Below are 222,318 nucleotides of genomic sequence, written 5' to 3' on the forward strand. Positions count from 1 at the left end.
CCGACACCGACCAAGCGCCGGTGTTCTGCATGGATCTAGGCGACGTCGTCGGCGCCATCGCGTTGCCCAGCCTGCGCAAAACCTTCTCGATCGACGCCGAAGGGCGCGACGGACATTTGCTGTCCATCGTGCCCAAGGCGCTGCGCGCGATCCGCGTGATCCGGCCCGGCGATGCGATCCCGACCGAGATCATCGACGGCACGGCGTCCTGGAAGCCCGACGCGGCGCAGCGCGCGGCGGCCGAAATGCGGCTGGCCCGGGCTTTGGTGGCCGCGGCGTTGGGCGACGCGCAAGGCGTGGATCCGGTGGCCGAACTCGAATCCGGCCGCGTGACGCAAACCCTGCTGTCCCTTTGCGAGATGCGGCCCGAGCAGAAAGGCGAATTGATGGCGCGCATCGAACGCCTGACCGATGGGCTGGCGCTGGTCGAAGTCTTGCGCGCGCGCAGCGCCGCCGTGGTCATGATCCGCGAACGCTTGAATGCGGCCGCCCATGCCCGCGCGCGCGATCGCGCCGGCATTCAGGATATGCGCCGCGTGGTCGATCTGATGGGCGAGCCGATCGGCCAGTTCCGCGCGGCGATCGAAGCGATCGATGCGACGCTGGCCAACGCGACCGGCGCCTTGCGCAGTGTCGATGTCGCGTTGCGCCACATCGGCGAACGGCGCAACAAGCTGCATTTCGCGCTGGTTCCCTGGCAGGAAATCGTCGATACGTGGCGCAATACGGGCGACGAGCCGCGCGAATTCGACGCGGCGTTCCGCCGCCTCTACGCCTTTATCGCCCGCCGCCATATCGAAAAATCGGCGTGGTAGGACTCATGGACAAAGACGTTTCCGAACGCTTGCTCGATACCCGCGAAGTGGCGCCGCTCACGCCCGATGTGGCGCTCGAACATGTGCGCCTGCATGCACTGGCCGCGAGCAATCTGCTCGACAAGCCCGACGAGCCCGCCCTCGACCGGCTGACCGCCTGGGCGAAAACCTATTTCGACGTGCCGGCGGCCGCGATCTCGTTGATCTCGGCGAACCGGCAAAACCTCAAATCCGTCGCCGGCCCGGCGAACCGCGAAACCACCCGCGCCGAATCCTTCTGCCAATACGTCGTGCGCGACCGCAAACCCGTGGTGATCGAGGACGCCAGCATCCATCCGCTGGTGGCCGAACATCCGGCCGTGCTCGGCGCGCCGTTCGTGCGCGCCTATGCGGGGGCGCCGTTGTCCACGGCGGACGGTTTCGTGCTCGGCGCGTTTTGCGTGTTCGACGTCAAACCCCGAACCTTCACGGCGGAACAATTGGGCGTGTTGTCGGCGCTGGCGCGCGTGGCGTCGGGCCATGTCGATCTGCACGAATCGCTGGCGCGCGCCGCCTGGACGGGGCCGAAGCTGGATTAAGCCGCGTCGCGCAGCACGCGGTCGGCGGGCAGCACGAAGCGCACGCGCGTGCCCTTGCCGGTTTCGCTTTCGATTTCCAGCCGCCCGCCATGCAGTTCGACCAGACGCTTGGTGATGGCAAGGCCCAGCCCCGTGCCGCCGAAGCTCCGTCCCACGCCGTGGGCTTGGCGGAACGGCTCGATCACATGCGGCAACTCGTCTTGCGCGATGCCGATACCGGTATCGGCGACGTCGATTTCCACGCCCGTCTCGGCCATACGCCAGGCGACGTCCACGCGCCCGCCTTTGGGCGTGAACTTGATCGCGTTCGATAGGAGATTGAGCAGCACTTGGCGCAACGCGCGCCCGTCGGCGCGCAGGCGCAGCTTGTCGCCCGCCGCCTGCACGCGCACGCCCGCGTGATGCGCTTGGCCGCGCGCGATGGCGATCGCGGCGTCGATCGTCGGGCCCAGCTCGATTGGCTCCTCCTCCAGCGCGTAGCGCCCCGCTTCGATCTTCGACATGTCGAGCACGTCGCCGATCAGCTCGACCAAATGCCGTCCCGATGCCGCGATGTCGCTGGCGTATTCGATATAGCGCCGGCTGCCGACCTTGCCGAAAATCTCCTTCTCGATCATTTCGGCGAAGCCGATGATGGCGTTGAGCGGCGTGCGCAATTCGTGGCTCATATTCGCCAGGAACTGCGACTTGGCGCGGTTGGCCGCTTCGGCCGCGTCGCGCGCGTTGCGCAAGGCGGCTTCGGTTTCCACCAATTGCGATACGTCCGTGCGGATGCCGACGATGCCCACGCCCGGCACGTGGCGCTCGGCGACCGAAATCGTGCGTCCATCGGCGATGCGCAACAGGCGCGTGCCGGTGCCGCCGTCGCGATGGCGGCGCACGCGCTCGGCGACCCAGGCTTCGGCCGTGAAGCCGGGCTCCGGCGGCTCGCCGCGCGCGAGCGACATGCGCACGAGTTCCTCGAAGGTCCGGCCCTGGATGCGCACCGGATCGGTCTCGCCCGCGAACATCTCGACATAAGGCCGGTTGGCGACGATCAGTCGGTCGTTTTCGTCGTAGATCGCGAAGCCCTCGGGAATCGATTCGATCGCCGCGCGCATGCGCGCTTCGGCGGCACGCGTCGCCGCTTCCATTTCGCGGATCGCGGTCACGTCGGTCGCGACCGACACGAATTGCGTGACTTTGCCGTCGCCGCCGAAAATCGGAATCTTGTTGGTCAAGAAATGCCGCATCCGCCCCGACGCGTCGGGGAAATTCTCGGCATGGTCGCGGATCGCGCGGCCTGTTTCGACCAATTCGCGTTCCAGCTTTTCGACCTCGCCCGCCAAAGGCTGGGCGACGAAGTCCGACAAGCGCTTGCCGATCGTGGCGCGCGGATGCACGCCGAACACCGCCGCCTGATAGGCGTTCATCAACGTGTAGCGGCCGTCGCGATCCTTGGCGTTGATGATCGCGGGCACGGTGTCGACGACCGTGCGCAATTGGCGGCGCGATTGGGCGAGGCGTTCGATGCCCGCCCGCCGCTCGGCATCCAGCCGCGCGTGGCGGCCCAGCTGGAACCAGACGAGGAAGGCCAGCGCCAGCGTGATCGCCGCGCCCGCGCCGACCGCGATCAGCTGGGTGCGCAAGGCGGCGCGCATCGGCGCCATGTAATATTCCTCGGCGTAGGCGACCGAAACGACGAACGGCAGATCCGCGACGCGACGCCAGGATTGCAGCCGGGCGACGCCGTCCAGCGGCGACACCACGCGATGCGTTTGTTCGCGCAAGCCCGTCATCAGGCCGCGATGCAAAGGCTGGCCGGCGAAAACGCGGCCGATCATCGCCGGGTTGTGCGGCTCGCGGATCAGCAGCATGCCGTCGCCGCTCCACAATGCGATGGCGCCCCCGACGCCGACATCCAGCGTGGCGTAGTAGGCGCGGAAATATTCGGCGTCGAGGGCGGCCGCGATCACGCCGGCGAAATTGCCTTGCGCATCCTCCAGCCGGCGCGACATGACCAGCACCGGCGCGCCGGTGTCGGGATCGGCCATCGGCGGCGAAAGATAAAGCCCCAATCCGGAACGATCGCGATGCGCCGCGAAATAGGACGCGTTGGAAACGTCGCGCGGCGCCACATCGACGGCGGTGGAATCGAGCCGCACTTGGCCGTCCGCGTCGATCCAGAAAATCGAATGGATGCCGGGCACGAAATTATGACGGTCGGCGATCATCGCCTGAAGATCGACGCCCGCGAAGGCGCCGCGCCCTTCCAGCGCTTCGGTCATCGCGGACAGGGCCGTATCGGCCGCACCGAAGCTGCGCGCGGCATGGGCTTCCAGCGTGCGGGCCAAGGCGGCGGCTTGGCGGGCGGTGGTTTCGACCGTGCGCTCGTTGGCCGATCGCGCGGCCGTCACATAGACGAAGCCGATCGCCACCCCCAGCAAAAGCACCAGCGCCAGCAGGACCCAACGCAGCCGGATGACATCCAACGCGCGGGGCGATACGCGGGATTCAGTCCCTATATCGGTCTTGGCGGCTGATTCGACCACGTAAGGGACCCCCCGGGACCGGACCCGATGGAGGGGCGGCCGACCCCGAAACTTGCCCCGGCGAGGGTTAACAGGCTGTTGACGCGCCCGCGCAAACCCCCGCATGCGGCATGGCTTTCGACTTATTAAAGGTTTCGTGCTACTTCAGCGCCGTCCCGGGAGGGCCGCAACGGCCGCCCAATACCGAGGAGTAAGGCTCGATGTCCGCATTCGGCACCGATACGCTCAAAACCCGCCGCACGCTTTCGGTCGATGGCAAGACCTACACCTATTACAGCCTTGAAGCGGCCGCGGCCGCGGGGATCACCGGCATCGAGCGCTTGCCGAACTCGCTGAAGGTTCTGCTCGAAAACCTGCTGCGCTGGGAAGACGGCCGCACCGTTTCGGTCGACGACGTCAAGGCGATGTCCGCTTGGGCGAAGGACAAGAAGTCGACGCGCGAAATCGCGTATCGCCCCGCGCGCGTGCTGATGCAGGACTTCACCGGCGTTCCCGCCGTCGTCGATCTCGCCGCCATGCGCGACGCGATGGTGTCGATGGGCGGCGACGCGCGCAAGATCAACCCGCTGTCGCCGGTCGATCTGGTCATCGATCACTCGGTGATGATCGACCATTTCGGCGGTCCGGACTCGTTCAAGAAGAACGTCGATATCGAATACGAGCGCAACGGCGAGCGTTACGCCTTCCTGCGCTGGGGCCAGTCGGCGTTCTCGAATTTCCGCGTCGTCCCGCCCGGCACGGGCATCTGCCACCAGGTCAATCTCGAATACCTGGCGCAGACCGTGTGGACGCAGGATAGCGACGGCACGACCTACGCCTATCCCGACACGCTGGTCGGCACCGACAGCCACACCACGATGGTGAACGGCATGGCGGTGCTGGGCTGGGGCGTGGGCGGCATCGAGGCGGAAGCCGCGATGCTGGGTCAGCCCGTGTCGATGCTGATCCCCGAAGTCGTCGGCTTCAAGCTCACCGGCAAGCTGAAGGAAGGCATGACGGCGACCGACCTCGTGTTGACCGTCACGCAGATGCTGCGCAAGAAGGGCGTGGTCAACAAGTTCGTCGAATTCTACGGCCCCGGCCTCGACGCGTTGTCGCTCGCCGACCGCGCGACGATCGCCAACATGGCGCCCGAATACGGCGCCACCTGCGGCTTCTTCCCGATCGACGCGGAAACGATCTCGTTCCTCAACTTCACGGGCCGCGATCCGTCGCGCGTGAAGCTGGTCGAAGCCTACGCGAAGGCGCAGGGCATGTGGCGCGACGCCAATTCGCCCGACCCCGTGTTCACCGACACGCTGGAACTCGATATGGGCACGGTCGAACCGTCGCTCGCCGGTCCGAAGCGTCCGCAGGACAAGGTGGCGCTGTCGTCCGCCAAGCAAGGCTTCGAGAAGGTTCTGCCCGAATTGCTCGGTCCCAAGAACGCCAAGGACGGCGTTCCGGTCGCGGCGTCGGGCGGCTACACGCTGAAGAACGGCGACGTCGTCATCGCCGCGATCACCTCGTGCACGAACACGTCGAACCCGGCGGTGCTGATCGCCGCGGGCCTCGTGGCGCGCAACGCGGTGGCCAAGGGCCTGAAGGCCAAGCCCTGGGTGAAGACGTCCTTCGCGCCCGGCTCGCAGGTTGTGACCGACTACATGGTCGCCGCCGGCTTGATGCAGCATCTCGACGCGCTGGGCTTCAACCTGACCGGTTATGGCTGCACGACCTGCATCGGCAATTCGGGTCCGCTGCCGGACCCGGTCGCCGAAGCGATCGACAAGGGCGACCTCACGGTCACCTCGGTGCTGTCGGGCAACCGTAACTTCGAAGGCCGCGTCCATCCGCAGGTGAAGGCGAACTATCTCGCCTCGCCGCCGCTGGTGGTCGCCTATGCCTTGGCCGGTTCGATGTTGAAGGACATCACGACCGAGCCGCTGGGCATGGGCAAGGACGGCCCGGTCTATCTCAAGGACATTTGGCCGTCGAACCAGGAAATCACGGACACGATCCGCAAGAACCTGACCGCCGAGATGTTCCGCAATCGCTACGCCAACGTCTTCAAGGGCGACGCGATGTGGCAGAAGATGGGCGGCGGCACGGGCATGACGTATAAGTGGGACGAAGGTTCCACCTATGTGAAGCTCGCGCCGTATTTCGAAAACCTGCCGCGCGAAGCGGGCGGTTTCTCGAACATCGTGGGCGCGCGTCCGCTGGCGTTGCTGGGCGATTCGATCACGACCGACCACATCAGCCCGGCCGGCAACATCAAGAAGGACGGCCCGGCGGGTGAATACCTGACCGAGCGTCAGGTTCGTCCGGTGGACTTCAACTCCTTCGGCGCGCGCCGCGGCAATCATGAAATCATGATGCGCGGCACCTTCGCGAATATCCGTCTGAAGAACGAGGCGGCCCCCGGCACGACCGGCGGCATGGCCAAGCTTCAGCCGGAAGGCGAGACGATGTCGATCTACGACGCGGCGATGAAGTACAAGGCGCGCGGCACGCCGCTTTGCATCTTCGCGGGCAAGGAATACGGCACCGGCTCGTCGCGCGACTGGGCGGCGAAGGGCACGATTCTGCTGGGCGTGAAGGCGGTCGTCGCCGAAAGCTTCGAGCGTATCCACCGCTCGAACCTCGTCGGCATGGGCGTGCTGCCGTTGCAGTTCCCCGACGGCGTCACGCGCCAGACGTTGAAGCTCGACGGCACGGAAGTGTGCGACTTCACCGGCATCGGCGACGGCATCAAGCCGCGCCAGACGGTGAAGCTGACCATCAAGCGCGCCTCGGGTGCGGTCGATACGGTGGATCTGCTCTGCCGCATCGATACGCTCGACGAGGTCGAGTACTACCGTCACGGCGGCATTCTGCCCTACGTGCTGCGCGGGCTGCTCAAGGCCGCGTAAGCCGGAAGGCCGAATACGGCGAATGGAAACCCCGGCGCGCAAGCGCCGGGGTTTTTGTTTTAGAGCGGCAGCGAATCGTCGTCGCGCGGCGGCGGCGTATCGCGCCGCGCGGTCGGCGGGTTCAAGCGTCGGATCACGATATTGCCCTGCGCGTCGATCTCCGGTGCCGCGTATTGCGGCAGGTTGTCGACGAACAGTTTCAACGCCTGCAGCAGCTTGGCGATCCCGTCACGGGCGATCGCCTCGGGGCTATCGGCTTGCGGCGGGACGGGGGCGGGCGAGGACGACTGCGCGAAGGCCGGGACGGCGCAAAGCACGCCCAGGGCCAGCGCCAAGGGGATGGATTTGGCTTTCATGCCCCGAGAACGGCGCAGGCGGACGATTAATCCCGGCCGTCACGTAACCGCTTGGCGGCGGCGGAATTTTTCGTCGTCGAAGGCCCGGCTCTCGATCGTATCGACCAGATACGCCGCCGCGTCCCACGCATCGACGTAACGCAGGTAAAGCGGCGCGAAGCCGAAGCGCAATATATCGGGCGCGCGGAAATCGCCGGTCACGCCCTGCGCGATCAAGGCCTGCACGATCGCGTAGGCATGTTCGTGGCGGAACGAGATTTGGCTGCCGCGCGCTTCCGGATCGGCGGGCGAAACGCCTTCGAGGCCGAGCTCGCTTGCGCGCGATTGCACCAGCGTGCGGAAAATCTCGGTCAGCGCTTGCGACTTCGCGCGCAGTTCCGCCATCGGAAAACGCAGCAGCGTATCCACACCGACTTCCAACGCGGCCAGCGACAGAATCGGCGGCGTGCCGGTGGTCGCCCCCGCGATGCCGGCGGCGGGGCGATAGGCCGGCTCGAACGCGAAGGGGGCGGCGTGCCCCAGCCAGCCTTGCAGCGGCTGGCGGAAAGTCTCGTGATGGCGCTTGGCGACATACAGGAACGCGGGCGCGCCCGGCCCGCCGTTCAAATATTTGTAGCCGCAGCCGACCGCGTAATCGGCTTTGGCGCCGGCAAGATCGACGGGCAGGGCGCCCGCCGAATGCGCGAGATCCCATATCGCAAGCGCGCCCGCCGCTTGCGCCTTGGCGGTGATCGACGCCATGTCGTGCATCGCCCCCGTTCGATAATCGACATGGGTCAACATCACGACGGCGACATCGTCGCCGATATTCTCGACGCGATCGACCAGTTCCAAGCGATGGCCTTGGCCCAGCAGCGCGGCGAGCCCTTCGGCCATATAAAGATCGGTCGGGAAATTGCCGCGTTCCGACAGGATCGTCTTGCGGCCGGGGTTTTGCGCCAGTGCGTCGGCTAAAACTTTGAACAACGCGATCGAGGTGGAGTCGCCAACGCTCACGGTATTCGCTTCGGCGCCGATGAGCTTGGCGATCTTGTCGCCCACGCGGCGCGCCAGATCGATCCAGCCATGCTTGTTCCACGACGCGATCAGGTCGCCGCCCCATTCGTCGCGCACGACCTGTTGCAAGCGCGCGGGCGTGGCGCGCGGCAAGGCCCCCAGCGAATTGCCGTCGAGATAGATCGCCCCCGGCGGCAGGCTGAACAGATTGCGCGCGAGCGCCAGCGGATCCGCCGCATCCATCGCTTTCGCGTCGGCACGGGCTGGCAGCGACGCGGCGAAGGGCGAGGGCCGCGCGCGCGCCGCCATCAGATGAAGCCGTCGGCCAAAGCTTGCGATAGGCGCTTGGCGAAGGCGGCGGGATCTTCCAGCTTGTCGCCTTCGACGATCCGCGCTTGGTCGTAAAGCAGCCTCGCCGCTTCGCCCAAGCGCGCTTGCACCGCCGTATCGCCCTCGGCCTTGGTCAGGGCCGCGACCAGCGACTTGATCGTCGGATGCGCGGGATTGATCTCCAGGATGCGCTTGGCGGAAAAGCCGAGCTGCTTATGCTGGCGCAGCATCCGTTCCAGATGGATGTCGATATCGCTGTCGTCGGCGACGAGGCAGACGGCACTCTCGGCCAAACGTTGCGACGCGCGCACGTCTTTCACCTGTTCGCCCAGCGCCAAGCGGAACAACGCGATCAACGCGGCCGCGTCGCTCGGCGTTTCTTCCGTCTTGGCCTCGTCCTTCTTGTCGGCCTCGGGCGCGATCTTGTCGAGATCCGCACCGCCGCGCGTGACCGATTTGAACTTCTTGCCTTCGAATTCGTCGGTCTGCGCGATCCAGAACTCGTCGACCGGATCGGACAGCAGCAGCACTTCCACGCCGCGCTTCACGAAGCCTTCCAGATGTGGCGATTTGGCGACTAGCTTGGGGTCGTCGCCGGCGATGTAGTGGATCGCTTCCTGGCCCGGCTTCATGCGCGACACGTAATCGGCCAGCGACACCCAGCCGTCTTGGTGCAAGGTCGAGCGGAAGCGCGCCAAGCCCAGCACGCGCGTGCCGTTGTCCTTATCCTCGAAAATGCCTTCCTTCAGCGCTTCGCCGAAGCTCTCCCAGAACTTGGCGTAATCGGCCGCGTCCTTGGCTTTCTTTTCAAGCTCGGACAGCACGCGCGTCGTCACACCCTGGCGGATGAGGGTCAGCACCGGGTTGTTCTGCAACATCTCGCGGCTGACGTTCAGCGGCAGATCTTCCGAATCCACCACGCCGCGCAGGAAGCGCAAGTAACGCGGCAGCAGGCCTTCGGGCGCTTCGTTGACGAACACGCGGCGCACGTAAAGCTTCACGCCGTGCTTGCGGTCGGGATGGAACAGATCGGACGTGCGCGTTTCGGGCACGTAAAGCAGCGCCGAATATTCGATTTTGCCTTCCGCACGCCAATGCATCGTCACCCAGGGTTCGTCGAAGGCGTGCGCGATGTGGCGATAGAATTCCTTGTGCTGCTCGAGCGTCACGTCGCTCTTCGCGCGCGTCCACGGCGCCGAAGCGCGGTTCAGCGTGCGCTCGCCCAGCTTGATCGGAATCGCGATATGGTCGGAGTAGCGCTTGACGATATCCTCGAGCGTATCGGCGTCGAGGAATTCCTTCGCGTCGTCTTTGAGATGCAGCACGATTTCCGTGCCCCGCGCGTCGCGCGCGGCGGGCACGACCGTATAGCCGCTCTTGCCGTCGGATTCCCAATGCCAGGCTTCGGCGGCCCCCGCCTTGCGGGTGGTGACGCCGACTTTGTCGGCGACCATGAAGGCCGAATAGAAGCCGACGCCGAACTGGCCGATCGCGCCGACGTCTTTGCGCTTGGATTCGTCCAGCGCCTTCATGAAGGCGGCCGTGCCCGAACGCGCGATCGTGCCCAGATGCGAAATCAGATCGTCGCGATCCATCCCGATCCCGTTATCGGCGATGGTCAGCGTGCCGGCATCCTTGTCAGCCTTCAATTCGATGGCGAAATCCGTCCCGCCCTCGGCGAGTTTCTCGTCTTGCGTCGCCAGGAAACGCAGCTTGTCGCAGGCGTCGGAGGCGTTGGAAATCAGCTCGCGCAGGAAAACCTTGCGCTCGGAATAGAGCGAATGCGCGACGATCTCCAGCAGGCGGCTGACTTCGGCTTGGAATTCGTGGGTTTCGGCGGTCTGGCTCATGGTTCGTCCCCGGATTTGCGGCCGTATATAGGCGCCAATTCGGGGCCCCTCAAGACCGCTTGAACCGGGGGCCTCGCCCGCCCAAACTCACCCTATGGCGAGTCCCAAGATCACCGCGGTTCTCGGGCCCACCAATACCGGCAAGACACACCTTGCCGTAACAAGAATGCTTGGCCATTCGTCGGGCATGATCGGCTTTCCGCTGCGCCTGCTGGCGCGCGAGAATTACGAGCGCATCGTCGCCGCCAAGGGCAAGAACGCGGTCGCCTTGGTGACGGGCGAGGAACGGATCGTCCCGCCTTACGCGCGCTGGTTCGTCTGCACCGTCGAGGCGATGCCGATGGACCGCGACGTGTCGTTCCTGGCGGTCGACGAAATCCAGATGATGGCCGACCGCGAGCGCGGCCATGTGTTCACCGACCGGCTGCTGCACGCGCGCGGGCGCGATGAGACGATGTTCATGGGGGCGTCGTCCGCCAAGCGCCTGATCCGGTCGCTGGTGCCGGAAGCCGAATTCATCGAACGGCCGCGCTTTTCGACGTTGACCTATACGGGGCCGCGCAAGATCACGCGCCTGCCGCGTCGTTCGGCCGTGGTCGCGTTCTCGGCGGCCGAAGTCTATTCGATCGCCGAACTCGTGCGCCGCCAGCGCGGCGGCTGCGCGCTGGTCTTCGGCGGCCTAAGTCCCCGCACGCGCAACGCGCAGGTGGCGCTCTATCAATCGGGCGACGTCGATTACCTCGTCGCGACCGATGCGATCGGCATGGGCCTCAACATGGATATCGACCATGTGGCCTTCGCGCAGCTGGCGAAATTCGACGGGCGGCATATGCGCCGCCTGACGGATCCGGAGCTGGGCCAGATCGCGGGGCGTGCGGGCCGGCATATGAACGATGGCACGTTCGGCACGACGGCGGATATGGGTGCGCTCGATCCTGACACGATCCGTGCGATCGAGGATCACACCTATCCGCGACTGGAACACGCCTATTGGCGCAATGCCAATCTCGATTTCCGCAGCCTGGACGGGCTGCTGGCGACACTCGATGCGCGCAGTTCGCGCGCCGAACTCATCCGGGTGCGCGAATCCGACGACACCAAGGCGCTGCAAGCCTTGGCACGCGACCCGGAGGTTATCGCGAAAGCGCAAGGCCGCGTGGCACTGCTGTGGGACGTCGCGCGTATTCCCGATTTCCGCAAGGCGATGTCGGATGCGCATACGCGGCTGCAAGCGCGCATCTTCGGGCATCTGGCGGAGAAGCCCGGCCGTTTGCCGCCCGATTGGGTCGCCAAGCGCATCGCCGATCTGGACGACGCCCAAGGCGATATCGAGAAGCTGCTGGAGCGCATCGCGGGCATCCGCATTTGGACCTATGTGTCACATCGCGAAGATTGGCTGGCCGATGCCGCGACGTTCCAGGATCGCGCGCGCGAAGTCGAAGACCGGCTGTCCGATGCGCTGCACGAGCGTTTGACGCAGCGCTTCGTCGACCGGCGCAACGCCGTGCTGGTGCGCAAGCTGGAAGACGGCGACGAGCTTCTCGCCAGCGTGTCGGCGGCGGGCGAGGTGGCGGTCGAAGGCGTGCATGCGGGGCAGTTGCGCGGCTTCGAGTTCATCCCCGATCCCAGCCTTGCGGGCGGGGCGGAAAAGGTGCGCGCCGCCGCCAATCGCGCCTTGCGCCGCGACGCCGCCGCGCGCGTGGCGATGTTCGCCGACGACGCCGATGCGCAATTCGCGCTCGATCAACAGGCGCGCATCCTCTGGCGCGGGCAGTTGGTCGCGCGTCTTGCCCCCGGCCCGACGGCGCTGGAGCCGGAGATCGTGTTGGCGCGCGCCGATCTGTTGGAGCCCGCGCAACGACAGCTCGTCCAGCGCCGCTTGGCGAAATTCCTCGCCGATCATTTGCGCGCTCATGCCGCCCCCTTGTTCCGCTTGCGTGATGCGGCGTTGACCGGGGCGGCGCGCGGCCTTGCGTTCCAACTGGTCGCGGCTCTGGGTGCGGTCGCGGGCGAAACGGCGTTGGACAAGGCGGCGCTGGGTTCGCTGGTGCGCGAAGGCGTGAAATTCGCGAGCTTCGGCGCCTATGTGCCCGCGTTGAAGGATCAGGCGGGCACCAAGTTGCGCGCCTTGCTGTGGTCGGTCTGGCGCGGCCAGCCCGTGCCGCTCACGCAAGGCGGGCGGGCGAGCCTTCCGCGCGCGGCGGCGTCGGACGAAGCGATGGCCGCGTGTCTCTATTTCCCCGCCGGACCGCTTTGCGTGCGCGCCGACCGCTTGGACAAAATGTCGCAAGTGCTGGCCGCCCTTTCCAAACGCGGGGCCTTCGCGCTCGACCCGGCCTTGGCGAAGCTGGTCGATTGCGATGCCGTCGCCCTGCCGGCGGTGGTCGCCGCACTCGGCTATCGCGCGGTGCGCGACGGCGACGCGGTCAAGTTCGTCGCCAAGCGGCCGCGTAAAGCGCGGCCCGAAAAGACGATCGACACGGATTCGCCTTTCGCCGCTTTGGGGAAATTGGTCGATCCATGAAGTGGGGCCCGTGACCGCGACGACGCCCCGGATTCGCCTGGATATCTGGCTGTGGCACGCGCGATTTTTCCGCACGCGCGCGCTCGCGCAGGAAGCCTGCGAGAAGGGCCGCGTGCGCGGCCACGGCCATCGCCTGGACAAAGGCCATCCGCTGAAGGTGGGCGACGTATTGACCTTCAGCCAGGGATCGAAGCTGCGTACCGTGCGGGTCGAGGCGCTGGGCGAACGGCGCGGCGGGGCGGAAGAGGCGGCGCTGCTCTACACCGATCTATTCCCTTCAAATTGACCCGAGTTCGAGTGGGGTTGCCCGCCGCCGGGGTGCGTGCTAACCCGACGCCTCGTCCGGTTCGAAGAGAGCGATTGCGATGACCTATGTCGTCACCGATACCTGCATCAAGTGCAAGTACACCGACTGCGTTGAAGTGTGCCCCGTCGATTGCTTCTATGAAGGCGAGAACATGCTCGTCATCAAGCCCGACGAGTGCATCGATTGCGGCGTCTGCGAGCCGGAATGCCCGCCCGAAGCGATCGTGCCGGATACCGATCCGCGCGCGTCCAAATGGCTGGCGCTGAACACCGAATATGCCGAGAAATGGCCGAACATCACCCGCAAGAAGGACGCCTTGCCGGGGGCCGACGATGTCCGGTCCGAAGAAGGCAAATTCGAAAAGTATTTTAGCGAAAAGCCCGGCGGTTAAACGGTAAAATTTTACCACACACACCGAGAGTCAAGCGAAGAATCCGTCTTCGCATAGCCGTCCCTTGCGAAAAACGCGGGTGTCGGGCGTGATTTTTCACCATTTTTGTGATAGCTTCTTTCCCATCGGGCTGCGGCATTTTTGCAGCACCCCTGGCCCCGGAAGGGGCGTTTCGGGCTTTAAGCCCGTCACATATCGCGGCGTCGCCTGAAATTCAGGCGACAGAGCCTCAACAGCTTGGAATGCCTTGGAAATAGGCATTCCCGGGTGTCGGGTTTTCTGTCCCCAGCGAGCCGGGGGCAGCGCGTCGGGGGGTCAATGAATGGGTGCTTGGAAGGAGTTTCGGCTCACATGACGGTTGCGAAAAAAGTGGTACGCGAGACGGACGATCTGGGCTTCGCGGTTGGCGATCACGTGGTCTACCCGACGCATGGCGTGGGCAAGATCACCGGCCTGGAAACGCAGGAAATCGCGGGCCACAAGCTACGCCTGTTCGTGATCCAGTTCGACAAGGACCGGATGACGCTGCGCGTGCCGACGATGAAGGCCAAGACGTCGGGCCTGCGCCGCCTGTGCACCAAGAAGGAAATGACCAACGCGCTCGCCACGTTGAAGGCGCGCGCGCGCGTGCGCCGCACGATGTGGAGCCGCCGCGCCCAGGAATACGAAGCCAAGATCAATTCGGGCGATCCCAAGGCGATCGCGGAGGTCGTGCGCGACCTGTTCCGCAACGCCGGCCAGCCCGACCAGTCGTTCTCGGAACGCCAGATGTACCAGGCGGCCCTCGATCGTCTGGTGCGCGAATTCGCCGCCGTCGAGAAGATCTCGGAAGAGACGGCCGTGCAGCGCTTGGAAGCGATGCTCAAAGCCGCCTAAGGCTTAAGCCGCGCGTCGAATACGAAACCCCGCCGGGCGACCGGCGGGGTTTTCTTATGCCGATTGACTCTCTTATGACGTGTGTTATTCATAAATAAATATCGAAAATCTTATGCGCGAGGGGGCGGGCATGGGCGTTCGGCGTTCGATGTCGAAATTCGCGGCGTTATGTGCGGTCCTCGCGGCGCTCGCCGCCTGCACGCAAGTCGACAAAGCGGCCGCGATCAAACTCGCCGATGCGGGCAAGATCGCCGCGACGAACGGGGCCGCCGAAGCCGCCGCCGCGCGCATCGACTTCGTCGCCGGGGGCGAGCGAAACGCGGCGGCCGAACTGCTTGCGAAAGCGGACACTGCCGGCATCAAGACGCAGAAAGCATTCGATCCGCCGAATCAGACCGCCAATCGAAAGCGTCTTGAAATCGCGGTCATTCTCAAGCGGCGCGAAGACTCGTTATCGGCACTCGCGGCGACTTACGGTGAAATGGCGGCGCTCGCTGCGGGTGACCCCGGCGCCGATATACGCAAGGCCGTCGGCGATCTTGTCGGAAAGACGAATGGCCTGGTGGCCGCCGTCAACGCGGCCACTGGCGGCGCCGTACCGTTGATCGCGAACACCGTCGGCGCCGCGTTCGCCGAGGCGGCGACGCTTTATGCCGAAGAACGCCAGCGGCGCGAGATTCTCGCGGCGAATCGGATTGTCGAAGAAGCGCTGACGACACTAAAGAAAGCGATCGAAAAGGAACGGCCGTATGTGACCGCGAATCGGAGCGCAAATGAATCCGATCGCGATGAACTCACCGATAACGCCGTGACTTTGGGCCTCGTCGATCAGACTGCGGCCCTCATCCGCGTGGCGGAACTGGCAGGGTTCGTGCCGGTGAAGGATTTGAATGGCCTGCTCGCGGGTGCTTCGATCCAAGGGACACCCGATCAACAACGCCGTCAGCGGATCGCTTGGGCATTGGCGGGATTCGAGAAATTCCGCGCGGCGGCGAAGGCCGACGCGATCGCGGATGCCAACGCCACGCTCGAAAAAGCGATCGAGAAACTCGCCGCTGCCCATGAAAGCCTTGGGAAGCGCCACGCATTCACCGTCGATGATGCGCTCGCCATGGCTCTGCGAATGAAAGAAGCGGTCGATCGTATTCGCGCTATCGAAAACGGAAAATAACCACGCGACTCCGGAGGCCGGATGATGCCGACTCAAAGCAACGAAAACATTGCCGCCGTCACGGCGAACTGGATCTCTGTCAAAAAGAATTACAAGACCGATCTTGCGGCCGCGGAAGACGACGACCAGCGCTCGGCAATCACGGAAAACCGGCGCGCGGCGGAATTGGCCTATCTCGACGCGGTTAGGAAAGGCTTGTCGGGGTCCGGTATGGCCGAGGCGCTCGCCGCGCTGAAAGCCGCCAACGCCGCCGTCAAAGACTCGCGCGAGAATGGCGAGTCGATCGGCAGACTGCTCGTCAAAGCCAAGGATGCGACCGAGAAGGCGACCAAGCTCGTCGCCAAGGCCGGCGGCGGGTAAGCGATCCGCCCGATTCGCCGACCCCCGAATTGCGCTATCTTCGGGCGATGGCGACTCGGGGGACATCCTCGCCGGCGACGCCGGCCAAAAGCGAACGCTTCGCGACGCTGAAGCGCGTGGGCCGCGTCTGGGCGATCGGCGCGGTGCGCGGCAATGCCGCCGCACTGGCCGAGCTTTATGACGAGATCGCGCAGCGCGTCGAACCCGGCGACCGGATCGTCCATCTCGGCAATCTATTGGGGCCCGGTCCCGACGCCGCCGGCGTGCTCGACGCGCTGGTCGCTTTCCGGCGCGACTTCATCGCCATGCCCGGTTTCTTCGCCGCCGATTTCGTCATGCTGCGTGGCGCCCAGGAAGAGATGTGGCAGAAAACGCTGCAGCTCCATTTCGCCGTCAACCCGCGCGATATCCTGACCTGGATGCTGGCGCGCGGGCTGGAGGCGACGCTCACGTCCTACGGCGTCGACCCGCGCGAGGGGCTGCAGGCCTGCGGGGCGGGGGCGACCTCGATCGCGCGCTGGACCGCCAAATTGCGCGCGGCGATGGAAGCGCGCGGCGGCCATCGCGACGTGATGCTGGCCTTGCGCCGCGCCGCGCATGACGATCTGGGCCGTTTGCTGTTCGTGTCGGCGGGGTTGGATCTGGGCCGGCCGCTGGCCGCCCAGGGCGACGCGTTGTGGTGGGGCAGCGGCGACTTCGCCAAAATCGACGCGCCGTTCGAGGGGTTTCAGCGCATCGTACGCGGCCACGCCCCCGAAAAGACCCGGACCCCGGACGGCCCCTATACGCTAACCCTTTGTGGCGAAACGCCGGGCGCCATCGTCGCGGCCTGCGTGACGAACCGGGGCGAAATCGTCGAAATGCTGCAAACCGGGCAGTGATCCATCCTGGGGAACCCGGCGTATTTCTTCACGGAGATACGCATCATGGCCCGTTTGGACGACACCGCCACGCAAGCCGCGAATATCCGCTTCATCCGCAAGGCGATGAAGACCAAATTGCTCGCGCGCGAACGCGAGCTCGATCTCGCCAAACGTTGGCGCGAATCGGGCGATCAAGCCGCCCTCGACGAATTGATCGGCGCCTATAGCCGCATGGTCGTGTCGGCGGCACTCAAATTCCGCCATTACGGCCTGCCGGTCGGCGATCTGATCCAGGAAGGCCATATCGGCCTGATGCAAGCGGCGGCGCGGTTCGAGCCGTCGCGCGACGTGCGCTTCGCGACCTATGCGCAATGGTGGATCCGCGCCGCGATCCAGGATTTCGTTTTGCGCAATTGGTCGATCGTGCGCACCGGCACGACGGCCGCGCATAAATCGCTGTTCTTCAATCTGCGCCGCGTGCGCGCGCGTTTGGGCGATCGCAACGGCGAGGCGATGACCGATGTGACGCGCGCCAAGGTCGCCCAGGAGTTGGGCGTGACGATCGGCGACGTGATCGAAATGGAAGGCCGCATGTCGGGTGGCGACCGTTCGCTTGATGCGCCCGTCGCGGGCGACGAGGGGTCGACGCGCAGCTGGGGCGAATCGCTCGCCGATGAACGCGCCGACCCCGAAGCCGACGCGATGTCGTGGCACGACCGCGACGCGCGCGTGCGCTTGCTGCACGAGGCGATGGGCGATCTGTCCCCGCGCGAACGCGCGGTGATCGCCGCGCGGCGCCTCGCTGACGAAGACGAAAGCGTGACGCTCGAAACGCTGGGCACGCGCCTGGGCGTGTCGAAGGAACGCGTGCGTCAGATCGAGGCGCGCGCCTTGGGCAAGCTCAAAGCCGCGCTTGAAAAGCGCGTCGCCAACCCGGCCGATCTTTACGCCGCGTAATCGCCCTTCGGGGCCAGCACTTCGCGCTTGCCGACATGGTTGGCCGAGCTGACCACGCCTTCGGCTTCCATCTTCTCGACGATGCGCGCCGCGCGGTTGTAGCCGATCTGCAAATGGCGCTGGATGAAGCTCGTCGAGCATTTGCGCTCGCGCGCGACCAGCGCCACGGCTTGATCGTAAAGATCGTCGCCCGAACCGCCGCCGCCACCGCCGCCCATCGCGTCGCCGCCGCCGTCCAGCGCCGCAAGCGCTTCCTCGTCCTCAGTGACTTCGTCGACGTAAGCCGGGGCGCCCTGCGCTTTCAAATGCTGGACGACATGCTCGACCTCGCGGTCGGACACGAACGGGCCGTGGACGCGGGTGATGCGCCCGCCGCCGGCCATATACAGCATGTCGCCTTGGCCCAGCAGCTGTTCAGCACCTTGTTCGCCCAAGATCGTGCGGCTGTCGATCTTGCTGGTGACCTGGAACGAAATACGCGTCGGGAAGTTCGCCTTGATGGTGCCGGTGATGACGTCGACCGACGGGCGTTGCGTCGCCATCAACAAATGGATGCCGGCCGCACGCGCCATCTGCGCGAGGCGCTGCACCGCCCATTCGACGTCCTTGCCCGCGACCAGCATCAAATCGGCCATTTCGTCGACCACGACGACGATGAAGGGCAGCGGCGTCATGTCGAGGGGTTGATCCTCGAACACCGGCTTGCCCGCCTCGTCGAAGCCGGTCTGCACTTTGCGCGTCAACGCTTCGCCGTTTTTGCGCGCATCTGCCAGGCGCTGGTTGTAGCCCGCGATATTGCGCACGCCGAGTTTCGACATCGCGCGATAGCGGCTTTCCATTTCCTTGACCGCCCATTTGAGGGCCACGACGGCCTTCTTGGGGTCGGTGACGACCGGCGACAGAAGATGGGGAATGCCGTCATAGACGGACAATTCGATCATCTTCGGATCGACCATGATGAAGCGGCATTCGCCCGGTGTGAGCTTGTAGAGCAGTGACAGGATCATCGTGTTGATCGCGACCGACTTGCCCGAGCCGGTCGTACCGGCGATCAGCAAGTGGGGCATGCGGGCGAGATCGACGATGATCGGCTGGCCGCCGATATCGCGGCCGAGTACCAGATTGAGGATGCCGTTCTGCTTGTCCTCCAACGTTTGTTCGAGGAGATCGCGCAGATAGACGGTCTCGCGTTCGGCGTTGGGCAGTTCGATGCCGATGACGTTGCGCCCCGGCACGACCGCGACGCGCACGGCGAGTGCGGACATCGATCGCGCGATATCGTCCGACAGACCCACCACGCGCGCGGCCTTGGTGCCGGGGGCGGGTTCGAGTTCGTAGAGCGTCACGACCGGGCCGGGACGGACCTTCACGATCTGGCCCTTCACGCCGTAATCGTCGAGCACGCTTTCCAGCAAGCGCGCGTTCTGGGCCAAGGCGCCTTCGTCGACGCTGGCGATCTTCGCGACCTTGGGCTTGGCCAGCAGGTCGATCGACGGCGGCAGATACTCGCCCTGCACGGCCAGATCGAGGGCCGCTTGCTTGGGCTTCTTCTTGGGCTCGGCCTTCGGCTTTTCGACCGGGGCGCTGCGCTCGACCAACTGCGCCGGCGGGAGGCGCGGCTTCTCGATCTCGGGTTCTTCCTCGATCTCCGGTTCGGGATCGGCCGACCCGTCGAAGGAAGGCTCGGCGCGGCTGCGCTTCATCTCGCGCTTTTCGCGCGCGCGCGCCTTGGCGGGATCGCCCAGGCGGATCTTCGCGACCAGCGCCGAGAAGAACGCGACGATCGTTGCCGTGCCTTGCCCGATCGCGCGGGCGGCCACGCCGCTGGCCCACGCCGCCGTGCGATATTCGCCCCAGGTGATGGCAAGGCCGAAGACGAAGCCCAAGGTCGCGAGCAACGCGGCCCCCCAGGCGAGAACGTCCGCGCCGTGGCCCAGATCCGCACCCAGCGCCAAGAACTGCGCCAGGAACAAGCGGCCCACAACGCCGCCCAAACCGCCGTCGAGCGGGCGCGGCCAGCCGGCGGGGGCGGCCCAGGTGGACAGCGCCATCGCGGCGAGCAGCACGGTCACGGGCAGCAGCGTCACGCGCAAACCCCACAAGGGCAGGCTGCGCGACCGGATCAAGCGCCAGCCCCAGCCGAGCAACGCGAGCGGAATCAACGCGGCGGCGAGGCCCAACGTCTGGAACAGGATGTCGGCGATCGACGCACCCGCATGGCCCAGGATGTTCGACGGCGCCTTGTCGGTCGCGTGGCTGAAGCTCGGGTCTTCGGGCGAATAGGTGGCGAGTGCCGCGACGATCAGCGCCGCGATCACGATCGCGGCCGTGCCCGCGATCTCCGCGATGCGCCGGCGCAGGAAAGCGCCCGCCCCTTCGGGAAGAAGTCCGCCGGAAATGCGCGTTGCGATGGCCATCTATCGCTCCAATGTCATCCAAGAACCTGCGCCATACGGGAGAGTGCCGCATCGCAGGTTTCGTAATCGTGAACGAGGGCGACGCGGATATAGGCGCGCCCCGTATTCGTGCCGTCTTTTTCCGGCTTGGTCAGATATTCGCCGGGCAGAACCTTGATCGCGGCGTCGCGCCATAGCTTGCGCGCGGCTTCTTCGCCGTTGCCGACTTCGATCCACAAGAACATGCCGCCCTTGGGCGCGTAGAAGCCGGGCAGCTTGCCCAGATGGCGCTGCGCCGATTCCATGCGCTGGGCATAGGCCGCTCGCGTCGCGATGGCGTGATCTTCCTCGGCCCACAACGCGGCCGACGCGGCCTGAATCGGGAAGGGCTGGGCGGCGCAGGAGAAGCTGCGCAGCCGGTTGAGCAGCTTGATCGTCGTGGGCGAGCCCACGCCGAAGCCCGATCGCATCCCGGCGGCGGAGCTGCGCTTGGACAACGTGTGGAAACACACGAGATTGTCGAGCGGATGGCCGTCTTTGCCCGGCCCCAGCGCCAACGCGGCCTGAAGCCCGCCTTGGGGGGCGGCCGGCGTGTAGTAGAGCTCGGCGTAGCACTCGTCCATCACGAGCAGGAAGTCGTATTTGCGCGCGAGGCCCAGCGCCTTCTTGATGTAGTCGATCGACGCGATGGCGCCTTGCGGATTGCCGGGGCTGCACAGATAGAACAGCGCCGTGCGCTTCAGCGTGTCTTCCGGGATCGCGTCGAGATCGGGCAGGAAGCCGGTCGCCTCGGTGGTGGTGAGGTAGACGGGCTCCGCCCCCGCCATCACCGCCGCGGCGTTGTAAACTTGGTAGAACGGATTGGGCATCAACGCGACGGGCTTTTGGCCGTTCTTGGCGCCGTTCACGGCCAGCTGGGCGACGATGAACAGGCCTTCGCGGGTACCCGCCACGGGGGCGATCTGCGTTTCGATATCGATCAGGTCGCGCGGCAGCGCGTAACGCCGGTCGAGCCAGGTTTTGATCGCCGTGCGCAATTCGAACGTGCCGATCACCGGCGGGTAGCCGTTCCACTTGTCGGCATGGTCGGCGATGATTTTGATCGCGAAGTCGGGCGGCTGGCCTTGCGGATCGCCGATCGACATGGCGACGGGTGCGATATTGGCCTTGGGCGTGATGTCGGCGATCAGCGCGTTAAGCCGCGCGAAGGGGTAGTCCTGCAACTGGTCGAGACGTTCGTTCAGCATTGCCGTTTTTATCCACAGGCCCCAGATTTAGCGCGCCGGACCCCGCCCGGATCGGCGTTCCCGATCAGGTACAAAGGTGAAACAAGCATAACAAGGCGACTCTTAAAGTACAAGTTTAAGAGCCCACCCTATACCGAGTCTTGGGGTTGGCCCCGGACTCGAAATCTAAATACCCGATTCGCCCCGAGTCGTTCGCATCGGCCCGAACCGGACGCGAACAAAACGGGAGAATAGCCTTTTATTCCTATGCATTAAGCGGCGTTAACCATGTTTCGGCCCGGCACAATATACGGTCCGATGGGAGGTCACCGTTTATCGGTGGGATTTCGCCGCAATTCCGTGGGATAAGCCCGATCCCGTGAGTATCCCGATCCTTGCCGACCAGAGCACGCGCGGTCTGCTGACCCGCCTCATCGCCAACCATGTGCGCCCGCATTGGGGCCGGGTGGCGCTGTCGATCCTGTGCATGGCTTTGGCCGCCGCCGCGACCGCCGCGAATGCTTGGCTGATGGAGCCGGTGCTCGACAAGGTGTTCGTCGCCCGCGACACGGCCATGCTCTACCTCATCCCGCTGGCGGTGATCCTGGCGGCGCTGATCAAGGGTGTCGCGACCTATTTCCAGGGCGTGCTGCTCAACTATGTCGGGCAGCGCATCATCTCCGATTTGCAGATCAAACTATTCGCGCAAGCCGTGCGCGCCGATCTCGCCTTCTTCAACGACAATCCCGCCGCGCGATTGGGCATCCGCCTGACGCACGACGTGGCGCTGATGCGCGCGGCGATCACCCAATCGCTGGTCGGTCTGTCGAAGGATTCGCTGACCGTCGTGTTCCTGGTCGCGTTGATGTTCTGGCAGGATTGGCGCATGGCGCTGATCGCCTTCGTGGTGTTCCCAATGGCGTTCCTGCCCGTACGCCGCATGGGCAAGCGCATGCGCAAAATCTCCAACAACACCCAGGTCGAAGTCGGCGCGCTGATGACGACGATCGACGAGGCCTTCCAGGGGATCCGCCATGTGAAGGCGTATCTCATGGAACACCAGGAGACGGCGAAGCTGCGCGCGATCGTCGAGCGCATCTTCGAATTGCTGCATAAAAACGCGCGCACGCGCTCCGCCGCCAATCCGATCATCGAAACGCTCGGCTCGATCGCCGTCGCCGCCGTGATCTTCTACGGCGGCTGGCAGGTGATCCAAGGCCAGACCACGCCGGGCACGTTCTTCTCGTTCATCACGGCGCTGTTGATGGCCTATCAGCCGATCAAGAGCGTGGCCAACCTCAACAACACGCTGCAGGAAGGCCTCGCCGCCGCCGCGCGCGTCTTCGCGCTCGAGGATATGTCGCCCAAGATCGTCGATCGCAAAGGGGCGGCCACGCTCGGCAAGGTCGCGGGCGAAATCCGTTTCGAAGGCGTCACCTTCTCCTATCGCGAGGATCGCAAGGCGCTCGATGGTCTCACCTTGCGCATTCCGGCGGGCAAGACGGTGGCGCTGGTCGGCCCGTCAGGCGGCGGCAAAACGACGATCCTCAATCTTCTGCCGCGTTTCTACGACGTCGATCACGGCCGCGTGACGCTCGACGGTTACGATATCCGAGACCTGACGCTGGATTCGTTGCGCGCCAACATGGCGCTGGTGACGCAGGAAACCAGCCTGTTCCACGATACGATCCGCGCCAATATTGGCTACGGCAAGCCGGGCGCCACCGACGCGGAAATCCGCGAGGCCGCGCGCATCGCCGGCGCGCTCGACTTCGTCGAAGCCTTGCCCGACGGTTTCATGACCGTGGTGGGCGAACGCGGCTCGAAGCTTTCCGGGGGCCAGCGCCAGCGCGTGGCGATCGCGCGCGCGTTCCTGAAGAACGCGCCGATCCTGCTGCTGGACGAAGCGACGTCGGCGCTCGACAACGAATCGGAGCGCTTGATCCAGCAATCGCTCGCCACGCTGATGAAGGGGCGCACGACGATCGTCGTGGCCCATCGCCTGTCGACCATCGTGGACGCCGACATCATCTGCGCGATCGAAGACGGCCGTCTGATCGAATTCGGCAGCCATGCCGAATTGCTGAATCGCGGCGGGCTCTACGCCAAGCTCCACGCGCTGCAAAGCTCGGCGAAGGACAAGGACGCTAGCGCCGCGCCGGCGTAACCGGTTCGTAGACGCGCAACACGGTGCGGAAAAGATCCGGCCCGCCGAATTTGCGCGATAGATACCGCAGCAATGGTGCGGCCTCGTACAGCGTCGCTTGCGTGCGGCCCAGCTTGCCGGTCTTCGCGAAATTCTGACGCTTGGCGGCGTCGAAGCCTTCGTCGTAGCGATGCTCGTCCTTGTCGTCGAGCAGGCGCACGCTGCGCACGAAGCTTCTGCCGTTCTCGCGCGTCCGGTAATGGCGCAGGATTATCGCGCGGCTGCGGGGCACAGCGTAGTAATCGGCGAGCGATCCGATCGTCAGCGTCGCGGTATCGACACCGAAATCCAGCACCTTGCCTTGCAGCGCGCAAAGCCGGTCGAGCGGCGAGTCCGGCCCCAGCGGATCGTCCCACGGCATCGGCTCCAGCAGCTTCACGGCCTGTTTGCCGGTGGCGGCGAAACGCGCGGCCGGGTGCGCCGCGATCTTCATGTCCGCATCGGCAATCACCGCGCGCGCGAATTCGCCCAAGCGGCCGCGCGGCGGGCCCTTCAACGGATCGAAGCCGTCGCCGCCGGCCATCTGGCGGCCCACGGCGATGCGTTGATCGGCCTCGGCGACATTGCCCGAAGTTTCGCAAGGCACATGGAACAGCAGCGTGCCGTTGGCGCCGACCGCGCGGCGCAACGCCGCGAGCACGCCTTTGGGGCCGTTCTCGACCGGAACCAAATCGCGCATCGCGACATGGGGAATAAGCACATCGCCCGGCCGCACGCCCAAGGCGCGCAGCTGTTCGGCAAGGGTCTCGATCCTCAGCGCGGGTTCTGCGCCCATCGCGCCAGTTTCTTCAGGAAGGCCTCGCACTGGGCGAGCTGGTCGCGCGTCGTGTATTCGTCGGTCTTGTGCGCGACGGCGATATCGCCGGGGCCGCAAATGACGGTGGAGATACCGGCTTCCTGGAATTGCCCCGCCTCGGTGCCGAAGGCGACGGCGGAAACGGTGTTCGCCCCGGTCATCTCGCAGGCGAGTTTCTGGGCCAGCCCGTCATGCTCCGGCTTGCAGGCGGGAATCCAGGCGTATTTCGAAACTTCGAAATGCGCCTCGCGCGATTCCTTCTTCATCGCCGCATCGATCTCGGCGGCTTTGGCGACGGCGCGCGCGTAAATCGCCTCGGCGTCGACGCCGGGCAGCGGACGCAACTCCCAATTCAGATGGCAATCGCGCGGCACGATATTGACCACGGTACCGCCGTCGATACGGCCGATGCCGACGGTCGTGTAGGGCGGATCGAAATCGATTCCCGGGATCGCGTGTTTCTGGCCGTCTTCGATCAATTCGCGCTGAAGTTCGTCGAGGAAAGCAAGAAAGCGCCCCATATGGACGATCGCGTTGCTGCCCAGATGCGGGGCGCTGGAATGCGCTTCCAGCCCGCGCGCATGGGCGATGTTGGAGCATATGCCCTTATGCGCGACGATCACGCGCATCATCGTGGGTTCGCCCACGAAACACACCGACGCGCGCGGCAATTCGCGCCCGAACAGCGCGATCGCATGGGGGGCGCCGAAGCAGCCGACTTCCTCGTCATACGAGAAGCAGAAATGGATCGGGCGTTCGAGCTTCAGCTTGGCGAATTCGGGGGCGAGGCCCAGCGCCACGGCGATGAAGCCCTTCATGTCCGACGCGCCGCGGCCGTAGAGCTTCCCGTCCTTCTCGGTCAGCTTGAAAGGATCGGTCGACCAGGGCTGGCCATCCACGGGCACCACGTCGGTATGGCCGGACAGGATCAAGCCGCCCTCGACCATCGGGCCGATCGTCGCGACCAGATTGGCTTTGGTGCCGTCTTCGTTGGGCACGACGCGCGCGGGAATGCCGAGTCCGGCGAGATAGCCGCGCACATCTTCGATCAGCCCGAGATTCGAATCCCGGCTGACCGTACGATGCGCGACAAGACGCTCCAGGAACGCGACCGAATTCTGCGCGGTGGTCATCGTGCGGTCAGCCGTTCGCGCCGTTGTCGCGCGGCGCCCCGACGATCGCCAGGAATTCGCGGCGCGTGGATTCGTTGTCGCGGAAGGCGCCGAGCATGCGGCTCGTCACCATCGACACGCCGGTCTTGTGCACGCCGCGCGTGCTCATGCACTGGTGCTGCGCCTGGACGACGACGGCCACACCTTTGGGCTGGAGCACTTCTTCGATCGTGTTGGCGATCTGGGCGGTCATCTTTTCCTGGATCTGCATCCGCTTGGCGTAGACGTCGATGACGCGCGCGAGCTTGGAGATGCCGACCACGCGCTTGGCGGGCAGATAGGCGACATGCACCGTGCCCAGGATCGGGGCGAGGTGATGTTCGCACACGCTTTCGAAGCGCACGTCGCGCAGCACGACCATCTCGTCGTAGCCTTCGGTCTCCTCGAAGGTGCGCTTCAGCAGCTCGACCGGATCTTCGTTGTAGCCGGCGAACCATTCCTCGTAGGCGCGCACGACGCGTTCGGGTGTGCCCAGCAGGCCTTCGCGCATCGGATCATCGCCCGCCCATTCGATCAACGTGCGGACGGCTTCCTGGGCGGCTTCGCGCGTCGGGCGCGCGCGCTTGGTAACGACGGATTTAAGGGCGGATTTCAAGGGCGGGGGTCCCTTCAGTTCAGTTTCGCGGTGAAATGCGGCGAGTCGAGCGAGAAGGCCGGCACTTCGATATCGAAGCGATCGCCGTCCGGCGTTTCCATCAGATACGTGCCGGCCATGATGCCCGACGGCGTGCCCAACGGCGTGCCCGACGTGTACTCGAAGCTTTGGCCCGGCTGCAAAATCGGCTGCTCGCCGACCACGCCAGCCCCCTTCACTTCCTGCAAGCGGCCCAGCGCATCGGTGATCTTCCAATGGCGCGCGCGCAATTGCACGGTCGCGGCCCCGAGATTCTCGATGCGGACGTGATAGGCCCAGACGTAATGGTTCTCGGACGGCGAAGATTGGTCGTCGAGAAACACCGGCTTGACGGTGACTTTGATGTCGCGGGTCGTGGCGCTGTACATGACCGGCGCACTATAGGCCGCGAAGGGGGGCCGGTGCCAGCCCCCCTCAAGCTTTGTGTTACCGCGCCTTACGGGCCGCCGCCAAAGCGCGTTCGATGTCTTCCAGCAAATCGGCCGGATCTTCGATCCCCACCGACAGGCGCAGGCTGCCGGGGCCGATGCCCAGGCGTGCCTTCTCCTCCGCCGGCAGACGTTGATGCGTCGTCGTCGCGGGGTGGGAGATCAGGCTTTTGACGTCGCCCAAATTGTTGGAAATGTCGATCGTCTGCAGCGCGTCCTGGAAAGCAAAGGCCGCTTTCTTGCCGCCCTTCACGTCGAACGCGACCAGCGTCGAGCCCGACTTCATCTGCTTGCGCGCGAGCGCGTATTGCGGATGCGATTTGAGGCCGGGGTAGTAGACGCGCTCGATCTCGCGCGCTTTCTCCAGCCGCTTGGCGACGATCAACGCGTTGCGCGTTTGCGCTTCCACGCGCAACGGCAGCGTCTCGATGCCCTTCAGCAGCACCCAGGCGTTGAAGGCCGAGAGCGTCGGGCCCGTGTGGCGCAGGAATGGCACCAGCGTCTCGTCGATCCATTTCTGGCGGCCGAGCACCGCCCCGCCCAGCACGCGGCCCTGGCCGTCGATATGCTTGGTGGCGGAATAGATCACCACGTCCGCCCCCAGCGCCAACGGCTTCTGATACATCGGCGTGGCGAACACGTTGTCGACGACGACGCAAGCACCGGCCTTATGCGCGAGCTTCGATACGGTTTTGATATCGACCAGATCGAGCATCGGGTTCGACGGCGTTTCCAGGAACACGGCCTTCGCGGGTTTGGACAGCGCCGTTTTCCATTGGTCGAGATCCGCGCCGTCGACCAGCACCGACTCGATGCCCCAGCGCGGCAGCAGCTCGGTCACGATGTAATGGCACGAGCCGAACAGCGCACGCGCCGAAACGATGCGATCGCCCGCCTTCAATTGGCAAGCGAGGGCGGCGAACACCGCCGCCATGCCCGATGCCGTGACCTTGCAGGCTTCGGCGCCTTCCAACGCGGCCAAGCGCTTTTCCAGCATCTGATTAGTCGGGTTGCCGAAGCGCGAATAGACGAAGCGCTGATCCTTCGGCGGCGTCTTCGACGAGAAGGCCGCTTCGGCGTCGAAGGCGCTGTCGTAGACGAAGCCCGAATTGAGATAGAGCGCCTCGCTCGTCTCGAACCATTCGGAACGGTGCGTGCCTTCGCGCACCACGCGCGTAGCGGCGCGCCAGGATTTGCGGATCGTATCGGACTTGTTGGCCGGCATCGGAAGAAACCCCCAAAACGACAAAACCCCGACCGTGGGATCGGGGCTTTCGGGCGGAACCGCGAGGGGTTCCGGGACTTCCGGCACCGACCTTTTAGCGGGAGGATTAACGTGACCCCGCAAGCCGGCCGGCCCAAATCGTCACGTGAGGGCGAAACTATTCCCGCCCCCGATTTCTGTCAAGCCGGACCGGCTTGCGAAAAACCCGAGCGCCGCCTATCTTCCCGGACGGTTCGCGGGTGTAGCTCAATGGTAGAGCAGAAGCTTCCCAAGCTTACGACGAGGGTTCGATTCCCTTCACCCGCTCCACTTTCCCCGTAAAAGCCGCCGCCAGCAGCCGTCGCGTGTAATCCGCGCGCGGGTTGGCGAGCAGCGTTTCGGTCGCCCCTTCCTCGACGATTTTGCCGTCCTTCATCACGGCGATCCGGTCGGCCATCGCGCGCACGGTGGCAAGGTCGTGGCTGACGAACAGATAAGCCAGGCCATGCCGCGCCTGTAGGTCGCGCAGCAACTCGACGATCGCCTTTTGGATCGTGCGGTCGAGCGCCGAGGTCGGTTCGTCCAGGATCACGAGCTTGGGCCGCAGCACGATGGCGCGCGCGATGGCGATGCGTTGGCGCTGGCCGCCGGAAAATTCGTGCGGAAAGCGGCGGCGCATTTCCGGGTCGAGGCGCACTTCTTCGAGGGCTGCGGCCGCGCGCGAATCGCGTTGCGCGGCGGTGAGCGCGGGTTCGTGGACGCGCAAGCCCTCGCTCACGATCTCGCCCACGCTCATGCGCGGCGACAGCGAGCCGTAGGGGTCTTGAAAGACCATCTGTAAGGTTTTGCGGATCGGGCGCATCTCGGGCTTGGTCAGCGCCAGCAAGGCGCGATCCTCGAAGCGCACCAATCCGGTCGCGGGGGCGAGGCGCACGATACTGCGCGCCAGCGTCGATTTGCCCGAACCGGATTCACCGACGAGGCCGAGCGTCTCGCCCGCGCGCAAGGCGATCGATACGCCGTCGACCGCCTTCACCGTCAGCGTTCTGCGGCCGAACATCCCGCGTAGGATTTCGTATTCGACGCGGATATCGTCGGCGGTCAGCACGATCGGCGCATCCGCCGCGATCGGCGCTTTCCGGCCCGCGGGCTCGGCGTCGAGCAATGCCTTCGTATAGTCGTGCTTGGGCGCCGCGAAAATTTCGGCGACGTTGCCGTGTTCGACGATCTCGCCGTTGCGCATCACGATCACGCGCTTGGCGAATCGGCGCACGAGACCCAGATCGTGGGTGATGAACGCGATCGCCATGCCAAGCTCGCGTTGCAGGGCGCCGAGCAGTTCCAGAATTTCGGCCTGGATCGTCACGTCCAGCGCCGTGGTCGGTTCGTCGGCGACCAGCAGATCGGGCCCGTGCGCTAGCGCCATCGCGATCATCACGCGCTGGCGCTGCCCGCCCGACATTTCATGCGGATAGGAATCGAGCCTTGCGGCCGCATCGGGGATGCTCACGCGGTCGAGCAACGCGGCCGCGTCCTCGCGCGCCGCGACGCGGCTGATCGGCTTGTGCCGGCGCAGCACTTTCACGAGCTGCGCGCCGATCGTGTAGAGCGGATCGAGCGAGGTCATCGGCTCCTGGAAGATCATCGCGACCTTGCGGCCGCGAAACTCGTCAAGCTGCTTCTGCGTGGCGCCGATCAGTTCGACGTCGTTGAGTTTGGCTGAGCCCGTCCCCGTTCCGTTGGCGGCGAGCAAACCCAACGCGGCCAGCATCGTCTGGCTTTTGCCCGAGCCGGATTCGCCGACGATGGCCAGCGTCTCGCCCTTGTCGATCGCGAAGGAGACGCGCTTGACCGCGTGCAACTCGCCCGCCCCCGTGCGGAAGCGGATATCGAGATCGCGAATGGCGAGGACCGGCGCCATGTCAGCGATCGCGTGGGTCGAGCGCGTCGCGCAACCCGTCGCCCAGGAAGTTGAGGCAGAACAGCGTCGTCGTCAGGAAGATCGCCGGGAACACCAGCAGATGCGTGTTGCCCTGGATGTTGCGCGCCCCGTCGGCGATCAACACGCCCCAGCTCGTCATCGGCTCCTGCACGCCCAGGCCCAGGAACGACAGGAAGCTTTCCAGCAGAATGACCTTCGGCACCAGCAGGGTCGTGTAGACGACGACGGGGCCAAGGGTGTTCGGGACAATATGCCGCGTGAGAATGCCCGTGGCGCTCACGCCGAGCGTTTCGGCGGCCGCGACGAACTCGCGGCGCTTCAAGCTCAGCGTCTGGCCGCGCACGATGCGCGCCATGTCGAGCCATTCGACCGCCCCGACCGCGATGAACATCAGCACGAAATTGCGGCCGAAAAACACGACCAGCATGATCACGAAGAAGATGAAGGGCAGGGAATAGAGCACGTCGACCGCGCGCATCATCAGCGCGTCGATGCGCCCGCCCGCGAAACCGGCGACGGCGCCGTAAACGACGCCGATGGAAATGGCGACGAAGGTCGCGAGCAAGCCGATGGCGAGACTGACGCGCCCGGCGATCAATGTGCGCGCCAGAAGATCGCGCCCGTTGCCGTCGGTACCGAAGAAGAAGTAATTCCGTTCCAACTTCACGTCGACGATCAGGCGCTTGCCGTCGTCTTCGCGCGCCGTTACGCGCGCCGCTTCGAACAGATCGGAGCGTTCGAAAAACGCGAGCGAACGTTCGTCGATGGCGCGGGGCGCTTCTAGTACGATCTTCAGCGTCTCGCCGTCGCGCGCGATATCCGTGGCGCGGGCGCGCAAGCGCGACGCGATGCGCTCGATTGCGGGCGCGATCAGATCTTCCGTGGGCTGGGCTTGCAGCGACGGCCGCACGCGCACGTAATCGGGATAGACGCGGTCATAGGCGTTGCCGCTCAGCATCGGGCCGAAGACGCAGGCGAGCGCCAGCAGAATCAGCATGGCAAGGCTCGCCGTCGCCGCCCGGTTGCGCCGCAGTCGCCGCGCCGCGTCGGCCCACAGCGCGTTTCCGGCGGCGCTCATTCGTAGCGCACGCGCGGATCGAGCAGCGCGTAAAGGATATCGACGATCAGATTGAAGACCAGCACGAACACCGCGACGACGACGACGGTACCCATCACCAGCGTGTAGTCGCGGTTCAAAGCGCCTTCGACGAAATAGCGCCCGATGCCGGGCAGGCCGAAAATCGTTTCGACCACGACCGATCCGGTCAGCAGCGCCGCCGCTGTGGGACCGAGATAGGACACGACCGGCAGCAGGGCGGCGCGCAACCCATGCTCGGCGACGTGGCGGGACCCGAGCCCCAGCGAGCGCAGCGTGCGGATATGGTCGGCGCGCAAGGTTTCGATCATCGCGGCGCGGGTCATGCGCGCGACCACGGCGATCTGCGGCAAGGCCAGCACGATCACCGGCAGGATCACATTTCGCAGCGCCCCGTTATTCCAACCGCCGACCGGCAGCCAGGCGAGCGTCAGTCCGAATATGATCTGCAGCACGGGGGCGACGACGAAATTGGGGATCGTCACGCCGGCGGTCGCGAAGCCGACGACCGCGTGATCGGCACCAGTGTTCTGGCGCATCGCGGCGAAGGCGCCGAGGCCGGCCCCAAGGACCAGCGCCAGAAGAATGGCGCCGCCGCCCAGCGCCATCGAGACGGGCAGCCCTTGCATCAGAATCTGCGCGACCGAGAAGTCGCGCATGAAGAAGGACGGGCCCAGATCGCCGCGCGCGAGATTGCCGAGATAACGCAGATATTGCTCGTGCAGCGGCAGGTCGAGACCGTAGGCGCGCTGCAAATTCTCCATGATCTTCGCCTCCAGCGGCCGTTCCAGATCGAACGGGCCGCCGGGGGCGAGGCGCATCAAGAAGAACGAGAGCGTGACGACGACGAACAAAGTCGGGATCGCGCTCAAGAAGCGTCGAAGAACGAAGCCGAGCATGCGGTCGTTTCCGGCCGCTTTGTCCGATCAGTTCTTGATCGAGACGTAACGCGACGCGTTGGCGCCGCGCAGATTGGGGATATAGCCCTCGACCTTGTTCGAAAGCAGGTTGCGGTTCGAATAGAACAGCAGGCCGACATAGGGATTCTCGCGCACGACGATCGCTTCGGCGCGGGCCAGGATCTGCGCGCGTTTGCCGAGATCGATTTCCTCGCTTGCCTGTTTCATCAAGCCGTCGAATTCCGGATTCGACCAGCGCGCGTAGTTGAAGCCCTTGTTGTCGCTTTGCAGCAGGAACAGGAAGTTCTGCGGATCGGAGTAATCGCCGATCCAGCCCGCGCGTGCCACGTCGAAATCGCCGCCGTCGCGCAGATGCGCGAAATGGGTGCGCGTATCGGTGTTGACGAAGGTGGTTTCGACGCCGATCTGCTTCCACATATCGGCGATCGCGACGGCCGAGGCGCGGTTGTTGTCGGTCGTGTTGTAACGGATTTGCACGCTCAGCTTCTTGGCCCCGGGCCCGAAACCCGCGGCGGCGAGCAGTTTCTTGGCCTCGTCCTCGCGGTCGATCGGCGACATCGCCTTGTAGTCGACCTCGACCGGAGTGGGCACGTAATTGCCGATGCCGGGCGGAATCCAGCCGAAAGCCGGCACCATCGTTTCCTGCCAAACCTGTTCGGCCAGGAACTCGCGATCGATCACCATCGACAGCGCGCGGCGCACGCGCACGTCGTCGAACGGCGCCTTCGCGGTGTTGAAGGCGAAATACCATGTGCCGAGATAGGGCGTGATCTTGACCTGATCGCCCAGACGCTGGCGCAGGAACTTGATCTGGTCGGCGGGAATGTCGGTCGTGACGTGCAACTCGCCCGCCAGGAAGCGGCGCGCACCCGCCGCCAGATCGGGATGCGGGATGAAGTTGACGATATCGACCTTCACCGCGCCCGCGTCATGGAAGGTCGGGTTCTTGGCGAGGCGGATATGCGAATTGGGCACGTTCTCGACCAGACGGAACGCGCCGTTGGATACGAGATTGCCGGGCTTCACGAAATCGGCACCGAAACGCTCGACCGTCGGGCGATGCACCGGGGCGCCGGTCTGATGCGTCAGCAATTCCAGGAAATACGGCGTGGGCCGCTCCAGATCGATGCGCAACGTGCGCGTATCGACCGCCTTCACGCCCATATCGTCGGCGGTTTTGCCCTGGCCCTTGTTGAAGGCTTCGGCGTTCAGGATGGGGTAAAGGATGTTCGCGTATTTGGCGCCGGTCGCGGGGGTCATGATCCGCTTCAGCGAATATTCGAAATCGCCCGCGACGACCGGATCGCCGTTCGACCAGCGCGCATTGGCGCGCAAGGCGAAAGTGTAGCTTTTGCCGTCGGGCGAGACCGTCCAGCTTTCGGCGACACCCGGCGCCACGCGGCCGCGCGCATCGTGGATGACCAGATTTTCGAACAGGTCGCGGATCAGATGCGCTTCGGCGACCGTCGAGGTTTTATGCGGATCGAGGGTCTCGGGATCGGCGTCGTAACCGCGATTGAAGGTCACCTGCGCCGACGCGGCGGAAGCCGCGAAGATCAGCGCAAAACCGCATGCGCGCAACGCCGTTCGAATGCCCATGGATCGCCCCTGTCCGTTGTTTATGACGGTCAGTTTGCCATTTCCCGGCGTTACGGAAAAGCGTCAGCGGATGCCCGCGCGCATAAAACTCTGGATGAACTGGCGCTGGAACAGCAGGAAGGCGATCAGCAGGGGCCCGCAGCTCATCAGTGTCGCCGCCGTGATGACCGACCAGTCGACACCCTGTTCGATCGCCGTGAACACCCGCAAGCCCACGGTCAGCGGGCGCGTCTCGACCGAGTTGGTGACGATCAGCGGCCACAGGAAATTGTTCCAGTGATAGCTGACCGAGACGAGCCCGAAGGCGATATAGGTCGGCCGCGCCAGCGGCACGTAAACGCGCCACAGCGTGACCAGCACGCCGGCCCCTTCCACGCGCGCCGCGTCGTCCAATTCCTTGGGCAGGCTTTTGAAGGTCTGGCGCAGCAGGAAAATCCCGAACGCCGAGGCGAAATAGGGCAGGCCGATGCCCAAAATCGTATCGACGAGGCCCAGCTGCGCCATGATCAGGTAATTCTCGACCAGCAGCACGTCGGGCATGATCATCAGCTGCACGAGGACGAGCGCGAAGGCGATGTCGCGCCCGATGAACTCGAACCGCGCGAAGGCATAGGCGGCGAGGGTGACGAGCACGAGCTGCCCCGCCAGCACCATCGTCACCAGCGCGAAGGTGTTGAGGAAGTAGCGCGCGAACGGGGCGGCGTTCCACGCCTTGACGAAATTCTCGACCGACAGCGGCGCCCACAATACGAACTTGGTCGCGTATTCCGGCGGGTGGAACGCGGTCCACACGCAATAGAGCAGCGGGGCGATCCAGAAGATCGCCAGCGCCCAGGCGCCGAAAGTTTCGAGCGCGCGGCCGAGCCCGCGCGGCGCCAGCGCGTCGCTCATCGGTAATGGATCCGCTTTTCGAGCACGACGAACTGGATCAGCGCGACGGTGCCGAGGATCGCGAGCAGCACGACCGTCAATGTCGCGGCATAGGCGACGTCCCAATAGCGGAAGGCGACGTCGTAGATCATCACCAGCAGCAGCATGCTCGCGTTGTTGGGGCCGCCGGCGGTCAAGGCCACGACGTGGTCGACCATGCGGAACGCGCCGATGATGGCGTTGATCAGCACGAACAACGTGGTCGGCATCAGCAACGGGAAGGTCACGCGGCGGAAAAAGGTCCAGCGCCCGCAGCCTTCGATCGCCGCCGCTTCGGCAAGGTTGGGCGGCATCGATTGCAACGCGGCCAGATAGAAGATCATGAAGAATCCGGCTTCCTTCCAGATCGTCATCACGATCAGGCAGCCGAGAACGGTGCCGGGTTCGCCCAGCCAATTCGTCGCGCGCAGGCCGAACAACCCGCGGATCTGATCGAACAGCCCGTAATCGGGTGTGTAGAAGAACAGCCAGATATTCGCGACCGCGATCATCGGCAGCACGGTCGGCGTGAAATAGGCGAGGCGCAGCCAGGTGCGCCCGGCGAGTTTCTCGTTGACCCACAGCGCCATCAGCATGGCCAGCGCGACGGAAACGGGAATCGTGCCGACCGCGTACCAGAAATTATTGATCAACGCCTGCCAGAAGACAGGGTCGTCGATCATGCCCTGGTAATTGTCGACGCCGACATAAACCGACGGGCGGTTGCGACGTGCTGTCGAATGGAACGAGTGATAGAGCGTGGCGATCGCCGGCCAATGCGTGAACGCGGCCAGCAGCACGAAGGCGGGACCCAGAAGCAGCCAGCCGTAGATCGTCGCTCTTGCTTTGCTCATGCGCGGGAAAACCGGGGCGGCGGCATCGATCCGCCGCCCCGTCGCTCCTTATCGCTGGAAGGGGCGCAGCAAGCGCTGGGCTTCGCGTTGCGCCTCGGCCATCGCGACCTGGGCGGGTTTGGTCCCCGTCAGGCCGGCTTGCAGACCGTCGTTCAACGCTTTGGTCACGCGCTGATTGTCGTGCGTCGACAATTCCGCCCAGGCGAGCGGCAATTGATCGCGCGCGACCGCCGCCGCCGGGAAGCCGGCGACATAGTCCTTCATGCGCTGGGTTTCGAACGCCGCCGGCGTCACGGCGACATAGCCCGTGTCGATGCCCCATTGCGCGGCGCGGTCGGGCTGCGTGACGAATTTCGCGAAGGCCGTTGCCGCCGCGCGTTCGGCCGCACTCGCCTTTTTGAAGACATAGAAATTGCCGCCGCCGGTGGGCGAACCGCCGCGCCGGCCGAACGGCATCATGCCCACGCCGAAATCGAATTTCGCGTTCGTGCGCACGTTGGTCAGGTTGCCCGTCGTCGTCCACATGATGGCGACCTTGCGCTCGAAGAAGTCGCGCGGCGTGGTGCCCCATTCGACGATGCCGGTCGGATGCACCTTGTGCTTCATCGACAGGTCCATCCAGTATTGCAGCGCCTCGACGACCTTGGGATCGTCGAAGAAGGTGCGCGTGCCTTCCGGGTTCATCAGGCGCACGTCGTTCTGCGTGGTCAGCGCCTGGAACAGCCAATACGGGAAGCCGGAGCTGGGGATCTGCATGCCCCATTGCGAGGTATTGCCCGACGCATCGCGCTTGGTCAGCTTCGTCGCGATCTCGATCTGGTCGGCCCAGGTCTTCGGCGGCACGTCCGGGTTCAGGCCCGCTTCCTTGAACAATTCCTTGTTCCAGTACTGCACGATGGTGGAGCGCTGGAAGGGAATGCCCCAGGTCTTGCCCTCGGCCTGGCTGTTTTCCATGAACGCGGGATAGAAGCTCTTGATCCACGCCTGATCCGAATCGTCGAACGGCACGATCACGTCTTCGTCGATCAGCGTGAACATGTCGGTCGACAGCAGGATCGCGAAATGCGGGAAGTCGTTCGACTTCAGCGCCGTCAGCGTCTTGGCGATCGTGTCCTGGTACGAGCCCGTATAGATCGGTTGCACCTTGATCGACGGATTCTCGCGCTCGAAATCGGCGCACATCGTGTCGATCAGCTTGGTGATCGGGCCGCCGACGGCGACGGGATAGTAGAAGTTGAGGCGCGTCTGGCCTTGCGCCAATGCCGGGGCCGCCAGCTTGGCCGTACCCGCCAATGCCAATCCGCCGGCGACGAAGCCGCGACGGCCGAATTTCGAAACGGTCATTTGACTCTCCCTTGTCTATGCCGGCGGGTCGGCGACCCGCCGCCCCGTCCGATTATCGAAGATATGTTGCGCTTCTTGTGTCCAGGCGAGGCCGATGGCCGCACCCGCTTCGATTCTGGCTTTGCCGGGAACGCGCGCGACCAAGCGGCCCGCGCCCTTGCGCGCGGCGACCAGCGTGTCGGCCCCCAGATATTCGATCGATTCGACCCGCGCTCGCACGGCACCCGGCGTTTCGGCCGGCACAACGATGATATCTTCGGGCCGCACGCCCAAGGCGCCCGCCCCGCCTTGCGCGTCGGCGATGCGCCCGTCGTCGTCGAGATCGACGACGTTCATCGGCGGCGTGCCGATGAAGCGCGCGGCGAAGATCGTCGCGGGATTGGCGTAAAGTTCGTCGGGGGCCGCGTCCTGTTCGATTTTGCCGTCGCGCAGCAGAACGACCTGATCGGCCATGGTCATCGCTTCGACCTGATCGTGGGTGACGTAGATCATGGTCATCGACAGGCGGCGTTGAAGTTCGCGGATTTCGAGCCGCATTTCGTGGCGCAATTGCGCGTCGAGATTCGATAGCGGCTCGTCCATCAAACACACCGGCGCCTGCGCGACGATCGCGCGGCCCAGCGCCACGCGCTGCTGCTGGCCGCCGGAAAGCTGGCTCGGTTTGCGGTCGAGAAGTTTGGCAAGACCCAGCAATTCGGCCGCGCGCTCCAGCCGGCGCTTGCGCTCGGCCGCGTCCACGTGGCGCACTTCAAGACCGAAGCAGATGTTCTGCGCGACGCTGAGATGCGGGAACAGCGCGTAGCTTTGGAACACCATCGCGATGCCGCGCTTGGCGGGCGGCAAACCGGTCACGTCCTTGCCGGCGATGCGGATGCTGCCGCCGGTCGGCGTTTCCAGCCCCGCGATCAGACGCAGCAAGGTGGATTTGCCGCAACCCGACGGGCCCAGCAGAACCGCGAAACTGCCCGCTTCGACTTTGAACGACACGCCGTCCAGGGCTTTGGTCGTACCCCAATGACGCGCAAGATTCTCGACGACGACGTCCGACATGAACTCTCCCCGCGTCGGACGTTAGCGAACCCCGATTGCGGTTTGGAGTCATATTTGTGACAGCCGGGCCCCGCTCCAAACGAAACGGGCCGGTCTTGCGACCGGCCCGTTCGTAACGTCCGTCCCTTGCGGGAAGGGTGTTACTGCACGCTTTCGCCGTGCAGCGACAGGTCGAGACCGTCGCGCTCGGCTTCTTCCGAGACGCGCAGGCCCACGATCGCGTCGACGATCTTGAGCAGGATCAGCGAAGCCACGCCCGAGTAGATCATCGTGGCGACAGTCGCGTAGACCTGGATCATCAACTGGCCGGGGTTGCCTTCCAGCAGGCCGGTCAGGCCTTCCGGCAGGGCTTCCGTCGCCGACAAGGCACCGGCGGCGAGAACGCCCGTCAGCAGCGCGCCGACGATGCCGCCCACGCCGTGCACACCGAACACGTCCAGCGAGTCGTCGTAGCCGAGCGACTTCTTGAGCGAGGTCGAGGCCCAGAAGCAGATCACGCCCGCGACCACGCCGATGACCAGCGAACCGCCGGGCGTCACGAAGCCCGCGGCCGGGGTGATCGCGACGAGGCCGGCGACGGCGCCCGAGATCACGCCCAGGACCGACGGCTTGCCGCGCGTCGCCCATTCGGCGAACATCCACGCCAATGCGGCGGCACCCGTGGCGACTTGCGTGGCCAGCATGGCCATGCCCGCACGGCCACCGGCGGCGGCGGCGGAACCCGCGTTGAAGCCGAACCAGCCCACCCACAGCAGCGAAGCGCCGATCACGGCCAGCACCAGGTTGAACGGCGAGAAGTTCTCCGTGCCGTAGCCCTTGCGCTTGCCGATGACGATCGCGGCCACCAGGCCCGCGATGCCGGCGTTGATGTGCACGACCGTGCCGCCCGCGAAGTCGAGCGCGCCCAGCGCGAACAGCCAGCCATTCGGATGCCAGACCCAGTGCGCGACCGGCGCGTAGACCAGGATCGACCACAGGCCGATGAACCACAGCAGCGCCGAGAACTTGAAGCGGTCGGCGAAGGCGCCGCAGATCAGGGCCGGCGTGATGATCGCGAAGGTCATCTGGAACATGACGAACACGACTTCCGGGATCGTGAAGGCGACCGCACCGTCGCCCGAACCCAGCGTGAAAGGCTTGTCCCAGGTCATGCCCGACAGGAAGACGCGCGAGAAATCGCCGATGAAGGCGCCGCCTTCACCGAAGGCGAGCGAGTAGCCGACGACCATCCACAACACCGAAATCAGCGCCGTGATCGCGAAAGACTGCATCAGCGTGGCGAGCACGTTCTTCTTGCGCACCATGCCGGCGTAGAACAGCGCGACGCCGGGAATGGTCATCATCAGAACGATGGCGGTGGAGGTGAGCATCCACGCCGTGTCGCCCGTATCGATCTTCGCGTCGTCCGCGAAGGCCGGTCCGGCGAAGCCCATGAACGCCGCCGCCGCAAGGGCGCCGAGCGTCGCAAGGCGGTTGGTGTTGGTCATTGTCGTCTCCTGGCTTGCCCGGACTCGACCGGGACGTTTGAAGCTTTCTTGCGGCACCCGTTGGCCGGGCGGCGACTCATAGAGTCAAGAATCGTGCCAGGGAGAAAGCGGCCTTGTGCGACGCACAAATCGCGGATTTTTTCGATAATTCAAAGGCCTGAGTCTATGCCGCGAAAATAGGCCGGACTCGATCCCAAATCCCTAAAATGACGACGGCCCGCGATGCGGGCCGTCGAAATGCCTATTTTTTAGACGAAGTGCGGAAGATTAGAGCGCTTCGGCGTTCGTCTCGCCGGTGCGGATACGCACGGCGTGGCTGACATCGAGCACGAAAATCTTGCCGTCGCCGATCTTGCCGGTGTTGGCCGATTTCTGGATCGATTCGACGACCCGCTCAACCAGCGAATCCGTCACGGCGATCTCGACCTTCACCTTCGGCAGGAAGCTGACCGAATACTCGGCGCCGCGATAGATTTCGGTCTGGCCCTTTTGACGGCCGAACCCTTTGACCTCGGTGACCGTCAGGCCCTGTACGCCCAGCGCGGTCAACGCCTCGCGCACTTCGTCCAGCTTGAATGGCTTGATGATCGCGACGACCATTTTCATCGGAGTATCCCTTTCCCTCGGTGCTTGCCCCGGATTTGCTGTCCCGGGGGCATTGCTTTCCCCGGCATGCTGGGCGGAATGGTTCAAAAATCATGCCGCATTGCGAATTGCCGTGGCAAATGAAATCGCCCCGCGACGTGGCGCCGCGCCCGGAATCGCTGATACGGGCCCGCCGGTTCTGCTAGAAAACACGCCATGTCGAACGTGATCGAAACCGATGTCGCGATCGTCGGCGGGGGCTTGGTCGGCCTGACGCTGGCTTTGGCCTTGGCGCGCGGCGGGATCGCCAGTGTCGTCGTCGATCCCGAAGCGCCGGCGATGCGCGCGGCCGACGCGTTCGACGGCCGCGCCTCGGCGATCGCGCTTGGCTCCATGCGCGTGCTGCAAGGCATCGGCTTGTGGCCTTCGATCGCGCAAGACGCGTCGCCCATCCGCGACATTCGCGTGTCCGACGGCGATTCCTCGCTGTTCCTGCATTACGACCATCGCGAAATCGGCGACGAGCCCTTCGGCTATATCGTCGAAAACCGCTTCACGCGCCGCGCGCTTTACGCGGCGTTGGCGATGGAGCCGCGCGTCAAGCTGATGGCGCCGGAAAAAGCGCTCGACGTCGTTTCGCACGCGACGCATGCGGATGTGGCGCTCGCCTCGGGACAAATTTTGCGCGCGCGCTTGGTCGTCGCCTGCGACGGCCGCCCGTCGCCGTTGCGCAAGGCCGCGGGCATCGGCGCCGTGCGCTGGGATTACGCGCAATCGGGCATTGTCTGTTCGATCCGTCACGAAAAGCCGCATGACGGAATCGCGCATGAGCGTTTCCTGCCGGCGGGACCTTTTGCGGTGCTGCCGCTCAACGACGCGGCCGACGGCACGCATCGTTCGTCGATCGTGTGGACGGAAAAATCCGAGCTCGCGAAACTATTCGCGGCTCTGCCCGAAGACGAATTCTGCGACGAGATCCACGAGCGTTTCGGCTGGGGTCTCGGCAAAATCGAACTCGCCGGGCCGCGCTGGGTCTATCCGCTCGTCTTCGTGCAGGCGAAGAAATTCTTCGAAGGCCGCGTGGCGCTGGCGGGCGATGCGGCGCACGGGATTCACCCGATCGCGGGCCAAGGTTTCAATCTGGGCTTACGCGACGTGGCCGCCTTGGCCGAAGTGCTGGTCGAAGGCCAACGCTTGGGGCTCGATCCCGGTTCGGCCGAACGCTTGGACGCCTATGCGCGCTGGCGCGGCCTCGATACGGTCAGCATGTCCGCCGTTACCGACGGCTTGCTGCGCCTATTCTCCAACGATATCGCGCCGATCAAACTCGCGCGCGATCTGGGCCTTGCCGCCGTCCAAGCCGTGCCGCCGTTGAAGCGGCTGTTCATGCGCCACGCGATGGGCACGGTCGGCAGTCTGCCGCGGCTGATGCGCGGCGAACCGCTTTAGCGATCAACGCGGCGGCAATCTTTTCTGATCGAGGTCGATTTCGGGCGCGTCGCTTTTGGGCGGCGTCACGTCTTTCATTTCGCGCGGGCCCCAATCGCCGCGCTCCCCGAATTGGACCGTCTGCACGCGGATCGTCGTGGCGTTGCGCGCCGCTTGGCGCAGCATGAAGCCGGCGAACACGATCAACGCGGCACCCGCGAACCACACCCACGCCAAAAGAAATGTGCCGAACGCTTCCAAAAAACCGAGCACGGATCGGGCGATGGCATCGCCGCCCAAAACGCCGGCGAACCAGCGCAGCAAATCGCCGCCCAGCGCGATAACCCCCCAGAAACCAAGGCAAAGCAGGGTCCACAGCGCGAAGGCGGTGACGGCGAAGCTGGAAACGAAACGCGTGAGCATGGCGGCAATATAGGTGCGCCGAAGCCGTCATGAAAGCGGGTGCGTTAGCGTCCCTTTAACCCGGCGGATGGAATCCTCCGTGCGACAACTTCAGGAGACTTCGTACATGTCGATCGGGAAGAAACTCGGCTCGCTCGCCGCGCGGCTGATTCTGGCGTTCGTCGCCGTCGCGCTGCTGTCGTCGGCCACGCTGTTCGCGATTTCGTTCTACGATCGCAAACAGGCGGACGAAACATCCGAATTGCGCGCCATCGACCAGGCGCAGATCGACGTGATGGAGGAGCTGGAATCGCAAGTCGCGGTCGTCCGCGGGGTCGTTTCGGCGCTCGCTGCCAATCCGATTCTCCGCGATGCGCTGTTGCGCAAGGACCGCGACGCGGCCGCGGCCCTCTCGAGCGAAGCCTTCGCCCTGACGCGCGAAGGCGCGGGCATTTCGACCATCACGTTGATGACGGCCCCGGGTATCGCTTTCTATCGCGCGCACGCCCCCCAGAACTTCGGCGACGACGTGACAAGCCGCCGCCGCACGGTCACGGAGGCCGTCCGTGACGGCCGCTTATCCTCCGGTCTCGAGGCCGGCCGCGACAATATGAGCGTCTTCGCCACCGCACCGGTCAAGGACGGCGACAAAACGATGGCCCTCATCGATTCGGGCATTTCGCTGGCCCAGCCTTTTGCCGAGCGGATCAAGCGCAAGCTGGGCGTCGATGTCGCCTTCCACATCGCCGAGGGCGATAAGTTCGCCCCGCTGGCGGCGACGCGCGCGGGCGGCTCGGTCCTGACGCCCGAGGAGTTGAAGCGCGCCATCGGCGGGCAGAACGTCCTTCGCGAGATCACCGCCGGCGATCGCACGCTGCTGGTCCGCGCCGAGAAGCTCGTCAACAAGGCGGGCACGAATTTCGGCGTGACCGAAATCGTCAGCGACATCACGGATCGCCGTGCCGCCGCCGCCGCCGCGCGCCTGCAGCAGATTCTGGGCGCGCTGGCGGTCATGGCGGTGGCGATCGTGCTGGGCGTATTCATCGCGCGGCGCATTTCCAAGCCGATCCTGTCGCTGACCGTGGCGCTCGACACGATCAAAGACGGCAAAACCGATCTCGACGTGCCCGGCACCGCCCGCGGCGACGAAATCGGCCGCATGGCAAAATCGGTCGACGTGCTGCGCCAAGCGCTGGTCGAGGTCGAGCGCTTGCGCGCCGAAGCCGAAGCACATGAACGGCAAGCCGAACGCAAACGCCGCGAAGAAGCTTTGGCGTTGGCCGATTCCTTCGAACGTTCCGTCGGCAGCGTGGTCAGCGCCTTGTCGCAAGCTGCGTCCGTGCTCGACGATTCCTCGAAGGGCATGAGCGACACCGCCGCCGCCACGGCGCGCGAGGCGGAAGCGCTCAGCGGCTCGACCGAACAAGCGGCGACCGGCGTGCAGACCGTGGCGGCCTCGGCCGAGGAACTCTCCGCCTCGGTACGCGAGATCGCGGGCCGCGCGTCGAGCTCGGCCGCCAAAAGCGGCGAAGCCGTCGAACAGGCGCGCACCGCGACCAAGACGGTCGAAAGCCTGGTCGAAGTCGCCGCGCGCATCGGCGACGTCACCAAGCTCATCAACGATATCGCGTCGCAAACCAATCTTTTGGCGCTCAACGCCACGATCGAAGCCGCGCGCGCGGGCGAGGCGGGCAAGGGCTTCGCGGTCGTCGCGTCGGAGGTCAAAAACCTCGCCGGGCAAACCGCCAAGGCGACCGAGGAAATCGCGCGCCAAATCGCCGAGATCCAGGGCGCGTCGGACGGCGCCGTCGTCGCAATCCGCGGCATCGCGGGCACGATCGACGAAATCTCGTCCATCGCGGCGGCGATCGCCGCGGCCGTCGAAGAACAAGGGGCCGCGACCGGCGAAATTGCGCAGACCGTGCAGCGCGTGGCGAGCGACACGGCCGAAGTCTCGCGCGGCGTGACGGGCTTCAGCCAGTCGGCGGCGCATACCGGCGACGTCGCGTCGGGCGTGCGCAAAAGTGCCGGCGACGTCGCCGCACAGACCGAACGTCTGCGCGACGACGTGAAACGCTTCCTCGACGGCGTGCGCGCCGCCTAAGCCCCAACGAAAAACCCCGCCGGTCGCCCGGCGGGGTTTAACGTTCTAGCGGAATGAAGCGGGCGCTTACGCCTTGTTCATCCGGTTGTTCACCAGATCATCGACCACGGACGGATCGGCGAGCGTGGACGTATCGCCCAACGCCGAATGCTCGTTCGCGGCGATCTTGCGCAGGATGCGGCGCATGATTTTGCCCGAACGCGTCTTCGGCAAGCCGGGCGCCCATTGGATCAGATCGGGCGAGGCGATCGGGCCGATCTGCTTGCGCACCCAGGCGACCAGTTCCTTGCGCAGTTCTTCGGTCGGGTGTTCGCCGGCCTTGAGCGTGACATAGGCGTAGATGCCCTGGCCCTTGATGTCGTGCGGATAGCCGACGACCGCGGATTCCGCGACCTTCGGATGGGCGACGAGGGCGGATTCGACTTCCGCCGTGCCCATGCGATGGCCCGAGACGTTGATCACGTCGTCGACGCGGCCGGTGATCCAGTAATAGCCGTCGGCGTCGCGCCGGCAGCCGTCGCCGGTGAAGTAATAGCCCTTGAAGGTCGAGAAATACGTCTCGACGAAGCGCTTGTGATCGCCGAACACGGTACGCATCTGGCCGGGCCAGGAATCGGCGATGCACAGATTGCCGTCCGTGGCGCCTTCCAGCAGCTTGCCGTCGTTGTCGACCAGGATCGGCTTCACGCCGAAGAACGGCTTGGTGGCCGAGCCGGGCTTGGTCGCGATGGCGCCGGGCAGCGGCGTGATCAAAATGCCGCCGGTTTCGGTCTGCCACCACGTATCGACGATCGGGCAGCGCGAATCGCCGACGATGCGGTGATACCAAAGCCAGGCTTCGGGGTTGATCGGTTCGCCGACCGAGCCCAGCAAACGCAGGCTCGCGCGGCTCGTCTTCTTCACCATCGCTTCGCCTTCGCGCATCAGCGCGCGGATCGCGGTGGGCGCGGTGTAGAAGATATTGACCTTGTGCTTGTCGACGACCTGCCAGAAGCGCGATGCGTCGGGATAGTTCGGCACGCCTTCGAACATCAGCGTCGTCGCGCCGTTGGCGAGCGGGCCATAGACGATATAGCTGTGGCCCGTGACCCAGCCCACATCGGCCGTGCACCAATAGATGTCGCCGTCGTGATAGTCGAAGACGTATTGATGCGTCATCGACGCGAAGACGAGATAGCCGCCCGAGGTGTGCAGCACGCCCTTGGGCTTGCCGGTCGAGCCCGAGGTGTAGAGGATGAACAGCGGATCCTCGGCCGACATTTCGGCGGCCGGGCAATCGGCGGAAACGCTGGCGGCTTCGTCGTGCCACCAGATGTCGCGGCCCGCTTCCCAAGCGACATTGCCGCCGGTGCGCTTCACGACCAGCATCTTCTTGACCGACGGGCAGGATTTCAGCGCCGCGTCGGCATTGGCCTTCAGCGGCACTTTGCGCCCGCCGCGCAAGCCTTCGTCGGCGGTGATGACGAAGTTCGAATCGCAATCCTGAATGCGGCCGACCAGCGAGTCGGGCGAGAAGCCGCCGAACACGATCGAATGCACCGCGCCGATGCGGGCACAGGCGAGCATCGCGTAGGCTGCCTCGGGTATCATCGGCAGATAGATCGTGACGCGGTCGCCCTTCTTGACGCCGTGCTTCTTCAGCACATTCGCCATGCGCGACGATTGCTCGTGCAGTTCCTTATAGGTGATGTGCTTCGACTCGTTCGGGTCGTCGCCTTCCCAGATGATCGCGGTCTGGTTCGCGCGCTTGGCGAGGTGCCGGTCGGTGCAGTTCGCCGCGACGTTCAGCGTGCCGTCGTAGAACCACTTAATATGGACGTCGCCGGTGTAGGAAACGTCCTTCACCTTGTTGAAGGGCTTGATCCAATCGACGCGCTTGCCGTGCTCGGCCCAGAAGCCTTCGGGATCGGCGACCGACTTGTCGTACATCGCCTGATATTTGGCGGCATCGACCCACGCCTTTTTGGCGAAATCGGCGGAGACGGGGAATAATTCGTCGGACATCGGCGGCTCTCCCTGGGCGCGAATTCTGGCGGGGCCGGTTAATCGCAACCCCGTCGCCCGATGGTTTTATCCGGTCATGGCGGGGTTCGACAAGCCGAACCGGTTGCGCTTTACCGCGTTCCGCGGCGTGACAAGGGGACGCAGCCTTATTCTTCCCCGTCGTTCCAGACGATCGCCGGGCATTCCAGATCGCCGGTCACGATCCGGATATCGAGTTTGGTCAGCGACCGGCCCCGGCACGGGCCCGCGACGCATGCACCATTCTCGATCGCGAACAACGCGCCATGCAGCCCGCACTGGATATAGTCGCCCGACGGCGCCAGGAAATTATTGGCCCCGCCCGCCAGCGCCACGCCCGCATGCGGGCAGATATTCGTGTAGCCGTAAACGTGGCCGTTCTTGCGCACGACGAAAATTTCGCGCGGATCCTTGCCGTCCTGCTCGATCAGGAACCCCGCACTGCCGGGATCCGAAATCTCGTCGAGGCGGCAAAGAACGGTCACGCTTTGACGCCCAGCTTCTTGGCGATGAATTTCCATTCCGCCGGCGTCACCGGCTGGACCGACAGGCGCGACTGTTTCAGCAGCGCCATTTGGGCGAGTTCGGGTGTCGCTTTGATATCGGCGAGGGTCAGCGGCGTTTTGGCCGCTTCCACGGGCTTCACCGTGACCTGCACCCACGGACCTTCGTCGGCGGTCGGGTCGGGATGCGCCGTCTTGGCGATTTCCATCACGCCGACGATCTCCTTGCCGATATTGGAGTGATAGAAGAAGGCGCGGTCGCCGACCTGCATCGCCATCAGGTTCAGCTTGGCGGTGTGATTGCGCACGCCGTCCCAATTGCCCGTGCCGTCCTTGACCAGCTTCGACCAGGGATAGACGTCGGGCTCCGATTTCATCAGCCAGTATTTCATGCGCGCTCTTCCTTCAAGGGGCGGGCCAGCAGGCTTCGCATCGCCGCGTCGGGGTCCGCCCCGCGATGCACGATATCGTAAACGGCGGCGCAAATCGGCATCTCGACGCCGCGCAATTTCGCAAGCTCGTTGACCGAGATGGCGCCGTCGATGCCTTCGACCGCCGCGTGGACAAGGCCGAGCTTGGGATCGCTCAAGGCTTGATCCTTGGTGAAGCCGCGCCCCAGCGCGATGCCGAAACGCATATTGCGCGATTGGTCGTTGTTGCAGGTCAGCGAAAGATCGCCGAGGCCGGAAAGCCCCATCAGCGTTTCAGGTTGGCCGCCGATGGCGACACCCAGGCGCACCATTTCGGCAAGGCCGCGCGTCATCAACGCCGCGCGCGCGTTGTCGCCAAGGCCCTTGCCCGCGACGATGCCGCAGGCGACCGCCAGCACGTTCTTGACCGCCCCGCCCACTTGCGTGCCCGGCACGTCGGTCGAGGAATAGACGCGGAAAGCCGGCGTGGCGCAAATCGACGCGAGCTTCGCGGCGAGCACGCCGTCGCTCGCCGCGATCGTCACGGCGGTCGGCTTGCCCAGTGCGACTTCGCGCGCGAAGCTGGGCCCCGACAGCACGGCGATGGCGCGACCCGGCGCCAATTCGGCGGCGATATCGCTCATCAACTTGCCGGTCCCGGTCTCCACGCCCTTGGTCGCCAGGATCAACGGGGCACCGGGCGGCAAATGCGGCGCGGCCTTCGTCAGCGTGGCGCGCAGATGCTGGGCGGGTGTCACCCACACCAGCAGATCGGCGCTTTTCACCGCATCGCCAAGATCGGTCGTCGCGCGAATATTTTTCTCCAGCGCGACGTCTTTCAGAAAGATCGGATTCGCGTGCGTCGTGTTGATCGCATCGACCGTCGCGGCTTCATGCGCCCATAGCGTGGCGTCGAGCCCCGCGCGCGACAGCGTCTGCGCGATGGCCGTGCCCCAAGCGCCAGCGCCGATGATGGATGCTTTCTTCATGTGGCTTTCGGATCCAAAGGCCAGCGCGGCCGGCAGGGAAAATCGAGCGGGTCGTTGGCGCCGAGCGCAAAACGCTCCAGCCCCGCCCAGGCGATCATCGCCGCGTTGTCGGTGCAAAGCGACACGGGCGGCGCGATGAGGTCGAGCCCCGCCTTGTTGGCGACGCGCGCGAGGCGTTCTTTCAGCGCGGTATTGGCGGCCACTCCGCCCGCGACGACGAGATGCTTGCCGTGCGGGTATTTGTTCAAGAACGCGTCGATTGCGTTACCCGTGCGATCGGCCAGCGTGTCGGCGACCGCCATCTGGAACGCGGCGGCAAGATCGGCGGCGTTCGCGTCGGGGGTTTTGTCGAGCACGTTGCGCACGGCGGTCTTCAAACCGGCGAAGGAAAAGTCGCAGCCTTTGCGGCCCTTCAACGGGCGCGGCAGATCGAAGGCTTTGGCATCGCCCTCGCGCGCCAGCTTCTCGATCGCCGGGCCGCCGGGATAGGGCAGGCCCAGCAGCTTCGCGACCTTGTCGAAGGCTTCACCCACCGCGTCGTCCAGCGTGGTGCCCAGGCGCGTGTACTGGCCCACACCTTCGACGATCAGCAACTGGCAATGCCCGCCGGAAACGAGCAGCAGCAAATAGGGGAAGGGCACGTCGGCGATCAAACGCGGCGACAGCGCATGGCCCTCGAGATGGTTCACAGCCACGAAGGGCAAGCCGCGCGCCATCGCGGCGGCTTTGGCGAAGGTGGCGCCGACGATCACGCCGCCGATCAGGCCGGGGCCGGTGGTCGCGGCGATGGCGTCGATATCGGTCCATTCGGCCTTCGCCTCGGCCAGCGCATCGCGCACCAGGTCTTCGAGGACGGCCAAATGCGCGCGCGCGGCCACTTCCGGCACGATCCCGCCATAGGGCGCGTGGGCGCGGATCTGGCTCGCCAATTTCTGCGCGCGCAGCTTCTTGTTCGAATCGACCAAGGCGGCGGCCGTTTCGTCGCAGCTTGTCTCGATACCCAGGACCAAAGTCATGGCGCTTGTGTAGCCGACCGGTCCCTTGCGATAAAGAATGAAAGCAAGGCTGGGAACGTATGACGGAAACTTTGCGAATCGGCACGCGCGGCTCGCCGTTGGCCCTGTGGCAAGCGCACGAGACCAAGCGCCTTCTGACGGCGGCGTTTCCCGGCGTGGCGGTCGAAATCCGCATCTATAAAACGACCGGCGACCGTATTCAGGACCGCAATCTTTCGGAAGCGGGCGGCAAGGGCCTGTTCACGAAGGAAATCGAGGAAGGGCTGCTCGCGCGCGAAATCGATCTTGCCGTCCATTCGATGAAGGACGTACCGACCTATTTGCCCGACGGGCTCGGCATCGTCGCGATTTTGAAGCGCGAAGATCCGCGCGACGCGCTGATCGCGCGCGAAAGCGCCAAGACGCTCGCGACCTTGCCGCAAGGTTGCGTCGTCGGCACGTCGTCGTTGCGCCGTGCCGCGCAATTGCGTGCCAAGCGGCCGGATATCCGCATCGTCGAGTTCCGCGGCAATGTCGACACGCGGCTCGAAAAGCTCAACAACGGTGTCGCGGACGCGACGTTCCTGGCGTTGGCGGGTTTGAAGCGTTTGGGCAAGGCCAGCGTCGTTTCCGCGATCCTGGAACCGTCGGAAATGCTGCCCGCCGTCGCGCAAGGGGCGGTCGGCATCGAATGCCGTTTGGACGATACGCGCACGCGCGAATGCCTCGCCGCGATCGACCATGCCGACACGCGTGTCGCCGTGCGCGCGGAACGCGGGCTGCTGGAACGCCTGGACGGGTCGTGCCGCACGCCGATCGGCGCGCTGGCGATCCTCGACGGCAAAGGCGGTTTGCGGCTCGACGGGCTGGTCGTGCGCCCCGACGGCACGGGTTTGCTGACCACGTTCCGCGAAGGAAAAATCGCCGACGCCGAAAAGCTGGGCCAAGATGCGGGCGAGGAATTGAAGCGCCGCGCCGGGCCGGGATATTTCGCGCCATGACCGAAAAGCGCCGCCTTACCATCCTGGTCACGCGCCCGCGCAGCGAAAGCGAAGTCTTCGCGCTGACGCTGGCCATGCGCGGCCACGATGCGGTTCAAGCACCGCTGCTCGATATCGTGCCGGACGAAACGGCGAGCGTCGATCTCGACGGCGTGCAGGCGCTGCTCTTCACCTCGATCAACGGCGTGCGCAGCTTCGCGCGCGTCTCGACCGCGCGGCACGTGCCCGCCTATTGCGTGGGCGATGCGACCGCGCAGGCGGCGCGCGATATGGGATTCCGCGACGTGCATTCGGCGGGCGGCGATGTGGTGGCACTCGCCAATCTCGTGCGGATGGATTTGGCGCCCAGCGAGGGCGCTTTGCTGCATGTCAGCGGGTCGGCCGTCGCGGGCGATCTCGCCGGCGATTTAGGGGTCGACCGTTACGACGTGCGGCGCGTGCAGCTCTATCGTCAGGACACCGCGCGCGATCTGCCCGACGCGGCGGCCCAGGCGCTGAAAGCCGGTACGCTCGACGCCATCGCGTTTTTCAGTCCGCGCACCGCCGCGACCTTCGTGCAACTCGTCCGCAAGGCGGATTTGCTCGATACGTTGAAGACCGTCTCGGCTTTGGGGTTGTCGCAAGCGGCCCTCGACGCCGCCCGGGTCGAAGGGGCACACTGGAAATCCGAACGCGCGGCTGCGCAACCGACCGAGGCGGCGCTGCTGGAAGCGATCGACGCGTTGGCGGCGGAAGCGCCGCCGCAAGAAGCGCCCAAGCCCGAAGCTTTCAAGATCGAGACGGACATGCCCGAGCCCAAGCCCGCGACCAAACGCCCCGCCCTCGGCGCCATCGCCGTGGCGCTGGTCGTGGGCGTGGCCGGCGCGTTCGCCTTCACCTATTGGCAGACGCATATGATGCCGTCGGAATCCGCGACGGCGCTGCGCGCGATCGATCTGCGCTTGGCGGCAATCGACCGGCGTTTGACCGCGCTCGAAAACAAACCGGCGCCCGAGCCCGTCGTGACGGCGGCACCCGCACCCGCACCGGTGGCGGCGCCGGTCGATCTTTCGCCGCTCGAACAACGCCTTGCGACGCTCGAACAGCGCCCCGCCGCCGATCCCGCTTTGGCGGAAACCATCGCGCGATTGACTCAGGAGAATCGCGAACTCGCGCAAACGCTGGCGACGATCCGTTCGGAAGCGCAGACGATCCGCGAAGGCGGCGAACGCGATCGCGCCGATGTGAAGCGCGCGGAATTCCTGCTCGCGGTCGGGCAGTTGCGCGACGCCGCACTCGCCGGGCGCGGCTTCGCGCCGGAATTGACGGTCGTGCGCGGTTTGGCACCGGACAATGCCGCATCTTTGCTGCAGCAATTGGATGCGCGCAGCGGGGGCGTGGAGACGCGCGCCGCCTTGGCGCGCCGCTTCCCCGCGATCGCCAATGCCGTGGTCGCCGCCGCGCGCGTCGAGGCCGCGTCGGATACGCCGGTTTTGGCCGAAGCGTTGGAACGCGTGCAGAAATTCCTGTCCATTCGCCGCGTGGGCGAGGTCGATGGCGACAGCGCCACGGCGCGCGTGGCGCGCGCCGAAGCCCGTTTGGCGGTCGAAGATTTGCCGGGCGCGTTGGCTTCCCTCGATCCGCCGGGCCCGGCTTGGCTGGCCCCGGCGGCGGAATGGATGGAAGCCGCGCGCGCGCGCCTCGCGGTCGAAGCGGCACTGCAACGCCTCGCGTCGGGCGGGTAAGGTCCGGATGCGCCGCGTCCTAATTATTCTGGTTCTCGCCCTTGGCGCGATGCTTGCCGCCGTGTGGCTGGGGGCGACACCCGGCCGCGCCACGCTGGAATTCGCGGGCTGGCGTTTCGATTCCTCGTTCGGCGCGCTCGCCATTCTCGCGGCGATTGCCGGTTTCGCGCTGATCGTCGTCGATCGCCTCTGGCGCTGGATCGCGGGCACGCCGACCCGCATCAAATTGTGGCGCCAAGCCCGTCGTGAGCGTCATGGCTACGCGGCGTTGACGCGCGGTCTGGTCGCGGTCGCGGCGGGCGATCCGCGTTCGGCCTTGCGCGAAGCGGCTTTGGCCGATCGCTTGCTGGGGGCACCACCCGCATCGCTATTGCTGTCCGCGCAAGCCGCGCAATTGGCGGGCGATGAAACGGCCGCGCGCAAACATCTGGAAGCGATGCGCGCCGCTCCGGAAACCGAATTCGCGGCGTTGCGCGGTCTCGTCGCCATTGCGATGAGAGAGGGCCGCGACGACGAAGCGCTGGGTTTGGCCCGCCGCGCGCGCGAATTACGCCCCGATGCGACCTGGGTTTCGGGCGCGTTGATCGACCTCGAAACCAAAGCCGCGCGCTGGGACGATGCGGCTTTGACGATCGACGCCGCGCGCCGCCAGCAAATGCTGCCCGCACCGGACGCCGACAAAAAGCGCGCCGCCGCACTGCACGAAGCCGCGCGCGGGCACGAAGCCAAGGGTGATCGCCGCGAAGCGATCCGTGCCGCCGAACGCGCGTTCAAGCTCGCCCCCGACCGGCCGGAAATCGCGGCGACGCTGGCGACGCTTTACGCCAAGGATGCGCGCGCGCGCGCCGCATCGTCGCTGGTCGAAAAGGAATGGATTCGGGCCCCCCATCCCGAATTGCTCGACGCATATCGCAAGGCGCGCGCCGTCCCCGACGCGCTGCAATGGATCAAGCAGGTGGAGCGTCTGGCGAAGCTCAACCCCACGCATGCCTATTCGCATGCGGCGTTGGCCGAAGCGTCGCTCGCCGCCGAATTGTGGGGCGAGGCCAAGCGCCACGCCCAAGCCGCGATCGACGCCGAAGGCGGCGAGCCGCGTGCCAGCCTGTGCCGCTTGATGGCGCGCATCGAAGAGGAATCCGGCGGCGACATGGCGCAAGCGAAATCCTGGCTCGCGCGCGCTTCCGATGCGCCCGGCGATCCGGCGTGGACGTGCGATTCCTGCGGCCACCCGCATGCCGAGTGGCACGCGATCTGCCGGCGCTGCGGCGCCTTCGACAAGCTGGCCTGGAGCGCACCGGCGCGCTTGGCGCCCGCTTTCGTCGCGATCGATACGACGAAAGATCAACGATAAAAGCGACTTATCTTCGTATTGCGGTGCGGTCGTGCTCCGTTGACCCCCGCGCGTCGGGGGTCTAGTGTCGCGCACCCTCTCGCAATATCCGGGGAAATCGCTGGAATGAAAGTGCTGGTCGCGGTCAAGCGGGTCGTCGATTACAACGTCAAGATCCGCGTGAAGGCCGACAAGACGGGCGTCGAGCTCGCCAACGTCAAAATGTCGATGAACCCGTTCGATGAGATCGGGGTCGAAGAAGCGGTCCGCCTCAAGGAAAAAGGCGTGGCGACGGAGATCGTCGCCGTGTCGATGGGGCCCACGCAAGCCCAGGAAACGCTGCGCACGGCGCTGGCGATGGGGGCCGATCGCGGCGTGCTGGTGCAGTCCGACGCGGAATTGCAGCCGCTGGCCGTCGCCAAGCTGATGAAGGCCGTGGTCGACAAGGAAGCGCCCAAGCTCGTCATCCTCGGCAAGCAGGCGATCGACGACGACAGCAACCAGACCGGCCAGATGCTGGCGGCGTTGCTGGGCTGGCCGCAGGCGACCTTCGCGTCGAAGCTGACCATCGACGGCGACAACATGACCGTGACGCGCGAAGTGGATGGCGGTCTCGAGACCATTGCCGTCAAGCTGCCCGCGATCGTCACGACCGATTTGCGCTTGAACGAGCCGCGCTACGCTTCGCTGCCGAACATCATGAAGGCGAAGAAGAAGCCGATCGATACGCTGACGCCCGATGCGCTGGGCGTGGACGTCGCGCCGCGCTTGGAAACGCTGTCGGTGGAAGAGCCGCCGAAGCGAACGGCAGGCATCAAGGTGCCGGACGTCGCGACCCTCGTCGCGAAGCTGCAGTCGGAAGCGAAGGTGATCTGATATGTCGATTCTCGTTCTCGCCGATCACGACGCTGCGGGCCTGAAGCCCGCCACGCTGCATGCCGTCTCGGCCGCCGCCAAGCTGGGCGGCCCGGTCGACATCCTCGTCGCCGGCGCGGGCACGGCGGCGATCGCCGCTGCCGCCGCGAAGATCGCCGGTGTCGCCAAGGTGCTGCACGCGGACGATGCGTCGCTCGCCAATTTCCTCGCGGAAAACCTCGCCCCGCTGATCGTCAAGCTCGCCGCCGGGCGCACCCATGTGGTCTCGGCCGCGACCGCGCAGGGCAAAAACACGCTGCCGCGCGTCGCCGCGTTGCTGGACGTGGCGCAGATTTCCGACATCGTCGGCGTGGTCGATGCGAACACCTTCGTACGCCCGATCTATGCGGGCAACGCGCTGGCGACCGTGCGTTCGAAAGACGCGGTGAAGGTCATCACCGTGCGCACTACGGCGTTCCCGCCGGCCGCCGCCGAAGGCGGTTCGGCCGCGATCGAGGCCGTGTCGGGTGCGGGCGATTCGGGCTTGTCGAAATTCGTCGGCCAGGAGCTGACGAAATCCGAACGCCCGGAACTCACCGCCGCGCGCATCGTCGTGTCGGGCGGGCGCGGTCTCGCCTCGGGCGACAACTTCAAAACCTATATCGAGCCTTTGGCCGACAAGCTCGGCGCGGCCGTCGGCGCTTCGCGCGCGGCCGTCGATGCGGGCTACGCGCCCAACGACTACCAAGTCGGCCAGACCGGCAAGGTCGTGGCGCCGGATCTTTATGTCGCCGTCGGTATCTCGGGCGCCATCCAGCATCTGGCGGGCATGTCCGCGTCCAAGACGATCGTCGCGATCAACAAGGACGAGGAAGCGCCGATCTTCCAGGTCGCCGATTACGGCTTGGTCGGCGATCTGTTCAAGCTCGCCCCCGAACTCACCGCCGCTTTGCCGGCGAAGAAGTAACCCCAGGAAGGATCGATCATGGGCATCCAGATCATCGGCGTCGTCGGTGCGGGCCAGATGGGCAACGGTATTGCGCATGTCGCGGCGCAAGCCGGCTTCGACATCCGCATGCTCGACGCCAACCCGGACTCGCTGAGCAAGGCCATCGCCACGATCACGGCCAATATGGACCGGCAGATCAAGAAGGGCGCGCTGACCGAGGAAGCCAAGGCGACGGCGATCGGCCGGATCAAGACCGGCACCGATTACGCGATTTTCGGCGATGCCGATCTCGTCATCGAAGCCGCGACCGAGAACGAGGCGATCAAGCGCGAGATCTTCAAGAAGCTCTGCCCCGCGCTGAGCAAGGACGCGCTGGTCGCGTCGAACACCTCGTCGATTTCGATCACGCGCCTGGGCGCTTCGACCGACCGGCCCGAGAAATTCATCGGGATGCATTTCATGAACCCGGTGCCGGTGATGCAGCTGGTGGAGATCATCCGCGGCATCGCCACGTCGAACGAAACCTACGAAGCGATCCGCGACCTCACCGCCAAGCTCGGCAAGACGTCGGCGACGGCCGAGGATTTCCCGGCCTTCATCGTCAACCGCATTCTGCTGCCGATGATCAACGAAGCCGTCTACACGCTGTATGAAGGTGTCGGCTCCGTCGAATCGATCGACACGGCGATGAAGCTGGGCACCAACCATCCGATGGGCCCGCTGGAACTGGCGGATTTCATCGGTCTCGACACCTGCCTTGCCGTCATGCACGTGCTCTACGACGGGCTGTCGGATTCGAAATACCGCCCGTGCCCGCTGCTGGTGAAATACGTCGAAGCCGGCTGGCTCGGCCGCAAGACCAAGCGCGGCTTCTACGATTATTCGGGTCCCAAGCCGGTCCCGACGCGCTGAATTTCGCCGCTTCGCGCGACGACGAAACCCGGGCCATCGCGCCCGGGTTTTTCGTTTGCGGGGGCGCGGGCCGAAGCGTCATAGTGCGCCCGTCATGATCGATTCCGCCGATATCGAATTCGCCCATCGTCTCGCCGAAACGGCCGCGAAGGTCTCGCTCTCGTATTTCCGCACCGCCGTCCAGGTGGACGACAAGGACGACGCCTCGCCCGTCACCATCGCCGACCGTACGGCGGAAAAAGTGATGCGCGAATTGATCGCCAAGGAACGTCCGAATGACGGGATTCTGGGCGAGGAATTCGGGCGCGAGCGGACGGATGCCAAGCGCGTCTGGGTGCTCGATCCCATCGACGGCACCAAGGCCTTCATCAGCGGCAATCCATTGTTCGGCACGTTGATCGGCCTTGCCATCGACGGCAAGCCCGCGCTGGGCGTGATCGATTGCCCGGCTTTGGGCGAACGCTGGATCGGCGCCACGGGCCAAGCCACGCGCTTCACCGACGCCAAGGGCACGCGCGAAGTCAAAACCCGCGCCTGTCCCGATCTCAAACTCGCTTCGCTCTATTCGGCCGTGCCGGTGTCGGGCGACACGAATTTCCCGGCCTTCGATCGGCTGCGCCAGCGCGTGAAGCGGCCGTTGCCGGTTTGCGATTGCTACGCCTATGGTTTGCTGGCGCGCGGCGGCGTGGATCTCGTCGTCGAAGCGGGGCTCGGCATCTACGATTTCACGGCTTTGGTGCCGGTGGTCGAAGGGGCGGGCGGGGTGATCCACGATTGGCAGGGCAAGGCTTTGACGACCGACTCGCCCGGCTATGTGATCGCGGCCGGCGATGCGCGCATGGCGGCGGCGGCCGTGGGCGCGCTCAAAGCCTGAAATACGCGAAAGAAAAGGCTTTTTTTCCGCTTCTCGTGACGCATACTCCCTCGATCTTCGAGGGAGTAGACCCGCGATGCGCCACCTTGCCGCCGCCGCCTTTCTGACGACGACGCTGCTCAGCGCCCCGCTCGCCGCCCAGGAACTGAGTCCGGGTACGGGCCCGCGCCACGCGATCGCCATGCATGGCGACATCAAGTACCCGGCCGATTTCCGGAATTTCCAGCATGTGAATTCCGACGCGCCCAAGGGCGGCGAGGTGAAGTTCCACACGCTGGGCACGTTCGACAGCTTCAACCCCTGGATCATAAGGGGCACGGCGACGGGCCTTGTCGCGTTGACGGTCGAAACGCTGATGGTCGCGTCCGACGACGAGCCGTTCACCGAATACTGCCTGGTCTGCCGCACGGTCGAAACGCCCGCGGACCGGTCCTGGGTCGAGTTCGAATTGCGCGAAGAAGCGAAATTCCACGACGGCTCGCCGATCGAGCCCGAGGACGTGATCTGGTCGTTCCAGACCTTGCGCGACAAAGGCCGGCCGTTCTTCCGCGCCTATTACGGCGATGTGGCGAAGGTCGAGAAAACCGGCCCACGCAAAGTGCGCTTCGTGTTCCGCAACGCGCAGAACCGCGAATTGGCGTTGATCGTCGGGCAGATTCCCGTGCTGTCGCGCAAATGGTGGGAAGGCCGCGAATTCGATCGCCCGCTGACCGAAGCGCCGCTGGGCTCGGGCCCCTATCGCATCGACAATTTCGAGATGGGGCGCCAGGTCACTTTGCGCCGGGTCGAGAATCATTGGGCGCGCGACGTCGCGGTCAATCGCGGCCGCTATAATTTCGGCACGATCCGCTACGACTGGTATCGCGACGCGCAAGTGGCGCTCGAAGCGTTCCTCGCCGGCGGTTACGATCTTCGCCAGGAGAACACCGCGCGCTTCTGGGCCCAGGCCTACGAAACCGACGCGCTGCGCGCCGGTCTGATCCGCAAGCACGAAATCGCCGAAACGCGCGTGTCGGGCATGCAAGGCTTCGTGTTCAACACGCGCCGCGCGCCCTTCAACGACCGGCGCGTGCGCCAAGCGCTCGCCTACGCGTTCGATTTCGAATGGTCGAACAAGAACCTGTTCTTCGACGCCTATACGCGCACGCGCTCCTATTTCGACAATTCGGAACTCGCGGCGAAGGGCCTGCCGCAGGGCGAGGAATTGGCGATCCTGACGCGCTTCAAGGACAAGCTGCCGCCGGAAGTCTTCACGACCGAATACAACCCGCCCAAATCCGACGGCACGCCGGAAAACCGCGGCGGCCTGCGCGAGGCCGCGCGGATTTTGCGCGAAGCGGGTTGGCGCGTGCAGGGCGGCAAGCTCGTCAACGCGCAAGGCCAGCCGATGAGCTTCGAATTCCTGCTGCCGCAAGGCCAGGCGGCGTTCGAACGCATCATCGCGCCCTTCATCCAGAATCTGGAGAAGCTCGGCATTTCCGCGCGCATCCGCCCGGTCGATGTCGCGCAATATCAAAACCGCGTCGACGATTTCGATTTCGACATGATGCTGTCGACCTTCGGCCAGTCGGAATCGCCGGGCAACGAGCAGCGCGATTATTGGAATTCGGCCAAGGCCGACGAAAAAGCGTCGCGCAACATCATCGGCATCAAGGATCCGGTGATCGACGAATTGGTCGAGCTGGTGATTTCGGCCCCCGATCGCGATGCGCTGGTCCAGCGCGTGCGCGCGCTCGATCGCGTTTTGCAGTGGGGCTATTGGATGGTGCCCAACTGGTATTCGAACGTCGATCGCGTCGCCGCGTGGGACAAGTTCGGCTGGCCCGCGACGACCGCGCGCGCCGGGTTCGATTGGACCAGCTGGTGGGTCGATCCGCAGCGCGAAGCGGCGTTGCGCGCCAAGCGCGGGCGATAAACCACCGACATGGCCGCGTATCTGATCCGCCGCTTGCTGCTGATCGTGCCCACGCTGCTGGGTATCATGATCGTCAATTTCGCGATCATTCAAGCGGCCCCCGGCGGACCGATCGACGTGATCATCGCCGAGATGCGCGGCCTGTCGACCGACGCCACGCAGCGCATTTCGGGCACGGGCGGCACGGAAGCGCAGCGCCAAACGCGCTCGAGCGGCTCGACGAGCCAGTATCGCGGCGCGCAAGGCATCGATCCCGCCTTGATCGCGCAGCTCGAACGCGAATTCGGCTTCGACAAGCCGCCGCTCGAGCGCTTCGTCACGATGATGACGAAATTCCTGACCTTCGATTTCGGCCGATCTTTCTTCAAAGACAGACCGGTCATCGATCTGGTCTTGGAGAAAATGCCGGTGTCGATCTCGCTGGGCCTGTGGACCACGTTGATCGTCTATCTCGTGTCGATTCCGCTGGGCATACGCAAAGCGGTGAAGGACGGCTCGCGCTTCGACATCTGGACGTCGGGCGTCGTCATCGTCGGCTATGCGATCCCCAGCTTCCTGTTCGCGGTGCTGCTGATCGTGCTGTTCTCCGGTGGGCGGTTCTTCGACTGGTTTCCGCTGCGCGGCATCCTGTCGGATAATTGGCGCACGCTGTCCTGGCCCGCCCTCGCGCTCGACTATATCTGGCACATGACGCTGCCGGTGCTCGCCATGGTGATCGGCGGCTTCGCCGGCCTGACCATGCTCACCAAGAATTCGTTCCTCGACGAAATCGGCAAGCAATATGTCGTGACCGCGCGCGCCAAGGGCTTGACCGAGCATCGCGTGCTTTACGGCCATGTGTTCCGCAACGCGATGCTGATCGTCATCGCCGGGTTCCCCGGCGCGTTCGTCTCGATCTTTTTCACGGGCTCGCTGCTGATCGAGATCATCTTCAGCCTCGACGGTTTGGGCCTGCTCGGCTTCGAAGCGGCGGTCAATCGCGACTATCCGCTGATGTTCGCGACGCTCTATTTCTTCACCCTGCTCGGATTGCTGATGAAGATCGTGTCGGATATCGCCTACACGCTCGTCGATCCGCGCATCGATTTCGACCGGCGCGGCTAATGGCTTTCCAAGATCGCCTGTCGCCGCTCAATCGCCGCCGCTTCGCCAATTTCAAGGCGAACCGGCGGGGCTGGTGGTCGTTCTGGATCTTCGCGGCGTTGTTCGTCGTAACGCTGTTCGCCGAAGTGATCGCGAACGATAAGCCGATCTTCGTGATGTATGACGGCAAGCCGCATATGCCGATTTTCGTCGCCTATCCCGAAACCGAATTCGGCGGCGATTTCGAAACCGAAGCCGATTATCGTGATCCCGAAGTCGTGCGCCTGATCGCGGAGAAGGGCGGCTTTATGATTTGGCCGCCGGTGCGGTTTTCGTATCAGACGATCAACCGCAATCTGCCGGTCCCCGCGCCGGCACCGCCTTCGGCGGAAAATTGGCTGGGTACCGACGATCAGGGCCGCGACGTGGTCGCGCGCCTGATCTACGGCTTCCGCATTTCGGTGCTGTTCGGTTTGACGCTGACGATCCTGTCGTCGATCGTCGGCGTCGCGGCTGGGGCCGTGCAAGGCTATTACGGCGGCTGGGTCGATCTCCTGTTCCAGCGTTTCATCGAAATCTGGGACGGCCTGCCGCAGCTTTATATGCTGATCATCCTGGCCGCCTTCGTGGAGCCGAATTTCTGGTGGCTGCTGGGCCTGCTGCTGCTGTTCCAATGGATGGGCTTGGTCGGCGTGGTACGCGCGGAATTCCTGCGCGCGCGGAATTTCGATTACGTCCGCGCGGCCAAGGCGCTGGGCGCGTCGGACGCGAGCGTGATGTTCCGCCACGTTCTGCCCAACGCGATGGTGGCCACGCTGACCTTCATGCCCTTCATTCTGTCGGGCTCGGTCGTGGCGCTGACCTCGCTCGATTTCCTCGGCTTCGGCCTGCCGCCCGGCTCGCCGTCGCTGGGCGAATTGCTGGCCCAGGGCAAGGCGAATCTCAATGCCCCTTGGCTCGGCCTCACCGCGTTCTTTACACTAGGCATCATGCTGTCGCTGCTGATCTTCATCGGCGAAGCGGTGCGCGACGCCTTCGACCCGCGAAAGACATTTCGATGAGCATCGGCGAAACCTTGCTGCGCGTCAGCGATCTATCGGTCCAGTTCGAGATGGGCCGGTCGGCGAAATTCACCGCCGTCGATCGCGTGTCGTTCGATCTGCATCGCGGCGAAACGCTCGCACTTGTGGGCGAGTCGGGCTCGGGCAAGTCGGTCACCGCCTTGTCGGTGCTGCAATTGCTGCCCTATCCGCTCGCCTCGCATCCGTCGGGCAAGATCGAATATCGCGGCGAGGAATTGCTGGGGGCGGGCGAAGGGCGCTTGCGCGAAGTGCGCGGCAATCGCATCGCGATGATCTTCCAGGAGCCGATGACCTCGCTCAATCCGCTCCACACGATCGAGAAGCAGATCGGCGAAGCGCTGACGATCCATAAGGGTTTGAGCCGCGAGGCGGCGCGCGCGCGCATCGTCGAGTTGCTGGAACTCGTCGGCTTGGGCGCGCAAGCCAAACAGCGCCTCGACGCCTATCCGCATCAATTGTCGGGCGGGCAGCGCCAGCGCGTGATGATCGCGATGGCGCTCGCCAACGAACCCGACATTCTGATCGCGGACGAGCCGACGACCGCCGTCGACGTGACGATCCAGGCGCAGTTGCTGAAACTCCTCAAGGAGCTTCAGGAAAAACTCGGCATGGCGATCCTGTTCATCACCCATGATCTGGGCGTGGTGCGCCGCTTGGCGCATCGCGTAGCGGTGATGAACAAGGGCCGCATCGTCGAAGCGGGCCCGGTGGCCGAGGTGTTCGGGCAGCCGCAGCACGACTATACGCGCCATCTTTTGGCCGCCGAGCCCAAGGGCAAGGCGGGGCCGCGCGACGCCAAAGCGCGCACGGTCCTGCGCGGCGGCGACATCAAGGTGTGGTTCCCGATCAAAGCGGGCGTGTTCCGCCGCACGATCGGCCATGTGAAGGCGGTCGACGGGATCGACGTGAATTTGAAGGCGGGGCATACGCTGGGCGTGGTTGGCGAGTCCGGCTCGGGCAAGACGACGCTGGGCCTGGCATTGCTGCGGTTGGAACGTGCCGAAGGCGCCATCGAATTCGACGGACGCGATATCGTGGCCTTGCGCGGGGGCGATCTGCGGCCCTTGCGCAAGGAAATGCAGATCGTTTTCCAAGACCCTTACGGGTCGCTATCCCCGCGCATGTCGGTGGCGGAGATCGTCGCCGAAGGCTTGGCGATTCACGAGCCGGGTTTGAGCGACGCCGAGCGCGATGCGCGCGTCGTCGCGGCACTCACCGAAGTCCGCCTCGATCCCACGACGCGCCATCGTTATCCGCACGAGTTCTCGGGCGGGCAGCGTCAGCGCATCGCGATCGCGCGCGCCTTGGTGCTGAAGCCCAAGCTCGTCGTGCTCGACGAGCCGACCTCGGCGCTGGATATGTCGGTGCAGGCACAGATCGTCGATCTGCTGCGTGAACTTCAGGCCAAGCATGGCCTCGCTTACGTGTTCATCAGCCACGATCTGAAGGTCGTGCGCGCCTTGGCGGACGACGTGCTGGTGATGAAGGACGGCAAGGCGGTCGAACACGGGCCCGCCGCGCAGATCTTCGATTCACCCCAAGCGCCCTATACCAAGGCGCTGATGGCGGCCGCGTTCGAACACAAGGTCGTCGAGGGTGCTGGGATGCGCACGTGAAGCTGCTGTTCCTGTCGGAATCCGACCGCGCGGAAATCTGGCGGCCGGTGCTGAAGCGTTTGGCGCCCGAGCTTGAGTTCGTGCGATGGCCCGACGTGCCCGATCCCGAAGCGATCGAATTCGCCGCCGTGTGGAAATATCCGCCGGGCGAATTGAAGCGCTATCCGAATTTGAAGCTCGTCGCGTCGCTGGGGGCCGGTATCGACCATTTGGTCGGCGATCCGGAATTCCCGGCGCATATCCCGTTCGTGCGCTTGACCGATCCCACGCTGACCGCGGGCATGATCGAATACGCGCTGTATGGCGTGCTGCGCCATCACCGGCAAATGCGCGCTTATGCCGCATACCAGCGCGAAGGGCGGTGGAAGCCGCTGCCCGCGCCGGTCACATCGGCCTGCCGCGTGGGCGTGGCGGGGACGGGCGAGATCGGCGGTGCCGTCGCGCAGGCGGTCAAAGGCTTGGGCTTCGACGTCGCCGGCTGGTCGCGCACGGGACGCGGCCCCGAAGGTTTACGCATGTATGCCGGGGAAGCGGGCTGGATCCCGTTCCTGCAGCGCTGCGACATTCTGATCTGCGTTCTGCCGCTGACGGCGGCGACGCGCGGATTGCTGAATGCGCGGGCATTCGCGGCGATGCCCAAAGGAAGTGCGGTCATCAATATCGCGCGTGGCGGTCATGTCGTGGACGCGGATTTGGTCGCAGCGCTCGATTCCGGGCACCTGAATTACGCGCTGCTCGACGTGACCAGCCCGGAGCCGCTGCCGCCCGGCCATGCGTTTTGGACGCATGAAAAGGTCGAAATAACGCCCCATATCGCCAGCCTGACCAACGCCGAAACGGCCGCCCCGCAGATCGTGGACAATATCCGGTCCTATTTGGCGGGTAAGCCGCTCCGGAATCTGGTCGATCGAACCCAGGGCTATTGACTACCCGAATGAGTCCTGCGAGTTAACGCCATCGGCCCGAAGCCCCCCGTTCCGGCCCGGGAAACCTGATTCGCGAAGCGCACGGCAACCAGCCGAACCGAATGTCCGACGCCGCCACCAAGAACGAACCGCCTGCCGAACTTCCGCCACCGAAAAAAGCGGATAAGAGCAAGCAATTCGCCTTCGATCATGCCGTCTTCCAGGTGAAGGGGGCGTATTTCGGATTCGGCAAGGATGGCGACACGGTGTGCCTGCATGTGCCGCTGGGCGACATCATGGCCGCGTTGCCGCTCGACGCGGTGCTGATCCAGTTCAAGATCGACAAGGACAGCGAGGACGCCAAGCTCCTCGAGGTCGTCCAGAAGTCGATGAAGTACGTGCGCCGGATCGAGCCGGGCGATTCGATCCCCGCCGAAATTCTCGACGGCACGGCGTCGTGGCGCGTGGAGCCGCATCACGTCGCGCGCGCCAATGCGCGCATCTCGGTCTCGATCCTTTCGTGGATCAACGGCAAGCCGGTCGAATTCGGCGACGCGCACCAGCTCGAATCCATCGCGAACAACCCGGAGACCAAGAAGAAGGTCCAGGAAGCGTTCGAGCTGCTGGCCGAGAAATTGGGCTTGGGCCGCGCCAACAAGAATCAGGTTGTCGACAAGATCGAACAGCTCGCCAAGGAAAGCGCCTATATCGAAGCGCTGCGCGAGCGTTTCACCGATATTCAAAAGGTCTATACGGGCTTCAACATCCTGCACAACATCTACAAGCGCGAGCGCGGCGTGCAGGAAGAAATCGGCCGTATCCGTATTCTGATGAAGAAGCCGGTCGACGATATCTCCGGCATTCTGCTGCAGGTCGACGCGAACACGGGCGAAGTCTTCAACGTGCTGAAGCGCTTGCCCGAAGTGATCTCCTATATCCGCGAAAAGCGCGACGAGCTGCATCAGCGTTTCATGCTGTGGGACGATATTTTGCCGGCGTGGAAAAGCATGCCGATGGAACGCGACGGGCGCATCGACAAGCTGGTCCGCACGACCTATCGTTTCGTCGCGCGCCATTTCCCGCAGGATTCCGAGTGGAGCCTGATGCGCTGAGTTTGGGCGCGTAGAGGATTCGATGACCGACCCCGAATTGATCGTCGATCGCCGGCGTTTGCGCCGCTCGCGTTCGTTGTGGCGCGCGGCCGCCGTCGTTTTCGGCCTCGGCGTCGTCGGCGTCGCGGTCGGGCGCAGCGATCTGGTGCGCGAGTTCAGCCCCTATGTCGCCGAGTTGCGCGTCGCGGGCATGATCGTGCAGGACCAGGATCTGCTCGACGCGGTCGAGGATGTGATGGCGCGCGACCAGGCCAAGGCGCTGGTGTTGCGGATCGACAGCCCCGGCGGCACGGTCGTGGGCGGCGAAAGCCTCTATCACGCGATCCGCAAAGTCGCGGCCGATAAGCCGGTCGTCGCCGTGATGGGCGAGATGGCGGCGTCGGGCGGCTATATGGTCGCGATCGCCGCCGATCGGATTTACGCGCGCGAAGGCACGATCACCGGCTCGATCGGTGTGATTTTGCAAACGACCGACGTGACGGGGCTCCTCGACAAGCTGGGCGTATCGGCCGAGGCGATCAAATCCGCCCCCTTGAAGGCCGTGCCGTCGCCCTTCGAGAAATTGACCGACGACGGCCGCCGCGCGACCCAAGGTCTGGTCGACGACATGTACGCGATGTTCGTCGGCATGGTCGCCGAACGGCGCGGTTTCGACGCCGAAAAGGCCAAGGAACTGGCCGATGGACGGGTTTTCACCGGCCGGCAGGCCGCCGCCAACGGCTTGATCGACGGGATCGGGGGCCTGGCCGAGGCCCGCGCCTGGCTCGACGAAAAAGGCGTTTCGGCCGATCTGCCGTCCCGGGAAATCCGGGTTTCGCGCGAGGATGAATGGTTCGGCGGGGCCGCCAAGGGGGCGATTCGGGCCATTTTCGGAAAAACCTATCTTCCCGAACGGCTTACGCTTGACGGGCTGGTGGCGGTCTGGCACCCTGAATTACGTATTCGTTAGCGATTTCAACAGGGTGTTGGGGCGATGACCAAATCCGAGCTGATTTTGCGCCTGGCCGAGCTCAACCCGCACCTTTATCAGCGCGATGTCGAGCGTATCGTCTCGACCGTGTTCGATGAAGTCGCCGCCGCTTTGGCCCGCGGCCATCGCGTGGAACTACGCGGTTTCGGCGCGTTCTCGGTCAAGCGTCGCGGCTCGCGCACCGGCCGCAATCCGCGCACCGGCACCTCGGTCGAGGTTTCGGAAAAGCATATCCCGTTCTTCAAGACGGGTAAGGAATTGCGCGAAAAGCTGAACGAACAGCCCAAGCCGGCCGCCTGATCGGGCGGGGCGGCACCCCTTGCGCACGCTCTATTGGATTTTGGCGGGAACGCTCGCGGCGCTCGCGGGGTTATTCGCGCTCAATAATCGCGGCGAGTTGACCGTCGATCTGTGGCCGCTCGGGCCGCAAACGCAAATGCCGGTCTTCGTGGCGCTGGTGGGCGCCCTCTATATCGGTTTCCTGTTCGGGGCGGTTGTCGCGTGGCTGGCGGGCGGGGCGTCCCGCAAGCGTGCGCGCGAAATGGCGCGCAAAGCCGCCACGCTCGACATCGAGCTTCGGGAATTGAAGGCACGGCAAGCCGGTGTGACGAGCGAAACGCCGCAACCGCCGATTCCCCTGCCGCCCGGCTCGCCCTTCTAAACGATCGTTCCATCCGGCAGCGACAGCGCGTGGCGCGCGATCTCGCCGGTACGCGCCAGCCAAATCGCGTCGCGATGCTGGGCGATATGCGCCAGCACGCGGCGCAAATGCAGCAAGCGAAACGGCACGCCCACCAGATAAGGGTGGAGCGACAAATTGAACACCAGCGGGCGCTGGGCCGACAGACGTCGCATTTCGTCGAACATATCGATCACCGCATCGGCCCACACGGCGGGCGGCCATTTCGCCCCCATCAGGCACGGCAGATCGTTGGTGTGGCGCGCATAGGGGATCGACAGCAGTTTTTTGCCGCTGCGCGTGGCGAGGAAATGCGGCTGGTCGTCGGCGGGCCAATCCATCGTGTAGCGATAGCCCGCTTCGGCCAGTAGGTCGGGTGTGACGCGCGTTTCCGAAACCCACGGCCCCATCCAGCCTTGCGGCGGCGCGCCTTCCTCGGCGGCGATGCGTTCGCGGCATGCGGCGAGCAACGCGGCTTCGCCCGCTTCGTCCATCGACGATTGGCGCTCCGCATTCGTGCGGCCATGGCCGACGATCTCCGCCTTGCAGGCGCGCAAGGCTTTCGGAATCGCGGGCGCTTCGTCGTAAGTGGCGGTGTTCATCAACGCGCTGATCGGAAATCCGTCGAGCGCGTCGAGCACGTTCCAGATGCCCACGCGATTGCCATAATCGCGCCAGGCGAAGTTCTGCACGTCCGGCTCGGGCTGCTTGGGGGCCAACTCCGGCCCCATGCCCTCGCCGAACGGAAAGACTTCGACATTGAGTGCCACATAGACCGCCAAACGCTTGCCACCGGGCCACGACCAATCGGGCCGGTCGACCAAGGCGGAGTAGGGATAGCGGCCGTGGCTCGTCAGTTTTTCAAACGCCATTCGGAATCTCGTCGTGATCGCCGTTCAGGAACTGACGATACGCCGCTTCCGCTTGGTCGAGGAACAAGGTTCGCGTGACACCCGCCACGATGCGCGGCGCGATGTATTTCATTCCGCTGTTCGATGCCGAGACGGGGCCGAGGCTCATCACCGACGCGCGGGTGATGTTGAAGATGCGCTTGAGATAGGGGGCGGCCCCAGGCGTTTTCTCCAGCATCTCGCCGTTCGGGCCGAGATATAGGAAGTTCCCGAGGCGCGCATCCGCCATATCGGGCGGCGGGGCGTAGCGATCCTTCCACAACGCCGCGTGTTCGCGGAGCGCGGCGTATTCGGGCCGCTGGGCGATATCGACGTAAAGCCCCGTCGCGACGATCGCGAAATCGTATTCGCGTTTTTGCGCGCCGCTCGTCACCACGATCGTCTTGCCGTCGGGGCTTTCGACCTTGTCCCACGGTGTGGACGGGCACAGCTTGAAACCGGCCTGCGCCATCGCGCGATCATAGGTCGGCTTGGGCGGCGGCTGGCCGATGGCGTAAAGCCTTCGCATATAGGCCCAGCGTTGCGCGTCGGGCAGGGCCGCGAAATGGGATAGGAAGCCCGGATACTCCATCCAGCGGCGCGGATTCTGCCGGGGCAATTGCGCGCGTCGGAAACACAGATCCGCACTCGCCGCCCCCGCTTCGAGTGCGGCGGTGGCGTTGTCGAAAGCGGACGCGCCGGCCCCCAGAATACCGATGCGTTTGCCCTTCAACGTCGCGAAGTCGATCGCATCGTTGGTGTGGGCGTAAAGCGACGCGGGCAATGCGGTGCGGATGAAATCGGGGATCGTGCGCCCGCCCGAACCTTCGGCGCCCATCGCCATCACGACGGTCGAGGCATAGAACACCTTGTCGCCGTCGGGCGTGGCGAAGGTCAGCTTGAACAGCGTGTCGCCCAGTGGCTCGATGCGCGTGCAGTCGTGGCGGTTATGGACGACCGCGCCGGTCACGTGGCGATACCAGCGCAAATATTCCATCCAGGTCGGGCGCGGGATGCGGAACAGCGCGTCCCATGCCGCTGCGCCGTATTTCGCCTCGTACCAGGACCGCACGCCCAGCGATGGAATGCCGAACTCGGGCCCGGTCAGATCCTTGGGCGTGCGCAGCATCGACATGCGCGCGAAGCTCATCCACGGGCCTTCGAAGCCTTCCTCGGCGCGATCGAAGCAGGCGATGCGCGCGACCCCTTCGCGCTTCAAGCCGAAGGCGAGGGCGAGTCCGTATTGCCCCGCGCCGACGATGGCGCAATCCAACGCGACCTTGCCGTCGGGGGCGAGAACGGGCGCGACCCAATCGCGCTTGGGATAGGCGACGATGTCGAGATCGCGCGCGATTCGCGCTTCGAGGGCGGGAAGTCCTTCGATATCGGTCTGGGCGGGCATTCGGTCACTCCGTTGGACCGCACTTGCCAGCAAGCGACATGCCATCCGTGCATGCGGCGCGGAGATTGCTATATTTCGGCCTGAGCGGATTCAATCGCAGCGGAGCAATCGGATGCGGGACGGGACGGGCGGTCCCTTGATCGTCGGGGCGAGCCAGGTCGAGAACATCCTGGAAGTCGCGCCGTTGGTCGAAGCGTTGCGCAACGCGTTCCGGCGCGGCGCGGTCGTACCCGTGCGCCATCACCACGCGATGGAAGTGCCGGGTGCCGCCGATGCGACGCTGCTGCTGATGCCCGCTTGGCAGCCGGGGCGCTATGCCGGCATCAAGATCGTCACCGTGTTCCCGTCGAACGGCGAGCGCGGCTTGCCCTCGGTCATGGGGAGTTATGTGCTGATCTCGGCGCGCGATGGGCGCCCACTCGCGGTCATCGACGGTTCGATGCTGACGCTGAAGCGCACCGCCGCCGCCTCGGCGCTCGCGGCCAAATATCTCTCGCGTCCCGACGCGTCGAAATTGCTGATGGTGGGCACGGGCGCGCTCGCCCCGCATTTGATCCTCGCCCATGCCAGCGTGCGGCCGATCACCGAGCTTGTCGTCTGGGGCCGCGACTTCGCCAAGGCCGAACGCCTGGCCAAGAATTTCGACGGCCGCCGGTTGAAAGCGCGCGCGGTGCGTTCGCTGGAAGACGGCGTTGCTTGGGCCGACACGATCTCCTGCGCCACGCTGGCGAAGGAACCGCTGGTGCGCGGCGCATGGCTGCGGCAAGGCCAGCATCTCGATCTCGTCGGCGGCTTCACGCCGCAAATGCGCGAGGCCGACGACGAAGCCGTGACGCGCGCGCGCGTCTATGTCGATACCTATGCCGGGGCGATGAAAGAGGCGGGCGATATCGTCCAGCCTTTGGCGAACGGCGCGCTCGACGAAAAACAGATCGCCGGCGAATTGGCCGAGTTGGCGCAAGGCCGTGCGGCGGGGCGATCCTTCCATAACCAGATCACGCTGTTCAAATCGGTCGGCACCGCGCTCGAAGATCTCGCGGCGGCCGAACTCGTCTACGAAACGATCCGCAAATAAATCCGCCGTCCGGCGGCCGATCGGGGGCGCCGGGCGCGTGATGCCGGCTGCTCAAACATGCGGCAAGCCGGTTCTTGCGACGGTCCCGCACCCGGCGCCGACACATTCCCTGGTGTTCGTCCGGCCCGGCGACACCGCGATATATGATATCCCCACGGCGTCTTGTGAATCCCGCGACGGCGCCGGCAACCATGTCCAATTTAGCTTCGCTACAAGCCAAGGCGGTTTTTCCCCCCTTTGCGGTTTTCCCGGGCGCTGCTAAATTCAACGATGGCGGAACAGGATCGTCTTCGAAAAGAAAGACACTGATACGTCGCAAACGCGCACGTGATTGCGAAGGGCGCACGGGAACAGCAATCGCAGCGCGCGGACAGGGAAACGAAGACGTCGTGCCGGTCAACGCCCGACGACGCAACACTGAGGACGATGGATATGCCTTCGGGTGACGGGACGATGCGGGCCACGGTGAAGTGGTTCAACACCGCCAAGGGTTTCGGGTTCGTGACGCCCGGCGACGGTTCGCCGGAAGCCTTCCTCCATCTCTCCGCATTGAAGCAGGCCGGTTACGAATCGGTCGGCGAAGGTGCGGCTGTGACGGTGGAGATCGGTCAGAGCCCCAAGGGCCGTCAGGTCCTTCGCGTGCTGGAAGTCGATAATTCGACGTCGCGGGCACCCGCGCCGCGTCCGCGTCAGGGCGGCTTCGGCGATCGTGGCGACCGCGGTGGCTATGGCGGCGGCGGCGGTTACGGCGGTGATCGCGGCGGCTACGGTGGCGGCGGCGGTTACGGCGGCGATCGTGGTGATCGCGGCGGTTACGGCGGTGGCGGCGGTGGCTTTGGCGGCGCGCCCGCTTATCAGCCGCCCGTGAATCTCGAAAACGCCGAAGACATGGACGGCGTGGTGAAGTGGTTCTCCGGCCTCAAGGGCTATGGCTTCGTCCAGCCCAATGGCGGCGGCAAGGACGTGTTCGTCCACATCACCGTGCTGCGCAACGCCGGTCTTCAGAATCTGGCGCCCGGTCAGCCGGTGCGTATGAAGGTCGTGACCGCCCGCAAGGGCCCCGAAGCCGTGACGGTGGAACTCACCGGCCCGGTCGGCCCCGCGCCGGGCGAATAAGTTCCGTACCCGCGGAGAAAGAAGGGGCGCGACGGCGAAGGCCGTCGCGCCCTTTTCGTTTTTGATTAAAGCGCGACCGCTTCGAACGGCCCGACGGCGCGGGTCGAGGTGATCAGCTTCGCGCCGTCCCATAGATGCAGCTGGAAGCCGGGCGCCTCGTCGGTCCACATCGCGGGCGCTTTCTTCCGCCAATCCAGCGCGAATTGATGCGCGGTCGACGGGCACACGCTGGCGATCGTGCCGCCGAACGGGGCGATCATCTGGCGATGCAGATGGCCCGACACGATGCGCACGATCTGCTTGTTCTTCGCGACGATCTTCTCGAACGCCGCCGCACCCGCGAAGGGCCATGCTTCGACATGGCCGATCGCGGTGTCGAAGGGCGGGTGATGCGTGGCGATCAGCGTGGGCCGATCGGGTACCGCCGCCAGGGTGGCTTCCAGCCAGGCGAGACGCTTTTCGCACAACTCGCCGTTCACCTTGCCGGGCACATGCGTGTCCAGGCCAATGATCCGCAAGGGCCCAAGATCGTCGCGCACCCAATGCAGGAACTCGCCTTCGCCCATGATCGTGGTCTTGCCGAAGGCGGCGTGCAGCGTGTCGCGCGCATCGTGATTGCCGGGGATGATCGCCAGCGGCATATCGAGCCGGTCGAGCAACGGTTTGATGCGCGCATACTCCTCGGCCGAGCCGCGATCGACCATGTCGCCGGTCAGCAAGGCGAGATCGGGTTTGGGCTCCAGCGCCAGGATCGCGTCGATCGCGCGCGCCAGCATCGCGTGGCTGTCGAAGCGGCCATAGACGCGCTTGCCGTCCTCCAGCACATGGGTGTCGGTGAATTGGACGATCAGCATGTCACTCCCCCGCCAAAACGCGGATCTCGACCTTGGCGCCCGGCTTGAACCGCGCCGCACACCAATCCCAAGCCTCGCGCATCGCTTCTTCGTAGCGCCACGGCGCGTTGATCGCCAGGATTCCGCAGCCGCGCAAGCCTTTCGCGTCGGGCGTGGCCGGCCACTCGATTTCCGCGAGCGTCACGCGGCGCGTCTCGCCCGTCGCATAGGCCGCGATCAGCGCGTCGGGCCCTTCCCGATCCTTGATCGGATACCAGGCGAGAAACACGCCGGTCGCGAAACGCTTCAAGCCATGGCGCAGGCCGCGCGCGAGTTTGTCGAACTCGTCTGTCGATTCGAACGGCGGATCGATCAGCACCACGCCGCGCCGTTCGCGCGGCGGTAATTTGGATTTGATGGCGGCGTAGCCGTCGTCGGCGACGATTTCGATTCCGCTTTCGCCGGCAAAGGTCCGCTGCAACGTCGCGGCGTCGACTTGATGCAGTTCGCACAGCATCGCGCGATCGCCGTCGCGCAGGAAATGGCGCGCCACGCGCGGACTGCCCGGATACCAGCGCGCCGGCAGATCGGCGAGGACGGCGGCGTAGGGGGCGAGCGATTCGGGTGCGGCCGCCAGATCGTCGCGCAGTTTGGCGATGCCGTCGCGCCATTCGCCGGTGCGCGTCGCCTGATCGGCTTCGAGATCGTATTCGCCCAGCCCCGCATGGGTGTCGAGCACGGCGAAGGGCTTGGGCTTTTCAGTCATGCGCGCGAGCACCCAGGCATAGGTCGCATGCTTGACGACATCGGCGAAATTGCCGGCGTGGAAGGCGTGTCGGTAGTTCATGGTGGCGCGCAATCTAGCGCGCGATCGAGGCCAGCGCCCCAAAAAGTAATCGGGCCGCCGTCCATTCCCGGGAGCGGGGGGAGGACGGCGGCCCGACGCCGCGAGCGGGAAGTAAGGGGCTCGAAACCTTACTTCCAGCCGGCGCGGTCCGTCAGCCGCAGGGCGGCTTCGTTGTTCTGGCCGAACGTGGCCGCGGAAAGCGTATCCTCGCGGAACTCGCCGAATTGCTGGAGGGCGGCCACCAGCTTCGTGCCGCGCACGACCGGATATTCGCTGTTGCCTTCGGCGAAGATCGTCTGCGCGTCGGGCGAGGCGAGATATTCGAGGAAGCGGATCGCGTTCGCCTTGTTCGGCGCGGTCTTGACCACACCCGCACCCGAGATGTTCACGTGCGTGCCGCGATCGCGCTGGTTCGGGAAGATGATGCCGGTCTTGGCCAGCACATCCTTGTCCTTCGCGTCGTTCGAACGGAACAGGTTGGCGTAGTAGTAGGTGTTGACCACCGCGATTTCGCCTTCGCCGGCCGCAACCGCGTAGAACTGGTCGCGATCGCCGCCGCGCGGCGGGCGGGCGAGATTGGCGGCCAGGCCGCGCGCCCATTCCTCGGTCTTCGCCTCGCCGTGGACGGCGATCATCGCGCCGGTTAGCGACTGGTTATAGACGTTGGTCGACGAGCGGATGACGACCTTGCCCTTGAGCTTCGGGTCGGCGAGCGATTCGTAGGTCGGCGCGTCGGCCGGGTTGAACTTCGCCTTGTCGTAGATGAACACGCGCGCGCGCTTCGACAGGCCGAACCAATGGCCTTCCGGCTCGCGGAAATGGGCGGGAATCGCGGCTTCCAAAGCGGCCGACTTCACCGGCTGCAGAACGCCGGCCGCGTGGGCGCGCCACAGGCGGCCCGCATCGACCGTGACGAACACGTCGGCCGGGGAATTGGCGCCTTCGGTGCGGATGCGCTGGAGCAGCGCGTCGGCCTCGCCCTCGATCCGGTTGACCTTGATGCCCGTCGCCTTGGTGAAATTCGTGTAGATCGCTTCGTCGGTGTCGTAGTGACGGCCGGTGTAGAGATTCACCACGCCGCCCGCGGCACCCTGCGCCCAGGCCGGCACCGAAGCGGTGGCGGCCAGGCCGGCGGCGGTGCCAAGCAGGGCGCGGCGCGAAATCTGGGGGGGCATCAGCGTCATTTCCTTCGAGCCTCGTTGATTGCGAATGATTTGCAATTGCGCGGGCAAGATACAATCGCCGTTTTGGAACTGCAAGTGCAAATTACTCGCAAACTTCGAATTCGCTAGTGACCTCTTCGCGTAGGAGATTCGTTTTATCTGACAATGTCTTGCGGCTGATCTCTATCCCTTGCCCTCGACTCGCGGTTGGGCGTAGGGTTCGCAAATCGGCATGGACGACCTGATTCAAAGCAAGATCCACGACCTGCTGCGCGTGGCCCAAACGGGCCAGCGGGCGGCTCGTGCGACCGTGGGCAACGAGCTCGGCGAAATTCTCGCCGACGTGCCGATGGCGCTCGACCGCGCGGAATATGAAATCGCCGCCGATATCGTGCGCCATTTGGTGCGCGACATCGAAGTCGATATCAAGCTGCGCTTGGCCGAACGCCTCGCGGAAACGGCCGACGCGCCCAAGGAATTGGTCGTCGCGTTGGCGAACGACGAAATCACCGTCGCCAAGCCGCTGCTGACGATGAGTGCGGCATTGGCCGACGAAGATTTGATCGAGATCGTGCGCCAGCGCGGGGCCGCCCATCGCCTGGCGATCGCCAGCCGCGACGGCGTGTCCGAAGCGGTCGCGGCGGCGTTGGTCGACAGCGGCGACAGCGACGTGATGAAGGAGCTGCTCGACAACCGCTCCTCGCGCATCGCGGAAGCGACCTACGCCTATCTCGCCGAATTCGCGCGCGAGCGCGACGGGCTGCAACGCCCGCTCGTTTCGCGCGAAGACCTGCCGGGCGACGTGGCGGCGCGCCTCTATGGCTGGGTCGCCGCCGATTTGAAGCGTCAGATTCGCGAACGCCATCCCTTCGACGCCTGGGCCGTGGAATGGGCCGGCGAGATGGAATGGGCGATCGAGGAAGCGAGCGTTCAGGCCGCGTCCGATCACGCCCAATCCTACGATTGGGGCACGGCGACCGACCATCTGGCCGACGCGATTCAAAGCGAGCGCCTCAACGATCCCGCGATCCTGGTCAAGACGCTGCGCCAAGGCCATGTGTCGTTGTTCGAAGCGATCTTCGCGCGCTTCGCCGAATTGCCGATCAAGATCGCGCGCCGCTCGCTCTATCAGCCCGATGGGCGCGCCCTCGCCGTCGCGTGCCGGGCGCTGGGCATGGAACGCGCGCATTTCCTGGCGCTGGCGCAGCTCGTGCGCCGCACCTCGTCCAGCGAAGGCCGCTTGCTGCCGGAAGGCGACAAGCCGCAAGGCGCCTCCGACGGCGCCATCGCGTTGTTCGATCGCATGGGCACGCCCGAAGCGATCGGCATTCTGAAGAAGTGGCGCGAGCAGCCGTCGGCTCCGTCGGGCGTGCGCGGCTTGCCGTGGGCGCGGCGTATCGATCCGTCCGCCATGCCGGGCGCTGGGGTCTGACGCCATGATGGACCCCAAAGGCGAACAGACCGACGAGGAAACCCTCCTCACCGAATTGGAGCGCATCAAGCGCTCCGACGATATCCAGTATCGCTACGGCGCGATCATCGCGATGAACTCGCCCGCGTGGTTCAGCCGCCGGCGCGAGAATTTCCAGCAGATCATCAAGGCGCTGCAGCAGCTCGTCGCGGGCTCGGACGCGGGCGTCTACGCGATGCACAACTACAACATCGTGCTGCTGTTCCGCCGCGACCACCGCTATCACCTCGATTCGATCGAGGACGATCTCAAAGGCATTCTGCGCACCCATGCCTCGGCCGCGGGCCTCGAGGAAGGGCAAGCCGCGCAAGCCTACGAGCTGTTCGCGTTCAAGGACACGTTCGCCGATTTCGAGGCGATCGTTTCGAAGATCTACGAGGATTACAAAGCCTTCCAGGAACGCCGCCAGCGCCTGTTGCAGAAGGCCGGCACGGCGATCGGCTCGTCGCAAGGCCAGCCGCTGACCACGTCGTCGCTGTCGAAGCTGGAAGACCTGCTGCGCAAGGCGGATATCACCGGATTTCTCAAAAGCCAGATCGCTTGCGCGATCGCGCCCGGCGAGCCGATCCGCCCGTTCTTCCGCGAAGTCTTCGTCGGCGTGAACGATCTGCGCCAGCTCGTGGCGCCCAAGAACGATTTGCGCGCGGTCAAGCCGCTGTTCCAGCAGCTGACGCGCACGATGGATCAGCGCGTGCTGCGCGCGATGTTCGACGGTTTCGTCACCCGCCAATCGGGCAACGTGTCGCTGAATTTGAACGTCCAGACGATCATGTCGGCGACGTTCCGCGAATTCGACACGCGCATCGCCAATTTCATCCCGAAAAGCCAGCTGATCATCGAAATTCCGCGCTTGGACGTGTTCTGGGATTTCGCCGAATACCTGACCGCGTGCGAATTCCTGCGCAACGCCGGGTATCGCGTATTGCTCGACGGCGTCACGCTCGACACGCTGCCGATGTTCGCGCGTCCCGAAATGGGCGCCGACTTCATCAAGATCTTCTATCGCACCGAACGTCCGGCCGAATGGCGCGAGGCGGGGCTTGCCGAGAAAATCGCGCAGGCCGAACCGGGGCGCCTGATCATGGCGCGCTGCGAGAACGCCGAGGCGCTGGAATTGGGCCAAGCTTCGGGCATTCGCATCTTTCAGGGCTTCCATATCGACGCGCTGATGCGCGATCCGAACCGCCGCATCGCGTAACGCGCGTCGCAAAACGTAACGCGACTTCCCTGAAATCAACGATCCGTCGCCAGGATTTCGCCACGATCCGCGGCGATACCCATTGCAGCCGATTTGGGAGGCTGTGATGTGGGACCTTCGCTACGACGAGCCGCGTTTGGACGAGATGCTGCGCGATCCGGTCATGCTGGCCGTGATGGATCGCGATCGGGTGACGCGCGAGGACTTGCTGGTCTGCGTCGAGCACGCCCGCCGGCGCCTGTTGGCGCAACGCGCAGCCGCACGGTGCCGCGAACGCGCCCGTCTGCGCGCGATCGACTGAGGCCGCGTCAGGCGGATTCGAGTTCCGAATCCCAGTAGAGGAAATCGCGCCAGCTTTCGTGCAGGAAATTGGGCGGGAAGGCGCGCCCGTTCTCCTGCAATTGCTGCGAGGTCGGCGCTTCGGCCGCATGGCGCGGGAACATGCCCACCTCATGCGGCAGATGGCTGCCTTTGGCGAGATTGCAGCTGGAGCACGCGGTCACGACATTGGCCCAGGTCGTGCGCCCGCCGCGCGAGCGCGGGACGACGTGATCGAAAGTCAGTTCGTGCGCCGGGAACCCGTCGCCGCAATATTGGCAAATGAAGCGGTCGCGCAGGAACACGTTGAACCGCGTGAAGGCGGGGCGGCGCGCCGCCGGCACGTATTCCTTCAGTGAGATGACCGAGGGCAGGCGCATCGCATGGGTGGGCGAGCGCACGACACGGTCGTATTCGTGCACGACATTGACGCGATCCTGAAACACGGCCTTGACCGCGTCCTGCCAGGACCACACCGACAACGGATAATAGGACAGCGGCCGGAAATCGGCGTTCAAGACCAGCGCTGGACAGGCATCGGCCGAAACGTACACGACAAGATCACTCCCTCGAGGATGGTCGAAGGCCGCCTTGCCGATTCGCCGATGGAGCTATCCCGGCGGAGACGCCAAGGCGGAAGCAACGTCGTAGACTCCATTAATTGTTAGGCGAATCGCGGTCCGAACACAATATGTCGGATGGCGCCGAATATTGCGGCGCCGTTAAATCACCCGTCGAGCGCCTTGACCGCCGCGATGGCGGCTTGGGTCAAAGGCTGCGGCAGCGCGTCGCGCGCGAACCAGCCCAGATCGGCGAGTTTGTCGGGCTCGCGGATTTCGGGCGTGCCCGACGCGATCCGCGCGCGCTCCACGACCGAGACCCAGTGGATGCCGCCGGGCAGAATCAGATCGACCGCGCACAGGAAACCTTGCAGATCCAGGCGCACGCCGATTTCTTCTTCGATTTCGCGCAGAATCGCGTCGCGCGTGCCTTCGCCCGGCTCGATCTTGCCGCCGAGCAGGCCGTAGCACCCGGCTTCCGGTTCCGTCAGCCGGCGGGCCAGCAGCATGCGCCCGTCGCCGTCCAGAATCGCCGCCCCGCAGCCGAGGCGCGGGGGCGTCACGCCAGAACGCGGGCGAGGAATTCCAGGCCCTTGGCGATGCCCGCCTCGTCGATCGAATGCGGTAGGCCGGGGCAGGCGAGGGTTTCGACCGGCACATTCAGCGCCGTCAGCGCCTTTTCCGCCGCCGCCATCGACTCGAACGGCACGATCGGGTCCTGGTCGCCATGCACCAGCAGCACCGGCGGGCGCGATTTGATCTCGTCGGCCAGCAAGCCGCCGCCGATCAAGCGCCCCGAGTAACCGGCGACACCCGCGATGGGTGCCGCCCGGCGCGGGGCGACGAACAGCGACATCATCGAGCCTTGGCTGAAGCCCAACAGCGCGATTTTCGCGGGCGGCAATTCGGCCTTGGCGAGTTCGGCATCGATGAACGCATTCAGGATGGGTGCCGCGGTCTGCACGCCCGCCAAAATATTCGCCGGGCTGCGATCGAGCAGCGAGAACCATTGCCAGCCATACGGCGCCATGTCGCATTTGAACGGCGCGTTGGGTGCCACGAACGCCGTATGCGGCAAGGCGCGCGCGAAAATCGGGGCGAGCGAGATCAGATCGTTGCCGTCCGACCCCAGGCCGTGCAGCAACGCGACGATGGAACGGGGCTTGCCCCCGGCGGCCGGGCCCATGCGCGGCCCATCGAGTTGGATATTCGACATGTGCCTTTCCTGGAGCGTGATTGGCAGGGAATGGATCATCTGCGCCGCAGGGATTTTGCGACGCGGGTAGGAGAAGGGTGTGGCGCGTAGTGGTTCTACGCGCAAGCCCTTCGACGACCCCCGCGGCGAAAAAGAACGCGGCCCTCCGGGTTGGATTCCGGCGGGCGCTCGCTTTGTTGCGGCCCTCGCCGATAGGTAGCGCTATCGGCTTCGGACCGCGCCGCGCGGATCGCACACGCCGGAAACCCAACGCAGACGGTCCATTCCCTGCCAATCACGCTCGTGCAGCGGCGCGTGTTAGTGTCGATCCCGCCATGATCGTCACGCGTTTCGCACCCTCGCCGACCGGTTTGTTGCATCTGGGTTCCGCCTATTCGGCGCTGTTCGCCTGGGATCAGGCGCAGCGCGTTAAGGGCCGTTTCCTGCTGCGGATCGAGGATATCGACGATGTCCGCTGCAAGCCGCAATTCGAAACGGCGATGCGCGAAGACCTCGCTTGGCTCGGCCTGCGCTGGGAAGAACCGGTGCGCCGCCAATCCGAGCATCGCGCCGATTACGCCGCCGCGCTGGATCGGCTGAAGGCGAAGGGCGTGATCTATCCGTGTTTTTGTACGCGTGCGGATATCGCGCGCTTCGCTTCGGCCCCGCATGGGATCGAGCCGATCTATCCCGGCACCTGCCGGGGCCTGGCGGCGGACGAGATTGCCCGCCGCCAAGCGCAAGGCCAAGCTTTCGCGCTGCGCCTCGATTCGGCGAAGGCGGCGGCGCTGGCGGGACCGCTCGACTGGCGCGATCTCGATCGCGGCGTGATACGCGCCGATCCCGCCAGCCACGGCGACGTGGTGCTGGCGCGCAAGGATATCGGCACCTCCTATCATTTGGCGGTCACGCTCGACGATCATCTGCAAGGGGTCACGCTGGTCACGCGCGGCGAGGATTTGCTGCCGGCGACGCATATCCATCGCCTGCTGCAAGCCTTGCTCGATTTGAACGTGCCCGATTGGCGTCATCACCGGTTGATCCGCGCCGACGATGGCGAGCGCCTCGCCAAGCGCACGCAAGCGCTGGCGATCCGCAGTTTGCGTGAAAACGGCGAAACACCGGAATCGCTGCGCGCGCGGCTTGACCTTTAGCGCCGCATGCCTTCGACGATGGCGAGATAGTCGGGATGCTCGGGACTGATCAGCCCGTGGCGCACGAAAAAATCGATCAGGACGAGATTGCAGTTGAACTTGAATTCGCGCGTGCGTTCGACCGTTTCGGCGACCCGCGTCCAATGCCACAAAAAGAACTCGTCAATCTCGCCGTCGGTGTTGCGCGGGGTGAAGTCCGGCGGCAATTCCAGATCGAAGCAGAACTGCACGTCGGGCTTCAAACCGTCGGCCGCATCCATGCAATAGGAGATCGCGCCGACGGGCACCACGTTGCGCGCAAGTTCGGGCGGAATGCCGCCTTCCTCGCCGCATTCCTTCACCATGTTGTCGATCAACCTCATGCCGACCGGCTGGCCGCCGGCCACCGTGTTGTCGAGCATGCCGGGATAGGTCGGCTTCAATCGCGCGCGGCGCGCCACCCAAATATGGATGCCGTCCGCTTTGCGCGTGTAGCCGGTCATATGCACGCCGAAGGACCGGATGCCGAAATGCGGGGCGGCCGCGCGCTCGATGACGAAATCATAGGGCCGGCCCCATTCCGGGCAGGCGGGATAGTTTTCGTTGCGCCGCCCCGTCACGATACCGTCGGCTTCCAGCGCACGTACGGCGTTGTCGATCGCGGCCGAACGTTTTTCGACCGTGTCGAAGGCGGGAAGCAGCGTGACGCATTTCCCGTCGGCCGCGAAAATATCCGGCATCCGCGCCAAGCGCGCGGCCAAGGCGTGACGCACCGATCCCACTTGCCGCCCGGCGGCGAAAAAGGGGCGGTAAGCGGCGGGATCGTGTTTGTTGCACTCGGCGATGCGGTCGAGAAAGGACATGGCGGTCCGTCTGTTGCGAAGCGGCGGTGGCGCGCTATATAGCACGCGATGAAACGGTTTTTCGTTCTTCTCGTCGCCTTGCTGGCGCTGCTCGCAGGCCCGCTCTCGGCCGCGGATTTGCGCGGTTTCGCGCGGGAAATGCGGCTCAACGATGTCGACGGATTCGTCGCGACGGTCGAAGCGATCCGCGCGACCGGGCGCCTGCCGGCGGATCGCTATCTCGACAAGGACGACGCGGCCAAGCTCGGCTGGCGGCCGGGCGGCGATCTGTGCCGTGTGGCACCCGGCAAGGCGATCGGCGGCGATCGCTTCTTCAATCGCGAAAAGCGCCTGCCGGAGGCCGCCGGACGGCGCTGGACGGAAGCCGATCTCGATTTCGCCTGCGGGCGGCGCAACGCCAAACGCCTCGTCTTTTCCAGCGATCGACTTATCTATGTGACGATCGATCACTATTCCAGCTTCCGCGAAGTGCCGAAATGAAGCGCGCAATCCTCACCTCGGGCCACGACACGATGGACAAGGTCTATGCGACGCTGTCCGTCGAGCTGGGGTTCCCCGCGTATTTCTCGCCCAATCTCGACGCGTTGTGGGATACGCTGTTGCGCGACGTCGAAGGCCCGTTCGAAATCGCCTGGCGCGACGCGGCCAAAGCCGGGCGCAAGATCGGGCCGTCCTTCAAGTCGCTGCTCGCGCTGTTCGCCGATCTGGCGGAAGCGCGCGGCGATTTCAAATTCCGCCGCCGGTGAAATCATGCAGTTCCTTCTCGCCGTCTTTCCCTATCTGATCGGCGCCGCGTGCCTCGCGGTCGCGGCCACGCTGTTCACCGGCATGGGCGGCATGGCGCAAGGTGGCGAGTTCAACCGGCGCAACGGCAATAAAATGATGCGCTGGCGCGTCGGCTTGCAGGCGCTGGCGCTGCTGCTGATGCTGACCTACGCGTTGCTGCGCAAATACGCGGGCTAGGAAATGGTCAAACTCACGCGCATCTATACGAAGGGCGGCGACAAAGGCGAGACGTCGCTGGGCGACGGCAGTCGCGTATCCAAGGATGCGCTGCGCGTCGCCGCGTTCGGCACGGTGGACGAGGCGAATGCCTGCGTCGGCCTCGCGCGCCTGCATACGAAAGGCGAAGCCGACGCGATGCTCGCGCGCATTCAGAACGATCTGTTCGATCTGGGCGCGGATCTATGCACGCCCGAAACGCCCGATCCGAAATATCCGCCGTTGCGCATCGTGGAAGCGCAAGTCGAACGGCTGGAGCGCGAGATCGACGCGATGAACGAAAGCCTCGCCGCGCTCAATTCCTTCGTGTTGCCCGGCGGTTCGCCCGCATCGGCGGCGTTGCATCTGGCGCGCACGGTCGCGCGCCGGGCGGAGCGCGAGATCGTGGCACTCGCCGCGCGCGAGCAGGTCAACCCCGCCGCGATCCGCTATGCGAACCGCCTGTCGGATCATCTATTCGTGCTGTCGCGCAAATTGAACGACGACGGCGCTGCCGACGTGTTGTGGGTGCCGGGCAAAAACCGCTGAGCGTTATTGCTCGCGCGTGTTTTCGTCGATGACGTTGAGGCCTTCGACCAGCGTCTTTTCGGCCTTGTCGGCGCCGACGACGAGTTCGAGCATACGCACGCTCGAGTAAAGCTCGGCTTCCACGTCCTGGCGGTTTTCGACCGTCAGGCCGCGCGAGCGGATATCGCCGAACAGGCGGCCGGTATGGCCGTCGATCTGGCTTTCGACGCGCTTGATCTCGTCCTTCAATTCCTTGTCGAGGCCGAGCTCGCTCGCGTATTTCGCCGCGAGTTGCAGGGCGAGCAACCGGTCTTCGACCAGCTGCATCTCCCCGATATCGCCTTCGCCCGCGGCCTTGGCGGCCAGGCGGCCGATATCGGCGAGCACGGCGCTGACGTCCTTGCTCGCGTTCTCGATGATGTTCGAGCTGACGACGTCCTTGAGCTTGATCTTGACGCGCTCCAGGCGGCGCGACGCGGCCGCCCCCGACTGGCCCTTCAATTGTTCGCGCCCCTGCGCGATGCCCTTCAGATGGTGCTCGATCTCCTTGGCGAGATCCTCGCGCACCGTGACCTTGCCGTCGTTCGATCCGCTGGCGATCGACCGGCGCACTTCTTCGAAGCGCTGTTCCATATCGGTCACCATCACTTCGGTGGTGATGGAGGCAAGCTCGCCCGTCGAGCCCGCCATGCCCTTTTCGGCGACGCGCACGAAGATCGACAGGATTTCGGTCGGCTGGTCGAGGCGCGCGACGAGCGCATAGACGAGGACGGGCGCGCGCTGGCGCATGCGCGCGTCGACCGCCATCACGGTTTTGCCGATCGCTTCGATATCGTCGTCGGTCAGCGCCACGATGGGCTTGGGCGGCAGCGCTTCGCGCATGCCTTGGACCTCGACCGCGATTTCCATGACGTCGGTGATGTCCTGGAAGTCGAGATACATTTCCGGCCCGCCCAGCTTGGGCGTGATGTCGGCGCGGTAGGAAACGTTCTTTTCCGCGCGCGTGACGATGTCGCGCATTTCCTTGGCGCATTGCGGCCACAGGCGCGCGCCCAGTTCCAGCCACGAGGCGTGGTTCTTGGGCATCGCGCGGATCGCGGTTTCGATCTGCTCGATCTCCGTGCGGCCCAGCTTGTCGACCATCATGTCCCAGGCGGGATCGATGACGGCGCGGCTGATCTTGCCGATGATCTTCGACTGCGTCTTGGGCGCGTTGGTCAGCATGTCCTCGAACGGCATGGCGAACAGGCGCTTGGCGCTCATGCGCCGGTTCGGCCGGACGAGTTGCAGACGCGGACGGAATTGGCCCAGCAGGCCCAACGCCGTCTGATCGGTGTGGTTGCCGGCGCGCTTGCCTTCCAGCGCCCACACGATCTCGATCAGCGTGGACTCCGGAATCTGCGAGAGCCGCTGCGACAGGTCGCCCAACGCTTTGGTTACGTCGGTCATGCGGCTTTCGCCTTATACTTTTCGAGGCGGGTGCGCAGATCGGCGTCGATCGTGCCGGTGACCCAATCCTCCATTGGTTTGACGAGCTTGCGGCGCTGCACGCCGATGTCGCGGATCTTGTCGCGCCGCGCGCCGGTGACTTCCTCCTCGGGAATGATCGGCAGAATGCGCGCGAGTTCCTGCACCACGGCCTGTTGTTCGTGCGGCGCCTTGACGACGGCGTCTTCCCACATCGCGACGAGCAAATCCCAGCCGTCGAGCATCCACGAAATACGCTCGATCGCGTCGCCGATTTCGGTCTGCGACTTCTCCCACGTGGCGACGGTCTTATCGATTTTCTCGAGATAGGCGTCGGCGATCGCGAACGTCTCGGCGGCGAGTGCCGAGGTTTCGCGCGCGACGAGGCTGGCGAGTCCGCCCAGCGGCGCGTATTCGGATTTATCGACTTCCGACCAGCCGCCGATCGAGTTCGCGAATTCCTCGATCCGCTGGCGCATGCGGCGCAGGCGGGGTGCGCGCGTCAGCTTCGGCGTGCCGATGGGACCGAGCAGATCCGACCACGCTTCGACGCGCGCGTAGAGCTCGTTGCCCTCGATATTCACCTTGTGCGCGACGCGCGCCAGAATCAGCTTCGCCTGCTGGCGGCCCGTCTCGCTCTGCACATGGGCGAGCGTGATCTGCAGCTGCCCTTCGGACAATTGCGTGACCGTTTCCGACAGCAGCGAAAACTGGATCAGCAATTTGAAATCTTCCTGCTCCTTCAGCAGGGCCTTCGCTTGCTTGGCGGCGGCGGGGCCGGCCAAGCCGGTCGCGGCGGTGCGCATCGTGGCGCCGCGCACGGCTTCGGGCGTCGAGGCGCCCGCTTCGTCGAGCGCTCGATGCAGAACCCGATCATGGACCGTGAGCGAGAACACTTCCGGCAGAGACTTCCACCCCAGAATGTAGTTGCCCTTCGCGCCGGAAGGGTTGGGCACGACGAGCTCCAGCTCGTCGTAATGACCTCGGACGCGGCTGCCGACGATGATCGGTGTCGTGAACGGCACCGATGCCCCCCGCTCGGCGAAGGTCGGGGGAGCCCAGAACGATTTCGATACGGCTCCGTCCATCGTTCTTGTTCGTCCAACCCGTCCGTTCGACCAATCACGCGAAAGGGGCCCGGTGCGGCAAGGTTGCCGCGCCGAAACCCCGGCAACTTATCCCCAGAACCTAGCAGATCAGGTATTATCAGGCCAGAGATCGCCTATTTGAGTCAAATTGTTAATATCTCGATTCGCAAAATGAGACGACCGAATATGTCCCGTCCGGCAGTTCCCCGTTTCGATCCAGCCCGCGAGCGCCAAGCCGTGCTGTTCGCCAACGAAATCTTCTATCGGGCCTTCACGGATCGGGATTTCGCGGCGATGGACCGGATCTGGGCCAAGGCAACGTCGGTCGCCTGCATTCACCCCGGCTGGCCGATCCTGACGGGCCGCGACGCGGTGATGGAAAGCTGGCGGCGCATTTTGTCCGGCCCCGCACCATCCAGCGTGCCGGTCGAGCCGGACGTCGTTTTCGCGGGCGAAACCGCGCTGGTTGTGTGCCTGGAATCGCTCGATGGCGGCAAAGGCTGGTGTGCGGCGACCAACGCCTTCATACGGGAAGGCGGCGAATGGCGGATGGTGCTGCATCAGGCGGGCCCCGCGCCCAAACCCGCCGAGCCGCCGCCGGCCGATGCCCCGCGCGCGAATTAATCTCACCTTCCGGTGAGGGAAATCCATCTTCCGGACCCAATGCGGGAATTATGCTGGCGCCATGGCCTATCGTCTTCCGCCGCTGAAAACCTTGCGTCTGTTCGAGGCAGCCGCCCGCCACGCGAGTTTCAAGAACGCCGCCGCCGAATTGGCGCTGACGCCCAGCGCCGTCAGCCACGGCATTCAGACGCTGGAGGATTGGCTGGGCGCCAAGCTGTTCGCGCGCGGGCCCGGCGCTTTGTCGCTGACCGAGAGCGGCCGCGACTATCTGCCCAAGATCCGCGACGCGCTGGAAATCATCGCGCGGGCGAGCGACGGCGTGCCGGGGCGGCGCGCCAACGGCAAGCTGACGGTCAGCGTGGCGCCGACTTTCGGCTTGCGCTGGCTCGCCCCCAATCTCGATAAATTCGGCGAAGCGCATCCCGGCATCGAGATCACGCTCGACACCAGCCAGCGCCAGGTCGAATTCCCGCGCGACGGAATCGACGTCGCGATCCGCTTGGGGCGCGGCGACTGGCCGGACCTCACCGCCACGCTGCTGTTCCACGAATGGCTCGTCCCCGTCGCCGCACCCGCGATCGCCGCCGAAATCAGAAGCGTCGCCGATCTCGATCGCCACGCGTCGATCCGCCTCGTCTCGGCGCGCGACGATTGGGAGTCGTGGCGCGAATTGGCGGGTGCGCCGCCCGCCGGGCCCGACACGCCGCCCGCGCGCAAGGTCGATTCGATCATCATGGCGTTCGAAGCCGCCGCTGCCGGTGCGGGTGTGGCGATCGGGCGCTTGCCGTTGATGGGGGCGGAGATCGCGCAAGGCCGCGTCGTGCCCGTGCTGGGGCCGGCGCGGCGCTCGCGCTCCGCCTATTGGCTCGTCTCGACGCGCGAAGCGATGGCGCGGCCGGAAGTCGCCGCGTTCCGCGCGTGGGTGAAGGCGCTGGTCAAGAAGCTGCGCCGCCCGCCGGTGCCGCACGCGTAAGCCACGCGTCCAGCGCCACGCGCAAATCGCGCGTCGGCACCATCTTGGCGAATTGCTCGCTTTCCACCAGCAAGCCTTCGCCGATCGGCAGATTGATCCCGCGCGTCGTCGCCGCGATCACCGACGCCACGGCCAAGGGCGAATGCCGCACGATCTTGTGCGCAAGCTCCAGCGACGCCGCCATCAGATCGGCGTGCCCGACGACGCGATTGACGAGCCCCAATTCCAGCGCGCGATAGGCGTCGAAACTGTCGCCGGTCAGCAGCAATTCGAGCGCACGCTTGCGCCCGGCCAAGCGCGGCAAACGCTGCGTGCCGCCGAAGGTCGGCGGCATGCCAAGCTTGATCTCGGGCTTGGCGAACATCGAGCGCGCCGAAGCGACGGCGAGGTGTGCCGCCTCGGTGATTTCGCACCCGCCGCCATAGGCAAGCCCGTTCACCGCCGCGATCACCGGCTTGGGGAAGGCCTCGATGCGCGCGGTCAGCGTCTGGCCGCGGCGCACGAAATCGCGCACGGCTTGGAACGCGCCCGCGCGCACGCTTTCGGAAAACTGCGGAATGTCGCCGCCGGCCGAGAACGCGCGCTGACCGGCACCCGTAAGAATGACCGCGTGCAAATCGGGATCGATCTCGATCGCGTCGAGCCGGGCGAGCAACGCGTCGGCGGTCGCGTAGTCGATGGCGTTGAGTTTCTTGGGCCGGTTCAGCGTCAGGATCGCGATCTTGCCGTCGCGATGGAACAGCACTTCGTCTTGCATCGATACCTCCGTCGGGATCGCCGATCCTGGCGGCGGCGATGGCGCAAGGGCGAACGAGATTTTTTCGTGTGCGGGTGAATCGATCGCGTTTGGCGCAAGGCGACCTTTCGGCTGCAATCGGCCGCATGAATTATGAATTTCCCGAAGCGCCCCGCCCGCAGAACATGCCATCGATCGCTGCCGCGATCGTGGCACTCGCTCTCTACGTCGCGTTCTATACGCTGGTGGTTTAGCGCCGCCCGAAGGCCGACAGGAACAGCAGCAGCCAGCCGGCCAGGAACGCCATGCCGCCGGCGGGCACGAGCGCGCCGAGATCGAGCCCCAGCAACGCGCGCGCGTAAAGCCCGCCCGAGAACATCAGCACGCCCAGGGCGAAAGCGAGGCCCGCGAAGGACAGGCGGAAGGTCAGGCGCTTTTCGCTCAACGCCGCAATACCGATCAGCGCCAGCGCGTGGATCGCCTGATAGAGCGACGCGGTGCGCAGCCATTCCTTGCCCGCATCGTCGATTCCGGGGTAATGCGCGCCCATCGCCCCCATCGCGACCGCGACGAAGCCGTACAGCGCACCCAAAGCGAGCCAGAACCGCATGATCGGAATCATGCCATTTCCTTGCGACGCCGCAAATCGGATAACGTGCGTCCTTGCGTTCGGGCGAAGGAAATGGCGATGGATCAGGGCTTGGCGGGCAAAACGGCGATCGTGACGGGGGCGTCGCGCGGTATCGGGTTGGCGATTGCCGAGAAACTCGCGGCCGAGGGCGTCAACGTGCTGCTGGTCGCGCGCTCGGGCGATTTGCTTAGCGCCCATGCCGACCGGTTGTCGCGCACGACGCCGTGCGCCGCTTTCGCCGCCGATCTGCGCGACGCGGATGCGGCTTCCCAAGCGGTGGCGGCCGCGCTCGCGCGCTTCGGGCGGCTCGATTTTCTGGTGAACAATGCCGGCGCCACCAAGCGCGGCGATTTCGCGACGCTGACCGATGCCGATTTTCACGACGGCTTCGCGCTCAAGTTCCACGGCACGGTGCGTATGGTTCGCGCTTCGTGGGCGGCGTTGAAGGAAACGCGCGGCGCCATCGTCAACATCATCGGCGCGGGCGGGCGCACGGCGTCGGGCGATTTCACGATCGGCGGTTCGGTCAACGCGGCGCTGTTCAACTTCACCAAGGCGATCGCGCAACCTGCCACGCGCGACGGGATCCGCGTCAACGGCCTCAATCCGGGCTGGATCGAAACCGACCGCTTGAAGGGAAGGCTCGCGCAAGCGGCGAAGGACAAGGGGATCGACGAAGCGACGGCGCGCGCCCAGGCGCTGGCCGAGCTCAAAGTTGCGCGTTTCGGCCAGCCGGCGGAGATCGCCGATTTGGCCGCGGCCCTCCTCGGGCCCCGATTCGCCTATGTGCAGGGGGCACTGATCGATTGCGACGGCGGGCTCACGCGGGCGCTTTAGGGCCCTGAAAACAAGGGGTTTTCGGACCCGGCAGCGCGGGCGGCCCCGGCAGTTGCATCTTGGGCCCGCGTCCTGTAGGTTCCGCGCCGCTTCGAAATGCCCCCGGTGTGCCGCAGTAGCTCAGGGGTAGAGCAGCGCATTCGTAATGCGCGGGTCGGGGGTTCAATTCCCTCCTGCGGCACCATTTCTCGACGATAAAAGAGACGCTTGTCGCGGTGCCGATTTAGCCGCCGTTCTTCGCCGCGTCCTTCATCACGCCGGCCAGCAAGCCATAGGTTGCGGTCCAGGCGGCTTGCGTATCCGGCGTGAACTTGTCGCCCAGGCCCTGCTTCAACGTGAACAGAAGTGCGGCACCGACGATGTCGTAATGCTCGTCTTTCACGCCGTACTTGACGTGGCGCGCGCCCAGCTTCGCCACCGCATCCGCGATTTTATCAACTTGGTGCAGATTGGTGACCGCCGTGCCGATCATCTGCATCAACTTCTTCTTCTGGTCCTTCATCTCCTGCGGGAACATGGCGCGGACCTGCGGCGCGGTCGCGAACAGGCGGTCGTAAAAAATATCGGCCGCCGTATCGGCGATCGGCGCCACCAGCTTGAAACTTTCCTGGACGAGTTTGACTTGCTCCGGCGTCATCGGTCGGCTCCCGTCAATTCGAAGTTGAGGTCAGCAATCGCGCGGCCCACAAATTTTGGCGCACGATTCTGCGAGATCGCCGTGATGGATGCGAATAACGTGCCGCTCAAAGCACGTAATAAAGCCCCGCCAGCACCAGCGCGATGGCGCCGTATTTGATGATGTTATAGGCGGTGCGGTTGCGCTTTTTGACGTTCTGCTTGATGTAGGCGCGCAGCTTGTAGATCGGCTTATACGCCGCCGAGATCCACGAGATCTTGCCTTGCGCATCGGCGCCCGTGAACTTGCTGACCACGCCGAAATCGAGCGCGTCGGCGATCGGCTTGATCGGCCGCCAGAGCTGCGTTTTCTCGACGTCGCAGAACAGGATGATGCGCACCACGTCGGTCTCGTTGATCGCGCTGTGCAGATAGGTCGGGTCGAACAGCAATTCCTCGCCGTCGCGCCACACATGCGGCACGCCGTCGAGCGTCAGCGCGCATTTCTCCGAATTCGGCGTCAGCAGGCCGAGGTGATAGCGCAGCGACGAGGCGACCGGATCGTGATGCCGGCCGAGCCGCGCGCCCGGCGGCAGCACGGTGAACAGCGCCGAACGGACCGAGGGAATCGAATCGACGATCGCGCAGGTCTTGGGACAGGCGGCTTTCGCCGTGGGATCGCATTCCGGGCTGTACCATTTGAGGCGATAGAGCCGCCAGCCGCCCTTCTCGAAGGTGTTGTAGCCGGGCTCGTCCTTCGCCGGGGCGCGGTTGAACACGCCCGCGTCGCGCAGCGCCTGCGCTTCCGCGCGGATGATCGGATAGGCGGCCTTCAATTGATCGAGCCCCGGCACGATGTGGGCGGGGTAGGTCGAGGATTGCTTGCCGCGCGTGAAGAACGTGAACAGGAAGTTCAGCGGCGCGAACAGCATCACATGGTTCGCCAGATACCGGTGGAATTCGAGCCGGTCGGTATAGCGCGAATATGCATAGGCGAAGGTGGCGCCGTAAACGCCCAGCACCGCCGCGAATTCCCACTTCATCGCGCATCCTTTCCTGCGTCGCAACGCTTGCCGATAAAATTACCGAAAGGGATTCGGGCAGGCAAGTTGCCGTGCCTAGCGAATCTCGTCCTTGTTCGAAAAGTCGAGCTGGACCGAGGCGACGTTGGAGCCCCATTCCTCGACCAGCGCTTGCTGGCGTTCGCCCAGGCGCCGGTTTTCGCGCTCTTCTTCGACCTTCGCCATATAGCGCACCAGCATCGGCACGCCGTAATAAAGCGTGACGCCGAGCAGCGCGCCCAGGAACGGCCACATATAGGCGTTCAGGGTCCACAGCGGCGTGAAGCGCATATAGCCCACGACCGACAGCAGCACGAAGGGCAGGGCGCCCGCGAGATTGAGCGAGCCCACCGCGAACACGCCGCGCTGTTCGGGGTCGTCGTCCATCATCAGCATGGCGAGGGTGGGCAAGCTGGCGATCAACAAATAGACCGCCGTCGTCGGCTGCGTCACCAGCAAGGCGAGGAAGATCAGCGCCGCCCCCGACCAAGCGGCGGGCAGAAGTTTCGTAAGCGAGGAGCGCGGAACGATCGCCATGATGCGACGCTAACCCAAATGCAACGCGAGCACGACGAAGAACAGCGCCAGAGCCAGCGAGCCCGCCGCCAGCGCCGCCGATTCGCGGCCGCGATAGATCGCCTGGCGCGCGCGGTCGATCATCACGAGATCGGCCTTGGAAAGTTTTTCGGTCGCGTTGGCGTATTCGGTTTTGGCCGCCCCGAAGCCGCGTTGATCGGCCTCCAGCCCCACCTTGTCGTCGACCAAGCGCACGAGCTCGCGCAGATCGCCCGCGATGATCGCGGCTTCCGCCTTGCTGCGGATCAATTCCTTGGTCGCGATGCGCTGATAGCGCTCGAGCGTGGGCCGCACCAGCCCGGCGCATTCGCGCGCGAGATTGGGCAGTGACCCGACGAGATAGGTTTCCTGCAATTCGGCGAGCAGGCGCAACGCGGCCAGGCGCGTTTCCTCGTCCGCCGCACCGCCGGCAAGGCCGCGCAACGCGTTCTCGTCGGCCGAAACGCGCGCGGCGAGGAAGGCGGGCACATGCCGGTCGAAGCCGCGATTGGCGCCGTCCTGATCCTCCAATGCGCGATCGATCTCGGGCAGCAGATCGCCCGCCGTCTCGACCCAGCCATCGACGCTGAGCGGCGACAAGCACGGCATGCGCGGATCGAGTTCGTAAAGGCAGCGTTCGAGGCCCGCACCCACGACCGGCTCGTTCGCCCAGCGCCCCAAACGTTCGAAAGCGTTGAGGCGGCGGGTCGAGGATTTCTGGTTGGGATTCGCGGTCTTCTGCGCGTCGGCCCATTCGAGATGCAGGCTTGCGCGGATCGCCGCGTCGATCGCGGGCAGCATCTGGCGGTCGGCGGTGAAGGCGCGGCCCAAGGCGGCGGCGATCCCGTCGGGCCGGAACGCATAGCCGGACACGCGCAACGGCCCCGTGGGATCGAGGGCGAGGCACGCGCGCGCCACCAGCGGCCCGTCGCCGTCGCGCGAGGCGGGGCTGCCGGGGCCGGACATCGCTTCGATCTTGCGCGAGGCGGTGTCGTCGGGATAGGCGCGGCGCGCCCAATCGCGCAACAGGCCGGTGCGCAAAATCGCGGCGGCGGGTTGCGGGTTCTTGCCCATCGCGATCGCGATTTCGCGGCCCGTGCGCAGCAGCTTGCCTTCGAACAGGAAGGGCTCGCGCGCTTTGGCCGGCATGGTGAAGCGCGGCAATTGCGGGCGCGAGCCTTCGGCCCATTTGGCGAGGGTGGCCAGCGACCAGCGCTCGTTCGGGTCGTCGCACAACAGCCCGCGCAGCAGATCGTACATCTCGGTCGGCGGATTGTATTTGCCGGCGAGCGCATCCCAGCTGCCGAGTTCCATCCGCTTTTCGAGAATCTGTTCGTCGGTCAGATCGGCCAGCGGCCATTCGCCGCGCAGCAACGCCAGCACCGTGACGCCCAGCGAGAACAGATCGTCGCCCGCACTGCCAAGCCCTTTGCCGTAGGGATCGCAGATCGCCATTTCCAGCGTTTCGCACACGGCGGGCTGCAGCATGCCGGCGGGGCCGACCGTCGCGGGACCCAACGTCAGGCGCGTTTTGCCGTAATCGTACCAAAACACGTTGTCGGGCCGGATCGCGCGATGCGACACGCCGCGCCGGTTATATTCGGTCAGCGCCTGGGCGGCCGGGATCACGAACATGCGCGCGAGCAGGCGCGAATCCAGCGGTTCGATCCGCTTGCCCTTGCGCAGCAGCGGCGGCCCGGCCGGGGTTTCGTAGACCATCGCGAAACGCTGCGCGCCGTCGGGCCAGGTGACGGGCCCCGCTTCCAGCAGCTTCACCACGCCCGCATGCTCGTAGGTGCGGATTTGCGCGCAAGCGCCCACGCGCGGCAATTGCTCGGGGCGCGCGACCAACGCCACGCAGGCCGTATCGGGGCGCGTGGAATCGCTGGCGGCGAAGGCTTCGGCCAGCGGGCTTGCCATATCCAGAACGGTTTGGGTCGGGTGGATCTTGATCCGATCGCCCAGCGTCACGGATTCGCGGCCGCCCAGGGCGGCGCGCAAGCCCGCTTCGACGGCGCCGACCGTCGCTTCCGCCAATTCGCCGTCGTCGGCCATGAACCCCGAACACCCTTCCCGGCCGCGCGAACGCGGCCTTGGGTATGGAGTTTCACGCCTGGGGCGCCGGGGTCAAGGGCCGGATTGAGGGCGGGCGTCAGGCGGTGGGGGTCAAGACGACGCGGGCTCGGCCGGTTCGGCGGGATCCACCATCGGGGTCAATTCCAGCAAAGCCGGGGCCTTGTCGATGATCTCCCGCAGAATTTTCTCCGCGAGATCCAGATCGTGTCCCGTATCGCCCGGCAATTGTCCCACGAAAGGCGGGCGCGACAGCGTGTTTTTCAGGTTGTAGATCGACCGCAGCTCGCGCAGGAAAACGTCCTTCGCGCCCAGCGGCAATTCCTTCTGGTTGGCGACCGCGCCGATCAGCTCGATCGACGCCTTCAACATTCGCGTCATCGCATGGACGCGCGCGGTCAGCAGCCTGCCTTCGAACCCGGCGCGCGCCGCGTCGTCGGTGATTTTCTTGATCCGGTATTCGATCAGGATGCAGAAGCCGTCGAAATCCGACGCGGCGTCCGAGAACACCTTGTAGGCGGCGAAGGACGAATGCGCGACGCCGCTTTTGGCCTGGGCGATCGCCTCGTCGATGGCGAGAGATTTCTCGTCCAAGGCGCCCAGAAAGCGTTCGGCTTCGGCGGCGGGGTTGACAGTACGGGCCATGGCCTCAAAGGTGGCGAAAGGACGATATCCGCTTCTCTTAAACGCAGTCGATTAAACGACGATTAATCCTGATGGCGCAATTCACCCTGACCGAACTCGACGCGGCCGCGACGCTTTTGCATCGCGCGATACCGCCCACGCCCCAATATCATTGGCCGCTGCTCAGCGCGCGTGCGGGCGCCGAGATATGGGTGAAGCACGAAAATCACACGCCTGTCGGCGCCTTCAAGGTGCGCGGCGGGATTTTGCACATGGCCGACCTCGCCGCCGCCAAGCCCGGTTTGCCGGGCGTGATTTCGGCGACGCGCGGCAATCATGGCCAATCGATCGCTTTCGGGGCGGCGCGCGCGGGACTGAAGGCGACGATCGTCGTGCCGCACGGCAATTCCGTCGAAAAGAACGCCGCGATGCGCGCTTTGGGCGCCGAGCTGGTCGAACACGGGCACGATTTCCAGGCGGCGCTGGAACACGCGCGCGAACTGGCTTCGTCGCGCGGGCTGCATTTCGTCGGCTCGTTCCTGCCGGATCTGGTGCGCGGTGTGTCGACCTATGCGCTCGAATTCTTCCGGGCCGCGCCTGCGCTCGACCGCGTTTATGTGCCGATCGGGTTGGGCTCGGGCATTTGCGGCGTGATCGCCGCGCGCGATGCGTTGGGATTGAAGACCGAAGTGATCGGCGTGGTCGCGGAAAACGCACCCGCCTACGCGCTGTCGTTCGAAGCGCATAAGTCCGTCTCGACCAACACGGCCGACACGCTGGCCGACGGCATGGCGTGCCGCGTGCCCGTCGATGGCGCGCTGGAGATCATCTGGAAGGGAGCCGCGCGCATCGTGCGCGTTTCCGAAGCGCAGATCGAAGCGGCGATGCGCGCCTATTTCTCCGACACGCATAACGTCGCCGAAGGCGCGGGGGCGGCGGGGCTTGCGGCGGCCCTGGCCGAGAAGCCAATCAACGCCGGCAAGCGGATCGGGTTGATCCTGTCCGGCGGCAATGTCGACCGCGCGATGTTCGCGCGCATTCTTTCGCAAAAGGACGAAGCATGACCCGGGAGCTGTTCCGCGAGGATTCCTATCTCAAATCCTGCCGCGCGCGCGTGGTCGCGGCCGGGCCCGAGGGCGTCGTGCTCGACCAGACGGTGTTCTATCCGATGGGCGGCGGCCAGCCGGGCGACACGGGAACGCTGATTTTTGACGACGGCCAGCGCCTCGCGGTGACCGACACGCGCAAAGGCGAAGCGGGGATCGTGCATCTTCTCGCCCCCGGTTCGGAAGCCCCGGCGGTGGGCAGCGAACTGACCGCCGAGATCGATTGGGATCGCCGCCACCGCCACATGCGCATGCACACGAGTTTGCATTTGCTCTGCGCCGTCATCCCGGCAGGCGTCACCGGCGGGCAGATCGGGGCGGAGCGTTCGCGTTTGGATTTCGATCCCGGCGAGGTCGTGTTCGACAAGGACAAGATCGAGGCCGAGATCAACCGCCTGATCGGCGAGGATCATCACGTGGCGCCGCGCTGGATCGACGAGGCCGAGCTCGACGCCAAGCCCGATCTGGTGCGCACCATGTCGGTCAAGCCGCCGCGCGGTGCTGGCAAGATCCGCTTGCTCGATATCGCGAATGTGGATTTGCAGCCCTGCGGCGGGACACATGTCGCCCGGACCGGCGAAATCGGCCGCGTGGCGGTCGAAAAGATCGAAAGCAAAGGTAAACGCAATCGCCGGGTCGTTTTGGCCTTACACGATTAGGATTTGGAATAGCTTGCGCGCATTGCCCCGCATGCTTAACTAGGGGCGATGATCCCCGCCGAAACCCTTAAAACCATTCTGGTCGGCCATTCCGCTTTCCTGTTCGGAAAGCAGGGCGGCAAGCGCGCGGATATGCGCGGGCTGGATTTGCTGGGTCTCAAACTGAACGGTGTCAATCTTTCCGCCGCGTTGCTGGGCGACGCGCGCGTTGCGGAATGCGAATTGATCGGCTGCGACCTGTCGGACGCCGACGCGTTCTGCGCCGATTTCGGCACTGCGACGATGGTCGGCTGCGATCTGCGCCGTTTCGACGGGCGCGGGTCGAATTTCGCCAATGCCAAGCTGTCGGCTTGCGATTTGCGCAATGCGGATTTCCGGCCGGGTAAATCGGTCAAGATGTCCAGCGACCCGGAACGCAAATCGACATTCGACGGCGCCACGTTCGACGGCGTCGATATGGGCAAGGCGAAGCTCGATAACGCCAGTTTCGACAACGCGAGTTTCGCGTCGTCCAGCTTCGTCGATGCGGAAATGAACGGGGCGAGCTTCGCGGGCGCGGATTTGACCGGCTGCGATTTGTCGGGCGCGCGCCTCGCCAACGCCAATTTCCGGGGTGCGGCATTATGCGGCACGCGCATGGCCGGCTGCGACCTTCGCGGGGCGACGCTGACGGGTGCGAATGTCGCGGGCGCGTCGTTCGACGGTTCCAATATGGATCAGGCGAAGATGCCGATGCCTGCCGAAGGCACGGTGCCGCCCGATTCGCTGAAGGTGATGGTGCGCAACCACGCCGATTGGATGCGCTCGGGCGGGCGCGTGGGGGCGCGCGCCGCTTTCGCCGGCCTCGGCCTGCAAGGGGCCGATCTGGTCGGCGCCGATTTGTCGGGCGCCGCCTTCGACGGCGCGGATTTGTCGGGCGCCTCGCTGATGGGCGCACGGCTCGTGCTCGCGACCTTCATCAAGGTGCGGCTCGACGGCGCCATTCTCGACAACGCCGATCTCTCGGGGGCGGTGTTGATGGGCGCTTCGCTGCGCGGGGCGAAGCTGCGCAAGGCGATCCTGTTTCCCGCCGACATCATCGGCAAGGACGGCAAGCCGTCGGGCCGCAAGATCGCGACCAACCTCACCGATTGCGATCTGCGCGCGGCCGATTTCTCGGGCGCCGATCTGCGCTTCGCGCGTCTGCTGAACGCCAAAACGACGGCCGCGAAGTTCGCGGGCGCCAAGCTCGATCAGGCCGAATTGCCGCCGGGCACGAAAACGTGATCTTCCGCGCGGGGCTTGCCGCCGCGCTGGTTTTATTTGCCGCCACCTCAAGCGCGCAAACCCCGCCTTCGATCGTCGAATGGGTCGCGATTCGCCACGCCGACAAGGTGGGCGAATACGAATTCTCCGTCGAAATCGACTACCCGCGCTTCCGCGCCCCCGGCATCGACTTCACGGAAGTGAACGAAGCCTATCGGCGCGAGGCGCAAGCCGCCGAGGCCGAAGCGCTCGACGCCTTCGCCGATCAGCGCGACGACGAATATTTCCGCGGCTGGGAAACGTTGCAGCGCGGCGCGGCCGTCCAAGCGGGCACGCAAGCGATCGGCGTTCGTTTGCTCGTTTGGGCCTATACCGGCGGGGCGCACGGCAATGGCGGCACGCTGTGTTCGCTGGTCGATCTGCGCAGCGGGAAATCCGCCAAGCCCGGCGATGTTTTCGCGGGCGACGATTGGCGCGAAAAACTTGTGCCGCGCGTCGATAGCGGTTTGCGGCGCTTGTTCAAAACCAAGCCCGGCTTCAGCGATGCCGTGCCGCGCGAAGAATTGCTCGAAGCGCTCAAGGCCGATACGCGCTTCTGCTGGGGCGAAGCCGCGCTGACGATCGTGTTCGATCCCTACGAAGTCGGCCCCTATGCGCACGGCATGTATGAAGTCGTATTGCCTTACGCGAACCTTGCCGCCCTGCTGCGCAAAGACGGAACGGTGAAGCTCGGGCGTTAGCCGCGTGGCGCCTGCACGCCGATCTCGGCCACGATGCGCGAAGGCGCGCCGCCGAGTTCGAGAATGCGATCGGCCAGGCTTTTGGCTTCGGCGCGATCATGCGTGACCAGCAGCATCGCGATCGGCTTCGCGCGCCACGCGGCCAGTACGAGATCGCGGCTTTGCGCCGCCATGTCCGCATCGAGCGAGACAAAGGGCTCGTCGAGCAACACGAGGTCGGGCGATACGGCGAAGGCGCGGGCGATCGAAGCGCGCCGCGCCATGCCGAGCGACAGCGTGCCCGGATAGGCATCGGCAAAGGGCAGCAAGCCGAGTGTGTTCAGTAGATCGTCGGCGAGCGTGTCGTCCGGCATTTCTTGCGCGAGGCGCAGGTTCTCGCGCACCGTGCGCCAGGGCAGCAAGCGCGGCTCCTGAAACACGGTGCCGATGCGTGGAGCATGGCCGCCGGGCCATTCCAAGTTACCGTCGACGTCGCGCTCCAACCCGCCGGCGATGCGCAGCAGCGTCGTCTTGCCGCAACCGGACGGGCCGACGATCGCGACGATCTCGCGCGCCCCAAGTTCGAGGTCGATCGCCCCCAGCACCTTTCGCGTGCCGAACGCTTTGCCGGCAAGGCGCAGGCGCAAGATCACGTCCGCCATTTCGCGACCCGTCTTTCGAGCGGCTGGAACGCCGCCCATTCGATGATCTGTACCACCAGCACGAAGGCGAGCGCGTAGGCGAGGATCGCGGTGACGTCGAAAAGCTGGAAATGGATTTGGATCTGGAAGCCGACCCCGTTGCTGCGGCCCAGCAGTTCGACGACCAGCACGATCTTCCAGATCAACGCGAGGCCCGAGCGCGCCGCCGCGACGATATAGGGGGCGAGCTGCGGCAGGATTACGTGCTGCAGCACGCGCAAGCGGGGCATGCGGAAGCTGCGCGCCATTTCCATCAACGCGGGATCAAGCGCGCGGCTGCCTTCGCGCAACGTGACTGCCGTGTTCGGCAGCTTGTTGAGCGCCACGGCGCCGATCGCGGCGGCCTCGGTCAAGCCGAACCACACATAGATCAGCACGATCAGCACCAGGGCCGGCATGTTCAGCAGCAGCGTCACCGCGCTGTCGAGGGCGGCATCCAAACGACGCCAGCGCCCCATCGCGATGCCCAAAGCGCTGCCCAGAAAAAGCGTCAGCGTGAAAGCGGCGGCGACGCGCGCCAGCGTGATGCCGAGATGGTACGGCAACGTGCCATCCGCCGACAGGCGAATCATTTCGGCGGCGACGTCGCTGAAGCTCGGCAGCAGGCGGTTATTCGCCAGCATCGCGCCCACCTGCCACAGCGCAACGAAGCCCAGCGTGGAAGCGAGCCTTGTGGGCAGGCTGTTCGTCACGCGCTTTCCCGCCACTCGACAGGCCAAAACGTGCCCGGCGGCACGGATGTCGCCGGGCCGACCAAAGCGGGCCCGCCGATGCGCGCGAGCAGCGCATAGAGCTTCGACGCGGCGTCGCGTTCCTCCGTGCGCCATTGGCGCGGCATGCCGGCGCGATACCAATCGCGCAGTTTGAGAAGCTCGGCCTCGTCGGCCGCATTGGTCAACGGGCGCAAACGCCGCCATTCGTCGTCGGATCGCGCGAGGATGCCCCGCGCTTGGCGCGACGCGGCAAGGAAGCCCGCGAGCGTCTCGCGATTGTGTTCGGCCCACGCGGTCGAGAAGGTGTAGCCGAGATAGGGCACGCCGGTGCCAATACCCAGCTCCGCGACCGCATCCTCCACCGCCATCACGCGGCGCGCACCCGCCGCCTCGGCGCGCGCGGCGAAGGGCCAGAAGGTCAGCACCGCATCGAGGCGGCCGAGTTTCATCTGCTCGGCGAGCAGCGAGGGTGCGGCGAAGCTGCGCTCGGTCGCGGTGTCGAGATCGATCCCGAGGCGATCCTTGGCGTAGGCGCGCAAGATCAGCCAGCTTTTGTCGAGCGGCGAACCCGCGATGCCGAGCCGCTTGCCGACAAGGTCGGCGACTCTGCGCACCGGCGACGCGTCGGGGGCGATCAACGCGCCGACGGCGTTGGAGAAGGGCACGAAGCTCCAATCCGCACCGGTGGCGCGCTGGCGCGCGACCCACATCCAATCGACGACGATCGCGTCGACCTGGCCCGCTTGCAGCGCGATCTGTGCGGCTTGCGGTGCGGCCAATTCCTGCGGCGCGACGGCCGCCAAGCCGTGCGTGCGGATCACGTCGATCTCCCACGACACCGTGCCGAAGCGCAGCACGCCGACCCGGATAGCGGGCGCGGCGCGGACGATATTGGGGCGTAAAGTGGCGGCGAGAAGAAGGGCCGAGAAGCGGCGGCGGGCGAGCATGCGGTCGCTATTCCAGAAAGATAATATCAATGGTACCAACCCGTTCCCGCCAATGCCAGCGGGGCCAAGACTCGGGAGAGGGCGTCGATGAGCTTTTCCAGCATGTTCGCGCGTGTAGTTGCACTTGTCGGCGGCGGTGCGGTGGCGCTGCGGCGGCTGCGCGATGGGGATCCGACTCCGGCCTGGGGCAGTGCGCCCGCAATCCCTGCGGCCAAACCGCAAGGCGCCGTGCCGACCTTGAAGATGCCGACCGCGCAAGGCTGGGCGCCGGGCCAAGTGCCGATGGCCGCCCCGGGTTTGAAGGTGAACGCCTTCGCGCGCAACCTTGATCATCCGCGCTGGATCTACTGCTTGCCGAACGGCGACGTGCTGATCGCGGAGTCCAGCACCGTGCCGGGCCCGGTGAAGACCGTGTTCGGCCTTGCCACGCGCGCCACCATGCAGCGTGCGGGGGCCATCGTGCCCAGCGCCAACCGCATCACGCGCCTGCGCGACGCCGACGGCGACGGTGTCGCCGAAATCCAAGCGCCGTTCATGGAAGGGCTGAACCAGCCTTTCGGCATGGCGCTGCTCGGCGACACGTTCTATGTCGGCAACACCGATGGCGTGATGGCCTTCCCCTATGTGAAGGACGCCACGCGCATCGACGCGCCCGGCAAGCGCATCGCGACCTTCAAGCCCGGCGGGCATTGGACGCGCAGCCTGCTGCCCAGCCAAGACGGCAAGTTGCTTTATGCGGGCGTGGGCTCGCTCACCAATATCGCCGACGAAGGCATGGAAGCCGAGGAAGGCCGCGCCGCGATCCATGTGATCGACCTCGCGACCGGGTCGAGCCGCATTTTCGCCGGCGGTTTGCGCAATGCCGTGGGCATGGCGTGGGAGCCGACGACCGGCAAGCTGTGGACCGTGGTCAACGAGCGCGACGGTTTGGGCGACGAAACGCCGCCCGATTATCTGACCTCGGTGACCGAGGGCGGATTCTATGGCTGGCCCTATAGCTATTGGGACCGCATCGTCGACGACCGCGTGCCGCAAAATCCCGAATTGGTCGCGCGTTCGATCACGCCGGATTTCGCGCTGGGCGGGCATACCGCCTCGCTCGGCCTGTGCTGGATGCCGGCGGGAACGCTGCCGGGTTTCCCCGACGGCATGGTGATCGGCCAGCACGGCTCGTGGAATCGCAGCAAGCTCAGCGGCTACAAGGTCGTGTTCGTGCCGTTCGAAAACGGCAAGCCGTCGGGCCCGTCGCGCGACATTTTGTGGGGCTTCCTGGCGCCGGACGAAAGCGTGTCCTACGGCCGCCCGGTGGGCGTGACGCTCGGCCCCGATAATTCGCTGCTGATGGCCGACGACGTCGGCAACGTCATCTGGCGCGTGACGGCGGCGTAGGGCGACGGGGATGATTGCGGGCTAGTTTTGCTGTCATGTGCCGCCAGAACGTTCGATAGATGGGCTCGACGCGGCAGGGTCAGCTATTCCAGCACTATCCGATTTCGGGATCAGTTTTTTATATTTTTCTTGTACCTAGTTTTCGAAAGTGATTTTGGCTTGACTGACGGATTGGCTGAAAAATCCGTTAAAGCCTTTGCCCCATTGTCAATTTTACGCTTTACCCCTTGCGCAGCGGCGGCGCGGCGCCATGTCTAATAATACGAGGGCTTATAATAAGGAATTTCGCCATGTATCGCGTTCCTAAGCCGGTAGCTTTCGGTTTGGCCACCGGCCTGTTCATCGGCGTCCCGGTCCATCTCTACTCCACGACTCCGAGCTATGCGACGGAGAAGCCAAGCGACCGTGAGTTTCCGTTTGAGGTGTTCACTGGGATCGGCGGTTCTACCGTTTCCAGCGTCTCGCTTCTCGCCCATACAACGGTCGAGGTTTTGAATACGGTCCAGGGTGAGGCTTCCGACGCCACAAACTGGCCGGCTTATGCGTTTCTCGTCGAAAAGCCTGGATTTAAGCCATAGCGACTAGGCATCGATTGTCCAAAGCCCCGCTTGCAAATGACCGGAAGCGGGCACTTATCCACAATTTTCTGAGTGGTGCTGTCAGTCAGCACAGTTACGCTCAACGACTCCGAGCGCGTTGAAAAACATTTGGCGCGTCCCCTACCCTTGAACACATCCAAGGGAGGTCAATGTCATGAGTTCAATCAGCGTCCAGTGCGGTCACGTGACGCGCCAACTTCTGAAAAACGGAGGTAGGCTGACAGGAACTGTCAAAGAGTTCGCTCTTGGCGTTATCGGCGATCCGATTGGTGAAAGCGAGAATGCCAAGTTCTGCAGAGGCATGGCCGACAAGCTAAAGGCAGATCAGCCGCTCAGCGATTATGAGCAGCATTTTCTAGTCGATGTACTGCTTCTGCACGAGCGGTTGGGTGCGAGATAGTCTTGTAGTAGCGGCAGATGCGGACAGGGTGGGATTGAAAATCCGCGCTGAAGGCGCGGATTTTTCCTCGCTGTCGCTCGGACTTCGCTAACCAAGGGTTCGTTCACCGAACCCAGACAGCACTACGCCCGAGCCCCCGGTTTGGGGGCTCGGGCGTAGTGGCGGACAGGGTGTCCGCCAGATTTATAATAATATCATTTAAATATCAGATAATTAGCATTTCGTGATTCTAGCGATCCACAAGTCGATCCACAATTTAGCTTGTGATGCAAGGCGACAGTCGGAGACGGCTTGCAACCCTGCCATTCGCCACCGGCCTAGGGCAAAATTCATCCTAGCCAATCGCGGGAGTCGGGGAAACGCCATGCCGCGTCGTCGTAAGCCGGTCGTCGTCTACGAGGGAAAGCCGCGCAAGGGCGTGCCCTACGAAGATGGCATGGCGGAGTTTGTCGAGAACGAGCCGCCGGGTCCGCACGACTATCAGGTCGGCGTCGAGGAATGGCCGGGGGAGAACAAGGCCGCCCCACCGCGAAAGCGGGATCGCTGATGGCGTCCAAATTCGTGCATCAGACAACAGAGACAATGACCGATTGGGCATCAACGGTGTGTGAGGTTGCCGTGTGGTTTTGGGAATGGCTCGGTTCTGCGCTCAACAGTAATTTCTCGACTTCAGCGATTGGTTCCCTTGCCGGTGCTGCTGGAGGTGCATATGCAATCCAGCGCATCGGCGACAAGGCGAAGGCGCGAGAAGAAATTGAGAAGCAGATTGGTCACTCAAACTCGGCGACATTGTTAGCATCCGATGCCCTCAACGTATTTTTTGCACTCAAAAGTCAACACACCATACCGCTCTTAAAACGATATAGAGCGGTGCTAACCGCGCACGCGGCGTTCATAGAGGGAATTTCGAAAGGGACTATTGCTAAGAATACTGTATTTGAGCCCCAGCTTGATCTTCATCAACTCGAAGAAATCTATGAGGGCATGGTTGACCCATTGGTCAGCGTGATTAGTAAAGATTTAAAAGCTCCGGGACAGTTGGTCCTAATGGCAGGAGCCCTGCGTCGTTGTGTTGAGCAGCTTAGAACCGCAATTCTTAAGCGCAACAAATTGATCGATGAATGGTCAAAGGAAATTGTCCAACCGAACTTTTCGAAAGTTCAACTGTATCTCGGCATCAAAAATGCGGGGGGCCATCAAAGTACCGTTTATCCATCGTATATGACGACGATAGAGAAATCGTTAGATGACTGCATTTGGTTCACAAAGACGCTGAGTGACTTGTTGCAGGCTTATGGTCGTCAAATGCAATCAAAGTACGGAAGGAAGAAGCCTGCGTGGCTGAAACTTGGCCGCGAGCGCCCGAAGGTTACTGGGGTAAACTTGGTTGATGGTCACGAGGCGTTGGTACCATCATCAGTCGGTTTTGAAGATTGGGTGCGATCTATCGAGGGGCTATTCAATGAGAAAAAGTAGAATCACTTTTCTAGCCTAACTTTGTCCCTCAACTAGCCATCGGGCGATTCAATCCGTACACAGCAACATTCGCTTATTGTTGCCGTCCAGGCTGATCCGTTTCCAATCGACGACGCCAGAACTTTTCGGCGCGCTCGTATACGGCTTCTGGCGTCAAGCGATTGAAGATCACCAATACATTTTTGCCGACGCATAGATTGGAGTTTTTATCGAAGTACGCGAGGCGTTCATCGGACAACTGAAACAGGTGGCTTGCGGCGGCCTCCTGATACAGGAAGCCGACGGTTTCATACTCTTGAAGCATCCAATGCGCGGCTTCTTCTTCAGTCATTTTTTTTGGAGAGCGACGTAAGGCTTGAGAGTGTATTCCTCAAAGTACGCGCTATCCTTCGATGCACCTTTAAACCATTCGCAAAAATAACCCCCTGTTGGACCGATCCCAGCAACCGTCATAGCGGGTCCGCCAGATTTAAGCTGAACAATATCTCCAAGCTTGAACACATTAGCCATTGTTTGCCTCCGACTCGGTTGCAACTATCCAACAACCTTTGACGAATTGTGGACTACTTTCAACCTTACCTTCGTCGGTTTCAAAACTATGATCGGTGGCAAGCCCATTTACCCGCCACGTGATCGAAGCGGCACGTCGCGATCTTCTTGCCGCTGCGCCGGTCGAAGCATTCGTAGATCGTTCTCCATGTCGCCCGGCATTCGTTCGGGGCATCCGTCGCCAAAACAGGCGGCGGCGTATCGGCTGCGAGCGTCGGTGTAGCGATTAGCGCAACCAATGCCAAGGCGATGAACCGGATCATGGGCCTGAGTCTAAGGCGGCCTAGGACTCGCTAGGAAGGGCGAGCGAGACGCCTGGGCTTGGCTTGAGGCGGAAGACGGCGACGTTGGGCTTCTCGCGTTAACTTGGGATCGGGAGCGGGTGGTTGGGAAACACCGATACCCGATAGGCGTTGGTGGCGAAAAAGATCGCCATTAATCTTCGATATCTCTGCGGCAACTGCCTTTAAATCGTTAAGAGAGATATCACGAATCTTGACGAGATTTGCGGATCGATAAACCAATAAACCTAAAGGGTCACCCTGACCGGCATACTGTCCGTGAACGATTTCATCCCTCTTGGTTTTAATTATTTTTGCACGAGAAGAAATATCGATAACTTTTTCAAGCGCGGGTCCGGACCCAAATACAAGTTGGGCAAGGCGTCGCCAGTTCCGAGTTCGGTTAGCGAAGGGCCTCATAAAGTTTACTTCGAAACCGGCGGCGGCCGGATGTTTCAAAAGTGCCGAAATATCTTCATCGATGCTGCTTTCGAGATAACCCCATTGTACCGCGACTAGCCCAATAGCTCGTAAGTGCGCATTCGAGGGCGGGAGAATCAAATCAAGGGCATGTGGCTTTTTTTTCATGGCCAATAAAAAGAATAATTTGAGCGAGAGGCGAGGTCGTCGACCAAATGCGCGATGCGTCGACAACTAGGCTAATTAGGCTCTTTACAAGAGATCGAGCCGCATGATTCTGTTCCCAAGACGAAGGGCGGTGAGCCTAAGCCCACCGCCCCCAACCAAGATAAGTAAGCGAGTTTGCAGCCCTCTTACTTATCCTTCTTCGGGTCGGTCTTGATGGTCTCAACAACGTGGGTCTTCCACTTTAGCTGAGCCGTCTTGACCGGCACGAAACGCCCGTCTTCGGCGTTACGGCCAATTTTGATCTTCGCCATTCCAATCACCTCCCTTCTCGGGGTTGACCCCGCGCCTTTCAGGGAACAACTCGAAAAGTACGTGTTGGATAACGAATCGAATTTAGCCGCAACCATAAGCATTGCCGATTCCAGGCTTCGGTTCAAGTCTGGGGCAGGTGGACCATTGAAGGAGTGGCCGCCCGGCGCAGAGTTCGTCGCGGACGCCACAGCTAGCCCGACTGACGCGCTAGTCACCCACCAGGGTGGTGCCCCCATTCCTGTTCGATCATTGACACGGCCGAACCCAGATCGGGGGCCAAGGCGAGATCGGGGATCAGGGTGGGCATCGTCTTGTTCATCGACTCGCGCTGTGTGCGGCAAAGTGCGTTCAACTTTTCAACGATGAGCCCCCAGTTTTTCAGGGTTGTCGGCTTTGTCGAGAACGCGGGATGTGGCGGCGACCCGCGCCAGCCGATGCAGGCGCCCCAGTAATTCGCGCTGCGCGCCGGTCGCAGCACCTTCGATCTCCGCCTCCCAGGCCGCCGCGTCATAGGGCACGGTCGGAAGCACGCCACCATTCCGCTCCGCGATGGCCGCGAGACGCGAATCGAAAATCTCGCAGGCAGACGGCCCGGGCGGGATCAGCGCGGCCTTCCGGGCGGCGGCCTGGGCTTCAAGCCGAGAAATGCGGTTGGCGATCTTGGCGGTCATTGGTGATCTCCAGAGCTTCGAGGCGCTCGATACGGGCTTCCAGCGTGGCGGTTTCCAGCGCGCCGCGCACGACGTTCAAGACGAAGGCGAGCTTCGCCGCATCGGCGGCTCGGATGCGGCCCTGGCGCGCGGCACGGTAGAGGCGGGAAGCCTCTTCCGCGACGTTCCCAAGCGACGCCAGAGGCCCAACGCGGACGGCGCGAGGGCGGGGGGTGGGGGTACCCCCGCTATTGACCTTCGCGGCCCCGCTATTGCTGGATTTCTTCGTCTTAGCCATATGCAGCGTAAGCCCCTTTCGCGGGCCGTTTTGTGGTCGCTAAGCGCGCTTCGCCCGCTCTTTGGCGAGCAGCCAGCGGCGGTACTCGTCCTGGGAGTGTTCCCAGGCCAGCCCAAGCGCCCGCTCTTTGGTGAGGCTGGGATCGGCGTTGCGGAGCTTGCGCGCGACGGCTTCGATCTTCGCCTCGATCTCCGCAATCTCCGCCCTCGCGCGCTTCGCATCGTCCAGGGCCGCGAGCGCTTCACCTTCGCCTTTCGCGACCGGCCGCGAGGCAACGCCATGCGCGGCGCGATAGCGGACATAGAGGCCGGCATCGAGTTCCAGCGCCCGCGCATAGCTTTGCGCGAAGGTCAGGCCGGGGTTTTCCGCCTGCACACGGCGCGCAAGCGCATCGATCTCGGCTTCGATCCCGGCGCGCGTGTTGGCCGCCGCTTCAGGCGTGCTGGGGCCAGAAGAGCGCCCGGCCTCGCGATCTTGCGCGGCCCGGTGCTCGGCATAGAGGCGGTTCACTTCAGGATCGTTACCGGCCCGCGCCCAAGCTTCCGAGATCGTTTCGCCGGGCTTGCGCATGCCCTGCACCTTTTCGCTGATCTCGACGGCGATGCTCGAAGAGGAACGCGGGGTTTCAATGCGGCGAAGCGGGATCGTCGGCGCAGCCTTCGCAATCGGCGTGCGCCAACGCCAGCGGCGTTTGTCGATCTTCGCGTGAAGATCAGGGGCATCGCGTTCAAGCACTTCCAAAAAGCTCATGGCAGTCATTTGATTTTCTCCTGTGGTTTTACGTTCACTCCGCCGCGATGACGGCGGGCGGGACGATGCGCGCGAGCAACTCGGCCTGGGAGGCAGCGAGCGGGCGCGGGTCGCCGTGCGCGAAGCGCTCGAAGCCGAGCAAGCGCGCGAGGGCTTCGTTCTGCGCCGCGAGGGCGCATTTCACGGACCGCTCAGCGCGGAGGTTCTGTGAGGCCAAGCCTGTGACGTGTTCGAAGGTCGAAAGCGCAATGCCCACACGCTCGAAGTCGGCGAAAGCCTTCGCCAGTTCGGAAATGGCCGCATCGATCGTGCGCGCGATCTCGATGCGCTCGGCCGCGAGTTCGGCCGCCCGAGTGCGATCTTGCGCGTCTTGGGTTTGCTGTTCGCGGGCGCGCGTGATCGCCTCACGGCGGTCGTGATCTTCGACGACGGCGGCGAGTTCGCGCGCTTGCTCTTCGGTCTCGCGAATTTTGTTCGCGACCGAAAGATGGCGGCCGTCGAGATCGCGAAGCGACAAGGCCCCCACGTGGTCGCGCGGATGCAACGGCATCAGCGACCGGCGCTCGGCAAGGATTTGTGCCTCGGTCGCACGAAGATCGCCAAGCGACCGCGCGAGGATTTCAAGACGCGCGCGAGCTTGCGCCACTTGGGAGGGAGAGGGGAGTTTTTCGACGGTGGGCATGATCTGTCCTTTCAGGTTTTGAGAGAGAGCGGGGCGCCGCTTGACGCTGGCGAAAGAATCAAGCGGCGGCTTGCGCACGGCGCCGGGAAGCGCCGCCCCCATGCACGCCCGCCGAAAACGGGCGCACGATCATTCGGCGGCAACATTGAGCCCGCCGTTGTCTTGATTTTCGATTGCGCCCCTGCACCAGCGCGCCGGATTTGTGATTCTGTGGGTGCCGCTATGCGGCAAGACGACGCGCTCCAGGGCGCTCAGCACCTTAACCAAATTCCCATACGGCGCGGGCGCGAGAAGCGCTTTGAACTCCGTTCTCTGGATTTCGGTCGGCGAGAACTCGGGAGAAGCAATCGAAAAGCCGTTCAGAAGCGAACTGACTGCATCGTCAATCGTGATGTTCCTAGGGACGATTTCCTTCAACTCGAAAACGCGATTACTATTCGTGGTGCTCTTCTTGACTTTGATGTTTTTACACATCGGCATGCCAGTTTCAGGAAGAGCGACAATCGACGGCCGTTCACGGCCGTGATCAACGACGCCGTCCTTTTTCGGGTCTTCCCGGTGTTTATCCTGGTGTTCTTCTTTGCGACGGACCTGCGTCGCTTCTGCGACGGTCGGCGCGTCGGTCACTGCGTCGCTCGTGTTATCGAGACGCTGCATTTCATGGTAATTCTTGATACGGATGACAGTCTGGCCTGCGTCGGCCGCTGCGACGATCAGCCCGTCAGTTTGAAGACGATCAAGAAACCGCCGTACCCCGGCCTCGCTCCACCCCCAGCGATCTGCCAGGTAGCGGGTCGAATGCGAGAGTTCGCCGCGTTCCAAGATGACAGTCTTATCGATGATATCGACCTTGTGCGGCTTCCAGCACGCCATCGAGACCAAATCGACAAATGCGGCGCGGCGGCACCAGCGCGGCGCGCGGCGATCCTGGAGTGCGGGATGCGCCAGAATCGCCCGGTCCACGATGAATTTGCCGCGTGCCATTGGGGCGCCTTAAGCGGCGGCGTGGGTGTTGGGGATCACCGCGCCGATAGCCAAAAGGGCGTCGAGACTCTCGCGCAACACCACGCGGCGCGCGCCGATTTTCGCCGTGCGCAACGGGGAACCGGGAATGGCGAGGATGCGATAAAGGGTCGCGCGGCTCACGCGCGCATAGGCGGCGGCTTCGCGGATGGTCAGAGCGGCGGGCGGGATTTGGGTGGGGTCGTTCGGCATGGGCGGCTATTCCTTTGCGGTTCGCCGCGTCGCACGGCGTCCGTAGAGGTTGCCCAAAATCACCTATCAATACCGGTCACAATGTGAGGGCCCGAAACGTCACCATTTATAGCGAGGCTTCGATTTCGCGATGCGTGCGCCAGTCGAGTTACTCACATTGCGAATGACGGGACCATGCAGGCCCGGAATGCCATCGGTCAGTGCAGAGACGGCATCGTCAATCGTCTCGGCTTTTTTGTTGCGGCCCGCGACCGCCCGGCGAATCGTCGCATCACGAAATTCGGAATGAGCTTCACGAATATGCTTGGCGTTAATGCCGAATGCGCCAGCGATATCAGCGGGCTTCCCGCGCTTACTTCCAACGGCAACGCCTAGCGCTATCGCCAATGATCCGCGAAGCCATTTCTTCGCTTCGCGAGCGATCTCACCTTTCGTCCCAGACAACAGCGCTTCAATCAGAATGAAGGGATTGCCGGTTGCCCGATAGCGGCGCAGCAATTCCTTTGCGTATGCCTTCTGCGCTTGGCCTCGAATTTTCGACTGCACGATCTTCGCATCACTTGCCATTGCGCGCCCCAATCGAAACGACTTTCCCCCGCTTCGGTTTCTCCATCGCCGGGCTGGTCGCAAACTCCGCCCATTCGGCCATCAGCTTGCGGCGGCGCTCGAAGAAATCGCTGCGCTGATACGCGGCCTCAACCTCGTCACCGTTGGCATGCGCGAGTGCGGCTTCCGCTATCTCACGCGGATAGGCAGTCTGTTCGGCGGTCCAAGTGCGGAAGGTAGAGCGGAAGCCGTGCGGCGTGATGATCCCGCTCAGTTCCATTCGATTGATGAGCGCCAACATGGCGCCATTCGACAGACCTTGCCCCGGCACACCGAAAACATAGTGATCGGCGGAGAGTTCGATCTTCTCCTCTTTGCGCAGCGCGAGTTGCTCTTTCAGGATTGCGATAGCCTCAGCGGATAGGGGCACACGATGCTCGCGCTTCGCCTTCATCCGCGATGCGGGCACGCGCCACTCGCGCTTTTCTAAATCGATCTCGCTCCAAGTCGCGCCGATGATCTCGCCGGTCCGCGCAGCGGTGAGGATCGCGAAGCGGAGCGCGCGCGCGGCTTCGCCGGGCTGCGCCCTTAGCTTCGCCATAAACTCCGGCAAAGCCGCATAGCCAAGCGACGCATGATGCAGCACCACGCGCACCTTGCGCGGGTTCGGCAAAAGCACTTGCAGATGACCGCGCCAGCGTGCCGGGTTTTCGCCCGTTCGCTTTCCCTCAACGCGGGCCGCATCAAGGATGGTTTCAATCCGGCCGCGCACGCGACGCGCCGTTTCGGGCTTGGACACCCAAACTGCGTTGAGTAATTCCAGCACCATCCCGGTATCAACGTCCGCGACAGACACTTTGCCAATGGTGGGGAAGGCGTAGGCTTCGAGGGTCGCCAGCCATTGCGCGGCGTGCTTTTCGTTGGCCCACTCCGCCTTGCGGCGACCGATGAACGTGCGCGCAAAACTCTCGAAGGTCGTCGCACGCGCCTCTTCGGCGGCGCGCTCTGCATCTGCCTTAGCGCGCTCGCCAAGGGGATCGCGCCCCTCTGCGAGAGAGGCCCGCGCCATTGCCGCGAGTTCGCGGGCGCGGGCTAAGGAAACGTCGCCCGCGTTGCCCAGACCCATTTCTCGGGCCTTGCCAGCGATCATGTAGCGCAGCGTCCAAGCCCGGCCGCCGTGGGGGTAAACCCGGAGCCCCAGGCCCCCGCCGTCGCCGTAGAGACCGGGCTCCTTGATGGCAGCAATCCGTTTCGGATTGAGCTTGTGAAGTTGCCGCGCCATGTGTCCGCCCCACTTTTGGTCCACAAACCGATCCACAAATCGGATTGAGCTTGCCCGAGACGCCTTGGAGCGGCAAGGCATCGGAAGCACGTTTTATTGGGGTTTTTGGAGGCACCCCGGACGGGGTGAGACGCTGAGAAACAAGAAGTGGCGGACAGGGTGGGATTCGAACCCACGATACCGTTGCCGGTATTTCAGTTTTCGAGACTGACGCCTTCAGCCACTCGGCCACCTGTCCGCAACGTCTTCGCGGTCTCGAAGGGCCGGGAACCTAACCCCGAACGTCCCGCCGGGCAAGTGTCGTCATTCGCCTTTGGAATCCGGGGCTTCGTCGACGCGGTGGGTCAGGATTCGGGGGTTGATCCCGTTCGCCAACACCCAGGCGAGCGCCACGCACAGGCCGAACACGAAGGTCAGCGCGTGGGTGAGGATGGCGAAGGCGAGGGCGGCTTCCGCCGGCACGCCGAAGATCGACAGCGCGAACACCGCCGCCGCATGGAACACGCCGATCCCGCCGGGGGCGGCGGGCACCAGGAAGGCGAGCGAGATCACCGCGACGGTGAAGATCGCCATGGTCGGGCGCAGATCGGGCAGGATCGCGTCCATGCCGAAATAGAAGGATGCGGCGATCAAGCTCCAAATCGCGGCCGTCCACAAGACGGCGCCCAGCGCCACGCGCGGCCTGGCGAGCACGCTCAACCCGTCGAGCAAATGGCCGAGCGGCGCGATCAGACGCGCTGGCAAGAAACGCGCGGCCAGGCGCAACGCAAAGCCGCGATATCGCAAGCCGATCGCGAACACGACCAGGCTTGCGATCAGCGCGGCCGCGAAAATCGGCACGCCTTGCGAAATCGTTGCCGGCATCTGCGACATGCGCGACATCGCGATCAGCAGCAAACCCAGCGCGCCGAACAGATCGCACAGCCGGTCGAGCACGATCGCCGAGGCGCCGCTGCCCGCCGGCACGTTGGCGCGCTTGTGCAAAAGCCAGATCATCGCGACTTCGCCCGCGCGCATGGGCAACAGCGAATTGACCGAGTTGCCGACCGCATGCGTGCCGAAAGCGTCGTTGACCGTCAGCCGGTTGCCGTGGCCGGTCGCGCGCACGAACATGCGCATGCGCATCGGCCGCACGGCGAGCCACAGGCCCCAGATCGCCAGCATGGCGGCAAGTTCGGGCAGCGAGGCGCCCGCCAATTCCCGCCCGACCGTTTTCCAGTCGACCAGCAGGGCCAGCCCCGCCACAGCGGCCAGGGTGACGGGGATCCAGGCCCAGCGCAGCAGCCGGGCCGCTCCCGAAGGGGCGGTTTGGGTCATCGAAGGCCGGGGTGTAGCAGGGTTTGCAGGTCCTGTCCGCAATCGACTATACTTGGCCGATCAAGCGCTTAACGGGTGTGTGCCGACACCCCCTTGCGCGCTTGACAGGCCCGAGAACCCGCGTATATTCCGCGCCCTCACGCCGCGAGGGCCCTTCAAGGCTCGTCGCGGCCGGTTTTTTGCGCGGTTTCGTCGTCCTTGGCCCTTCGGCCGCCCGGATACGCGGAACCTGGAGAACGGCAAGATGTACGCAGTCATCCGCACCGGCGGCAAGCAATACAAAGTCGCCAAGAACGACGTCGTCGTCGTCGAGAAGCTGGCCGGCGAGGCCGGTAAGACGGTCGAACTGAGCGACGTTCTGATGGTCGTCGACGGCGCCACCGCCAAGGTCGGCGCGCCGACGCTGGCCGGCGCTTCGGTCACCGCGACCGTTCTCGAGCAAGGCAAGGGCGACAAGGTCCTGGTCTTCAAGAAGCGCCGCCGCAAGAACTCGCGCCGCAAGAACGGCCATCGCCAGTTCGAAACGACGCTGCGCATCGTCGACATCAAGGTCGCCTGAGGGAGCACGAGCTATGGCACATAAAAAAGCAGGCGGTTCTTCCCGCAACGGCCGCGATACCGAAGGCCGGCGCCTTGGGTTGAAGCGCGCGGGCGGCCAGACCGTCCTCGCCGGCAACATCCTCGTGCGTCAGCGCGGCACGGTCTACGTCGCCGGCAAGGAAGTCGGCATGGGCCGCGACCACACGCTGTTCGCGCTGAAGCCGGGCAAGGTGAAGTTCCACAAGGCCGGCGGCAAGACGATCGTCTCGATCGACGTGGCTCCGGTGCCGGCCGCCGCCGAATAGGCGCCGCCGACCCTTCGCCACGAACGGATTACGGAAGGGGAGCGGCCGGCAAGGCCGCTCCCCTTCTTGCATTTAGGACCCGCGCAGGATGAAGTTTCTCGATCAGTGCAAAATCTTCGTGAAGTCCGGCGACGGCGGTGCGGGCGCCGTCAGCTTCCGGCGCGAGAAATTCATCGAATATGGCGGGCCCGACGGCGGCGACGGCGGGCGTGGCGGCTCGGTCTTCATCGAAGCGGTCGCCAATCTCAACACGCTGATCGACTATCGCTACCAGCAGCATTTCAAGGCCGAGAAGGGCCATCACGGCGAAGGCCGCCAGCGTTCCGGCCTGTCGGGCCAGGACATCACGCTGAAAGTCCCCGTCGGCACGACGATCCTGGAAGACGATCAGGAAACCGTGGTCGTCGACATGGTCGAAGCGGGTCAGCGCGTGATGCTGTGCAAGGGCGGCGACGGCGGCTTCGGCAACACGCATTACAAAAGCTCGACCAATCAGGCGCCGCGCAAAGCGCTGCCCGGCTGGCCCGGCGAAGAGCGCTGGTTGTGGCTGCGTTTGAAGCTGATCGCGGATGTCGGCCTTGTCGGTTTGCCCAATGCGGGCAAGTCGACATTCCTCGCGGCCACGACCTCGGCCAAGCCGAAGATCGCCGATTATCCCTTCACCACGTTGAAGCCGCAGCTGGGCGTCGTGCGCATCGACGACGAGGAATTGGTCGTCGCCGATCTGCCCGGATTGATCGCCGGTGCGGCCGAAGGCAAGGGCTTGGGCCATCGCTTCCTGGGCCATGTCGAGCGTTGCGGCGCGATCCTGCATTTGATCGACGGCACGCAGGATAAAGTCGCCGCCGCCTATAACCAGATCCGCGACGAGCTCGAAGCCTATGGGGCGGGGATCGAGAACAAGCCCGAGATTCTCGGCCTCAACAAGATCGACGCGATCGAGCCCGAAGACCTCAAAAAGAAACTCGCCGCCTTGAAGCGCGCCGCGAAAAAGCGCGGCGGCGGCCATGCCGTGCTGGCGCTGTCGGGTGCCGCGGGCAAGGGCGTCAAAGAAGTGCTGCGTGCGCTGGTTCCGCCCGTGCTTGAGCGGCGCGTCGAGGACAAGGCCGCGCGCGACGCGATGCGCCGCGACGACGATTACCGATGACCGCCGCCGCCCCCTTCACCGCGACGAAGCGGATGGTCGTGAAGACCGGTTCGGCGTTGATCGTCGACGATGCGGGCGCCATCCGCAAAGCGTGGCTCGACAAGCTCGCCGACGATATCGCCGTGCTGGTGAAGCGCGGCATCGAGATCGCGGTCGTCACGTCGGGGGCGGTCGCCATCGGGCGTTGGAAGCTCGGCTTCGGCCGCCGCGGTTTGAAGATCGAGGAGAAGCAAGCCGCCGCCGCGACCGGGCAAGTGTGGCTCGCCCATGCCTGGGCCGAAGCATTGGGCGCGCGCGGTATCGTCGGCGCGCAAGTTCTGCTCACGCCCGACGATACCGAAGCGCGCCGCCGCCACTTGAACGCGCGCGCGACGGTCGCGAAACTGCTCGACGCCAAGGCCGTGCCGATCATCAACGAGAACGACACGATCGCGACCGAGGAAATCCGTTTCGGCGATAACGATCGCTTGGCCGCGCGTGTCGCGCAAATGGCCTCGGCCGATACGTTGATTCTGCTCTCCGATATCGACGGGCTTTACACCGCCGATCCGCATTCCAATCCCGACGCCCAGCACATCGCGCAAGTGGCGGAGCTGACGCCCGAGATTCTCGCGATGGCGGGCGAAGCGCGGCCCGGCTATTCGTCGGGCGGCATGGTCACCAAGCTTGGCGCGGCACGCATCGCGCTGGGGGCCGGTTGCCGCATGGGGATCGCACTCGGCAAACGCGACAATCCGCTGATGGCGCTCGAACAGGGTGCGCGCGTGACGTGGTTCATGCCGCAAGGCTCGCCCGCCTCGGCGCGCAAGCGCTGGATCGCATCGACCGTGCAACCCGCCGGTTCCGTCGTCGTCGACGACGGTGCGGCGGCGGCGTTGGCGCGCGGCAAGTCGCTGTTGCCCGCCGGTGTCGTCTCTGTCGACGGCGAATTCGATCGCGGCGACGCGATCCGCGTGCTCGACAAGGCAGGCCGCGAATTGGCGCGGGGCCTTAGCGCCTATTCCGCCGCCGACGCGCGCGCGATCCAGGGCCGCAAATCGGCGGAGATCGCCGAGCTGCTCGGTTATCGCGGGCGCGACGAATTGATTCATCGCGACGATCTCGCGATGGCCGGGGGGCCGGGACGATGAAAGCATTGCGCCCCATCCGACCGTGCGCCGGCGATTTGCCGCCGCCCGCCCTTCGCCGTAAAGTTGCCGGATAACGATCATGACGCCCGCCGAACCCGCCGCCACGAATTCGACCGACCTGGACCTCAAGGCGACGATGCTCGCCATGGGCAAGCGCGCGCGCGAAGCCGCCGCCGTGCTCGCCCAAGCGCCGACCAAGGTCAAGAACGCCGCGTTGCGCAACGCGGCCGACAAGCTGCGCGCCGCGACCGACGCGATCCTTGCCGCCAATGCGCGCGACATCGCCTTCGCGATGGAGAACGGCAATTCGGCCGCGATGGTCGATCGCACGCGCCTCGATCCCAAGCGCGTCGAAGCCATCGCCAAGGGCTTGGAAGACGTCGCCGGTTTGTCCGATCCCGTCGGTTCGATCCAGGCGGGCTGGACGCGGCCCAACGGCTTGCTGATCAGCCGCGTCGCCGTGCCGATCGGCGTTATCGGCATCATCTACGAAGCGCGGCCCAACGTGACCGCCGACGCGGGCGGGCTGTGCTTGAAGTCGGGCAACGCGTGCATCTTGCGCGGCGGCCAGGAAAGCTTCGAATCCTCAATGGCGATCGTTGGTGCCATGCGCGCGGCCCTTGCCGCCAACGGCTTGCCGGAAGACGCGATCCAGTTCGTCCCCACGCGCGACCGCGCGGCGGTCGGGCATTTGCTGAAGCTCGACGGTTACGTCGATACGATCGTGCCGCGCGGCGGCAAGTCGCTGATCGAGCGCGTGATGAAGGAAACGCGCATTCCGGTGATCGCGCATCTGGAAGGCCTGTGCCACAGCTATGTGCACGAATCGGCCGATATCGAGATGGCGCGCAAGATCGTGATGAACGCGAAGATGCGCCGCGTGTCGGTGTGCGGCGCCACCGAAACGCTGCTGATCGACCGCACGGCGTTGGCCACGCACGGCCCTGCGATCCTCGACGATCTGATTTCGGCGGGCTGCGAAATTCGCGGCGACGACGACGTGCGCAAGCTCGACACGCGCGTCGTGGCCGCGACCGAGGCCGATTGGACGACCGAATATCTCGACGCGATCCTGGCGGTGAAGACCGTCGCCGGGCTCGACGACGCCATCGCGCATGTGAACAAGTACGGCTCGCACCATACCGACGCGATCATCGCGGGCGACAAGGATGCGGCGGACGCGTTCCTGCGCCGTGTCGATTCCGCGATCGTGCTGCACAACGCGTCGACGCAATTCGCCGACGGCGCCGAATTCGGCTTCGGCGCCGAGATCGGCATTTCCACCGGCCGCCTGCCGCCGCGCGGGCCCGTGGGCGCCGAACAGCTCACGACCTATAAGTACGTGCTGCGCGGGGCGGGTCAGACGCGGCCGTGACCTTGCCTTCGCCCGGTCTGGTGTTGCCGCTTCCGGCGTTGGGCCGACGCCCTCGCAAACGCATCGGTTTGCTCGGCGGGTCGTTCAATCCCGCGCATGACGGGCATATCCATATCGCGCGCGAGGCGTTGAAGCGCCTCGACCTCGACGAAGTCTGGCTGCTCGTCAGCCCGCAGAACCCGCTGAAAAGTGCGCGCGACATGGCGCCGCTCGCCGTGCGTTTGGCGGGGACGAAGGCGCAATGCGCGGCCGATCCGCGTTTGCGTGCCCTCGCGCTCGAGACCGCAATGGGCACGCGCTACACCGCCGATTCGCTTGCCGTGCTGCGCCAGCGTTTCCCAAAAACGCGCTTCGTCTGGCTGATGGGGGCCGACAATCTCGGCCAGATCCATCGCTGGCAGAATTGGCGGTCCATATTTCACGCGATGGTCATTGCCGTCTTCGCGCGCCCCGCGTATGATGTCAAAGCATTGGCCGGAAAGGCGGCGCGGGCGTTATCCACAGCCCGGGTCGCGCCTTCGCGGGCGCGGTCCCTGGCGGCGTTCGATCCGCCTTCCTGGACGTTCTTCCCCGTCCGGCACCACCCGGCCTCCGCCACGCGGCTGCGCGCACTTACCAAACGCGCGAAACCGGGGCGGTAGGCTCGGTCGACGGACGTGAAGCATGATTGTTCCGGGCGTTCCCGGCACGGTCGATGCAGAGAAAACCGTCGTCGTCACCCGAGCCTGTCGAGGAGAGCGAAGATAGCCACTGCGAAGCGCAAGACCGTCGGCGCCACAAAGACGGTTCTCAAAGTCGTCGAAAAAACGTTGGACGACGACAAGGCGGCCGATCCGGTCGTCATCGATCTCGCCGGCCGCACGCCCATCGCCGATTACATGGTCGTCGCCAGCGGACTCTCGGCTCGCCACGTTCAGGCGATGGCCGAACATCTCGTCGAAAAACTCAAAGAAAAAGGCCTGAAAAGCATCCGCGTCGAGGGTGTGGCGCAGGGCGATTGGGTTTTGATCGACGGGGGCGACGTGATCGTCCATCTGTTCCGCCCCGAATTGCGCGATCACTACGGCATCGAAAAAATGTGGGGTGCCGATTGGTCGCGCGCGGAAGCGCGCGCCTGACGGATTGAAAGGCGGCGGCGCAATCCACGCGCCGCCGGAACGACGATGCGCTTGATCATCTGCGTGGCCGGCAAGGCCCGCGGCACGGCGGAAGACGCGCTCGTCGCCGAATATGCGAAACGGCTGAAACCCGCCCCCGCCGGGCTGGGGCCGCTCGACATCCGCGAAATCGAAACCAAGGAACGCGAGGCGTCGCGCCGCAAGGACGACGAGGGTGCGAAGCTGCTCGCGCAGATCCCCGATGGCGCACCCCTGATCGCGCTCGATCCCAAAGGCAAGGCGCTGTCGACCGAGGATTTCGCGGCGTTGCTGGGCCGCATTCGCGACGAAGGCCACGCGAATCTCGCCTTCGTCATCGGCGGCGCGGATGGGCTCGCGGCCCCGTTACTCGCGAAAGCGCGCGCGAAGCTCAGCTTCGGCCCGATGGTGTTCCCGCATCTGCTGGCGCGCGCGATGCTGGCCGAACAGCTTTACCGTTCGGCCTCGCTGCTCGCCGGCCATCCCTATCATCGCGGTTAGTTACGCGACGGCTTTATCCAGCACGCGGCGCAAGGTTTCGATCTGCGGCGTCAAATCCTGCGGATGGTTGCCGACGAAGAAGCCGCGATCATGGGCGAGTTCGGCGTTCGGCGTGCCGTTCCCGGCGATCGAGTAGTCGTAATACTTGATCGTGTCGTGGCGCAGGAAGCAGCCGCCGGTGATGATGCGGAAGCCGATATCGGCCGACTTCAGCGCCGCGAAAATCTTCTCGCGGTCGAGATCCTTTTTGGGATTGAGGATCATCGTGAAGCAGAAGGACGAGCTTTTGCCGTGTTCGCGCTGGATGATGAAATTCTCGTCGCCGGCGAACAGCTTCTGGAACAGCGCCAAATTCTTGCGTCGTGCCGCCGTCATCGCGGGCAGTTTCTTGAGCTGCTCGCTACCCACCGCCGCTTCCATTTCCAGCGGGCGCACGTTGTAGCCGGGGAACAGGAAGCGATAAGCCTCGAAATGATCGCTCGCGCCGCGCTTGTAGAGCGGCGAGTCCGTGGGGATATCGCGCGTCCAGCCATGGGCGCGCATGCATTTCAGCAGATGGTAAAGCTCCAGATCGTCGGTCAGGACGATCCCGCCTTCCATCGTCGAGATATGGTGCGAGAAGAAGAAGCTGAACGTGTTGAGATCGCCGAGCGTGCCGGCCTTCTGGCCCGACGGCAATTCCGCGTCCATGGATTCGCAATTGTCTTCCATGAACCAAAGCCCGTGCTTGTCGCAGAATTTGCGCATCACATCGAGCTGGCACGGATTGCCGAGGATCGACACGGCGAGCAGCGCCTTCGTGTCCTTGGTCAAGGCCGCTTCCAGCTTCGACACGTCCATGTTCAGCGTGTCGAGCTCGACATCGATGAACCGGCATTTCAGGCCGTATTGCTGCAGCGGGTGATAGGTCGTGCTCCACGAAATCGCGGGCACCAAAACTTCGTCGCCGCGCTTCAGCGGCCGCGTCGAGTGATAGGCAAGTGCGGCGATCGAGATCAAATTCGCCGACGAGCCCGAATTCACCATCACGCCATAATTCTTGCCGTGATAGGCGGCGAACTCGGCTTCGAACTTCGCCACGCGCTCGCCCATCGTGAAACGGCCCGACGCGATCACCGCTTGCAGCGCGTCGATCTCTTCCTGGCCCCAGGACGGCGTGGCGAGTTCGTAGAACATCAGAAGGGACCCTTGAACTGAAGCTGATAGGCGAGTTTCGTGGCCGCCGGATCGGGCGCCCAGGCGGGCGCATCGGGCTTGGCCAGCGCATAGGCCGCCGCCGCGATCGTGCCGGGGTTGGGATAGAACGCGTTCTCCAACTCGGGCGAGGGCGGGCAGGGCGTGGGCGCGAAGCCCACGCGCTTGATCTGGATCGGGCCTTCGCCGGCGAGCGCTTCGGCAAGGCGCGCCGCGATCTCGGCCGAAGCACCACAGTTGAGCCAGCCGTTATCGGCGATCAGCACTTTGCGCGTACGCCTAGCGCTTTCGACGATCGTTTCGCTGTCGAGCGGGGCGAGCCAGATCGGATCGATCACTTCGGCAGACACGCCCGCTTCCGCCAGCAATTCGGCGGCGCGTAACGCTTCGACGACCATATTCGACACGCCCACGATCGTCACGTCGCGCCCGAAGCGGCATACGCGGCTGCGCCCCGGCGGCACCACGTAAGCGCCTTCGTTGACGACCGCTTCGGTCGGATAGAGCAGGCGATGCTCCATCATCAACACCGGATTGTCGTCGCGGATCGCGGCGATGGTGCAGCCCTTCGCGTCATGCGCGTTGGACGGGGCCGCGACCTTCATGCCGGGCAAATGCATGAACAACGAATGCAAAGCCTGGCTGTGCTGCGCGCCCTGGCCCCAGGATTTGCCGATGATCGAGCGCACGACCATCGGCACTTTCACCTGGCCGCCATACATGTAGCGCGCCTTGCTGGCGATGTTGACGATCTGGTTCATGCACAGCATCAGGAAATCCATGCGGATATGCACATGGATCGGCCGCATCCCGGCCATCGCCGCGCCGATCGCGACACCTGTCATCGCGTCTTCCGACAAGGGTGTGGTGAACACGCGTTCCTTGCCGAAGCGTTCGAGCAAACCGCGCGTCGAGCCTTGGATCGATTTATGGTCGTCCACGTCCAGGCCGAACAGGAAGACCTTGTCGTCGCGCGCCATTTCCAGCGCCACGGCTTCCGACAGCGCGTCGACATAGCGCAGCACGCGCCGCCCGTCTTCCATACGGCCGGGCCAGGTCAGCGGCGGCGGGGCGAGTTTCTTACGCGAAGACATCGCTATACAGCTCCTTCGCGTCCGGCCAAGGCGAGGTCTCGGCGAAATTCACGGCCGCGGCGAGTTCGGCTTCGATCTCCGCGTCGATCGTCGCTTTGAGTTTCTTGTCGAGTTTTTTGCCGAGAACGACGACCGGGTCCTTCTTCTGCCATTTGGCGAGATCGGCCTTCGAACGGAACCCGGCGTCGTAATCCTCGCCGGGGCCGACATGCTCGCGCCAGCGCCAGGTGAGACACTCGAGGAAGATCGGCCCGCCGCCTTTGCGCATCGCGGGCAACGCCTTGGCGATATGGTCGCGGATCTTCGCGGTGTCGGAATCGGTAAAGCGCGTCGCCGGAATGCCATAGGTGCGCACGCGTTCGCACAGCTTGGTCGTCGCCCAGCGTTTGGCGAGCGGCTCGTGAATCGCGAAGCCGTTATTCTCGCAAACGAAGATCACCGGCAGCTTATGCAGGGCGGCGAAGTTCAACGTTTCGGGGAAGCACCCTTCCTCCGACGCACCATCGCCCAGGAAACACGCGACCACCGCGCCGGTCTTGCGCATCTTCTGCGCCATCGCGAAGCCCGCGGCGACCGGCACGGTCGTGCCGACGACGGCCGAACAGCCCAGCACATTCGCCTTCATGTCGACGAGGTGCATCGAGCCGCCCTTGCCGCGCGCGCAGCCCGTGTCCTTGCCGAACAATTCGGCCATCATGGCGTTGAGGTCGCCGCCTTTGGCCAGATACGTGGCGTGCCCGCGATAGGTGCCGGACACGGCGTCGCGCGGCTCCAGCGGATCGCACACGCCGACGGCGATGCCTTCCTGGCCGATCGACAGATGGACGGGGCTTTTGATCTTGTCGGAGGGGTAGATGCGCGCCACCTCCTCCTCGACCCGGCGGATGCGCCGCACGGCGCGGTAGAGCCGGGCCGGATCGGCCTTTTTGGGCCTGGATGACTTGGTGGCGGGCATGGGTCTCCCGGGGTCCCGAATCGAGACCCGAATCGTACCGGTGCCCTCCGAATATGTGGAGAGATTAATCCTTAAACGCGTCGTCGGGCTCGTAAACCACGATCCGGCTGCCGGGCGCGTTGACGCGGATCTCGACCTCGATCAGATGGCTGAGTTTCTCGCGCACCGCGTGGCGTTTCTCCGGCGGCACGACGAAGGCCATGAACCCGCCGCCGCCAGCGCCCAGCAACTTGCCGCCGACGGCCCCGGCGCTGATCGCGGCATCGTGAATCGCGTCGATCTCCGGCGTCGATACGCCCTCGGCCAATTCGCGTTTGAGGCGCCAGGCTTCCAGCAGCAACGTGCCCAATTCCAGCATCGGGCGGCGGGGGGCGGTGATGATCGCCTGCGCCTCGTCCACCATCTCGCGCATCCGGTGCAGGTTGCGCTCCTTGGCGTCCATATTGGCGATCTGCTTCTTCGCCATGGTCATCGCGAAGCGCGACAAGCCGGTGAAGAACAGCATCAAGCTGCCTTCCAGCTCGTCGCGGCGCTCGCGGCCCAGGATCAAGGGCGTCACGGAAAACGAGCCGTCGCGCTCGAAATCGATGCGGTTGAGGCCCCCGTAAGCCGCCCAAACTTGGTCCTGCGAGCCCACGGGTTCGCGGATCACGTCCTGTTCGATGCGCAGCGCGTCGCGCGCCAGCTCGTCCTTCGACACCATGCGCCCGCGCATCGCGTGCAGCGCGTTCAGCAGACCGACCGTAAAGGACGAGGACGAGCCGAGGCCCGAGCGCGCCGGCAGATCGCCGTCATGGTGGATTTCGAGGCCGCGGCGTTCCTTCATGTCGAGCAGGATTGCGCGCACGGCCGGGTGGTCGATTTCGAGCAGGTCGTTGACCAGTTCGATCTTGCTCCACACGATGCGATAGCGATGCTCGAAAAAGGGCGGCAGGCGCCGGACGGAGATATTGCAGTATTTGTCGATCGCCGTGCCGATCACCGCCCCGCCGTGCTTCAGGTACCATTTCGGGTAATCGGTCCCGCCGCCGAACAGCGACAGGCGATAGGGCGTGCGGCTGATGATCACGGGATGGGCGACTCCGGCGGGAAATTCTTATCCCGACTATCGCCCGAAGCCCCATCACTTGCCAAGTGAACGGACCTGACTTAGACCCAAGCGGACTTCTCGGGAAGGGACGAAAATGGCGCAGAAAACGCGGATTCTCGTGACCGGCGGTGCGGGCTATTTGGGCTCCACCATGGTGCCCGCCATGCTCGATGCGGGCTATGCGGTGACGGTGCTGGATAATTTCATGTTCAAGCAGGCGCCGCTCGCCCATGTCTGCGCGCATCCGGATTTCGACATCGTGCGCGGCGACGCGCGCGACGAAGCCGTGCTGAAGCCGCTGGTCGCCAAGGCCGACGTGGCGATCCCGCTCGCCGCCCTGGTCGGCGCGCCCTTGTGCAACGCCGACAAGATCGGCGCCGAGACGATCAATCTGGGGGCGGTCAAAACGCTGCTGAAGCTGTTGTCCAAAGACCAGCGCGTGCTGATGCCGATCACCAATTCGGGCTATGGCGTGGGCGACAAGGGCAAGGAATGCACGGAAGACAGCCCGCTGCGCCCGATCTCGCTTTACGGCACGACGAAGGTGGATGCGGAAAAGGCGGCGTTGGATCGCGGCAATGCGATCTCGTTCCGCCTTGCGACCGTGTTCGGGATGAGTCCCCGCATGCGCATCGATCTGCTGGTCAATGATTTCGTGCATCGTGCGGTCACCGATCGCGCGGTCGTGCTGTTCGAGCCGCATTTCAAGCGCAACTATGTGCATGTGCGCGACGTCGCGCGCGCTTTCCTGCACGGTTTGGCGCGCTTCGATGCGATGAAGGACCGGCCTTATAATGTCGGCCTGTCGGACGCCAATCTGTCGAAATGGGAGCTCTGCGAGCGCATCCAGAAACACGTGCCCGGCTTCGTGTTTATGGAAGCGCCGATCGGCGAGGACCCGGACAAGCGCGACTACATCGTGTCGAATGCGCGCATCGAAGCGACCGGCTTCAATCCCGCCCATTCGCTCGACGACGGCATCGTCGAGCTGATGAAGGGCTTCAAGATGATCCGCAACACGGTTTACGGCAACGTATGAACGTCACCGAACTTTTGCTGCCCGGCGTCAAGCTGATCGAGCCGCGCGTCTTCAGCGACCATCGTGGCCATTTTCTGGAAACTTGGAACGCGCAGCGATATGCCGAGATCGGCATCGGCCCGTTCGTGCAGGACAATCTGTCGCGTTCGGTGCGCGGCACGGTGCGTGGGCTTCATCTGCAAAACGATCCCAACGCGCAGGGCAAGCTCGTCCATTGCGTCGCCGGGGCGGTGTGGGACGTGGTGGCCGAAGTGCGCAAGGGCCATCCCCATTTCGGCAAATGGCTGGGCGTCGAATTGACCTCGGACAACCGGCGCCAGTTGTGGGTCCCGCGCGGCTATGCCCATGGTTTCGCGGTGCTCAGCGACGTCGCCGATTTCGCCTATAAGGTCGATGCGCCCTATAGCCCCAAGGACGAAGTCACAATCCGCTGGGACGATCCGGCCCTGAAAATCGACTGGAAGATCGATCCCGGGACCGTTTTGCTGGCCTCGCGCGACGCGTCGGCGCCTTTTTTGGCCTAAGACTCGCCTTTTTCGCGGATTTGGGTTGAAATCCGGCGCCCTGGAAGAAATCCGGGGGGAGGGAGTCCGGATGAAACCGATCAAGATCGCGGCCGTTGCGGCGGCCAGCCTGACACTCGCGGGGTGCTACATGCCCTCGCGCCAGGAAGCCTTTACCGGCGGTGGGGCCCTGGCGGGCGCCGTCATCGGCTATAATTTCGTCGTCGGCGCGCCCGGCGTGACCACGGCGGCGATCGCCGGGGCCGCGGTCGGGGCCGGGGCCGGCTACGTGATCGAGCGCTATACCCGCCCCGCACCGCCGTCGTCGACGCCCGCCGGCGGGACGATGCAGTAAGCGCTTGATAGGCAAGGCCCCTTCGCCTAAACCCGGCGTCCATGGGCCGTAAGGGAATCATTCTGGCGGGGGGTGCGGGCACGCGTCTGCACCCGTCGACATTGGCGGTCAGCAAGCAATTGCTGCCCGTCTACGACAAGCCGATGGTCTACTACCCGCTCAGCACGTTGATGCTGGCGGGCTTGCGCGAGATCCTGCTGATCTCCACGCCGCAGGATTTGCCCGCATTCAAGCGCGTGCTGGGCGACGGGTCGGCTTATGGCATCGAGCTCACCTATGCCGAACAGCCCAAGCCCGAAGGCCTCGCCCAGGCGCTGATCATCGCGGAGAAATTCCTCGCCGGTGCGCCGTCGGCGCTGATCCTGGGCGACAACGTCTTCTACGGCGAAGGGCTTTCCAATCGCCTTCAGGCGATCGCCAAGCGCGACGCGACGGGTGCCACGGTCTTCGCCTATCAAGTGCGCGATCCCGAACGCTACGGCGTGGTCGAGATGGACGCGAACGGCAAGGCGCTGTCGATCGTCGAAAAACCCAAGGCGCCGAAAAGCAATCTCGCCGTCACCGGGCTTTATTTCTACGACGGCACGGCGCCCGCGCGCGCCAAAACGCAGAAGCCGTCGCCGCGCGGCGAGTTGGAGATCACCGATCTCAACGCGTCGTACCTCGTCGAGAACACGCTGACGGTCGAAACCTTGAGCCGGGGCACGGCGTGGCTCGATACGGGCACGCAGGATTCGCTGCTCGATGCCGCGAATTTCATCGCCGCCGTCGAACGTCGCCAAGGTTTGAAGATCGGCTGCCCGGAAGAAGTCGCGTGGCGCCAAGGCTGGATCGATGCCGATCGCCTCGCGGCCCTCGCCGAACCTTTGCGCAAATCGGGCTATGGCGATTATCTGCTGCGCTTGATCGGGCGCGCGTGACGATGGGCACGATCCTCGTCACCGGCGGCTGCGGCTTCATCGGCTCGGCATTCATTCGCTTGGCCTTGCGCGACGCCGATACGCGCATCGTCAATGTGGACAAGCTCGGCTACGCCGCGAACCCCGAAGCGCTGGAGGGAGCCGCGCAGAATCCGCGCTACGCCTTCCACAAGGCGGATATCGGCGACCGTGCGGCCATGCAGGGTATCCTCGCCAAGCACAAGCCCGACGCGGTGGTGAATTTCGCGGCCGAGACGCATGTCGATCGCTCGATCGACGGGCCGCTCGCCTTCATCGAGACGAATGTCGGCGCCACGGCGCGCCTGCTGGTCGAGGTGCTGGAATATTGGCGCGGGCGCGGCTCGCCCGCCGATTTCCGCTTCCTGCATGTCTCGACCGATGAAGTCTTCGGCGCGTTGGAACCCGACGACGAACCCTTCCGCGAGACCACGGCTTACGCGCCGAATTCGCCTTATGCGGCCAGCAAGGCGGCGTCCGATCATCTGGTACGCGCGTGGTTCAAGACCTATGGCTTGCCGGCACTGATCACGAACTGCTCCAACAATTACGGGCCGTGGCAATTCCCGGAGAAGCTGATCCCGCTGATGATCGCGAAAGCGAAAGCGGGCGAGAAGCTACCGGTCTATGGCGACGGGCAGCAGATCCGCGATTGGCTGTATGTCGAAGATCATGTGCGCGGCCTCAAAGCCGCACTCGAAAAGGGCAAGCCGGGCGAGGTCTACGCCTTCGGCGGCGGGGCGGAACTCGCCAACCTGACGATCGTCAAAACGATCTGCGCGCATATCGACGCGAAGCTGGGCGTGCCGATGGAAGGCCCGCGCACGCGGCTGATCGAATATGTCGCCGACCGGCCCGGCCATGATCGCCGCTACGCGATCGACGCGGCGAAGGCGATGCGCGAACTCCGCTGGGCGCCGCAGCACGATTTCGAATCGGGCCTCGCCGCGACGATCGATTGGTATCTCGCCGCCGGCGATTGGCTCGGGCGCATCAAGGCGGAGCGCTACGCGCTGTCGCGCCTCGGGACCGGCTGACGATGCGCGTGCTCGTCCTTGGCGGCGACGGGCAAGTCGGCCGCGCGCTAAGCGAACGGGCGGATAAGGCCGAACATCAGGCGATCGCCTTCGGGCGCGATGCGGTCGATGCGACCGACGAGACCGCGATCCGCGCGGCGATCGATACGACCGATGCGCAAGCGCTCGTCAACGCCGCCGCTTATACGGCCGTCGACAAAGCCGAAAGCGACGAAACGGCGGCCCATAAGCTCAATGCCGAAGCGCCCGGCCTGCACGCGCGAATCGCGGCCGAAGCGAGCATTCCCTATCTCCATATCTCGACCGATTACGTTTTCGCGGGCAACGGAACCGCACCCTATAAGGAAAGCGATCCTTGCGCGCCGCAATCGGTCTATGGCCGCACCAAGCGCGCGGGCGAAATCGCGGCATGGCAAGCGGGCGGACGGGTGGCGATCCTGCGCACGTCGTGGGTGTTCGCGCCCTGGGGCAATAATTTCGTGCGCACGATGCTGCGCCTTGCTGCGACCAAGCCGGAGCTGCGCGTCGTCGACGATCAGCGCGGCGGACCGACCTCGGCGCTCGACATCGCCGACGCGATCTATCGCATCCTGCCCAAGCTCGCCGATCCCGCGCAAAAAGACGCGACCGGCGTCTTCCATTTCCAAGGCCGCCCGGCCGTCACCTGGGCCGCTTTCGCCGATGCGATTCTCGACGAAGGCGCCAAGCACGGTCATAAGCGCCCGCCGATCGTGAGGATCACGACGGCCGAATATCCCACGCCGGCCGCGCGGCCCGCGAATTCGGTGTTGGATTGCGCGCGTTATTCGCGCGTGTTCGAAGTGGCCCCGCCGGATTGGCGCGTGGGCCTCGCGGACGCCGTGCCGGCGTTGCTCAAACTTCTTTGAATTCGGGCACGAGCTTTTTCAGCATCGCGCGCACGGCTTCGTGATCGCCGTTGCGGGCGACGATCTCCAACTCCGCCAAGGCGATGCGTAAACGCTCCAGCGCGTCGAGTTCGGGGCGCGCGAGCAGGATGCCCGGTGTGGCGGTGGGCGAGGGTGCTTCGTCGCCGTGGAACAATTCCTCGTCCAGCTTCTCGCCGGGGCGCAAACCGGTGAACACGATCTTCACGTCGCGGTCGGGGCGCTTGCCGGCAAGGCGGATCATGCGCCGGGCAAGATCCTGGATGCGCACCGGTGCGCCCATTTCCAGCACCATGATCGCGCCGACCGACGGGCCGTTCGCGGCGGTGGCCAGCACGCTCGCTTGCAGGACGAGCTCGCAGGCCTCGCGAATGGTCATGAAATAGCGGCGCACGTCGGGATGCGTGACGGTCAGCGGACCGCCGGCGGCAAGCTGTCGCTGGAACAACGGCACGACCGAACCCGACGAGCCCAGCACGTTGCCGAAGCGCACGGTCACGAATTGCGTCGGGCTTTGGGCCGCGTCCAACGCTTGGCAAAGTTTCTCGGCCAAGCGCTTGGTGGCACCCAAAATATTCGACGGGTTGACCGCCTTGTCGGTCGAAATCATCACGACCGCGCGCGTCCCCGAAGCGATCGCCGCGTCGGCGACGTTGCGCGTGCCGATGGCGTTGGTGAGCGCGCCTTCGGACGGATTGTCCTCCAGGATCGGTACGTGTTTGAGCGCCGCCGCGTGGAACACGATCTCCGGCTTCTCGGCGGCGAACACGCTCGCCAGGCGCTGCGGGTCGCGGACATCGGCCATGATGCCCACGCGCTTCACCTCGGGCCAAGTTTCGGCGAGCTCGCGGTCGATCGTGTAGAGCGCGTGTTCGGCGTTTTCGATCAGCGCGAGCTTGGCGGGGCCGCGCTGCGCGATCTGGCGCACGAGTTCCGCGCCGATCGAGCCGCCGGCCCCGGTCACCAGCACGCGCTTGCCGCGAATGAGGCCATCCATCGCCGGGCGGTCGAGCACGCGTTGCGGCCGGCCGAGCAGATCTTCGATCGCGATGGGCGCCGTGGCGGTCGCGTCCGCGTCGCCGGACAGGTCGTTGATGCGCGGCAGGCGAACGGCGGTCATGCCCAGGCTGTCGGCCGTATCGACCAAGGCTTCCAGCGCTTGGCCTTCGATATGCGGGGCGGCGACGACCAAACGCTGCGGCCCGCGCCCCTTCGCCTTCATCGCCTGCACGATTTCCGGCAAGCGGTCGAGCGAGCCCAAAATTTCCACGCCGCCGATGCGCCGCCCGGTGCGCGTGTTGCCGTCATCGACGATGCCCATCACGAAATAGGGCGCGCGGCGGCGGCGGCGATTGGCCTGGATGAACAACTCGGCGCCGTCATTGGCGCCGACGATCAGCACGGGCACTTGATCGTCGCGCGGCGCGCCGGCGACGAGGTTCAAATTCCCTTCGCGCACGGCACGATAGAGCAAGCGCGATCCGGCGATGAAGGCGAAGAGCACCGTCCACACGATGAACAGCGCCGAACGCGGCATGGCCCCCAATCGCTGCCACAGGAACATCGCGGGCAGGAACAGCAGCACGGCCAGCGTGACCGCGCGTGCGGCCAGCAGCAAATCTTCGACGCCCGCGTAACGCCACACGCCGCGCGGCAAGCCGGTCAGGCTGAAGGCGATTCCGGCGGCGAGGGCGAAGACCGCCGCTCCGCCCCAGATGAACTCGCCGGGATAGTCCCACAGATCGTCGCCCAGGCGCAGATACAGCGCCGCGACGAACGCCACGGCCGCCAGGCCGATATCGATCGCCATCGACAAGCGCACGCGGTCGAACCGCGACAGGAAAGTGCCGGGACCCTTGGCCATATCGGGCTCTTGCGTAAACAAGCCCGTCCGATTTGCCAAGGGAATTGCGGCACTTGGCCTTTCCGGGCGGGCGTTTTAGGGTCGGACCCGTGATGCAAAAACGCGCCCTTGGCCGTACCGGCCTGTCCGTCTCCCCCATCGGCTTCGGCGCCTGGGGGATCGGCGGTTTCGTGCCCGGCGCTTCCTACGGCAAAACCGACGATGCGGTGTCCAAGGCCGCGCTACGCCGGGCTTTCGACCGTGGGATCGATTTCGTCGATACCGCCCCCGCCTATGGCGACGGACATTCGGAGGAATTGATCGGCGAAACCCTGGCCGACATGCCGCAAGCCGATCGCGACCGGATCGTGGTTGCGACCAAGGCGGGGCAAACGCGCTTCGCCGATCCGGTCGATTTCTCGCCCGAAGCGATCAAGGCATCGGCCGCTTCATCGTTGAAGCGGTTGCGTCGATCGGCGATCGATCTATTGCAGCTCCATAACGCGACGCCGGAATTGCTGCGCGAACGGCCGGAGATTTTGGGCGCGCTGGAGGATTTGCGCCGTGCTGGCACGATCCGCGCCTGGGGGTTGTCGATGAAGTCGCCGGCGGAAGCAAAAGCCGGGATCGAAGAATTCGCCGCCCCGGTGGTGCAGGCGAATTACAACGTCATCGATCATCGCGCGGCCGATTGCGGCCTGTTCGATGCGGCGGCGAAAGCGGGGGCGAGCGTCATCGCGCGCACGCCGCTGGCCTTCGGGTTCCTCAGCGGCAATCTGTCGGCCGACGCGGTGTTCCCCGACGGCGACCATCGCCGCCAATGGCCCAAGGAACGCTTGGCGCTGTGGGCGAAGGCGGCGCGCGAATTCATCGGCGATATCGCCGCCCGCGAACAGCAAAGCCTCGCCCAGATCGCGTTGCGCTTTTGCTTGTCGCGGCCGGAGGTGGCCACGACCATCCCGGGCATGTTGCGGCCGGAGGAAGCGGACCTCAACGTCGCAGCGGGCGAAGCCGGCGCGCTGCCGGCCGCCGATCTCGACCGGATCGCGCGCGACTACAAGGCCTCCGCGTTCGCCTAACGCACCAGCGGGACGACTTTGTCCTTCACCGTCGCGATCACTTGTTCGATATCGGCATCCGGCATGCCCGGCCACAGCGGCAGCGTGATTTCGCCTTCGCCCCATTCGTAGGACACGGGGAAGGAGGCGGGCGTGAAGCCGTACTTCTCGCGATAGTAGGTCAGCGTCGGGACCGAGCGATAATTCACCGTCACCGGCACGCCCGCTTCGTTCAACGCCGCGATCGCCGCGTCGCGTTGCGCGGGCTTCACATGGATCGGGAACAAATGCTCGGCCGACACGCTGCCCTTGTCGAGCTTGGCGAGGCGGATCGGCAGATTGGCGAAAGCGTCGCGATAGCGATCCGACAACGCCGTGCGCGCGGGCAGGCGTTCGCGGATCGTCGCGATCTGGTTGGGCAGCAACGCCGCGAGCAGATCGGGCAGATTGGCCTTCACGCCCAAGCGCGCCATGTCCCAATGCCGGTACTGGCCCGATTTGAAACGATCGGCGGCGATGGCGCTCATGCCGTGCAGGCGCGTCTGCTGCAACTTGCCGAACAGATCCGCGTCGCTGGTGACCATCGCCCCGCCTTCGCCGCAGGTGACGTTCTTGGTCGCATAGAACGAGAAGATCGCGAGATCCGAATGCTTGCCCGGCGGTTCGCCGTCGCGCGTGCCCTCGAAGCAATGCGCGCAATCTTCGAGGATGCGCACGGATTTGGGCAACGCGGCGCGCAGGCCCTTCATGCCGCACATCTGCCCGTACATATGGACGGGGATGACGAGCTTGGTGTTCTTGGTGACGGCCTTCGCGGTCAACTCGGGCGTCATCAGCAGCGTGTCGGGATCGACATCGACGAAGACGGGCTTGGCGCCGACCAGCTCGACCATATTCGCCGTGGCGATAAAGGTTTGCGCGGGCACGATCACTTCGTCGCCCGGGCCGATATCCATGGCGAGGAGGGCGGCGAGCGCCCCGTTGGTCCAGGAATTGACCAGCAGCGCATGGGTTTGGCCGAAGAATTCGCAAAGCTGCGCCTCGACCTTTTTGCCGACACCGCCCGAGGTCAGGAACGGCGTGTCGAGAACTTCCGCGATCCCCTTGGCGTCGGCCGAGGACAGGCCGTGACGGTAGAACTGCATGGCGCACTCCGGAAATGACCGCTTCTTGTCGGCAGGATGGGCGCGGAAGTCAACAGAGGCTAGAATCCGCCGGGTTCGATTCGGGAGACGCGAAAATGGCCATCGCCGATATGGAAGCCGTCATCCTCGCGGGCGGGATGGGCACGCGGCTGCGCGAGGAAACCGATATCCGCCCCAAGCCGATGATCGAGATCGGCGGGTTGCCGATCCTTGTGCACATCATGCGGATCTATCGCCGCTTCGGGGTGAAGCGCTTCATCGTGTGCCTGGGCTACAAGGGCAACGTGATCCGCGATTACTTCGTGAATTACCGGCTGCACAACGCCGATCTCGAGATCGACCTTTCCACCAGCGCCGTGCGCGTGCTGGGCGACGTGGCGCCGCTCGATTTCACCGTCACGCTGGTCGAGACGGGGGCCGACGCGCTGACCGGCAGCCGGATCGCGCGGGCGCTCAAACATGTGCGCGGCGACACGTTCTTCGCGACCTATGGCGACGGTGTCGCCGATATCGACATCGCGTCGCTGCTCGACACGCATACGCGGTCGGGCAAGCTTGGCACCGTCACGGCCGTGCATCCGCCGTCGCGCTTCGGCGAGATCGATATCGAAGGTCACGAGGTGCGCACCTTCCGAGAGAAGCCGCAAATCGCCGAGGGCTGGATCAATGGCGGCTTCATGGTCTTGCGCAAAGCCGCACTCGCTTCCATATCGCCCGAAGACGGGGCGCGCAGTTTGGAAGTCGATGTCTTGCCCAAACTCGCCGCCGGCAATCAACTCGCCGTGCATCGCCATGGCGGGTTCTGGCAATGTATGGATACGTATCGCGATATGACTCTTCTCAACGAAATGTGGGCATCCGGGAAGGCGCCGTGGGCATGACGATGGAACAAGCGACCGAGAAACTGATTCGCGACTATTACGCCGCCTTCAACGCGCAGGATTGGAACGGCATGCTGGCGCTGCTGACCGACGATGTGGCGCACGATATCAGCCAGGGCGGGCGCGAAATCGGGCGCGACGCGTTCAAGGCGTTCATGGCGCATATGGATACGAGCTATCGCGAGAAGGTGCGCGAATTGGTCGTTATGGTCGCCGCCGGTGGTGCGCGCGCCGCCGCGGAATTCGAGCTCGACGGCGAATATCTCAAGACCGACGGCAATTTCCCGCCGGCCAAGGGCCAGCGTTACACGTTGCGCGTGGGCGCGTTCTTCGACGTGAAGGGCGGCAAAATCGCGCGCGTGTCGAACCACTACAATCTCAAGGACTGGCTGGCGCAGGTCAAATGAGCCTCGCTTTCCAAGTCCTGTCCGGGGCTTCGGTCGAAAGCGTCGTGCCCGATCTCGCGCGGTTGCGCGTGACCGTATTCCGCGACTGGCCCTATCTCTACGAAGGCTCGCTCGACTACGAGCGCAAATACCTCGCGAAATACGTCAAGCTGCCGCGCGCCACGATCGTTATCGCCAAGGACGGCGACGCGATCGTGGGGGCGTCGACTGCCTTGCCGTTGACCGACAGCGAAGCCGAACTGCAAAAGCCGTTCGTCGATGCGGGCTTCGATCCGGCGGATGTCTACTATTACGGTGAGTCCGTGCTGCTCGCCGAATATCGCGGCCAGGGGGCGGGGGTGCGTTTCTTCGTCGAACGCGAGAAGCGCGCGCGCGATCTCGGTTTCAACCTCGCCACGTTCTGCGGTGTGGTGCGCCCCACGGACCATCCCGCCCGTCCCGCCGATTACGTGCCGCTCGACGCGTTCTGGACCAAGCGCGGGTTCAAGCCGCGCCCCGATCTGACCGCCTCGTTCGAATGGCTCGATCTCGGCGACACGGCGCCGACGCATAAGCCAATGGCCTTTTGGACCAAGGATTTGGCCAAGGCCTGACCCCAGCGGCCTTCGCAGTTGCAAAAAATTCTTCGCACGCGCGGTATGTGGTTGTTGACTCGGGACTGCATACAGGATGATGCTGGAGATAATCCCTCCGCATAATAGAACGCAGTTCTGACAGGTAGAATGATCGTTCCGATGTCCTATATCGACGTACCGCCCCCCGCCGCCGCCACCGCTCCCGCCCCGAAACCGAACCGCGACAAAGAAGGCGTTGCCGCCGTCGGCCGGGCGCTGGCCATCGTCGCCGCGTTCGACGAGCGCAGCCCGCGCCTCACGCTGGCCGAACTCGCCAAGCGCACCGGTCTCTACAAGAGCACCATTCTGCGTTTGTCGGTGTCGCTCGACCGCGCCGGATTTCTGACCCGCGATTCCGATGGCGCCTTCCGCATCGGGCCGGCCGCGCTGAAGGCGGGCCATCTTTATCAAGCCGCGTTCAAGCTCGGCGACGTGGCGTTGCCCGTCCTGCGCAAGCTGGCCGAAGAAACCGGCGAGACCGCATCGCTTTATGTGCGCGAGAAGGACGTGCGCGTCTGCTTGCATCGCATCGAATCGACCCACGTCGTGCGTTCGATCGTACGCGAAGGCGACCGCCGCCCGCTGGGCAAGGGCGCCACGGGCAAGGCTTTGCTCGCCGCCGAAGGCCAAGGGCCGGAATACGACAAGCTGCGCGCCGACGGCTACATCACGTCGCTGGGCGAAGTAACGCCGGAAAGTGCCGCGATCGCCGTTCCGGTTTACGGCGCCGAAGGCCGCGTCGTCGCCGCGATCGGCTTGTCGGGGCCCACGCAGCGTTTCGCCGCGTCCGCGATCGACACGATGGCCGCCACATTGAAGCGCGCGGGCGCGGAGCTTTCGCGCCTGCTGGGCGGGGCGGCGCCCAGCTAATCGGCGCCGTCGCGACCCGACCCAAATAAAAAAAGATTGGGGAAATGCCATGACGACGAACATCACCATCAGCGAGGTGGGCCCGCGCGACGGGTTGCAGAACACCAAGATCTTCATGCCGACCGCGGCGAAGAAGCGCTGGATCGCGGCGCTCGCCGCCGCCGGTTTGCGCGAGATCGAAGTGTGTTCCTTCGTCAATCCGAAGCTGATCCCGCAATTCGCGGACGCGGCCGAGATCGCCGAATTCGCGATGACGATTCCGAATATCCAGGTCGTCGCCCTCGTGCCCAATCTGAAGGGTGCCGAGCGCGCCGCCGAAACGGGCGTGCATAAAATCTCGCTGCCGATTTCGGCGAGCGAAGCGCATTCCAAATCCAATGTGCGCAAAACCGTGGACGAGCAAGTCGACGAGCTGAAGCGCATCGTCGCGTTGCGCGACGCTCTGCCCGCCGGGCGCAGGATGGAAGTGAATGGCGGCATTTCGACCGCCTTCGGCTGCACGCTGCAAGGCGAAGTGCCGCAGGCCGACATGCTGCGTTTGGTCGAGCGCATCGCCGCGACGGGCGCGGACACGATCTCGATCGCCGATACGGTCGGCTACGCCAACCCCAAACAAGTGCGCGAGATGTTCGTCGAAGCGCGCAAGATCGCGGGCCCGAAACTCGACGCGGCGCATTTCCACAATACGCGGGGCTTGGGTCTCGCGAACTGCATGGCGGCCTTGGAAGCGGGCGTGACGGCACTCGACTCGTCGATGGCCGGTTTGGGCGGCTGCCCCTATGCGCCGGGCGCTTCGGGCAACGTCATCACCGAAGATCTCGTCTTCATGCTCGAAGCGATGGGCTATTCGACCGGTGTCGATTTCGACAAGCTGATCGAAGCGCGGCGCATTCTGGAAGATGCGTTGCCGGGGGCCGAGTTCCACGGCCATCTCGCTAAAGCGGGTCTGCCCAAAGGGTTCAAGGAAGCGGCATAACGATGTCGAAGAGCCAAGGTCCACAGCCCCTCGCCGGGCTGAAGGTCGTCGAATTCGTGCATATGGTGATGGGGCCGAGCTGCGGCTTGGTGCTCGCCGATCTCGGCGCCGACGTCATCAAGGTTGAACCTGTACCTGCCGGCGACAATACGCGCCGTCTGGGCGCATCGGGGGCGGGGTTCTTCGCCACGTTCAACCGCAACAAGCGTTCGCTGGCGATCGATATGAAATCGCCCGAAGGCTTGGCGATCGTGCGCAAGCTCGTCGCCGATGCCGATGTGGTGACCGAGAATTTCCGCCCGGGTGCGATGGACAAGCTCGGCCTCGGCTATGACGAATTGTCCAAGACGAATCCGAAGCTCGTCTATTGCTCGCTCAAAGGTTTCCTCGACGGGCCCTACGAGCATCGCACAGCGCTGGACGAAGTCGTGCAGATGATGGCGGGGCTTGCCTACATGACCGGGCCCGCCGGGCGGCCGTTGCGCGCGGGGACTTCCGTCAACGACATCATGGGCGGCATGTTCGCGGCGATCGGCATTCTGGCCGCCATTCACGAACGCCAAACGACCAGCAAGGGCCGTTACGTGAAATCCGCGCTGTTCGAGAATTGCGCGTTCCTGATGGCGCAGCATGTCGCGCAATATTGCGTGACCGGTGTCGCCCCGCCGCCGATGGCGGTGCGCCGCGCGGCCTGGGGCGTCTACGACGTGTTCGATACCGCCGATAGCGATCAGCTCTTCTTGGCCGTCGTCTCCGACACGCAATGGGGGCCGTTCTGCGACGAATTCGGTCTCGCGGATTTGAAAGCCGATCCCGCACTCGCCACCAACAACCAGCGTTGTGCCGCGCGCGACACGATGCTGCCGGTCATCCAAGCCGCGGCGAAGAAATGCACGAAGGCCGAATTGCTGGCGAAGGCCGAGAAGCTCGGCATTCCTTACGCGCCGATCGGCAAGCCGGTGGACCTTCTGGACGATCCGCATTTGATCGCCAGCGGCGGCCTCGCCGAAGTGACCAATCCCGACGGCAAAAAGATACGCATTCCCGCTTTGCCGATCAGCTTCGATGGCGAGCGCCTGCCCATACGCCGCGATCTGCCGGGCATCGGCGCCGATGGCGGCGCGGTCCTGCGCGAGATGGGAATTGCCCCGGCCGAGATCGAACGCCTGATCGCGTCCGGCGTTGTGAAGGTCGAAACGTCGAATAATCGTTGACGATTCGTCAACGTTATCCTAGCTTCCCAGGCAACAAATCAGGGACTAGGCTTTTCGTCATTGGAACCGGCATGCTGGCTGCATGAACGGCTCGGCCGTATCCGTAGGGTGCGGGCGAACCGTGCCATGACCGCCGACACCGGAATCACAGGGAGTCGTGAAAAGATGAAGATCACAACCGTTTCGCGCCGCAATTTCCTCGCCGGCACGGCCGCCGCCGTGGCCCTTCCCGTTCTCGGCATGCCGATGATCGCGCGCGCCCAGGCGCGCTGGAAATGGGATCTGCCGGCCGGCTATCCGGCGACGAATTTCCACTCCGCCAATCTCATCCAATTCGCCAAGGACGTGAAGGACGCGACCGGCGGCCAGCTGGAAATCACCGTCCATGCCGGCGCTTCGCTGTTCAAGGTGCCGGAAATCATGCGCGCGGTCCAAACGGGCCAGGCGCAGATGGGCGAATTGCTGATGGTCGTCATGGAGAACGACGACGCGATGTTCGGCGCCGATAACGTGCCGTTCCTCGCCACGTCCTATCAGGCGGCGCGCCGCCTCGCCGATCTGCAACTGCCCTATATCGAAAAGCGCCTGACCGCGCGCGGCGTGCGTCACCTCTTCTCGGTGCCGTGGCCGCCGCAAGGCTTCTACAGCCCCAAGGCGCTGAACGTGCCCGACGATCTCAAGGGCCTGTCGTTCCGTTCCTACGGCGCGTCGGCCGGCCGCTTCGCCGAACTCGCCGGCATGCGCGTCACCACGGTTCAGGCCGCCGAACTCGTCCAGGCGCTCGCCTCGGGCCGCGTGAACTCGATGATCTCGTCGGGCGCCACGGGCTTCGATTCGAAGATCTGGGAACACATCAAGTTCTACTACGACGTCCAGGCTTGGCTGCCGAAGAACATGACGATGGTCAACGCGCGCGCTTGGGGCCAGTTGCCCGCCAGCGTCCAGACCGCCGTCACCCAAGCCGGCAAGGTCGCCGAAGCGCGCGGCTGGGCGGAATCCCAGCGCCTCGATCGCACCTTCCTGGAAGCCTTCGCCAAGAACGGCATGACGGTTTCGGAACCGTCGCCGGCGTTGCGCGACGGCTTCAAACGCTGGGGCGAAGACCTGTCGAAGGGCTGGCTGGAGCGCGCGGGCGCCGATGGCCAAGCGCTGTTCAACGCCTTCCGCACCGCGTCCTAACGCGGATCGCGGAAATCGGGCCGGCGGGGTAACCCGCCGGCCTTTTTCTTTCGACTTGAACGACGACGGATCATGCGCCGCGCTCTCGATCTTCTCTACGAATCTTCCGCCTGGCTTGCCGGATTGTCGATGCTGGCGATCTTGATCGTCACGCTGATCCAAATTCTGGGCGGCGTTTCCGACATTTTCCTGCGCGGCACCGATGCCTATGCAGGCTACGCGATGGCCGCCGCGTCGTTCTTCGCATTGGCGCATACGCTCAAGCGCGGCGAACATATCCGCGTGACGCTGATCCTCCAGCGTCTGCCGCTCGGCGTTCGCCGCGTCATGGAAATCTTGTGCCTGGGGATCGCCGTGCTGATGACCGGCTTCTTCGCCTGGTACGCCTGGGACATGGTCTATTGGTCCTGGGAATTCGAAAGCCGTTCCGACGCGATGGATGCGACGCTGCTGTGGATTCCCCAGCTGGCGATGTCGATCGGCGTGACGATCCTGTGCGTCGCCTTCGTCGACGAATTCGTCCAGGTCCTCGGCGGGCGCGAAATCCGCGAGAGCGATCTTTCCGCCGACCAGCAGCACACGGAATAAGGTAAGCGCGCCATGGAAAATCTTTGGATCGCGGGGCTGTTGATCGTCCTGCTGTTCGTCATCCTCGGTTCGGGCGTGTGGATCGGCGTCGCGTTGCTGGCCGTCGGCTGGGCGGCGATGGAAATGTTCACCAGCCGCCCGGTGGGCGCGGCGATGGTGACGACGATCTGGGGCTCGGCCTCGTCCTGGACGCTGACCGCCCTGCCGATGTTCATCTGGATGGGCGAAATCCTGTTCCGCACGCGGCTGTCGGAAGACATGTTCAAGGGTTTGGCACCGTGGATGCAGCGTCTGCCCGGGCGCCTGATCCACACCAACGTCATCGGCTGCACGATCTTCGCGGCGATCTCCGGCTCCTCCGCCGCGACTTGCGCCACGATCGGCAAAATGTCGATCCCGGAACTGCGCAAGCGCGGCTATCCCGAAGGCATGATCGTGGGCAGTCTCGCAGGGTCGGGCACGCTCGGCCTTCTGATCCCGCCGTCGCTGATCATGATCGTCTACGGCGTGCAGACGAACACTTCGATCGCGCAATTGTTCATCGCGGGCGTGATCCCCGGCCTGACCCTGGCCGGGCTGTTCATGCTGACCGTGATGATCTGGGCGCTGATCGAGGGCAAGAACGTGCCCGGCGCCGATATGTCGCTGTCGTTCCTGCAGAAAATCTACGCCGCACGGCATTTGATCCCGTCGGTGGCGCTGATCGTGATCGTGTTGGGCTCGATCTATGCGGGCTTCGCGACGGCGACCGAGGCGGCGGCCGTGGGCGTGGCCGGCGCGCTGATCGTTTCGACGGTCCAAGGCGACATGAACTGGAAAGTGTTCAAGGAAAGCCTGATGGGCGCGACGCGCCTTTCCTGCATGATCGCGCTGATCCTGTCGGGGGCGGCGTTCCTCACCCTCGCGATGGGGTTCACCGGCCTGCCGCGCCATCTGGCCGAGTGGATCGATTCGCTCAATCTCTCCTCGGGCATGCTGATCGTCGTGTTGACGATTTTCTACGCGGTCCTGGGGTGTTTTCTCGACGGTATCTCGATGGTCGTGCTGACCATGGCCGTGGTCATGCCGACGATCGAACGCGCCGGTTTCGACCTGCTCTGGTTCGGCATTTTCATCGTCATCGTCGTGGAAATGGCCCAGATCACGCCGCCCGTCGGGTTCAATCTGTTCGTGCTTCAGGGCATGACCGGGCACCAGATCACCTATATCGGCAAGGTCGCCTTTCCCTTCTTCCTGATGATGTGCGTGATGGTGGCGCTGCTGGTGTGGTTCCCTGAACTCGTCACATGGCTGCCCCAGCAAATGGTGGGATGACGCGGCGGCGATGCTCCGCTAAATAGAACAAGCGGGAGTTCCCGGAGGGCCGGGCGTACTCCTTGTCGGTTCGGGCGGGGGATGTCTTTAAGTCGGCGCCGGTTTTTGGCGGGAACGGGGGGGGCCGGTTTGGCGGCTCTCGGGGGCGGATTCTGCCCAAATCCCGCTTCCGCCCAGGACGCCAAATTTTTCCGCATCGCCTCGGGCCCCACGGAATCCAGCCTTTTTCAAGCCGGTACGCTGATCGGCCAAGTCGTGTCCTCGCCGCCGGGGGCGCGCGATTGCGCGCGCGGCGGGTCCTGCGGCGTGCCCGGCATGATCGCGGTCAACCAGACCACGGCGGGCTCGCTCGCCAATCTCGAATTGCTGACCACGGGCAAGATCGACTCGGTGCTCTGCCAATCCGATCTCGCCTATGCCGCCTTCACCGGCAAAGGCCCCTGGCGGAACAAGCCCGCCGCCGCCGGTTTGCGCGTCCTCGCCTATCTTTATCCGGAGACGCTGCATCTGATCGTGCGTAGCTCGGCCAAGATCGGCGATCTGCGGGGCTTGCGTGGCAAGCAGGTGTCGCTGGGCGAGCGCGAATCGGGCACGGCCAATAACGCGCGCTCGCTGCTCGCCGCCGCCGGGGTGCCGGAACGCGATCTGCGCGCGCAATATCTCAAGACCGCCGAAGCGATCGAGGCGATGAAGGCGGGCAAGCTCGACGCGTTTTTCGAAACGGCGGTCGTGCCCTCGTCGCTGGTGCGCGAACTCGCCGCCGATCAGGACATCACGCTGCTGCCGCTGGGCGGTCTCGTCGCGCGGTTGCGCCAGGAATTGCCGTTCCTGACCGAAACGACGATCCCCGCCGACGCCTATCCCGACACGCCCGAAACCAAAGCGGTGTCGGTCGGTATTTTGTGGGTGGTCAACGAATCGCTGGCCGACGCGACCGCGCAAGGTCTGGTTCGCGCCTTGTGGCACCCCAATAACCGTCGCGCGATCGATAACAACGAACGTCTGGGCCGGTTGATCCGCCCGGAATCGGCGGCCGACGGCTTCGGCCTGCCGCTGCATCAAGGCGCCTTGGCGTATTACCAGAACGCCGGGCTTACGCGCTGATCCCGAGTTGCGCGTCGAGCCACGCGGTCAAGCGCGCCCCGTAATGTTTCCAGGTGAATTCTTCGGCGCGCGCGCGTGCGGCCACGGCCATCCGCGCGCGTAGATCCGGATCGCGATGCAGGATGCGCAACCGCTCGACGATCGCGTCGACGTCGCGCACGGGGACCAGGAATCCTTCCATGCCGTCGCGCACGACCGAACCCGTATTGGGCGTGCACACGACCGGCAACCCGGACGCCAGCGCCTCGTAGCTCGCGAAGGCCGAGCCTTCATGCAGCGACGGGTACGCGAACACGTCGGCCGTTTGGAACAACGTGTGGACTTCGTGGAACGGCACATGCGGCACATGCCGGAACACGCCCGCATAGGGCGCGAAGGCGGACGGATCGCCGGCGAGCTTGCCCACGCAGACGAGTTCGAGGCCGGGAATATCCGCGCGCTTGGCCGCTTCCAGCAGATATTTGATGCCCTTGCGCTGCGACAACCCGCCGACGAACAGCACGCGGAATTTACTGTCCGCCACGCGCGGGGCGGGGCGGAAGCGGTTGGTATCGACGCCATAGGGCAGCACGAACACGCGCGCAGCCGCCACGCCGCGCGCGGTGAGCGTGTCGCGCACGTAATCGGACGGCACGATCACGCGATCGGCCTCGATCGCTTCGCGGCGGCAAATCTCGATCACGCGTTGGGGCGGCAGTGGCAGCGTTTCGGCGAATTCGGGGGCGGCTTTCGCTTCCTGCGCGAAAACCTCCAGCCCCGCCTCGATATGTCCGATGACTTGATTGAGGATCGCGAGCGATCCCACGCTTTGCGCCGCGCGCTGGGCCTTTAACGCCGAGGAGTCATGGCCGATCACGAAACGCGGGCGTTCCCGGCGCACCCGTTCGGCGAATTGCGCGTCGAACACCTCGTTGCGCCAAGCGATCGCCTCGAGCTGACGCGCCGCCGAAAGCTTCAGGCGCGTCGAGGCGAGATAGACGATCTCCGGCACGGGCAGGAAATCGACGCGGGCCGGATCGACGCCGGGATGCGAGCGGCGTTTGAGTTCGCGTTCGATCTTGGCGCGGATCGGCCCCGGCAGCAGGCCCGACAACTTCGGCAGCAGGCCTTTGCCGGTCCAGAAAATCCCGGTCTCGAAACGCGCGTCGTAGCCTTGCGCCTGCAACGCCGCGACGAGTTGATAGGCGAGGTGGTTGGACCCCGGATGGCCGATCAGGCCCGTGGCGTCGCCGCGTTTCATTTGCGCAGCAATCGGCGCATGGCCGCGAAATCGTCCTGCGTCGGGCGGAACAGCGGCAGCAGCTTCGCCTCGATCGTCGTGCCCAACGTCATCGCCATGACGACCATCGCGACCACGTTGGCGACGACCATCGCCCAAGCGGCACCCTCCAGGCCTAAGCTCGGCAATAACAAAGCCAAGGCGCCGGCGGCACCGATCAGGCCGATCAATTCCGCGCGGCCGATCGACAGCGAGCGGTCGAACGCGTTCAGCGCCTGGATGAACATCAGCTTGGCCGCGAAGAAGGGCAGGCCGATCAGCATGATCTGGCTGATCGTGGCGCTGCGATAGAAGTTCTGGCCGAAAATCAGCGGGACGAGGAATTCGGCGAGGATGGCGAGCGACACGGCACTCGCCGTCGACATGACCATGGCCAGGCGCAAATAAACGCCGAAGATGCGCAGCTTTTCTTCCTTGTCGGGGGCGGCGCTGATCTTCGGAAACGCGATACCCGCGATCGTGTTGACCAGAATCATCGGCCCGTTGGCGACGGTCAGCGCCACGGCGTAAAGCCCCAGATCGTGCGCCGACAGGAAAATCGCGACCGCCGCCTGATCCACGCGCTGGCGCGCGGAATTGACGATCTCGCCCACATGCACGCGCATACCGTAGCCGAGCAGGCCTTTGGCGGCGGCGAAATCGGGCTTCCACGAAACCCAACCTTTACGCCACAGCCAGAAGAGGCCGACGATTCCCGACAGCGCCGTGCCCGCGACGAAGGCGAAAGCGAAGCCGTTCACGCCGATATTGCCGGTCGCCCATAGCAGCAGGATGAAGCCGAGATAGCCCGTGCCGACGAGCAAGCGCACGACGTTCCAGCCTTTGATGTCGAGATGGCCTTGGAACATCGTCGCGACGAACAGCGCGAACAGATAGATCGGGATATAGGCGACGATATAGAGGTCGATCGTCCCTTCCAGCCGCGCGGACTCGCCGACCAGCGCGAAGGGAATGACGAAATAGCCGACGACGATCAGCACCGCCGACAACACGGCGCCCAGGAACATGATCGTCGCGAACAGCGTTTTCGGCGCGGCCGAGCGCGTCGCCGCGCGATAGAGCAGCGCGTCCGAAAGCGCCAGAATGCCGAACTCGATCAGCAGGCCCGGCCACAGCAGGATTTCGGCCAGTTCGCCGCGTCCTTCGGGCCCGAGCAAGCGCGCGGCCAGCAGCCCGGTCAGAATATTGACGACCTGGATGATCGCAGTCGTCACGAAGGACCAGGACATATCCTTCATGGCGCGATCCGCCCCGGCAGCACGTGCGCGAGGGCCGCGCGGATACCGGCGACGTCCTCGCGATAGCTCCAGCGCTCGACGATTTCCAGCGAGCGTTTGCCGTAAGCGGCGAGCCTGTCCGCGTCGCTCAAAACGTCGGTCAACGCGCGCGCGAGATCGTCGACGTCGTCGCTACGGAAGATCGCCCCGTTCTCGCCCGGCCGGCACAAATCCGGCGCGGCGCCGATCATGTCGGAGCAGATCACGGCTTTGCCCGCACACATCACTTCGTTGACGACCAGGCCCCAGGCTTCCTGGCCCGAGGGCAACACGAACGCGTCGCAAAGATCGTAGCAGGCGGGCAATTCGTTCTGGCGCTTGAAGCCCAGGAACTTGACCGATCCTTCGGGAAGTTCGCGTGCGAGAGTTTCCAACTCGGCGCGCTGCGGCCCGTCGCCCGCGAAGGCGAGAACGGGATCGCGCAGGGCCGGATTGGCACGGATCTTCGCGAAGGCGTCGAGCAACAGGCGCGGGCGCTTGCGCTCGATCAGCTTGGCGACGAACAGCACGACCGGCCGGCCTTCTTCGATGCCAAGCTCGCGTTTGAACGCGGCGCGGTTCTTCGCGGCTTCCTGCGCTTGCGCCTTGAAGCGGTCGTTGTCGACCGCATAGGGCACGCTGAATATGTCCTTGGGATCGACGCCGTGCTCGACATAGTAACGCTTGTTGAGTTCGCCGATGGCGAGATAGGCGTCGATGCCCAGTTTGAACGCCTCGAAGAAGGCGCGCTTGGCGAGGCGCTTGAGGCCCGAGCGCTGGGCCGAGATCGGCGTCGCCTCGTCGCGGATCATCACCTTGACGCCGCGCTTCTTGGCCGACGCAATCGCCGCCCAATGGCTGACATGGGCGTAGCCGTGAATCCACAGCGCGTCGAATTGCCCGCGATCGAGTTCGCGCGCGAACCCGCGCGACAGCGGGCGCCACAGCGTGAGCGGCTCCAGCACGCCCGCCGGCGGCTGCTTGTCGAGGCGGGCGAGCGTGGTCGAGCGGTAACCTTCGAGCAGCGGCACGTCCCAATCGATCAACTGTTTGAAATCACCCGCCACGAACGGCCGCGTCGTGAAATCCGTGCCGAAGAAGGCTTCGAATTCGATATCGGGTTGGGCCGCCATCATCCGCAGCAAGGGCGCCTGGTACGGGATCGGATGCGTGACCAGGTAGGCGAGCCGGATTTTCTTGCCCATGGTCAGACGAACGCCCGATGGACTTGATGCGCCCAGCCGCGAAGCCCGCGTTGTGCGGCCTCCGGCGCGCTATCGCCCATCAGCCATTCGCGCACCGGCACGACGAAGCCGGTTTTCGGCCGGTCGAGGATTTCGGGCGGCAAGGGCGGTTGGGGCGTGGCGCCGAGGTCGCGCTTGCCCGGCGCATCCGCACGGTTCAAGGCGGGCGCAATCTTGGCCAAGAAAACGGGATCGACGAAGGGCACGCGAATTTCTATCGACTGCGCCATGCCCGCCCAATCGGAATCGCGTAACAGGCGATCGCGCATATAATTGGCGATCTCGAGCGCCGAGACTTTCAACCGTCCCGCGTGTAGCCGGTCGAGGCCCTTGTCGAGCGACCGGGGCAGATCGAGTGCCTCCAGCCCTTCGCGGGCGAGCTTGGCGCCCAGAATTCCTTCGATTTCCCAGGGCATGAACAAGGCGCGGCGCAAAAGATACGCCCCTGCGTAGCTGGCACCATATTCCAGCAGCCCGGCATATTTGGGCGAGGTGAGTTTGCCGATCCAACCTTGGGTGAGGGCGCGGAAGGCGCCGCCAAACATCGCAAACGGGGCGGTGCGCGCGACCAAGGAGGGTATCTGGCCGAAGCCGGGATAGCCCGCGAACACCTCGTCGCCGCCCAAGCCCGACAGCGCGACTTTCAAGCCCGCCTGCTTGGCGGCGCGGGCGACGAAATAGGTGTTGATGCCGTCCACGCTCGGCTGGTCCATCGCGGCGAACAGATTGTCGCGTTCGGCCGCGAACGCGTCGCGGCCGATCCAGATCGTGCGGTGGTTCGTGCCGCGCGCCTTGGCGAACTGCTCGGCCAACACGGTCTCGTCGTTCTCCGTGCCGCGATAGGCATCGAAGCCGAGCGTCACGGTGTCGAGCCGGCCCGCGATGGTTTCGGCGGCGATACCCGCCAGCACGGTCGAATCGATTCCGGCCGACAGGAACACGCCGACCTTCACGTCGGCGATCATGTGATGCGCGAGCGTATCGACGACGGCGCTGCGAAGATCGCTGGCTTCGCCCGCGCCCCGCAACGCTTCGACCAGATCGAAGTACGGCTTCTGCTTTCCTTGGCCGCGCGCATCGACCCACAGCGACGTACCGGCGGGCAGCGCCACGATGCCGCGATACAGCGTATGCGGATCGGGCACATGGCCCCAGACGAAGAACCCGGCATGGCCCGCCGGGTTCGGCGTCGTGTCGGGCGCGTCGGCCGCGAGCAGCGCCTTCACTTGGCTGGCGAAGCGGATCGTGCGCCCGTCATCGGCCAGGTAGAGCGGCTTGATCCCGAACGGATCACGCACGAAAAACATGCCGCCTTTTTCGGGATCGAAGATCGCGAAGGCGAACATGCCGCGCAACGCGGCGACGGTCTTCTCGGGCCCGCGCCGCGCATAGAGGTGAAGGATCACCTCGGTATCTGACTCGGTCGCAAACTGCGCGCCTTCCGCGATCAACTCGTCGCGCAAGGCGCGGTAATTGTAGATCTCGCCGTTGAAAACGATATGGAGGCCGGTCCCGGCAAGCCGCATCGGCTGGTCGGCGATCGAGCGCAGATCGATGATCGACAAGCGGCGATGGCCGAAGCCCACGCGCCCGTCATCGGAAAACCATTCGCCGGTCCCGTCGGGCCCGCGCACCGCCATCGCGTCGCGGATCGCAACCAATTCGCCCCGTCTTACGCGGGGGGCGTCGGGCGCGTAGGCGAAAATGCCGGCGATGCCGCACATGTCACTTGATCGCGACGGCGTAGAGGTTTTGCGTCAGCACCTTGTGCTCGCGCGAACCGGTTTCGACCGCCAGATAGAAGCGCAACGCGGCGCGGATCGCGCACCAGAGCACACCGCGGATCTTGCTTTTCAGGCCGTGCGCGGCCGGCGGGTCTTCGTAGCTGTCGACCGAACGCCAGCCCGACGCCAGGAACAACTGCGCGAGGCTTTCCGGCGTGAAGGCGATCTCGTGCGTCAGGTCGGAATAGATCATCAGCGTGCCGAAGGGCGAAGCCCCGTTGGGCACGTGGAGGATCAATCGCCCGCCGGGCTTCAACACGCGATGGATCGCGTCGACCGTGTCGAGGATTTCGTCGCGCGTGAGATGTTCGAGCACGTCGAACAGGATCACGGCGTCGAGGCTGTCGTTCTGCGTTTCGCGCAAGGCCGATTGCAGATCGCCTTCGCGAATGCCGTCGATGCCGAGCTTGCGCGCGGCGGCGACCTGGGCGGGCGAACCGTCCACGCCCTGCATATTCGCGTAGCCCGCTTTGCGCGCGAAATGCAGCAAGGCGCCGTGGCCGCAGCCCAGTTCCAAAATCTTCGCCGCGCGATCGGCGGGGAAATGCTCCGCGATCAGGCGGTTCAAATGCGCCGCACGCGGCGCCAAGCCATCGACCGTGTCGGGCGCCAAGGGCGCGTTGGTCGCGGAGGTATAGTGCTGATAGATGCGCTTGCGCAGACGGTCGCTGGTCATGCGGCGGCTTTCCGCTGCGTGAAGCGTTCCAGCAAGCGGCCTTGCTGTTCGACGTAACGCTCGAACGCGAACACCTTCTCGACCGTGCGAATGCCGGCTTGGCCCATGCGCGCGCACAAGGCGGGATCGGCGGCGAGCTTGGCGATGGCGGCGGCGATCGCGTCAATATCCAAGGGCGGCAGCGCGAAGCCGCAGGGATCGTCGGCCAGAATCGCTTCGGGCGAACCGTCTTCGTTGCCGCACAGGAACGCCGTGCCGCAGGACGCGGCTTCGATCAAACCGAGCGGCACGGCCTCGCCCCAGCCGGGGCCGCCGCGCGCGATCAGCGTGGCGAGGTCGGAGGCCGCGTAAAGGATCGGCAGATGTTCCTGGGGGGCGCGGCCGGTGAAGCGCACTTGGTCGCCCAAGCCCTTCTCGGCGGCATAGGCTTCGAGATCGGCGCGATCGGCACCGGAACCGACGATGATATAGATGAGGCGCTTGTCGCCGAGCTTCGCCATCGCATCCATCGTCTGGCGCTGGCCCTTGTTGGGCGGCAGCAGCATCGCGGCAACGGTGGTCATCACGAATTTATTGGCGAGGTCGGTCCAGCCGTAATGCTTGGCGAGTTCGGCGCGCGCGGCCGACTTTTCCATCGGCTTGAAGTAATGCACGTCGACGGGATCGTAGAGCAAGCCGCTGGGCGGCACCTTGTCGCGATATTTGGGCATCCAGTCGATCGTGTAATTGCAATCGGCGATGACGAGATCGCAGGCCTGGAATGCGGCTTCGCGCAAGCGCGGCAGCTTGGTCAGGATGTCGATGTTGTAGACGTTTACGGTGAAGGGCGTGCCCGACAGCTTTTTGACGAGCCAGCCCAGCCCCGCGAGATAGACATGGTTGAGCATCACCAAATCGTAACGCCCGCGCGCGGCGATCGCTTCGCGCACCAAGGTCGCGACCGCTTTCAGGCGATTCTCGAAGGGCAGCTTGCGATGCGCCAAGCCGGGCGCGAGCAATTTGCCGTCCGTCTGTTTGTCGATCGATACGATATCGGCGTCGTGGCCCAGGCGTTTGAGCGCTTCGATCTGATAACGGCTATAGGTCGCGATGCCGCCATAGCCTTCGATGTCGAAGCCGAGAAACAGGATGCGCATGGGGCCCGAATTCAAATGGATCTTCCGGCCCATGTAACGGCCGGTGGGAAAGCGATATTCCCTTTGCGGGACGGGAAGATAGCCCTACTTCGTGGCGACCGCCAGGAAGGTCTGGCTGAAAATCGCGTCACGGCCGGTTTCGCCGGTTTCGGCGGCCAAGGCTAGGCGCAAAACCGCTCGCAGCGCGGCCCAGAGAACGGCCCGGACGGAACTTTTCAGGCCATGGGCGACCGGCTTGTCCTCGTAGCAGCGCACATCGCGGAAATCGCAGACCAGCAGCAGCTGTTCGATGGATTTGCGGGTGAACGAGCCCGTCGCCATGAAATCCCAATAGCGCACGCGGCCGGCGAACAGCGCCTCGCCGTTGGGCAAATGCAGGATCCAGCGCCCGCCCGGCTTCAGCACGCGGCGCACTTCGTCGGCCAGCTTCATCTGCGTGGCCGGATCGAAGTAATGATACAGGTCGAACAGCACGACGACGTCGTAGGTCGCGTCCGGCGTCGCCGCCAATTCGGCCATCAGATCGCCTTCGCGCACGCCTTCGATGCCCAAAGTCTTGGACATCGCGACCTGCTCGGGGCTCGCATCCACGCCGATGAAATTGGCGTAGCCCGCGCGGCGCGCCGCCCACACGACCGCCCCGTGGCCGCAGCCAAGGTCGATCCCGGTGATCGTCCGGTTCGCCGGGAAATGCTCGGCGATCAGCTTGTCGAGGAACGGCCGGCGCCGGTCGAGATTGGCGGCGGCGTCGGAAACGGCGCCATGGGTGGAGACATAGCGCTGCAAAACGCGGCGGCGCCAATCGGTGGCGGGGTTGCTGGAAGATTCGGACATGCTGGTTACTCCAACGCGCTCAACCGTTCAGGCATTCCCGGCGGACGACGATCCAGTCGGGTTCGCGCATCATGGTGGCAAGGCCGCGGCCGGCATCGTCGCTGCCGCCGGCCGGGTTCACGGCGAATTCGAAACGGTCGGGCAGCACCTTTGCCCGGCCCTGGTCGCGCACCGTCCACTCGAACCGGGCGATCCGGCGGCGCCGGTCGGTCGGGTGGGGTTCGATCGTCAAACCGCGATAGAACGGGCCCGGCCCCTCGACCGCGATCGGATCGACCGCCATTTCCGACGCGCCATAGCTGCCGGCCTCGAGCCGGGTCAGGGGCGCGTTTTGCAGGCAGGCAGGATCGGGGTCGGGCAGGCGCCAGCCGGCCAGTTCCAGGGTCAGGAAATCGCGCGCCAGCTCCGTTTCCAGCGCCGGTTGGGCGTGGGACGGGGCGGTGCCGAGCAACAGGACCAGGAACGGTAAAAGGGCGCGCTTCAAGATGCGGGTTCGTAACCCGTCCCAAGTTCCTTCGCAAGCGGGCCCCGGAGCCGTTATTGTGGCGGGATCATGTCGAATCACCATCTCGCGGCCGACTTCAAGGCCGGGATGCGCCGGCTTGGGGCCGGCGTCACCATCGTCACCACTTTCGACGGGCAAACGCGCGCCGGGCTCACGGCCACGGCCGTCTGCTCGCTGTCGGCCGAACCGCCGCAATTGCTGGTCTGCGTCAACCGCCAAGCCTATCCCAACAAGGTCATCGCCCGGGCCAAGCGCTTTTGCGTCAACGTGCTCGCAAGCGGGCAGGCGGCGTTGGCGCTGCGCTTCGCGGGCGCCACGGGCCATAAGGGCGAGGATCGTTTCGCCAAAGGCCGCTGGAACGTGCTGGCGACGGGTGCGCCGGTGTTGGACGGCGCGTTGACCAGTTTCGACTGCGAACTCGCGCGCGCGATCCGCTCGGGCACGCATACGATCTTCATCGGCCGCGTCGTGGCGGTGACGACGCGCCAGGGCGGCAAAGCGTTGCTCTATGCCGATGGCGGTTTCGCGGGCGTCGTACCGGGCCGCGCGAAGAAGCCGGCCGCGAAGAAATCGAAGAAGTGAGGGCCTTCGCCCCGCTGTCGGAGCCGATCATCGCCCGCCTATGGACCGCGATGGCGGTGTTCACGACAGGCGACGAATTGTTCCGCGTGGCGCTGATCTGGCTCGCCGTCGAAACGGTCGGCCGGGACGTCGGCTATCTCGGCGCGCTGCAATCGGGCGCCGTGCTGGTCGGCGCGATGTTCGGCGGTGCTTTGACCGCCTTCCTCGACCAAAAGCGCGCGCTGACGATCTATTGCATCTTCGGTGCGGCGTGCACGGTCGTGCCCTTCCTCGTCTGGCAATTCGGCACGCCCGCCTTTCTGGCGCTGGCCTTCACGGCCGTGGGCGTGGGCTCGCTGCGCGCCCAGATCGAACCGACCTTGCAGGGGAATCTGCCGCTGTTGGTCAAAAATCGCGACGTGTTGTTCGCGACCAACGCGCTGCTGGAAGGCACACGGCGCCTCGCGCGCGTCACCGGCCCGATGATCGCCGCGGCCTTGGCGCTGGTGCTGGCCGTGCACCAGATTTTCGTGATCCATATGCTGACCCTGCTGATCGCGGGCTGGCTGCTGCTGGCGGTGGGGGCGCAATTCCCGGAACGCGAACCGCGTGACGCGGGCGGGTTCACGCTCGGCCTCAAAATCCTGCGCGACGAGCCGGTGTTGAAACGCCTGCTGGCGGTGAAGACCGTCACCGACGGCGCTTGGGTCATCGTGATCGCGCATGCGTTTCCGGTGGTCGTCGAATCCTCGGGTGCCGCTTGGTCGCTGCTCGGCTTCGATATTTCGGGCGTGGCGGCCTACGGGTTCGGGATCGCGGTCTATGGCGTGGCGAATTCCTGTTCGACCGTCGCGGTGGGCGCCTTGCCCGCATCGCTGTCGTTGCGGCGCATGTTGGCGGGTACGACCGTGATGAGTGCGGGCCTCACCATGATGGCGGCGGCCCCGCTGTTCGCCCCGCCCGATCAATTGCTGCAGTATTTCTACGTGGCGATCGGGCTTTGCGCGTTCGGCTCGCCGTTCTTCGACATTCCGCTCACGTTCCATGTGCAGATGTCGGGCGGGCCCGGGGCGCCGCGCGCGGCCGCGTCGTCGGTGCATCGCGTGCGGCTTGTGGTGTCGTTCGGCGGGATCATGCTCGCGGGGCTGATCTCGCCCACGCTGTTCGCCGTGTTCGGGCCCGGTCACACGATCTTGGTCTCCGGCATCGTGGCGCTGGCGGCCTGCGCGATGGGCTTTTGGATGCTCGCCCCTTATCAGCGCTCGATCAAATAGGCGGCGTCGTTGTCGCGCGCCTGCCAGCCCGCGCGCTCCAATTCCGGCACGTCGTCGCTGCGTTCGGGATAGCCCACGCACAGATACGCGACCAGCGACCACGCCAGGGGCACATCCAAAATCCGCGCGACCTCGTCGGGCTCGACGATCGATACCCAGCCCACCCCGATGCCGCGCGCGCGCGCGGCCAGCCACAGCGTATGCACGGCGCAGACGACCGAATGGCGCAAGGTTTCCGGCATCGTCGCGCGGCCTAGGCCGTGGCCTTTGTGTTCGGCCATGTCGCAGAACACGGCGAGTTGTTCGGGGGCGATGTCGAAGCCGGCGAGTTTGAGCTCCGCATAGGCTTTGGCGCGGTCGCCATCGTAACCGGCCAACGCCGCTTTGTTGCAGCGTTCGAACTCCGCCCGCACGGCCGCATGGCGGGCGGGATCGCGCACATGAACGAAGCGCCAGGGCTGGCTGTTGCCGACCGAGGGTGCGAGCTTCGCGCGCGCGACCAATTCCGCGATCGTGCCCGGCGGCACGGGATCGGGGCGGAAACGGCGCACGTCGCGCCGCCAGGTCAACAGCCGGTCGAATTCGGTGGCGAAAACGGTATCGAAATCGGGGTCGACATCGGACATGGGGGCGCCATCCTACAGGCCTTCGCCCCCGTTGTGGCGAAACGCGGAAGGCGTTAATCAAGAAACCCTAAATCCAAACCATAAAATGGGGATCCGAAGCGCCATGAAATTCGCGTCGTTCAAAGCCGGAAAGAGCGAATCCTACGGGGCGGTCGTCGAGGGCGGCATCGTCGATTTGGGCAAGAAGTTCGGCAAAAAATTTCCGACCTTGCGCGCGGCATTGGCGGGCATGGGTCTCGCCAAATTGAAGGCCGCGGCGAAGGGCAAGAAGCCCGACGTCAAGAACGGCAAGTTCACGTGGGCGCCGGTGATTCCCGACGCCACGCGCATCTGGTGCGTGGGCGTGAATTATCGCGAGCATCGCGCGGAGACGGGCCGCCCCGACACGGCGCATCCGACGATCTTCATGCGCTACGCCTACACCCAGATCGGCCATGAACAACCGATGCTGAAGCCCAAGGAAAGCGAGCGGTTGGATTGGGAAGGCGAGCTTGCCGTCATTATCGGCAAAAAGGGCCGGCGCATCGCGCGCGAAGACGCGATGAAATACGTCGCGGGCTATGCTTGCTACAACGACGGCTCGGTGCGCGATTATCAGCGCCACACCTCGCAATTCGGGCCGGGCAAAAACTTCGTCGGCACCGGCGGCTTCGGGCCGTGGATGGTCACGGCGGACGAGCAGAAGGATATCGTGCGCCAGACGCTGACCACGCGCGTCAACGGCGAGGTGAAGCAGCAAGCGACGATCGACATGCTGATCCACGACATCCCGCAGATCATCGCTTACATCTCGATCTTCTGCCCGCTGGAACCGGGCGACGTGATCGTTACCGGCACGCCCGGCGGCGTGGGGGCGGCGCGCACCCCGCCTGAATTCATGAAGGCGGGCGACGTGGTGGAAGTCGAAATCACCGGCGTGGGCCTGCTGCGCCACACGATCAAAGAAGCCTGATCTTTCGGCTTCGGAAGGAAGGCCGCGTCCGCGAGGGCGCGGCCTTTTTCATTCCGGATCAGTGACTTATTCGGCCATCGGCGAGATATTGCAACTCATTCGCATTCGCGTTAATTTGCGGGCCTTCGCGTTTGATTGTCGAGCACCCGCACGATGTTCATCTGCAACTGCCACGGTATCCGTTCGAGCGAAATCCACGCCGCGTGCGCGCAAGGCTGCCGCACGGTGCGCGAGATTTTCGATCGCACCGCCGGCGCGCAACCGTGCTGCGGGAAATGCGTGCGCGAAATTCACGACACGCTCAAAGGCCGGAACTTTGCGGTCGCGGCCGAATGAGTCTCGCGATTGCGTTGCAGTTGCTGGTTGCGCTCGCGATTTCCGCCGCCTTCGTCGCCTTGTTCTTGAGAATTCGTCACGCGCGCTCTAGACCCGTCGTCGGGGGCGCACGGGAGCGGCGTCGTATTTTCAGGAGGCGGCGATGAAAGGCGACAAGGCGGTTCTGGCGGAGCTGAACAAGCTGCTGACCAACGAACTCACCGCGATAAATCAGTATTTCCTGCATGCGCGCATGTGGAAGCATTGGGGCTTCGTGAAACTCGCCAAGCACGAATACGAAGAATCGATCGAGGAGATGAAGCACGCCGACAAGCTGATCGAGCGCATCTTGATGCTCGACGGCCATCCGAATTTGCAGGATCTCGGCAAGCTGAAAACGGGCGAGACCGTACCCGAAGGTTTGAATTGCGATCTGGCGCTGGAACGCAACGCGCGGCCGATGCTTCAGCACGCAATCAAGACTTGCGAGAGCCACGAGGATTTCGTCTCGCGCGAAATCCTGGTCGATATCCTCGACGACACCGAGGAGCATATCGACTATCTCGAAACCCAATTGTCGCTGATCGAGCAGATCGGCTTGCAGAATTATCTGCAAAGCCAGATCGAACCCGGCTCGGGCAGCTGACGCGGAGCACGATGCCCGGCGGGCTTCACGGCGCGCCGGGTTTTTTCGGATCTTAATATGCGAATGACTCGCAGTCGCAGATTGGAGAGGAAGCGATGACGATCAAATCCGACATCAAAGCCGTCTCGGGCGCGCAAGCACGGCCGATCGCGTCGTTGCGCCGGGCGGAGCAGATCGTCGTCTGGACTTTGCGTCACACGGCCGCGATGCCGCGCGCGGGAAATCTGCGCCGCGCCGAACTTTCCAATCTCGATGCGCGGCGTGCGGGCGAACTCGAAACGGCGTTCGCATGCGTGGTCGCGGCGGCGTCGCGCGCGGGGATCGGCATCGCGGCCCCCTTGGCGTTGCGCGCGGTTTCGCCCCTCGAAGAAAAACTGCTCGGCGCGTTGCGCGCCTTCCACGCCAGCGCCGCCGATCTGTTCGACGCGGCGATCGCGGATCTGAACCCGCGCGACGACGGCGAATTCGCGGCCCATGTCGCCACGCTCGCCGCCGTATTGGAATCGAGCGGCGCTTCGCTCGCCTGGAAATTCGCGGCGCATGTCATGCCGGCGGCGGCCGCCGCCGCGCAGTGGCGCCATTGATGAGGGGAGCGGCGATCATGGGCTATGTCGTCTTGGGCGCGATCGTTTCGCTGGGGGCGGGGTCGGTGCTGATCGGCCTCGCCAAGGATCGCCTGCGCAAGAAAGGCGATGCGCGATGAGCGGCCATGAATGCGACGGTCTGCCGCTCTGCGAGCGCGATCCAGGCGAAATTGCGGCGGGCGCGTCGCTCGTGCTGTGGGGCTTCCGCTATCGCGCCGGGTTGATGCGCCAGGACAAGCCGGCCGACGCGCAATATCACGCGGCGTTCATCCGCAACGGTGTCGCCTCCGCCGCCTATACGCTGGAAGCGCTGACTTGGCTGATCGGCACGACCGCGACCCGATCGGTCGATGTGCGCTGCGTCGCCTGCCCCGAAATCTCGCCCGACGAAGCGGCGGTGCTCGATGCATGTGCCCGCGCCGTCGCGGGCAACGGGGATGCGGCGGCGTTGGAAACATTCCTGCCGCCCGCGTCGATGCGTTTCGCGCGCAGCTACGCGATCGGCATCGCGGCTTGTTTGCGCGATGTGGGCCTGGGTTGGAACGTGATCGGCCGCGCGCTGGTGCCCGGGAAACGTCTGGCCCCGGGAAGCGGGCTTTAGTCGATCCCGAAATAGGCGTTCATGCGCGCCAGAAACGCGTCGACCTGGTTGCGCTTGGCGGAGCGGCGCGCGGCGGGCGTCATCGCGCGCAACGCCGCATCGTTCATCTGGCGGCGGTCGAGCACGACCTCGCCCAAGCGGCGCGCGAATTCGGGATCGGATTGCAGCAGCGGGGCGAGCGCTTCGGCCGAAATCTCCAGCGCGATCGTGTCGCACAAGGCGACGACGTTGGCGCTGCGCGACTCGCCGGTCAGCAGCGACATCTCGCCGAAGAAATCGCCCGTGCCCAGCCGCGCCACGGCGCGCTTGGCGCCGTTCGCGTGCAAGCTCACCTCGAACACGCCGCGCGCGACCACGAATAGCGAGCGATCGTCTTCGCCCTGGCGCACGACTTCGTCGCCCGCGTGGAAAACTTCGCGTCGCGCCGCGGCGGCCACGCGCGCGCGCATTTCAGCGGGCACTTCGCGGAACAAATCGACATGTTCGAGCACGCGCTCCGCCAAGCCCGGATCGGTGCGCAAAGGCTGGCCCGGCGAAATCCCGGCGGCGTCCAGCGCGTACCACACCGACGTCGCGACCTCGTCGCGGATCGCGGTGTCGTCGGCGTAGGAATCGACCCAGTAGCGGACCTCGTACAACACCGTCGTATCGCGGATCTCCTTGGTTTCGACGAAGGGCGGCGGGCTGGTCAGCACGCGCGTCGATTTGAGCGCGGCGGCGACCAGCGCTTCCTTGGCGTGGCCGGGCGGGACGCGCGCATCCAGCGGAATCTGCAGCGAGGCGCGATAGAGCGGGGCGGGCTCGTCGAAATTGACGATCTGCGCGGCCGCCAATTTGGAATTGGGCATCACCACCGTGTTGCCGTCGGCGGTGCGCAGGCGCGTCGCGCGCCAATTGATCTCGACGACCTGGCCGGTCAGCGCGTTGTCGATCTGAATCCAATGGCCGACGCGATAGGGCCGTTCGATGTTGATCGCGATGCCGCTGAACAGATCGGCCAGCGTCGACTGCATTGCGAAGCCGATGACGACCGCGATCACGCCCGACGCCGCCAGCATGCCGGTCAGCGGCTGGTCGGACGCCGCCGACACGACGCCGAACAGCGACAGCACCGCGACCAGCGCGCGCACCACGTCCTTCAGCAGCTTGGGCACTTGCACGCCGCGTTTGTCGAGCCCGCGCCAGACGAAACGCTCCATGCCGACCCACGCGAGCAGACTGAGGCTGAGCCACCACGCCACGCCGAAGACGCGCGCCAGATCCTGCACGATGCCTTGCAGGAACGGGCTGGCGATATGTTGGGCGGCCAGTGGCAAGCCCAGCCACAAGGCGGTCGTCGCCAGCAGCGAAAGCGCCAGACCCGCCAGCCGGCGCGCCGACGGATCGGCGGCACGCAATCCCCGAATCGCGATCCACGCCATCGCCACGGCAATCAGCGCCAGATAAACCCAATAGTGAATCGGCAAATTCTCCATGGCGCGGCAGCTAACGGCACGGCTAGAGTTTCCACAAGAGAAACTTGGGGAGGGCGGCGTTATGCGTCTGGCCAATAAAGTCGCGATCGTCACCGGCGGCGGGTCCGGCTTCGGCGAAGGGATCGTCACGCGCTTCGCCGAGGAAGGTTGTGCCGTGATCGTCGCGGATATCGACGAAGGCGCCGCGCGGCGCGTGGCCGAGGCGACGGTCAAAGCGGGCGGCAAGGCGGCGGCCGTGAAGGTCGACGTCGCTTCCGCCGCCGACACCGCGAAGATGGTCGGCGAAGCGGTCGCGAAATTCGGCCGGCTCGACATCATGGTCAACAACGCGGGTGTGACGCATCGCAACGGTCCGCTGACCGGCGTGGACGAAGCCACGTTCGATCGCATCTTCGACGTGAACGTGAAGGCGATCTATCTGGCCACCCAAGCGGTCGTGCCGCTCTTCCGCAAGCAAGGCGGCGGCGGGGTTATCCTCACCACCGCATCGACGGCGGGCTTGCGCCCGCGCCCGGGTCTCGTCTGGTACAATTCGTCGAAGGGCGCGGCGATCACCATGACCAAGGCGCTGGCGATCGAATTGGCGCCCGAAAAGATCCGCGTGAATTGCCTGTGCCCGGTGGCGGGCGAAACGCCGCTGCTCGCGACCTTCATGGGCGAGGACACGCCCGAGAAACGCGCCCAGTTCCGCGCCTCGGTGCCGATCGGGCGCTTGTCCACGCCGCGCGATATCGCGAACGCGGCACTCTATCTGTGCTCGGACGAAGCCGAGTTCATCACCGGCGTGGCGTTCGAAGTCGACGGCGGGCGCTGTATTTAGAAACGAAAAACCCCCGGACGGTTTCCCGTCCGGGGGTTTCTTTGTTCAGACGCCGAGCGCGGCGGTTATTCGTCGTTGCGCTGGCCGGTCAGGTGCAGGATCGCCTGGAAGATGGCGACGAAGTTGATGTAGAGGCCAAGCGCGTTCATCACCGTCAGCTTGCCTTCGATCTCCGTGCCCGCATACTCGGCATAGGTGTCCTTGATGCGCTGCGTGTCCCACGCGGTCAGGCCGCAGAACACCAGCACCGTGATCGCCGAGATCGCGAATTGCAGCGCCGTCGAGCCGACGAAGATGTTCACGACCGACGCGATCAGCAAGCCGAACACGCCCATGATCAGGAAGGTCGAGAACTTCGTCAGGTCGGCCTTGGTCGTGTAGCCGTAAAGGCTCATGCCCGCGAACATCGCGGCCGAGATGAAGAAGGCGCGCGCGACCGAAGCGCCGGTGAACACCAGCAGGAACGCCGCGAACGAAACGCCGATGCACGCGGCATAGGCCCAGAACAGCGCCTGCATCGCCGTCTTCGACATGGATTCGAAGCGGAAGCTCATCACCATGATGAAGGCCAGCGGCGCCAGCATGAACGCCCATTTCAACGGCGTGCCGAAAATGAGCTGGATGGCGGCGGGGGACGAAGCGACCAAAGCGGCGACGATGCCGCTCAGCGCCACGGCCGAGGCCATGTAGTTGTAGACGCGCAGCATATGCGCGCGCAGGCCCTGATCCAGGGTCGCGGCGTCGATATCGCTGCGGGTCAGAATGCGGTTGTTCGTCTCGAACATGGGGGTCTATCGCTCCCGGTTTATTCGCCGCGCGGCCATTCGCGAAACGCCGAAAGGCATCGCGGCACAAGGAAGATATTGGGCGTATTGGCAGGCGATTTCAACCGGGAAAGCCCCTATAGCGGTTGACCCCTATATGGGAAATCAACAGCTTAGATCGGTGAAAACGCCATTCTCGCGGCGGGGAAACTGACCGTCACACGCGTGAAACGGTCTTTTTCGCTTTCTAGAACCAGCCGGCCGCCTTGGGCCTCGGCCAGCGCCTTGGCCAAAGACAAGCCCAACCCCAGGCCGCTTTCCTTGCGCGCGAGGCTTTTTTCGACCTGCTCGAACGGCAGGACGCATTTTTCCAAATCCTCGTCCGCGATGCCGATTCCGTCGTCCTCGATCGCGATCGCCATGCCGCCATCATTGGCGCGCAGCATGCGAATGCGCGCTTTGCCGCCGTCGCGCCCGAACTTGATCGCGTTGGACAGCAGCGCGTCGAAAATTCGGCGCAGCGCCCGGCGCTCGACGCGCAAACCCGGCAGGCCCGGCGCGATTTCCGGCACGATCGCGATGCCGCGCGAAGTGGCTTCGGCCGTGGCCGCTTGGGCGGCCTCGTCGGCGATTTCGATCGGGCAAACCGCATGATCGGGCGGGCTCTGCGATTCGCCCGACAGATCGGCGATCTCCATCAACGTCTCGATCTGCACGAGCAACCGGTTGGCGCTGTCCAGAATCGCTTGCGCGTATTCGCCGCCGCGCGCCGGCGTCAATCCGCCGTTCGCCAGAATCTCGGCGAAGCCGATCACCGCGTTCAACGGCGTGCGCAACTCGTGGCTCATATTGCGCAGGAATTCCGATTTGGCGCGATTGGCCGCTTCCGAGCGCACCAACGCGGAGGCCAGCGCGCGTTCCGACGCTTTCTTGTCGGTCACGTCCAGCGAGATCGTGACGACGCCGCGCGCGGCGCCGTCGGCGCCCCGCCAGGGCAGTTTGGTCGTCAGCCAATCGCGCTTGTTGCCGTCGGCGCCGGCGTAATGCTCGTCGTAATTGGCGAGCGTCAATCCCGTCTCGAGCACCATCGCGTCGATGCTGCCGGTATAGTTGCCGTATTCCGCGCCCAAAAGTTCCGACGCCGATTTTCCGCGCGCCGCATTCGGCGTCGTACCGTAGGTCGATGCCTGGAACGCGTTCATATAAACGTAACGGCTGTCGCGATCCTTGACGTTCACGAAGGCGGGCAGCGCGTCCAAGATCGCGCGCATCGCCGGCGCGTCCAATGTTTCGTCCCGATCGCCGGTGTTCGAGCCCAAGATCGCGGACCCCTTTTCACATCGTTCGGCCTCGAACATTCCATGGCTCCGGCGAGATTGTCACCCGAAATTTATCCATGGATCTTATGTGAATAAGGTTGCGAAGATATGAACGTGCCGATCAGGCGTTGCGCAGCAACGGCGCCGCTTTCTGGCCGAGTGCGCGCCATGTGCCGCCCAGGCCCAGCAGCATCACAACCACGGCCGCCCCCAGCACCGTGCCGAAGATCGTTCCGGGCAGCGGCACGAACTCGACGCGCATATATTCGGTGATCAAACCCCAGGCGGCGAGCGTGCCGACCAGCGCCGCAACGATTGCGGCGGCTGCCCCCAGTAGCGCAAATTCCGCCAGGAAGGCGCGCATCACATCGGCGCGCGTCGCCCCCAACGCCTTCAAGACGACCGCGTCGTAAACGCGCCGGCGATGCGTGGCGACGATCGCGCCCGCCAGCACCAGCACGCCCGCGACCAGCGTGATCGCGGCGGTGACGCGCGCGGCGGCGGCGATCCCTTCCATCGTTTCCTGGGCGGTAGCCAGCGCCCGCTTCACCCGGATCGACGAGACATTGGAGAAACGCTGCGTGACCGCGCGTTCCAGATCGTCCTCCTGAGTCTCCGCGACTTGCGCGGTGGCGATCCAGGTTTGGGGTGCGCCTTCCAGCGTGCCGGGCGCGAAGGTCAGCGTGAAATTGATGCCCAGGCTGGTCCAATCGACGGCGCGCAGATTGGCGATCGTCGCGTCGATCTCCACACCCAGCACGTTCAGCGTCAGCGTGTCACCGACCTTCAAGCCCATGCCTTGCGCGATTTGCGCGTCGAACGACACGAGCGGCGGGCCCGAATAATTCTCCGGCCACCATTCGCCCGCGACGAGGCGCGTGCCCGCCGGCATCTTGCCCGTATAGGTCAAGCCCCGGTCGTTGCCCACCGCCCAGCGCGCATCGGGCGCGATCGTCGCCTGTTCGGCCGGCACGCCGTTGATGCGCGTGATGCGCCCGCGCAAGGACGGCACTTCGCGGATTTCGCCGACACCCGGATGCGCCTTCACCAACGCGGTGAAATCTTCGATCTGGTCGGGCTGGATATCGATGAAAAAGAACGACGGCGCCATCTGCGGCAATTGCTCGGCGATCTGGCGGCTGAAATTGCCCTGCACTTGGGCGATCAACGTCAACACCGTCAGGCCCAAACCCAGCGACAGCACGATGCCCGGTGTGGGGCTGCCGGGGCGATGCATGTTGGCGAGTGCCAAGCGCAATCCCGGATGGCGCACACCGGTCGCGGATTTCGCCAAACGCTGCACGCCATAGGCGGCGATGCGGAACAACACGAACGTGCCGGCGGCGGCCACGCAGAACGCCGCGCCCAAGCGCTTGTCGATCGACGCGACGACGGCAAGCCCCGCCAGCGCCAGGATCGCCGCCGCGACGAAGAACACGTAGTGCGCGCGCGGCCAGCGCCGGACGGGGGCGATCAGATCGCGGAACAAGGCGGCGGGCGGCACTTCGCGCGCGCGTGCCAAGGGCCACAGCGAAAACGCCAGTGCCGTCAGCAGGCCGAACGCCAACGCCAGCAATAGCGGCAGCGGATAAAATCCTTGGCGCGCTTCGATGGTCAGGCGATCCGCGATCAAGGGGGCAATCGCCGCGGGCACGAACGCGCCGATGACAAGCCCCGCCGCGATGCCGATGGCGGCCAGCGTCAGGATCTGCAGCAAATAAACGCGCATGATCAGTGCGCCGGGGGCGCCCAGGCATTTCAGCGTCGCGATCGTCGCCGTGCGCCCGTCGAGATAGGCGCGAACGGCGTTCGCCACACCCACGCCGCCGACCAGCAACGCGGTCAAACCCACCAGCGTCAGGAACATCGCGATACGGTCGACCCAGCGCTGCAAGCCAGGCGCTGCTTCGGTCGTGCCGCGAATGCGCCAGCCCGCATCGGGGAAACGCGCCTTCAGCGCTTCGACCCAGTTGGCGGCGTTCGCGGGATCGTTCAGCACGATGCGATATTCGTAGCGGATCAACGCGCCGGGCTGGACGAGCTGCGTTTGCCCGAGCGACGCGATGGCGACCATCACGCGCGGCCCCAGCGTGAAGATATTGGCCGAGCGATCGGGCTCGCTTTCGACGATGGCGCGCGCTTGATAGGTGCCGTCGCCGACCTGGAAGCGATCGCCCAGCGAAATGCCCAGGCGGTTCATCAAGCTGCGTTCGACCGCCGCCCCCCACACGCCGCCGGCGCTTTGCGCCAAGGCCTTGTCGAGATCGGTCTCGCCCGACAAGCCGACCGTGCCGAGCAGCGGATAATTCGCCGGGTCGATGGCTTTAAGCTCGCTCAGCAGGCGTTCGTTGTCGGTGCGCGTCATCGCGCGCATTTCGGCGACGACCGTCACGCGCCCGCTTTCGCGGATAAACGCCAATTGATCCGCCGTCGCCTCGCGATGCGTGAAGGCGAGTTCGACGTCGCCGCCCAAAATCGTGCGCGCATCTTGGCGCAAGGCTTCGCGCACGCCCTCGGCCAGCGAGCCCACGCCCGCGATGGCGGCGACCCCCAGCATCAGGCACGCCATGAACACGCGGAAACCCTTCACGCCGCCGCGAAGCTCACGGCGGGCAAGGGCGATGGCGAGGCTCCAACGCGCGGGATTGGCTTCTGGGGTCATATGCTCAATCCGCCGCGGCGAGATCGGCGTTCAACGGCGACAAGCGCCCGTCATCCATCCGCACCGCGCGGTCGCAGCGCCGCGCCAGCGTCGCGTCATGGGTGATCAGCAGCAACGATGTGCCGAATCTCTTCTGCAGATCGAACATCAGATCGACGATGCCCACCCCCGTCGTCGCGTCGAGATTGCCGGTGGGTTCGTCCGCCAGCAGCAATTTGGGTTCGGCGACGACCGCGCGCGCCAGCGCCGTGCGCTGCTGTTCGCCGCCGGACATTTGGCCCGGATAATGCGTCAGGCGATGGCCGAGACCCACCGACTCAAGTGCTGCCTTCGCCTTGACCCAGGCTTTGGCGTCACCCGCGAATTCCAGCGGGATCGCGACGTTTTCCAGCGCCGTCATCGTCGGGATCAGATGGAAGGCCTGGAAGACGATGCCGATGGAGCGCCGGCGGAACAGCGCCAAACCGTCCTCGTCCAACGTCGTCAGGTTCTGGCCGGCGACATGCACCTCGCCTTGCGTGGGGCGTTCCAGCCCGGCGACGATCATCATCATCGTCGACTTGCCCGAGCCCGACGGACCGACCACCGCCACAGTTTCGCCCGGTGCGACCGATAAATCGACGCCACGCAGGATATTGACCTCGCCCGCTTGGCTCGCCAGCTTCAGATGGACGCCCGCGAGGCGCAGGATCGGATCGATGGTTTGGGACATGAAGGAAGGGTACCCCGGAATGGCGCGCGAATCTCAGGGATATGGTCGAACGCGCCGGGCTTTCAACGCGTTCCTGGCCGGAATCGCGCTGATGGCGGCCGTTCCGGCGGCGGCGCAAACCCCAAGCCCGGCGCCGCGTTTGCTGGTTTTGGGCGATTCGCTGTCGGCGGGTTACAATATTCAGGCGCGCGAGGCATTTCCCCAGCGCCTGGAAGCGGCTCTGCGCGCACAAGGTGTATCGATCCAGGTGATCAACGCCGGCGTCTCGGGCGACACGTCGGCGGGCGGGTTGACGCGCGTCGATTGGGCGCTCGGGCAACGCCCGCCCGAATTCGCGATCGTGGCGCTGGGGGCGAATGACGGTCTGCGCGGTCTCGATCCCGACGCGATGGAACGCAATCTCGATCGCATCCTCACGCGCATGAAGGAAAAGGGCGTCAAGACGCTGCTCGCGGGCATGCTGGCGCCGCCCAACATGGGCAGCGACTATCGCGACAAATACGCGGCCGTGTTTCCGCGCCTCGCCGCCAAGCACGGCGTGCCGCTCTATCCGTTCTTCTTGGAAGGTGTCGCGGCGAAGTCCGAACTCAATCTTGGCGACGGCATCCATCCCAACCCGCAAGGCGTGGACGTGATGGTCGCCAATATCCTGCCCGCCGTGCGCAAGCTGCTGGCGGGAAGCTAACCGCCGAACAACCAGCCGCCGATGATGCGGCCCGGCAGCAGCGTGAACGCGCCCGCGATCATCACGCCCGCGAACACGCTGATCATCGCGCGTTGATGCGCTTTCACGTTGCCGTGGCGGATCGCGTAGATCGCGCGCGCGAGGCCAATCAGCGTGACGATCGACAGGATATGGATCCAGCTGAAGCCGGCGCCGCCGCGCAATTCCTGAATCCAGAACGACGTGACCGCCGTGATCGCCATCGCCGCGACCCAGATACGCCCGGTCAGCTTATGCACGGCCGTGCCCTTGGGCCGCAGCAAGATGGCGATGCCGAGGATCAGTGCGGTCAACGCGGCCGCGGTATGGAAAGCGATGATCGGCGGCAAAGGAACGCCTCCTTTTTCGTGGCGGTAAGGCCGGTTCCGCGCAAGGATAGGCGACCATGAAGCAGATCGCCCCGTCAATCGCCTTCGCCCAAGCCGTCGGCACGAATGCCGAGGATTGGGGCAAGCTCGCCGTCGAGCTTGGCGAGAAACTGGCGCGCGATCTGCCTGGCGGTACGCTCGGGTTTTTATATGCAACCGGCGCGCTTGCCGGGCAGCTCGAGGAAATCCTCGCCGTCGTCAAACGCATCTCGGGTATCGGCGATTGGACGGGCTCGGTGGGCCTGGGCATCGTCGGCGATACGGAAGTCTTCGGCCAGCCCGCTTTGGCGGCGCTCGCCCTCGACCTGCCGAAGAACGCCTATCGCCTCGTGCCGAATTTGACCCAGCCCGGCGAAACCCCCGCCGATCTCGAAGCCTGGATCGCGGATAAGCGCCCGGCCTTGGGCGTGGTTCATGCCGATCCGCGTTTGCCCAACATCGCCGACACGCTGGCCGATCTCGCGGAAACGAGCGGCGCCTATCTCGTCGGCGGCTTGTCGTCGGGCGACGACGGTTTCGCGCAGATCGCCGGCCGCGTCGTCGACGAAGGCCTGTCGGGCGTGTTGATCGCCGGCGACGTCAATGTGTCGGTCGGGTTGAGCCAGGGGTGCGCCGCACTCGGCCCCGTGCATCGCGTGACCTCGGCCGAGGATAACGTGATCGCCGAGATCGACGGGCGCGACGCGCTCGACTTGTTCCGCGAAGCCGCGGGCGTGCGCCCCGGCGGCGATCTGCGCCAAGCGGCGATGAGCACGCTGCTCGCGTTCCCCACGCCGGGCAGCGACACCAACGATTATCTCGTGCGCCATCTGACCGGCATCGATCCCGATAACGGCTTGATCGCGGTCGGCCATACGGTGGAGCCGGGCGACCGCGTGTTCTTCGTGCGCCGCGACGAAGAAGCGGCCGCGCAGGATTTGGCGCGTATGCTCGCGCGCACGAAGGCGCGTCTGAACAAACCGAAAGCCGGGCTTTATTTCTCGTGCCTGGCGCGCGGGCCCAACATGTTCGGGCCCGATTCGGCCGAGCGCGCGCTGTTGCGCGAAACGCTGGGCGACATCCCGATCGCCGGGATGTTCTGCAACGGCGAGATTTCCAACGCGCGCCTCTACGGTTATACCGGCGTCCTTGCGTTGTTCGGATAACCATCCCCTCTCAGGATAAAAATGAAATACGTCGAACTCGGAACGACCGGCCGGAAGGTCTCGCGCATTTGCTTGGGCACCATGACCTGGGGTCAGCAGAATTCGGAAGCGGACGCCCACGCGCAAATCGATCTGGCGCTGGAGATGGGCGTCGATTTCATCGACGTGGCGGAAATGTATCCCGTGCCGCCGAAGAAGGAGACCTACGGCCGCACCGAGGAATATCTCGGCACGTGGCTCGCCAAAAATAAAGCCAAGCGCGACAAAATCGTGGTCGCCACGAAGGTCGCCAGCCGTTCGATGGGCAACGATCACATCCGCCCCGGCCAGCCGCTCAACGAGGCCTCGATCCGCGCGGCGGTGGAAGCGTCGTTGAAGCGCCTGCAAACCGATTACATCGACCTTTATCAGGCGCATTCGGCCGACCGTCCGGCCAATCGCTTCGGCGTGCTCGACTACGCGCATAAGGAAGGTGCGGATCAGGGGGCGCCCTTGGCCGAGACCGCCGGGGCGATGGAAAAGCTCGTCAAGGAAGGCAAGATCCGCTGGTTCGGCGCGTCGAACGAAACGCCGTGGGGCTTGCTCGACTATTTGCGCGCGGCCGACAAGGGCCTGGGCGCGCGCATCGCGTCGATCCAGAACCCGTATTCGCTGCTCAATCGCAGTTTCGAAATCGGCCTCGCCGAAATCGCGATCAAGGAAAAGGTCGGCCTGCTCGCCTATTCCGTCCTCGGCATGGGCGTGCTGACCGGCAAGTATTTCGACGGCGCCAAGCCCGCGAATGCGCGCCTGACGCTGTTCGAACGCTTCAAGCGTTATTCCACACCGCGCGCCGAACCGGCGGCGAAGCTATACGTGGCCGCCGCGCGCGAAGCCGGGCTCGATCCCGCCCAGATGGCGGTTGCCTTCGTCGCGGCGCAGCCTTTCGTCACGGCGGCGATCGTCGGCGCCACCAGCGTAGAACAGCTCAAAACGAATATCGCGGCGATCGACGTCGCGATCTCGCCCGAGCTGCGCGCCAAGCTCGACGCGATCCACGCCGGCAATCCAAACCCCTGCCCGTGACGTGATAAGGCTCTTCGTCGCTCTCGGCTTTCCCGAGGACATCCGCGCGCGATTGGATGCGATCGCCGCGGGTGTGCCGGGGGCCGATTGGGTGGAGAGCGACAATTATCATCTGACTTTGCGCTTCGTCGGCGAAACGCAGGAAGATAAGGCCGAAGACCTCGCCTACGCGTTGATGGCGATTCGCCACAAGCCGTTCGATATCGAGCTTGCCGGCGTGGGCCATTTCAAAACCGGCGACGAGGTGCGCGCCCTCTGGGCGGGCGTGAAGCATTCGGACGCACTCGACATGCTCCATCGCAAAGTCGACGAAGCCTGCCGCAAGGAAGGCTTCGCCAACGAGCCCCGCAAATTCCTGCCGCATGTCACGCTGGCGCGGCTCGATGGGGCACCACTGGGCAAGGTCCAGGATTTCCTGATCGAGAACGCGCTGTTCAAAGCAGGGCCGATCCGCATCGACAGCTTCGCGCTCTATTCCAGCCTGCGCCGCCCGGGCGGGGCGGTCTATACCGAAGAAGCCGCGTTCTTCCTGCGCGATTAGACGAAGCGATTCAAAATCGCGTCGACTTGCGCGCGATACGATCCGCCGAACAGCTTCAAATGCACCAGCAGGTGCCACAAGCAATAAAGATCGCGCCGCGTTTCGCGGAAATCGGGCGAGAGCTTGCGGCGTTCGTTATAGACCGCGAGGAAGTCGTCGCCGACATCGCCGAACAGCGTCAGGAACGCGATCTCGATTTCCGGATCGGCGAAGTAAAGCGACGGATCGACGAAGGCGGCGATGCACCCGTCGCGGCTGATGATATTGCCGCCCCACAAATCGCCGTGGATCAAGCCCGGCGCTTTGGGTTGGGGCAGCAGATCGGGCAGCCGCGCGACGAGTTTTTCGACGCGCCGCGCGATATCGCTATCGATCTGGCGGGCGACGAACATCAAGCGCTTCTCGCCATAGAAGCGATGCCAATCGCGGTCCCAATCATTGGGCTGCAAGAAACCGGCATGCGGTGTCGCGCGCGGGAAGCCGTAGCGCGGACCGACGATCGTATGAAGCTCGGCCAGTACACGCGCCAAATCGCGCTGCGCGTCTTTGCCCGCCGCACCGGTCGATCCGTCGATATGTGCCATCAGCAGCAGATCGTCGTCGGCCAGCAGCAATTGCGGTACGGGGCAGACCGTCGCGCGCGCGAGATAGGACAGGCAGAAGCCTTCGGGCGCGAGGCCCGTGCCCGTCTTGGCGACCAAACGGCGACCGTCGGCGAGATCGACGGCAAGCAACGACGCGCCATGCGCGCCGCCCATCGGTGCGGTGCGCGCGACCGGCGACCCGGCGGCCGCTTCGATGCGCGCGCTTAGCGCAATTCCCGGATCAATCTGGCGCATTCGCGTTCCACGATATCGAGCACCTCGTCGAAGCCCTTTGCCCCGCCATAGTAAGGGTCGGGCACGTCGCTGCCGTCCTGGCGGAACATGGCAATTTTCGCGCCGTCCGGCGCCAGCGATTCCAGGATTTCGTAATGGCCCGAATCGCAAGCCAGGATCAGGTCGAATTCGGCGAAATCGCGGGGGGCGAGCTTCTTCGCGCGCTGGGGCGAAAGATCGTAGCCGCGCGTCGCGGCATGGCGGATCGTGCGCGGATCGGGCGGTTCGCCGATATGGTAGCCATGGGTGGCGCGGGATTCGATGCGCAAGCTGAGGCCCGCATCCCGGGCCATTTTGCGCATCACGCCCTCGGCGGTGGGCGAGCGGCAGATATTTCCCGTGCACACGAACAGCAGACTGGTAATTTGCGGCGTCATGGCGGGTTCGATCGTCATCCTTACCGGGGCCGGAATTTCGAAGGAGTCGGGCATCGATACGTTCCGCGACGCTGGCGGCCTGTGGTCGCAGGTGCGGATCGAAGATGTCGCGACCCCCTCGGCTTTTGTCCGGAATCCGCAGCTCGTGCAAGCCTTCTACAATATGCGCCGCCACGCGCTGCAACTTCCGGCGATCCAGCCCAACGCGGCGCATCTGGCCTTGGCGCGGCTCGAAGCCGAATGGCAAGGCACGGTGACGCTGGTCACGCAGAATATCGACGACCTTCACCGGCGCGCGGGCTCCAAGAACATCCTCGCGATCCATGGCGAGCTGCTGAAGTCGCGCTGCTTCGCTTGCGGCAACGTGGCGGAAGAGCGCGGCGATTTGGGCGCTGCCAGTACGTGTATTGCCTGCGCCGAAATCGGCACGCTGCGCCCGCATGTCGTGTGGTTCAATGAAATGCCGTTCTTCATGGACGAAGCGATCGCGGCGGTCGAAGCCTGCGATATCTTCGTGTCGATCGGCACGTCGGGTTCGGTCTATCCCGCCGCCGGTTTGGTCGAACACGCGAACGCGGCCGGTGCGCGCACGATCGAGCTTAATCTCGAACCGTCCGACGTCGCCTCCGCCTTCGCCGAAAAACGTTACGGCAAGGCCACGGATCTGGTGCCCGCTTTCGTATCGGAGTTGTTGGAAATTTGAACGCGCTGCTCGAATCCTATCGTGCGCGGATCGCGGCGGGCGAGATCAAGCCCGATCCCGCGCAAGCTTTGGCCGTGGAAAAACTCGGCACGTTGTTGCGCGCCCTCGCGACCTATAAGCCCGATCCGCGCCCCGGCTTCTGGCGCGCGTCGCTCGGTTTCGCGCGCAAGTTCGGCTTGGAGCAAGCGGGCGCGCCGCCGATGGGACTTTATATGTTCGGCGGCGTCGGGCGCGGCAAATCCATGCTGATGGATATGTTCTTCGCGGCCGCCCCGGTCGAAAAGAAACGCCGCGTGCATTTCCACGAATTCATGCTGGAGGTGCACGCGCGCATCCATGCCTGGCGCCAATCGGGCGAGGCGAAGAAGGGCGACGGCGCCCCCATTCCCCCGCTCGCCGCGGCGCTGGCCGACGAAGCCTGGCTGCTGTGCTTCGACGAATTCCAGGTGACCAACATCGCCGACGCGATGATCCTGGGCCGCTTGTTCGGCGCGATGCTGGAGAAGGGCGTGGTCGTCGTCGCGACGTCGAATATCGCGCCCGACGATCTTTATAACGGCGGCTTGCAGCGCGAATTGTTCCTGCCCGCGATCGCGGTGCTGAAATCGAAGCTCGACGTGCTGGAACTCGATGGCGGCCAGGATTATCGGCGTATCCGCATCCGGGGCATGCCGGTCTATCACTGGCCGGTGGGCGATCGCTCGACCGCGCAGTTGGAGAAGGCGTTCGCCACGCTGACCGAGGGCGCCAGCGTTGGCCCGGTGACGCTCGACGTGTCGGGCCGCGATCTCGACATTCCGCGCGCGGGCGGCGGCGTCGCGTTCTGCCAATTCGATCCGCTCTGCACGAAGGCGCTGGGAGCGGCGGATTATCTGGTCCTCGCCAAGAACTTCCACACGCTGGTGCTGGACGGCGTGCCGTTGCTGAAACCCGATAACCGCAACGAAGCGCGCCGCTTCGTGACGCTGATCGACGCGCTTTACGAACATCGCTGCAAGCTGGTCATGGCGGCGGAAGACGCGCCCGACCGTTTGCATCCGTCGGGCGATCACGCGTTCGAGTTCCAACGCACCGCCAGCCGATTGCACGAAATGCAGTCGGAGGATTACCTCGCCGCGCCGCATCTGGGCGGGATGTAACCTCCGGTTCGGCGGGTGCGAAACATCGATATGGCCCGGTTTCTTGCCCTGATCCTGCTGGTGTTGGCGTTAGCGCGGCCCGCCGCCGCCGATACGGTCTTCGCCGAAAACGGCGTGGCTTTGCGCGGGACCGATGTCGTCGCCTATTTCACGGCGGGCGACGCGGTGCCGGGCAAGCCGGAATTCCGCCACGACTGGAACGGGGCGACGTGGCATTTCGCCTCCGCCCAAAACCGCGACGCCTTCGCCGCCGATCCGGCCCGCTACGCGCCGCAATATGGCGGCTTCTGCGCCTGGGCGGTCGCGAACAACTACACGGCACCCATCGATCCCGACGCGTGGCGCATCGTCGACGGCAAGCTCTATCTCAACTACTCGCGCTTCGTTCAGCTGCGCTGGGATATGTCGCGCGCCGCCAATATCGCCAAAGCCGACGCCAATTGGCCGGCCTTATCGCGGCGCTAACGCGCGCAGGAAAAAATCGACGACCGTTTCGGCGCGTTTGCGCGCTTGCGCTTTGGTCGGGGCGGGGTCGAGGCCCAGCACGAAGCGCAAATGCGGTTCGCCGATGAATAGGCTGACCAGGCGTTTGGTCTCGGCCAACGGATCGCAATCGCGGATCTCGCCGCGCGTCATCGCGTGTTTCAGCGCCGCGGCGATGCGCGGAATGGCGGTGCCGACCCCGGCCGCGTAGAAATTCGCCGCGAGTTCCGGGAAGGCGGGCGCTTCGCCCACCACCATCCGATAGATCGCGGCTTTTTCGGCCGTAAAGATCGTCGAGATTGCGATGAACGCCGCCTGCGTCAGCATGTCGCGCAACGGCGGCATTTCGCCGTCTTGCGGCGGGACCAGCGGTGCGATCACCGTGCCCGACACGCGCGACACCGCCGCCTGGAACAGGCGTTCCTTTCCGCCGAAGGTCTCGTAAAGCGTGCGTTTGGCCGTGCGCGCGCGCTTGGCGATACCATCCAGCGTGGTGGCGCCATAGCCGCGCGCGGCGAATTCGGCCAACGCGGCGTCGAGGATCGCGTCGCGACGCGCGCGCTCGCTGCCCTTTTTGGGGCGGCCGGGACGGGGGCGGGGTTGGGCGGGTTTTTTCATGCGACTTGACGTTTTCTAGCACATCGGTATTTTAAACGAAACCGTTTCGTTTCATTTTTACGAAGGACCGTCGCCCCGATGGGCAAAGTCGCTTTGCGCATGTTGTTCGGCGATCCAGGCAAGTATCTGGGCCTGGTGTTCGGCATCGCCTTCGCCACGCTGCTGATGGCGCAGCAGGCGGGGCTGTTCGTCGGCGTGCTCGGGCGCACGGTCAGCCAGATCGTCGACGTGCAGGAAGCCGATCTGTGGGTCATGGACCCGCGCGTCAAATATTCCGACGTGACCGAGCCGTTGACCGACACGCAGCTTTATCGGGTGCGCTCGGTCGAAGGGGTCGCCTGGGCGCTGCCTTTCTATCGCGCGATGTCGACCGCGCGCTCGCCCGACGGAATCCTCGAACAGGTGATGATGCTGGGCGTGGACGACGCCACGCTGACCGGCGCGCCGCGCAAAATCCTGCTGGGCAAGATCGAAGATCTGCATCAGCCCGACGCGATCGCCATCGATCGCGCGGGTTTCGGCCGACTGTGGCCGGGCGTGAAACTCGATCTGGGGCGCGAGGTGGAGATCAACGACCGCCGCGTGAAGGTCGTCGCGATCACCGAAGCGGGGGCGCCGTTCACCACCGCGCCGGTCGTGGTTATGCGCTATTCGCAGGCGTTGAACGTCGCCCAGCCACGGCGCAGCCAGTTGAGTTACGTGATCGCGCGCGCCGCCCCCGGCCATAACGCCGAAGACGTCGCCGCGCGCGTCACCCGCGACACCGGCTTGCAAGGGCTGACGCGCGCCGGCTTCGTCGACAAGACGATGAACTACTTTCTGCGCAACACCGGCATCCCGATCAATTTCGGGATCACGATCGCGCTCGGCTTCATCGTCGGTGCCGCGATCGTCGGCCAGACCTTTTTCCTGTTCGTGGTCGAGAATTTGCGCCAGTTCGGCGCGCTGAAAGCGATCGGCGTGGGCAATCTCGCCATTCTGCGCATGGTGCTGTTGCAGGCGGGTGTGGCGGCGATCACCGGCTATTCGATCGGCATCGGCTTTGCCGCCGCGTTCTTCGAATTCGTGCCGAAGATCAGCATCGAATTGCGCGGGCTGGCGCTGCCCGCCGAAGTCGCGATCGGCGTGGCGGCCGCCGTGCTGCTGATCATCGCGGCGGCGAGCTTCGCGTCCGTGCGCCGCGTGCTGGTCGTCGATCCGGCGATCGTGTTCCGGGGCTGATCGCCATGTCGTTCGCCGTCAAATGCCGCGACGTGGTGAAGTCCTTCGAATCGGAGGCGGGCTTGCAGCGCGTGCTGCACGGCGTCGATCTCGATGTGCCCTGGGGCGAGATGACGATGCTGGTCGGTCCGTCGGGTTGCGGCAAGACCACGCTGCTGTCGATCGTCGCGGGCATATTGTCGTTCGATTCCGGCGACGTCGAAGTCGACGGGCAGGACATCGCGAAAATGTCCGACGCGCTGCGTGTCGCCTTCCGGCGGCGCACGCTCGGCTTCATTTTCCAGCAATACAATCTGCTGCCCGCGTTGACGGCCGCCGAGAACGCCGCGATCCCGCTGGTCGCGGGCGGCATGGAATTGTCGGCGGCGGCGAGGGCGGCGATGCCGCTGCTCGAACAGCTCGGCATGGGCGAGCACGCGGCCAAATTGCCGCGCCAATTGTCGGGCGGGCAGCAGCAGCGCGTGGCGATCGCGCGCGCCCTCGTGCACGAACCCAAGCTCGTCGTCTGCGACGAGCCGACGGCGGCGCTCGACGCGACCGGCGGGCGCACGGTGATGGAAATGCTGCGCGCCGCTTCCGTGCGCGCGGACCGCGCCACGCTGGTCGTCACCCATGATCACCGCATTTTCGATTTCGCCGACCGGATCGTCCGGATGGAAGACGGGCGCATCGCCGGAATCGAAACCAAAGCTTTGGAGACCGTTCCATGAAGCGCCCACGTTTCGTCCGCCACATCCTGCCCGTCGTTGCGGGTGGGTCTTTGATCTTCGCCGTGTGGTCGATCGCCGCCGCGGATCGTTCGCGCCCGCTGGTCGATCCGGTGGTGGCGCCGCCGTCCAATCCTTACGCTTCGGCCATCGCGGGCTCGGGTCTCGTCGAACCGGCCAGCGAGATCGTCGCCGTCGCGACCGAACTCGGCGGCGTGGTCGTGGCCGTACACGCGAAGGAAGGCGAGGACGTGGCCCAGGGCGCGCCATTGTTCGAAATCGATGGCCGCATCCACGCCGCCAATCTGGCGCAAGCCCAGGCGCGCCAATCGGCGGCCGAAGCGGCCTTGGCGCGGCTCGACCGGCAAGTGGCGCAGCAGCGCGCGATCGTCGCGCAAGCCGGCACGTCGGTAACGAGCGCGGCGGCCGAGCGCGAGCGCGCCGAAAGCGACCGCACCCGTCAGCAGGAATTGTCGCGCCAGGATTTCGCCAGCCGTCAGCGTTTGGAATCGGCCGTCGCCGATGCGCGCCGGGCCGATGCCGGATTGCAGGGGGCCCGCGCGGCCGTCGAAGCCGCGCGCCGCCAGATCGACGTGCTGGAAGCCCAGCGCGGCGAATTTGAGGCGTCGCTGCTCGAAGCCAAGGCGCTCGCCCAGCGCGCGGCGGTCGATGTGGCGCGCACGGTCGTCCGCGCCCCGCTCGCCGGGCGGGTGCTCCAGCTCAACATAAGGACGGGTGAGTTCGCCGCCGCTGGCGGTCTCCAGACACCACTTGTCTTGATGGGTAGCGTGATGCCACTGCATGTTCGGGTCGATATCGACGAGGTCGACGCCCAGCGCCTGACCCCGGGCGCGCACGCGACCGCGCGCTTGCGCGGCGATGCCCGCCTGTCCAGCGAGCTTCGCTTCGTCCGGACGGAACCCTATGTCATTCCAAAGAAATCCCTGACCGGCGGCACGGCCGAGCGGGTCGATACCCGCGTGCTGCAAGCGATCTATGCGGTCGCCGACCCGGCTTTTCCGGCGTTTGTCGGCCAGCAGGTCGATGTTTTCGTCGAAGCCGCCCCCCGGCGTTAATCGAGGCTTCATCGACCCCGGTTAAGGTCCGGTTTCGCCGGGGAAATCGGGTTCGGCCGCCAGCGCTTGAAGGTTTGCGGCGGCGGCGGTACAACCCCGGCGCTCGTTTTCGCACCGCAGCGCTCCCGTTCGGGGGGCCGCAGAAGGGGAAATTCCGTATGGCACGCAACAAGATCGCGCTCGTGGGCGCCGGTCAGATCGGCGGCACGTTAGCTCTGCTCGCCGGGCTTCAGGAACTGGGCGACGTCGTCCTGCTCGATATCGCGGAAGGCATCCCGCAGGGCAAGGCGCTGGATATCGCCGAAGCCTCGCCGGTCGCCGGGTTCGACTCGTTCGTGACCGGCTCCAACGATTACTCGGCGATGGCCGGGGCCGACGTGATCATCGTCACAGCCGGCGTGCCGCGTAAGCCCGGCATGACCCGCGACGATTTGATCGGCATCAACGTCAAGGTGATGGCCACCGTCGCCGACGCGATCAAGAAGAACGCGCCCAACGCCTTCGTCATCGTCGTCACCAACCCGCTCGACGTGATGGTGTGGGTGATGCAGGTCCTGTCGGGCCTGCCCGCCAACAAGGTCGTTGGCATGGCCGGCGTGCTGGATTCGGCGCGTTTCCGCTGGTTCCTGGCCGACGAATTCAAGGTTTCGGTCGAAGACGTCACGGCCTTCGTGCTCGGCGGCCACGGCGACACGATGGTGCCGTCGGTGCGCTATTCGACCGTCGCCGGCATTCCGCTGCCCGACCTCGTCAAGATGGGTTGGACGACGCAGGAAAAGCTGGACAAGATCGTCCAGCGCACCCGCGACGGCGGTGCGGAAATCGTCAATCTGTTGAAGACCGGCTCGGCCTTCTACGCGCCGGCGATGTCGGCCATCGAAATGGCGGCGAGCTATCTGCGCGACAAGCGCCGCGTGCTGCCGTGCGCGGCGATGCTCAACGGCGAATACGGCCTCAAGGGCCTCTATGTCGGCGTGCCGTGCATCATCGGCAAGAACGGCGTCGAAAAGGTCGTCGAAATCGCGCTGGATCCGTCCGAAAAGGCGGGTTTCGACAAGTCGGTCAAGGCGGTGCAGGACCTCTGCGGCGTGGCCGAGAAGCTGCTGAAGGCCGAAGGCAAGCTTTAATCCTTCGTTCTACCGGATCCCGGGCGGGCGCGGTTGCCCATACCCCCCGCCCGGGGCTAGGTTTCCGTATTCCAACCCCGTCGCGGGATCGTCCATGAATATTCACGAGTACCAAGCCAAAACGCTGATGGCCAAATTCGGCGTCGCGGTCCCCAAGGGCGGGGTTGCCTACACCCCCGACGAGGCCGAGAAGGTCGCCCGCGAACTCGGCGGCCCGGTTTGGGTTGTGAAGTCGCAAATCCATGCGGGCGGCCGCGGTGCCGGCCGCTTCAAGGACGATCCGAACGGCAAAGGCGGCGTGCGCGTCGTCAAGTCGATCGACGAGGTGAAGAAGAACGCCGCCGCGATGCTCGGCAAGATTCTGATCACCAAGCAGACCGGCCCCAAGGGCAAGGAAGTGAAGCGCATCTATGTCGAGGAAGGCTGCGACATCAAGCGCGAGCTGTATCTCGGCATGCTGGTTGACCGCGCCACGCAGCGCGTGACCGTGATGGCGTCCACCGAAGGCGGCATGGATATCGAAGAAGTCGCCCATAAGACGCCGGAGAAGATCGTCAAGGTCGCGATCGACCCGACGCAAGGCTTGCAGCCCTATCACGCGCGCCAAGTGGCGTTCGCTTTGGGCCTGGAAGGCAAGCAGGTCGGCGCTTGCGTCAAGTTCGTGTCGGCGATGTACGAAGCCTTCGTGAAGCTCGACGCGTCGATCGTCGAAATCAATCCGCTGGTCGTGACCGGTGCGGGCGACGTGCTCGCCCTCGACGCCAAGATGAACTTCGACGACAACGCGCTGTTCCGCCACAAGGACGTGGCCGAATTGCGCGACGAAGACGAAGAAGATCCGATGGAGCGCGAAGCCGGCAAGCACGAGCTGAACTACGTTAAGCTCGACGGCAATATCGGCTGCATGGTGAACGGCGCGGGCTTGGCGATGGCCACGATGGACATCATCAAGCTCTATGGCGGCGAGCCCGCGAACTTCCTCGACGTCGGCGGCGGTGCGACGAAGGAACGCGTGACGCAGGCCTTCAAGCTGATTCTGTCGGACCCGAACGTCGAAGGCATTCTGGTCAACATCTTCGGCGGCATCATGCGCTGCGACGTGATCGCCGAAGGCGTGGTCGCCGCGGCGCGCGAAGTCGCGTTGAACGTGCCGCTGGTCGTTCGCCTCGAAGGCACGAATGTCGAGCTCGGCAAGAAGATCCTCAAAACCTCGGGCCTCAAGATCGTGTCGGGCGACAACCTCGCCGACGCGGCCGAGAAAATCGTCAAGGCCGTGAAGGAGGCCGCGTAACATGGCCGTTCTCGTCGACAAGAATACGAAGGTCATCTGCCAGGGCTTTACCGGCGCGCAGGGCACCTTCCACTCCGAACAGGCCATCGCCTACGGCACCAAGATGGTCGGCGGCGTGACGCCCGGTAAGGGCGGCACCAAGCATCTCGATCTGCCCGTGTTCAACACGGTGGACGAAGCCGTGCGCACGACCGGGGCCGACGCTTCGGTTATCTACGTGCCGCCGCCCTTCGCGGCCGACGCGATCCTGGAAGCGGTCGACGCCAAGCTGCGCTTGGTCGTGTGCATCACCGAAGGCATCCCGGTGCTGGACATGGTGCGCGTGAAGCGCGCGATGTCGGGCACCAAGACGCGCCTGATCGGGCCGAACTGCCCGGGCGTCATCACGCCGGGCGAGTGCAAGATCGGCATCATGCCGGGCCACATCCATAGCCGCGGCAAAATCGGCATCGTCAGCCGTTCGGGCACGCTGACCTACGAAGCGGTCGCGCAGACCACGGCCGCAGGGCTCGGGCAGACGACCTGCATCGGCATCGGCGGCGACCCGGTCAACGGCACGAACTTCGTCGATGCGCTGGAACTCTTCCTCGCCGATCCCGAAACCGCCGGCATCATCATGATCGGCGAAATCGGTGGCTCGGCCGAAGAAGAAGCCGCCGCCTTCTACAAGGCGTCGAAGGTCAAGAAGCCGATCGTCGGCTTCATCGCGGGCGTGACCGCCCCGCCGGGCCGTCGCATGGGCCATGCCGGTGCGATCATCTCCGGCGGCAAGGGCACGGCCGGCGATAAGATCGAAGCGATGAAATCGTCGGGTTACCTCGTCGCCGACAGCCCGGCGGCGCTGGGCTCGACGATGGTCAAGGCGATGCAAGGTTAAGCACGAAGCCGTTTAAGGAGCGCGACATGGCGACCCATCCGGATCTCGAGACGCTGTTCAACGGCAACAACGCCGTTTTCATCGCCGAGATGCTCGACAAATACCGGGCCGATCCCGGCAGCGTCGATCCAAGCTGGCATGGCGTGTTGCGCGAAATGACGACGGAAGGGACGGGGTATTACGTCCCGCGTTGGGGCCGGGAAAAGACGCGCATCATCGGCGTGGCCGACCCGGCCGCCGCCGCCCCAGCGAAGGGCAAGGGCAACGGGGCCGCCGCTGCGGCCGCCGCGCCCGCGCCGGTTGTCCAGGGTTTGAGCCCCGAACAGGCCAAGGCGCAGACGCTCGATTCGGTGCGCGCGATCATGCTGATCCGCGCCTACCGTATGCGCGGTCATCTCGAAGCCAATATCGATCCGCTGGGCCTGACCAAGCAGGAGCCGCATCCCGAACTCGATCCGGCGCATTACGGCTTCACCGAAGCCGATATGGACCGCCCGATCCTGATCGACAACGTGCTGGGTCTGGAGCGCGCGACGTTGCGCCAGATCGTGTCGGTGTTGAAGACGACCTATTGCGGCTCGATCGGCGTGGAGTTCCTCCACATCTCCGATCCCGAGCAGAAAAGCTGGATCCAGCAGCGCATCGAAGGTCCGCGCAACCAGACCGACTTCACCGCGCGCGGCAAGCGCGCGATCCTGGAGCGTCTGACCGCCGCCGAAGGTTTCGAGCGTTACCTCGATCGCAAATTCGTCGGCACGAAGCGTTTCGGCCTCGACGGTGCCGAATCGATGGTGCCCGCGCTCGAACAGATCATCAAGCGCGGCGGCCAATTGGGCGTGCGCGAAATCGTGATCGGCATGCCCCATCGCGGGCGCTTGAACGTTCTCGCGAACGTGATGAGCAAGCCCTATATCGCGATCTTCTCCGAATTTCAGGGTGTGGCCGCGCATCCCGACGACGTGCAAGGGTCGGGCGACGTCAAATACCATCTCGGCACCTCGTCGGACCGCGAGTTCGACGGCAACAAGGTGCATCTGTCGCTCAACGCCAACCCGTCGCATCTGGAAGCGGTCAATCCGGTCGTGCTCGGCAAGGCGCGCGCCAAGCTGATGCAGCTGGGCGACGTCGAGCGCACGGCGGTGCTGCCGCTGCTGCTGCACGGCGACGCGGCGTTCGCGGGCCAAGGCATCGTGCCCGAAACGATGGCCTTCGTGGACATCGTCGGCTACCGGACCGGCGGCACGATCCATTTCATCGTCAACAACCAGATCGGCTTCACCACGGCGCCGAACTATTCGCGCTCGGGCGTCTATTGCTCCGACGTCGCGAAGGGCCTGGGCGTGCCGGTGTTCCACGTCAACGGCGACGATCCCGAAGCGGTCGTGCATGTCGCGCGCATCGCGACGGAATTCCGCCAGCGCTTCCATCGCGACGTCGTCATCGACATGGTCTGCTATCGCCGCCACGGCCATAACGAGACCGACGAGCCGTCGTTCACGCAGCCGCTGATGTATCGGCGCATCGCCGCGCACAAGACGACGCGCACGCTTTACGCCGAGCAGCTGGAAGCCGAAGGCTCGATTCCGGCCGGCGAAGGCCAGAAGATCTACGACGACTTCCAGGCCCATCTCGACAGCCAGCTCGAAGCCTCGAAGACCTACAAGCCCAACAAGGCCGATTGGCTGGAAGGCAAGTGGGCGGGCATCGAAACGGCGAAGAACGACGACCGGCGCGGCAACACCGCCGTGTCGAACGATCTGCTCAAGCAGGTCGGCGACGCGCTGACCCGCGTGCCCGACGGCCACAACATCCACCGCACGGTGCGCCGCAATCTCGACGCCAAGCGCAAGATCCTCGATGCCGGCAAGGGCATCGATTGGGCGACGGGCGAAGCGCTCGCCTTCGGCACGCTGGTCGCCGAAGGCACGCCGGTGCGCTTGTCGGGCCAGGATTGCGGGCGCGGCACGTTCTCGCAGCGCCATTCGGTGCTGGTCGATCAGGAAACCGAAGCGCGCTATCTGCCGCTGCAGCATGTCGCGGAAAAACAGGCGAATTTCGAAGTGCACGATTCGCCGCTGTCTGAATACGGCGTGCTCGGTTTCGAGTACGGCTATTCGATGGCCGAGCCCAACGCGCTGACGATCTGGGAAGCGCAATTCGGCGACTTCGCCAACGGCGCGCAGATCATGTTCGACCAGTTCATCTCGTCGGCCGAACATAAATGGCTGCGCATGTCGGGCCTCGTGATGCTGCTGCCGCACGGCTACGAAGGGCAGGGGCCGGAGCACTCCTCCGCGCGCCTCGAGCGCTTCCTGCAAATGTGCGCGGAAGACAATTGGCAGGTCTGCAACATCACGACCCCGGCCAATTATTTCCACGCGCTGCGCCGTCAGGTCCGCCGCACGATCCGCAAGCCGCTGATCATCATGACGCCGAAATCGCTGTTGCGGCACAAGCTCGCGACGTCGACCTTGGCCGAGATGGGCCCCGGCACGACGTTCCACCGCTTCTTCGGCGAGACCGACAAGATCGTCGCCGACGACAAGGTGCGCCGCGTCGTGATGTGCTCGGGCAAGGTCTATTACGACCTCTACGAGGAGCGCGCGAAGCGCGAGATCAAGGACGTGGCGCTGGTGCGCGTCGAGCAGCTCTATCCCTTCCCGTTGTCGACGATGGAGAAGGAACTGGGCCGCTACAAGAACGCCGAGATCGTCTGGTGCCAGGAAGAGCCGCAGAACATGGGCGCATGGACCTTCGTCCAGCCGCGCTTGGAAGCGATGCTCGCCAACCTGCCGATCAAGGGCAAGCGCCCGACCTATGCCGGCCGTCCGGAATCGGCGGCGACGGCGACGGGTTCGTACAAGCGCCACAACGCCGAGCAAGCCAAGCTGCTCGACGATGCCCTGAAAATCTGACGCCCGGAAACGCTGAAAAGCCAAACGTCAAAGAAGAAAGACACGCATATGCCGATCGACATCAAAGTTCCGCCCATGGGCGAGTCCGTCTCGGAAGCGACCGTCGCGAAGTGGTTCAAGAAGGTCGGCGACGCCGTGAAGGCGGACGAGCCGCTTTGCGAACTCGAAACCGACAAGGTGACGGTCGAAGTGCCGGCCCCCGTCGCCGGTCAGCTCGTGTCGATCACCGCCGATAGCGGTGCCACGGTCGGCGTGGGCGCCAAGCTCGGCGAAATTCTGGAAGGTGCGGCGGGCAAGGCTTCTGCCCCCGCCGCCGCACCGGCCGCGGCCCCGGCACCGGCGAAAGCCGCCGCACCCGCACCCGCTTCGGCGGCCCAACCCGGCCCCGCCGCGCGCAAGGCGCTGTCGGAAGCCGGCGTGGACGCCGCTTCGGTGGCGGGTTCCGGTAAGGATGGCCGCGTGACCAAGGCCGATGTCGCCGCCGCCCCCAAGGCCGCCGCACCGGCCCCGGCCGCTGCCCCCGCCGCCCCGGCCGCACCGCGCGAAATCGGGCCGCGCGAAGAACGCGTGAAGATGACGCGCCTGCGCACCCGCATCGCCGAGCGCCTGAAGCAGGCGCAGAACACCGCCGCGATGCTGACGACGTTCAACGAGATCGACATGTCGGCCGCGATGGCGATGCGCTCGAAATACAACGAGCAATTCGAGAAGCGGCACGGCGTGAAGCTCGGCTTCATGTCGATCTTCGCCAAGGCCTGCGTCGTGGCGCTCAAGGAACTCCCCGCCGTCAACGCCGAGATCGACGCGGGCGACATCGTCTACAAGAACCATTACGACATCGGTGTCGCCGTCGGCACGCCGCAAGGCTTGGTCGTGCCGGTCGTGCGCGATTGCGACGTGCTGTCGTTCGCCGATATCGAAAAGAAGATCGGCGATTTCGGCCGCCGGGCCCGCGACGGCAAGCTCACCATCGACGAGATGACCGGCGGCACGTTCACGATCACGAACGGCGGCATCTATGGCTCGCTGATGTCCACGCCCATTCTGAACCCGCCGCAATCGGGCATTCTGGGCATGCACAAGATCCAGCCGCGCCCGGTCGCCATCGGCGACAAGATCGAGATCCGCCCGATGATGTATGTGGCGCTCAGCTACGACCACCGCATCATCGACGGGCGCGAAGCGGTCACCTTCCTCGTGCGCGTCAAGGAGTGCATCGAGGATCCGGGCCGTCTCATCCTCGACATGTGATCCGGGAAAGGCCCCGTCTCGGGGCCTTTTCTTTCTAGACCCTATCCGAACGGAAACGCCCCATGTCCGACACGCAATTCGATCTTATCGTCATCGGCGCCGGTCCCGGCGGCTATGTCTGCGCGATCCGCGCGGCCCAGCTCGGCATGAAGGTCGCTTGCGTCGAGAAGCGCGAGACGCTGGGCGGCACGTGCTTGAACGTCGGCTGCATCCCGTCGAAGGCGCTGCTGCAAGCGTCGGAGAAGTTCGAAGAGGCTTCGCACGGTCTTGGCGCCTTCGGCGTCAAGGTCGGCAAGGTCGAACTCGATCTCAAGGCGCTGATGGCGCACAAGGACAAGACCGTTAAGTCGAATGTCGACGGTGTGGCTTACCTGTTCAAGAAGAACAAGGTCGAGTGGGTCAAGGGGGCCGCGAAGGTCACCGGTGCGGGCAAGGTCTCGGTCGCGCTCAACGCCGGCGGCACGCAGGATCTGACCGCGAAGAACATCGTCATCGCGACGGGTTCGGACGTGGCGTCGCTGCCCTCGCTGCCGATCGACGAAAAGCGCATCGTGTCGTCGACCGGCGCGCTCGCTTTGCCGGAAGTGCCGAAATCGATGGTGCTGGTCGGCGGCGGCGTGATCGGCCTCGAAATGGGTTCGGTCTGGCAGCGCCTGGGCGCCAAGGTCACGGTGGTCGAGTTCCTCGATCGCATCATGCCGGGCATGGACGGCGAAGTGTCCAAGCAGATGCAGCGCATCCTGCAAAAGCAGGGCATGGCGTTCGAATTGTCGACCAAGGTGACGGCCGCCAAGGTCACCGCCAAGGGTGTGACGCTGACGGTCGAACCCGCCGCCGGCGGCGAAGCGAAGACCATCGAAACCGATATCGTGCTGGTCGCCGTGGGCCGCCGTCCCTTCACCGACGCGCTGGGCCTCAAAGACGCCGGCGTGGCGCTGGACGAGAAGGGCCGTGTCGCCATCGACGGGCATTTCCAAACCAACGTGCCGGGCATCTACGCGATCGGCGACGTGGTCGTCGGGCCGATGCTCGCGCACAAGGCCGAAGACGAAGGCATGGCGGTCGCCGAGATTCTGGCCGGCCAGCATGGCCATGTGAATTACGACGCGATCCCGTCGGTCGTTTACACGTGGCCGGAATGCGCGAGCGTGGGCAAGACCGAGGAGCAGTTGAAGGCCGAAGGTGTCGCCTACAAGGTCGGCAAGTTCCCGTTCACCGCGAACGGGCGTGCCCGCGCGATGAACAGCACCGACGGCTTCGTGAAAATTCTGGCCGACGCGACGACGGATCGTATCCTCGGCGCGCATATGGTTGGCCCGGTGGTCGGCGAAATGATCGCCGAAATCACGCTGGCGATCGAATTCGGCGGCTCGGCGGAAGATGTGGCGCGCACCTGCCATCCGCACCCGACGCTAACCGAAGCGGTGCGCGAAGCCGCCCTCGCGGTCGACGGCCGCCCGATCCACATCTAAAAAAGTTCACCGCCCGCGCGGATGGGCCTTGGCGTGGATGTCGAGCAAATGCTCGGCATCCACCGCCGTATAACGCTGCGTTGTCGACAGCGACGCGTGGCCCAGCAATTCCTGGATCGCGCGCAGATCGGCCCCCGATCCCAGCAGATGCGTGGCGAAGGAATGGCGCAGCGCGTGCGGCGTGGCGGTATCGGGCAGGCCCAATTCGATGCGGAGCTGACGTAGACGCTTTTGGATGAGTTCGGCGCGCAAACGCCCGCCGCGCGCCCCTAGGAAAATGGGTGCCGTCTTGCCGCCGACCGAAGGGCGAAGTTTGAGATAGGCGTCGATCGCGCCGCGCACCTCGTTCAACAGCGGCACGTCGCGCGCTTTGCGGCCCTTGCCGACGATGCGCAACGTCTCGCCCAGCGGCAACGCGTCCATGTTCAGCGACAAGGCCTCGTCGATACGCAGTCCTGCGCCATACAGCAACGCGATCACCGCGCGGTCGCGCGCTTCGACCCAGGGCTTGTCGTCGTCGAGATCGAGCGTGGCGGCCGCGTCCTCCGCCGTCAGCGCCTTGGGCACGGGCTTGGGCAGTTTGGGCCCGCGCAACGCGATCGCGTGCGCGTTCTCGGCCAGTTTCTCGCGCGACAGAAAGCGGAAGAAGCCGCGCAACGCCGACAGCGTGCGCGCGTTGGACGACGCGGCCAAACCGTCGTTGCGCCGGCGCGCGAGAAACGCGCGGAAATCCGCGGGCTCGAGCTTGCCCAGCGCCGCGAGATCGGGCGCTTCGTCCAGATGATCGGCAAGGAAGGCGAGAAAGACGGTCAAGTCGCGCGTATAGCCGTCCAGCGTGTGGCGCGAAGCGCGACGCTCGTCGCGCAAACGGCCCAGATACGCCATGACGGCGTCCGCCACGTCCGATTGCGCGGCGAAACCGGGTGCGTCGTTCAGCGCGGACGCGACAGCCATCCGTGCAGCGCGGATTCGACCGTGCGGCCCAGGAAGGTCAGCAATTCGGTGCCCTGACCTTGATGGAACTTGCCGGTCTGGCGGCTGCCGAAAGCGAGAATGCCGGGCGGCATGTCGCGCTTCAATTGCAGGCGCAGCAGCGCCTGGCTGCGCACGAGCGTGGAAGCGCCGGCATAGATCGCCGTATCGCCGGGCTCGTCCGACAGCAGCAGAATGTCGCGCCGTTCGCCCATCACGCGATCGACCGTGCCGCGCGGCAGGATTTTCAGCGGCGCTTGGGATTCGCCCGCCGGGGGCGCATCGATCGATTCGAAACCGAGGCCGATCGCGTCGACCTCCAAATGCATGGGCAGATCGACGGCGATCGTGTCGATGAGATGGGGGAGCGAGCGCGCCGCCAGCACCGACGTCACAGCCGCGTGGATGCGGCCTTGCGTGGCGAGATTGGCGCGGCTGGTCGCGACCAGCTCGGCTTGTGCCGCCGTCAGTTTGGCGAGATCGGTCTTCATGCGCTCGAGCATGTAGCGCTGCATGTCGACCACGCCGTTGCCCGAACGCTGCTCGGGCGGCGTGAGCACCCAGACCAGATCGGGATGTTCCAGCAGGAAATCGGGATGCCGGCGCAGATACTCGGCGACGGCGGGGCCGGTCAGTGCGGCAAGACCGGCGAGCGGTTGGGCGGGTTCGCTATCGGCCATACGTGATCTCGGCGATGTCGAGGGAAAATTTCATGTCCATCCCGGCGGATTTCGGCCGCCGCGCTTGCGTCGGCGCGACTCGGCGGCCAGATTCTAGCCGATGGAAGAATCGCCCGCCAGCAGCCGCGTACGCGTCGCCTTGCCGATGCGCCTCGGGCCCTACGACTACGCCGTGCCCGACGGAATGACGCTGGCGCCGGGCGATTTCGTGCGCGTGCCGTTGGGGCCGCGCGTGGAGATCGGCGTGGTGTGGGACGAAGCCGCCGATCCCGATTTCGACGCCGCGAAGCTCAAACCCGTGCGCGCGCGCTTGCCCGTCGTGCCGATGCGCGAGCCCTTGCGCCGTTTCGTCGATTGGGTCGCGCGCTACACGATGGCGCCGGTCGGCAACGTGCTGCGCATGGCGATGAGCGTGTCGGCCGCGTTCGAACCGCCGAAAATGCGCCGCGCACTGGCGCTGTCGGACGCAGCCCCCGATCCGCATCTCGACGAGCCGGGCGTGCTGACGCCCGCGCGCCGTCGCGTGCTGCTCGAAGCGATGGCGGGCGCGCGGCCTGCATCCGATCTCGCCGAGGCCGCCGGTGTCGGAACCGGCGTCGTCAAAACGCTGGTCGAGAAGGGATGGCTGGAAGCGATCGAACTGCCGCCCGAAGCGCCGCCCGTGCCCGACGGGACGGGAAAATTGGCGTCGCTCAATCCCGATCAGCGCATCGCCGCGGACCTGCTGCTCGAAAAATTGACGGAAGGTTTTTCGACCACGTTGATCGATGGCGTGACCGGCTCGGGAAAGACGGAAGTCTATTTCGAAGCGGTCGCCGCGGCGGTCGCGTCGGGTAAGCAAGTGCTGGTGATGCTGCCCGAAATCGCGATGAGCGCGCAGTGGTTGGCGCGCTTCGAACAACGCTTCGGCGTGCCGCCCACGCCGTGGCATTCGGAACTGCCGGGGCATCTGCGCGCGAAAATCTGGCGCCAGATCGCGTCGGGCGAAGCGCGCGTGGTGATCGGCGCCCGCTCGGCATTGTTCCTGCCTTATCGCGATCTCGGTCTGATCGTGATCGACGAAGAGCACGAGCAAGCCTTCAAGCAGGAAGACGGCACGATCTATCACGCGCGCGACATGGCCGTGGTGCGCGCGCGCTTCGAGAATATTCCCATCGTGCTGGCGTCGGCCACGCCGTCGCTGGAGACGCTCGCGAATGTCGAACGCGGGCGCTATGCGCGCGTCGAATTGCCCGCCCGTCACGGCGGCGCGCTGCTGCCGGGCGTCACCGCGATCGATCTGCGTAAAGCGCCTCCGCCGCGCGGACGGTTTATCTCGCCGCCGTTAAAGGCGGCCCTCGCCGACACGCTGGAAGCGGGCGAGCAGGCGATGCTGTTCTTGAACCGGCGCGGCTATGCGCCGCTGACGTTGTGCCGCGCCTGCGGCCATCGCCTGCAATGCCCGCGCTGCACGGCGTGGCTGGTCGAGCATCGCCTGCACGGGCGTTTGCAATGCCATCATTGCGGCTACGCGTCGTCCTTGCCGCGCCAATGCCCCGCTTGCACGGCGGAGGATTCCTTCGTCGCCTGCGGCCCGGGCGTGGAGCGCGTGGCGGAAGAAGCGCAAGCCTTGTTCCCCGATGCGCGCATCGGCGTGATGACGTCCGACACCGTCGCGGGGCCGGCGGCGGCGGCGGAATTCGTGCGCCAGATGGCGGAAAAGGAAATCGACATTCTGGTCGGCACGCAGATCGTCGCGAAGGGGCATCACTTTCCGCTGCTGACGCTGGTGGGCATCGTCGATGCCGATATCGGTTTGACCGGCGGCGATCTGCGCGCGGGCGAACGGTCGTGGCAGTTGCTGCACCAGGTCGCGGGGCGCGCGGGGCGCGCCGAACGCCCCGGCCGCGTGCTGATCCAAACCCATATGCCCGAACATCCGGTGATGACGGCGCTGGTCGCGGGCGATCGCGAACGCTTCCTCGCCGCCGAAAGCCACGACCGGCGCAAGCGCAACTGGCCACCGTTCGGGCGTCTCGCGGCGCTGGTGTTGTCGGGCGAAGATGAAGCCTTGGTCGATCGCATCGCCAAGCGTTTGGGCGCGACCGCGCCGCGCGAGGCGGGGATCGAAGTGCTGGGTCCCGCCCCGGCCGCGATGGCGATCTTGCGCGGCCGCCATCGCCGGCGCTTGCTGGTGAAAGCGTCGCGCGATTTCGATCTGCAGGGCGCGCTGCATGATTGGCTGGCGCAAACGAAAATCCCGGCGAATTTGCGCCTCGCCGTGGATATCGATCCGTATAGTTTCCTTTGAACTAAGCGGCGCGCGCGAACCCGGCGCGGAACACGTCCAGCGTGCCGCCCGGCGCTTCGCGATGTTCGATCGTGCCGCCCAGCGACTGCGCGAAGCCTTGCGCGACCGCGTCGCCCAGATGGGATTGCTTGGCGCCCGACGCCGTGCCGTTGGCGGATACGGCGATGGCGAGTTCGACATGCGCCGCATCGAGGCCGCGCACGCCGACCGAGAAGCCCACGCGCCCGCCTTGACCCGCCGCCGACAGCGCGTGCACGAGCAGCGCGTTGGTCATGCGATGCAGACGGCTGGCGTCCGCGATGATGCGCAAGCCGTCGGGCACGTCGAGGCCCAGATCGCACGCGACGTCGAGATCGCGCGCGCGGCCGCGCACGCTTTCGTAGGTGAGCTTCGCCCAATCGCGCGGATCGAGGGCGGCGAGGCTTTGCCCGTCGCTCGACTGCGCCAGCGCCACCCAATCGAGCACGTCGTTCAACGCGCGACCCAATTTGGCGCCGGCCGCGCGCAACGCGCCGATGGCGCGTTGGCGCTGCGTTTCATTGCCGCCGGGGGCCGATAGCGTATCGCTCGCCCAGCGCAGCGCATCGACCGGATCGCGTAGATCCTGGCCGAACCCCGCCAGCAAGCGCGCCATTTCCACGCGCGCGCGGTCGGATGCGTCGGCCAAGCGCATCAACGCGCGCTCGCGCCGATCGATGGCCAAGGCGGCGCCGAAGGCGAGCAACGCCACGAATCCGGCGGCGACGAAATAAAGCCGGGAGCGATCGTCGGATTCGGCGCGCAGCTCCGCTTCGGGCAGCGTCACCGCGACATAGAGGTCGAAGGGGGCGAGGCGTTGCCACGCGATCGCGCTGCGTTGGGGCTGGTCCGCCCGATCGCCCGGCGACAAGCCGGAATCGGCGGCGCGCATGACCGGCATCCATTCGTCGAAATTGGGGTCGAGTGCGATATCCGCGGGCGTGGCACCCGCACGCGCGCGAACCAAACCGTCGCCGCCGACGATCGTGGTGACGGCGCCGGGCAGATTCGCCAGCCGCCCGTCGATGCCGCCGAAACGCGCGATATCGATCGACGCGACGATGGCGCCGCCGAAGCCGCCATCCGGCGCGTCGATGCGCCGCGTGACCTGTACGGTCCAACGGCCCGACACGCGGCCCAGGACCGGCGCGCCGATGAAGAAATCGGTCTCGCCGTCGGCGAGCGCTTTGAAGTGGCGCCGATCGGCGACCGAAACGGGGGCCGATCCCATCGGCAGCGTCGATTGCAGAACGATGCCTTGCGCGTCGGCGACGGAAAGCTGCGCCAATTCGCCGACCGCGATACGCTTCTCGTCGATCAAGCGTTGGAGCGAGAACGCATTGCCGCCGCGCTCGGCGGCGTATTTGACGAGATCGAGCAGCCGCGCCGTCGATGTCACGTAAGCATGCGTCTGCGCGGCCTCGATGCGCGCGAAATGCTTAAGCTCCTCGATCTCGTGCGTGCGCGTCGCGCGCCGGTCGAGCCATGCGCCCGCCAGCGCCAGCCCGAAGACGAGCAGCGTCACGGCGATGGCCATGCCCCACACGCCCGGCAAGGGCAGGCGGCGCAAGGCGGCGGTTTGCGGCAAAGGCGACATCGGCGGGCGGACTGTAAAGGGCAGGGGTTGCGGAACCTTGCCAACCTGCCCGATGGCGCTGAAACCAACCTGAACTTGGGGTCCGAAAAGGCATGATTCCGCATGCCTTATTGCATCGCAGTTGTGCCTGTGGTAGCTACACGCGCGCGCTGGCGGAAGGGGTTTCCTGACCGCCCGTTTTTTTGTTGAGTTTCAATGGGGTTGCGGCCCGTCCGGGCGCCCGCGATCCTGGTCGAAAAGGGAAGCTTCGCTCCGTGGCATCCGATACATCCGTGGCCGCCGTTCTCGCCCAGCGTTACGCGGGCGCGCTCTATGAACTGGCCGACGAGGGCAAGGCGCTGGACGCCGTCCTCGCGGATCTGAAGTCGGTCGAAGCCGCGATGGCCGAATCGGCCGAGCTGCGCCGCGCGATGACCAGCCCCTTGCTGCCGCGAAAGGCGCAGGAAGCCGCCGTTTTGGCGGTCGCCAAGGCGATGGGCGTGGGCGATCTGGTTCGCCGTTTCCTGGGCATGCTGGCCCGCAACCGCCGCCTGGCCGGTTTCACCGCGATCGCCGCGGCCTATCGCGCCATCCTGGCCGACAAGCGCGGCGAAACGACCGCGGAGGTCGTTTCGGCCGTGGCGCTGACCGATTCGCAGAAAGCCGCGCTGGAAGCGGCTTTGGCCGGCCGCGCCGGCCGCAAGATCACGCTCGACCTCAAGGTCGATCCCCGCATCCTGGGCGGGCTGAAGGTGAAGGTGGGTTCCCGCCTCGTCGACGCCTCGCTGCAAGGCCAACTCAAGCGTCTCCACCTGACCCTGGCGGGTCGGGCCTGATATTCCGGAAGAGGGTTCCAAGATGGGTATTCGCGCCGCCGAGATTTCCGCCATTCTCAAGGACCAGATCGCCAAGTTCGACACCGCCGCGGACGTCGCGGAAGTCGGCCAGGTGATCTCGGTCGGCGACGGCATCGCCCGCGTCTACGGGCTGGACAAGGTCCAGGCCGGCGAAATGGTCGAATTCCCCGGCGGCATCAAGGGGATGGCGCTGAACCTCGAAACCGACAATGTCGGTATCGTGATTTTCGGCGACGACCGCGACATTAAGGAAGGCGACACGGTCAAGCGCACCGGCGCCATCGTCGAAACGCCGGTCGGCAAGGGCCTGCTCGGCCGCGTGGTCGACGGTCTCGGCAACCCGATCGACGGCAAGGGCCCGATCCAGGCGACGGCCAAGAGCCGCGTCGAATTGAAGGCCCCCGGCATCATCGCGCGCAAGTCGGTGCACGAGCCGATGCAGACCGGCCTCAAGGCCATCGACGCGCTCGTCCCCGTCGGCCGCGGCCAGCGCGAGCTGATCATCGGCGACCGTCAGACCGGCAAGACCGCCGTCGCGATCGACACCTTCCTGAACCAGAAGGCGATCAACGCGGGCAGCGACGAGTCGAAGAAGCTGTACTGCATCTATGTTTGCATCGGTCAGAAGCGTTCGACCGTCGCGCGCATCGTTAAGACGCTCGAAGATTTCGGCGCGCTGGAATACACGATCGTCGTCGCCGCGACGGCGTCGGATCCGGCCCCCTTGCAGTTCCTCGCCCCCTACACGGGCTGCGCGATGGGCGAATATTTCCGCGACAACGGCATGCACGCCGTCATCGTGTACGACGATCTTTCCAAGCAGGCCGTGTCGTACCGCCAGATGTCGCTGCTGCTGCGCCGTCCGCCGGGCCGCGAAGCCTACCCGGGCGACGTGTTCTATCTGCACTCGCGCCTGCTCGAGCGCGCGGCCAAGATGTCCGACGCCATGAAAGCGGGTTCGTTGACGGCGCTTCCCGTGATCGAAACGCAGGCGGGCGACGTGTCGGCCTATATTCCGACCAACGTGATTTCGATCACCGATGGTCAGATCTTCCTCGAAACCGACCTGTTCTATAAGGGCATCCGCCCGGCCATCAGCGTCGGTCTGTCGGTGAGCCGCGTGGGCTCCGCCGCGCAGATCAAGGCGATGAAGCAGGTCGCGGGCAAGATCAAGCTCGAGCTCGCGCAGTATCGCGAAATGGCGGCCTTCGCGCAGTTCGCGTCGGATCTCGATCCGGCGACGCAGAAGCTGCTGGCGCGCGGCGCGCGTCTGACGGAACTGCTGAAGCAGCCGCAATACTCGCCGCTGCCGGTCGAAGAGCAGGTCGTGTCGATCTTCGCGGGCGTCAACGGCTATCTCGACGGCGTCGAGGTGAAGGATGTCGGCCGCTTCGAAGCCGCGTTCATGTCGGAGATTCGCGCCAAGCATCAGGACATCGTGACCGCCATCCGCAACGATCGCGAGATCAAGCCGGAGACGGACAAGAAGCTGCGCGGCGTGCTCGAAGCCTTCGTCAAGACCTTCGCCTGATCAAGCGCACGAGCTAGGGAAGGGCCGCGAAGGTCATGCCGAGCCTCAAATCACTCCGGATGCGGATCGCGTCGGTCAAGTCGACGCAGAAGATCACGTCCGCCATGAAGATGGTCGCCGCCGCCAAGCTGCGCCGCGCGCAGGAGCAGGCGGAAGCCGCACGCCCCTACGCCGAGCGTATGGGCAAGGTGCTGGCCTCGCTCGCCGGTGCGGCGACGGCCGGCGCCGGGGCGCCCAAACTTCTGAGCGGAACGGGATCGGACAAAGCCCATCTTCTGATCGTCTGCACGTCCGATCGCGGTCTGTGCGGCGCGTTCAACTCGTCGATCGTGCGCCTCGCGCGCGCGGAAATCCGCAAGCTTCAGGGCGAAGGCAAGCAGGTGAAAATCCTGGCCGTCGGCCGCAAGGGCCGCGACGCGCTGCGCCGCGACTACGCCGATCTGATTGTCGGTTCGGTCGATCTGCCGAAGAAGAAGCTCGGCTTCGCTGACGCGCAAGCCGTCGCCACGAAGATCCTGTCGATGTTCGACGCGGGCGATTTCGACGTGGCAGCACTCTACTACGCGCGCTTCAAGTCGGCGATCGCCCAGATCCCGACGCGTCTGCAGATCGTTCCCTTCGCCGCCGAAGCGGGGGCCGCACCCGCCGCCGCGCCGTCGGGTGCCGTTTACGAGTACGAGCCGGAAGAAGGCGAGATTCTCGCCGCCCTGCTGCCGCGCAATCTGTCGGTCCAGGTCTATCGCTCGCTGCTCGAAAACGCCGCGTCCGAGCAAGGTGCGCGCATGTCCGCGATGGACAGCGCCACGCGCAACGCCGGCGACATGATCAAGAAACTCACCCTGAACTACAACCGCTCGCGCCAGGCCTCGATCACCAAGGAATTGATCGAGATCATCTCCGGCGCCGAAGCCGTCTGATTTCCGCACGAGGAGCCCGCATCATGGCGAACAACAAAGTCGGCCGCATCACCCAGATCCTGGGCGCCGTCGTCGACGTCCATTTCGACGGCGAATTGCCGGCGATTTTGAACGCGCTGCACGTCAAGAACCAGGACAAGACCCTGGTCCTCGAAGTGGCGCAGCATCTCGGCGAAAGCGCCGTCCGCGCCATCGCGATGGACACGACCGACGGTCTGGTCCGCGGCGCCGAAGCGGTCGATACGGGTGCCGCCATCTCGATGCCGGTCGGCCCCGAAACGCTGGGCCGCATCATCAACGTGATCGGCGAGCCGATCGACGAGCGCGGCGCCATCGGCGCCAAGCGCACGCTGCCGATCCATCGTTCGGCGCCGGAATTCGTCGAACAGGCGACGGAATCGGAAATTCTGGTCACGGGCATCAAGGTCATCGACCTTCTCGCCCCCTACGCCAAGGGCGGCAAGATCGGCCTGTTCGGCGGTGCGGGTGTGGGCAAGACCGTGACGATCATGGAACTCATCAACAACGTCGCCAAGGCGCATGGCGGCGTGTCGGTGTTCGCGGGCGTGGGTGAGCGTACCCGCGAAGGCAACGACCTTTATCACGAGATGATCGAATCGGGCGTCATCAAGACCGACGGCCCCGGCTCGAAGGTGGCGCTGGTCTACGGTCAGATGAACGAGCCGCCCGGTGCGCGTATGCGCGTCGGCCTGTCGGGCCTGACGGTCGCCGAATATTTCCGCGACGAAGAAGGCCAGGACGTGCTGTTCTTCGTCGACAACATCTTCCGCTTCACCCAGGCCGGTGCCGAAGTGTCGGCGCTGCTGGGCCGCATCCCGTCGGCGGTGGGTTATCAGCCCACGCTGTCGACCGACATGGGCGCCTTGCAGGAACGCATCACCTCGACCAAGAAGGGCTCGATCACCTCGGTGCAGGCCATTTACGTGCCCGCCGACGACTTGACCGACCCCGCGCCCGCGACGTCGTTCTCGCACTTGGACGCGACGACCGTGTTGTCGCGCCAGATCGCGGAGCTCGGCATTTTCCCGGCGGTCGATCCGCTCGACTCGACCTCGCGTATGCTCGACCCGCGGGTCATCGGCGACGATCACTACCAGACCGCCCGCGACGTCCAGAAGGTGCTGCAGACCTACAAGTCGCTGCAGGACATCATCGCCATTCTGGGCATGGACGAGCTGTCGGAAGAAGACAAGCTGGTCGTCGCCCGCGCGCGTAAGATCCAGCGCTTCCTGTCGCAGCCCTTCCACGTCGCCGAAGTCTTCACCGGCACGCCGGGCGTGCTCGTGAAGCTCGAAGACACGATCAAGGGCTTCAAGGAAATCGTGCAGGGCAAGTGCGACGACATGCCCGAAGCCGCCTTCTACATGGTCGGCACGATCGACGAAGCGCGCGCCAAGGCGCGCAAGATGGCCGCGGAAGCCGCCTGAGCATGACCGGCAAAACCAAGTTCGAGCTGGTCTCGCCCGAGCGCCTCGTGCTGTCCGAGAACGTCGACATGGTCGTCGTTCCCGGCAGCGAGGGCGATTTCGGCGTGCTTGCCGGCCACTCGCCGGTCGTCTCGACCTTGCGTTTCGGCACGATCGAAGTTCACGACGACGGCGCGGTCAAGGACCGCATCTTCGTCGCGGGCGGTTTCGCGGAAGTGACGCCGGACGGCGTCACGGTTCTGGCGGAAGACGCGGCGCGCTTGACCGAGATCGACAAGGCCGCCGTATCGTCGGAAATCGAAACGCTGCGCGCCAAGTTGGGTGCGGCGACGACCGACGACGAACGCCAGCCGATCGCGGCGAAGCTCGACATCGCCACCGCGAAGCTGGCCGCCGTCGCCTAAACTTCGGCCTCGCGATGAAAAAGATCCGGACGCCCGCCCGCAAGGCGGGCGTTCGCGTTTCGGCGCCACGGCGGATCGATACGGGCTTTGCGCCCATTCTGGGGCCGAAGCCGCAATTCCTGATTCTCGGCTCGCTGCCGAGCCAAGCCTCGCTCGCCGCCGCGCAGTATTACGCGCATAAGCGCAACGCCTTCTGGCCGATGCTGGGCGCGATCCTGGGCTTCGACGCCGCCTTGCCTTATGCCGCGCGCGTCGAGAAGTTGAAGGACGCGCATATCGCCGTGTGGGATGTCTGCGCGGCCGCCCATCGCCCCGGCTCGCTCGACAGCGACATCGCGCCCGATACGGTCACGCCCAACGATTTCGCCGCGTTGTTCGCCCGCCATCCGACGATCGAAGCCGTGCTGCTCAATGGCGGCACGGCGGCCGATCTGTTCCGCACGCGCGTGGTGCCCGCGCTGGCGGCGTGCCCCCAATGGCATCGCCTGCCGTCGACCAGCCCCGCCCATGCGGGCATGAATTTCGACGACAAACGCGCGCGTTGGGCGGCGGCGTTGGGGCGTTAGGCGACTTCCATCGCGATCTTATTGGCGATGGCGGGGCCGAAATCGGCGAAACGCCTTGCGGGCAAAACGAAGGCGCCGGGCCCGCCGATCACCTCGGCGCGGAAATAGCGGTCGAGCGTGGCGTGGTCGCTCAAAATCGCCAGGGCGTTGATGCCGATTCCCACCGCGACGGCGTCGTCGCGTGCATAGCGCGGAAAGCGGCCTTGGTTGTTCATGCCGTCGCCCGAAACGTCGATCACCCGCCGCTCGGCCAGGAAGGGGATGCGTTCCAGCATCCGCCGCCCGTGATCGATCGCCGCCCCGATCGAGGTCGCGTCGTCGTCGATCAGCCGCTCCAGGCCGGCCAGCGTCGCGGCGAAGCGGGCGAAAGCGGGTTTACCGTCCAGAAGCGTCCAAGGTGTGGCCTCCTTCTGGGCGAACTGGCCACCCCAATGGGTCATGATCACCGCGATGGCCCCGTGCCGGCCGCTCAACGCCGCGCGCTGGACCCGGTCGGTGCGGAACGCATCGGCATAGCCTTGCGCCTGAAGCCGGTATTCGCCGTCGTCGATCGAGCGCGAGCAATCGACCGCCAGAACCAGGGCGACATCGACCCGTCTGGGGGCGGGGTTCTGGGCAAGAACCGGAAACGACAGGGCGGCCGCGCCCAGGGCCAGGCCCCGGACGATGTTCCGGCGCGAGACCCTGGGGGGTGTCGTCGTCACGTGGAACCGCCTTCCGTTCGCCCATGATGGGGGCGGGACGGGCTTTCCTGTCAAGGCGGGCTCCATTTGCCCCGGCGCCTGGAATTTGCGAAGAACACCGGACGTTTAAGCTATCCACAGTCCGGCCAGGGCCAAACCCATTCGCATCGTCCACGTCATCGCTTCGATCGCCGCACGCACCGGCGGCCCCGCCAAGGCCGTGCTGGACATGGCGCGTGCCGTCGCGGCGCGTGGGCATACGGTCGAAATCCAAACGACCGATCGCGCGATGACCGATGCGGAGAAGGCGCTTCACGCGAGCCCCGTCGTCGATCGCGGTGTGACCATCCATGTTCACAAGCAGGGCGTGCCCGCCACGCTCGCCGTCTCATGGCCGTTGGCGCGAGCGTTGGACAAGGCGATCCCGGCCGCCGACGTGGTGCATATCCACTCGCTGTATCTTTTCCATGTCTGGTACGCGGCGCGTGTGGCGCGCAAAGCGGGCAAGCCGTATCTCCTGCGCCCGCACGGCACGCTCGATCCGTTTTTGTGGAAGCGTCATCGCCTGCGCAAATCGGTGATCGAGCTCGCTTTCCAAGATCGCGTCATCGACCACGCCGCCGCGCTGCATTGGACGGCGGCCGAGGAAATGGAACTCGCCGCACCCTATTCGCGCGGGGCCAAGGGCTTCGTCGTGCCCAACGGCATCGATATCGGCGACTACGCCGATTTGCCCGCGCCGGGCGAGTTTTTCGCCAAGCACCCGGAACTCGCCGGCACGAAGCCGGTGCTGTTCCTGTCGCGGCTCAATTTCAAAAAGGGTCTCGACGTTCTGATCCCGGCGTTCCGCAAGGCGCTTGATGCCGATCCCGCGTTACGTCTGGTGATCGCCGGGCCCGATGACGGTTACGAGGCCCAAGCGCGCGCGCTGGTGGCGCAGCACAAACTCGATGACGCGACGACATGGCTCGGTATGCTCACGGGCCGCGACAAGCTCGCCGCTTTCGTCGATTGCGCGCTGTTCGCCTTGCCGTCGTGGTCGGAGAATTTCGGCATCGCGATCGTCGAAGCGATGGCCTGCGGTGCCCCCGTCGTGATTTCCGATCGCGTCAATATCTGGCGCGAGATCGAAGGCGCCGGCGCCGGGCTCGTCTCGCCGCCGGAGATCGACACGCTCGCCGCGCATATTCTATTGCTCGCCAACGATCCCGCACGCGCCAGGCGCATGGGGGCGGCGGGCCGCAAACTCGCGACCGACCGCTACGATTGGGCGAAGATCGGCGCGCAACTCGAAACCCTCTATCGGGAGATCGCGGGCGCATGACCCCCGTCTCGGTCGTCATTCTGACGTTCAACTCCGAAGCCACGATCGGCGCCACGCTTCAATCGCTGGCGGGCCTGACGACCGACGTGCATGTCGTCGACTCGGGCTCGACCGACAACACGCACGACATCGTCGCCGCGTCGGGCGCGCAGCTCGTCCATCACCCGTTCGAGAATTACGGCTCGCAGCGCAATTGGGCGATCGCGAATTTGCCGTTGCGCCATGAATGGCAGTTGCATCTCGACGCCGACGAACGTTTGACGCCCGAATTGAAGGCCGAAATCGCCACGCTGCTGGCGGAACCCGTCGATCCCGCGATTTCGGGTTTCTACGTGCCGCGCCTCGTGCATTTCCATGAGAAGCCGCTGCGCCATGGCGGCATGTACCCGATCTATCACATGCGGCTGTTCCGCACCGGCAAGGGCCGTTGCGAGGATCGCAAATATGACCAGCATTTTTTCGTCGAGGGCGGCACGCGTAATCTTACGCACCCGATGATCGACGATATCCGCCTGTCGCTGACCGAATGGACGGCGCGGCATAATCGCTGGGCGGACGCGGAAGTCGACGAGATCCTCAATCCCGGCGGCGACGGCGTGATTCAAGCCGGCTCCGGCGATCCGGTCGCGGAAAAGCGCCGCGCGCGCGGCTGGTATTATCGCGCGCCCTTGTTCCTGCGCGCCTTCCTGCTGTTCTTCTATCGTTACATCGTGAAGCTCGGCTTCCTCGACGGCAAGGAAGGGCTGATTTTCTACGTGCTGCAAACCCTGTGGTTCCGCTTCCTGATCGACGCGAAGCTCTATGAGCGGCGCAAAGCGATGAGCCGCAAATGAGCGAGCCTTGCCTGTTCTGCGGCGGCGCGACGCGCCCCTATCTCGACGACGTGGTCGATAATCGCTTCGGCGCGCCGGGCGTGTGGCATATCCGGGCGTGCGATGCCTGCGGCGGCCGGCAGACGAGCCCGCGCCCGGACGGCGCGACGCTCAAGCGGCTTTACGAAGCGCATTACAATTACGGCGGCAAAACCGACGGCAACTACGCGTCCGCGCGCGAGAAATTCTTGTTCTCGCCGTTCTACAAATTGTTGCTCGCGATCGACGGCGATATCTCGTTCCATGGGCGCATGGGAACGGGCCGTCTTCTCGATATCGGCTGCAACGAAGGGCGCGGCTTGGCGCTCTACACGCGCAACGGTTTCGCGGCCGAAGGGTTGGAGCTGAATTCCAACGCCGCTACCGTTGCGCGCGCGCGCGGCTTCACGGTGCACGAGAAGCTGGTCGAGGACTTCGCGCCGGCCGAGAAATACGACGTGGCTGTGCTGTCGAACGTGCTCGAGCACACGCTCGACCCGCGCGATGCGCTCAAACACGTGAAGCGCATCTTGAAGCCGGGCGGGCAGGTGTGGATCAGCCTGCCGAATGTCGATTCCGCGCTGGCCGAACGCTACGGCCGCGATTGGGTGAATTGGCACGTGCCCTTCCATATCGTGCACTTCTCCGAAAGCCGGTTGCGCCGCCTGCTGACCGAAACCGGATTTGAGGTCGTGGAGAGCAAAGCGATCACGCCCGCTTTGTGGGTCGCGCAAAGCTGGATCGCGCATCGCTGGCGCAAGAACTTGACCGATGTCGTGCGCTTGCAGCGCAAGGCGCCGCTGGTCGCGGGGGCGATGCTGATCGCGCGCTTCGTGCTGTTCCCGCTGCTGTGGCATTGGAACCGCACCGGGCGCGGCGATTGCCTAATCTTCCGCGCGAAGGCCGTTTGATGCGCGTCTATGTCTACGACTATCCCGGTCACGCCTTTCCCGTGCAGTTGTCGCGGGCTTTGGCGTCGCGCGGGCACGCGGTGCGCCATGTCTGCTTCAAAGCGTTCCAGGCGCCCAAGGGCCCGCTGGAACGGCGCGACGACGATCCGGCGAATTTCGAGCTTGGTTTCACCGAGTTGGACGAACCGTTCGAGAAGCATTCCTTCGTCAAGCGTTGGGCGCAGGAACGCCGCCTCGGTGCGCTGGTGCGCGAAGATATCCGGCGCTGGAAGCCCGATGCGGTGCTCGCGGGCAATGCGCCGCTCGATCCGCAAGCCGGCGCCTTCGCCGGTGCGCGCGATGTGGGGGCGGGCTTCGTCTATTGGCTGCAAGACCTCGTCGGCATCGCGATCCGCAAAATCCTCAGCCGCAAAATCCCGGTCGCGGGCAATGCGGTCGGCCTCTATTACGAGGCGATGGAGGCGCGCTTGCTGCGCCGGTCCGACGCGGTCGTGTCGATCACCGCGGATTTCGAGCCGCTGCTGAAATCCTGGCAGGTGCAGAACGTTCACACGATCGAGAATTGGGCCGCGCGCGAAGACATTAAAATCGCGCCGCGCGACAATGCGTTCGCGCGCGAACAGGGTTTGGTCGGTAAGACCGTGTTTCTCTACTCCGGCACGCTGGGCATGAAGCACGATCCGAGCCTGCTGCGCGATCTGGCCCTGCACTTGCCCGAGGCGATCATGCTGGTGATTTCCGAAGGGCCGGGGGCGGATTGGTTGAAGGCGCAGAACTTTGCCAATCTGCGCGTGCTGCCGTTCCAACCCTTCGCGCGTCTGGGCGAAACGCTGGCGAGTGCGGACGTGCTGGTCGCAGTGCTGGAACCCGATGCCGGCATCTTCTCCGTGCCGTCAAAGGTGCTGACCTATCTTTGCGCCGGACGGCCCATTCTGGCGGCGATTCCGCCCGAGAACCTGTCGGCGCGCATCCTGGTGCGCGAAGGGGCGGGGCTGGTCGCCAACCCGGCCGATCGGGCGGCATTCCTGGACGGTGCCAAGTCCTTGGCCGCGAACCCGGAAACGCGGGCGGCGATGGGCGCCAAAGCGCTGGACTACGCGCGGCGAACCTTCGATATTGCGACGATATCCGCCCGATTCGAGGCGATTTTGAAGGGTGTGGTTCGCGCCAAGCCATGACCGGTTTCGATCCCAAAAGCTTCTATCAATCGGAATTCGTCGAGCATCGCGCCGTCGCGGAAGCGACGCATCGCGCGCTGGAGGAATCCTTCGTCCGCCTGCTCGCGCAATCGGTCGCGACGATCCGCAACGGCGGCAAGATCCTGTTTTGCGGCAACGGGGGCTCGGCGTCGGATGCGCAACATTTGGCGACCGAACTGACCGTCCGCTACGTCAAGAACCGCCCGGCCATCGCCGCGATCGCGCTGACGACCGATACCTCGGCGCTGACCGCGATCGGCAACGATATCGGGTTCGAATATCTGTTTTCGCGCCAGGTCGAAGCGATCGGCAAGCAAGGCGATCTGCTGATCGGCATCTCGACCTCGGGCAATTCGCCCAATGTGATCGAAGCGTTCAAGATCGCGCGCAAGATGGGCATCACCTCGGTGCTGTTCGGCGGCAAGGGCGGCGGCCCGGCGCTGCAACATGCCGATATCGCCTTGATCGTGCCGTCGAACACCACGGGCCGCATTCAGGAAATGCACATCACGCTCGGCCAGATGCTGTGCGGCGGCTTGGAATTGGCGCTGGGCATCGCCGACGGCCCCGCCACGCATCAGTCGCATTCGTCGTGACCGCGAACGCCGATCTCGCCGCCCTGGTGCCCAAGCTGAAGGGTGCCCGCGTCGTTTGCGTGGGCGACGTGATGCTCGACCGTTTCATCTACGGCTCGGCCGATCGCATTTCGCCCGAAGCGCCAATCCCTGTGCTGCGCATCGAACGCGAAGTCGCGATGCTGGGCGGGGCGGGCAATGTCGTGCGCAATATCGCTGGGTTGGGCGGCTTGCCCGAATTCGTGTCGGTCGTCGGCCAGGATCCGGCCGGGCGCGAAATTATGTCGCTGGTCGGCGCGATCGAGGGCGTGGAACCCCATCTGCTGAACGAGCGCGGCCGCGTGACCACGATCAAAACGCGCTTCGTCGCCGGACACCAACAGATGTTGCGTGCCGATCAGGAAACCGCCGCCCCGATCAACGATTCGACGGCCGAGGACGCGGCGCGGCTGGTTTGCCAGGCGCTGAAGGAATGCCCCGTCGTCGCGATTTCCGATTATGCCAAGGGCGTGCTCGTGCCGCGCGCGGTGCAAACGATCATCGCGGCCGCGCGCAAGGCCAAGCGCGTGTCGATCGTCGATCCCAAGGGCCGCGACTATACGCGCTACAAGGGGGCGACGATCCTGACCCCCAACCGGCGCGAACTCGCCGACGCGACGGGCCTGCCCTGCGACGACGACGCCCAGGTCGAACGCGCGGCCAAGAAAATCATCAAGACCGCCGAATGCGATTACGTGCTGGTGACGCGCGGCGCCGAAGGCATGAGCCTGATCCCCGCGCGCGGCAAGGTGCATCATCTGCCGGCCTTGGCGCGCGAGGTCTACGACGTGTCGGGGGCGGGCGACACGGTCGTTGCGACACTCGCGACCGGAATCGCGGCGGGCCTGACACCGCTCGAAGCCGCGCGCCTCGCCTCGGTCGCGGCGTCGGTCGTGGTCGCGAAAGTCGGCACGGCGGTCGCGTATGGCGCCGATCTGGTGCGCGAGTTGCGCCACGACGATCTTGCCAGCGGCGAAAGCAAACTCGCGACGTTGGATCAAGCGCAGGACCAGGCCGAACGCTGGCGCCGCCAGGGCTTGAAGGTCGGCTTCACCAACGGGTGTTTCGATCTGCTGCACCCCGGCCATGTGTCGCTGATCGGCCAGGCGCGCGCCGCCTGCGACAAGCTGATCGTCGGCCTGAACGCGGATTCGTCGGTGAAGCGCTTGAAGGGTCCGACGCGGCCCGTGCAAACCGAAGCCGCGCGCGCCGCCGTGCTCGCGTCGCTCGGCAACGTGGATCTCGTCGCGATCTTCGCCGAAGACACGCCGATGGAGTTGATCAAGGCGATCCGCCCCGACGTGCTGGTGAAGGGGGCCGACTACACCAAGGACAAGGTGGTCGGTGCGACCGAGGTCGAAAGCTGGGGCGGGCGCGTCGTGCTCGCCCGGCTGATCGAAGGCCAGAGTACGACCAACACCCTTAAAAAAATCGCGCGCTAAACGCCCGGGTCGAGAACCCGGCGCAAGCGGTCGGCGGCAAGGCGCGCGAAGCGCAAGGTCAGCGCCTTGCGCCGTGCCGCCGGCATTTTCTCGGTCGCCTGCAACGGCCGGCGCAACGCGGCGTCATAGGCGTCGGCGACGTAAAGCCCCGGTTCGGGCGGCAGCAGATCGAACGGAAAATCCTCGGCGACCGCGAAGGCGAACAGGTCGCACCATTCGAGATATTCCGGCCATTTGCGGTCGGTGCGGAAATCCTGCGCCGAGGATTTGATCTCGATCAGCAGGAAGCGCCCGTCGTCGGACAGCGCCATCAGATCGGCGCGCCGTCCGCTTGCCAGCGGAAATTCCGCGAGGCTGGTCCAGCCTTCGCGGCCCAACGCGCGGGCAAGGCCGCGCGCGATACGCCGGGCGAGGAGTTCGTCGTCGGTGGGCGGAAGTTCGGACGCGCTCACATGAAGCCGGCTTGGCGCATCAGCAGGAAGATGTCGCGCTGGGCCTTCGCCTTCTCGGTCGGATCGGAGATGTCGGCGACGACCTCGCCCTCGAAATTCGGGCGCTTCAGCTTGTCGATGATGATGCCGCGTGCCAGATCCGACGCTTTGCCCGGCGGCAGCGACGTGGGCAGGCAAAGCTTCATCAGCATCATCGTGCGCAAACGCAAGGGTCGCGAGGGATCGTCGATCTTCTCGAGAATGCGCTCGGCCTTGATGTAGTGCAGCAGCAGATCGTCGAGCCGCGTGCAGACCCGGTCGGCGAATTCCAGCGGAATGGGTGCGGCGCGGAACTCGTTCCACACTTGGGTGATCGCGGCCATGCGTTCGTTCGGGGGAACGCGCGCCTTGGCGATATCGGCGATCGATTCGACTTTCACGAACATGTCGTCGATCAAGCCGAAGGATTCGTTCGGGTATTGCTTGCCCGTCGCGGTCTGCGTCAGCGCGATGCAGAACCGCGCCTTGCGCGACGGGTTCAGCATCACCATCGCGATCCAGCCGGCCGCCGCGCGGAAACCGGCGCTGCCGCCGCGATTCATGATCCGCGATTTGCGCTGGACGAGCGCTTCGATCATGTCGGTGCCGCCGACGATCTTGCCGTTGTCGGGCACCAGCCGGTCGAGCAATTGGCGGAAACAGGGCACTTCCTGTTCCGGGTCGCTGCGCATCAGCGGGTTCGTGCCCTGCAATTGCAGGCGCACACGCTCCATCAACACGCGGCCGGTATTGGGCAATTTGCCGTTGACGATCAGGCGGCCGATCTTGACGGCGCGATCCTCCTCGGCGGCGTCGGCTTCGGCGGCGGCGGCCGCTTTGGGGCCATCCACACTGGGGGCTGCCGCACCCGGCGGGGGCGCGTCCCATTTGCCTTCGGCGAGATCGAGCAGGCGCGACAAGGCGGCGAACAGATTGGGCTGATCGCCGAGCAATTCCTGCACGACTTCGGCGGCCCCCAGCACGTCGCAGACGAAATCGTCGAGCAACTGGGCGGCCTCGTCGTCCTGGCTGTCGTCGGCCCACATCAGCGCGCGGTCGAGCTTGCCGATGAAGCTGCGGATGTCGATCAGATCGCGGCTGACGGCGGCGCGGAACAGGAACTCGGCGTTGCCCTTATCCTCGCCCGCTTTGGGCGCGATCTTCTTCATCACCTCGTCGACGCCCAGCAGCTTGATCGAGGGCAGCGGCGAGGAATCGATATCGCGCACGCGATCCGACATTTCCTTGAGGAATTTATAGAGCGTGTCGCGCCGCTGGGTCGCGTTCATGCCGCCCGCTTGGGCCTGCAACGTCGCCAGCATGCCGATGGCGCTGGTCATCAGCGAATCGGAATCCTGCAGGCGCTTGAACTCGCGATAATTGTGCATCACCTCCATCGGGGTGATGTTCTGCTTGTCGAAGTACTGCCGGAACAGGCGGTTCAGCACCATGCGCGAGGCCATGCCGTAGCAATCTTCGACTTCCTCGCACATCGGCGCCGCATCGACCGGTACGATCTGGACCTTCTCCTCGCGCTTTTCCTTGGTCTTGGAAAAGACGACGGATTCGGAGGTGTTGCCCGACGAGCCTTTGCGTTCCCGGACGACTTTGACGCCGAAAACGTCTTTTTTCTCCAGCATCTTCCGCGCGAAAGCCTCGGCCTCCGATTGGGAGCCGATGCTGGTCTCGATCATCCAGCGATTGTCGCGCAGGCAGTGGATTTCGAAGTTTTCGGATTTGAACATCGTTACGCGGTCCCGGTACGCCGAAAGGGATATTACCGGCCCGGCTTCCGGCAGTAAAATGTTGGGGTTGAAAATTCGTCGAACGGGAAAATTTGCCGAGAATGCTCGAAATCACGCGTATCCCGGTCCTGAAGGACAACTATGTCTGGCTGCTGCGCAGCGGCCAAACGGTCGCCGTGGTCGATCCGGCGGTCGAAGGACCGGTTGTGGCCGAACTGGACCGCGCCGGGTGGCGGCTCACCCATATCCTGAACACGCATCACCACAACGATCATGTCGGCGCGAACCTGGCGTTGAAGGCGCGTTATGGCTGCCGGATCGTCGGGCCGCTGGCCGATCGCGACCGGATTCCGGGCATCGATCTGGCGCTGGCGGAGGGCGACACGATCACCTTGGGCGACGCGACCGCGCGGGTCTTCGACGTGCCGGGACATACCAGGGGCCATATCGCCTTCTGGTTCGCGGACGGCAAGGCGCTGTTCTGCGGCGATACGCTGTTCGCGTTGGGCTGCGGCCGGTTGTTCGAAGGCACGCCGGACCAGATGTGGGCCTCGCTGCTGAAATTCCGCGCACTGCCGGACGATACGCGCGTCTATTGCGCACATGAATACACCCAATCCAATGCGCGCTTCGCCGTGACCGCCGATCCCGCCAACGCGGCGCTGGCCGCAAGGGCGGGGGAAATCGACGCCGCCCGCGCCAAGGGTGAGGCGACCGTGCCCTCGCTATTGGGGGTGGAGAAGGCGACGAATCCCTTCCTGCGCGCCGACGATCCGGCCCTGGCCGCGGCCTATGGCCTGCAAGGCCGCGATGCGACGGCGGTTTTCGCGGCGATTCGTTCGGCCAAGGATCGCTTCTAAACCGCAGATGGCGTATTATCCTCGGCTGGTATTCCAGCGTTCCTATTAGGGTTCGTATTTCGGCGTGAGCAGCGAGTATCGCATCGTCTTCTTCGAAGACCGGGAAATCGTCGTCGCGCTGATCGAGCACGCGCGCACCCAAGGCATGAAATTGCCGCCCGGCCGCGTGGTCAAAATGGCCGTGGATCGCGCGTCTTTCGCGGTGAAGCTCGTCTACGCCAAAAAGGGCGAGCCGCCCAAGCATGTCGAGTTCGACGCCTCGGCGCTGTCGCAAGCGATGATCCGCCACTGCAAGGGCACGGGCATTCCGCTGCCGATGCGCGCGCGCAAGGAATTGCGCTTCGTCGACGGGCGCATCGCCTTCGTCGTGCAGCTGGAACGCCCGGCGACCGACGCGCTGATCCCGCTCGAATACGTCAACAAAGCCTCGGCTTAAGCCGCTTCAAATACGATGACGCCGCCCAAGGCGGACGCGGGCACGACGACGCGCCCGCGCGCGGTCTGGCGCCCCGCCGGTGCTTTCGTCAAATCGCGGCAGGCCAGCGTATAGCCGGCGATCCACGGCAAGGCGGGCGGATCGATGCCGAACGCGGCCTTTGCGGCGGTGGCGTCGCGGAACACCAGATCGCCGCGCGCGCTGGCGATGCCGGGGGCACCGTCGATCGCCGTCGCGGGCAACCCGGTATAGCGCGCGAAACGCGCGGCTGCTTCGGTGGGGTCCGCGACGCAAAGATGAACGTGGGTCAGCGCATAAGCCGTGTTGGGATGTGCGATCCAGCGCGCCTGCCATAAATGCTCGGGCGTTTTGTGCTCGACGAATTGCACCCGGCCTTCCGGCATCGCGCCGGCGACGGTCCGCACCACGGAGAACCTTGCGGTACGCGGGCCGGAGGGCGTTTCGATTTCCCGCTGCAAGGCGACGGGATCCAGCGGCGCGAAGCCTTCGCGCGCCAGCCTGGCGTGCTGGGCGTCGGGCTCGACCGTGCCGAAGGCGATCAGATGCACGCCCGTATAACGCGCGATACCGGCGCGCAGCGTCGCGGCGTTTGGCGTATCGCCGATGGGGGCGAGGAATTCGAGATAGCCGCGTTCCAGCATCGCGCAATGATTGCCGGTTCCCGCCGAGATGGGCGGCGCTTCCGGATTCGCGCGGGTGAATTGCTCGGAAAACGGCGTGGGTGCGAAGCCGAGCCGCACGAGTTCGTCGAAGGCCGCCGCGCGATCGGGCACCCAATGCGCGATGTGATCGACCGCAAGCGTGCCCGAAGCGGGGCGTTGAAAACCGCCGAAATCCATATTCAAAACCCGATCAAGCCGCCGCGATGGGCGAGGCGCCGCGTGGCAATATCGTAGCGCATCAGATCTTCGCCGATGACCGCCGGGCCCTTATAGGTTTGGCGCACCGCATCCAATGCGGCATTGCGATCGAAGCGCACCGGCACGAAATGATTGAGCAGCAGGCACGCGACATCGGCTTCCTTCGCCACGCGGCCGACGTCTTCGGGCGGTGTGTGATAGGACCGCACCGCATCGATCGTCGCGGCGGCGCGCACGCCGGGCACCGGCTTCATCTCCGCATGCAGGAAGCATTCGTGGACAAGCACATCCGCCCCCTTGGCGGCGGCGATCAGATCCGGACAATAGGCGGTGTCGCCGCTGAACGCGGCTTTCTGCCCGTCGGCCTCGATCACGAAGCCGAACGCGTGTTTGACGGGTTGATGCGCCACGGGCACGACGCGCACTTGCGCGTCCCCAATGGCGATGACGTCGCCCGCGACCATCTCGGTCGTTTCGATCTTGAAGGCTTCGGTCGAAGCGCGTTTCTCGTGCGCGATGCGTTGCGCGCGCTCCGCCGCCCATAGCGCCATCGTGCCGTCGACGAAATCGCGCGTCCCCGGCGGGCCGAAGACGCGTTGCGGCCTATCGCGGCCTTGATGCCAGCTGGAAATCACCAGCTGATAGAAATCGACCAGATGGTCGCTGTGGAGATGCGTGAGGAACAACGCGTCGATCGCCGCACCCGATGTGCCCGCTTCGACCAGACGCTGCGTGACCCCGGAACCGCAATCGATCAGGATGCGCGCATTCCCGCCGATGGCGAGCGTCGCGGGGCCCCGGCGATCGGGATCGCATTGCGGGCAGCCGGTTCCCAGAAGAACGATTTCCAAGGTTACTTCCCCAATTCGCGCAACGCCGCGATATCGGCGGCGACCGCGTCGAGCCGATTTTCCGCGAAAGCGCATTCCAGCCGATAGGCGATCGCACTCGCTTCGGCCATGCCGAACGTGCCGCCAGCACCCTTCAAACGATGCGACGCGGTTTCGGCGGCCTTGTTGTCGCCGGCTTTCCACGCGGCCTCGATCTCGTCGATGCGCGCGGGGTAACGCTGGCGGAAGCGCGCGATCGCCGCGGCGACGGGATCCTCGGCGTCAGACATCCAGCTTGGCCCAGATCGCGCGCAAACGGTCGGCCAGCGCCAGCGGATCGAAGGGTTTGGCGACCACGTCGGCCGCCCCCAGCGCGTGCCAGCGCACGATCTCCTCGGGCTGGACCTTCGCGGTCATGAACACGATGGGCAATTTCGCGGTCGTGGGGCGTGCGCGCAAACTCGCGAACAGCGTGGGGCCGTCCATCGCGGGCATCATCACGTCGATGACCGCGAGCTGCGGCGCGAAGGCGTCGACCCTGCGCAAGGCTTCGCCGCCCGACGCGCAGGCCATCACCTCGAACCCGCCGACCGTGCCCAGCGCCATCTCCGCGATCTCGCGGATATCCGGGTCATCCTCGACCAGCATCACTTTCCGCAAGGGCGCTTTGCTCATGCCGATCTCTCCGCTTCGGCGGTCGACAACTCGATCGTGAAGGTCGTGCCCGTCCCCATTTCGGTTTCGAACGAAATGCGCCCGCCCAGTTTATCGACGATCGCCTTGGCGATCGACAAGCCCAGCCCCGTGCCGCCGCGCGCACGCGTGTCGCCGCTATCGGCTTGGGCGAAACGCTGGAAGACTTGGCCCCGGAAGGCGGGCGGAATGCCGGGCCCGCGATCGGATACGGCGATGCGCCAATGGTCGCCGCCGCGCCGCGCGGCGAGTTCCACGCGCTCGCCCGCCGGCGAGAACTTCACCGCGTTGGACAGAAGATTGTGCAGCACCTGGATCAGGCGATGCTCGTCGCCCCACACAAGCGCTTCGCCCGGCACGTGGCCGGTGCGCGCCACATGCACGCCGCGCTTCAACGCCATCGGGCCGATTTCGCGCGCCGCGCGGTCGAGCAGCGCGTCGAGCGGGACGGGGACGAGTTTGAGATCGTCGATCGGCGCTTCCAGACGCTGGACCTGGAGAAGATCGTCGACGAGGCGGGCGAGTCGCTCGGCGTTGCGGTTGGCGATATCGACCAATTGGCGCGCCTTGGGCGCCATGTCGCCGGCCGTTCCGGCCCCCACCAGCGCCAGCGCGCCGGAAATGGAGGTGAGCGGCGTGCGCAATTCGTGGCTGACGGTCGAAACGAAATCGGCTTTCGCGCGGTCGGCGGATTTCTCGGCCGTCACGTCCGACAGCACCAGCAGGCGGCCGCCTTCCGGCGTGTTCGCCTCGCGAATCAGAATCGTGCGCCCGTCGGTCAGCGCCAATTCGCGGCGTTGCGTCGCCATGCGGCGCTCTTCGCGGCGGCGTTTTATATGCGCGTCGATCCCGGCCGGATCGTTCAGAATGCCGGCCGCGTGCGCGCGGCGCAGCACCTCGTCGAACCGCGTGCCGGGCACGAAGACGTCGGCGATTTGCGGGAACATCGCGCCGACGCGCGGGTTGGACATCGCCAGCACGCCGTTCTCGTCGTAATAGATCAAGCCGTCGCTCATGGTGTCGAGCGCCAGGCGCCAGCGCTGCGCGTCCGCCGCGCGTTTCTCCGCGTCGCGCGCGTTCATCCGCAACGCGAGAACGAGAAGACAGGCGAGTACCGCCCCCGAAATCGCCAGCCAGATCAGTTTCCGATCGATATGGATTTCGTGCTCGTTTTGACGGCCGATCGCGGCGGCGCGCTCGTCCGCGATCAGCTGCCGCACGGCGTCGACGACCCGACTACCGTTGACGCGGTAATCGGGCTGCGCGATCCGATCCAGCGCTTCTTGGGTACGGCCGAGGCGGTCGAGTTCGCGGAACTCGCGCCAGACTTCGATCCCGCGCACGATCATCTGCGCCAGCGGTTCCACCGGCGGATCGCCGGGGCGGGTCAAGTCGCGCAGGTTCTGCATCGCCACTTGCAGCCGCGCGACGGCGTCGTCGAAGCGGTCCCAAGCGCGCGGCCCCGGATCGCTCAACCCGTCGCGCATGGTCAGCGCCGCGGCCTGGATACGGCCTTGCAGATCCTCGACCGCCGCCAGCCGCACGAACCCGGCCCGTGCGGCCTCCGCCGCCGCGCGCGTTTCGCGATGGATCTCGACCCCGATCCACAAAGCCGCCAGGCCGGGCAGGGCCAGAGCCGCCAGGGTCAGGGCGGCGCTGCGATCGCCGAGCCATTTGCGCGGATTGAACATTCCGGAGGCAAGCCTAGAGCGTTTCCGGTCCGGTTGGAACCGCCGGGCGGGGCGGATCGGACCCAAAGCCCAGTAAACATTGCACGAATCGTGCTATAGAATCGTCCGTCATGCGCATCCTGATTGTCGATGACGACGAAGATGTGGCCGATCTGGCCCGTGCCCAACTCCGCCGGGCGGGTTACGCCGCCGATACGGCGGGCGATGTGGAAGCCGCGCGCGCGGCGCTGGCGGGCGTCGCTTATGACGCGCTCGTGCTCGATCTGGGCCTGCCCGACGGCGACGGTTTGAATTTCCTCGCCGAGCTGCGGCGCGCCAAGCGTCAATTTCCGGTCTTGATCCTGTCGGCGCGCGGCCGCGCCGATCAGCGCGTCGCCGGATTGAAGGCGGGCGCGGACGACTACCTCGCCAAGCCGTTCGACATGGAGGAACTGGTCGCGCGCATTCAAGCGCTGCTTCGCCGGCCCGCCGCCTTGGCGGGCGCCACGCTGGGCCTCGGCAATCTGGCGGTCGATGTCGAAGGCCAGGTTGCCAAGGTCGACGGCAAGGATCTCAAACTCACGCGGCGCGAATTGGGCGTGCTCGGCGCATTGGCGCGCCGCCCCGGCCAGATCGTCAGCCGCGCCCAGCTCGAAGACGCGCTGTACGGCTTCGGCGATGAAATCGCGTCCAACGCGATCGAGGTCTATGTCTCGGCCTTGCGCAAACGCCTGACCGAAGCCGGTGCGGATTGCGGCATCGAAACGCAGCGCGGTCTTGGCTACAAGCTGGCGCTCAAACCTCAGCGATAGAAATAATTGGGCAGGAACAGCACCATTTCCGGCCAATAGGTCACCACCAGCAGCGAAATCACCAGCGGGATCAGGAACGGCGCGCAAGCCTTGGTCGTGCGTTCGAAGCTGATATTCGCCACGCGCGCCAGGATGTAGAGCACCATCCCGACCGGCGGCGTCAGCAGCCCGATCATCAGGTTCAGCACCATGATGATGCCGAAATGCACGGGATCGACGCCGATCTTTTCCATCAGCGGCAGCAGCACCGGCACCAGAATTGTGATCGCGGCGATCGTCTCCATGAAGCAGCCGATCACCAGCAGGAAGATGTTGACCAGCAGCAGCACCGCCCACGGTTCGCTCGTCACCGACAGGACCATCGTCGCGATCTCGTCGGTCACGCGCGTGGTGGTGATGATGTAGCCGAAGATCGACGCGCCCGCGACGATCAGCAGCACGATCGCGGTCGTCTCGATCGTCTCCATCGAGACGCGGATCAAGCCGCGCCAGGTCAGCGTGCGATAGACGACCATACCCAGGAACAGCGCGTAGGCGGTGGCGGCGATCGCCGCTTCGGTCGGCGTGAACACGCCCGTCGTCATGCCGCCGATCAGCAGCACGGGCGTCAGCAGCGGCAGGATCGCGCGCTTGAACGTGTGGCCGAGCACGGCCCACGAGAACACCGCGTCGGCGTTGAAGCCGCGCACATGCGCGTACCACGCGACCATCGCCATCATCGTCGCGGCCATGAACAGGCCCGGCAGCAGGCCGGCGGCGAACAACTGCCCGATCGACGCGTTGGCCATGACGCCGTAGATGACCAGCGGCAGCGACGGCGGGATGATCGGCCCGACGGTGGACGAAGCCCCCGTGATGCCGACGGCGAAATCGACGTCGTAGCCGTGATCGCGCATCGCGCGGATCTCGATATTGCCGAGCCCGCCCGCATCAGCGACCGCCGTGCCCGACATGCCCGCGAAGATGACCGAGCCGACGACGTTGACATGGCCCAAGCCGCCTTTCAGCCAGCCGACCAGCGCCAGTGCGAAATCGTAGATGCGTTCGGTGATTCCCGCCGAATTCATCAGCGAGCCCGCCATGATGAAGAACGGGATCGCCAGCAGCGGGAAGGAATCCACGCCCGCCATCATGCGGTAGATGACGACCAGATGCGGCGTCGTCCCTTCGAGCACGACATAGAGCAGCGACGCGCCGCCCAGCGCGATCGCGACCGGCACGCCCACGCACAGCAGAAAGACGAAGGAAAGGAGCAGGGCGGCGATCATTGGTGGCGGCCTTCGACGCTGACGCGGGTGAGCGGGCTGTCGCCTTCGCGCCAATGGCGCAGGGCGACTTGTATGGAACGCAAGGTCATGATGGCGAGGCCGATCATGCAGGGCGCGTAAACCCAGGCCATGGGGATGTCGATCACCACCATGCGCTGGTTCAGCATGATCTGGGTCACGAACCACGAAAGATAGGTCGCGTAGGCGAAGAACCCGATGCGGATCGCCTCCACCAGCATCGACGCGGCGCGCGCGACGGCGCGCGGCATGTAGACGTAAAGGAACTCGACATGGATGTGGGTGACTTTGCGCACCGCCATGCCGCCGCCGACGAAGGTCACGGTCATCAGCAGATAGCGCGCGATCTCCTCGGTCCAGGCGAGCGAATCGTTCAGCACGTAGCGCGTGAAGAACTGGAGGAACACCACGAACGCCAGCGCCCAAAACAGCGCGAAGGCCGCCCAATCCTCGGGGCCGTAGTCGCGCAGATCGACGGGAATCTCGTCCGAATTGCCGATCGTGGGATCGCCCAGATCGGGCCCGTTATTGGCGTTGCTCACGTGCGGAATGCTCCCGGCGATACGTCTAAAACGAAACGGGGGCCCGCAACGGCTGGGCCCCCGCCCTCGATCGTGTCGAAATTTCAGCTCCCGCGGCGGCCGAGCGCCTGGAGCCGGTCGTAATGGTCCTTCGTCCAGCCCGCACCCGCCGACGCGTCGTTATGCAGCGGCTTGGCGGCTTCGATGAAGGCGGCGGTGTTGGGCGTCACGACCGTTTTGCCCTGCTGCTTGAACCATTCGGGCAGTTGCAGCTCGGCCGTGCGGATCGCCGTGGTCGCGCGGCCGGCGGCTTCCTTCAGCACGGCTTCGAACGTTTTCTTGTCGTCGGCCGACAGGCGGTTCCAGGTCGGCGGGCCGATCACCGTGACGAGCGATTCGAAGATGTGGCTCGTCAGGTTGATATGGGTCTGCACTTCGTAGAATTTCTTCGCCTGGATCGTCGGCAGCGGATTTTCCTGGCCGTCGACCGTCTTGTTCTGCAACGCGAGATACACTTCCGCGAAGGCGATCGGCGTGGCGTTGGCGCCCACGGCTTTGGCGTACATCAGATAGAGCGGCGCCTGGGGCACGCGCAGCTTCATCGCGCGCATGTCGGCGGGCGTATTGATCGCCTTGTTGGCGGTCGTGTGGCGCGCGCCGTAATAGGTGAACGCGACGATCTGATTGCGGGTTTTGTCGTTGTAGCCCTTCGACAATTCCTGGAACAACGGCGATTCCGCGTAGGCTTTCCAATGGTCGAAATCGCGGAACATATAGGGCGCGTTGGAAATCGCGATCGGCGGGAACGACGCGCCGGCGAAGGCGGCACCCGTATAGATGATGTCGATCGTGCCCAGCGGCAGGGCCTGATTGATCTGCTGCTCGTTGCCCAGCGCCGACGCGGCGTGGACGTCGATCGCGTAGCGGTTATTGGTCCGTCGCTGGATTTCCTGCGCGGCCCACACCGCTTCGGTGTGATAGGGCTCGTTCGTTTCGTAGACATGGGCCCATTTCAGGCGCTGCTGCGCGTCCGCGGCGCCCGGCCCGAACATCAACGCCGCCAGCGCCAAAGCGCCCGCCGCGCGAGAAATTTTCGCGACCACCATATGCGTAACCCCCTGTTTTTGCGCGGTCGGGCGTTCCCGATCCGCAATTGTGCGGTTAATGTAACCGGAAAATCGGGAGGAATGAAATGGCGAAAATTGTGCGCGTGGAGATACGTCAGGTCGATCTCATGCCGCCCGTCGTGCGCACCGACGCCATTCAAAGCTTCGTGCGCCAGGAAACGCCGATCGTCCGCATCTGGGACGCCGACGGCGCGGTCGGGACCGGCTACAGCTACACGATCGGGACGGGCGGCTCGTCGGTCGTCGCGTTGCTGCGCGATCATTTGGGGCCGTTCCTGCTGGGCAAGGACGCGGCGTTCGTCGAGCGGTTGTGGAACCGCATGTTGTTCCACACCCATGCGACGACGGTGGGGGCGATCACCGCGCTCGCGATGGCCGCGATCGACACGGCGTTGTGGGATTTGCGCTGCCGCAAGGCCGGCCGGCCTTTGCATGTCGAAGCGGGCGGGGCGAAGGACGCGATCCCCGTCTACACGACCGAAGGCGGCTGGCTGCATCATTCGATCGAGATGCTCGTCGCCGAAGCGGTCAAGGCGAAGAAAGAAGGCTTCAAGGGCGCCAAGGTCAAAGTCGGCAAGCCGACCGGCGGCGAGGATCTGGAGCGCCTCCAAGCGGTGCGCGAGGCGACGGGTCGCGGCTTCGCGCTGATGGTCGACGCCAATCAGCGCTTCACCGCCGCCGAGGCGTTGCGCCGCGCGAAACTTTACGAACGCGTCGATCTGGATTGGTTCGAAGAACCGTTGCCGGCCGACGATATCGACGGGCATGTCCGCCTGCAGGCCGGGACCAGCCTGCCGATCGCGGTGGGGGAGTCGCTTTATTCGCCCGGCCATTTCGCCGAATACTTGAAGCGCAACGCTTGCGGTCTGGTGCAGGTCGACGTGGCGCGCATCGGCGGGATCACGCCGTGGCTCAAAGTCGCGCATATGGCCGAATGCGCGAACGTGAACGTGGCCCCGCATTTCCTGATGGAGCTGCATCTCGCCTTGTGCTGCGCGGTGCCGAATTCCCTATGGCTTGAATACATTCCGCAGCTCGACCAGATCGCCGCCAGCCGGGTCAAAATCGTCGACGGCATGGCCCAGGCGTCGAATTCCCCCGGTCTGGGGATCGAATGGGATTGGGCGTCCGTCGAAGCGCGCACGATTCTGGGGTCTTTGGCTGTACTGGCATAGCGATTGCTGTAAAAGGCGTTCGACGAGGTTCGTGCGAATGCCGTTTCTTGAAATCGCCAATGTCTGCGCCCAATACGGGAAAACGCCGGTCGTCAACGACCTGACGCTGACCGCCGGGAAGGGCGAGTTGCTCTCCATCCTGGGGCCGTCGGGCTGCGGGAAGACCACCACGCTGCGGATGATCGCCGGGTTCGTCACACCCGTTTCCGGCGCTATCCGTGTGGGCGGGCGGGAAATCCAGAACGCGGCGCCCCATCGGCGCAATATCGGCTACGTCTTCCAGAACTACGCGCTGTTCCCGCATCTGACCGTCGCGGACAATGTCGGCTTCGGCCTGCGCATGCGTTTCGTGAACAAGCCCGATCGCGCGTCCCGCGTGAAAGCGGCGCTGGAACTTGTCGGCTTGGCGCATTTGGCCGAACGCTACCCCGCACAGCTTTCCGGCGGCCAGCAGCAGCGCGTGGCGTTGGCGCGCGCGCTGGTGATCGAACCGGACGTGCTGTTGCTCGACGAACCCTTGTCGAATCTCGACGCCGCCTTGCGCGCCGAGATGCGCAACGAAATCCGCAGCCTTCAGCGCCGCTTGTCGATCACCACGGTGTTCGTCACCCACGATCAGGCCGAAGCGCTCGCCATGTCCGATCGCATCGCCGTGATGGATCACGGCCGCTTGGTCGAAGTCGCCGATCCGCAAGCTTTGTGCGACGCGCCCCGGCATCGCTTCACCGCCGAATTCCTGGGGGCGCGCACCGTGATCAAGGGCGCGCGCGCGGGCGGTTTGTTCGCGTTGCCCGATGGCGCGCGCTGCGCGGTCGGGCCCGACACGCCCGAAGACGCCGAATTGATCGTGCTGCGCGCCGCGCGTTTGCGCGTGAGCCGCGCCTTGGGCGCGGGGCGGTTCCTGGCGCGCGGGATCGTGCGCGATGTCGCGTATCTCGGCGATTTCCACGATCTGGAAATCGACGCGGCGGGTGCTTCCATTCGTGTCATCCGCCCCTCGAGCGAGGCGATCCCCGCCCCCGGCGAAGAATGTTTCCTCGCCGGCGACGACGACGCGATCGCCTGGATTTCGTCTTCCCCTAACGAAGGAGTCTCCGCATGATTTCCCGTCGTCGATTGTTGGCCGCCTCGGCCGGCGCCACGCTCGCCTCGCCCGCGATTTTCGGGCTCAACGCCGTCGCGCAGATCCGCCGCGGCGACGAGCTCGTCGTCGGCATTTGGGGCGGCGCGCAGGAACGCATCACCCGCCAGCACATCGTGCGTCCGCTGGAGGAGAAATACGGCGTCAAGATCAACTACGTTCTCGGCGGCACGCCGGAACGCCGCGCGCGCGCCTATCAGGAACGCGGCCGGCCCTCGTTCGATCTCATCTATCTCAACATCTTCGAAAGCCGTCAGGCGGTGCGCGACGGCGTCACGCAAGCCCCGGCGATCGACCGCGTGCCCAACGCCAAGAACCTGTACGAATCCGCCAAGCTCGGCGGCTATGGCGTCGCGTTCAATCCGGTCACGGTCGTCTACGACAAGCGCAAGGGCGAAGTGACGTCGTGGAAGGATTTGTGGAAGCCGGAATGGAAGGGCCGCATCGCGTGGCCGTCTTATCCCGGCGCCCAAGGGACCGCGGCGCTGCTGATGGTCGCCAAGCTGTTCGGCGGCTCCGAACGCGCGATCGATCCCGGCTTCGCGAAAATCCGCGAGCTGAAGCCCTTCGCCGCGATCCAAGGCAGCCAGGACCAGCTCTATACGATGTTCGATCAGGGTGTCGCGGACATCTCGATCGAGTTCGGCTCCTTCACGCGCTCCTACGCCGAAAGCCGCAACCCGAACATCGCCATTGCCAATCCGGTCGAAGGCCAAGTCATCGCGACCAACGTCGCCTGCCCGACGGTCGGCACCAAGAATCAGGCGCTGGTCGAAGCGTTCATCGACCTGCATCTGTCGGAAGCCTGCCAGATGCAATACGCGCGCGACATCTATTATTCGCCGACCGTATCGGGCTTGAACATCCCGGCCGATCTGGCGCCCAAGCTGGTGCTGGGGGCCGACGTGAACAAGCTGGTCGACTTCGATTGGGACCACGTGATCGCGCAGCAGGCGGCGTGGACGTCGCGCTTCAACCGCGAAATCGCGGGCTGATTCGACCCGCACGACGTGAACACGGTTCGTCAAACACTGGCCGGGATGGCGCTCGCCGTCCCGGCCACTTTGTGGTTGCTGGTCGCTTTCGCGGCCCCGATGGCGATCGTGCTGCTGCTGGCGGTACAGGAATCGCCCGATCCGTTCGCGCCCATTTCGTTGATGCCCAGCCTCGCGCAGTTCGCGGCGATCCTGGGCGACAGCTACTATATCGAGACGATCGCAAGCACGATCCTGCTGGGCTTGGGCGTGACGCTCGCCGCCGCCACGCTCGGCTATCCGCTCGCTTTGTGGCTCGCGCGCCTGCCCGCCCAATGGCGGCCTTACGCCTTTGCTATCGTGTTGATCCCGCTGCTGACCAACGTGGTCGTGCGTTCGCTCGGCATCGTGCTGCTGCTCGCCCCCGACGGGTTGGTGAACGGGCTGCTGTCGCCGCTCGGCCTCGGCCGCCCGCAAGGCTGGCTGTTCACGCATTTTGCGGTGGGCTTGGCACTCACGCAGGTCTTTCTGCCGTTCATGGTGCTGGCGCTGTACGACTCCCTCGTGCAGGCCGACAAGCGCTTGGACGAAGCGGCCGCGTCGTTGGGCGCTTCGCGCATCCGGCGCTTCTTCGCGGTCACGCTGCCCTTGTCGCTGCCGGGTTTGCGCGCCGGGCTCACCATCGTCTTCCTGCTCGCCTCGACGGCCTATGTTTCGGCGACCATTCTGGGCGGCAAGAAGGTTTGGGTCGCCGGCATGATCGTGTGGCAGGAAGCGCTGACCAATCTCAACGCGCCGACCGCCGCCGCGATGGCGGTGATCATGCTCGTCTGGGGCATCGCTTTCGCGGTGCTGGCCGAACGCGTCGTGCGTGTGCTCACGCCGTGGCTGCAAAAGGCGGGGGCGAAGCCGTTCGCTTTCGAATTGCCGCCGGAACTTGCGCGCAGGCTGGTGGCGCTGGGCGATGCGGCGGGCGGGATCGTCGCGCGCGTATTGCTCGGCCTCGCGATCTTCCTGCTGATCTTCCCGCTGACGCTGGTGGTCGTGCAGTCGTTCAACGACGTGCCGCAAGCGAGCGTCGCGGGGTTCCGCGCCTTCACGTTCAAATGGTACGCGGCGGCGTTTGACGCCTCGACCTATCTGCGCGACGCGCGGAATTCGCTGGAACTCGCGCTGATCTCGATGCTGATCGCGTTGACGCTCGCTCTGCCGGCGGCGTTCGCGCTGGTGCGCGCGGAGTTTCCGGGCAAGGGGGCCGTCGCCGCGTTTTGGATGCTGCCTTTGGCGCTGCCGCATGTCGCCATCGCGGTGGGCATGCTGCGCCTGCTGCAATGGTTCATCGCCATCCCGCCTTTCTGGGGCTTGGTGATGGTGCATGTGGTCGTAATTCTGCCGTTCTGCATCTCGATGTTGCGCACCTCGGTGCTGCAACTCGACCGCAGCTTGGAGGAAGCGGCGTCGTCGCTGGGTGCGACGCGCGGTCTCGTCTTCGTGACGACCATCCTGCCCAATCTCGCCCCCGGCCTCGCGGTCGCGGGCATTCTCGCCTTCCTCATCTCGTTCGGCGAGGTGACGGTGACGTCGTTCCTGACGACCGCGCGCATGCAGACGCTGCCGGTGCGCATCTATGCCGAAGCGTCGTTCAGCCTGGAGCCGACGGTGCATGCGATCTCGGCGCTCACCATCGTCGGCACGGTGGCGCTGCTGGCGATCGTCAACCGCTTCGTCAAGCTCGACCGCGTTTGGGCGCGCTAGCGCGTCCGGCAAGATAGCAGCCAGCCGCGATCAGATAGATCGCGATGGCGACGGCGAACACGCTCCATGCGGCACTCGTCTCGCGCAGCAGGCCGAAGGCGAAGGGCGCGAACGCATAAGTCCCTTGGCCGATCGCGACCGAAAGCGCCACGGCCTTGGGAACATCGGCCTTCGCGAACTCCATCTGCGCGATCAGCGGCGGCAGCGACGTGGTGTTGCCGATGCCCAAACCCACCAGCATCACGCCCGCGAACAACCAGACGATTCCGTCCGTGCCCGCCAGCAGGAACGCAACGCAGCCCAAGCACTGCATCGCGTAATTCGCGGCGGCCGCGACACGCCGATCGGTGCCGGGCGTCATCAGCCAGCCCATCGCCGTGCGGCCCAGAATGGCGCAAACGGTCGACAATGCGGCGGCGTAAGCCGCGATCCGCGGGCCCAAGGCGGGGACGAGCAGCGAATATAGATGCGCGATAAGCCCAATCTGCGCGAACAGGCCCAGCGCCATGCCGGCGGCGAGGGTCACGAAAGCGCGGTCCTGGCGGAAGCTTTCGATGCGCGCGGGCGCGGTCCGCTGGGCGGCTTGTGCCGCCTGCGCCGCGTCGTCGCCGTCCGGGCGCAACCCCATCGCTTCGGGTGTGGCGCGCAGCACCGTCGCGGCCAGGACCGCGATGATCGCGACCATGGCGATCCCGATTCCGATCGACGCGGCGGCGAAACCGAAGGCGGCGATGGCGGCGACCCAAATCGGCGTGAACAACGTGCCGCCCACGCTTGCCCCGTTATAAGCGGTGGACAAAGCCGCCGGCCGGCGCCGTTCGAACCACGGCGACACGATGGCGTTGACGCCCGCCGCCCCCATCGCGACCCAGCCGATACCCGTGAGGGTCGCTGCGGCGAAAACATGCCAGGGTACTTCCGCATGCGCCCAGGCGATCACGCCGATGGCGAGCGATACGGCCCCGGCCAGCGTCACGCGCGCGACGCCAAAGCGCTTGTGCAAACGCGGCAGTTGCGCGACCGCCAGCGCCCCCAGCGCGAAATGAAACGTGATGGCGGCGGAGACGAGGCCGATCGGCCAGCCATGCTTGTCGATCGTCGCTTGCAGATAAACCGACGGCGCATAGAAGCCGATGCCCCAGCCGAATAGTGCGACGACGAAAGCGCCGGCGACGACGCGCCAGCCATAGAAGATCGTTTTCATGGGCGCGTTCATCGCCCGGCCGACGCCCGCGATGTTACGGCCGCCGCCGAACTATCGCGGGCACGCGCGTGCTAGATTGGGCGCATGGTAACCATCGCTTCCGTGGCCGAAATCGCATCGCTCGCCGGGGACCCCGCGCGTGCGGCGATGCTGCTCGAATTGATGGACGGGCGCGCGCTGACGTCGGGCGAACTCGCGCGCGCGGCCAATGTCGCGCCGCAGACCGCTAGTGGGCATTTGGCGAAGCTCGCCAAAGCGGGGCTGGTGACGATCCGCGCGCAGGGGCGGCATCGCTATCATCGGCTGGCGTCGTCGCGCATCGCCGAAATGCTCGAAAGCCTGATGAAGGTCGCGGCGGAATCGCGCGGTGCTTCGGCTTTGCGCACCGGCCCGCGCGACGCGAATTTGCGCGCCGCGCGCACCTGCTACGACCATATCGCCGGGCGCTTGGGTGTGGCGCTGGCGGATTCGCTGGTCGAATGCGGCCATGTCGTGCTCGACGACGAATCCGCGCAGGTGACGGAATCGGGCGCGGCGTTCTTCGCGCGATTGGGCGTCGAAGCTCCGGATGCGTCGCTATTGACTTGCCGCCCGTGCCTCGACTGGAGCGAGCGTCGCTCCCATCTCGCCGGGCGTTTGGGAGCCGCACTCTGCCGCCATTGCCTGGATCAAGGCTGGGTGCGCCGGTCGCGCGACAGCCGCGTGCTCAGCGTCACACCATCGGGTGTGGCCGCGTTCGACAAACTGTTCGGCGTGGTGCGCGGCACCGAGTCGCGCCCCTGGCGTTTGAAGGCTTAGGTTTACTTCTCCGCCATCGCGAAGATGTCGCCGTTCTCGCCTTCGCGCAGACGTTCGACATGGTATTGCGCAAGGCTGTCCTCGGGAAAGTCCGCGCAATGTTTCTCGAATGCCGCGAGGGCGTCGGGGCTCTTGTCGCGCATCAGCGCATAGGCGGCGTTGTAGCTTTGCGTCTGCGCGTCGTTGGCGCGTTCGGGCGACAGCGGTTCGTAGACGTGAATGGGCTCGGTCTTGCCCTTCACGATCACGCCGCCGACTTTGCGGAACGGGATGTCGTCGCAGAAATCCTTGGTCTGCTGCGTGACCAGGATGCGCGTCCCGAAATACTTGTTGAGGCCTTCGAGGCGCGAGGCGGTGTTGACCGCATCGCCCAGCGCCTTGAACTCGAAACGCTCGGTCGAGCCGAAGTTCCCCACATTCGCCTCGGCCGTGTGCACGCCGATGCGCGTCACGCCGAAATCCACGCCCTTCGCGCGCTCCTCGGCGCGGAAGCGCTCGGAGAACGCGTCGATGTCCAGCGCCGACATCAGCGCCATGCGCGGATGGTCGGGCTGCGCACGCGGCGCGTTGTACATCGCGTAGATCGCGTCGCCGGTGAACTGGTTGACCGTGCCGCCGTATTTCCATAGCTCCTTGCAGGCGCCGTCGAGATAGCGGTTGAGCAGATCGGCGAGGTGTTGCGGCGTGATCTTTTCGGAAAGCGTGGTGAAGCCCGCGACATCGGTGAACAGCAGCGACATCGGCCGGCGGCTGGCGCTGAGCTCGAGCAAGCTCGGGTCCTTGACGATCTCCTTGAGCAGCTCGCCCGAGACGTATTTGCTGAACACGCCTTCGACGAATTTCTTCTGCTGGCGTTCGGCGCGTCCCGACCACGCGTCGTTGAGCCACATGGCGAGGCCCAAAGCGACGATCGGCTCGGTCAGCGGAATGATGATCGACTTGCCGCCGAGCCACGCTTCGACCCAATCGGCGAAGGGATAATTGCCGATGAACAGCGACCAGCCCACGGCCCAAAGCGCCACGATGGCGAAGACCCCGCCGGCAAGACGCGCCCAGATCGGCACGCCGGTATTGCCGAGGCTCGCACCGATCAAAGCCATGATCGCCAGCGTCGTCACCAGCGGCCAGAACAGCCGGTCTTCGGCCGATACGCGGCCTTCCAGCATCTGCGCCAGGATATGCGCTTGGATGATCACCCCGGCCATGCGGTTGTCGCCGCGATCGCGGCCGATCGAAAACGGCGTGCGATAGCGGTCGGTCAGCGACAGATCGGCCCCCACCAGCACGATCTTGTCCTTGAACCACGCGTCGGGCAGCAACGCGGCGGCGTGACTGGGGAAGGAGCGGAACGGCGGCGTTTCCATATCCGGCTCGCCGCGCCAGGCGATGCGGCGCTGGTCGCGCGGGATCGTCACGCCCAAACGCTCGGCGACGCGCGCCGCGACGTTGGGCACGTTGATGCCTTCCTTCAAGTCGCGCGCGGGCGGAATGAAACGGATGATGCCGTCGCGGATATCGGGCTCGATATCGGCGAGGCCCCGCCATTCCGGCTTCACGAAATCGTTGAGATATTCGAGCTGCTCTTCGGTCACGTAGAGCGGCGAGTCCGAATAGCTGATCGCGAAGGGAATTTTCAGCGACGCGAGCGTCTCGCGCAACATGTCGTCCTTCTCGGGCTCCGTCTCCTGATCGAAGAGCACGTCGATGAGCAGCGCTTTGGCGCCCTTGGCTTCCAAAATGCGCAGCGTCTTGGCCAGGAATTCGCGATCGACGGGTGAGCGATAGGGGAATTGCGCCAGCGATTCTTCCGTGATCGCGGCCAGCACGATATCCGGGTGCTGCGGCTCGGGCGGCGACAGATTCGCGATTCGGAAATCGATCGTCCAGCGTTCGGCGGTCGCCAGGAACGGGAAAAGCTGGAAGACCGCGTAGGTCGAGATCGTCGCGAACGCCGCGATCAGCAGCGAGGCGACGATACGCTTCGCGTTTTCACCCAGCGCCATGTCGCCTTTATTTCCGGTTTGGGGGGTGGTTAGCGGGACGCCACGCGCGCGAGGGCGCGCACCTGATCCTCGCAGCCCTTTTCGAGCATCCAGGCGGCTTGCGCGACCGGATCGGCGAGGGCGGCGGGAATGCGGAACACGACGATGGCGGCCGGGTTGCCGCCGACATCGACCTGATAGGTCGTGCCGTCGGAAATGGGAATGCTGGGCGGCAGCGCCAGACGATCCTGATCGATCGGCCAGCTGCCCTTGGCGCGCCACGAACGATCGGCGGGCTCGATTTTAAGTTCCGTCGCTTCGCCGAAACGCGGGCCCCACAAAACGGCGGCGGCGTCGGCGGGCAAACAGCGCGGGCCCGAGCGCGCGACGTCGAGAACCCAAGGCTCGGGCAGGTCGGCGCCTTCGCTGCCCGCGCGCACCACACCGAGCTGGGCCGTGCCGGAGCCGCGCTGGTTCATCAAATTCTTGAGCGCGTCGCCCATATTCGCCTGCTCGGCCTGACCGGGGGCGGGGCTGTCGTCGTAGGGGCCCTTGAGCTTGATCGTACGCCCATCGGCAGCGACCAGCGTGAGGCGCGCACCGGCCGCGAGGGTCAATTTGGCCGTGCCGTCGAGCTTGGCGCCGGGGGCGAGATTCACGCCCTTGGCGTCCAGCACGACCAATTCATTGGCGCCCGCAAGCGGGGCAGCCAAGAGCAGGGCGGCGGTGAATGCCAGGGCGAGTTTGAAACGCATGGTGGCAGTTTAGCGCAGTTGGGCGGTTTTGGCATCCCGCGAAGCGCCATCGCCTTGCAGGACGAAAGCCCCCCAGAAATAGGGGTGCGCGGTGGCGGGATCGTCGGCCAGACGCATCTGGGCGGCCTGCAGGGCCGGGGCGATGCCGCGTTTCAAATCGCCGCCCAGCCGGTCGAACATGCCGGTGGTCAGCGACACGGTCTGGATGCTGGGGACCTGCCAATGGGTGACCAGCAGGCCGCGTGCGCCCGCCGCGAAGAAGGCTTCGGCGAGACCGGAGAGCGATTCCCCGCCCAAGCGGTCGCCCGACGCGGCCGTGTTGCAGGCCGACAGCACGACCAGATCGGCGTCCAGGCGCATCGCGGCGATTTCGGCGGCTTCCAGCAACCCGTCATCGGCGGGGTCGGTCGCTTCGGCGGCGGGCGGCGTCAGCGCCAAACCGGGCTGGCCCTGGCAGCGCAATTCGCCCGGCAGCAGGCCGTGCGTGGCGAAATACAGCACGCGGTAATCCGCGAGATTGCGCGCGCGCAGATTGCCGGCATTGGCGTCCGCCCCCAGCAGCAACGCATCGGGCCCCGCGCGCAGGCTCGCCGCCACGCGGCGCACCTCGTCGGCGGTTTCCGGCAACGGCGCGAGACCGCGGATCATCGCGTTGGGCACGGAACCTTGGCTGCGGCAAACATCGGCGAGCTTGCCGAGCCCATCGCCCGCCCCGGCGAAAACCGGATTGGCGACGGCGAGCAAAGGCTGCGGTGCCGACGGCTTGGCGGCGAGGGCGCGCATATCCAGGAAGGCGCGCACGGTCGGCGGCGAGGAAATCGCCATGCGCCGCGCGAGCCACGGGGCGCGCGCGTAATCGTTGGGCGCGGCCGGTGCGGTCGTCAGCACCGAGAACGGCAGGCTGGCGAGCGGGCCCGTGCCGACGACGAAAAGCTGATCGGTGCGCGCCAGCTCCGCCTCGAACGGTGCCAACAGCGTGCGATAAAGGCGATGCGACAGCGCCAAGTCGAACGGCTTCACGCTGCGATCGGTGACCTTGAAGGCTTCACGCAAACTCGCGACGTCTTCGGCGAGCTTGGCGTCGTCGGTGTCGAGGCGCGCCGCGCGTAAAACCGACGACGTGACCAGAAACGCGTACGCGCCTTCGGGGCCGGCGACGTAGCTGATCAGCGTCTCGCCCGGGCGCAAGGCTTGGGCAAGGCGGCCCGGTTCGACCGGCTTGGCGCTGGCAAGGCGCGCATAGCCGGGCGCTTCGCGCTCCATATCGGTTTCGAGCGACGCGATCGTCGCGCGAATCTGCGTCAATTCCTCGCGTGCTTTGGTCTCGCGCTTCACATCGCGCTGGCGCCCCGGTTCGATCGCCAACTCGATCTGCAAACGGTCGCGGCGCTGCGCCGCGTCGCCGATCAGGCGCGCGAGTTCGCCAGCACGCCCGCCGCCTTCGGCGATGCGTTCGGTCATGCGCGTGACCGCTTGGCCGCGCGTGCCGTCGCGCAGCATCTGCACGGCGGCGAACATCTCGGCATAAAGCGCCGCGCGTTCCGTCGCGGTTTCGCGCGCGCGCGCTTCGGCCGCGGCCAGGAACGGCTGCACTTGTTCGAAGGTCAAAGCGCGCGCCGGGGTTTCGTTCGCGGCGATGGCGAAGGCTTGGCGGTAATTGCCGATCGCTTCGGCGTAGCGGCCTTCGTCGGCCTG

223 protein-coding genes, 3 tRNA genes and 1 riboswitch (2 of these 227 cut by a window edge) are annotated in these 222,318 nt (G+C 65.1%); of the genes, 123 read left to right on the plus strand and 103 right to left on the minus strand.

The genetic code is table 11. From position 1 onward, the window contains the following. Positions 1–815, plus strand: the 3' portion of a protein-coding gene (locus J0H39_03325) for a hypothetical protein (protein MBN9495764.1). It extends 58 nt beyond the left edge of the window; the window shows 815 of its 873 coding nt (coding positions 59–873); the start codon falls outside the window, past its left edge; the stop codon is at positions 813–815. Positions 816–820: 5 nt separating this feature from the next. Further along, on the plus strand, positions 821–1,393 hold the full coding sequence (locus tag J0H39_03330) for a GAF domain-containing protein (GenBank protein ID MBN9495765.1): 573 nt from the start codon (positions 821–823) through the stop codon (positions 1,391–1,393). On the opposite strand, the gene J0H39_03335 is transcribed toward J0H39_03330, so the two are convergent. Beyond that, on the minus strand, positions 1,390–3,924 hold the full coding sequence (locus tag J0H39_03335; protein MBN9495766.1) for a PAS domain-containing protein: 2,535 nt from the start codon (positions 3,922–3,924) through the stop codon (positions 1,390–1,392). The genes J0H39_03330 and J0H39_03335 overlap by 4 nt on opposite strands. A 200-nt stretch (positions 3,925–4,124) precedes the next feature. Between J0H39_03335 and acnA the strand changes: the two genes are divergently transcribed. Further along, the gene (gene acnA / locus J0H39_03340; protein ID MBN9495767.1) at positions 4,125–6,815 is read left to right on the plus strand and encodes an aconitate hydratase AcnA; all 2,691 of its coding nucleotides are present in this window, start codon (positions 4,125–4,127) and stop codon (positions 6,813–6,815) included. A 59-nt stretch (positions 6,816–6,874) separates the two neighbouring features. On the opposite strand, the gene J0H39_03345 is transcribed toward acnA, so the two are convergent. From J0H39_03345 to htpG, 3 genes are read right to left on the minus strand one after another with little or no spacing between them, the layout of a single operon-like run. Next, positions 6,875–7,171 carry a hypothetical protein gene (locus tag J0H39_03345; protein MBN9495768.1) on the minus strand — a complete coding sequence of 99 codons (297 nt, stop codon included), beginning with the start codon at positions 7,169–7,171 and terminating at the stop codon, positions 6,875–6,877. 39 nt (positions 7,172–7,210) lie between these two features. After that, positions 7,211–8,476 carry a kynureninase gene (gene kynU, locus J0H39_03350; protein ID MBN9495769.1) on the minus strand — a complete coding sequence of 422 codons (1,266 nt, stop codon included), beginning with the start codon at positions 8,474–8,476 and terminating at the stop codon, positions 7,211–7,213. Continuing rightward, positions 8,476–10,347, minus strand: coding sequence for a molecular chaperone HtpG (gene htpG, locus J0H39_03355; GenBank protein ID MBN9495770.1), 1,872 nt, complete (start codon positions 10,345–10,347; stop codon positions 8,476–8,478). The genes kynU and htpG overlap by 1 nt, the downstream gene beginning before the upstream one ends. 94 nt (positions 10,348–10,441) lie before the next feature. Here htpG and J0H39_03360 point away from each other — a divergent pair, with 94 nt between their 5' ends. The 8 genes from J0H39_03360 to J0H39_03395 all read left to right on the plus strand — a co-directional run bounded on the left by J0H39_03360 (position 10,442) and on the right by J0H39_03395 (position 17,796). Beyond that, on the plus strand, positions 10,442–12,871 hold the full coding sequence (locus J0H39_03360; protein ID MBN9495771.1) for a disulfide oxidoreductase: 2,430 nt from the start codon (positions 10,442–10,444) through the stop codon (positions 12,869–12,871). 10 nt (positions 12,872–12,881) lie between these two features. Further along, the gene (locus J0H39_03365) at positions 12,882–13,157 is read left to right on the plus strand and encodes an RNA-binding S4 domain-containing protein (GenBank protein MBN9495772.1); all 276 of its coding nucleotides are present in this window, start codon (positions 12,882–12,884) and stop codon (positions 13,155–13,157) included. 79 nt (positions 13,158–13,236) lie between these two features. After that, complete coding sequence (locus J0H39_03370) at positions 13,237–13,569, plus strand: ferredoxin family protein (protein ID MBN9495773.1); 333 nt, start codon at positions 13,237–13,239, stop codon at positions 13,567–13,569. A gap of 351 nt (positions 13,570–13,920) precedes the next feature. Then, positions 13,921–14,445, plus strand: a complete 525-nt coding sequence (locus tag J0H39_03375) for a CarD family transcriptional regulator (GenBank protein ID MBN9495774.1) — start codon at positions 13,921–13,923, stop codon at positions 14,443–14,445. A gap of 130 nt (positions 14,446–14,575) precedes the next feature. Further along, positions 14,576–15,616 (plus strand): hypothetical protein, encoded by a 1,041-nt coding sequence (locus tag J0H39_03380; GenBank protein MBN9495775.1) that lies wholly within the window; start codon positions 14,576–14,578, stop codon positions 15,614–15,616. 21 nt (positions 15,617–15,637) lie between these two features. Continuing rightward, positions 15,638–15,976: a hypothetical protein gene (locus J0H39_03385; GenBank protein ID MBN9495776.1), complete on the plus strand. Its 339-nt coding sequence runs from the start codon at positions 15,638–15,640 to the stop codon at positions 15,974–15,976. Positions 15,977–16,023: 47 nt separating this feature from the next. Further along, positions 16,024–16,857 carry a hypothetical protein gene (locus J0H39_03390; GenBank protein ID MBN9495777.1) on the plus strand — a complete coding sequence of 278 codons (834 nt, stop codon included), beginning with the start codon at positions 16,024–16,026 and terminating at the stop codon, positions 16,855–16,857. A 45-nt stretch (positions 16,858–16,902) separates the two neighbouring features. Continuing rightward, a complete protein-coding gene (locus J0H39_03395; protein MBN9495778.1) occupies positions 16,903–17,796 on the plus strand; it encodes an RNA polymerase factor sigma-32 in 894 nt (297 codons plus the stop codon). Here J0H39_03395 and J0H39_03400 read toward each other — a convergent pair. Together J0H39_03400 and J0H39_03405 are read right to left on the minus strand one after the other, a co-directional pair. After that, positions 17,784–20,213, minus strand: a complete 2,430-nt coding sequence (locus tag J0H39_03400) for a DNA translocase FtsK 4TM domain-containing protein (GenBank protein ID MBN9495779.1) — start codon at positions 20,211–20,213, stop codon at positions 17,784–17,786. The two genes, J0H39_03395 and J0H39_03400, sit on opposite strands and share 13 nt — an antisense overlap. 14 nt (positions 20,214–20,227) lie before the next feature. Beyond that, the gene (locus tag J0H39_03405) at positions 20,228–21,439 is read right to left on the minus strand and encodes an aminotransferase class I/II-fold pyridoxal phosphate-dependent enzyme (GenBank protein ID MBN9495780.1); all 1,212 of its coding nucleotides are present in this window, start codon (positions 21,437–21,439) and stop codon (positions 20,228–20,230) included. A 397-nt stretch (positions 21,440–21,836) separates the two neighbouring features. On the opposite strand from J0H39_03405, the gene msbA reads away from it, so the two are divergent. Next, positions 21,837–23,585, plus strand: coding sequence for a lipid A export permease/ATP-binding protein MsbA (gene msbA, locus J0H39_03410; protein ID MBN9495781.1), 1,749 nt, complete (start codon positions 21,837–21,839; stop codon positions 23,583–23,585). Here msbA and J0H39_03415 read toward each other — a convergent pair. From J0H39_03415 to metZ, 5 genes are read right to left on the minus strand one after another with little or no spacing between them, the layout of a single operon-like run. Then, on the minus strand, positions 23,566–24,399 hold the full coding sequence (locus J0H39_03415; GenBank protein ID MBN9495782.1) for an AAC(3) family N-acetyltransferase: 834 nt from the start codon (positions 24,397–24,399) through the stop codon (positions 23,566–23,568). The two genes, msbA and J0H39_03415, sit on opposite strands and share 20 nt — an antisense overlap. Then, a complete protein-coding gene (argE, locus tag J0H39_03420; protein ID MBN9495783.1) occupies positions 24,378–25,553 on the minus strand; it encodes an acetylornithine deacetylase in 1,176 nt (391 codons plus the stop codon). Before argE ends, J0H39_03415 begins: the two co-directional genes overlap by 22 nt. 7 nt (positions 25,554–25,560) lie before the next feature. Then, a complete protein-coding gene (gene folE / locus J0H39_03425) occupies positions 25,561–26,187 on the minus strand; it encodes a GTP cyclohydrolase I FolE (protein ID MBN9495784.1) in 627 nt (208 codons plus the stop codon). A gap of 14 nt (positions 26,188–26,201) precedes the next feature. Then, positions 26,202–26,594, minus strand: a complete 393-nt coding sequence (apaG, locus tag J0H39_03430) for a Co2+/Mg2+ efflux protein ApaG (protein ID MBN9495785.1) — start codon at positions 26,592–26,594, stop codon at positions 26,202–26,204. A gap of 58 nt (positions 26,595–26,652) precedes the next feature. Then, positions 26,653–27,879, minus strand: a complete 1,227-nt coding sequence (gene metZ, locus J0H39_03435) for an O-succinylhomoserine sulfhydrylase (GenBank protein MBN9495786.1) — start codon at positions 27,877–27,879, stop codon at positions 26,653–26,655. A gap of 74 nt (positions 27,880–27,953) precedes the next feature. Continuing rightward, positions 27,954–28,034: riboswitch (SAM riboswitch) on the minus strand. A gap of 80 nt (positions 28,035–28,114) precedes the next feature. Here metZ and J0H39_03440 point away from each other — a divergent pair. Further along, a tRNA-Gly gene (locus J0H39_03440) sits at positions 28,115–28,188 on the plus strand. On the opposite strand, the gene J0H39_03445 is transcribed toward J0H39_03440, so the two are convergent. From J0H39_03445 to J0H39_03490, 10 genes are all read right to left on the minus strand, one after another. Then, positions 28,154–29,779 (minus strand): ABC transporter ATP-binding protein, encoded by a 1,626-nt coding sequence (locus J0H39_03445; GenBank protein MBN9495787.1) that lies wholly within the window; start codon positions 29,777–29,779, stop codon positions 28,154–28,156. The genes J0H39_03440 and J0H39_03445 overlap by 35 nt on opposite strands. A gap of 1 nt (position 29,780) precedes the next feature. Beyond that, positions 29,781–30,878 carry an ABC transporter permease subunit gene (locus J0H39_03450; protein MBN9495788.1) on the minus strand — a complete coding sequence of 366 codons (1,098 nt, stop codon included), beginning with the start codon at positions 30,876–30,878 and terminating at the stop codon, positions 29,781–29,783. Next, positions 30,875–31,795 (minus strand): ABC transporter permease subunit, encoded by a 921-nt coding sequence (locus J0H39_03455; GenBank protein ID MBN9495789.1) that lies wholly within the window; start codon positions 31,793–31,795, stop codon positions 30,875–30,877. The genes J0H39_03450 and J0H39_03455 overlap by 4 nt, the downstream gene beginning before the upstream one ends. Positions 31,796–31,822: 27 nt before the next feature. Then, positions 31,823–33,415: a peptide ABC transporter substrate-binding protein gene (locus J0H39_03460; GenBank protein ID MBN9495790.1), complete on the minus strand. Its 1,593-nt coding sequence runs from the start codon at positions 33,413–33,415 to the stop codon at positions 31,823–31,825. A 63-nt stretch (positions 33,416–33,478) separates the two neighbouring features. Further along, positions 33,479–34,306 carry a carbohydrate ABC transporter permease gene (locus tag J0H39_03465; protein MBN9495791.1) on the minus strand — a complete coding sequence of 276 codons (828 nt, stop codon included), beginning with the start codon at positions 34,304–34,306 and terminating at the stop codon, positions 33,479–33,481. Beyond that, positions 34,303–35,178 (minus strand): sugar ABC transporter permease, encoded by an 876-nt coding sequence (locus J0H39_03470; GenBank protein ID MBN9495792.1) that lies wholly within the window; start codon positions 35,176–35,178, stop codon positions 34,303–34,305. Before J0H39_03470 ends, J0H39_03465 begins: the two co-directional genes overlap by 4 nt. Positions 35,179–35,226: 48 nt before the next feature. Beyond that, entirely contained in the window at positions 35,227–36,522 is a 1,296-nt protein-coding gene (locus tag J0H39_03475) for an ABC transporter substrate-binding protein (protein ID MBN9495793.1), read from the minus strand. Positions 36,523–36,537: 15 nt separating this feature from the next. After that, a complete protein-coding gene (locus tag J0H39_03480) occupies positions 36,538–37,572 on the minus strand; it encodes an ABC transporter ATP-binding protein (GenBank protein MBN9495794.1) in 1,035 nt (344 codons plus the stop codon). A gap of 140 nt (positions 37,573–37,712) precedes the next feature. Further along, positions 37,713–39,005 carry an ammonium transporter gene (locus tag J0H39_03485; GenBank protein ID MBN9495795.1) on the minus strand — a complete coding sequence of 431 codons (1,293 nt, stop codon included), beginning with the start codon at positions 39,003–39,005 and terminating at the stop codon, positions 37,713–37,715. Positions 39,006–39,326: 321 nt separating this feature from the next. Further along, positions 39,327–39,665, minus strand: coding sequence for a P-II family nitrogen regulator (locus tag J0H39_03490; GenBank protein MBN9495796.1), 339 nt, complete (start codon positions 39,663–39,665; stop codon positions 39,327–39,329). Between the two features lie 195 nt (positions 39,666–39,860). Here J0H39_03490 and J0H39_03495 point away from each other — a divergent pair, with 195 nt between their 5' ends. Then, positions 39,861–41,093 (plus strand): UbiH/UbiF/VisC/COQ6 family ubiquinone biosynthesis hydroxylase, encoded by a 1,233-nt coding sequence (locus tag J0H39_03495; protein ID MBN9495797.1) that lies wholly within the window; start codon positions 39,861–39,863, stop codon positions 41,091–41,093. A 3-nt stretch (positions 41,094–41,096) separates the two neighbouring features. On the opposite strand, the gene J0H39_03500 is transcribed toward J0H39_03495, so the two are convergent. Next, a complete protein-coding gene (locus tag J0H39_03500) occupies positions 41,097–41,495 on the minus strand; it encodes a hypothetical protein (protein ID MBN9495798.1) in 399 nt (132 codons plus the stop codon). 106 nt (positions 41,496–41,601) lie between these two features. On the opposite strand from J0H39_03500, the gene J0H39_03505 reads away from it, so the two are divergent. After that, a complete protein-coding gene (locus J0H39_03505; protein ID MBN9495799.1) occupies positions 41,602–43,578 on the plus strand; it encodes a HAMP domain-containing protein in 1,977 nt (658 codons plus the stop codon). Between the two features lie 66 nt (positions 43,579–43,644). On the opposite strand, the gene acs is transcribed toward J0H39_03505, so the two are convergent. The 5 genes from acs to tsaD all read right to left on the minus strand — a co-directional run bounded on the left by acs (position 43,645) and on the right by tsaD (position 48,518). Continuing rightward, positions 43,645–45,582 carry an acetate--CoA ligase gene (gene acs / locus J0H39_03510; protein ID MBN9495800.1) on the minus strand — a complete coding sequence of 646 codons (1,938 nt, stop codon included), beginning with the start codon at positions 45,580–45,582 and terminating at the stop codon, positions 43,645–43,647. A 146-nt stretch (positions 45,583–45,728) separates the two neighbouring features. Continuing rightward, a complete protein-coding gene (locus J0H39_03515; protein MBN9495801.1) occupies positions 45,729–46,121 on the minus strand; it encodes a Rieske (2Fe-2S) protein in 393 nt (130 codons plus the stop codon). After that, complete coding sequence (locus J0H39_03520) at positions 46,082–46,495, minus strand: EVE domain-containing protein (GenBank protein MBN9495802.1); 414 nt, start codon at positions 46,493–46,495, stop codon at positions 46,082–46,084. The genes J0H39_03515 and J0H39_03520 overlap by 40 nt, the downstream gene beginning before the upstream one ends. After that, the gene (locus J0H39_03525; protein MBN9495803.1) at positions 46,492–47,502 is read right to left on the minus strand and encodes an NAD(P)-dependent glycerol-3-phosphate dehydrogenase; all 1,011 of its coding nucleotides are present in this window, start codon (positions 47,500–47,502) and stop codon (positions 46,492–46,494) included. The genes J0H39_03520 and J0H39_03525 overlap by 4 nt, the downstream gene beginning before the upstream one ends. Further along, positions 47,499–48,518: a tRNA (adenosine(37)-N6)-threonylcarbamoyltransferase complex transferase subunit TsaD gene (tsaD, locus tag J0H39_03530; GenBank protein ID MBN9495804.1), complete on the minus strand. Its 1,020-nt coding sequence runs from the start codon at positions 48,516–48,518 to the stop codon at positions 47,499–47,501. The genes J0H39_03525 and tsaD overlap by 4 nt, the downstream gene beginning before the upstream one ends. Before the next feature lie 59 nt (positions 48,519–48,577). On the opposite strand from tsaD, the gene hemC reads away from it, so the two are divergent. From hemC to J0H39_03605, 15 genes are all read left to right on the plus strand, one after another. Continuing rightward, the gene (gene hemC / locus J0H39_03535; GenBank protein ID MBN9495805.1) at positions 48,578–49,498 is read left to right on the plus strand and encodes a hydroxymethylbilane synthase; all 921 of its coding nucleotides are present in this window, start codon (positions 48,578–48,580) and stop codon (positions 49,496–49,498) included. Beyond that, positions 49,495–51,222: a uroporphyrinogen-III synthase gene (locus J0H39_03540; GenBank protein MBN9495806.1), complete on the plus strand. Its 1,728-nt coding sequence runs from the start codon at positions 49,495–49,497 to the stop codon at positions 51,220–51,222. Before hemC ends, J0H39_03540 begins: the two co-directional genes overlap by 4 nt. Before the next feature lie 7 nt (positions 51,223–51,229). Next, complete coding sequence (locus tag J0H39_03545) at positions 51,230–52,573, plus strand: hypothetical protein (protein ID MBN9495807.1); 1,344 nt, start codon at positions 51,230–51,232, stop codon at positions 52,571–52,573. Between the two features lie 105 nt (positions 52,574–52,678). Further along, the gene (locus J0H39_03550; GenBank protein ID MBN9495808.1) at positions 52,679–53,428 is read left to right on the plus strand and encodes an electron transfer flavoprotein subunit beta/FixA family protein; all 750 of its coding nucleotides are present in this window, start codon (positions 52,679–52,681) and stop codon (positions 53,426–53,428) included. Between the two features lies 1 nt (position 53,429). Beyond that, complete coding sequence (locus J0H39_03555; protein MBN9495809.1) at positions 53,430–54,374, plus strand: FAD-binding protein; 945 nt, start codon at positions 53,430–53,432, stop codon at positions 54,372–54,374. Between the two features lie 15 nt (positions 54,375–54,389). Next, on the plus strand, positions 54,390–55,268 hold the full coding sequence (locus tag J0H39_03560) for a 3-hydroxybutyryl-CoA dehydrogenase (protein ID MBN9495810.1): 879 nt from the start codon (positions 54,390–54,392) through the stop codon (positions 55,266–55,268). A gap of 94 nt (positions 55,269–55,362) precedes the next feature. Then, positions 55,363–56,142: a histidinol-phosphatase gene (gene hisN, locus J0H39_03565; protein ID MBN9495811.1), complete on the plus strand. Its 780-nt coding sequence runs from the start codon at positions 55,363–55,365 to the stop codon at positions 56,140–56,142. A 76-nt stretch (positions 56,143–56,218) separates the two neighbouring features. Beyond that, on the plus strand, positions 56,219–58,057 hold the full coding sequence (locus J0H39_03570) for an ABC transporter substrate-binding protein (protein ID MBN9495812.1): 1,839 nt from the start codon (positions 56,219–56,221) through the stop codon (positions 58,055–58,057). A gap of 9 nt (positions 58,058–58,066) precedes the next feature. Beyond that, entirely contained in the window at positions 58,067–59,161 is a 1,095-nt protein-coding gene (locus J0H39_03575; GenBank protein MBN9495813.1) for a microcin C ABC transporter permease YejB, read from the plus strand. 652 nt (positions 59,162–59,813) lie between these two features. Beyond that, positions 59,814–61,838, plus strand: coding sequence for an ABC transporter ATP-binding protein (locus J0H39_03580; protein MBN9495814.1), 2,025 nt, complete (start codon positions 59,814–59,816; stop codon positions 61,836–61,838). Beyond that, complete coding sequence (locus tag J0H39_03585; GenBank protein ID MBN9495815.1) at positions 61,835–62,764, plus strand: glyoxylate/hydroxypyruvate reductase A; 930 nt, start codon at positions 61,835–61,837, stop codon at positions 62,762–62,764. The genes J0H39_03580 and J0H39_03585 overlap by 4 nt, the downstream gene beginning before the upstream one ends. A gap of 101 nt (positions 62,765–62,865) precedes the next feature. After that, positions 62,866–63,855: a hypothetical protein gene (locus J0H39_03590; GenBank protein MBN9495816.1), complete on the plus strand. Its 990-nt coding sequence runs from the start codon at positions 62,866–62,868 to the stop codon at positions 63,853–63,855. A gap of 22 nt (positions 63,856–63,877) precedes the next feature. Further along, positions 63,878–64,804 carry a signal peptide peptidase SppA gene (sppA, locus tag J0H39_03595; protein ID MBN9495817.1) on the plus strand — a complete coding sequence of 309 codons (927 nt, stop codon included), beginning with the start codon at positions 63,878–63,880 and terminating at the stop codon, positions 64,802–64,804. 24 nt (positions 64,805–64,828) lie between these two features. Further along, positions 64,829–65,125: an integration host factor subunit beta gene (ihfB, locus tag J0H39_03600; protein ID MBN9495818.1), complete on the plus strand. Its 297-nt coding sequence runs from the start codon at positions 64,829–64,831 to the stop codon at positions 65,123–65,125. A 19-nt stretch (positions 65,126–65,144) separates the two neighbouring features. Then, the gene (locus tag J0H39_03605) at positions 65,145–65,486 is read left to right on the plus strand and encodes a LapA family protein (protein MBN9495819.1); all 342 of its coding nucleotides are present in this window, start codon (positions 65,145–65,147) and stop codon (positions 65,484–65,486) included. On the opposite strand, the gene J0H39_03610 is transcribed toward J0H39_03605, so the two are convergent. After that, positions 65,483–66,376, minus strand: a complete 894-nt coding sequence (locus J0H39_03610; protein MBN9495820.1) for a polysaccharide deacetylase — start codon at positions 66,374–66,376, stop codon at positions 65,483–65,485. The genes J0H39_03605 and J0H39_03610 overlap by 4 nt on opposite strands. Then, the gene (locus J0H39_03615; GenBank protein MBN9495821.1) at positions 66,366–67,796 is read right to left on the minus strand and encodes an NAD(P)/FAD-dependent oxidoreductase; all 1,431 of its coding nucleotides are present in this window, start codon (positions 67,794–67,796) and stop codon (positions 66,366–66,368) included. Before J0H39_03615 ends, J0H39_03610 begins: the two co-directional genes overlap by 11 nt. A 112-nt stretch (positions 67,797–67,908) precedes the next feature. Here J0H39_03615 and J0H39_03620 point away from each other — a divergent pair, with 112 nt between their 5' ends. After that, on the plus strand, positions 67,909–68,871 hold the full coding sequence (locus J0H39_03620) for an ornithine cyclodeaminase family protein (GenBank protein MBN9495822.1): 963 nt from the start codon (positions 67,909–67,911) through the stop codon (positions 68,869–68,871). Positions 68,872–69,324: 453 nt separating this feature from the next. Beyond that, a complete protein-coding gene (locus tag J0H39_03625) occupies positions 69,325–69,987 on the plus strand; it encodes a cold shock domain-containing protein (GenBank protein ID MBN9495823.1) in 663 nt (220 codons plus the stop codon). 65 nt (positions 69,988–70,052) lie between these two features. Here the strand turns inward: J0H39_03625 and J0H39_03630 are convergent, their stop codons facing one another. The 3 genes from J0H39_03630 to J0H39_03640 all read right to left on the minus strand — a co-directional run bounded on the left by J0H39_03630 (position 70,053) and on the right by J0H39_03640 (position 72,842). Continuing rightward, positions 70,053–70,841, minus strand: coding sequence for a phosphodiesterase (locus J0H39_03630; protein ID MBN9495824.1), 789 nt, complete (start codon positions 70,839–70,841; stop codon positions 70,053–70,055). A 1-nt stretch (position 70,842) separates the two neighbouring features. After that, positions 70,843–71,667: a 23S rRNA (adenine(2030)-N(6))-methyltransferase RlmJ gene (locus J0H39_03635; protein ID MBN9495825.1), complete on the minus strand. Its 825-nt coding sequence runs from the start codon at positions 71,665–71,667 to the stop codon at positions 70,843–70,845. A 128-nt stretch (positions 71,668–71,795) separates the two neighbouring features. Next, complete coding sequence (locus tag J0H39_03640) at positions 71,796–72,842, minus strand: Fe(3+) ABC transporter substrate-binding protein (GenBank protein MBN9495826.1); 1,047 nt, start codon at positions 72,840–72,842, stop codon at positions 71,796–71,798. A 220-nt stretch (positions 72,843–73,062) separates the two neighbouring features. Between J0H39_03640 and J0H39_03645 the strand changes: the two genes are divergently transcribed. The 3 genes from J0H39_03645 (at position 73,063) to J0H39_03655 (ending at position 75,800) form a co-directional block, all read left to right on the plus strand. Then, positions 73,063–74,262 carry a DUF2336 domain-containing protein gene (locus J0H39_03645; protein MBN9495827.1) on the plus strand — a complete coding sequence of 400 codons (1,200 nt, stop codon included), beginning with the start codon at positions 73,063–73,065 and terminating at the stop codon, positions 74,260–74,262. A 4-nt stretch (positions 74,263–74,266) separates the two neighbouring features. Further along, complete coding sequence (locus J0H39_03650) at positions 74,267–75,499, plus strand: EAL domain-containing protein (protein ID MBN9495828.1); 1,233 nt, start codon at positions 74,267–74,269, stop codon at positions 75,497–75,499. A 106-nt stretch (positions 75,500–75,605) separates the two neighbouring features. After that, entirely contained in the window at positions 75,606–75,800 is a 195-nt protein-coding gene (locus J0H39_03655; protein ID MBN9495829.1) for a hypothetical protein, read from the plus strand. Between the two features lie 7 nt (positions 75,801–75,807). Here J0H39_03655 and J0H39_03660 read toward each other — a convergent pair whose 3' ends face one another. From J0H39_03660 to J0H39_03670, 3 genes are all read right to left on the minus strand, one after another. Further along, the gene (locus J0H39_03660; GenBank protein MBN9495830.1) at positions 75,808–76,371 is read right to left on the minus strand and encodes an HNH endonuclease; all 564 of its coding nucleotides are present in this window, start codon (positions 76,369–76,371) and stop codon (positions 75,808–75,810) included. 173 nt (positions 76,372–76,544) lie between these two features. Further along, positions 76,545–76,886: an NUDIX domain-containing protein gene (locus J0H39_03665; GenBank protein ID MBN9495831.1), complete on the minus strand. Its 342-nt coding sequence runs from the start codon at positions 76,884–76,886 to the stop codon at positions 76,545–76,547. A gap of 50 nt (positions 76,887–76,936) precedes the next feature. Continuing rightward, complete coding sequence (locus J0H39_03670) at positions 76,937–77,593, minus strand: dienelactone hydrolase family protein (protein ID MBN9495832.1); 657 nt, start codon at positions 77,591–77,593, stop codon at positions 76,937–76,939. A 314-nt stretch (positions 77,594–77,907) separates the two neighbouring features. Here J0H39_03670 and gluQRS point away from each other — a divergent pair, with 314 nt between their 5' ends. Further along, complete coding sequence (gluQRS, locus tag J0H39_03675) at positions 77,908–78,726, plus strand: tRNA glutamyl-Q(34) synthetase GluQRS (GenBank protein ID MBN9495833.1); 819 nt, start codon at positions 77,908–77,910, stop codon at positions 78,724–78,726. Here gluQRS and J0H39_03680 read toward each other — a convergent pair. Next, on the minus strand, positions 78,723–79,568 hold the full coding sequence (locus tag J0H39_03680; protein ID MBN9495834.1) for a DUF4743 domain-containing protein: 846 nt from the start codon (positions 79,566–79,568) through the stop codon (positions 78,723–78,725). The two genes, gluQRS and J0H39_03680, sit on opposite strands and share 4 nt — an antisense overlap. A 48-nt stretch (positions 79,569–79,616) precedes the next feature. Between J0H39_03680 and J0H39_03685 the strand changes: the two genes are divergently transcribed. From J0H39_03685 to J0H39_03700, 4 genes are read left to right on the plus strand one after another with little or no spacing between them, the layout of a single operon-like run. After that, positions 79,617–80,048: a hypothetical protein gene (locus tag J0H39_03685; protein ID MBN9495835.1), complete on the plus strand. Its 432-nt coding sequence runs from the start codon at positions 79,617–79,619 to the stop codon at positions 80,046–80,048. Beyond that, positions 80,045–80,314, plus strand: coding sequence for a barstar family protein (locus tag J0H39_03690; GenBank protein MBN9495836.1), 270 nt, complete (start codon positions 80,045–80,047; stop codon positions 80,312–80,314). The genes J0H39_03685 and J0H39_03690 overlap by 4 nt, the downstream gene beginning before the upstream one ends. Positions 80,315–80,318: 4 nt before the next feature. Continuing rightward, on the plus strand, positions 80,319–80,531 hold the full coding sequence (locus J0H39_03695) for a twin transmembrane helix small protein (GenBank protein MBN9495837.1): 213 nt from the start codon (positions 80,319–80,321) through the stop codon (positions 80,529–80,531). Positions 80,532–80,534: 3 nt separating this feature from the next. Continuing rightward, positions 80,535–81,098 carry a cob(I)yrinic acid a,c-diamide adenosyltransferase gene (locus J0H39_03700; GenBank protein ID MBN9495838.1) on the plus strand — a complete coding sequence of 188 codons (564 nt, stop codon included), beginning with the start codon at positions 80,535–80,537 and terminating at the stop codon, positions 81,096–81,098. A 3-nt stretch (positions 81,099–81,101) separates the two neighbouring features. Here the strand turns inward: J0H39_03700 and J0H39_03705 are convergent, their stop codons facing one another. Then, positions 81,102–82,526, minus strand: coding sequence for a hypothetical protein (locus J0H39_03705; protein ID MBN9495839.1), 1,425 nt, complete (start codon positions 82,524–82,526; stop codon positions 81,102–81,104). Beyond that, the gene (locus J0H39_03710; GenBank protein ID MBN9495840.1) at positions 82,523–83,569 is read right to left on the minus strand and encodes a hypothetical protein; all 1,047 of its coding nucleotides are present in this window, start codon (positions 83,567–83,569) and stop codon (positions 82,523–82,525) included. Before J0H39_03710 ends, J0H39_03705 begins: the two co-directional genes overlap by 4 nt. 249 nt (positions 83,570–83,818) lie before the next feature. On the opposite strand from J0H39_03710, the gene J0H39_03715 reads away from it, so the two are divergent. Further along, positions 83,819–84,256, plus strand: a complete 438-nt coding sequence (locus J0H39_03715) for a nuclear transport factor 2 family protein (GenBank protein ID MBN9495841.1) — start codon at positions 83,819–83,821, stop codon at positions 84,254–84,256. A gap of 61 nt (positions 84,257–84,317) precedes the next feature. Continuing rightward, positions 84,318–85,229 carry a transcriptional regulator GcvA gene (gene gcvA / locus J0H39_03720; GenBank protein MBN9495842.1) on the plus strand — a complete coding sequence of 304 codons (912 nt, stop codon included), beginning with the start codon at positions 84,318–84,320 and terminating at the stop codon, positions 85,227–85,229. Here the strand turns inward: gcvA and J0H39_03725 are convergent. Beyond that, positions 85,192–85,986 carry a crotonase/enoyl-CoA hydratase family protein gene (locus J0H39_03725; GenBank protein MBN9495843.1) on the minus strand — a complete coding sequence of 265 codons (795 nt, stop codon included), beginning with the start codon at positions 85,984–85,986 and terminating at the stop codon, positions 85,192–85,194. The genes gcvA and J0H39_03725 overlap by 38 nt on opposite strands. A gap of 229 nt (positions 85,987–86,215) precedes the next feature. Continuing rightward, positions 86,216–86,587: a DUF423 domain-containing protein gene (locus J0H39_03730; protein MBN9495844.1), complete on the minus strand. Its 372-nt coding sequence runs from the start codon at positions 86,585–86,587 to the stop codon at positions 86,216–86,218. A 60-nt stretch (positions 86,588–86,647) separates the two neighbouring features. Here J0H39_03730 and J0H39_03735 point away from each other — a divergent pair, with 60 nt between their 5' ends. Together J0H39_03735 and J0H39_03740 are read left to right on the plus strand one after the other, a co-directional pair. Then, complete coding sequence (locus tag J0H39_03735; protein ID MBN9495845.1) at positions 86,648–87,433, plus strand: SDR family oxidoreductase; 786 nt, start codon at positions 86,648–86,650, stop codon at positions 87,431–87,433. A gap of 109 nt (positions 87,434–87,542) precedes the next feature. Continuing rightward, positions 87,543–87,617: transfer RNA gene (locus J0H39_03740), tRNA-Thr, on the plus strand. A gap of 39 nt (positions 87,618–87,656) precedes the next feature. On the opposite strand, the gene J0H39_03745 is transcribed toward J0H39_03740, so the two are convergent. The 5 genes from J0H39_03745 to J0H39_03765 form a co-directional block, all read right to left on the minus strand. Beyond that, positions 87,657–88,070 carry a hemin receptor gene (locus J0H39_03745; GenBank protein ID MBN9495846.1) on the minus strand — a complete coding sequence of 138 codons (414 nt, stop codon included), beginning with the start codon at positions 88,068–88,070 and terminating at the stop codon, positions 87,657–87,659. 106 nt (positions 88,071–88,176) lie between these two features. After that, positions 88,177–89,091 carry an aspartyl/asparaginyl beta-hydroxylase domain-containing protein gene (locus tag J0H39_03750; protein ID MBN9495847.1) on the minus strand — a complete coding sequence of 305 codons (915 nt, stop codon included), beginning with the start codon at positions 89,089–89,091 and terminating at the stop codon, positions 88,177–88,179. A gap of 75 nt (positions 89,092–89,166) precedes the next feature. Next, positions 89,167–89,646, minus strand: coding sequence for a hypothetical protein (locus tag J0H39_03755; GenBank protein MBN9495848.1), 480 nt, complete (start codon positions 89,644–89,646; stop codon positions 89,167–89,169). A 9-nt stretch (positions 89,647–89,655) separates the two neighbouring features. Next, positions 89,656–91,719, minus strand: coding sequence for a hypothetical protein (locus J0H39_03760; protein ID MBN9495849.1), 2,064 nt, complete (start codon positions 91,717–91,719; stop codon positions 89,656–89,658). A 111-nt stretch (positions 91,720–91,830) separates the two neighbouring features. Then, positions 91,831–92,382 carry a hypothetical protein gene (locus J0H39_03765; GenBank protein ID MBN9495850.1) on the minus strand — a complete coding sequence of 184 codons (552 nt, stop codon included), beginning with the start codon at positions 92,380–92,382 and terminating at the stop codon, positions 91,831–91,833. A 71-nt stretch (positions 92,383–92,453) separates the two neighbouring features. Between J0H39_03765 and J0H39_03770 the strand changes: the two genes are divergently transcribed. From J0H39_03770 to J0H39_03785, 4 genes are read left to right on the plus strand one after another with little or no spacing between them, the layout of a single operon-like run. After that, positions 92,454–93,425 carry a threonine dehydratase gene (locus J0H39_03770; protein ID MBN9495851.1) on the plus strand — a complete coding sequence of 324 codons (972 nt, stop codon included), beginning with the start codon at positions 92,454–92,456 and terminating at the stop codon, positions 93,423–93,425. Further along, positions 93,422–94,126, plus strand: a complete 705-nt coding sequence (locus J0H39_03775; protein MBN9495852.1) for an alanyl-tRNA editing protein — start codon at positions 93,422–93,424, stop codon at positions 94,124–94,126. Before J0H39_03770 ends, J0H39_03775 begins: the two co-directional genes overlap by 4 nt. A gap of 48 nt (positions 94,127–94,174) precedes the next feature. Beyond that, on the plus strand, positions 94,175–95,392 hold the full coding sequence (locus J0H39_03780) for a pentapeptide repeat-containing protein (GenBank protein MBN9495853.1): 1,218 nt from the start codon (positions 94,175–94,177) through the stop codon (positions 95,390–95,392). After that, positions 95,389–96,111: a DUF3298 domain-containing protein gene (locus tag J0H39_03785; GenBank protein MBN9495854.1), complete on the plus strand. Its 723-nt coding sequence runs from the start codon at positions 95,389–95,391 to the stop codon at positions 96,109–96,111. The genes J0H39_03780 and J0H39_03785 overlap by 4 nt, the downstream gene beginning before the upstream one ends. Here J0H39_03785 and J0H39_03790 read toward each other — a convergent pair. The 3 genes from J0H39_03790 to J0H39_03800 all read right to left on the minus strand — a co-directional run bounded on the left by J0H39_03790 (position 96,108) and on the right by J0H39_03800 (position 98,451). Beyond that, positions 96,108–96,752, minus strand: a complete 645-nt coding sequence (locus J0H39_03790; protein MBN9495855.1) for an ABC transporter ATP-binding protein — start codon at positions 96,750–96,752, stop codon at positions 96,108–96,110. The two genes, J0H39_03785 and J0H39_03790, sit on opposite strands and share 4 nt — an antisense overlap. Further along, positions 96,740–97,414, minus strand: coding sequence for an ABC transporter permease (locus tag J0H39_03795; protein MBN9495856.1), 675 nt, complete (start codon positions 97,412–97,414; stop codon positions 96,740–96,742). Before J0H39_03795 ends, J0H39_03790 begins: the two co-directional genes overlap by 13 nt. 65 nt (positions 97,415–97,479) lie before the next feature. Beyond that, entirely contained in the window at positions 97,480–98,451 is a 972-nt protein-coding gene (locus tag J0H39_03800; protein ID MBN9495857.1) for an ABC transporter substrate-binding protein, read from the minus strand. Between the two features lie 87 nt (positions 98,452–98,538). Between J0H39_03800 and J0H39_03805 the strand changes: the two genes are divergently transcribed. The 5 genes from J0H39_03805 to J0H39_03825 all read left to right on the plus strand — a co-directional run bounded on the left by J0H39_03805 (position 98,539) and on the right by J0H39_03825 (position 102,315). Beyond that, positions 98,539–99,840 (plus strand): sorbosone dehydrogenase family protein, encoded by a 1,302-nt coding sequence (locus J0H39_03805; GenBank protein ID MBN9495858.1) that lies wholly within the window; start codon positions 98,539–98,541, stop codon positions 99,838–99,840. Between the two features lie 290 nt (positions 99,841–100,130). Next, entirely contained in the window at positions 100,131–100,418 is a 288-nt protein-coding gene (locus J0H39_03810; GenBank protein ID MBN9495859.1) for a hypothetical protein, read from the plus strand. 175 nt (positions 100,419–100,593) lie between these two features. Further along, positions 100,594–100,839 (plus strand): hypothetical protein, encoded by a 246-nt coding sequence (locus J0H39_03815; protein MBN9495860.1) that lies wholly within the window; start codon positions 100,594–100,596, stop codon positions 100,837–100,839. A 364-nt stretch (positions 100,840–101,203) separates the two neighbouring features. Beyond that, on the plus strand, positions 101,204–101,386 hold the full coding sequence (locus tag J0H39_03820; protein MBN9495861.1) for a hypothetical protein: 183 nt from the start codon (positions 101,204–101,206) through the stop codon (positions 101,384–101,386). Next, positions 101,386–102,315 (plus strand): hypothetical protein, encoded by a 930-nt coding sequence (locus tag J0H39_03825; GenBank protein MBN9495862.1) that lies wholly within the window; start codon positions 101,386–101,388, stop codon positions 102,313–102,315. The genes J0H39_03820 and J0H39_03825 overlap by 1 nt, the downstream gene beginning before the upstream one ends. A gap of 73 nt (positions 102,316–102,388) precedes the next feature. On the opposite strand, the gene J0H39_03830 is transcribed toward J0H39_03825, so the two are convergent. From J0H39_03830 to J0H39_03895, 14 genes are all read right to left on the minus strand, one after another. Next, complete coding sequence (locus tag J0H39_03830; protein MBN9495863.1) at positions 102,389–102,646, minus strand: hypothetical protein; 258 nt, start codon at positions 102,644–102,646, stop codon at positions 102,389–102,391. Continuing rightward, complete coding sequence (locus J0H39_03835) at positions 102,643–102,825, minus strand: DUF2158 domain-containing protein (protein MBN9495864.1); 183 nt, start codon at positions 102,823–102,825, stop codon at positions 102,643–102,645. The genes J0H39_03830 and J0H39_03835 overlap by 4 nt, the downstream gene beginning before the upstream one ends. Positions 102,826–102,911: 86 nt before the next feature. Continuing rightward, complete coding sequence (locus J0H39_03840; GenBank protein ID MBN9495865.1) at positions 102,912–103,127, minus strand: hypothetical protein; 216 nt, start codon at positions 103,125–103,127, stop codon at positions 102,912–102,914. Between the two features lie 30 nt (positions 103,128–103,157). Next, entirely contained in the window at positions 103,158–103,799 is a 642-nt protein-coding gene (locus J0H39_03845; GenBank protein MBN9495866.1) for a hypothetical protein, read from the minus strand. Between the two features lie 602 nt (positions 103,800–104,401). Further along, the gene (locus J0H39_03850; protein ID MBN9495867.1) at positions 104,402–104,716 is read right to left on the minus strand and encodes a hypothetical protein; all 315 of its coding nucleotides are present in this window, start codon (positions 104,714–104,716) and stop codon (positions 104,402–104,404) included. Further along, positions 104,679–104,993 (minus strand): hypothetical protein, encoded by a 315-nt coding sequence (locus J0H39_03855; protein ID MBN9495868.1) that lies wholly within the window; start codon positions 104,991–104,993, stop codon positions 104,679–104,681. The genes J0H39_03850 and J0H39_03855 overlap by 38 nt, the downstream gene beginning before the upstream one ends. Positions 104,994–105,032: 39 nt before the next feature. After that, positions 105,033–105,752, minus strand: coding sequence for a hypothetical protein (locus J0H39_03860; GenBank protein MBN9495869.1), 720 nt, complete (start codon positions 105,750–105,752; stop codon positions 105,033–105,035). Between the two features lie 25 nt (positions 105,753–105,777). Continuing rightward, positions 105,778–106,425: a hypothetical protein gene (locus tag J0H39_03865; protein ID MBN9495870.1), complete on the minus strand. Its 648-nt coding sequence runs from the start codon at positions 106,423–106,425 to the stop codon at positions 105,778–105,780. Between the two features lie 129 nt (positions 106,426–106,554). Beyond that, a complete protein-coding gene (locus J0H39_03870) occupies positions 106,555–107,409 on the minus strand; it encodes a hypothetical protein (GenBank protein MBN9495871.1) in 855 nt (284 codons plus the stop codon). Between the two features lie 9 nt (positions 107,410–107,418). Next, positions 107,419–107,640, minus strand: coding sequence for a helix-turn-helix domain-containing protein (locus tag J0H39_03875; GenBank protein ID MBN9495872.1), 222 nt, complete (start codon positions 107,638–107,640; stop codon positions 107,419–107,421). A 99-nt stretch (positions 107,641–107,739) separates the two neighbouring features. Further along, entirely contained in the window at positions 107,740–108,207 is a 468-nt protein-coding gene (locus J0H39_03880) for a hypothetical protein (GenBank protein MBN9495873.1), read from the minus strand. After that, entirely contained in the window at positions 108,197–109,468 is a 1,272-nt protein-coding gene (locus J0H39_03885; protein MBN9495874.1) for a tyrosine-type recombinase/integrase, read from the minus strand. The genes J0H39_03880 and J0H39_03885 overlap by 11 nt, the downstream gene beginning before the upstream one ends. Positions 109,469–109,616: 148 nt before the next feature. After that, positions 109,617–109,706: transfer RNA gene (locus tag J0H39_03890), tRNA-Ser, on the minus strand. Between the two features lie 65 nt (positions 109,707–109,771). Further along, entirely contained in the window at positions 109,772–110,785 is a 1,014-nt protein-coding gene (locus J0H39_03895; protein MBN9495875.1) for a flippase-like domain-containing protein, read from the minus strand. Between the two features lie 244 nt (positions 110,786–111,029). Here J0H39_03895 and rplU point away from each other — a divergent pair, with 244 nt between their 5' ends. The 8 genes from rplU to rlmH all read left to right on the plus strand — a co-directional run bounded on the left by rplU (position 111,030) and on the right by rlmH (position 116,919). Then, positions 111,030–111,344 (plus strand): 50S ribosomal protein L21, encoded by a 315-nt coding sequence (rplU, locus tag J0H39_03900; GenBank protein MBN9495876.1) that lies wholly within the window; start codon positions 111,030–111,032, stop codon positions 111,342–111,344. Between the two features lie 13 nt (positions 111,345–111,357). After that, positions 111,358–111,630 (plus strand): 50S ribosomal protein L27, encoded by a 273-nt coding sequence (gene rpmA, locus J0H39_03905; protein ID MBN9495877.1) that lies wholly within the window; start codon positions 111,358–111,360, stop codon positions 111,628–111,630. An 88-nt stretch (positions 111,631–111,718) separates the two neighbouring features. Continuing rightward, complete coding sequence (obgE, locus tag J0H39_03910; GenBank protein MBN9495878.1) at positions 111,719–112,777, plus strand: GTPase ObgE; 1,059 nt, start codon at positions 111,719–111,721, stop codon at positions 112,775–112,777. Continuing rightward, positions 112,774–113,907 (plus strand): glutamate 5-kinase, encoded by a 1,134-nt coding sequence (locus J0H39_03915; protein MBN9495879.1) that lies wholly within the window; start codon positions 112,774–112,776, stop codon positions 113,905–113,907. The genes obgE and J0H39_03915 overlap by 4 nt, the downstream gene beginning before the upstream one ends. A gap of 79 nt (positions 113,908–113,986) precedes the next feature. Beyond that, the gene (locus J0H39_03920) at positions 113,987–115,282 is read left to right on the plus strand and encodes a glutamate-5-semialdehyde dehydrogenase (protein MBN9495880.1); all 1,296 of its coding nucleotides are present in this window, start codon (positions 113,987–113,989) and stop codon (positions 115,280–115,282) included. A gap of 23 nt (positions 115,283–115,305) precedes the next feature. Beyond that, on the plus strand, positions 115,306–115,923 hold the full coding sequence (locus tag J0H39_03925; protein ID MBN9495881.1) for a nicotinate-nucleotide adenylyltransferase: 618 nt from the start codon (positions 115,306–115,308) through the stop codon (positions 115,921–115,923). Positions 115,924–116,007: 84 nt separating this feature from the next. After that, positions 116,008–116,400: a ribosome silencing factor gene (gene rsfS, locus J0H39_03930; GenBank protein ID MBN9495882.1), complete on the plus strand. Its 393-nt coding sequence runs from the start codon at positions 116,008–116,010 to the stop codon at positions 116,398–116,400. A gap of 45 nt (positions 116,401–116,445) precedes the next feature. Next, the gene (gene rlmH / locus J0H39_03935) at positions 116,446–116,919 is read left to right on the plus strand and encodes a 23S rRNA (pseudouridine(1915)-N(3))-methyltransferase RlmH (protein ID MBN9495883.1); all 474 of its coding nucleotides are present in this window, start codon (positions 116,446–116,448) and stop codon (positions 116,917–116,919) included. On the opposite strand, the gene J0H39_03940 is transcribed toward rlmH, so the two are convergent. The 4 genes from J0H39_03940 to J0H39_03955 form a co-directional block, all read right to left on the minus strand. Next, positions 116,920–118,095, minus strand: coding sequence for a DegT/DnrJ/EryC1/StrS family aminotransferase (locus J0H39_03940; GenBank protein MBN9495884.1), 1,176 nt, complete (start codon positions 118,093–118,095; stop codon positions 116,920–116,922). After that, positions 118,095–119,156: an alpha-ketoacid dehydrogenase subunit beta gene (locus J0H39_03945; protein MBN9495885.1), complete on the minus strand. Its 1,062-nt coding sequence runs from the start codon at positions 119,154–119,156 to the stop codon at positions 118,095–118,097. The genes J0H39_03940 and J0H39_03945 overlap by 1 nt, the downstream gene beginning before the upstream one ends. 37 nt (positions 119,157–119,193) lie before the next feature. Further along, positions 119,194–120,162 carry a thiamine pyrophosphate-dependent dehydrogenase E1 component subunit alpha gene (locus tag J0H39_03950; GenBank protein ID MBN9495886.1) on the minus strand — a complete coding sequence of 323 codons (969 nt, stop codon included), beginning with the start codon at positions 120,160–120,162 and terminating at the stop codon, positions 119,194–119,196. Positions 120,163–120,226: 64 nt separating this feature from the next. Further along, positions 120,227–121,231, minus strand: a complete 1,005-nt coding sequence (locus tag J0H39_03955) for a kinase (GenBank protein MBN9495887.1) — start codon at positions 121,229–121,231, stop codon at positions 120,227–120,229. A gap of 115 nt (positions 121,232–121,346) precedes the next feature. Here J0H39_03955 and J0H39_03960 point away from each other — a divergent pair, with 115 nt between their 5' ends. From J0H39_03960 to rfbD, 6 genes are all read left to right on the plus strand, one after another. After that, entirely contained in the window at positions 121,347–122,291 is a 945-nt protein-coding gene (locus J0H39_03960) for an NAD(P)-dependent oxidoreductase (protein MBN9495888.1), read from the plus strand. After that, positions 122,288–122,815, plus strand: coding sequence for a dTDP-4-dehydrorhamnose 3,5-epimerase (rfbC, locus tag J0H39_03965; GenBank protein ID MBN9495889.1), 528 nt, complete (start codon positions 122,288–122,290; stop codon positions 122,813–122,815). Before J0H39_03960 ends, rfbC begins: the two co-directional genes overlap by 4 nt. A 70-nt stretch (positions 122,816–122,885) precedes the next feature. Continuing rightward, positions 122,886–123,149, plus strand: a complete 264-nt coding sequence (locus J0H39_03970; protein MBN9495890.1) for a bacteriocin — start codon at positions 122,886–122,888, stop codon at positions 123,147–123,149. Positions 123,150–123,190: 41 nt separating this feature from the next. Next, on the plus strand, positions 123,191–124,069 hold the full coding sequence (gene rfbA / locus J0H39_03975) for a glucose-1-phosphate thymidylyltransferase RfbA (GenBank protein ID MBN9495891.1): 879 nt from the start codon (positions 123,191–123,193) through the stop codon (positions 124,067–124,069). Positions 124,070–124,071: 2 nt separating this feature from the next. Further along, positions 124,072–125,124 carry a dTDP-glucose 4,6-dehydratase gene (gene rfbB / locus J0H39_03980; GenBank protein MBN9495892.1) on the plus strand — a complete coding sequence of 351 codons (1,053 nt, stop codon included), beginning with the start codon at positions 124,072–124,074 and terminating at the stop codon, positions 125,122–125,124. A gap of 2 nt (positions 125,125–125,126) precedes the next feature. Next, positions 125,127–126,011 (plus strand): dTDP-4-dehydrorhamnose reductase, encoded by an 885-nt coding sequence (rfbD, locus tag J0H39_03985; GenBank protein ID MBN9495893.1) that lies wholly within the window; start codon positions 125,127–125,129, stop codon positions 126,009–126,011. On the opposite strand, the gene J0H39_03990 is transcribed toward rfbD, so the two are convergent. Continuing rightward, positions 125,998–127,893, minus strand: a complete 1,896-nt coding sequence (locus J0H39_03990; protein ID MBN9495894.1) for a polysaccharide biosynthesis protein — start codon at positions 127,891–127,893, stop codon at positions 125,998–126,000. The two genes, rfbD and J0H39_03990, sit on opposite strands and share 14 nt — an antisense overlap. Positions 127,894–127,985: 92 nt before the next feature. Here J0H39_03990 and J0H39_03995 point away from each other — a divergent pair, with 92 nt between their 5' ends. After that, positions 127,986–128,951: an aldo/keto reductase gene (locus tag J0H39_03995; protein MBN9495895.1), complete on the plus strand. Its 966-nt coding sequence runs from the start codon at positions 127,986–127,988 to the stop codon at positions 128,949–128,951. On the opposite strand, the gene J0H39_04000 is transcribed toward J0H39_03995, so the two are convergent. Then, positions 128,948–130,075 (minus strand): DegT/DnrJ/EryC1/StrS family aminotransferase, encoded by a 1,128-nt coding sequence (locus J0H39_04000; GenBank protein ID MBN9495896.1) that lies wholly within the window; start codon positions 130,073–130,075, stop codon positions 128,948–128,950. The genes J0H39_03995 and J0H39_04000 overlap by 4 nt on opposite strands. Positions 130,076–130,185: 110 nt before the next feature. Between J0H39_04000 and rfbF the strand changes: the two genes are divergently transcribed. From rfbF to J0H39_04050, 10 genes are all read left to right on the plus strand, one after another. Further along, positions 130,186–130,956 carry a glucose-1-phosphate cytidylyltransferase gene (rfbF, locus tag J0H39_04005; GenBank protein ID MBN9495897.1) on the plus strand — a complete coding sequence of 257 codons (771 nt, stop codon included), beginning with the start codon at positions 130,186–130,188 and terminating at the stop codon, positions 130,954–130,956. After that, on the plus strand, positions 130,953–131,363 hold the full coding sequence (locus J0H39_04010; protein ID MBN9495898.1) for a nuclear transport factor 2 family protein: 411 nt from the start codon (positions 130,953–130,955) through the stop codon (positions 131,361–131,363). The genes rfbF and J0H39_04010 overlap by 4 nt, the downstream gene beginning before the upstream one ends. Beyond that, positions 131,360–131,956, plus strand: coding sequence for a GNAT family N-acetyltransferase (locus J0H39_04015; protein MBN9495899.1), 597 nt, complete (start codon positions 131,360–131,362; stop codon positions 131,954–131,956). The genes J0H39_04010 and J0H39_04015 overlap by 4 nt, the downstream gene beginning before the upstream one ends. Positions 131,957–132,085: 129 nt before the next feature. Next, positions 132,086–132,847, plus strand: coding sequence for an IclR family transcriptional regulator (locus tag J0H39_04020; protein MBN9495900.1), 762 nt, complete (start codon positions 132,086–132,088; stop codon positions 132,845–132,847). A gap of 49 nt (positions 132,848–132,896) precedes the next feature. Continuing rightward, on the plus strand, positions 132,897–133,823 hold the full coding sequence (locus J0H39_04025) for a hydroxymethylglutaryl-CoA lyase (protein ID MBN9495901.1): 927 nt from the start codon (positions 132,897–132,899) through the stop codon (positions 133,821–133,823). A gap of 2 nt (positions 133,824–133,825) precedes the next feature. Beyond that, positions 133,826–135,037 carry a CoA transferase gene (locus J0H39_04030; GenBank protein ID MBN9495902.1) on the plus strand — a complete coding sequence of 404 codons (1,212 nt, stop codon included), beginning with the start codon at positions 133,826–133,828 and terminating at the stop codon, positions 135,035–135,037. 165 nt (positions 135,038–135,202) lie between these two features. Beyond that, complete coding sequence (locus J0H39_04035; GenBank protein ID MBN9495903.1) at positions 135,203–136,216, plus strand: TRAP transporter substrate-binding protein; 1,014 nt, start codon at positions 135,203–135,205, stop codon at positions 136,214–136,216. Between the two features lie 72 nt (positions 136,217–136,288). Next, a complete protein-coding gene (locus tag J0H39_04040) occupies positions 136,289–136,804 on the plus strand; it encodes a TRAP transporter small permease (GenBank protein MBN9495904.1) in 516 nt (171 codons plus the stop codon). A 12-nt stretch (positions 136,805–136,816) separates the two neighbouring features. Next, the gene (locus J0H39_04045) at positions 136,817–138,118 is read left to right on the plus strand and encodes a TRAP transporter large permease subunit (GenBank protein MBN9495905.1); all 1,302 of its coding nucleotides are present in this window, start codon (positions 136,817–136,819) and stop codon (positions 138,116–138,118) included. A 129-nt stretch (positions 138,119–138,247) separates the two neighbouring features. Continuing rightward, entirely contained in the window at positions 138,248–139,222 is a 975-nt protein-coding gene (locus J0H39_04050) for a TAXI family TRAP transporter solute-binding subunit (protein ID MBN9495906.1), read from the plus strand. On the opposite strand, the gene J0H39_04055 is transcribed toward J0H39_04050, so the two are convergent. The 8 genes from J0H39_04055 to J0H39_04090 all read right to left on the minus strand — a co-directional run bounded on the left by J0H39_04055 (position 139,212) and on the right by J0H39_04090 (position 147,915). After that, entirely contained in the window at positions 139,212–140,462 is a 1,251-nt protein-coding gene (locus tag J0H39_04055; protein ID MBN9495907.1) for a glycosyltransferase family 4 protein, read from the minus strand. The two genes, J0H39_04050 and J0H39_04055, sit on opposite strands and share 11 nt — an antisense overlap. Continuing rightward, complete coding sequence (locus J0H39_04060; protein MBN9495908.1) at positions 140,459–141,739, minus strand: oligosaccharide flippase family protein; 1,281 nt, start codon at positions 141,737–141,739, stop codon at positions 140,459–140,461. The genes J0H39_04055 and J0H39_04060 overlap by 4 nt, the downstream gene beginning before the upstream one ends. Then, positions 141,736–142,962 (minus strand): glycosyltransferase family 4 protein, encoded by a 1,227-nt coding sequence (locus J0H39_04065; GenBank protein ID MBN9495909.1) that lies wholly within the window; start codon positions 142,960–142,962, stop codon positions 141,736–141,738. The genes J0H39_04060 and J0H39_04065 overlap by 4 nt, the downstream gene beginning before the upstream one ends. 2 nt (positions 142,963–142,964) lie before the next feature. Then, positions 142,965–144,725, minus strand: a complete 1,761-nt coding sequence (asnB, locus tag J0H39_04070; protein ID MBN9495910.1) for an asparagine synthase (glutamine-hydrolyzing) — start codon at positions 144,723–144,725, stop codon at positions 142,965–142,967. Position 144,726: 1 nt separating this feature from the next. Next, positions 144,727–145,461, minus strand: coding sequence for a class I SAM-dependent methyltransferase (locus J0H39_04075; protein ID MBN9495911.1), 735 nt, complete (start codon positions 145,459–145,461; stop codon positions 144,727–144,729). Next, the gene (locus J0H39_04080; GenBank protein ID MBN9495912.1) at positions 145,458–146,612 is read right to left on the minus strand and encodes a glycosyltransferase family 4 protein; all 1,155 of its coding nucleotides are present in this window, start codon (positions 146,610–146,612) and stop codon (positions 145,458–145,460) included. Before J0H39_04080 ends, J0H39_04075 begins: the two co-directional genes overlap by 4 nt. A gap of 69 nt (positions 146,613–146,681) precedes the next feature. Next, entirely contained in the window at positions 146,682–147,431 is a 750-nt protein-coding gene (locus tag J0H39_04085; protein ID MBN9495913.1) for a class I SAM-dependent methyltransferase, read from the minus strand. Positions 147,432–147,450: 19 nt separating this feature from the next. Next, the gene (locus J0H39_04090) at positions 147,451–147,915 is read right to left on the minus strand and encodes a hypothetical protein (GenBank protein MBN9495914.1); all 465 of its coding nucleotides are present in this window, start codon (positions 147,913–147,915) and stop codon (positions 147,451–147,453) included. Between the two features lie 69 nt (positions 147,916–147,984). Between J0H39_04090 and J0H39_04095 the strand changes: the two genes are divergently transcribed. Together J0H39_04095 and J0H39_04100 are read left to right on the plus strand one after the other, a co-directional pair. After that, positions 147,985–148,518, plus strand: coding sequence for a flavin reductase family protein (locus tag J0H39_04095; GenBank protein ID MBN9495915.1), 534 nt, complete (start codon positions 147,985–147,987; stop codon positions 148,516–148,518). Then, positions 148,515–149,771, plus strand: a complete 1,257-nt coding sequence (locus J0H39_04100; protein MBN9495916.1) for a hypothetical protein — start codon at positions 148,515–148,517, stop codon at positions 149,769–149,771. The genes J0H39_04095 and J0H39_04100 overlap by 4 nt, the downstream gene beginning before the upstream one ends. Here J0H39_04100 and bluB read toward each other — a convergent pair. Next, a complete protein-coding gene (gene bluB, locus J0H39_04105; protein ID MBN9495917.1) occupies positions 149,753–150,397 on the minus strand; it encodes a 5,6-dimethylbenzimidazole synthase in 645 nt (214 codons plus the stop codon). The two genes, J0H39_04100 and bluB, sit on opposite strands and share 19 nt — an antisense overlap. 103 nt (positions 150,398–150,500) lie before the next feature. On the opposite strand from bluB, the gene J0H39_04110 reads away from it, so the two are divergent. The 5 genes from J0H39_04110 (at position 150,501) to J0H39_04130 (ending at position 153,495) form a co-directional block, all read left to right on the plus strand. Beyond that, on the plus strand, positions 150,501–151,349 hold the full coding sequence (locus J0H39_04110) for a fumarylacetoacetate hydrolase family protein (GenBank protein MBN9495918.1): 849 nt from the start codon (positions 150,501–150,503) through the stop codon (positions 151,347–151,349). A gap of 135 nt (positions 151,350–151,484) precedes the next feature. Next, complete coding sequence (locus tag J0H39_04115) at positions 151,485–151,685, plus strand: (2Fe-2S)-binding protein (GenBank protein MBN9495919.1); 201 nt, start codon at positions 151,485–151,487, stop codon at positions 151,683–151,685. A gap of 142 nt (positions 151,686–151,827) precedes the next feature. Further along, on the plus strand, positions 151,828–152,310 hold the full coding sequence (gene bfr / locus J0H39_04120; protein MBN9495920.1) for a bacterioferritin: 483 nt from the start codon (positions 151,828–151,830) through the stop codon (positions 152,308–152,310). 95 nt (positions 152,311–152,405) lie between these two features. Further along, positions 152,406–152,894, plus strand: a complete 489-nt coding sequence (locus J0H39_04125; GenBank protein MBN9495921.1) for a hypothetical protein — start codon at positions 152,406–152,408, stop codon at positions 152,892–152,894. A 115-nt stretch (positions 152,895–153,009) separates the two neighbouring features. Beyond that, a complete protein-coding gene (locus J0H39_04130) occupies positions 153,010–153,495 on the plus strand; it encodes a hypothetical protein (GenBank protein MBN9495922.1) in 486 nt (161 codons plus the stop codon). Here J0H39_04130 and J0H39_04135 read toward each other — a convergent pair. Next, a complete protein-coding gene (locus tag J0H39_04135; protein MBN9495923.1) occupies positions 153,492–154,961 on the minus strand; it encodes a mechanosensitive ion channel in 1,470 nt (489 codons plus the stop codon). The genes J0H39_04130 and J0H39_04135 overlap by 4 nt on opposite strands. A 70-nt stretch (positions 154,962–155,031) precedes the next feature. Here J0H39_04135 and J0H39_04140 point away from each other — a divergent pair, with 70 nt between their 5' ends. Next, positions 155,032–155,790, plus strand: a complete 759-nt coding sequence (locus tag J0H39_04140; GenBank protein MBN9495924.1) for a glucose 1-dehydrogenase — start codon at positions 155,032–155,034, stop codon at positions 155,788–155,790. A gap of 65 nt (positions 155,791–155,855) precedes the next feature. On the opposite strand, the gene J0H39_04145 is transcribed toward J0H39_04140, so the two are convergent. The 4 genes from J0H39_04145 to J0H39_04160 all read right to left on the minus strand — a co-directional run bounded on the left by J0H39_04145 (position 155,856) and on the right by J0H39_04160 (position 161,247). Then, positions 155,856–156,575: a Bax inhibitor-1/YccA family protein gene (locus J0H39_04145; protein ID MBN9495925.1), complete on the minus strand. Its 720-nt coding sequence runs from the start codon at positions 156,573–156,575 to the stop codon at positions 155,856–155,858. A gap of 152 nt (positions 156,576–156,727) precedes the next feature. Next, positions 156,728–157,825 carry a PAS domain-containing sensor histidine kinase gene (locus J0H39_04150; protein MBN9495926.1) on the minus strand — a complete coding sequence of 366 codons (1,098 nt, stop codon included), beginning with the start codon at positions 157,823–157,825 and terminating at the stop codon, positions 156,728–156,730. A gap of 169 nt (positions 157,826–157,994) precedes the next feature. Beyond that, positions 157,995–160,535, minus strand: a complete 2,541-nt coding sequence (locus J0H39_04155) for an FtsX-like permease family protein (protein MBN9495927.1) — start codon at positions 160,533–160,535, stop codon at positions 157,995–157,997. Positions 160,536–160,539: 4 nt separating this feature from the next. After that, on the minus strand, positions 160,540–161,247 hold the full coding sequence (locus J0H39_04160) for an ABC transporter ATP-binding protein (protein MBN9495928.1): 708 nt from the start codon (positions 161,245–161,247) through the stop codon (positions 160,540–160,542). 19 nt (positions 161,248–161,266) lie between these two features. Here J0H39_04160 and J0H39_04165 point away from each other — a divergent pair, with 19 nt between their 5' ends. Then, positions 161,267–161,932 (plus strand): arylesterase, encoded by a 666-nt coding sequence (locus J0H39_04165; protein MBN9495929.1) that lies wholly within the window; start codon positions 161,267–161,269, stop codon positions 161,930–161,932. On the opposite strand, the gene J0H39_04170 is transcribed toward J0H39_04165, so the two are convergent. Continuing rightward, entirely contained in the window at positions 161,929–162,300 is a 372-nt protein-coding gene (locus J0H39_04170) for a DUF2306 domain-containing protein (GenBank protein ID MBN9495930.1), read from the minus strand. The genes J0H39_04165 and J0H39_04170 overlap by 4 nt on opposite strands. A gap of 56 nt (positions 162,301–162,356) precedes the next feature. Here J0H39_04170 and J0H39_04175 point away from each other — a divergent pair, with 56 nt between their 5' ends. The 3 genes from J0H39_04175 to thpR are packed head-to-tail and all read left to right on the plus strand — an operon-like array spanning position 162,357 to position 165,090. Next, positions 162,357–163,484 (plus strand): FIST C-terminal domain-containing protein, encoded by a 1,128-nt coding sequence (locus J0H39_04175; GenBank protein ID MBN9495931.1) that lies wholly within the window; start codon positions 162,357–162,359, stop codon positions 163,482–163,484. 21 nt (positions 163,485–163,505) lie between these two features. Further along, on the plus strand, positions 163,506–164,549 hold the full coding sequence (locus tag J0H39_04180) for an NADP(H)-dependent aldo-keto reductase (GenBank protein ID MBN9495932.1): 1,044 nt from the start codon (positions 163,506–163,508) through the stop codon (positions 164,547–164,549). A gap of 1 nt (position 164,550) precedes the next feature. Then, positions 164,551–165,090, plus strand: coding sequence for an RNA 2',3'-cyclic phosphodiesterase (gene thpR / locus J0H39_04185; protein MBN9495933.1), 540 nt, complete (start codon positions 164,551–164,553; stop codon positions 165,088–165,090). Here the strand turns inward: thpR and J0H39_04190 are convergent. Continuing rightward, positions 165,087–165,929, minus strand: coding sequence for a fructosamine kinase family protein (locus tag J0H39_04190; protein ID MBN9495934.1), 843 nt, complete (start codon positions 165,927–165,929; stop codon positions 165,087–165,089). The genes thpR and J0H39_04190 overlap by 4 nt on opposite strands. Continuing rightward, a complete protein-coding gene (locus J0H39_04195) occupies positions 165,899–166,345 on the minus strand; it encodes a low molecular weight phosphotyrosine protein phosphatase (GenBank protein MBN9495935.1) in 447 nt (148 codons plus the stop codon). Before J0H39_04195 ends, J0H39_04190 begins: the two co-directional genes overlap by 31 nt. Here J0H39_04195 and cobB point away from each other — a divergent pair. From cobB to J0H39_04210, 3 genes are read left to right on the plus strand one after another with little or no spacing between them, the layout of a single operon-like run. Beyond that, positions 166,230–167,048 carry an NAD-dependent protein deacylase gene (gene cobB, locus J0H39_04200; protein MBN9495936.1) on the plus strand — a complete coding sequence of 273 codons (819 nt, stop codon included), beginning with the start codon at positions 166,230–166,232 and terminating at the stop codon, positions 167,046–167,048. The two genes, J0H39_04195 and cobB, sit on opposite strands and share 116 nt — an antisense overlap. Further along, positions 167,045–168,187: an AFG1 family ATPase gene (locus J0H39_04205; protein MBN9495937.1), complete on the plus strand. Its 1,143-nt coding sequence runs from the start codon at positions 167,045–167,047 to the stop codon at positions 168,185–168,187. Before cobB ends, J0H39_04205 begins: the two co-directional genes overlap by 4 nt. A gap of 30 nt (positions 168,188–168,217) precedes the next feature. Next, positions 168,218–168,652 carry a YHS domain-containing protein gene (locus tag J0H39_04210; GenBank protein MBN9495938.1) on the plus strand — a complete coding sequence of 145 codons (435 nt, stop codon included), beginning with the start codon at positions 168,218–168,220 and terminating at the stop codon, positions 168,650–168,652. Here J0H39_04210 and J0H39_04215 read toward each other — a convergent pair. After that, complete coding sequence (locus tag J0H39_04215) at positions 168,638–169,288, minus strand: TetR/AcrR family transcriptional regulator (GenBank protein ID MBN9495939.1); 651 nt, start codon at positions 169,286–169,288, stop codon at positions 168,638–168,640. The genes J0H39_04210 and J0H39_04215 overlap by 15 nt on opposite strands. 78 nt (positions 169,289–169,366) lie before the next feature. On the opposite strand from J0H39_04215, the gene J0H39_04220 reads away from it, so the two are divergent. From J0H39_04220 to J0H39_04260, 9 genes are all read left to right on the plus strand, one after another. After that, the gene (locus tag J0H39_04220; GenBank protein MBN9495940.1) at positions 169,367–170,509 is read left to right on the plus strand and encodes an ABC transporter permease; all 1,143 of its coding nucleotides are present in this window, start codon (positions 169,367–169,369) and stop codon (positions 170,507–170,509) included. 5 nt (positions 170,510–170,514) lie between these two features. Next, positions 170,515–171,219: an ABC transporter ATP-binding protein gene (locus J0H39_04225; protein MBN9495941.1), complete on the plus strand. Its 705-nt coding sequence runs from the start codon at positions 170,515–170,517 to the stop codon at positions 171,217–171,219. Then, a complete protein-coding gene (locus tag J0H39_04230; protein ID MBN9495942.1) occupies positions 171,216–172,292 on the plus strand; it encodes a biotin/lipoyl-binding protein in 1,077 nt (358 codons plus the stop codon). Before J0H39_04225 ends, J0H39_04230 begins: the two co-directional genes overlap by 4 nt. A 158-nt stretch (positions 172,293–172,450) precedes the next feature. Then, complete coding sequence (gene mdh, locus J0H39_04235) at positions 172,451–173,419, plus strand: malate dehydrogenase (protein MBN9495943.1); 969 nt, start codon at positions 172,451–172,453, stop codon at positions 173,417–173,419. A 94-nt stretch (positions 173,420–173,513) separates the two neighbouring features. After that, positions 173,514–174,710, plus strand: a complete 1,197-nt coding sequence (sucC, locus tag J0H39_04240) for an ADP-forming succinate--CoA ligase subunit beta (protein ID MBN9495944.1) — start codon at positions 173,514–173,516, stop codon at positions 174,708–174,710. Between the two features lies 1 nt (position 174,711). Then, positions 174,712–175,587 carry a succinate--CoA ligase subunit alpha gene (sucD, locus tag J0H39_04245; protein MBN9495945.1) on the plus strand — a complete coding sequence of 292 codons (876 nt, stop codon included), beginning with the start codon at positions 174,712–174,714 and terminating at the stop codon, positions 175,585–175,587. 26 nt (positions 175,588–175,613) lie between these two features. After that, entirely contained in the window at positions 175,614–178,502 is a 2,889-nt protein-coding gene (locus tag J0H39_04250) for a 2-oxoglutarate dehydrogenase E1 component (GenBank protein ID MBN9495946.1), read from the plus strand. Positions 178,503–178,550: 48 nt separating this feature from the next. Then, the gene (odhB, locus tag J0H39_04255; protein ID MBN9495947.1) at positions 178,551–179,753 is read left to right on the plus strand and encodes a 2-oxoglutarate dehydrogenase complex dihydrolipoyllysine-residue succinyltransferase; all 1,203 of its coding nucleotides are present in this window, start codon (positions 178,551–178,553) and stop codon (positions 179,751–179,753) included. Between the two features lie 62 nt (positions 179,754–179,815). Continuing rightward, a complete protein-coding gene (locus J0H39_04260; GenBank protein ID MBN9495948.1) occupies positions 179,816–181,225 on the plus strand; it encodes a dihydrolipoyl dehydrogenase in 1,410 nt (469 codons plus the stop codon). 6 nt (positions 181,226–181,231) lie between these two features. On the opposite strand, the gene J0H39_04265 is transcribed toward J0H39_04260, so the two are convergent. After that, positions 181,232–182,161, minus strand: a complete 930-nt coding sequence (locus J0H39_04265; protein ID MBN9495949.1) for a tyrosine recombinase XerC — start codon at positions 182,159–182,161, stop codon at positions 181,232–181,234. Beyond that, a complete protein-coding gene (locus J0H39_04270; GenBank protein MBN9495950.1) occupies positions 182,158–182,877 on the minus strand; it encodes a DUF484 family protein in 720 nt (239 codons plus the stop codon). The genes J0H39_04265 and J0H39_04270 overlap by 4 nt, the downstream gene beginning before the upstream one ends. Before the next feature lie 100 nt (positions 182,878–182,977). On the opposite strand from J0H39_04270, the gene J0H39_04275 reads away from it, so the two are divergent. Beyond that, complete coding sequence (locus tag J0H39_04275; GenBank protein MBN9495951.1) at positions 182,978–185,167, plus strand: primosomal protein N'; 2,190 nt, start codon at positions 182,978–182,980, stop codon at positions 185,165–185,167. A 1-nt stretch (position 185,168) separates the two neighbouring features. Here J0H39_04275 and J0H39_04280 read toward each other — a convergent pair whose 3' ends face one another. After that, the gene (locus J0H39_04280; GenBank protein MBN9495952.1) at positions 185,169–186,773 is read right to left on the minus strand and encodes a hypothetical protein; all 1,605 of its coding nucleotides are present in this window, start codon (positions 186,771–186,773) and stop codon (positions 185,169–185,171) included. Between the two features lie 263 nt (positions 186,774–187,036). Between J0H39_04280 and J0H39_04285 the strand changes: the two genes are divergently transcribed. The 6 genes from J0H39_04285 to J0H39_04310 are packed head-to-tail and all read left to right on the plus strand — an operon-like array spanning position 187,037 to position 192,484. Continuing rightward, a complete protein-coding gene (locus J0H39_04285; GenBank protein ID MBN9495953.1) occupies positions 187,037–187,597 on the plus strand; it encodes a F0F1 ATP synthase subunit delta in 561 nt (186 codons plus the stop codon). 22 nt (positions 187,598–187,619) lie between these two features. Further along, positions 187,620–189,149: a F0F1 ATP synthase subunit alpha gene (locus tag J0H39_04290; GenBank protein ID MBN9495954.1), complete on the plus strand. Its 1,530-nt coding sequence runs from the start codon at positions 187,620–187,622 to the stop codon at positions 189,147–189,149. Positions 189,150–189,184: 35 nt separating this feature from the next. Then, on the plus strand, positions 189,185–190,066 hold the full coding sequence (locus tag J0H39_04295; protein MBN9495955.1) for a F0F1 ATP synthase subunit gamma: 882 nt from the start codon (positions 189,185–189,187) through the stop codon (positions 190,064–190,066). Between the two features lie 23 nt (positions 190,067–190,089). Beyond that, entirely contained in the window at positions 190,090–191,514 is a 1,425-nt protein-coding gene (gene atpD, locus J0H39_04300) for a F0F1 ATP synthase subunit beta (protein ID MBN9495956.1), read from the plus strand. A 2-nt stretch (positions 191,515–191,516) separates the two neighbouring features. After that, complete coding sequence (locus J0H39_04305; protein ID MBN9495957.1) at positions 191,517–191,918, plus strand: F0F1 ATP synthase subunit epsilon; 402 nt, start codon at positions 191,517–191,519, stop codon at positions 191,916–191,918. Positions 191,919–191,932: 14 nt separating this feature from the next. Further along, the gene (locus J0H39_04310; protein MBN9495958.1) at positions 191,933–192,484 is read left to right on the plus strand and encodes a DNA-deoxyinosine glycosylase; all 552 of its coding nucleotides are present in this window, start codon (positions 191,933–191,935) and stop codon (positions 192,482–192,484) included. Here the strand turns inward: J0H39_04310 and J0H39_04315 are convergent. Beyond that, positions 192,481–193,188 (minus strand): DUF1194 domain-containing protein, encoded by a 708-nt coding sequence (locus tag J0H39_04315; GenBank protein ID MBN9495959.1) that lies wholly within the window; start codon positions 193,186–193,188, stop codon positions 192,481–192,483. The genes J0H39_04310 and J0H39_04315 overlap by 4 nt on opposite strands. 208 nt (positions 193,189–193,396) lie before the next feature. On the opposite strand from J0H39_04315, the gene J0H39_04320 reads away from it, so the two are divergent. Genes J0H39_04320 through rfaE1 form a run of 6 tightly spaced genes read left to right on the plus strand, consistent with a single transcriptional unit; the run spans position 193,397 to position 199,508 of the window. After that, the gene (locus tag J0H39_04320) at positions 193,397–194,491 is read left to right on the plus strand and encodes a glycosyltransferase (protein ID MBN9495960.1); all 1,095 of its coding nucleotides are present in this window, start codon (positions 193,397–193,399) and stop codon (positions 194,489–194,491) included. Beyond that, the gene (locus J0H39_04325) at positions 194,488–195,324 is read left to right on the plus strand and encodes a glycosyltransferase family 2 protein (GenBank protein ID MBN9495961.1); all 837 of its coding nucleotides are present in this window, start codon (positions 194,488–194,490) and stop codon (positions 195,322–195,324) included. Before J0H39_04320 ends, J0H39_04325 begins: the two co-directional genes overlap by 4 nt. Next, the gene (locus J0H39_04330; protein MBN9495962.1) at positions 195,321–196,253 is read left to right on the plus strand and encodes a methyltransferase domain-containing protein; all 933 of its coding nucleotides are present in this window, start codon (positions 195,321–195,323) and stop codon (positions 196,251–196,253) included. Before J0H39_04325 ends, J0H39_04330 begins: the two co-directional genes overlap by 4 nt. After that, entirely contained in the window at positions 196,223–197,431 is a 1,209-nt protein-coding gene (locus J0H39_04335) for a glycosyltransferase family 4 protein (protein MBN9495963.1), read from the plus strand. The genes J0H39_04330 and J0H39_04335 overlap by 31 nt, the downstream gene beginning before the upstream one ends. After that, positions 197,428–198,048, plus strand: a complete 621-nt coding sequence (locus J0H39_04340) for a D-sedoheptulose 7-phosphate isomerase (protein ID MBN9495964.1) — start codon at positions 197,428–197,430, stop codon at positions 198,046–198,048. Before J0H39_04335 ends, J0H39_04340 begins: the two co-directional genes overlap by 4 nt. Next, positions 198,045–199,508: a D-glycero-beta-D-manno-heptose-7-phosphate kinase gene (gene rfaE1, locus J0H39_04345; GenBank protein MBN9495965.1), complete on the plus strand. Its 1,464-nt coding sequence runs from the start codon at positions 198,045–198,047 to the stop codon at positions 199,506–199,508. The genes J0H39_04340 and rfaE1 overlap by 4 nt, the downstream gene beginning before the upstream one ends. Here rfaE1 and J0H39_04350 read toward each other — a convergent pair. Then, positions 199,505–200,866, minus strand: a complete 1,362-nt coding sequence (locus tag J0H39_04350) for an MmcB family DNA repair protein (protein MBN9495966.1) — start codon at positions 200,864–200,866, stop codon at positions 199,505–199,507. The two genes, rfaE1 and J0H39_04350, sit on opposite strands and share 4 nt — an antisense overlap. A gap of 958 nt (positions 200,867–201,824) precedes the next feature. Between J0H39_04350 and gloB the strand changes: the two genes are divergently transcribed. Further along, entirely contained in the window at positions 201,825–202,583 is a 759-nt protein-coding gene (gloB, locus tag J0H39_04355; GenBank protein MBN9495967.1) for a hydroxyacylglutathione hydrolase, read from the plus strand. Between the two features lie 64 nt (positions 202,584–202,647). Next, entirely contained in the window at positions 202,648–203,019 is a 372-nt protein-coding gene (locus J0H39_04360) for a hypothetical protein (protein MBN9495968.1), read from the plus strand. On the opposite strand, the gene J0H39_04365 is transcribed toward J0H39_04360, so the two are convergent. Genes J0H39_04365 through J0H39_04385 form a run of 5 tightly spaced genes read right to left on the minus strand, consistent with a single transcriptional unit; the run spans position 203,016 to position 207,114 of the window. Further along, positions 203,016–203,879, minus strand: coding sequence for a VOC family protein (locus J0H39_04365; GenBank protein MBN9495969.1), 864 nt, complete (start codon positions 203,877–203,879; stop codon positions 203,016–203,018). The genes J0H39_04360 and J0H39_04365 overlap by 4 nt on opposite strands. A gap of 2 nt (positions 203,880–203,881) precedes the next feature. Further along, on the minus strand, positions 203,882–204,751 hold the full coding sequence (locus tag J0H39_04370) for an MBL fold metallo-hydrolase (protein MBN9495970.1): 870 nt from the start codon (positions 204,749–204,751) through the stop codon (positions 203,882–203,884). A 2-nt stretch (positions 204,752–204,753) separates the two neighbouring features. Further along, on the minus strand, positions 204,754–205,020 hold the full coding sequence (locus J0H39_04375; GenBank protein ID MBN9495971.1) for an Hpt domain-containing protein: 267 nt from the start codon (positions 205,018–205,020) through the stop codon (positions 204,754–204,756). After that, positions 205,013–205,405 (minus strand): response regulator, encoded by a 393-nt coding sequence (locus J0H39_04380; protein ID MBN9495972.1) that lies wholly within the window; start codon positions 205,403–205,405, stop codon positions 205,013–205,015. Before J0H39_04380 ends, J0H39_04375 begins: the two co-directional genes overlap by 8 nt. Next, positions 205,402–207,114 (minus strand): PAS-domain containing protein, encoded by a 1,713-nt coding sequence (locus J0H39_04385; protein MBN9495973.1) that lies wholly within the window; start codon positions 207,112–207,114, stop codon positions 205,402–205,404. Before J0H39_04385 ends, J0H39_04380 begins: the two co-directional genes overlap by 4 nt. A gap of 110 nt (positions 207,115–207,224) precedes the next feature. On the opposite strand from J0H39_04385, the gene J0H39_04390 reads away from it, so the two are divergent. Beyond that, positions 207,225–207,905, plus strand: a complete 681-nt coding sequence (locus J0H39_04390; GenBank protein ID MBN9495974.1) for a response regulator transcription factor — start codon at positions 207,225–207,227, stop codon at positions 207,903–207,905. On the opposite strand, the gene J0H39_04395 is transcribed toward J0H39_04390, so the two are convergent. The 3 genes from J0H39_04395 to J0H39_04405 form a co-directional block, all read right to left on the minus strand. Further along, a complete protein-coding gene (locus J0H39_04395; protein MBN9495975.1) occupies positions 207,896–209,173 on the minus strand; it encodes a TRAP transporter large permease in 1,278 nt (425 codons plus the stop codon). The two genes, J0H39_04390 and J0H39_04395, sit on opposite strands and share 10 nt — an antisense overlap. Next, positions 209,170–209,733 carry a TRAP transporter small permease gene (locus J0H39_04400; GenBank protein MBN9495976.1) on the minus strand — a complete coding sequence of 188 codons (564 nt, stop codon included), beginning with the start codon at positions 209,731–209,733 and terminating at the stop codon, positions 209,170–209,172. The genes J0H39_04395 and J0H39_04400 overlap by 4 nt, the downstream gene beginning before the upstream one ends. 83 nt (positions 209,734–209,816) lie before the next feature. Beyond that, the gene (locus J0H39_04405; GenBank protein ID MBN9495977.1) at positions 209,817–210,818 is read right to left on the minus strand and encodes a sialic acid TRAP transporter substrate-binding protein SiaP; all 1,002 of its coding nucleotides are present in this window, start codon (positions 210,816–210,818) and stop codon (positions 209,817–209,819) included. An 86-nt stretch (positions 210,819–210,904) separates the two neighbouring features. Between J0H39_04405 and J0H39_04410 the strand changes: the two genes are divergently transcribed. From J0H39_04410 to J0H39_04425, 4 genes are read left to right on the plus strand one after another with little or no spacing between them, the layout of a single operon-like run. Then, on the plus strand, positions 210,905–212,014 hold the full coding sequence (locus J0H39_04410; GenBank protein ID MBN9495978.1) for a mandelate racemase/muconate lactonizing enzyme family protein: 1,110 nt from the start codon (positions 210,905–210,907) through the stop codon (positions 212,012–212,014). A 37-nt stretch (positions 212,015–212,051) separates the two neighbouring features. Beyond that, positions 212,052–213,116, plus strand: coding sequence for an ABC transporter ATP-binding protein (locus J0H39_04415; protein ID MBN9495979.1), 1,065 nt, complete (start codon positions 212,052–212,054; stop codon positions 213,114–213,116). Continuing rightward, positions 213,113–214,150, plus strand: a complete 1,038-nt coding sequence (locus J0H39_04420; GenBank protein ID MBN9495980.1) for an ABC transporter substrate-binding protein — start codon at positions 213,113–213,115, stop codon at positions 214,148–214,150. The genes J0H39_04415 and J0H39_04420 overlap by 4 nt, the downstream gene beginning before the upstream one ends. Positions 214,151–214,195: 45 nt before the next feature. Next, positions 214,196–215,884: an ABC transporter permease subunit gene (locus J0H39_04425; protein MBN9495981.1), complete on the plus strand. Its 1,689-nt coding sequence runs from the start codon at positions 214,196–214,198 to the stop codon at positions 215,882–215,884. Here the strand turns inward: J0H39_04425 and J0H39_04430 are convergent. After that, the gene (locus tag J0H39_04430) at positions 215,856–217,088 is read right to left on the minus strand and encodes an MFS transporter (GenBank protein MBN9495982.1); all 1,233 of its coding nucleotides are present in this window, start codon (positions 217,086–217,088) and stop codon (positions 215,856–215,858) included. The two genes, J0H39_04425 and J0H39_04430, sit on opposite strands and share 29 nt — an antisense overlap. 84 nt (positions 217,089–217,172) lie before the next feature. Here J0H39_04430 and J0H39_04435 point away from each other — a divergent pair, with 84 nt between their 5' ends. Next, positions 217,173–217,886 carry a helix-turn-helix transcriptional regulator gene (locus J0H39_04435; GenBank protein MBN9495983.1) on the plus strand — a complete coding sequence of 238 codons (714 nt, stop codon included), beginning with the start codon at positions 217,173–217,175 and terminating at the stop codon, positions 217,884–217,886. Positions 217,887–217,888: 2 nt separating this feature from the next. Here J0H39_04435 and J0H39_04440 read toward each other — a convergent pair whose 3' ends face one another. The 3 genes in view from J0H39_04440 to J0H39_04450 are tightly spaced (at most 29 nt apart) and all read right to left on the minus strand, a layout consistent with a single transcriptional unit that may run on beyond the window. Beyond that, complete coding sequence (locus J0H39_04440) at positions 217,889–219,889, minus strand: adenylate/guanylate cyclase domain-containing protein (protein MBN9495984.1); 2,001 nt, start codon at positions 219,887–219,889, stop codon at positions 217,889–217,891. A 29-nt stretch (positions 219,890–219,918) separates the two neighbouring features. Next, complete coding sequence (locus tag J0H39_04445; GenBank protein ID MBN9495985.1) at positions 219,919–220,623, minus strand: hypothetical protein; 705 nt, start codon at positions 220,621–220,623, stop codon at positions 219,919–219,921. 9 nt (positions 220,624–220,632) lie between these two features. Further along, a protein-coding gene (locus J0H39_04450; protein MBN9495986.1) for a CHAT domain-containing protein crosses the window boundary here: on the minus strand, positions 220,633–222,318 show its 3' portion. Its footprint extends 1,305 nt past the window's final position; only the last 1,686 of its 2,991 coding nucleotides appear in the window; its start codon lies beyond the right edge, outside the window; its stop codon occupies positions 220,633–220,635.

The organism is Alphaproteobacteria bacterium (assembly GCA_017308135.1).
Taxonomy (GTDB): Bacteria; Pseudomonadota; Alphaproteobacteria; order CACIAM-22H2; family CACIAM-22H2; genus Tagaea.

What these genes read in the sequence shown, in the direction of transcription:
- J0H39_03330 (MBN9495765.1), top strand. Translation starts at nt 821, where the DNA reads ATGGACAAAGACGTTTCCGAACGCTTGCTCGATACCCGCGAAGTGGCG.
- acnA (MBN9495767.1), top strand. Translation starts at nt 4,125, where the DNA reads ATGTCCGCATTCGGCACCGATACGCTCAAAACCCGCCGCACGCTTTCG.
- J0H39_03345 (MBN9495768.1), bottom strand. Translation starts at nt 7,171, where the DNA reads ATGAAAGCCAAATCCATCCCCTTGGCGCTGGCCCTGGGCGTGCTTTGC.
- kynU (MBN9495769.1), bottom strand. Translation starts at nt 8,476, where the DNA reads ATGGCGGCGCGCGCGCGGCCCTCGCCCTTCGCCGCGTCGCTGCCAGCC.
- htpG (MBN9495770.1), bottom strand. Translation starts at nt 10,347, where the DNA reads ATGAGCCAGACCGCCGAAACCCACGAATTCCAAGCCGAAGTCAGCCGC.
- J0H39_03360 (MBN9495771.1), top strand. Translation starts at nt 10,442, where the DNA reads ATGGCGAGTCCCAAGATCACCGCGGTTCTCGGGCCCACCAATACCGGC.
- J0H39_03370 (MBN9495773.1), top strand. Translation starts at nt 13,237, where the DNA reads ATGACCTATGTCGTCACCGATACCTGCATCAAGTGCAAGTACACCGAC.
- J0H39_03375 (MBN9495774.1), top strand. Translation starts at nt 13,921, where the DNA reads ATGACGGTTGCGAAAAAAGTGGTACGCGAGACGGACGATCTGGGCTTC.
- J0H39_03380 (MBN9495775.1), top strand. Translation starts at nt 14,576, where the DNA reads ATGGGCGTTCGGCGTTCGATGTCGAAATTCGCGGCGTTATGTGCGGTC.
- J0H39_03385 (MBN9495776.1), top strand. Translation starts at nt 15,638, where the DNA reads ATGATGCCGACTCAAAGCAACGAAAACATTGCCGCCGTCACGGCGAAC.
- J0H39_03390 (MBN9495777.1), top strand. Translation starts at nt 16,024, where the DNA reads ATGGCGACTCGGGGGACATCCTCGCCGGCGACGCCGGCCAAAAGCGAA.
- J0H39_03395 (MBN9495778.1), top strand. Translation starts at nt 16,903, where the DNA reads ATGGCCCGTTTGGACGACACCGCCACGCAAGCCGCGAATATCCGCTTC.
- J0H39_03400 (MBN9495779.1), bottom strand. Translation starts at nt 20,213, where the DNA reads ATGGCCATCGCAACGCGCATTTCCGGCGGACTTCTTCCCGAAGGGGCG.
- J0H39_03405 (MBN9495780.1), bottom strand. Translation starts at nt 21,439, where the DNA reads ATGCTGAACGAACGTCTCGACCAGTTGCAGGACTACCCCTTCGCGCGG.
- J0H39_03415 (MBN9495782.1), bottom strand. Translation starts at nt 24,399, where the DNA reads ATGGGCGCAGAACCCGCGCTGAGGATCGAGACCCTTGCCGAACAGCTG.
- argE (MBN9495783.1), bottom strand. Translation starts at nt 25,553, where the DNA reads ATGACCACCGCGCAGAATTCGGTCGCGTTCCTGGAGCGTCTTGTCGCG.
- apaG (MBN9495785.1), bottom strand. Translation starts at nt 26,594, where the DNA reads ATGTACAGCGCCACGACCCGCGACATCAAAGTCACCGTCAAGCCGGTG.
- metZ (MBN9495786.1), bottom strand. Translation starts at nt 27,879, where the DNA reads ATGCCGGCCAACAAGTCCGATACGATCCGCAAATCCTGGCGCGCCGCT.
- J0H39_03445 (MBN9495787.1), bottom strand. Translation starts at nt 29,779, where the DNA reads ATGGCGCCGGTCCTCGCCATTCGCGATCTCGATATCCGCTTCCGCACG.
- J0H39_03450 (MBN9495788.1), bottom strand. Translation starts at nt 30,878, where the DNA reads ATGAGCGCCGCCGGAAACGCGCTGTGGGCCGACGCGGCGCGGCGACTG.
- J0H39_03455 (MBN9495789.1), bottom strand. Translation starts at nt 31,795, where the DNA reads ATGCTCGGCTTCGTTCTTCGACGCTTCTTGAGCGCGATCCCGACTTTG.
- J0H39_03460 (MBN9495790.1), bottom strand. Translation starts at nt 33,415, where the DNA reads ATGGGCATTCGAACGGCGTTGCGCGCATGCGGTTTTGCGCTGATCTTC.
- J0H39_03465 (MBN9495791.1), bottom strand. Translation starts at nt 34,306, where the DNA reads ATGAGCGACGCGCTGGCGCCGCGCGGGCTCGGCCGCGCGCTCGAAACT.
- J0H39_03470 (MBN9495792.1), bottom strand. Translation starts at nt 35,178, where the DNA reads ATGAGCAAAGCAAGAGCGACGATCTACGGCTGGCTGCTTCTGGGTCCC.
- J0H39_03475 (MBN9495793.1), bottom strand. Translation starts at nt 36,522, where the DNA reads ATGACCGTTTCGAAATTCGGCCGTCGCGGCTTCGTCGCCGGCGGATTG.
- J0H39_03480 (MBN9495794.1), bottom strand. Translation starts at nt 37,572, where the DNA reads ATGTCGGACGTCGTCGTCGAGAATCTTGCGCGTCATTGGGGTACGACC.
- J0H39_03485 (MBN9495795.1), bottom strand. Translation starts at nt 39,005, where the DNA reads ATGGGCTTCGCCGGACCGGCCTTCGCGGACGACGCGAAGATCGATACG.
- J0H39_03490 (MBN9495796.1), bottom strand. Translation starts at nt 39,665, where the DNA reads ATGAAAATGGTCGTCGCGATCATCAAGCCATTCAAGCTGGACGAAGTG.
- J0H39_03495 (MBN9495797.1), top strand. Translation starts at nt 39,861, where the DNA reads ATGTCGAACGTGATCGAAACCGATGTCGCGATCGTCGGCGGGGGCTTG.
- J0H39_03500 (MBN9495798.1), bottom strand. Translation starts at nt 41,495, where the DNA reads ATGCTCACGCGTTTCGTTTCCAGCTTCGCCGTCACCGCCTTCGCGCTG.
- J0H39_03505 (MBN9495799.1), top strand. Translation starts at nt 41,602, where the DNA reads ATGTCGATCGGGAAGAAACTCGGCTCGCTCGCCGCGCGGCTGATTCTG.
- acs (MBN9495800.1), bottom strand. Translation starts at nt 45,582, where the DNA reads ATGTCCGACGAATTATTCCCCGTCTCCGCCGATTTCGCCAAAAAGGCG.
- J0H39_03515 (MBN9495801.1), bottom strand. Translation starts at nt 46,121, where the DNA reads ATGGAAATTCATCGCCAAGAAGCTGGGCGTCAAAGCGTGACCGTTCTT.
- J0H39_03520 (MBN9495802.1), bottom strand. Translation starts at nt 46,495, where the DNA reads ATGAAATACTGGCTGATGAAATCGGAGCCCGACGTCTATCCCTGGTCG.
- J0H39_03525 (MBN9495803.1), bottom strand. Translation starts at nt 47,502, where the DNA reads ATGAAGAAAGCATCCATCATCGGCGCTGGCGCTTGGGGCACGGCCATC.
- tsaD (MBN9495804.1), bottom strand. Translation starts at nt 48,518, where the DNA reads ATGACTTTGGTCCTGGGTATCGAGACAAGCTGCGACGAAACGGCCGCC.
- hemC (MBN9495805.1), top strand. Translation starts at nt 48,578, where the DNA reads ATGACGGAAACTTTGCGAATCGGCACGCGCGGCTCGCCGTTGGCCCTG.
- J0H39_03540 (MBN9495806.1), top strand. Translation starts at nt 49,495, where the DNA reads ATGACCGAAAAGCGCCGCCTTACCATCCTGGTCACGCGCCCGCGCAGC.
- J0H39_03545 (MBN9495807.1), top strand. Translation starts at nt 51,230, where the DNA reads ATGCGCCGCGTCCTAATTATTCTGGTTCTCGCCCTTGGCGCGATGCTT.
- J0H39_03550 (MBN9495808.1), top strand. Translation starts at nt 52,679, where the DNA reads ATGAAAGTGCTGGTCGCGGTCAAGCGGGTCGTCGATTACAACGTCAAG.
- J0H39_03555 (MBN9495809.1), top strand. Translation starts at nt 53,430, where the DNA reads ATGTCGATTCTCGTTCTCGCCGATCACGACGCTGCGGGCCTGAAGCCC.
- hisN (MBN9495811.1), top strand. Translation starts at nt 55,363, where the DNA reads ATGATCGATTCCGCCGATATCGAATTCGCCCATCGTCTCGCCGAAACG.
- J0H39_03570 (MBN9495812.1), top strand. Translation starts at nt 56,219, where the DNA reads ATGCGCCACCTTGCCGCCGCCGCCTTTCTGACGACGACGCTGCTCAGC.
- J0H39_03575 (MBN9495813.1), top strand. Translation starts at nt 58,067, where the DNA reads ATGGCCGCGTATCTGATCCGCCGCTTGCTGCTGATCGTGCCCACGCTG.
- J0H39_03580 (MBN9495814.1), top strand. Translation starts at nt 59,814, where the DNA reads ATGGATGGGCTTGGTCGGCGTGGTACGCGCGGAATTCCTGCGCGCGCG.
- J0H39_03590 (MBN9495816.1), top strand. Translation starts at nt 62,866, where the DNA reads ATGTCCGACGCCGCCACCAAGAACGAACCGCCTGCCGAACTTCCGCCA.
- sppA (MBN9495817.1), top strand. Translation starts at nt 63,878, where the DNA reads ATGACCGACCCCGAATTGATCGTCGATCGCCGGCGTTTGCGCCGCTCG.
- ihfB (MBN9495818.1), top strand. Translation starts at nt 64,829, where the DNA reads ATGACCAAATCCGAGCTGATTTTGCGCCTGGCCGAGCTCAACCCGCAC.
- J0H39_03610 (MBN9495820.1), bottom strand. Translation starts at nt 66,376, where the DNA reads ATGGCGTTTGAAAAACTGACGAGCCACGGCCGCTATCCCTACTCCGCC.
- J0H39_03615 (MBN9495821.1), bottom strand. Translation starts at nt 67,796, where the DNA reads ATGCCCGCCCAGACCGATATCGAAGGACTTCCCGCCCTCGAAGCGCGA.
- J0H39_03620 (MBN9495822.1), top strand. Translation starts at nt 67,909, where the DNA reads ATGCGGGACGGGACGGGCGGTCCCTTGATCGTCGGGGCGAGCCAGGTC.
- J0H39_03625 (MBN9495823.1), top strand. Translation starts at nt 69,325, where the DNA reads ATGCGGGCCACGGTGAAGTGGTTCAACACCGCCAAGGGTTTCGGGTTC.
- J0H39_03630 (MBN9495824.1), bottom strand. Translation starts at nt 70,841, where the DNA reads ATGCTGATCGTCCAATTCACCGACACCCATGTGCTGGAGGACGGCAAG.
- J0H39_03635 (MBN9495825.1), bottom strand. Translation starts at nt 71,667, where the DNA reads ATGAACTACCGACACGCCTTCCACGCCGGCAATTTCGCCGATGTCGTC.
- J0H39_03640 (MBN9495826.1), bottom strand. Translation starts at nt 72,842, where the DNA reads ATGCCCCCCCAGATTTCGCGCCGCGCCCTGCTTGGCACCGCCGCCGGC.
- J0H39_03645 (MBN9495827.1), top strand. Translation starts at nt 73,063, where the DNA reads ATGGACGACCTGATTCAAAGCAAGATCCACGACCTGCTGCGCGTGGCC.
- J0H39_03650 (MBN9495828.1), top strand. Translation starts at nt 74,267, where the DNA reads ATGATGGACCCCAAAGGCGAACAGACCGACGAGGAAACCCTCCTCACC.
- J0H39_03655 (MBN9495829.1), top strand. Translation starts at nt 75,606, where the DNA reads ATGTGGGACCTTCGCTACGACGAGCCGCGTTTGGACGAGATGCTGCGC.
- J0H39_03665 (MBN9495831.1), bottom strand. Translation starts at nt 76,886, where the DNA reads ATGCTGCTGGCCCGCCGGCTGACGGAACCGGAAGCCGGGTGCTACGGC.
- J0H39_03670 (MBN9495832.1), bottom strand. Translation starts at nt 77,593, where the DNA reads ATGTCGAATATCCAACTCGATGGGCCGCGCATGGGCCCGGCCGCCGGG.
- gluQRS (MBN9495833.1), top strand. Translation starts at nt 77,908, where the DNA reads ATGATCGTCACGCGTTTCGCACCCTCGCCGACCGGTTTGTTGCATCTG.
- J0H39_03680 (MBN9495834.1), bottom strand. Translation starts at nt 79,568, where the DNA reads ATGTCCTTTCTCGACCGCATCGCCGAGTGCAACAAACACGATCCCGCC.
- J0H39_03685 (MBN9495835.1), top strand. Translation starts at nt 79,617, where the DNA reads ATGAAACGGTTTTTCGTTCTTCTCGTCGCCTTGCTGGCGCTGCTCGCA.
- J0H39_03690 (MBN9495836.1), top strand. Translation starts at nt 80,045, where the DNA reads ATGAAGCGCGCAATCCTCACCTCGGGCCACGACACGATGGACAAGGTC.
- J0H39_03695 (MBN9495837.1), top strand. Translation starts at nt 80,319, where the DNA reads ATGCAGTTCCTTCTCGCCGTCTTTCCCTATCTGATCGGCGCCGCGTGC.
- J0H39_03700 (MBN9495838.1), top strand. Translation starts at nt 80,535, where the DNA reads ATGGTCAAACTCACGCGCATCTATACGAAGGGCGGCGACAAAGGCGAG.
- J0H39_03705 (MBN9495839.1), bottom strand. Translation starts at nt 82,526, where the DNA reads ATGACCGACGTAACCAAAGCGTTGGGCGACCTGTCGCAGCGGCTCTCG.
- J0H39_03715 (MBN9495841.1), top strand. Translation starts at nt 83,819, where the DNA reads ATGTCCCGTCCGGCAGTTCCCCGTTTCGATCCAGCCCGCGAGCGCCAA.
- gcvA (MBN9495842.1), top strand. Translation starts at nt 84,318, where the DNA reads ATGGCCTATCGTCTTCCGCCGCTGAAAACCTTGCGTCTGTTCGAGGCA.
- J0H39_03725 (MBN9495843.1), bottom strand. Translation starts at nt 85,986, where the DNA reads ATGCAAGACGAAGTGCTGTTCCATCGCGACGGCAAGATCGCGATCCTG.
- J0H39_03730 (MBN9495844.1), bottom strand. Translation starts at nt 86,587, where the DNA reads ATGATTCCGATCATGCGGTTCTGGCTCGCTTTGGGTGCGCTGTACGGC.
- J0H39_03735 (MBN9495845.1), top strand. Translation starts at nt 86,648, where the DNA reads ATGGCGATGGATCAGGGCTTGGCGGGCAAAACGGCGATCGTGACGGGG.
- J0H39_03745 (MBN9495846.1), bottom strand. Translation starts at nt 88,070, where the DNA reads ATGACGCCGGAGCAAGTCAAACTCGTCCAGGAAAGTTTCAAGCTGGTG.
- J0H39_03750 (MBN9495847.1), bottom strand. Translation starts at nt 89,091, where the DNA reads ATGAAGTGGGAATTCGCGGCGGTGCTGGGCGTTTACGGCGCCACCTTC.
- J0H39_03755 (MBN9495848.1), bottom strand. Translation starts at nt 89,646, where the DNA reads ATGGCGATCGTTCCGCGCTCCTCGCTTACGAAACTTCTGCCCGCCGCT.
- J0H39_03760 (MBN9495849.1), bottom strand. Translation starts at nt 91,719, where the DNA reads ATGGCCGACGACGGCGAATTGGCGGAAGCGACGGTCGGCGCCGTCGAA.
- J0H39_03765 (MBN9495850.1), bottom strand. Translation starts at nt 92,382, where the DNA reads ATGGCCCGTACTGTCAACCCCGCCGCCGAAGCCGAACGCTTTCTGGGC.
- J0H39_03770 (MBN9495851.1), top strand. Translation starts at nt 92,454, where the DNA reads ATGGCGCAATTCACCCTGACCGAACTCGACGCGGCCGCGACGCTTTTG.
- J0H39_03775 (MBN9495852.1), top strand. Translation starts at nt 93,422, where the DNA reads ATGACCCGGGAGCTGTTCCGCGAGGATTCCTATCTCAAATCCTGCCGC.
- J0H39_03780 (MBN9495853.1), top strand. Translation starts at nt 94,175, where the DNA reads ATGATCCCCGCCGAAACCCTTAAAACCATTCTGGTCGGCCATTCCGCT.
- J0H39_03790 (MBN9495855.1), bottom strand. Translation starts at nt 96,752, where the DNA reads ATGGCGGACGTGATCTTGCGCCTGCGCCTTGCCGGCAAAGCGTTCGGC.
- J0H39_03795 (MBN9495856.1), bottom strand. Translation starts at nt 97,414, where the DNA reads ATGCTGGCGAATAACCGCCTGCTGCCGAGCTTCAGCGACGTCGCCGCC.
- J0H39_03800 (MBN9495857.1), bottom strand. Translation starts at nt 98,451, where the DNA reads ATGCTCGCCCGCCGCCGCTTCTCGGCCCTTCTTCTCGCCGCCACTTTA.
- J0H39_03805 (MBN9495858.1), top strand. Translation starts at nt 98,539, where the DNA reads ATGAGCTTTTCCAGCATGTTCGCGCGTGTAGTTGCACTTGTCGGCGGC.
- J0H39_03810 (MBN9495859.1), top strand. Translation starts at nt 100,131, where the DNA reads ATGTATCGCGTTCCTAAGCCGGTAGCTTTCGGTTTGGCCACCGGCCTG.
- J0H39_03815 (MBN9495860.1), top strand. Translation starts at nt 100,594, where the DNA reads ATGAGTTCAATCAGCGTCCAGTGCGGTCACGTGACGCGCCAACTTCTG.
- J0H39_03820 (MBN9495861.1), top strand. Translation starts at nt 101,204, where the DNA reads ATGCCGCGTCGTCGTAAGCCGGTCGTCGTCTACGAGGGAAAGCCGCGC.
- J0H39_03825 (MBN9495862.1), top strand. Translation starts at nt 101,386, where the DNA reads ATGGCGTCCAAATTCGTGCATCAGACAACAGAGACAATGACCGATTGG.
- J0H39_03830 (MBN9495863.1), bottom strand. Translation starts at nt 102,646, where the DNA reads ATGACTGAAGAAGAAGCCGCGCATTGGATGCTTCAAGAGTATGAAACC.
- J0H39_03835 (MBN9495864.1), bottom strand. Translation starts at nt 102,825, where the DNA reads ATGGCTAATGTGTTCAAGCTTGGAGATATTGTTCAGCTTAAATCTGGC.
- J0H39_03840 (MBN9495865.1), bottom strand. Translation starts at nt 103,127, where the DNA reads ATGATCCGGTTCATCGCCTTGGCATTGGTTGCGCTAATCGCTACACCG.
- J0H39_03850 (MBN9495867.1), bottom strand. Translation starts at nt 104,716, where the DNA reads ATGACCGCCAAGATCGCCAACCGCATTTCTCGGCTTGAAGCCCAGGCC.
- J0H39_03855 (MBN9495868.1), bottom strand. Translation starts at nt 104,993, where the DNA reads ATGGCTAAGACGAAGAAATCCAGCAATAGCGGGGCCGCGAAGGTCAAT.
- J0H39_03860 (MBN9495869.1), bottom strand. Translation starts at nt 105,752, where the DNA reads ATGACTGCCATGAGCTTTTTGGAAGTGCTTGAACGCGATGCCCCTGAT.
- J0H39_03865 (MBN9495870.1), bottom strand. Translation starts at nt 106,425, where the DNA reads ATGCCCACCGTCGAAAAACTCCCCTCTCCCTCCCAAGTGGCGCAAGCT.
- J0H39_03870 (MBN9495871.1), bottom strand. Translation starts at nt 107,409, where the DNA reads ATGGCACGCGGCAAATTCATCGTGGACCGGGCGATTCTGGCGCATCCC.
- J0H39_03875 (MBN9495872.1), bottom strand. Translation starts at nt 107,640, where the DNA reads ATGCCGAACGACCCCACCCAAATCCCGCCCGCCGCTCTGACCATCCGC.
- J0H39_03880 (MBN9495873.1), bottom strand. Translation starts at nt 108,207, where the DNA reads ATGGCAAGTGATGCGAAGATCGTGCAGTCGAAAATTCGAGGCCAAGCG.
- J0H39_03885 (MBN9495874.1), bottom strand. Translation starts at nt 109,468, where the DNA reads ATGGCGCGGCAACTTCACAAGCTCAATCCGAAACGGATTGCTGCCATC.
- J0H39_03895 (MBN9495875.1), bottom strand. Translation starts at nt 110,785, where the DNA reads ATGACCCAAACCGCCCCTTCGGGAGCGGCCCGGCTGCTGCGCTGGGCC.
- rplU (MBN9495876.1), top strand. Translation starts at nt 111,030, where the DNA reads ATGTACGCAGTCATCCGCACCGGCGGCAAGCAATACAAAGTCGCCAAG.
- rpmA (MBN9495877.1), top strand. Translation starts at nt 111,358, where the DNA reads ATGGCACATAAAAAAGCAGGCGGTTCTTCCCGCAACGGCCGCGATACC.
- obgE (MBN9495878.1), top strand. Translation starts at nt 111,719, where the DNA reads ATGAAGTTTCTCGATCAGTGCAAAATCTTCGTGAAGTCCGGCGACGGC.
- J0H39_03915 (MBN9495879.1), top strand. Translation starts at nt 112,774, where the DNA reads ATGACCGCCGCCGCCCCCTTCACCGCGACGAAGCGGATGGTCGTGAAG.
- J0H39_03920 (MBN9495880.1), top strand. Translation starts at nt 113,987, where the DNA reads ATGACGCCCGCCGAACCCGCCGCCACGAATTCGACCGACCTGGACCTC.
- rlmH (MBN9495883.1), top strand. Translation starts at nt 116,446, where the DNA reads ATGCGCTTGATCATCTGCGTGGCCGGCAAGGCCCGCGGCACGGCGGAA.
- J0H39_03940 (MBN9495884.1), bottom strand. Translation starts at nt 118,095, where the DNA reads ATGTTCTACGAACTCGCCACGCCGTCCTGGGGCCAGGAAGAGATCGAC.
- J0H39_03945 (MBN9495885.1), bottom strand. Translation starts at nt 119,156, where the DNA reads ATGGAAGACGGGCGGCGCGTGCTGCGCTATGTCGACGCGCTGTCGGAA.
- J0H39_03950 (MBN9495886.1), bottom strand. Translation starts at nt 120,162, where the DNA reads ATGCCCGCCACCAAGTCATCCAGGCCCAAAAAGGCCGATCCGGCCCGG.
- J0H39_03960 (MBN9495888.1), top strand. Translation starts at nt 121,347, where the DNA reads ATGGCGCAGAAAACGCGGATTCTCGTGACCGGCGGTGCGGGCTATTTG.
- rfbC (MBN9495889.1), top strand. Translation starts at nt 122,288, where the DNA reads ATGAACGTCACCGAACTTTTGCTGCCCGGCGTCAAGCTGATCGAGCCG.
- J0H39_03970 (MBN9495890.1), top strand. Translation starts at nt 122,886, where the DNA reads ATGAAACCGATCAAGATCGCGGCCGTTGCGGCGGCCAGCCTGACACTC.
- rfbA (MBN9495891.1), top strand. Translation starts at nt 123,191, where the DNA reads ATGGGCCGTAAGGGAATCATTCTGGCGGGGGGTGCGGGCACGCGTCTG.
- rfbB (MBN9495892.1), top strand. Translation starts at nt 124,072, where the DNA reads ATGGGCACGATCCTCGTCACCGGCGGCTGCGGCTTCATCGGCTCGGCA.
- rfbD (MBN9495893.1), top strand. Translation starts at nt 125,127, where the DNA reads ATGCGCGTGCTCGTCCTTGGCGGCGACGGGCAAGTCGGCCGCGCGCTA.
- J0H39_03990 (MBN9495894.1), bottom strand. Translation starts at nt 127,893, where the DNA reads ATGGCCAAGGGTCCCGGCACTTTCCTGTCGCGGTTCGACCGCGTGCGC.
- J0H39_03995 (MBN9495895.1), top strand. Translation starts at nt 127,986, where the DNA reads ATGCAAAAACGCGCCCTTGGCCGTACCGGCCTGTCCGTCTCCCCCATC.
- J0H39_04000 (MBN9495896.1), bottom strand. Translation starts at nt 130,075, where the DNA reads ATGCAGTTCTACCGTCACGGCCTGTCCTCGGCCGACGCCAAGGGGATC.
- rfbF (MBN9495897.1), top strand. Translation starts at nt 130,186, where the DNA reads ATGGAAGCCGTCATCCTCGCGGGCGGGATGGGCACGCGGCTGCGCGAG.
- J0H39_04010 (MBN9495898.1), top strand. Translation starts at nt 130,953, where the DNA reads ATGACGATGGAACAAGCGACCGAGAAACTGATTCGCGACTATTACGCC.
- J0H39_04015 (MBN9495899.1), top strand. Translation starts at nt 131,360, where the DNA reads ATGAGCCTCGCTTTCCAAGTCCTGTCCGGGGCTTCGGTCGAAAGCGTC.
- J0H39_04020 (MBN9495900.1), top strand. Translation starts at nt 132,086, where the DNA reads ATGATCGTTCCGATGTCCTATATCGACGTACCGCCCCCCGCCGCCGCC.
- J0H39_04025 (MBN9495901.1), top strand. Translation starts at nt 132,897, where the DNA reads ATGACGACGAACATCACCATCAGCGAGGTGGGCCCGCGCGACGGGTTG.
- J0H39_04030 (MBN9495902.1), top strand. Translation starts at nt 133,826, where the DNA reads ATGTCGAAGAGCCAAGGTCCACAGCCCCTCGCCGGGCTGAAGGTCGTC.
- J0H39_04035 (MBN9495903.1), top strand. Translation starts at nt 135,203, where the DNA reads ATGAAGATCACAACCGTTTCGCGCCGCAATTTCCTCGCCGGCACGGCC.
- J0H39_04040 (MBN9495904.1), top strand. Translation starts at nt 136,289, where the DNA reads ATGCGCCGCGCTCTCGATCTTCTCTACGAATCTTCCGCCTGGCTTGCC.
- J0H39_04045 (MBN9495905.1), top strand. Translation starts at nt 136,817, where the DNA reads ATGGAAAATCTTTGGATCGCGGGGCTGTTGATCGTCCTGCTGTTCGTC.
- J0H39_04055 (MBN9495907.1), bottom strand. Translation starts at nt 140,462, where the DNA reads ATGAAACGCGGCGACGCCACGGGCCTGATCGGCCATCCGGGGTCCAAC.
- J0H39_04060 (MBN9495908.1), bottom strand. Translation starts at nt 141,739, where the DNA reads ATGAAGGATATGTCCTGGTCCTTCGTGACGACTGCGATCATCCAGGTC.
- J0H39_04065 (MBN9495909.1), bottom strand. Translation starts at nt 142,962, where the DNA reads ATGGGCAAGAAAATCCGGCTCGCCTACCTGGTCACGCATCCGATCCCG.
- asnB (MBN9495910.1), bottom strand. Translation starts at nt 144,725, where the DNA reads ATGTGCGGCATCGCCGGCATTTTCGCCTACGCGCCCGACGCCCCCCGC.
- J0H39_04075 (MBN9495911.1), bottom strand. Translation starts at nt 145,461, where the DNA reads ATGACCAGCGACCGTCTGCGCAAGCGCATCTATCAGCACTATACCTCC.
- J0H39_04085 (MBN9495913.1), bottom strand. Translation starts at nt 147,431, where the DNA reads ATGTCCGAATCTTCCAGCAACCCCGCCACCGATTGGCGCCGCCGCGTT.
- J0H39_04095 (MBN9495915.1), top strand. Translation starts at nt 147,985, where the DNA reads ATGTCGAATCACCATCTCGCGGCCGACTTCAAGGCCGGGATGCGCCGG.
- bluB (MBN9495917.1), bottom strand. Translation starts at nt 150,397, where the DNA reads ATGTCCGATGTCGACCCCGATTTCGATACCGTTTTCGCCACCGAATTC.
- J0H39_04110 (MBN9495918.1), top strand. Translation starts at nt 150,501, where the DNA reads ATGAAATTCGCGTCGTTCAAAGCCGGAAAGAGCGAATCCTACGGGGCG.
- bfr (MBN9495920.1), top strand. Translation starts at nt 151,828, where the DNA reads ATGAAAGGCGACAAGGCGGTTCTGGCGGAGCTGAACAAGCTGCTGACC.
- J0H39_04125 (MBN9495921.1), top strand. Translation starts at nt 152,406, where the DNA reads ATGACGATCAAATCCGACATCAAAGCCGTCTCGGGCGCGCAAGCACGG.
- J0H39_04130 (MBN9495922.1), top strand. Translation starts at nt 153,010, where the DNA reads ATGAGCGGCCATGAATGCGACGGTCTGCCGCTCTGCGAGCGCGATCCA.
- J0H39_04140 (MBN9495924.1), top strand. Translation starts at nt 155,032, where the DNA reads ATGCGTCTGGCCAATAAAGTCGCGATCGTCACCGGCGGCGGGTCCGGC.
- J0H39_04145 (MBN9495925.1), bottom strand. Translation starts at nt 156,575, where the DNA reads ATGTTCGAGACGAACAACCGCATTCTGACCCGCAGCGATATCGACGCC.
- J0H39_04150 (MBN9495926.1), bottom strand. Translation starts at nt 157,825, where the DNA reads ATGCGCGCGATCTTGGACGCGCTGCCCGCCTTCGTGAACGTCAAGGAT.
- J0H39_04155 (MBN9495927.1), bottom strand. Translation starts at nt 160,535, where the DNA reads ATGACCCCAGAAGCCAATCCCGCGCGTTGGAGCCTCGCCATCGCCCTT.
- J0H39_04160 (MBN9495928.1), bottom strand. Translation starts at nt 161,247, where the DNA reads ATGTCCCAAACCATCGATCCGATCCTGCGCCTCGCGGGCGTCCATCTG.
- J0H39_04165 (MBN9495929.1), top strand. Translation starts at nt 161,267, where the DNA reads ATGGCGCGCGAATCTCAGGGATATGGTCGAACGCGCCGGGCTTTCAAC.
- J0H39_04175 (MBN9495931.1), top strand. Translation starts at nt 162,357, where the DNA reads ATGAAGCAGATCGCCCCGTCAATCGCCTTCGCCCAAGCCGTCGGCACG.
- J0H39_04180 (MBN9495932.1), top strand. Translation starts at nt 163,506, where the DNA reads ATGAAATACGTCGAACTCGGAACGACCGGCCGGAAGGTCTCGCGCATT.
- J0H39_04190 (MBN9495934.1), bottom strand. Translation starts at nt 165,929, where the DNA reads ATGCGCCAGATTGATCCGGGAATTGCGCTAAGCGCGCGCATCGAAGCG.
- cobB (MBN9495936.1), top strand. Translation starts at nt 166,230, where the DNA reads ATGCGCAAGCTGAGGCCCGCATCCCGGGCCATTTTGCGCATCACGCCC.
- J0H39_04195 (MBN9495935.1), bottom strand. Translation starts at nt 166,345, where the DNA reads ATGACGCCGCAAATTACCAGTCTGCTGTTCGTGTGCACGGGAAATATC.
- J0H39_04210 (MBN9495938.1), top strand. Translation starts at nt 168,218, where the DNA reads ATGGCCCGGTTTCTTGCCCTGATCCTGCTGGTGTTGGCGTTAGCGCGG.
- J0H39_04215 (MBN9495939.1), bottom strand. Translation starts at nt 169,288, where the DNA reads ATGAAAAAACCCGCCCAACCCCGCCCCCGTCCCGGCCGCCCCAAAAAG.
- J0H39_04220 (MBN9495940.1), top strand. Translation starts at nt 169,367, where the DNA reads ATGGGCAAAGTCGCTTTGCGCATGTTGTTCGGCGATCCAGGCAAGTAT.
- J0H39_04225 (MBN9495941.1), top strand. Translation starts at nt 170,515, where the DNA reads ATGTCGTTCGCCGTCAAATGCCGCGACGTGGTGAAGTCCTTCGAATCG.
- J0H39_04230 (MBN9495942.1), top strand. Translation starts at nt 171,216, where the DNA reads ATGAAGCGCCCACGTTTCGTCCGCCACATCCTGCCCGTCGTTGCGGGT.
- mdh (MBN9495943.1), top strand. Translation starts at nt 172,451, where the DNA reads ATGGCACGCAACAAGATCGCGCTCGTGGGCGCCGGTCAGATCGGCGGC.
- sucC (MBN9495944.1), top strand. Translation starts at nt 173,514, where the DNA reads ATGAATATTCACGAGTACCAAGCCAAAACGCTGATGGCCAAATTCGGC.
- sucD (MBN9495945.1), top strand. Translation starts at nt 174,712, where the DNA reads ATGGCCGTTCTCGTCGACAAGAATACGAAGGTCATCTGCCAGGGCTTT.
- J0H39_04250 (MBN9495946.1), top strand. Translation starts at nt 175,614, where the DNA reads ATGGCGACCCATCCGGATCTCGAGACGCTGTTCAACGGCAACAACGCC.
- odhB (MBN9495947.1), top strand. Translation starts at nt 178,551, where the DNA reads ATGCCGATCGACATCAAAGTTCCGCCCATGGGCGAGTCCGTCTCGGAA.
- J0H39_04260 (MBN9495948.1), top strand. Translation starts at nt 179,816, where the DNA reads ATGTCCGACACGCAATTCGATCTTATCGTCATCGGCGCCGGTCCCGGC.
- J0H39_04270 (MBN9495950.1), bottom strand. Translation starts at nt 182,877, where the DNA reads ATGGCCGATAGCGAACCCGCCCAACCGCTCGCCGGTCTTGCCGCACTG.
- J0H39_04275 (MBN9495951.1), top strand. Translation starts at nt 182,978, where the DNA reads ATGGAAGAATCGCCCGCCAGCAGCCGCGTACGCGTCGCCTTGCCGATG.
- J0H39_04290 (MBN9495954.1), top strand. Translation starts at nt 187,620, where the DNA reads ATGGGTATTCGCGCCGCCGAGATTTCCGCCATTCTCAAGGACCAGATC.
- J0H39_04295 (MBN9495955.1), top strand. Translation starts at nt 189,185, where the DNA reads ATGCCGAGCCTCAAATCACTCCGGATGCGGATCGCGTCGGTCAAGTCG.
- atpD (MBN9495956.1), top strand. Translation starts at nt 190,090, where the DNA reads ATGGCGAACAACAAAGTCGGCCGCATCACCCAGATCCTGGGCGCCGTC.
- J0H39_04305 (MBN9495957.1), top strand. Translation starts at nt 191,517, where the DNA reads ATGACCGGCAAAACCAAGTTCGAGCTGGTCTCGCCCGAGCGCCTCGTG.
- J0H39_04310 (MBN9495958.1), top strand. Translation starts at nt 191,933, where the DNA reads ATGAAAAAGATCCGGACGCCCGCCCGCAAGGCGGGCGTTCGCGTTTCG.
- J0H39_04320 (MBN9495960.1), top strand. Translation starts at nt 193,397, where the DNA reads ATGGCGCGTGCCGTCGCGGCGCGTGGGCATACGGTCGAAATCCAAACG.
- J0H39_04325 (MBN9495961.1), top strand. Translation starts at nt 194,488, where the DNA reads ATGACCCCCGTCTCGGTCGTCATTCTGACGTTCAACTCCGAAGCCACG.
- J0H39_04330 (MBN9495962.1), top strand. Translation starts at nt 195,321, where the DNA reads ATGAGCGAGCCTTGCCTGTTCTGCGGCGGCGCGACGCGCCCCTATCTC.
- J0H39_04340 (MBN9495964.1), top strand. Translation starts at nt 197,428, where the DNA reads ATGACCGGTTTCGATCCCAAAAGCTTCTATCAATCGGAATTCGTCGAG.
- J0H39_04350 (MBN9495966.1), bottom strand. Translation starts at nt 200,866, where the DNA reads ATGGGACGCGCCCCCGCCGGGTGCGGCAGCCCCCAGTGTGGATGGCCC.
- gloB (MBN9495967.1), top strand. Translation starts at nt 201,825, where the DNA reads ATGCTCGAAATCACGCGTATCCCGGTCCTGAAGGACAACTATGTCTGG.
- J0H39_04365 (MBN9495969.1), bottom strand. Translation starts at nt 203,879, where the DNA reads ATGGATTTCGGCGGTTTTCAACGCCCCGCTTCGGGCACGCTTGCGGTC.
- J0H39_04375 (MBN9495971.1), bottom strand. Translation starts at nt 205,020, where the DNA reads ATGTCTGACGCCGAGGATCCCGTCGCCGCGGCGATCGCGCGCTTCCGC.
- J0H39_04380 (MBN9495972.1), bottom strand. Translation starts at nt 205,405, where the DNA reads ATGAGCAAAGCGCCCTTGCGGAAAGTGATGCTGGTCGAGGATGACCCG.
- J0H39_04385 (MBN9495973.1), bottom strand. Translation starts at nt 207,114, where the DNA reads ATGTTCAATCCGCGCAAATGGCTCGGCGATCGCAGCGCCGCCCTGACC.
- J0H39_04390 (MBN9495974.1), top strand. Translation starts at nt 207,225, where the DNA reads ATGCGCATCCTGATTGTCGATGACGACGAAGATGTGGCCGATCTGGCC.
- J0H39_04395 (MBN9495975.1), bottom strand. Translation starts at nt 209,173, where the DNA reads ATGATCGCCGCCCTGCTCCTTTCCTTCGTCTTTCTGCTGTGCGTGGGC.
- J0H39_04405 (MBN9495977.1), bottom strand. Translation starts at nt 210,818, where the DNA reads ATGGTGGTCGCGAAAATTTCTCGCGCGGCGGGCGCTTTGGCGCTGGCG.
- J0H39_04410 (MBN9495978.1), top strand. Translation starts at nt 210,905, where the DNA reads ATGGCGAAAATTGTGCGCGTGGAGATACGTCAGGTCGATCTCATGCCG.
- J0H39_04415 (MBN9495979.1), top strand. Translation starts at nt 212,052, where the DNA reads ATGCCGTTTCTTGAAATCGCCAATGTCTGCGCCCAATACGGGAAAACG.
- J0H39_04420 (MBN9495980.1), top strand. Translation starts at nt 213,113, where the DNA reads ATGATTTCCCGTCGTCGATTGTTGGCCGCCTCGGCCGGCGCCACGCTC.
- J0H39_04425 (MBN9495981.1), top strand. Translation starts at nt 214,196, where the DNA reads ATGGCGCTCGCCGTCCCGGCCACTTTGTGGTTGCTGGTCGCTTTCGCG.
- J0H39_04430 (MBN9495982.1), bottom strand. Translation starts at nt 217,088, where the DNA reads ATGAAAACGATCTTCTATGGCTGGCGCGTCGTCGCCGGCGCTTTCGTC.
- J0H39_04435 (MBN9495983.1), top strand. Translation starts at nt 217,173, where the DNA reads ATGGTAACCATCGCTTCCGTGGCCGAAATCGCATCGCTCGCCGGGGAC.
- J0H39_04440 (MBN9495984.1), bottom strand. Translation starts at nt 219,889, where the DNA reads ATGGCGCTGGGTGAAAACGCGAAGCGTATCGTCGCCTCGCTGCTGATC.
- J0H39_04445 (MBN9495985.1), bottom strand. Translation starts at nt 220,623, where the DNA reads ATGCGTTTCAAACTCGCCCTGGCATTCACCGCCGCCCTGCTCTTGGCT.